Annotated in this window: 240 protein-coding genes and 10 tRNA genes (1 of these 250 cut by a window edge); 169 read left to right on the top strand and 81 right to left on the bottom strand. The window is 36.9% G+C overall.

Annotation, left to right across the window (positions count from 1 at the left end):
• Positions 1 to 135: 135 nt before the first annotated feature.
• From aspS to ACFFUE_RS06520, 3 genes are all read right to left on the bottom strand, one after another.
• A complete protein-coding gene (aspS, locus tag ACFFUE_RS06510) occupies positions 136 to 1,890 on the bottom strand; it encodes an aspartate--tRNA ligase (protein WP_376833731.1) in 1,755 nt (584 codons plus the stop codon).
• A gap of 103 nt (positions 1,891 to 1,993) precedes the next feature.
• Positions 1,994 to 2,206, bottom strand: coding sequence for a helix-turn-helix domain-containing protein (locus tag ACFFUE_RS06515; RefSeq protein ID WP_376833733.1), 213 nt, complete (start codon positions 2,204 to 2,206; stop codon positions 1,994 to 1,996).
• Between the two features lie 4 nt (positions 2,207 to 2,210).
• Positions 2,211 to 2,735, bottom strand: a complete 525-nt coding sequence (locus ACFFUE_RS06520; protein ID WP_376833735.1) for a hypothetical protein — start codon at positions 2,733 to 2,735, stop codon at positions 2,211 to 2,213.
• 125 nt (positions 2,736 to 2,860) lie between these two features.
• Here ACFFUE_RS06520 and ACFFUE_RS06525 point away from each other — a divergent pair, with 125 nt between their 5' ends.
• Positions 2,861 to 3,373, top strand: coding sequence for a thermonuclease family protein (locus ACFFUE_RS06525; RefSeq protein WP_376833737.1), 513 nt, complete (start codon positions 2,861 to 2,863; stop codon positions 3,371 to 3,373).
• A gap of 53 nt (positions 3,374 to 3,426) precedes the next feature.
• Here the strand turns inward: ACFFUE_RS06525 and ACFFUE_RS06530 are convergent, their stop codons facing one another.
• Complete coding sequence (locus ACFFUE_RS06530) at positions 3,427 to 4,065, bottom strand: DUF937 domain-containing protein (RefSeq protein ID WP_376833739.1); 639 nt, start codon at positions 4,063 to 4,065, stop codon at positions 3,427 to 3,429.
• A gap of 183 nt (positions 4,066 to 4,248) precedes the next feature.
• Here ACFFUE_RS06530 and ACFFUE_RS06535 point away from each other — a divergent pair, with 183 nt between their 5' ends.
• The 38 genes from ACFFUE_RS06535 to rfbA all read left to right on the top strand — a co-directional run bounded on the left by ACFFUE_RS06535 (position 4,249) and on the right by rfbA (position 40,517).
• On the top strand, positions 4,249 to 4,734 hold the full coding sequence (locus tag ACFFUE_RS06535; RefSeq protein WP_376833741.1) for a hypothetical protein: 486 nt from the start codon (positions 4,249 to 4,251) through the stop codon (positions 4,732 to 4,734).
• 15 nt (positions 4,735 to 4,749) lie between these two features.
• Positions 4,750 to 5,898 (top strand): hypothetical protein, encoded by a 1,149-nt coding sequence (locus tag ACFFUE_RS06540; protein ID WP_376833743.1) that lies wholly within the window; start codon positions 4,750 to 4,752, stop codon positions 5,896 to 5,898.
• A gap of 455 nt (positions 5,899 to 6,353) precedes the next feature.
• Positions 6,354 to 6,992 carry a DUF4241 domain-containing protein gene (locus ACFFUE_RS06545; RefSeq protein WP_376833745.1) on the top strand — a complete coding sequence of 213 codons (639 nt, stop codon included), beginning with the start codon at positions 6,354 to 6,356 and terminating at the stop codon, positions 6,990 to 6,992.
• 24 nt (positions 6,993 to 7,016) lie between these two features.
• Positions 7,017 to 7,910 (top strand): ribokinase, encoded by an 894-nt coding sequence (locus tag ACFFUE_RS06550; RefSeq protein ID WP_376833747.1) that lies wholly within the window; start codon positions 7,017 to 7,019, stop codon positions 7,908 to 7,910.
• Positions 7,911 to 7,928: 18 nt separating this feature from the next.
• Positions 7,929 to 8,573 (top strand): HD domain-containing protein, encoded by a 645-nt coding sequence (locus ACFFUE_RS06555; protein ID WP_376833749.1) that lies wholly within the window; start codon positions 7,929 to 7,931, stop codon positions 8,571 to 8,573.
• 24 nt (positions 8,574 to 8,597) lie between these two features.
• Positions 8,598 to 9,185, top strand: coding sequence for a hypothetical protein (locus ACFFUE_RS06560; RefSeq protein WP_376833751.1), 588 nt, complete (start codon positions 8,598 to 8,600; stop codon positions 9,183 to 9,185).
• A gap of 318 nt (positions 9,186 to 9,503) precedes the next feature.
• Positions 9,504 to 10,478: a ribonucleotide-diphosphate reductase subunit beta gene (locus ACFFUE_RS06565; RefSeq protein WP_327985137.1), complete on the top strand. Its 975-nt coding sequence runs from the start codon at positions 9,504 to 9,506 to the stop codon at positions 10,476 to 10,478.
• 54 nt (positions 10,479 to 10,532) lie between these two features.
• A complete protein-coding gene (locus ACFFUE_RS06570) occupies positions 10,533 to 11,165 on the top strand; it encodes a CatA-like O-acetyltransferase (protein ID WP_376833753.1) in 633 nt (210 codons plus the stop codon).
• 343 nt (positions 11,166 to 11,508) lie between these two features.
• The gene (locus ACFFUE_RS06575) at positions 11,509 to 11,781 is read left to right on the top strand and encodes a hypothetical protein (RefSeq protein WP_376833755.1); all 273 of its coding nucleotides are present in this window, start codon (positions 11,509 to 11,511) and stop codon (positions 11,779 to 11,781) included.
• A gap of 123 nt (positions 11,782 to 11,904) precedes the next feature.
• Positions 11,905 to 12,762: a GLPGLI family protein gene (locus ACFFUE_RS06580; protein WP_376833757.1), complete on the top strand. Its 858-nt coding sequence runs from the start codon at positions 11,905 to 11,907 to the stop codon at positions 12,760 to 12,762.
• 16 nt (positions 12,763 to 12,778) lie between these two features.
• Positions 12,779 to 13,279 (top strand): GNAT family N-acetyltransferase, encoded by a 501-nt coding sequence (locus ACFFUE_RS06585; RefSeq protein ID WP_376833759.1) that lies wholly within the window; start codon positions 12,779 to 12,781, stop codon positions 13,277 to 13,279.
• 25 nt (positions 13,280 to 13,304) lie between these two features.
• Positions 13,305 to 14,960 (top strand): ribonucleoside-diphosphate reductase subunit alpha, encoded by a 1,656-nt coding sequence (locus ACFFUE_RS06590; RefSeq protein ID WP_327985132.1) that lies wholly within the window; start codon positions 13,305 to 13,307, stop codon positions 14,958 to 14,960.
• A gap of 268 nt (positions 14,961 to 15,228) precedes the next feature.
• Entirely contained in the window at positions 15,229 to 15,687 is a 459-nt protein-coding gene (locus ACFFUE_RS06595; RefSeq protein ID WP_376833762.1) for a hypothetical protein, read from the top strand.
• The gene (locus tag ACFFUE_RS06600) at positions 15,677 to 15,877 is read left to right on the top strand and encodes a helix-turn-helix transcriptional regulator (protein ID WP_376833764.1); all 201 of its coding nucleotides are present in this window, start codon (positions 15,677 to 15,679) and stop codon (positions 15,875 to 15,877) included. The genes ACFFUE_RS06595 and ACFFUE_RS06600 overlap by 11 nt, the downstream gene beginning before the upstream one ends.
• 186 nt (positions 15,878 to 16,063) lie before the next feature.
• Positions 16,064 to 16,951: a DUF72 domain-containing protein gene (locus tag ACFFUE_RS06605; protein WP_376833766.1), complete on the top strand. Its 888-nt coding sequence runs from the start codon at positions 16,064 to 16,066 to the stop codon at positions 16,949 to 16,951.
• A gap of 365 nt (positions 16,952 to 17,316) precedes the next feature.
• Complete coding sequence (gene glyA, locus ACFFUE_RS06610; protein ID WP_376833768.1) at positions 17,317 to 18,582, top strand: serine hydroxymethyltransferase; 1,266 nt, start codon at positions 17,317 to 17,319, stop codon at positions 18,580 to 18,582.
• A gap of 189 nt (positions 18,583 to 18,771) precedes the next feature.
• A complete protein-coding gene (locus tag ACFFUE_RS06615; RefSeq protein ID WP_376833770.1) occupies positions 18,772 to 19,194 on the top strand; it encodes a regulatory protein RecX in 423 nt (140 codons plus the stop codon).
• A gap of 187 nt (positions 19,195 to 19,381) precedes the next feature.
• The gene (locus tag ACFFUE_RS06620) at positions 19,382 to 21,322 is read left to right on the top strand and encodes a polysaccharide biosynthesis protein (protein ID WP_376833771.1); all 1,941 of its coding nucleotides are present in this window, start codon (positions 19,382 to 19,384) and stop codon (positions 21,320 to 21,322) included.
• 75 nt (positions 21,323 to 21,397) lie between these two features.
• Complete coding sequence (locus tag ACFFUE_RS06625) at positions 21,398 to 22,204, top strand: polysaccharide biosynthesis/export family protein (protein WP_376833773.1); 807 nt, start codon at positions 21,398 to 21,400, stop codon at positions 22,202 to 22,204.
• A 25-nt stretch (positions 22,205 to 22,229) separates the two neighbouring features.
• Positions 22,230 to 24,596: a GumC family protein gene (locus ACFFUE_RS06630; protein ID WP_376833774.1), complete on the top strand. Its 2,367-nt coding sequence runs from the start codon at positions 22,230 to 22,232 to the stop codon at positions 24,594 to 24,596.
• Between the two features lie 67 nt (positions 24,597 to 24,663).
• Complete coding sequence (locus ACFFUE_RS06635) at positions 24,664 to 25,005, top strand: phosphomannose isomerase type II C-terminal cupin domain (RefSeq protein WP_376833776.1); 342 nt, start codon at positions 24,664 to 24,666, stop codon at positions 25,003 to 25,005.
• Position 25,006: 1 nt separating this feature from the next.
• A complete protein-coding gene (locus tag ACFFUE_RS06640; protein WP_376833778.1) occupies positions 25,007 to 26,002 on the top strand; it encodes a mannose-1-phosphate guanylyltransferase in 996 nt (331 codons plus the stop codon).
• A 17-nt stretch (positions 26,003 to 26,019) separates the two neighbouring features.
• Complete coding sequence (locus ACFFUE_RS06645) at positions 26,020 to 26,268, top strand: hypothetical protein (protein ID WP_376833780.1); 249 nt, start codon at positions 26,020 to 26,022, stop codon at positions 26,266 to 26,268.
• A 7-nt stretch (positions 26,269 to 26,275) separates the two neighbouring features.
• A complete protein-coding gene (locus ACFFUE_RS06650) occupies positions 26,276 to 27,538 on the top strand; it encodes an oligosaccharide flippase family protein (RefSeq protein WP_376833782.1) in 1,263 nt (420 codons plus the stop codon).
• On the top strand, positions 27,538 to 28,605 hold the full coding sequence (locus ACFFUE_RS06655) for an EpsG family protein (protein WP_376833784.1): 1,068 nt from the start codon (positions 27,538 to 27,540) through the stop codon (positions 28,603 to 28,605). The genes ACFFUE_RS06650 and ACFFUE_RS06655 overlap by 1 nt, the downstream gene beginning before the upstream one ends.
• Positions 28,605 to 29,498 carry a glycosyltransferase gene (locus ACFFUE_RS06660; RefSeq protein ID WP_376833786.1) on the top strand — a complete coding sequence of 298 codons (894 nt, stop codon included), beginning with the start codon at positions 28,605 to 28,607 and terminating at the stop codon, positions 29,496 to 29,498. Before ACFFUE_RS06655 ends, ACFFUE_RS06660 begins: the two co-directional genes overlap by 1 nt.
• 7 nt (positions 29,499 to 29,505) lie before the next feature.
• Positions 29,506 to 30,405, top strand: coding sequence for a glycosyltransferase family 2 protein (locus tag ACFFUE_RS06665; RefSeq protein WP_376833788.1), 900 nt, complete (start codon positions 29,506 to 29,508; stop codon positions 30,403 to 30,405).
• A gap of 140 nt (positions 30,406 to 30,545) precedes the next feature.
• Positions 30,546 to 31,784: a glycosyl hydrolase family 28-related protein gene (locus ACFFUE_RS06670; RefSeq protein ID WP_376833790.1), complete on the top strand. Its 1,239-nt coding sequence runs from the start codon at positions 30,546 to 30,548 to the stop codon at positions 31,782 to 31,784.
• A complete protein-coding gene (locus tag ACFFUE_RS06675) occupies positions 31,784 to 32,860 on the top strand; it encodes a glycosyltransferase family 4 protein (RefSeq protein ID WP_376833792.1) in 1,077 nt (358 codons plus the stop codon). Before ACFFUE_RS06670 ends, ACFFUE_RS06675 begins: the two co-directional genes overlap by 1 nt.
• Before the next feature lie 31 nt (positions 32,861 to 32,891).
• Entirely contained in the window at positions 32,892 to 34,043 is a 1,152-nt protein-coding gene (locus ACFFUE_RS06680; RefSeq protein ID WP_376833794.1) for a glycosyltransferase family 4 protein, read from the top strand.
• 10 nt (positions 34,044 to 34,053) lie between these two features.
• On the top strand, positions 34,054 to 34,953 hold the full coding sequence (locus ACFFUE_RS06685) for an NAD-dependent epimerase/dehydratase family protein (RefSeq protein WP_376833796.1): 900 nt from the start codon (positions 34,054 to 34,056) through the stop codon (positions 34,951 to 34,953).
• A 68-nt stretch (positions 34,954 to 35,021) separates the two neighbouring features.
• Positions 35,022 to 35,570: a sugar transferase gene (locus tag ACFFUE_RS06690; protein ID WP_376833798.1), complete on the top strand. Its 549-nt coding sequence runs from the start codon at positions 35,022 to 35,024 to the stop codon at positions 35,568 to 35,570.
• A gap of 22 nt (positions 35,571 to 35,592) precedes the next feature.
• Positions 35,593 to 36,198 carry a sugar transferase gene (locus tag ACFFUE_RS06695; protein ID WP_376833800.1) on the top strand — a complete coding sequence of 202 codons (606 nt, stop codon included), beginning with the start codon at positions 35,593 to 35,595 and terminating at the stop codon, positions 36,196 to 36,198.
• 25 nt (positions 36,199 to 36,223) lie between these two features.
• Positions 36,224 to 37,357: a DegT/DnrJ/EryC1/StrS family aminotransferase gene (locus ACFFUE_RS06700; protein ID WP_376833802.1), complete on the top strand. Its 1,134-nt coding sequence runs from the start codon at positions 36,224 to 36,226 to the stop codon at positions 37,355 to 37,357.
• A 90-nt stretch (positions 37,358 to 37,447) separates the two neighbouring features.
• Positions 37,448 to 37,891, top strand: coding sequence for an adenylyltransferase/cytidyltransferase family protein (locus ACFFUE_RS06705; RefSeq protein ID WP_376833804.1), 444 nt, complete (start codon positions 37,448 to 37,450; stop codon positions 37,889 to 37,891).
• A 27-nt stretch (positions 37,892 to 37,918) separates the two neighbouring features.
• A complete protein-coding gene (gene rfbC, locus ACFFUE_RS06710) occupies positions 37,919 to 38,464 on the top strand; it encodes a dTDP-4-dehydrorhamnose 3,5-epimerase (RefSeq protein WP_376833806.1) in 546 nt (181 codons plus the stop codon).
• A 101-nt stretch (positions 38,465 to 38,565) separates the two neighbouring features.
• Positions 38,566 to 39,645, top strand: a complete 1,080-nt coding sequence (gene rfbB, locus ACFFUE_RS06715) for a dTDP-glucose 4,6-dehydratase (protein WP_376833808.1) — start codon at positions 38,566 to 38,568, stop codon at positions 39,643 to 39,645.
• Positions 39,646 to 39,656: 11 nt separating this feature from the next.
• Positions 39,657 to 40,517: a glucose-1-phosphate thymidylyltransferase RfbA gene (gene rfbA / locus ACFFUE_RS06720; RefSeq protein WP_327985109.1), complete on the top strand. Its 861-nt coding sequence runs from the start codon at positions 39,657 to 39,659 to the stop codon at positions 40,515 to 40,517.
• 806 nt (positions 40,518 to 41,323) lie between these two features.
• Here rfbA and ACFFUE_RS06725 read toward each other — a convergent pair.
• Both ACFFUE_RS06725 and ACFFUE_RS06730 read right to left on the bottom strand, forming a co-directional pair.
• Entirely contained in the window at positions 41,324 to 44,146 is a 2,823-nt protein-coding gene (locus tag ACFFUE_RS06725; protein ID WP_376833811.1) for a zinc-dependent metalloprotease, read from the bottom strand.
• A gap of 142 nt (positions 44,147 to 44,288) precedes the next feature.
• Positions 44,289 to 45,002, bottom strand: coding sequence for a hypothetical protein (locus tag ACFFUE_RS06730; RefSeq protein WP_376833813.1), 714 nt, complete (start codon positions 45,000 to 45,002; stop codon positions 44,289 to 44,291).
• 40 nt (positions 45,003 to 45,042) lie between these two features.
• Between ACFFUE_RS06730 and ACFFUE_RS06735 the strand changes: the two genes are divergently transcribed.
• On the top strand, positions 45,043 to 45,486 hold the full coding sequence (locus ACFFUE_RS06735; RefSeq protein ID WP_376833815.1) for an Hsp15 family ribosome-associated heat shock protein: 444 nt from the start codon (positions 45,043 to 45,045) through the stop codon (positions 45,484 to 45,486).
• Here ACFFUE_RS06735 and ACFFUE_RS06740 read toward each other — a convergent pair.
• Positions 45,461 to 45,979 carry a shikimate kinase gene (locus ACFFUE_RS06740; RefSeq protein WP_376833817.1) on the bottom strand — a complete coding sequence of 173 codons (519 nt, stop codon included), beginning with the start codon at positions 45,977 to 45,979 and terminating at the stop codon, positions 45,461 to 45,463. The two genes, ACFFUE_RS06735 and ACFFUE_RS06740, sit on opposite strands and share 26 nt — an antisense overlap.
• 100 nt (positions 45,980 to 46,079) lie before the next feature.
• Between ACFFUE_RS06740 and ACFFUE_RS06745 the strand changes: the two genes are divergently transcribed.
• From ACFFUE_RS06745 to ACFFUE_RS06755, 3 genes are all read left to right on the top strand, one after another.
• Positions 46,080 to 46,152: transfer RNA gene (locus ACFFUE_RS06745), tRNA-Lys, on the top strand.
• A gap of 25 nt (positions 46,153 to 46,177) precedes the next feature.
• Positions 46,178 to 46,261, top strand: a tRNA-Leu gene (locus tag ACFFUE_RS06750).
• 35 nt (positions 46,262 to 46,296) lie between these two features.
• Positions 46,297 to 46,369, top strand: a tRNA-Lys gene (locus tag ACFFUE_RS06755).
• A gap of 96 nt (positions 46,370 to 46,465) precedes the next feature.
• Here ACFFUE_RS06755 and panC read toward each other — a convergent pair.
• Complete coding sequence (gene panC / locus ACFFUE_RS06760) at positions 46,466 to 47,314, bottom strand: pantoate--beta-alanine ligase (protein ID WP_376833819.1); 849 nt, start codon at positions 47,312 to 47,314, stop codon at positions 46,466 to 46,468.
• 169 nt (positions 47,315 to 47,483) lie between these two features.
• On the opposite strand from panC, the gene ACFFUE_RS06765 reads away from it, so the two are divergent.
• The 8 genes from ACFFUE_RS06765 (at position 47,484) to ACFFUE_RS06800 (ending at position 57,445) form a co-directional block, all read left to right on the top strand.
• Positions 47,484 to 48,254 (top strand): glycogen/starch synthase, encoded by a 771-nt coding sequence (locus ACFFUE_RS06765; RefSeq protein ID WP_376833821.1) that lies wholly within the window; start codon positions 47,484 to 47,486, stop codon positions 48,252 to 48,254.
• 24 nt (positions 48,255 to 48,278) lie between these two features.
• Complete coding sequence (locus tag ACFFUE_RS06770; protein WP_376833823.1) at positions 48,279 to 49,826, top strand: DUF4270 domain-containing protein; 1,548 nt, start codon at positions 48,279 to 48,281, stop codon at positions 49,824 to 49,826.
• A 28-nt stretch (positions 49,827 to 49,854) separates the two neighbouring features.
• Entirely contained in the window at positions 49,855 to 51,708 is a 1,854-nt protein-coding gene (gene glmS, locus ACFFUE_RS06775) for a glutamine--fructose-6-phosphate transaminase (isomerizing) (protein WP_376833825.1), read from the top strand.
• A gap of 108 nt (positions 51,709 to 51,816) precedes the next feature.
• Positions 51,817 to 53,229, top strand: coding sequence for a T9SS ring complex lipoprotein PorK/GldK (gene porK, locus ACFFUE_RS06780; protein ID WP_376833827.1), 1,413 nt, complete (start codon positions 51,817 to 51,819; stop codon positions 53,227 to 53,229).
• A 39-nt stretch (positions 53,230 to 53,268) separates the two neighbouring features.
• Positions 53,269 to 53,949 (top strand): type IX secretion system motor protein PorL/GldL, encoded by a 681-nt coding sequence (porL, locus tag ACFFUE_RS06785; RefSeq protein WP_376833829.1) that lies wholly within the window; start codon positions 53,269 to 53,271, stop codon positions 53,947 to 53,949.
• Positions 53,950 to 53,998: 49 nt separating this feature from the next.
• Complete coding sequence (locus ACFFUE_RS06790) at positions 53,999 to 55,309, top strand: GldM family protein (RefSeq protein ID WP_376833831.1); 1,311 nt, start codon at positions 53,999 to 54,001, stop codon at positions 55,307 to 55,309.
• Positions 55,310 to 55,341: 32 nt separating this feature from the next.
• Positions 55,342 to 56,274: a type IX secretion system ring subunit PorN/GldN gene (porN, locus tag ACFFUE_RS06795; protein WP_376833833.1), complete on the top strand. Its 933-nt coding sequence runs from the start codon at positions 55,342 to 55,344 to the stop codon at positions 56,272 to 56,274.
• 142 nt (positions 56,275 to 56,416) lie between these two features.
• Positions 56,417 to 57,445, top strand: a complete 1,029-nt coding sequence (locus tag ACFFUE_RS06800; protein WP_376833835.1) for an NAD(P)/FAD-dependent oxidoreductase — start codon at positions 56,417 to 56,419, stop codon at positions 57,443 to 57,445.
• A gap of 73 nt (positions 57,446 to 57,518) precedes the next feature.
• On the opposite strand, the gene ACFFUE_RS06805 is transcribed toward ACFFUE_RS06800, so the two are convergent.
• Positions 57,519 to 57,968, bottom strand: a complete 450-nt coding sequence (locus ACFFUE_RS06805; protein WP_376833837.1) for a hypothetical protein — start codon at positions 57,966 to 57,968, stop codon at positions 57,519 to 57,521.
• A gap of 63 nt (positions 57,969 to 58,031) precedes the next feature.
• Positions 58,032 to 59,306 (bottom strand): cation:proton antiporter, encoded by a 1,275-nt coding sequence (locus ACFFUE_RS06810; RefSeq protein WP_376833839.1) that lies wholly within the window; start codon positions 59,304 to 59,306, stop codon positions 58,032 to 58,034.
• Positions 59,307 to 59,409: 103 nt separating this feature from the next.
• On the opposite strand from ACFFUE_RS06810, the gene ACFFUE_RS06815 reads away from it, so the two are divergent.
• The gene (locus tag ACFFUE_RS06815) at positions 59,410 to 59,988 is read left to right on the top strand and encodes a Crp/Fnr family transcriptional regulator (protein WP_376833841.1); all 579 of its coding nucleotides are present in this window, start codon (positions 59,410 to 59,412) and stop codon (positions 59,986 to 59,988) included.
• A gap of 95 nt (positions 59,989 to 60,083) precedes the next feature.
• Positions 60,084 to 60,740 (top strand): NAD(P)-dependent oxidoreductase, encoded by a 657-nt coding sequence (locus tag ACFFUE_RS06820; RefSeq protein ID WP_376833843.1) that lies wholly within the window; start codon positions 60,084 to 60,086, stop codon positions 60,738 to 60,740.
• A gap of 182 nt (positions 60,741 to 60,922) precedes the next feature.
• Here the strand turns inward: ACFFUE_RS06820 and sppA are convergent, their stop codons facing one another.
• Positions 60,923 to 62,674 carry a signal peptide peptidase SppA gene (gene sppA / locus ACFFUE_RS06825; protein ID WP_376833845.1) on the bottom strand — a complete coding sequence of 584 codons (1,752 nt, stop codon included), beginning with the start codon at positions 62,672 to 62,674 and terminating at the stop codon, positions 60,923 to 60,925.
• A gap of 50 nt (positions 62,675 to 62,724) precedes the next feature.
• Here sppA and folK point away from each other — a divergent pair, with 50 nt between their 5' ends.
• The 6 genes from folK (at position 62,725) to upp (ending at position 70,733) form a co-directional block, all read left to right on the top strand.
• Positions 62,725 to 63,138 (top strand): 2-amino-4-hydroxy-6-hydroxymethyldihydropteridine diphosphokinase, encoded by a 414-nt coding sequence (gene folK, locus ACFFUE_RS06830; protein WP_376833847.1) that lies wholly within the window; start codon positions 62,725 to 62,727, stop codon positions 63,136 to 63,138.
• A complete protein-coding gene (locus tag ACFFUE_RS06835; protein ID WP_376833849.1) occupies positions 63,135 to 64,601 on the top strand; it encodes an OmpA family protein in 1,467 nt (488 codons plus the stop codon). The genes folK and ACFFUE_RS06835 overlap by 4 nt, the downstream gene beginning before the upstream one ends.
• A gap of 45 nt (positions 64,602 to 64,646) precedes the next feature.
• Positions 64,647 to 66,137, top strand: a complete 1,491-nt coding sequence (locus ACFFUE_RS06840; RefSeq protein WP_376833851.1) for an OmpA family protein — start codon at positions 64,647 to 64,649, stop codon at positions 66,135 to 66,137.
• Positions 66,138 to 66,198: 61 nt separating this feature from the next.
• Complete coding sequence (locus tag ACFFUE_RS06845; RefSeq protein ID WP_376834290.1) at positions 66,199 to 68,100, top strand: RecQ family ATP-dependent DNA helicase; 1,902 nt, start codon at positions 66,199 to 66,201, stop codon at positions 68,098 to 68,100.
• Between the two features lie 466 nt (positions 68,101 to 68,566).
• Positions 68,567 to 69,877 (top strand): ribosome biogenesis GTPase Der, encoded by a 1,311-nt coding sequence (gene der / locus ACFFUE_RS06850; protein ID WP_376833853.1) that lies wholly within the window; start codon positions 68,567 to 68,569, stop codon positions 69,875 to 69,877.
• 205 nt (positions 69,878 to 70,082) lie between these two features.
• Complete coding sequence (gene upp, locus ACFFUE_RS06855) at positions 70,083 to 70,733, top strand: uracil phosphoribosyltransferase (protein WP_376833855.1); 651 nt, start codon at positions 70,083 to 70,085, stop codon at positions 70,731 to 70,733.
• A 4-nt stretch (positions 70,734 to 70,737) separates the two neighbouring features.
• On the opposite strand, the gene ACFFUE_RS06860 is transcribed toward upp, so the two are convergent.
• Positions 70,738 to 71,391, bottom strand: coding sequence for a ComF family protein (locus tag ACFFUE_RS06860; protein WP_376833857.1), 654 nt, complete (start codon positions 71,389 to 71,391; stop codon positions 70,738 to 70,740).
• A 696-nt stretch (positions 71,392 to 72,087) separates the two neighbouring features.
• On the opposite strand from ACFFUE_RS06860, the gene ACFFUE_RS06865 reads away from it, so the two are divergent.
• Positions 72,088 to 73,908, top strand: coding sequence for a phage tail-like protein (locus ACFFUE_RS06865; protein ID WP_376833860.1), 1,821 nt, complete (start codon positions 72,088 to 72,090; stop codon positions 73,906 to 73,908).
• A gap of 143 nt (positions 73,909 to 74,051) precedes the next feature.
• On the opposite strand, the gene fmt is transcribed toward ACFFUE_RS06865, so the two are convergent.
• Positions 74,052 to 74,999, bottom strand: a complete 948-nt coding sequence (gene fmt, locus ACFFUE_RS06870) for a methionyl-tRNA formyltransferase (protein ID WP_376833862.1) — start codon at positions 74,997 to 74,999, stop codon at positions 74,052 to 74,054.
• A 111-nt stretch (positions 75,000 to 75,110) separates the two neighbouring features.
• On the opposite strand from fmt, the gene ACFFUE_RS06875 reads away from it, so the two are divergent.
• On the top strand, positions 75,111 to 76,316 hold the full coding sequence (locus ACFFUE_RS06875) for a pyridoxal phosphate-dependent aminotransferase (protein ID WP_376833864.1): 1,206 nt from the start codon (positions 75,111 to 75,113) through the stop codon (positions 76,314 to 76,316).
• A 435-nt stretch (positions 76,317 to 76,751) separates the two neighbouring features.
• Entirely contained in the window at positions 76,752 to 77,792 is a 1,041-nt protein-coding gene (murB, locus tag ACFFUE_RS06880; RefSeq protein WP_376833866.1) for a UDP-N-acetylmuramate dehydrogenase, read from the top strand.
• Between the two features lie 49 nt (positions 77,793 to 77,841).
• On the opposite strand, the gene ACFFUE_RS06885 is transcribed toward murB, so the two are convergent.
• Complete coding sequence (locus tag ACFFUE_RS06885) at positions 77,842 to 78,270, bottom strand: VanZ family protein (protein ID WP_376833868.1); 429 nt, start codon at positions 78,268 to 78,270, stop codon at positions 77,842 to 77,844.
• Positions 78,254 to 80,041 carry a hypothetical protein gene (locus tag ACFFUE_RS06890; RefSeq protein WP_376833870.1) on the bottom strand — a complete coding sequence of 596 codons (1,788 nt, stop codon included), beginning with the start codon at positions 80,039 to 80,041 and terminating at the stop codon, positions 78,254 to 78,256. The genes ACFFUE_RS06885 and ACFFUE_RS06890 overlap by 17 nt, the downstream gene beginning before the upstream one ends.
• Positions 80,042 to 80,269: 228 nt before the next feature.
• On the opposite strand from ACFFUE_RS06890, the gene ACFFUE_RS06895 reads away from it, so the two are divergent.
• The 9 genes from ACFFUE_RS06895 to murI all read left to right on the top strand — a co-directional run bounded on the left by ACFFUE_RS06895 (position 80,270) and on the right by murI (position 86,606).
• Entirely contained in the window at positions 80,270 to 80,725 is a 456-nt protein-coding gene (locus ACFFUE_RS06895) for a hypothetical protein (RefSeq protein ID WP_376833872.1), read from the top strand.
• Between the two features lie 6 nt (positions 80,726 to 80,731).
• The gene (locus ACFFUE_RS06900; RefSeq protein WP_376833874.1) at positions 80,732 to 81,202 is read left to right on the top strand and encodes a hypothetical protein; all 471 of its coding nucleotides are present in this window, start codon (positions 80,732 to 80,734) and stop codon (positions 81,200 to 81,202) included.
• Between the two features lie 123 nt (positions 81,203 to 81,325).
• A complete protein-coding gene (gene lnt, locus ACFFUE_RS06905) occupies positions 81,326 to 82,969 on the top strand; it encodes an apolipoprotein N-acyltransferase (protein ID WP_376834292.1) in 1,644 nt (547 codons plus the stop codon).
• A gap of 99 nt (positions 82,970 to 83,068) precedes the next feature.
• On the top strand, positions 83,069 to 83,305 hold the full coding sequence (gene rpmB / locus ACFFUE_RS06910; protein ID WP_327984038.1) for a 50S ribosomal protein L28: 237 nt from the start codon (positions 83,069 to 83,071) through the stop codon (positions 83,303 to 83,305).
• Between the two features lie 8 nt (positions 83,306 to 83,313).
• The gene (rpmG, locus tag ACFFUE_RS06915) at positions 83,314 to 83,496 is read left to right on the top strand and encodes a 50S ribosomal protein L33 (protein ID WP_327984039.1); all 183 of its coding nucleotides are present in this window, start codon (positions 83,314 to 83,316) and stop codon (positions 83,494 to 83,496) included.
• Positions 83,497 to 83,518: 22 nt separating this feature from the next.
• A complete protein-coding gene (locus ACFFUE_RS06920; RefSeq protein WP_327984040.1) occupies positions 83,519 to 83,671 on the top strand; it encodes a DUF4295 domain-containing protein in 153 nt (50 codons plus the stop codon).
• Positions 83,672 to 83,787: 116 nt separating this feature from the next.
• A complete protein-coding gene (gene ftsY / locus ACFFUE_RS06925; protein ID WP_376833877.1) occupies positions 83,788 to 84,741 on the top strand; it encodes a signal recognition particle-docking protein FtsY in 954 nt (317 codons plus the stop codon).
• A gap of 127 nt (positions 84,742 to 84,868) precedes the next feature.
• Complete coding sequence (locus ACFFUE_RS06930) at positions 84,869 to 85,123, top strand: GlsB/YeaQ/YmgE family stress response membrane protein (RefSeq protein ID WP_327984042.1); 255 nt, start codon at positions 84,869 to 84,871, stop codon at positions 85,121 to 85,123.
• Positions 85,124 to 85,772: 649 nt separating this feature from the next.
• Positions 85,773 to 86,606, top strand: a complete 834-nt coding sequence (gene murI, locus ACFFUE_RS06935; protein WP_376833880.1) for a glutamate racemase — start codon at positions 85,773 to 85,775, stop codon at positions 86,604 to 86,606.
• A 2-nt stretch (positions 86,607 to 86,608) separates the two neighbouring features.
• Here murI and dtd read toward each other — a convergent pair whose 3' ends face one another.
• Both dtd and ACFFUE_RS06945 read right to left on the bottom strand, forming a co-directional pair.
• Positions 86,609 to 87,058, bottom strand: a complete 450-nt coding sequence (dtd, locus tag ACFFUE_RS06940; RefSeq protein ID WP_376833882.1) for a D-aminoacyl-tRNA deacylase — start codon at positions 87,056 to 87,058, stop codon at positions 86,609 to 86,611.
• Positions 87,059 to 87,075: 17 nt separating this feature from the next.
• Entirely contained in the window at positions 87,076 to 87,531 is a 456-nt protein-coding gene (locus ACFFUE_RS06945) for a hypothetical protein (RefSeq protein ID WP_376833884.1), read from the bottom strand.
• Positions 87,532 to 87,635: 104 nt separating this feature from the next.
• Here ACFFUE_RS06945 and greA point away from each other — a divergent pair, with 104 nt between their 5' ends.
• The 8 genes from greA (at position 87,636) to ACFFUE_RS06985 (ending at position 94,936) form a co-directional block, all read left to right on the top strand.
• Positions 87,636 to 88,103, top strand: coding sequence for a transcription elongation factor GreA (gene greA / locus ACFFUE_RS06950; RefSeq protein WP_376833886.1), 468 nt, complete (start codon positions 87,636 to 87,638; stop codon positions 88,101 to 88,103).
• A 302-nt stretch (positions 88,104 to 88,405) separates the two neighbouring features.
• A complete protein-coding gene (locus ACFFUE_RS06955) occupies positions 88,406 to 88,795 on the top strand; it encodes an HIT family protein (RefSeq protein ID WP_327985078.1) in 390 nt (129 codons plus the stop codon).
• A gap of 60 nt (positions 88,796 to 88,855) precedes the next feature.
• Positions 88,856 to 90,043, top strand: coding sequence for an ATP-dependent Clp protease ATP-binding subunit ClpX (gene clpX / locus ACFFUE_RS06960; protein ID WP_376833888.1), 1,188 nt, complete (start codon positions 88,856 to 88,858; stop codon positions 90,041 to 90,043).
• An 84-nt stretch (positions 90,044 to 90,127) separates the two neighbouring features.
• Positions 90,128 to 92,173 carry a T9SS type A sorting domain-containing protein gene (locus ACFFUE_RS06965; protein ID WP_376833890.1) on the top strand — a complete coding sequence of 682 codons (2,046 nt, stop codon included), beginning with the start codon at positions 90,128 to 90,130 and terminating at the stop codon, positions 92,171 to 92,173.
• Between the two features lie 13 nt (positions 92,174 to 92,186).
• Entirely contained in the window at positions 92,187 to 92,414 is a 228-nt protein-coding gene (locus ACFFUE_RS06970) for an Fjoh_0651 family PID-CTERM protein (RefSeq protein ID WP_376833892.1), read from the top strand.
• A 61-nt stretch (positions 92,415 to 92,475) separates the two neighbouring features.
• Positions 92,476 to 93,756, top strand: a complete 1,281-nt coding sequence (locus tag ACFFUE_RS06975; RefSeq protein WP_376833894.1) for a peroxiredoxin family protein — start codon at positions 92,476 to 92,478, stop codon at positions 93,754 to 93,756.
• Between the two features lie 44 nt (positions 93,757 to 93,800).
• Positions 93,801 to 93,874, top strand: a tRNA-Met gene (locus ACFFUE_RS06980).
• A 273-nt stretch (positions 93,875 to 94,147) separates the two neighbouring features.
• Positions 94,148 to 94,936, top strand: coding sequence for a Fic family protein (locus tag ACFFUE_RS06985; RefSeq protein ID WP_376833896.1), 789 nt, complete (start codon positions 94,148 to 94,150; stop codon positions 94,934 to 94,936).
• A gap of 586 nt (positions 94,937 to 95,522) precedes the next feature.
• Here the strand turns inward: ACFFUE_RS06985 and recG are convergent.
• The 7 genes from recG to glgP form a co-directional block, all read right to left on the bottom strand.
• Complete coding sequence (recG, locus tag ACFFUE_RS06990; protein ID WP_376833898.1) at positions 95,523 to 97,607, bottom strand: ATP-dependent DNA helicase RecG; 2,085 nt, start codon at positions 97,605 to 97,607, stop codon at positions 95,523 to 95,525.
• 75 nt (positions 97,608 to 97,682) lie between these two features.
• Positions 97,683 to 98,204 carry a thioredoxin family protein gene (locus tag ACFFUE_RS06995; RefSeq protein WP_376833900.1) on the bottom strand — a complete coding sequence of 174 codons (522 nt, stop codon included), beginning with the start codon at positions 98,202 to 98,204 and terminating at the stop codon, positions 97,683 to 97,685.
• A 134-nt stretch (positions 98,205 to 98,338) separates the two neighbouring features.
• Complete coding sequence (locus ACFFUE_RS07000) at positions 98,339 to 99,742, bottom strand: peptide MFS transporter (RefSeq protein ID WP_327985069.1); 1,404 nt, start codon at positions 99,740 to 99,742, stop codon at positions 98,339 to 98,341.
• 100 nt (positions 99,743 to 99,842) lie between these two features.
• Positions 99,843 to 101,309, bottom strand: a complete 1,467-nt coding sequence (locus ACFFUE_RS07005; RefSeq protein ID WP_376833902.1) for a bifunctional metallophosphatase/5'-nucleotidase — start codon at positions 101,307 to 101,309, stop codon at positions 99,843 to 99,845.
• A 25-nt stretch (positions 101,310 to 101,334) separates the two neighbouring features.
• Positions 101,335 to 102,987 (bottom strand): peptide MFS transporter, encoded by a 1,653-nt coding sequence (locus tag ACFFUE_RS07010; RefSeq protein WP_376833904.1) that lies wholly within the window; start codon positions 102,985 to 102,987, stop codon positions 101,335 to 101,337.
• A 161-nt stretch (positions 102,988 to 103,148) separates the two neighbouring features.
• Complete coding sequence (locus ACFFUE_RS07015; RefSeq protein WP_376833906.1) at positions 103,149 to 105,275, bottom strand: S9 family peptidase; 2,127 nt, start codon at positions 105,273 to 105,275, stop codon at positions 103,149 to 103,151.
• A 497-nt stretch (positions 105,276 to 105,772) separates the two neighbouring features.
• Positions 105,773 to 107,434: an alpha-glucan family phosphorylase gene (gene glgP / locus ACFFUE_RS07020; RefSeq protein ID WP_376833908.1), complete on the bottom strand. Its 1,662-nt coding sequence runs from the start codon at positions 107,432 to 107,434 to the stop codon at positions 105,773 to 105,775.
• A gap of 208 nt (positions 107,435 to 107,642) precedes the next feature.
• Between glgP and mtaB the strand changes: the two genes are divergently transcribed.
• The gene (mtaB, locus tag ACFFUE_RS07025; protein WP_376833910.1) at positions 107,643 to 108,980 is read left to right on the top strand and encodes a tRNA (N(6)-L-threonylcarbamoyladenosine(37)-C(2))-methylthiotransferase MtaB; all 1,338 of its coding nucleotides are present in this window, start codon (positions 107,643 to 107,645) and stop codon (positions 108,978 to 108,980) included.
• Positions 108,981 to 109,085: 105 nt separating this feature from the next.
• Positions 109,086 to 109,607, top strand: a complete 522-nt coding sequence (locus ACFFUE_RS07030; protein WP_376833912.1) for an SRPBCC family protein — start codon at positions 109,086 to 109,088, stop codon at positions 109,605 to 109,607.
• Between the two features lie 226 nt (positions 109,608 to 109,833).
• Here the strand turns inward: ACFFUE_RS07030 and ACFFUE_RS07035 are convergent, their stop codons facing one another.
• The 5 genes from ACFFUE_RS07035 to ACFFUE_RS07055 are packed head-to-tail and all read right to left on the bottom strand — an operon-like array spanning position 109,834 to position 113,964.
• Complete coding sequence (locus tag ACFFUE_RS07035; RefSeq protein WP_376833914.1) at positions 109,834 to 111,108, bottom strand: site-specific integrase; 1,275 nt, start codon at positions 111,106 to 111,108, stop codon at positions 109,834 to 109,836.
• 42 nt (positions 111,109 to 111,150) lie between these two features.
• Complete coding sequence (locus tag ACFFUE_RS07040) at positions 111,151 to 111,435, bottom strand: hypothetical protein (RefSeq protein ID WP_376833916.1); 285 nt, start codon at positions 111,433 to 111,435, stop codon at positions 111,151 to 111,153.
• The gene (locus ACFFUE_RS07045; RefSeq protein ID WP_376833918.1) at positions 111,422 to 111,958 is read right to left on the bottom strand and encodes a hypothetical protein; all 537 of its coding nucleotides are present in this window, start codon (positions 111,956 to 111,958) and stop codon (positions 111,422 to 111,424) included. The genes ACFFUE_RS07040 and ACFFUE_RS07045 overlap by 14 nt, the downstream gene beginning before the upstream one ends.
• A 2-nt stretch (positions 111,959 to 111,960) precedes the next feature.
• Positions 111,961 to 113,037, bottom strand: a complete 1,077-nt coding sequence (locus tag ACFFUE_RS07050; RefSeq protein ID WP_376833920.1) for a type I restriction endonuclease — start codon at positions 113,035 to 113,037, stop codon at positions 111,961 to 111,963.
• Between the two features lie 21 nt (positions 113,038 to 113,058).
• Positions 113,059 to 113,964 carry a S24 family peptidase gene (locus tag ACFFUE_RS07055; RefSeq protein ID WP_376833922.1) on the bottom strand — a complete coding sequence of 302 codons (906 nt, stop codon included), beginning with the start codon at positions 113,962 to 113,964 and terminating at the stop codon, positions 113,059 to 113,061.
• 137 nt (positions 113,965 to 114,101) lie between these two features.
• On the opposite strand from ACFFUE_RS07055, the gene ACFFUE_RS07060 reads away from it, so the two are divergent.
• The 36 genes from ACFFUE_RS07060 to ACFFUE_RS07235 all read left to right on the top strand — a co-directional run bounded on the left by ACFFUE_RS07060 (position 114,102) and on the right by ACFFUE_RS07235 (position 134,761).
• The gene (locus ACFFUE_RS07060; RefSeq protein ID WP_376833924.1) at positions 114,102 to 114,338 is read left to right on the top strand and encodes a hypothetical protein; all 237 of its coding nucleotides are present in this window, start codon (positions 114,102 to 114,104) and stop codon (positions 114,336 to 114,338) included.
• A gap of 24 nt (positions 114,339 to 114,362) precedes the next feature.
• Positions 114,363 to 114,590: a hypothetical protein gene (locus ACFFUE_RS07065; RefSeq protein WP_376833926.1), complete on the top strand. Its 228-nt coding sequence runs from the start codon at positions 114,363 to 114,365 to the stop codon at positions 114,588 to 114,590.
• Complete coding sequence (locus ACFFUE_RS07070) at positions 114,577 to 114,876, top strand: DUF3853 family protein (protein ID WP_376833928.1); 300 nt, start codon at positions 114,577 to 114,579, stop codon at positions 114,874 to 114,876. The genes ACFFUE_RS07065 and ACFFUE_RS07070 overlap by 14 nt, the downstream gene beginning before the upstream one ends.
• Positions 114,860 to 115,273 carry a hypothetical protein gene (locus ACFFUE_RS07075; RefSeq protein WP_376833930.1) on the top strand — a complete coding sequence of 138 codons (414 nt, stop codon included), beginning with the start codon at positions 114,860 to 114,862 and terminating at the stop codon, positions 115,271 to 115,273. The genes ACFFUE_RS07070 and ACFFUE_RS07075 overlap by 17 nt, the downstream gene beginning before the upstream one ends.
• Before the next feature lie 3 nt (positions 115,274 to 115,276).
• Complete coding sequence (locus tag ACFFUE_RS07080) at positions 115,277 to 115,942, top strand: ERF family protein (RefSeq protein WP_376833932.1); 666 nt, start codon at positions 115,277 to 115,279, stop codon at positions 115,940 to 115,942.
• A gap of 20 nt (positions 115,943 to 115,962) precedes the next feature.
• Positions 115,963 to 116,961, top strand: a complete 999-nt coding sequence (locus ACFFUE_RS07085) for a PD-(D/E)XK nuclease-like domain-containing protein (RefSeq protein ID WP_376833934.1) — start codon at positions 115,963 to 115,965, stop codon at positions 116,959 to 116,961.
• Between the two features lies 1 nt (position 116,962).
• Complete coding sequence (locus tag ACFFUE_RS07090; RefSeq protein WP_376833936.1) at positions 116,963 to 117,190, top strand: hypothetical protein; 228 nt, start codon at positions 116,963 to 116,965, stop codon at positions 117,188 to 117,190.
• Positions 117,183 to 117,653, top strand: coding sequence for a hypothetical protein (locus tag ACFFUE_RS07095; RefSeq protein ID WP_376833938.1), 471 nt, complete (start codon positions 117,183 to 117,185; stop codon positions 117,651 to 117,653). Before ACFFUE_RS07090 ends, ACFFUE_RS07095 begins: the two co-directional genes overlap by 8 nt.
• Position 117,654: 1 nt before the next feature.
• Positions 117,655 to 118,245 carry a hypothetical protein gene (locus tag ACFFUE_RS07100; protein ID WP_376833940.1) on the top strand — a complete coding sequence of 197 codons (591 nt, stop codon included), beginning with the start codon at positions 117,655 to 117,657 and terminating at the stop codon, positions 118,243 to 118,245.
• A gap of 253 nt (positions 118,246 to 118,498) precedes the next feature.
• Positions 118,499 to 119,137: a DUF6291 domain-containing protein gene (locus ACFFUE_RS07105; RefSeq protein WP_376833942.1), complete on the top strand. Its 639-nt coding sequence runs from the start codon at positions 118,499 to 118,501 to the stop codon at positions 119,135 to 119,137.
• 11 nt (positions 119,138 to 119,148) lie between these two features.
• Positions 119,149 to 120,957, top strand: coding sequence for a bifunctional DNA primase/helicase (locus tag ACFFUE_RS07110; protein WP_376833944.1), 1,809 nt, complete (start codon positions 119,149 to 119,151; stop codon positions 120,955 to 120,957).
• On the top strand, positions 120,929 to 121,201 hold the full coding sequence (locus ACFFUE_RS07115) for a hypothetical protein (RefSeq protein WP_376833946.1): 273 nt from the start codon (positions 120,929 to 120,931) through the stop codon (positions 121,199 to 121,201). The genes ACFFUE_RS07110 and ACFFUE_RS07115 overlap by 29 nt, the downstream gene beginning before the upstream one ends.
• A 60-nt stretch (positions 121,202 to 121,261) precedes the next feature.
• On the top strand, positions 121,262 to 121,537 hold the full coding sequence (locus tag ACFFUE_RS07120; RefSeq protein WP_376833948.1) for a hypothetical protein: 276 nt from the start codon (positions 121,262 to 121,264) through the stop codon (positions 121,535 to 121,537).
• A gap of 4 nt (positions 121,538 to 121,541) precedes the next feature.
• Positions 121,542 to 121,727, top strand: coding sequence for a hypothetical protein (locus tag ACFFUE_RS07125; protein ID WP_376833950.1), 186 nt, complete (start codon positions 121,542 to 121,544; stop codon positions 121,725 to 121,727).
• Positions 121,724 to 122,197, top strand: coding sequence for a hypothetical protein (locus ACFFUE_RS07130; RefSeq protein WP_376833952.1), 474 nt, complete (start codon positions 121,724 to 121,726; stop codon positions 122,195 to 122,197). Before ACFFUE_RS07125 ends, ACFFUE_RS07130 begins: the two co-directional genes overlap by 4 nt.
• Positions 122,112 to 122,591: a DNA methyltransferase family protein gene (locus ACFFUE_RS07135; protein ID WP_376833954.1), complete on the top strand. Its 480-nt coding sequence runs from the start codon at positions 122,112 to 122,114 to the stop codon at positions 122,589 to 122,591. Before ACFFUE_RS07130 ends, ACFFUE_RS07135 begins: the two co-directional genes overlap by 86 nt.
• Before the next feature lie 126 nt (positions 122,592 to 122,717).
• The gene (locus ACFFUE_RS07140; protein ID WP_376833956.1) at positions 122,718 to 122,903 is read left to right on the top strand and encodes a hypothetical protein; all 186 of its coding nucleotides are present in this window, start codon (positions 122,718 to 122,720) and stop codon (positions 122,901 to 122,903) included.
• A complete protein-coding gene (locus ACFFUE_RS07145; RefSeq protein WP_376833958.1) occupies positions 122,900 to 123,418 on the top strand; it encodes a hypothetical protein in 519 nt (172 codons plus the stop codon). Before ACFFUE_RS07140 ends, ACFFUE_RS07145 begins: the two co-directional genes overlap by 4 nt.
• On the top strand, positions 123,387 to 123,746 hold the full coding sequence (locus tag ACFFUE_RS07150) for an HNH endonuclease (RefSeq protein WP_376833960.1): 360 nt from the start codon (positions 123,387 to 123,389) through the stop codon (positions 123,744 to 123,746). The genes ACFFUE_RS07145 and ACFFUE_RS07150 overlap by 32 nt, the downstream gene beginning before the upstream one ends.
• Positions 123,743 to 124,171 (top strand): hypothetical protein, encoded by a 429-nt coding sequence (locus ACFFUE_RS07155; RefSeq protein WP_376833962.1) that lies wholly within the window; start codon positions 123,743 to 123,745, stop codon positions 124,169 to 124,171. The genes ACFFUE_RS07150 and ACFFUE_RS07155 overlap by 4 nt, the downstream gene beginning before the upstream one ends.
• Positions 124,172 to 124,184: 13 nt before the next feature.
• On the top strand, positions 124,185 to 124,448 hold the full coding sequence (locus ACFFUE_RS07160) for a hypothetical protein (RefSeq protein ID WP_376833964.1): 264 nt from the start codon (positions 124,185 to 124,187) through the stop codon (positions 124,446 to 124,448).
• 71 nt (positions 124,449 to 124,519) lie between these two features.
• Positions 124,520 to 124,957: a single-stranded DNA-binding protein gene (locus tag ACFFUE_RS07165; protein WP_376833966.1), complete on the top strand. Its 438-nt coding sequence runs from the start codon at positions 124,520 to 124,522 to the stop codon at positions 124,955 to 124,957.
• 48 nt (positions 124,958 to 125,005) lie between these two features.
• On the top strand, positions 125,006 to 125,638 hold the full coding sequence (locus ACFFUE_RS07170; RefSeq protein ID WP_376833968.1) for a hypothetical protein: 633 nt from the start codon (positions 125,006 to 125,008) through the stop codon (positions 125,636 to 125,638).
• 64 nt (positions 125,639 to 125,702) lie between these two features.
• Positions 125,703 to 125,984, top strand: coding sequence for a hypothetical protein (locus ACFFUE_RS07175; RefSeq protein ID WP_376833970.1), 282 nt, complete (start codon positions 125,703 to 125,705; stop codon positions 125,982 to 125,984).
• A 6-nt stretch (positions 125,985 to 125,990) separates the two neighbouring features.
• Positions 125,991 to 126,114, top strand: a tRNA-OTHER gene (locus ACFFUE_RS07180).
• Positions 126,115 to 126,139: 25 nt separating this feature from the next.
• Positions 126,140 to 126,367: an Acb2/Tad1 domain-containing protein gene (locus ACFFUE_RS07185; RefSeq protein WP_376833972.1), complete on the top strand. Its 228-nt coding sequence runs from the start codon at positions 126,140 to 126,142 to the stop codon at positions 126,365 to 126,367.
• Positions 126,368 to 126,417: 50 nt separating this feature from the next.
• Positions 126,418 to 126,491 (top strand) — tRNA-Cys (locus ACFFUE_RS07190).
• A 27-nt stretch (positions 126,492 to 126,518) separates the two neighbouring features.
• Positions 126,519 to 126,591, top strand: a tRNA-Leu gene (locus tag ACFFUE_RS07195).
• 107 nt (positions 126,592 to 126,698) lie between these two features.
• Entirely contained in the window at positions 126,699 to 127,301 is a 603-nt protein-coding gene (locus ACFFUE_RS07200) for a ParB N-terminal domain-containing protein (protein ID WP_376833974.1), read from the top strand.
• The gene (locus ACFFUE_RS07205) at positions 127,301 to 127,825 is read left to right on the top strand and encodes a ParB N-terminal domain-containing protein (protein WP_376833976.1); all 525 of its coding nucleotides are present in this window, start codon (positions 127,301 to 127,303) and stop codon (positions 127,823 to 127,825) included. Before ACFFUE_RS07200 ends, ACFFUE_RS07205 begins: the two co-directional genes overlap by 1 nt.
• Entirely contained in the window at positions 127,822 to 128,892 is a 1,071-nt protein-coding gene (locus tag ACFFUE_RS07210) for a hypothetical protein (protein ID WP_376833978.1), read from the top strand. Before ACFFUE_RS07205 ends, ACFFUE_RS07210 begins: the two co-directional genes overlap by 4 nt.
• Complete coding sequence (locus ACFFUE_RS07215) at positions 128,885 to 129,376, top strand: hypothetical protein (RefSeq protein WP_376833980.1); 492 nt, start codon at positions 128,885 to 128,887, stop codon at positions 129,374 to 129,376. Before ACFFUE_RS07210 ends, ACFFUE_RS07215 begins: the two co-directional genes overlap by 8 nt.
• The gene (gene terL / locus ACFFUE_RS07220) at positions 129,369 to 130,838 is read left to right on the top strand and encodes a phage terminase large subunit (protein ID WP_376833982.1); all 1,470 of its coding nucleotides are present in this window, start codon (positions 129,369 to 129,371) and stop codon (positions 130,836 to 130,838) included. Before ACFFUE_RS07215 ends, terL begins: the two co-directional genes overlap by 8 nt.
• Before the next feature lies 1 nt (position 130,839).
• Positions 130,840 to 132,282: a phage portal protein gene (locus ACFFUE_RS07225; RefSeq protein ID WP_376833984.1), complete on the top strand. Its 1,443-nt coding sequence runs from the start codon at positions 130,840 to 130,842 to the stop codon at positions 132,280 to 132,282.
• A gap of 5 nt (positions 132,283 to 132,287) precedes the next feature.
• On the top strand, positions 132,288 to 133,010 hold the full coding sequence (locus tag ACFFUE_RS07230; RefSeq protein WP_376833986.1) for a hypothetical protein: 723 nt from the start codon (positions 132,288 to 132,290) through the stop codon (positions 133,008 to 133,010).
• A 17-nt stretch (positions 133,011 to 133,027) separates the two neighbouring features.
• Positions 133,028 to 134,761 carry a hypothetical protein gene (locus ACFFUE_RS07235; protein ID WP_376833988.1) on the top strand — a complete coding sequence of 578 codons (1,734 nt, stop codon included), beginning with the start codon at positions 133,028 to 133,030 and terminating at the stop codon, positions 134,759 to 134,761.
• A gap of 183 nt (positions 134,762 to 134,944) precedes the next feature.
• On the opposite strand, the gene ACFFUE_RS07240 is transcribed toward ACFFUE_RS07235, so the two are convergent.
• Together ACFFUE_RS07240 and ACFFUE_RS07245 are read right to left on the bottom strand one after the other, a co-directional pair.
• Positions 134,945 to 135,175 (bottom strand): hypothetical protein, encoded by a 231-nt coding sequence (locus ACFFUE_RS07240; RefSeq protein ID WP_376833990.1) that lies wholly within the window; start codon positions 135,173 to 135,175, stop codon positions 134,945 to 134,947.
• A gap of 132 nt (positions 135,176 to 135,307) precedes the next feature.
• Positions 135,308 to 135,688: a hypothetical protein gene (locus tag ACFFUE_RS07245; RefSeq protein ID WP_376833993.1), complete on the bottom strand. Its 381-nt coding sequence runs from the start codon at positions 135,686 to 135,688 to the stop codon at positions 135,308 to 135,310.
• 157 nt (positions 135,689 to 135,845) lie between these two features.
• On the opposite strand from ACFFUE_RS07245, the gene ACFFUE_RS07250 reads away from it, so the two are divergent.
• The 27 genes from ACFFUE_RS07250 to ACFFUE_RS07380 all read left to right on the top strand — a co-directional run bounded on the left by ACFFUE_RS07250 (position 135,846) and on the right by ACFFUE_RS07380 (position 159,301).
• Positions 135,846 to 136,463, top strand: coding sequence for a hypothetical protein (locus ACFFUE_RS07250; protein ID WP_376833995.1), 618 nt, complete (start codon positions 135,846 to 135,848; stop codon positions 136,461 to 136,463).
• Between the two features lie 5 nt (positions 136,464 to 136,468).
• The gene (locus ACFFUE_RS07255; RefSeq protein ID WP_376833997.1) at positions 136,469 to 136,822 is read left to right on the top strand and encodes a hypothetical protein; all 354 of its coding nucleotides are present in this window, start codon (positions 136,469 to 136,471) and stop codon (positions 136,820 to 136,822) included.
• A 19-nt stretch (positions 136,823 to 136,841) separates the two neighbouring features.
• Entirely contained in the window at positions 136,842 to 137,930 is a 1,089-nt protein-coding gene (locus tag ACFFUE_RS07260) for a major capsid protein (protein ID WP_376833999.1), read from the top strand.
• Positions 137,931 to 137,947: 17 nt separating this feature from the next.
• A complete protein-coding gene (locus ACFFUE_RS07265) occupies positions 137,948 to 138,280 on the top strand; it encodes a DUF6706 family protein (RefSeq protein WP_376834001.1) in 333 nt (110 codons plus the stop codon).
• On the top strand, positions 138,280 to 138,597 hold the full coding sequence (locus ACFFUE_RS07270) for a hypothetical protein (protein ID WP_376834003.1): 318 nt from the start codon (positions 138,280 to 138,282) through the stop codon (positions 138,595 to 138,597). Before ACFFUE_RS07265 ends, ACFFUE_RS07270 begins: the two co-directional genes overlap by 1 nt.
• A complete protein-coding gene (locus ACFFUE_RS07275) occupies positions 138,588 to 139,058 on the top strand; it encodes a hypothetical protein (protein WP_376834005.1) in 471 nt (156 codons plus the stop codon). Before ACFFUE_RS07270 ends, ACFFUE_RS07275 begins: the two co-directional genes overlap by 10 nt.
• Complete coding sequence (locus tag ACFFUE_RS07280; protein ID WP_376834007.1) at positions 139,055 to 139,459, top strand: hypothetical protein; 405 nt, start codon at positions 139,055 to 139,057, stop codon at positions 139,457 to 139,459. The genes ACFFUE_RS07275 and ACFFUE_RS07280 overlap by 4 nt, the downstream gene beginning before the upstream one ends.
• Positions 139,460 to 139,471: 12 nt before the next feature.
• The gene (locus ACFFUE_RS07285; protein WP_376834009.1) at positions 139,472 to 139,975 is read left to right on the top strand and encodes a hypothetical protein; all 504 of its coding nucleotides are present in this window, start codon (positions 139,472 to 139,474) and stop codon (positions 139,973 to 139,975) included.
• 64 nt (positions 139,976 to 140,039) lie between these two features.
• Complete coding sequence (locus ACFFUE_RS07290; RefSeq protein ID WP_376834011.1) at positions 140,040 to 140,471, top strand: hypothetical protein; 432 nt, start codon at positions 140,040 to 140,042, stop codon at positions 140,469 to 140,471.
• Between the two features lie 128 nt (positions 140,472 to 140,599).
• Positions 140,600 to 140,725, top strand: a complete 126-nt coding sequence (locus ACFFUE_RS07295; RefSeq protein WP_376834013.1) for a hypothetical protein — start codon at positions 140,600 to 140,602, stop codon at positions 140,723 to 140,725.
• On the top strand, positions 140,725 to 145,077 hold the full coding sequence (locus ACFFUE_RS07300) for a tape measure protein (RefSeq protein ID WP_376834015.1): 4,353 nt from the start codon (positions 140,725 to 140,727) through the stop codon (positions 145,075 to 145,077). Before ACFFUE_RS07295 ends, ACFFUE_RS07300 begins: the two co-directional genes overlap by 1 nt.
• Before the next feature lie 126 nt (positions 145,078 to 145,203).
• Positions 145,204 to 145,683 (top strand): hypothetical protein, encoded by a 480-nt coding sequence (locus ACFFUE_RS07305; RefSeq protein WP_376834017.1) that lies wholly within the window; start codon positions 145,204 to 145,206, stop codon positions 145,681 to 145,683.
• Positions 145,683 to 146,762, top strand: coding sequence for a phage tail family protein (locus ACFFUE_RS07310; RefSeq protein WP_376834019.1), 1,080 nt, complete (start codon positions 145,683 to 145,685; stop codon positions 146,760 to 146,762). The genes ACFFUE_RS07305 and ACFFUE_RS07310 overlap by 1 nt, the downstream gene beginning before the upstream one ends.
• Positions 146,759 to 150,928, top strand: a complete 4,170-nt coding sequence (locus tag ACFFUE_RS07315) for a hypothetical protein (protein ID WP_376834021.1) — start codon at positions 146,759 to 146,761, stop codon at positions 150,926 to 150,928. The genes ACFFUE_RS07310 and ACFFUE_RS07315 overlap by 4 nt, the downstream gene beginning before the upstream one ends.
• 12 nt (positions 150,929 to 150,940) lie before the next feature.
• The gene (locus tag ACFFUE_RS07320; RefSeq protein ID WP_376834023.1) at positions 150,941 to 151,279 is read left to right on the top strand and encodes a hypothetical protein; all 339 of its coding nucleotides are present in this window, start codon (positions 150,941 to 150,943) and stop codon (positions 151,277 to 151,279) included.
• Between the two features lie 20 nt (positions 151,280 to 151,299).
• Positions 151,300 to 151,764, top strand: coding sequence for a phage holin family protein (locus tag ACFFUE_RS07325; RefSeq protein WP_376834025.1), 465 nt, complete (start codon positions 151,300 to 151,302; stop codon positions 151,762 to 151,764).
• Positions 151,748 to 152,308, top strand: a complete 561-nt coding sequence (locus tag ACFFUE_RS07330) for a hypothetical protein (protein WP_376834027.1) — start codon at positions 151,748 to 151,750, stop codon at positions 152,306 to 152,308. The genes ACFFUE_RS07325 and ACFFUE_RS07330 overlap by 17 nt, the downstream gene beginning before the upstream one ends.
• A 37-nt stretch (positions 152,309 to 152,345) precedes the next feature.
• Entirely contained in the window at positions 152,346 to 152,900 is a 555-nt protein-coding gene (locus tag ACFFUE_RS07335) for an N-acetylmuramoyl-L-alanine amidase (protein ID WP_376834294.1), read from the top strand.
• A gap of 748 nt (positions 152,901 to 153,648) precedes the next feature.
• Positions 153,649 to 154,137, top strand: coding sequence for a hypothetical protein (locus ACFFUE_RS07340; RefSeq protein WP_376834029.1), 489 nt, complete (start codon positions 153,649 to 153,651; stop codon positions 154,135 to 154,137).
• Positions 154,127 to 154,462, top strand: a complete 336-nt coding sequence (locus ACFFUE_RS07345) for a hypothetical protein (protein WP_376834031.1) — start codon at positions 154,127 to 154,129, stop codon at positions 154,460 to 154,462. The genes ACFFUE_RS07340 and ACFFUE_RS07345 overlap by 11 nt, the downstream gene beginning before the upstream one ends.
• On the top strand, positions 154,459 to 155,682 hold the full coding sequence (locus tag ACFFUE_RS07350; RefSeq protein WP_376834033.1) for an SNF2-related protein: 1,224 nt from the start codon (positions 154,459 to 154,461) through the stop codon (positions 155,680 to 155,682). The genes ACFFUE_RS07345 and ACFFUE_RS07350 overlap by 4 nt, the downstream gene beginning before the upstream one ends.
• On the top strand, positions 155,679 to 156,548 hold the full coding sequence (locus tag ACFFUE_RS07355; protein WP_376834035.1) for a hypothetical protein: 870 nt from the start codon (positions 155,679 to 155,681) through the stop codon (positions 156,546 to 156,548). The genes ACFFUE_RS07350 and ACFFUE_RS07355 overlap by 4 nt, the downstream gene beginning before the upstream one ends.
• Positions 156,526 to 157,653, top strand: coding sequence for a phosphoadenosine phosphosulfate reductase domain-containing protein (locus ACFFUE_RS07360; RefSeq protein ID WP_376834037.1), 1,128 nt, complete (start codon positions 156,526 to 156,528; stop codon positions 157,651 to 157,653). The genes ACFFUE_RS07355 and ACFFUE_RS07360 overlap by 23 nt, the downstream gene beginning before the upstream one ends.
• On the top strand, positions 157,650 to 158,240 hold the full coding sequence (locus tag ACFFUE_RS07365; RefSeq protein WP_376834039.1) for a ParB N-terminal domain-containing protein: 591 nt from the start codon (positions 157,650 to 157,652) through the stop codon (positions 158,238 to 158,240). Before ACFFUE_RS07360 ends, ACFFUE_RS07365 begins: the two co-directional genes overlap by 4 nt.
• Entirely contained in the window at positions 158,240 to 158,878 is a 639-nt protein-coding gene (locus ACFFUE_RS07370; RefSeq protein ID WP_376834041.1) for a hypothetical protein, read from the top strand. The genes ACFFUE_RS07365 and ACFFUE_RS07370 overlap by 1 nt, the downstream gene beginning before the upstream one ends.
• Positions 158,868 to 159,098 carry a helix-turn-helix domain-containing protein gene (locus ACFFUE_RS07375; RefSeq protein WP_376834043.1) on the top strand — a complete coding sequence of 77 codons (231 nt, stop codon included), beginning with the start codon at positions 158,868 to 158,870 and terminating at the stop codon, positions 159,096 to 159,098. The genes ACFFUE_RS07370 and ACFFUE_RS07375 overlap by 11 nt, the downstream gene beginning before the upstream one ends.
• Positions 159,099 to 159,100: 2 nt before the next feature.
• Positions 159,101 to 159,301 carry a hypothetical protein gene (locus tag ACFFUE_RS07380; protein ID WP_376834045.1) on the top strand — a complete coding sequence of 67 codons (201 nt, stop codon included), beginning with the start codon at positions 159,101 to 159,103 and terminating at the stop codon, positions 159,299 to 159,301.
• A 159-nt stretch (positions 159,302 to 159,460) separates the two neighbouring features.
• On the opposite strand, the gene ACFFUE_RS07385 is transcribed toward ACFFUE_RS07380, so the two are convergent.
• The 3 genes from ACFFUE_RS07385 to ACFFUE_RS07395 all read right to left on the bottom strand — a co-directional run bounded on the left by ACFFUE_RS07385 (position 159,461) and on the right by ACFFUE_RS07395 (position 159,737).
• Positions 159,461 to 159,534 (bottom strand) — tRNA-Arg (locus ACFFUE_RS07385).
• Positions 159,535 to 159,568: 34 nt separating this feature from the next.
• Positions 159,569 to 159,643 (bottom strand) — tRNA-Pro (locus ACFFUE_RS07390).
• 9 nt (positions 159,644 to 159,652) lie between these two features.
• Positions 159,653 to 159,737: transfer RNA gene (locus ACFFUE_RS07395), tRNA-Ser, on the bottom strand.
• A gap of 122 nt (positions 159,738 to 159,859) precedes the next feature.
• On the opposite strand from ACFFUE_RS07395, the gene ACFFUE_RS07400 reads away from it, so the two are divergent.
• From ACFFUE_RS07400 to gcvT, 10 genes are all read left to right on the top strand, one after another.
• Entirely contained in the window at positions 159,860 to 160,879 is a 1,020-nt protein-coding gene (locus ACFFUE_RS07400) for an N-acetylmuramoyl-L-alanine amidase (RefSeq protein ID WP_376834047.1), read from the top strand.
• A 61-nt stretch (positions 160,880 to 160,940) separates the two neighbouring features.
• Positions 160,941 to 162,344, top strand: a complete 1,404-nt coding sequence (gene aspA / locus ACFFUE_RS07405) for an aspartate ammonia-lyase (RefSeq protein WP_376834049.1) — start codon at positions 160,941 to 160,943, stop codon at positions 162,342 to 162,344.
• Positions 162,345 to 162,442: 98 nt separating this feature from the next.
• The gene (gene rpsF / locus ACFFUE_RS07410) at positions 162,443 to 162,784 is read left to right on the top strand and encodes a 30S ribosomal protein S6 (protein ID WP_327985057.1); all 342 of its coding nucleotides are present in this window, start codon (positions 162,443 to 162,445) and stop codon (positions 162,782 to 162,784) included.
• A 27-nt stretch (positions 162,785 to 162,811) separates the two neighbouring features.
• Positions 162,812 to 163,114: a 30S ribosomal protein S18 gene (gene rpsR / locus ACFFUE_RS07415; RefSeq protein WP_095069239.1), complete on the top strand. Its 303-nt coding sequence runs from the start codon at positions 162,812 to 162,814 to the stop codon at positions 163,112 to 163,114.
• Positions 163,115 to 163,291: 177 nt separating this feature from the next.
• Positions 163,292 to 163,789, top strand: a complete 498-nt coding sequence (gene rplI, locus ACFFUE_RS07420; RefSeq protein ID WP_376834052.1) for a 50S ribosomal protein L9 — start codon at positions 163,292 to 163,294, stop codon at positions 163,787 to 163,789.
• A gap of 94 nt (positions 163,790 to 163,883) precedes the next feature.
• Positions 163,884 to 165,902 (top strand): M3 family metallopeptidase, encoded by a 2,019-nt coding sequence (locus tag ACFFUE_RS07425; protein WP_376834054.1) that lies wholly within the window; start codon positions 163,884 to 163,886, stop codon positions 165,900 to 165,902.
• A gap of 89 nt (positions 165,903 to 165,991) precedes the next feature.
• Entirely contained in the window at positions 165,992 to 166,546 is a 555-nt protein-coding gene (locus ACFFUE_RS07430; protein WP_376834056.1) for a DUF5118 domain-containing protein, read from the top strand.
• Positions 166,527 to 167,144 (top strand): RagB/SusD family nutrient uptake outer membrane protein, encoded by a 618-nt coding sequence (locus ACFFUE_RS07435; protein ID WP_376834058.1) that lies wholly within the window; start codon positions 166,527 to 166,529, stop codon positions 167,142 to 167,144. The genes ACFFUE_RS07430 and ACFFUE_RS07435 overlap by 20 nt, the downstream gene beginning before the upstream one ends.
• A gap of 191 nt (positions 167,145 to 167,335) precedes the next feature.
• On the top strand, positions 167,336 to 167,845 hold the full coding sequence (gene idi / locus ACFFUE_RS07440; protein WP_376834060.1) for an isopentenyl-diphosphate Delta-isomerase: 510 nt from the start codon (positions 167,336 to 167,338) through the stop codon (positions 167,843 to 167,845).
• Positions 167,846 to 167,976: 131 nt separating this feature from the next.
• Positions 167,977 to 169,053 carry a glycine cleavage system aminomethyltransferase GcvT gene (gene gcvT / locus ACFFUE_RS07445; protein WP_376834296.1) on the top strand — a complete coding sequence of 359 codons (1,077 nt, stop codon included), beginning with the start codon at positions 167,977 to 167,979 and terminating at the stop codon, positions 169,051 to 169,053.
• A gap of 71 nt (positions 169,054 to 169,124) precedes the next feature.
• On the opposite strand, the gene mscL is transcribed toward gcvT, so the two are convergent.
• The 5 genes from mscL to ACFFUE_RS07470 all read right to left on the bottom strand — a co-directional run bounded on the left by mscL (position 169,125) and on the right by ACFFUE_RS07470 (position 175,137).
• On the bottom strand, positions 169,125 to 169,493 hold the full coding sequence (gene mscL, locus ACFFUE_RS07450; protein WP_376834062.1) for a large conductance mechanosensitive channel protein MscL: 369 nt from the start codon (positions 169,491 to 169,493) through the stop codon (positions 169,125 to 169,127).
• Between the two features lie 181 nt (positions 169,494 to 169,674).
• A complete protein-coding gene (locus ACFFUE_RS07455) occupies positions 169,675 to 170,736 on the bottom strand; it encodes an RluA family pseudouridine synthase (protein ID WP_376834064.1) in 1,062 nt (353 codons plus the stop codon).
• 46 nt (positions 170,737 to 170,782) lie between these two features.
• Positions 170,783 to 171,919 carry a PASTA domain-containing protein gene (locus tag ACFFUE_RS07460; RefSeq protein WP_376834066.1) on the bottom strand — a complete coding sequence of 379 codons (1,137 nt, stop codon included), beginning with the start codon at positions 171,917 to 171,919 and terminating at the stop codon, positions 170,783 to 170,785.
• Between the two features lie 519 nt (positions 171,920 to 172,438).
• Positions 172,439 to 173,242 (bottom strand): GEVED domain-containing protein, encoded by an 804-nt coding sequence (locus ACFFUE_RS07465; protein WP_376834068.1) that lies wholly within the window; start codon positions 173,240 to 173,242, stop codon positions 172,439 to 172,441.
• Between the two features lie 26 nt (positions 173,243 to 173,268).
• Positions 173,269 to 175,137 carry a M43 family zinc metalloprotease gene (locus ACFFUE_RS07470; RefSeq protein ID WP_376834070.1) on the bottom strand — a complete coding sequence of 623 codons (1,869 nt, stop codon included), beginning with the start codon at positions 175,135 to 175,137 and terminating at the stop codon, positions 173,269 to 173,271.
• A 215-nt stretch (positions 175,138 to 175,352) separates the two neighbouring features.
• On the opposite strand from ACFFUE_RS07470, the gene ACFFUE_RS07475 reads away from it, so the two are divergent.
• The 3 genes from ACFFUE_RS07475 to ACFFUE_RS07485 all read left to right on the top strand — a co-directional run bounded on the left by ACFFUE_RS07475 (position 175,353) and on the right by ACFFUE_RS07485 (position 177,613).
• Positions 175,353 to 176,336 carry a D-alanine--D-alanine ligase gene (locus ACFFUE_RS07475; protein ID WP_376834072.1) on the top strand — a complete coding sequence of 328 codons (984 nt, stop codon included), beginning with the start codon at positions 175,353 to 175,355 and terminating at the stop codon, positions 176,334 to 176,336.
• Positions 176,337 to 176,507: 171 nt separating this feature from the next.
• A complete protein-coding gene (gene coaD, locus ACFFUE_RS07480) occupies positions 176,508 to 176,969 on the top strand; it encodes a pantetheine-phosphate adenylyltransferase (protein WP_376834074.1) in 462 nt (153 codons plus the stop codon).
• A gap of 26 nt (positions 176,970 to 176,995) precedes the next feature.
• The gene (locus tag ACFFUE_RS07485) at positions 176,996 to 177,613 is read left to right on the top strand and encodes a trimeric intracellular cation channel family protein (protein ID WP_376834298.1); all 618 of its coding nucleotides are present in this window, start codon (positions 176,996 to 176,998) and stop codon (positions 177,611 to 177,613) included.
• 100 nt (positions 177,614 to 177,713) lie between these two features.
• On the opposite strand, the gene ychF is transcribed toward ACFFUE_RS07485, so the two are convergent.
• Positions 177,714 to 178,805: a redox-regulated ATPase YchF gene (gene ychF / locus ACFFUE_RS07490; protein ID WP_327985091.1), complete on the bottom strand. Its 1,092-nt coding sequence runs from the start codon at positions 178,803 to 178,805 to the stop codon at positions 177,714 to 177,716.
• 167 nt (positions 178,806 to 178,972) lie between these two features.
• Positions 178,973 to 179,272: an RNA-binding regulator gene (gene rbp, locus ACFFUE_RS07495; RefSeq protein ID WP_376834077.1), complete on the bottom strand. Its 300-nt coding sequence runs from the start codon at positions 179,270 to 179,272 to the stop codon at positions 178,973 to 178,975.
• A 211-nt stretch (positions 179,273 to 179,483) separates the two neighbouring features.
• On the opposite strand from rbp, the gene ACFFUE_RS07500 reads away from it, so the two are divergent.
• Positions 179,484 to 179,816 carry a zinc ribbon domain-containing protein YjdM gene (locus ACFFUE_RS07500; protein WP_376834079.1) on the top strand — a complete coding sequence of 111 codons (333 nt, stop codon included), beginning with the start codon at positions 179,484 to 179,486 and terminating at the stop codon, positions 179,814 to 179,816.
• A 40-nt stretch (positions 179,817 to 179,856) separates the two neighbouring features.
• On the opposite strand, the gene ACFFUE_RS07505 is transcribed toward ACFFUE_RS07500, so the two are convergent.
• The 9 genes from ACFFUE_RS07505 to ACFFUE_RS07545 all read right to left on the bottom strand — a co-directional run bounded on the left by ACFFUE_RS07505 (position 179,857) and on the right by ACFFUE_RS07545 (position 189,302).
• Positions 179,857 to 180,792, bottom strand: a complete 936-nt coding sequence (locus ACFFUE_RS07505; protein WP_376834081.1) for an ABC transporter ATP-binding protein — start codon at positions 180,790 to 180,792, stop codon at positions 179,857 to 179,859.
• A 250-nt stretch (positions 180,793 to 181,042) separates the two neighbouring features.
• Positions 181,043 to 181,567 carry an IS30 family transposase gene (locus ACFFUE_RS07510; protein WP_376834083.1) on the bottom strand — a complete coding sequence of 175 codons (525 nt, stop codon included), beginning with the start codon at positions 181,565 to 181,567 and terminating at the stop codon, positions 181,043 to 181,045.
• Positions 181,568 to 182,181: 614 nt separating this feature from the next.
• Positions 182,182 to 183,081: a UDP-3-O-(3-hydroxymyristoyl)glucosamine N-acyltransferase gene (locus ACFFUE_RS07515; protein ID WP_376834085.1), complete on the bottom strand. Its 900-nt coding sequence runs from the start codon at positions 183,079 to 183,081 to the stop codon at positions 182,182 to 182,184.
• Between the two features lie 148 nt (positions 183,082 to 183,229).
• On the bottom strand, positions 183,230 to 183,793 hold the full coding sequence (efp, locus tag ACFFUE_RS07520) for an elongation factor P (RefSeq protein ID WP_327984121.1): 564 nt from the start codon (positions 183,791 to 183,793) through the stop codon (positions 183,230 to 183,232).
• Positions 183,794 to 183,829: 36 nt separating this feature from the next.
• On the bottom strand, positions 183,830 to 184,618 hold the full coding sequence (gene lpxA / locus ACFFUE_RS07525) for an acyl-ACP--UDP-N-acetylglucosamine O-acyltransferase (RefSeq protein WP_327984120.1): 789 nt from the start codon (positions 184,616 to 184,618) through the stop codon (positions 183,830 to 183,832).
• Positions 184,619 to 184,623: 5 nt separating this feature from the next.
• Complete coding sequence (locus ACFFUE_RS07530) at positions 184,624 to 186,021, bottom strand: bifunctional UDP-3-O-[3-hydroxymyristoyl] N-acetylglucosamine deacetylase/3-hydroxyacyl-ACP dehydratase (protein ID WP_376834088.1); 1,398 nt, start codon at positions 186,019 to 186,021, stop codon at positions 184,624 to 184,626.
• A gap of 49 nt (positions 186,022 to 186,070) precedes the next feature.
• Positions 186,071 to 187,093 carry a UDP-3-O-(3-hydroxymyristoyl)glucosamine N-acyltransferase gene (lpxD, locus tag ACFFUE_RS07535; RefSeq protein WP_376834090.1) on the bottom strand — a complete coding sequence of 341 codons (1,023 nt, stop codon included), beginning with the start codon at positions 187,091 to 187,093 and terminating at the stop codon, positions 186,071 to 186,073.
• 99 nt (positions 187,094 to 187,192) lie between these two features.
• Entirely contained in the window at positions 187,193 to 188,407 is a 1,215-nt protein-coding gene (locus ACFFUE_RS07540) for an HD domain-containing protein (RefSeq protein WP_376834092.1), read from the bottom strand.
• Between the two features lie 70 nt (positions 188,408 to 188,477).
• On the bottom strand, positions 188,478 to 189,302 hold the full coding sequence (locus ACFFUE_RS07545) for a GLPGLI family protein (RefSeq protein ID WP_376834094.1): 825 nt from the start codon (positions 189,300 to 189,302) through the stop codon (positions 188,478 to 188,480).
• A 314-nt stretch (positions 189,303 to 189,616) separates the two neighbouring features.
• Here ACFFUE_RS07545 and porX point away from each other — a divergent pair, with 314 nt between their 5' ends.
• Positions 189,617 to 191,161: a T9SS response regulator signal transducer PorX gene (porX, locus tag ACFFUE_RS07550; RefSeq protein ID WP_376834096.1), complete on the top strand. Its 1,545-nt coding sequence runs from the start codon at positions 189,617 to 189,619 to the stop codon at positions 191,159 to 191,161.
• 115 nt (positions 191,162 to 191,276) lie between these two features.
• On the top strand, positions 191,277 to 192,035 hold the full coding sequence (locus ACFFUE_RS07555; protein ID WP_376834098.1) for an exodeoxyribonuclease III: 759 nt from the start codon (positions 191,277 to 191,279) through the stop codon (positions 192,033 to 192,035).
• A gap of 45 nt (positions 192,036 to 192,080) precedes the next feature.
• On the opposite strand, the gene ACFFUE_RS07560 is transcribed toward ACFFUE_RS07555, so the two are convergent.
• The 4 genes from ACFFUE_RS07560 to ACFFUE_RS07575 form a co-directional block, all read right to left on the bottom strand.
• A complete protein-coding gene (locus ACFFUE_RS07560) occupies positions 192,081 to 192,458 on the bottom strand; it encodes a septal ring lytic transglycosylase RlpA family protein (RefSeq protein WP_376834100.1) in 378 nt (125 codons plus the stop codon).
• 328 nt (positions 192,459 to 192,786) lie between these two features.
• Entirely contained in the window at positions 192,787 to 193,560 is a 774-nt protein-coding gene (gene porT / locus ACFFUE_RS07565) for a type IX secretion/gliding motility protein PorT/SprT (RefSeq protein ID WP_376834102.1), read from the bottom strand.
• A 258-nt stretch (positions 193,561 to 193,818) separates the two neighbouring features.
• Positions 193,819 to 194,541: a bifunctional demethylmenaquinone methyltransferase/2-methoxy-6-polyprenyl-1,4-benzoquinol methylase UbiE gene (ubiE, locus tag ACFFUE_RS07570; protein ID WP_376834104.1), complete on the bottom strand. Its 723-nt coding sequence runs from the start codon at positions 194,539 to 194,541 to the stop codon at positions 193,819 to 193,821.
• Positions 194,542 to 194,545: 4 nt separating this feature from the next.
• The gene (locus ACFFUE_RS07575; protein ID WP_376834106.1) at positions 194,546 to 195,115 is read right to left on the bottom strand and encodes a hypothetical protein; all 570 of its coding nucleotides are present in this window, start codon (positions 195,113 to 195,115) and stop codon (positions 194,546 to 194,548) included.
• Positions 195,116 to 195,232: 117 nt separating this feature from the next.
• On the opposite strand from ACFFUE_RS07575, the gene ACFFUE_RS07580 reads away from it, so the two are divergent.
• From ACFFUE_RS07580 to ACFFUE_RS07605, 6 genes are all read left to right on the top strand, one after another.
• Positions 195,233 to 196,300: a 3-oxoacyl-ACP synthase III family protein gene (locus ACFFUE_RS07580; RefSeq protein WP_376834108.1), complete on the top strand. Its 1,068-nt coding sequence runs from the start codon at positions 195,233 to 195,235 to the stop codon at positions 196,298 to 196,300.
• Between the two features lie 98 nt (positions 196,301 to 196,398).
• On the top strand, positions 196,399 to 197,601 hold the full coding sequence (locus ACFFUE_RS07585) for a metallophosphoesterase (RefSeq protein WP_376834110.1): 1,203 nt from the start codon (positions 196,399 to 196,401) through the stop codon (positions 197,599 to 197,601).
• 618 nt (positions 197,602 to 198,219) lie between these two features.
• Entirely contained in the window at positions 198,220 to 199,806 is a 1,587-nt protein-coding gene (locus tag ACFFUE_RS07590) for a phage tail-like protein (protein ID WP_376834112.1), read from the top strand.
• Positions 199,807 to 200,201: 395 nt separating this feature from the next.
• Complete coding sequence (locus ACFFUE_RS07595; protein WP_376834114.1) at positions 200,202 to 200,636, top strand: hypothetical protein; 435 nt, start codon at positions 200,202 to 200,204, stop codon at positions 200,634 to 200,636.
• 129 nt (positions 200,637 to 200,765) lie between these two features.
• Entirely contained in the window at positions 200,766 to 201,008 is a 243-nt protein-coding gene (locus ACFFUE_RS07600) for a hypothetical protein (RefSeq protein ID WP_376834116.1), read from the top strand.
• 135 nt (positions 201,009 to 201,143) lie between these two features.
• Positions 201,144 to 202,478 carry a trigger factor gene (locus tag ACFFUE_RS07605; RefSeq protein WP_376834118.1) on the top strand — a complete coding sequence of 445 codons (1,335 nt, stop codon included), beginning with the start codon at positions 201,144 to 201,146 and terminating at the stop codon, positions 202,476 to 202,478.
• A 206-nt stretch (positions 202,479 to 202,684) separates the two neighbouring features.
• Here ACFFUE_RS07605 and ACFFUE_RS07610 read toward each other — a convergent pair whose 3' ends face one another.
• Together ACFFUE_RS07610 and ACFFUE_RS07615 are read right to left on the bottom strand one after the other, a co-directional pair.
• A complete protein-coding gene (locus ACFFUE_RS07610; protein WP_376834120.1) occupies positions 202,685 to 203,272 on the bottom strand; it encodes a DUF3109 family protein in 588 nt (195 codons plus the stop codon).
• Between the two features lie 11 nt (positions 203,273 to 203,283).
• Positions 203,284 to 204,189, bottom strand: a complete 906-nt coding sequence (locus ACFFUE_RS07615; RefSeq protein WP_376834122.1) for a DUF6427 family protein — start codon at positions 204,187 to 204,189, stop codon at positions 203,284 to 203,286.
• A 42-nt stretch (positions 204,190 to 204,231) separates the two neighbouring features.
• Here ACFFUE_RS07615 and ACFFUE_RS07620 point away from each other — a divergent pair, with 42 nt between their 5' ends.
• Entirely contained in the window at positions 204,232 to 204,462 is a 231-nt protein-coding gene (locus ACFFUE_RS07620; protein ID WP_376834124.1) for a hypothetical protein, read from the top strand.
• Positions 204,463 to 204,548: 86 nt separating this feature from the next.
• Here ACFFUE_RS07620 and ACFFUE_RS07625 read toward each other — a convergent pair whose 3' ends face one another.
• The 21 genes from ACFFUE_RS07625 to ACFFUE_RS07725 form a co-directional block, all read right to left on the bottom strand.
• Entirely contained in the window at positions 204,549 to 204,989 is a 441-nt protein-coding gene (locus ACFFUE_RS07625) for a universal stress protein (RefSeq protein WP_376834126.1), read from the bottom strand.
• A 130-nt stretch (positions 204,990 to 205,119) separates the two neighbouring features.
• On the bottom strand, positions 205,120 to 205,797 hold the full coding sequence (locus tag ACFFUE_RS07630) for a YceI family protein (protein ID WP_376834128.1): 678 nt from the start codon (positions 205,795 to 205,797) through the stop codon (positions 205,120 to 205,122).
• A 130-nt stretch (positions 205,798 to 205,927) separates the two neighbouring features.
• A complete protein-coding gene (gene dinB / locus ACFFUE_RS07635) occupies positions 205,928 to 206,977 on the bottom strand; it encodes a DNA polymerase IV (protein ID WP_376834130.1) in 1,050 nt (349 codons plus the stop codon).
• 160 nt (positions 206,978 to 207,137) lie between these two features.
• Positions 207,138 to 207,950, bottom strand: coding sequence for a purine-nucleoside phosphorylase (locus ACFFUE_RS07640; protein ID WP_376834133.1), 813 nt, complete (start codon positions 207,948 to 207,950; stop codon positions 207,138 to 207,140).
• Positions 207,934 to 208,965 (bottom strand): tetraacyldisaccharide 4'-kinase, encoded by a 1,032-nt coding sequence (gene lpxK / locus ACFFUE_RS07645; protein ID WP_376834135.1) that lies wholly within the window; start codon positions 208,963 to 208,965, stop codon positions 207,934 to 207,936. The genes ACFFUE_RS07640 and lpxK overlap by 17 nt, the downstream gene beginning before the upstream one ends.
• A gap of 413 nt (positions 208,966 to 209,378) precedes the next feature.
• A complete protein-coding gene (locus ACFFUE_RS07650) occupies positions 209,379 to 210,761 on the bottom strand; it encodes an NADH-quinone oxidoreductase subunit N (RefSeq protein WP_376834137.1) in 1,383 nt (460 codons plus the stop codon).
• A 111-nt stretch (positions 210,762 to 210,872) separates the two neighbouring features.
• Positions 210,873 to 212,366: a complex I subunit 4 family protein gene (locus ACFFUE_RS07655; RefSeq protein WP_376834139.1), complete on the bottom strand. Its 1,494-nt coding sequence runs from the start codon at positions 212,364 to 212,366 to the stop codon at positions 210,873 to 210,875.
• Between the two features lie 2 nt (positions 212,367 to 212,368).
• Complete coding sequence (gene nuoL / locus ACFFUE_RS07660) at positions 212,369 to 214,282, bottom strand: NADH-quinone oxidoreductase subunit L (protein ID WP_376834141.1); 1,914 nt, start codon at positions 214,280 to 214,282, stop codon at positions 212,369 to 212,371.
• Between the two features lie 6 nt (positions 214,283 to 214,288).
• Complete coding sequence (gene nuoK / locus ACFFUE_RS07665; protein ID WP_327984135.1) at positions 214,289 to 214,618, bottom strand: NADH-quinone oxidoreductase subunit NuoK; 330 nt, start codon at positions 214,616 to 214,618, stop codon at positions 214,289 to 214,291.
• Between the two features lie 3 nt (positions 214,619 to 214,621).
• On the bottom strand, positions 214,622 to 215,119 hold the full coding sequence (locus tag ACFFUE_RS07670) for an NADH-quinone oxidoreductase subunit J family protein (protein ID WP_376834143.1): 498 nt from the start codon (positions 215,117 to 215,119) through the stop codon (positions 214,622 to 214,624).
• Positions 215,119 to 215,679, bottom strand: a complete 561-nt coding sequence (locus tag ACFFUE_RS07675; RefSeq protein WP_327984137.1) for a NuoI/complex I 23 kDa subunit family protein — start codon at positions 215,677 to 215,679, stop codon at positions 215,119 to 215,121. Before ACFFUE_RS07675 ends, ACFFUE_RS07670 begins: the two co-directional genes overlap by 1 nt.
• 97 nt (positions 215,680 to 215,776) lie before the next feature.
• Positions 215,777 to 216,838: an NADH-quinone oxidoreductase subunit NuoH gene (gene nuoH, locus ACFFUE_RS07680; RefSeq protein WP_376834145.1), complete on the bottom strand. Its 1,062-nt coding sequence runs from the start codon at positions 216,836 to 216,838 to the stop codon at positions 215,777 to 215,779.
• Between the two features lie 84 nt (positions 216,839 to 216,922).
• Positions 216,923 to 217,933 carry an NADH-quinone oxidoreductase subunit G gene (locus ACFFUE_RS07685; RefSeq protein WP_376834147.1) on the bottom strand — a complete coding sequence of 337 codons (1,011 nt, stop codon included), beginning with the start codon at positions 217,931 to 217,933 and terminating at the stop codon, positions 216,923 to 216,925.
• Between the two features lie 33 nt (positions 217,934 to 217,966).
• A complete protein-coding gene (locus tag ACFFUE_RS07690; protein ID WP_376834149.1) occupies positions 217,967 to 218,791 on the bottom strand; it encodes a hypothetical protein in 825 nt (274 codons plus the stop codon).
• Between the two features lie 91 nt (positions 218,792 to 218,882).
• Positions 218,883 to 220,238: an NADH-quinone oxidoreductase subunit NuoF gene (gene nuoF, locus ACFFUE_RS07695; RefSeq protein WP_376834151.1), complete on the bottom strand. Its 1,356-nt coding sequence runs from the start codon at positions 220,236 to 220,238 to the stop codon at positions 218,883 to 218,885.
• Positions 220,239 to 220,314: 76 nt separating this feature from the next.
• Positions 220,315 to 220,824, bottom strand: coding sequence for an NADH-quinone oxidoreductase subunit NuoE family protein (locus ACFFUE_RS07700; RefSeq protein WP_376834153.1), 510 nt, complete (start codon positions 220,822 to 220,824; stop codon positions 220,315 to 220,317).
• Positions 220,825 to 220,955: 131 nt separating this feature from the next.
• Positions 220,956 to 222,179, bottom strand: coding sequence for an NADH-quinone oxidoreductase subunit D (locus ACFFUE_RS07705; protein ID WP_376834155.1), 1,224 nt, complete (start codon positions 222,177 to 222,179; stop codon positions 220,956 to 220,958).
• Between the two features lie 16 nt (positions 222,180 to 222,195).
• Entirely contained in the window at positions 222,196 to 222,690 is a 495-nt protein-coding gene (locus tag ACFFUE_RS07710; RefSeq protein WP_376834157.1) for an NADH-quinone oxidoreductase subunit C, read from the bottom strand.
• A gap of 56 nt (positions 222,691 to 222,746) precedes the next feature.
• Positions 222,747 to 223,304: an NADH-quinone oxidoreductase subunit B gene (locus tag ACFFUE_RS07715; protein ID WP_327984144.1), complete on the bottom strand. Its 558-nt coding sequence runs from the start codon at positions 223,302 to 223,304 to the stop codon at positions 222,747 to 222,749.
• A 45-nt stretch (positions 223,305 to 223,349) separates the two neighbouring features.
• Complete coding sequence (locus ACFFUE_RS07720) at positions 223,350 to 223,721, bottom strand: NADH-quinone oxidoreductase subunit A (protein WP_376834160.1); 372 nt, start codon at positions 223,719 to 223,721, stop codon at positions 223,350 to 223,352.
• 396 nt (positions 223,722 to 224,117) lie between these two features.
• Positions 224,118 to 225,242: a GNAT family N-acetyltransferase gene (locus ACFFUE_RS07725; protein WP_376834162.1), complete on the bottom strand. Its 1,125-nt coding sequence runs from the start codon at positions 225,240 to 225,242 to the stop codon at positions 224,118 to 224,120.
• Positions 225,243 to 225,354: 112 nt separating this feature from the next.
• Between ACFFUE_RS07725 and ACFFUE_RS07730 the strand changes: the two genes are divergently transcribed.
• Together ACFFUE_RS07730 and ACFFUE_RS07735 are read left to right on the top strand one after the other, a co-directional pair.
• Entirely contained in the window at positions 225,355 to 226,044 is a 690-nt protein-coding gene (locus tag ACFFUE_RS07730) for a zinc metallopeptidase (protein ID WP_376834164.1), read from the top strand.
• Positions 226,045 to 226,467: 423 nt separating this feature from the next.
• Entirely contained in the window at positions 226,468 to 227,124 is a 657-nt protein-coding gene (locus ACFFUE_RS07735; protein ID WP_327984148.1) for a PQLLE family protein, read from the top strand.
• Between the two features lie 312 nt (positions 227,125 to 227,436).
• On the opposite strand, the gene ACFFUE_RS07740 is transcribed toward ACFFUE_RS07735, so the two are convergent.
• The 4 genes from ACFFUE_RS07740 to ACFFUE_RS07755 all read right to left on the bottom strand — a co-directional run.
• Positions 227,437 to 228,039, bottom strand: a complete 603-nt coding sequence (locus ACFFUE_RS07740) for an IMPACT family protein (RefSeq protein WP_376834167.1) — start codon at positions 228,037 to 228,039, stop codon at positions 227,437 to 227,439.
• Positions 228,029 to 229,066 (bottom strand): bifunctional diaminohydroxyphosphoribosylaminopyrimidine deaminase/5-amino-6-(5-phosphoribosylamino)uracil reductase RibD, encoded by a 1,038-nt coding sequence (ribD, locus tag ACFFUE_RS07745; protein ID WP_376834169.1) that lies wholly within the window; start codon positions 229,064 to 229,066, stop codon positions 228,029 to 228,031. The genes ACFFUE_RS07740 and ribD overlap by 11 nt, the downstream gene beginning before the upstream one ends.
• Before the next feature lie 9 nt (positions 229,067 to 229,075).
• Positions 229,076 to 229,534 (bottom strand): YciI family protein, encoded by a 459-nt coding sequence (locus ACFFUE_RS07750; RefSeq protein ID WP_376834171.1) that lies wholly within the window; start codon positions 229,532 to 229,534, stop codon positions 229,076 to 229,078.
• A gap of 81 nt (positions 229,535 to 229,615) precedes the next feature.
• Positions 229,616 to 230,686, bottom strand: the 3' portion of a protein-coding gene (locus tag ACFFUE_RS07755) for a DUF349 domain-containing protein (RefSeq protein ID WP_376834173.1). Its footprint extends 768 nt past the window's final position; only the last 1,071 of its 1,839 coding nucleotides appear in the window; its start codon lies beyond the right edge, outside the window; it ends in the stop codon at positions 229,616 to 229,618.

Below are 230,686 nucleotides of genomic sequence, written 5' to 3' on the forward strand. Positions count from 1 at the left end.
AAATCTCCAATTTCCCTATTTATTCCTATATTTGACGGGTAAATTTTCGCGTTGGGGGCTTGAATCTACAACATCAACAAAAATGGCACCAAATATTGATGCCATTATATCTATTTTATTTTTGTCTAAATTATTTTACGCTTCAGTTTTCACTTTCAAAGCAAGTTCATCGAGTTGCTCTTGGGCAATAGGCGCTGGTGCATCTATCATTACATCTCTTCCGCTGTTGTTTTTTGGGAAGGCAATATAATCTCTAATCACCTCGTTGCCATCCAAAATGGCTACCAATCTATCAAACCCGAAAGCGATTCCCGCGTGTGGTGGTGCTCCATATTTAAAAGCATTCATCAGGAATCCAAACTGAGCCTCGGCTTCCTCTTGGCTAAAGCCTAAAAGATTAAACATCTTAGCTTGTAGCTCTTTATTGAAAATCCTTACAGAACCTCCACCAATTTCATTCCCGTTCAATACCAAATCATAAGCGTTGGCTCTGGCTTTTCCAGGTTCGGTTTCTAATAGGGTAATGTCTTCTACCTTTGGTGAAGTAAATGGATGGTGCATTGCGTGGTATCTTCCAGACTCTTCGTCCCATTCTAGTAGTGGGAAATCTACCACCCAAAGCGGTGCAAATTCATCACCTTTTCTCAATCCTAGTTGGTTCCCGAGTTCCATTCTCAAAGCAGAAAGTTGGGTTCTTACTTTTTGTGTATCGCCACTCATTATAAACATCAAATCGCCCGCTTTCGCTCCAAATTTCTCTGCAATGATTTTCAAATCTTCTTCAGAATAAAATTTGTTCACCGAAGAGGTTAAAACGCCATCTTCTTGGAATTTTACCCAAACCATTCCCGTAGCACCTATCTGTGGGCGTTTTACCCAATCGATAAGCGTGTCAATCTGTTTTCTGGTATAATGGACACAACCTTCTACATTAATACCAACAACCAATTCTGCTTCATCAAATATTTTGAAATCCTTTCCTTTCGTTACATCGTTCAGTTCCACGAATTTCATTCCGAAACGGATATCTGGCTTGTCGTTTCCATAGGTTTTCATCGCTTCTGCGAAGGTTATTCTTGGGAAAGTTCCAAAATCTTTACCCGTAACTTCTTTCAGAAGCGTTGCGGTAAGACCTTCAAAGATATTCAGTACATCTTCCTGCTCCACAAAAGCCATTTCACAATCGATTTGAGTAAACTCTGGTTGTCTATCGGCACGCAAATCTTCATCGCGGAAGCATTTTACAATTTGGAAATATCTGTCCATTCCACCAATCATCAGCAATTGCTTGAAAGTCTGCGGCGACTGTGGGAGAGCGTAGAATTGCCCTGCATTCATACGGCTTGGCACCACGAAATCTCTTGCCCCTTCTGGCGTAGATTTGATAAGTACAGGCGTTTCTACTTCGATAAAGCCTTCACCAGAAAGGTAATTTCTCACCTTCTGAGCCATCTGATGGCGAAAAATCAATTTATCTTTCACAGGATTTCTGCGGATGTCAAGGTAGCGGTATTTCATTCTAAGCTCTTCTCCACCGTCGGTTTCATCTTCTATGGTGAAGGGTGGGAGTTCGGCTTCGTTGAGAATGGTAAGTTCCTCTACCAAAATTTCGATGTCTCCTGTTGGAATTTTCGGGTTTTTAGAGCTTCTTTCGATAACGGCTCCCGATACTTGGATTACAAATTCTCTTCCCAATTGCTTGGCTTGTTCTAAGACTTCTTTAGGGGTGCGTTCTGCATCGAAAACCAACTGCGTAATGCCGTAGCGGTCTCTTAAATCTACCCAGATAACGAATCCTTTATCCCGAATGGTTTGCACCCATCCTGCTAATGTAACTTTTTGATTGATATGGCTAAGCGATAACTCGCCGTTGGTATGTGTTCTGAACATTTTTTTGATAGAAAAAGTTTTGGTTAAAAATTTCAACTGCAAAGATAAGTTTTTTGCTCGGAAAATTTTTGTTAATGACTACTTATTCAAAGAGATTTAAACATCATTTATCTTCCTCCCGATACTCTAATAGATCACCTGGCTGGCAGTCTAATGCTTTACAGATAGCTTCCAAAGTGCTTAGCTTGATGGCTTTGGCTTTGCCAGTTTTTAGAATGGAAAGATTCGCTTGGGTAATGCCTATTTTCTCGGCAAGTTCTCGGCTCTGCATCTTGCGTTTGGCAAGCATTACATCGATATTGATAATGATAGGCATAATGCTAAATTGTGAGTTCGTTTTCTTGTTTCAGTTCCAATGCTTTTTGATACAAAACGCCCATCAGAAAGAGGATAAGCGAAGTAGTGATAAAGCTATCGTTATCCAATTGTGTATAGAGGAGCAATTCATTCGGAATGTTTTTCTCAATAAAAAAAGCTTCAAACCATTGGGTAGCTCCGATGAGAAACGCCAAAAAACTCATTGAATAAATCAGCTTGGACACTCCGAAATTAAAGAAGTTATTAGCGTCTAATTGGTTTAAAATCTTGATAGCAATCCAAAATAAACTCAATTTACCAAGGGTTTTTAGGAGTTCACAAAGCATCATTCCATTCAACCCAAACGGCGTACTCTTATAGATGGCAGAAACATCCATACTTTCATAAAATTTTCTAGGTGCTTCCCAATCCAAATTGTGAGAAAGCACAATCCAAGTAATCATTACGAGATTTACCACCACTCCGATTTGTGATAGCCAGAAAACAATTTTCAATAGTTTAATGGCAAATTTTGTTAAGTTTTTCATTGTCTATTTTTTTATTGATTCATATCGCAAATATATAATTAATTATCGTAAAACGATAATTATTTTAGAAAAAAAATAAATTTTAACATTTGTATTTTTTCGTATTTTTGCAATAAATCATTTTGATGTCATTGAAATACAATTGGTTAATCATTCTATTATTACTGTCCCAGACTTTATTCACTCAGACTTATCAGGCTAAGATTATCGGGGTGAAAGATGGCGATACGGTGGAAATCTTATACGAAAATAAAAGCAAAACGGTAAGGTTGGCTCATATTGATGCTCCAGAAAAGAATCAGCCGTATGGTAAAAAAGCCAAGCAAACGCTATCAGATTTTTGTTTCGGGAAAGAGGTGAAAGTGGTGATTGCAGGAAAGCCCGACCGCTATGGCCGTTGGATAGCAGAGTTGTTTCACAACAACCAAAACCTGAATAAAGCCTTAGTGAGGCAAGGTTTAGCGTGGCATTTCACGAAATATTCTAAAAGTGAAAACTATGCTGATTTGGAACGCATTGCCCGAAAAAAGAAACTAGGACTTTGGCAAGATGCCTACCCTATCGCCCCTTGGGATTGGCGAAAGAGAAAAAAAACCGCATCTCAAAGAAACGCGGTTTTACTATGGGATGTAAAGTGAGAGTTTTAGAGATTGGATTTTATGTCAACCTAAATTATTCTCACCTTTTAAGGTTATTTTTTTCCGAAAAAAGAACCGATAAGGTCGCCTATACCACCTTCTTGTTTCTGCTGTCCGCCTCCTAAAACTTGTCCTAAAATGTCGCCAATAGGATTGTTAGAAGATTGAGAGCCGCCCAATACAGAGCCTAAAATATCGTTCAAAGGATTAGAATTTTGAGCCTGCGACTGAGCACCACCCAAAATATTACCCAATAAATCTCCGATACCTCCAGAGCTGACATTATTCTGCTGTTTTTCTTTGCCAATATAGCCCATCACAACTGGAGCTAGCATTGCCAAAATAGGAGCGACTTTATCAATAGAAATACCCGTTTGCTGCGAAAGAGAGCTTTCCACTTGGGCTTTTTGTCCACCAAAAATATGATCCAAAATAGAGTTACCCTCTTGCTGTCTGCTTTCCAATTGAGAAGGATTACTCAGGATACTACCATCGTGGTCTTTGTCTAATGCGTTGTTGAGGGCCTCTGCCTCTTTAGAATCTTGAGATTTTTTTCTAAGGTAAGAGATGATAAGCGGTGTAGCCACTGCCAAAAGGGCAATCACTTGGTTTTTCTGAATACCAAATTTATTCTCGGCTTGTGTAGCAACAGCATTTCCTGTGTTGCCTGTAAGAAGGTCTAATAGACTCATTGTAATGTTTTTTTAATTGTGCTTTGGAATACATCAAAAAATGTTCCGAAATGAAAATTGATACAAAAATCCATTCTGTTCTATATAACTCTCTACAAACTATCCGTGGCTATTACTTTTCTCTTTGAAACACATTACTCAAAACCATTTTGAATGTTCTCATATTTTTTTTATTTTTATCCAATGAAAAAATCACTTGTTATATTATCCGTATTATTTGGAATTTTCTCTTGTACTAAAGACGGAAACCAGACGACTAATGGGGGCGATGCTGCTTCACAAGATATTGCCATTATGGATTCTACCAATGCTGCTCCAGAAATATCCGCTCCCAATGCAGGAAAAAATATTAAACCCCTAGCAGAAACAGCTGGTAAAAACAAAATCATTTTTAAAAACAACCAGCTGATTATCCTTTCCTTTGATACCCAATCCCAAACGGGAAGCATAGAGATAGACAATATCCCTTATACCCTAGATAAGCTTATTTTCTCGGAAAACAACTATGAAATTAGCGGAAAAAATATTAAAATCATTGCTGAAGATGGCAACTTTGAGGAGCCCAACTCCGATTGCTTAACGGGCACGTTCCCATCGGTTACCATCACTACCCATAAAGGACAAATCCACCTAAGCAATATTTCCGTTCAAGATTGTTCCTCGCTCTAAAATTTCATTTCGAGAATGAATGCCATCAAAGTATCTTCTAGCGTGCACCGAAAGGAGTTTTTAGATTTCCCTGCTCGGCTTTATCATAATGACCCGAATTATATCCGCCCTCTGAATAAGGATATAGAAGCGGTGTTTGACGAAAATAAAAATAAACTGTTTCAATCTGGACAATGCGAAAGGTTTCTATTCCAAAAAAATGGGCAAACCGTAGGAAAAGTAGCTGTTTTCATCAATCCGAAATATCAAAATGAAATTCCCACAGGAGGCATTGGCTTTTTTGATTGCGTCAATGACCAAGAGGTGGCCAATTTCATTTTTGATTTTTGTAAACATTGGCTTCAAGAAAGGGGAATGGAAGCAATGGACGGGTCTATCAATTTTGGGGAGAGGGATAAGTTCTGGGGCGTATTGATAGAAGGTTTTGATGAGCCACTCTATGGGATGAATTATAATTTCCCTTACTACAAAGAGTTGTTTGAAAACTATGGCTTTCAGACTTATTACCACCAGCTTTGCTACTCTCGTTCTGTGCATTCTGATGTTTCCAGAGTCTTTACTTTAATGCACAAAAAGCACGCTCAGAATCCCTCCATCTATGCCCTACCAATGAAGAAAAATCAGCTGGAAAAGTTTGCAAAGGATTTTACAGAAATCTACAACAAGGCGTGGGCAAGCCACGAAGGAGGCAAGCAGCTAGAGTACCCAAAAACACTAAAAATGTTCCGAACAATGAAACCCGTGCTTGATGAGCATATTTCTTGGTTTGTGTACGAAAAAGAGAAACCTATTGCTTTTTGGATTAACCTTCCCGACCTTAACCAATGGTTTAAACCCCTTAAAGGAAAATTTGGACTATGGGAAAAACTAAAATTCCTTTGGCTAAAACAGTTTAAAAAGAACACCAAAATGGTAGGGCTGGTTTTCGGCATCGTTCCAGAGTGGCAACGCACGGGGATAGATGGCTATATGATATGGGAAGGCACCCAGCACATTAGGAAGCACACCCATTTTGAAGTTACAGAACTACAATGGATAGGCGATTTTAATCCCAAAATGATGAAAATAGCCGAAAACCTAGAAACCACCATCACCCGAAAACTTACAACCTATCGGTATCTATTTGATAGAAATCAACCTTTTAAAAGGCATAAGACACTTTAATTTCACCGCTTAAAACTGTGAATTGGTTGACGGTTGTCGGTTGAGGGTTAAATTATTAGAAAATTAAGAAGCTAGAAGGTTAGAGGGGTTAGAAGTTAGAGTCTTTCCTTTTTCTTCAATTCTAAATTCCACCTAAATTCCATTAGTAAGTGCAATTTTTTTGGATTGGTTTTAAAATATTTTTGTACACTTGCATTACAGAGGGACAGGGTAATTCCTCCCACTGTGCCGAAAAAGAGGTCGTAACAAAGGCTTCTTTTTCATTTTTTTTTCTAGTATTAGTAATAATGTGTTTTTTTTGAATCTATAACCGATCTGTCCATTGTATTTTTATCACTTTCTTTATTTTTATAGAAATGGGAAGAAGATAAAAACGAAAAATATAATTTGATTTTGGATTTAAAACAGATATATTTTTTTCCTAAATTTGCCGAATTGACTTTTCGATTGATATAATGAAACACATTGACAATATAGCCCAATTATTCAGCAAAAATTTTGTTGCCCACCCGCTTATCGATTCCTTCGATGTAGGGAAACTTTATTTACCTACAGGGAAACTGGTAGCGTGCGATCCTTTGATTACCAATGATAAAGACGCTTTTATAGAAACTTTTCCTCAAGGTGAGTTTTCAGTTTTTGTGCATAAGGAGAAGGAGAGTAATTGTGTGGCGTATGTGGAAGTTGTATTCGGGGAAAATGAAGTGAAAACTTGGAAAATGGCAACTTGCGAAGGGCAAAATGTAGAGGAGTTAGAAGGAGAGGAAATTTTTGGATATCCTGTGCAGAGCGGTATGGCAAGTTTTATGGATAGTGCTACGCAAGAGGAGCTTAATCATCTGGAGCAAAAATTGTTTAAGATGAAAGGTGTAGATTTTATGGGGATTTATGAAGAGTTTTTTCACGAGCATTTTTTCGATGAAAATGGAGCGATAGACCAATATGCCTTTCTGAAGCCAAGTGATGAGAATGCGGGTAATATTTTTGCTTTTGAAGCAGGCTATGGTGAGGGGTTTTATGCTAGTTATATCGGTTATGATGCGGAAGGAAAACCAATAAAAATCATAACGGAGTTTATAGAAATTTTAAGTTAAAACAATCTTTTTTATATCAATAAAATGAAATTTAGTTCGGAACAACCCAAGATTATAGTAGTAGGAAGCTCGTCGATAGATTTGGTTCTGAATACAGAAAAATTTCCAATGCCCAATGAAACCGTATTAGCGTTAAAGTCTGAAAGTTTTTTTGGAGGTAAGGGAGCTAATCAGGCTGTAGGTACGGCACGCTTGGGTGCAAGTGTCTATTTTATAGGATGCGTGGGGATGGACCCTCACGGGCAGCAAGTGATGAGAAACTTGGTGAACGAAGGCGTTAATGTAGGCTATGTGGTAGAAGCGGAGGAAGCTGTTACAGGGACGGCTTATGTTACAGCTTCGGAGGGGAAAAATGCCATCATTGTAGTACCAGCAGCCAACTATGAACTGAAACCGAAACATATAGATGAAGTAGAAAAATACATTGCCAAATCAGATATGGTGCTTCTTCAGCTGGAAGTGCCTATGGCGGTGGTGGAGCATACGGTTAGATTGGCAAAAAAATACGGCACGCCCGTGGGGATTTATGCTGCACCAGCACAGCAACTGTCTCAGGAAGTGATAGAGTATGCTACCTTCATTGTAGCAAAATACAGCGAAATTCATAAAATTTTCGGCAATGAATATTCTGGAGAGGAACTGATGCGGAGATATGTCAACAAACTTTTTGTGAGGGATGAAGCCAACTCCACTACCTTCTACAATGGTGAGGAGATGAGGTATTTCCGAAATGAGGAAGTGGATATCCTTCATAAAATGGGGATGGGAGATGCTTTTACTTCTGGTTTTGCGGTGGCATATTGTCATCAAAATAACATAGAAGATTGTGTGAAATTTGGTAATGATGTTTCCCTAAAAGTGGCAGCGGTGCGAAGCTCGCAGAGAGGATTGCCATACAAAGCAGATTACGAAGCATAGACTGAAATCCTCAAGAGAATGTCACTTATAGAAGCTACCATTAGGTTTGTAAAGGAAAGATTGAAAGGGATAGAATCTGGGCACGATTGGTTTCATACTGAGCGTGTTTGGAAATTATCTAAGCTCATTGCTGCTACAGAAGAATGCAACCTCACTGTGGTAGAATTATCGGCATTACTGCACGATGTGGCAGATGCAAAATTTCACAATGGTGATGAAAATTTGGCATTGGTAGTGGCTCGGAATTTTTTGGAAAAGCAAAATATAGAGAAGGGCTTGGTAGAGCAAGTCCTTTTTATTATTCAGAAAATGTCCTTTAAGAATAGAGGCGAGGCTCCTGAGGTGTTACCCATAGAGTTGAAAATAGTACAAGATGCAGATCGCTTAGATGCGATGGGGGCTATTGGGATTGCCAGAACTTTTAACTTTGGAGGATATAAAAATAATCTGATGTATCACCCCGATATTCAGCCGAATGTAGCGATGACCAAAGAGGAGTATAAGCAATATAATGGCACTACCATCAATCATTTTTATGAAAAACTACTGCTGCTGAAAGATTTGATGAATACCCAAAAGGGAAAGGAATTGGCAGAGAGGCGGCATCATTTGATGGAAGCGTTTTTAGAAGAATTTTACCGTGAGTGGAATGTGGAAGTTTAGTGTAAATTGTTATTTTTGTAAGCGATGGATCAATATATTTTCATAGTTTTTTTACTGCTTACCATTGCTGTAGCATTGTCTGCAGTAAGGCGGAGTTGGGCTACCTTGTTTAGATGGGTGGTTACAGCTTTATCGGTAGGGTATTTTGCATTTTGGTTTGTAGAGAGGAGTTCGGAGGAGGGATTTGTACAAAATTCTATGGCGGTGCAAGTCATCAGCAAACTGCCTCAGCCTGTAGACTTCTATCTCATTAAAATCCGAAGTACGGAAGAGGTGTCTCGCCGATATGGATTGAAGCACTTAGGGAATATCCGCCCAGAGCATTACCGTCTAGAATATCTGGATATGAAAAACGCTGATGAATTTTGGGTGGTGGGTTATCTCGGTAAGAAAAATAGAGTTTACTTTTCTCAGCATTCGGTGCCTAATAAAAATATGGACCAGATTATAGAGGTGAACAATTATATCAACCAAAGCCATAAGTTATCCGAAATTGCAGGAAAAACAGTAGATACGGCAAGGGAGCAAGATATTCGCAGGGTAGTTTGGGTAACGCTTAGTTTTCTTTTAATATTTCTGAATGTTATTTTGCTTTTCAAGAAAGTTTTTTGATGAGATTATGAAGAGGTGAAAATTCTGATGTTTAATTTTAATATTAAGATTTTGAGTGGTTTATAAAATTTCGTTTAGCTGAAAAAGCCTTATTTTCTATTGAAATAAAACTAAAACCCCTTGAGAGTGCCTAATGATGGGCGTTTGGGGTATTTGTGGAAAACTTTTGCGGGGATAAAGAGATGGATTCTTTCTATACTGAATCCATTTTTTTATTTTTGTTTTCGGTCATAAGGAGTAAAAAACTCTTTTGTTAAAGATGTGATTTCTTGGTTTAATTGATTTTAAATCAAATAGATATAAAATAAAAATACAAATATGGGAATTTTTGACAAACGCGTAAGCTACAAGCCTTTTGAGTATCCAGAAGTTTTACAGTTCGTGGAAGCGATTAATAAATCGTTTTGGGTGCATTCTGAAGTGGATTTCACTGCCGACATTCAAGACTTTCATTCGCAATTGGAGCCGCACGAAAAAAATGCGGTGAAACACGCCCTATTGGCCATTGCACAGATTGAAGTTTCGGTGAAAACTTTTTGGGGAAATCTCTACCATCATCTTCCAAAACCAGAACTCAATGGGCTGGGAGCTACTTTTGCAGAATGCGAATTTCGCCACTCGGAGGCGTACTCTCGTTTGTTGGAAGTGTTGGGGTATAATGATGAGTTTCTCAATGTGGTGGAAATCCCAGCGGTAAGAAAGCGAATAGATTTCCTTAGTAATGTGCTGAAAAATGCCAATTCTACAACGCCTAAGGAATATGTTTCTTCGCTTCTATTGTTCTCCATCTTGATAGAGAATGTTTCCTTGTTTTCGCAGTTTGCCATTATTCTATCTTTTACAAGGTTCAAAGGTTATATGAAAAATGTAAGCAACATTATCGCTTGGACTTCTGTGGACGAGCAAATCCACGCCAATGCAGGGATTTACCTCATCAATAAAATCCGTGAAGAGCAACCAGAATTGCTTACAGATGAAGATATAGAAGCTATTTATCAACTTGTAGATCAATCTTTGGAGGTGGAAAGCGAGATTTTAGATTGGATTTTTGAATTGGGCGAAATAGACAAAGTTTCCAAAATTAACTTGCTCAATTTTATGAAATACCGCGTAGATGATTCTCTGAATAAAATAGGAATGAAGCCTCGCTACAATGTCTCTGAAGAAGATTATAAACCAATGGTATGGTTTGAGGAGGAAGTATTTGCCAACTCTCTAGATGATTTCTTTGCAAAACGCCCTGTAGATTATACCAAACACGATAAATCTATCACAGCGAATGACCTTTTCTAAAGGCTTTAATGCTTGAAAAAAATAACCATTAATCATTAACAACTAACCATCACAATGATTCCCATAGACTTATCTACTTGGAATAGAAGAGAACACTTTGAGTTTTTCTCGGAGATGAGCAATCCTTTTTTCGGGATTACTTCTGAGATTGACTGTACCAAGGCGTATGCGATATGCAAGGAAAAGGGAATTTCATTTTTTGCCTACTATATGCACAAATCTATTATGGCTTCCAATGCTGTTAAGGAGTTGAGGTATAGGATTATAGATGGGCAAGTGATGGAGTTGCCTTATGTGAATGTGGGAACTACCATAGCGAGGGAAGATGGTACTTTTGGGTTTTCTCTTACGGAATATTCGGAGGATTTTGAAGTGTTCAACGCTCGTTTGCAAAAGGAGATAGAAAATGTTCAAAACTCAGAAGGCATCAGGCTGCATACGGAAGATGGTAGAGTGGATTTGATTCGCCATACCACCATACCGTGGACTTCTTTTTCGGCAATATTGCACCCTTTCAATTTGGGAAGTGGCGATTCTGTTCCGAAAATTGCCTTTGGAAAATTCCGAGTGGAGGGCGATAGGAAATGGCTTCCTATATCCATAGAAGCCCATCACGGCTTGGCTGATGGTAGGCATTTGGGGCTTTATTTTCAGAAGTTTCAAGAGTTGATGAACGAGGATTTTTAGAGAACTAACCATTTTAATATCATAAGAAAATGAAAATAAAGCTTTGGTTTTTTTTGATGATGCTTTTTGTGTTGAAAATATGATAAACTAGGAAAATTCGTTTTTTTAAGGGGTGAAAATGTTTAATGTTTAGATTATTAATGATTAAATGTTTGTTTTTTTTATTATTTTGTGTAAAATTAATCGGGATTTAGTTATAGTATACTGATATTCAAAATCTGATTTTCATTAAATTATATTAATGCGTAACCTGGTAAATTTAGTCTAATTTTTTTTTGTAATACTTGTGAGATATTATTAAATTGTTTACATTTGTAGAGAATCAAAAAAAAATAAATTAGTTATGAAAAAATTAGTTTTTAGCGTAATCTTAGGATTAGTAAGTGTGAGTATGAGTGCTAACTCAGTAATTGATGAAAAGTGTACTAAAAGCACTCAGGAAGGTGGTAAGAAGCTTAAAGTTTCTTTAGCCATAGATGAACTTCCTATTAAGGATGTTATGAAGGTGAGGTGTTATACTGAGGGACCTGATGGGAGGCCTGTTGAGATTAAGTGTCCTGAACCAGGTGGTACTATTCCAATTATTGTTATAGATGATGGTACAGGAGAGGTCTAATTGTTTTTTTTGAAAATTATTTAAGCTATTTAGTAACTCTATCTAAATTTTTTTTTTGAAATTTTTAGAGTGTTAGTGTTTCTAAATAGCTTTTTTATAAATATAAATCAAATATTTTGGTATATGAATAAGTTTTTTTCCTTTTTGATGGTATTTGGAGCTTTAGTATTGAAAGCTCAGACGCATAGGTTTTATTATGAATTAGATTTTAGAAAAGATTCTCTATCCAATGATAGAACGCAAGATTTATATGTCTTGGATATTGATAGAAAGGAGGTTAAGTTTTATGGTGAACGCTTACTAAAAGCAGATTCATTGATGAATTTGGAAAATTATAATGAACTGGCAGTGAGTGGGAAAGCTAAGCTTTATCCAGATTTGGATATAAGACTAAAACGCTCCATTGGTTCAGATGAGAATACGGCTTTTCATCTGATGAATGCAAAAACTTACTATGCTTTTAAAACTAAGGATAAGCAGGTTTGGAAGCTTTCGCCAGAGAATAAAACCATTAAAGGATATAAGGTACAAAAGGCAACAACGCAATTTGGAGGAAGGCATTGGGAAGCTTGGTTTACTACGGAAATTCCTTTCGCGGAAGGACCATACAAGTTTAAAGGGTTGCCAGGGCTTATTTTGGAAATATATGATGATAGAAAGGATTATGTTTTTGTATTTGCAGGAAACAAAACCTTGAAAGAAACAATAGACAGCTCGTCCTTTTTGGAGCAAAATCTTGGAAGAGATAAACCTATTGAAATTAGTGAGAAAAAATACAATCAGTTGAAGTTGGATTATTACAATGCTCCTTTTAAAGATTTTGGAGGAAATGATACCTTTTATGTGATTGAAAATGGAACTTATGTTCAGAAGAAAATCGATACAAGGGAGAGAGTACGAAAGGTGCAAGAGCGTTTAAGAAAAGATAATAATCCGATAGAATTGGATAAAGCAGTGAAGTATCCTCAGTCAAAGGATTAAAGTTAATGAAATAATAATGGTAATAGAGCGGGCAATGCTTTCGGATGTGGAGGATATTTGGAAAATTATTCTTTACGCCAAAGAAAGCAGAAGGCTTCAAGGAAGTGAACAATGGCAAAATGGCTATCCTTTTAGGGAGACCATTATCCAAGATATAGAGAAGGGTTGGGGCTATGTGGTGAGAATAGATGGAAAAGTGGTAGCTTATGTAGCCATCATTACAGAAGGAGAACCAGCGTATGAAGCTATTGAAGGGCAATGGTTGAAGGATTGGGATTATTGGACGGTTCATAGAATGGCAGTCTCCGAAGCAGCAAAGGGAAAAAGATTGGGGCAATGGATGCTACAAGCTGTGGGGGATAAAGCGGTAGAAAACAAGGTTTTCAGCATAAGGATAGATACCAATTTTGATAATCTGGCAATGCTGAAGATTTTAGAGAATTTAGAATACACTTACTGTGGCGAAGTGCAATACAACGGCTCTCCACGCAAGGCTTTTGAAAAAATATTGAAATAAGAAGAACGAAAAGAACAAGAAATAAATGGAAGAACAAACAAATATATGGTGGCTCAATGAGGAGTCTGAGCAAATGCTCAACAGAGGGTATCTACTGAAAGGCGAAACGGTGGAAGGTGCTATTGATAGAATCACTACGGCAGCTGCCAAGAGGCTGTATAAACCAGAGCTTCAGCCAGCTTTCAAGGAGATGATTACCAAGGGGTGGATTTCTTTTTCATCGCCTGTGTGGGCTAATATGGGAACGCAGAGAGGACTCCCGATTTCGTGCTTCAATGTGCATATTCCTGATAGCATAGAAGGGATTACCCACAAGATGGGCGAAGTGATTATGCAGACCAAAATTGGTGGTGGTACATCAGGTTATTTCGGAGAATTGAGACACCGAGGGACAGCCGTTACCGATAATGGAAAATCTTCTGGTGCAGTTTCCTTTATGAAACTCTTTGATACCGCAATGGATGTTGTGTCTCAAGGGGGCGTTCGCCGTGGGGCATTTGCGGCGTATTTGGATATAGACCACGGAGATATAGAGGAGTTTTTGTCCATTAAAGACATTGGTTCACCTATTCAGAATTTGTTTATAGGTGTTTGTGTTCCAGATTATTGGATGCAAGATATGATAGATGGTGACATCGAAAAACGAAAAATCTGGGCAAGAGTTTTAGAAAGCCGTCAGCAGAAAGGATTGCCTTATATCTTCTTTACCGATAATGTGAATAGAAACAAACCTCAGGTTTATAAAGATAAAGGATTGATGATTAATGCCAGCAATCTTTGTTCTGAGATTATGTTGCCATCATCAGAGGAAGAATCTTTCATCTGCTGTCTATCTTCAATGAATTTGGAATTGTATGACGAGTGGAAAGATACCAACGCGGTAAAACTGGCGGTGTATTTCTTAGATGCTGTTTTATCTGAATTTATAGAAAAAACCGAAGGTAACTATTATTTGCAATCGGCAAGGAATTTTGCCATCAGACATAGGGCTTTAGGCTTAGGCGTTTTGGGGTACCACTCTTATTTGCAGAAAAATATGATACCGTTTGAAAGCTTTGAAGCTACGCAGTTTAACGCCAGAGCATTCAGGCAAATCAAAGAGCAGGCAGAGCAGGCATCTCGTGAGCTCGCCAATATCTATGGTGAACCAGAAATGCTAAAAGGTTATGGACTGAGAAATACCACTACAATGGCGATAGCCCCTACCACCTCTAGCTCGGCAATTTTAGGGCAAACTTCCCCAGGGATAGAGCCTTTTGCATCCAACTATTACAAAGCGGGATTAGCGAAAGGAAACTTTATGCGTAAAAACAAATATCTGGCAAAGTTGCTAGAAGAGAAAGGATTGGATACGGAGGAAACTTGGCGTGGCATAATGCTCAACCACGGTTCTGTACAGCATTTAGAAGGCTTAACAGACCACGAAAAAGCGGTTTTCAAAACCTTTAAGGAAATTTCACCAATGGAGATTATTTCCCAAGCGGCACAAAGACAGCAGTATATAGACCAAGCACAATCGCTTAACTTGCAGATTCCTTCTACAATGCCAGTGAAAGATGTGAATTTTCTTCTCATAGAGGCGTGGAAAAAAGGAGTGAAAACACTTTACTATCAGAGAAGTTCATCGGTTTCTAAGGAAATGATGGTGAATTTCGTAACCTGCTCAAGCTGTGAGGCGTAGTGTTCTGAGGAGAAAGTTGGGTATTAGAAGTTAGATATTAGAAGTTAGAGGTTAGAAAGGATTAGTTGTCGGTTGCTAGTTGTCGGTTGATGGTGAAAATTCAAAACTCAAAACTCAACACTTAAAACTTGAAAATAGTTAGAAGGTTATAAAGTTAGAGGAGGGAGCTGGACTCTTTCCTCTTTTTTTTCGAATGAAAATGTAAAGTTTATTTGTCTAAATGTAAAATATGTTTTACATTTGTGCCTAATAATAAAAGTATATTAAAATGAAAACATTGTATTTACTTCCGAATGCTTATAAGAAAATAGGCTGGTTTGTGTTTGTTCCATCTTTTATTTTTGGGATTTTAATGTTAATATTCCATTGGGAGTTTCCTTTGGTGAATATCCCTGTGATTTACAATGATGCCCTAGTAGGGGAGCGTGGCTTTTTTGTAGAAACTTCGGTGAGCTGGTTGGAGAATCTTATCGGTATGATGGTAATAGTGGGAGGACTTTTAGTAGGTTTTTCCAAAGAAAAAACAGAGGATGAATATATTGCTTCGTTGCGGCTAAAGGCTTTGTTTTGGGCAATGGGTGTGAGTTACCTTGTGGTTTTGGGGTTATACCTTGCAGTATTTGGAATTGCATTTCTTTATGTCATTATTTTAGCGATGTATTTACCTTTGGTATTGTATGTTTTTCGGTTTAACTATTGTTTACTCGCTTTAAATAATGAAAAATAGCATCAAAATAGAACGGACTCTAAAAGGGATTACACAGGAGGATTTGGCTAAAATTATAGGGGTTTCTCGGCAAACGATTAATGCTTTAGAATCTGGAAAATATGTTCCTTCCACAGTATTGGCATTAAAACTTTCTCAATACTTTGGAAAATCTGTTAATGAAATATTTACACTCGAGGAAGAGGATTGATTTGAGGTTCGGAGTTCAAGGTTAGAGGTTAGATTTTAGAGGTTAGAAAGGATTAGTTGTAAGTTGCTAGTTGTCGGTTGATGGTCTTTTCTCTTTCCTCTTTCTTCTTTCCTCAAAAACGTAAAATTAAAAATCTAACCTCTAACTTCTAAAAACTAACTAATTTTGCAAAAAAAAATCAGAACAATGAAATTTGGACAAGTAGAAGACCCGTCTTTAGTAGATTTTAGTTTGCCTAATACGCATCTTAGAACTTTAGAGGTTTTAAAAGAAAATAAAAATGGTTTTCAAAACCTCTCCATAGGCTGTGCAAAGTGGAATAAAACGGACCTGAAAGGATTTTATCCTCGCGGGACGAAAGATGAGCTTACCTACTACGCTACGCAATTTAACGCGATAGAACTGAATGCTACCTTCTATAGTCTTCCTTCGCCAGAGCAAGTGAGGATATGGAAAGAAAAAACACCACCAGATTTTAAATTCTTCCCTAAAATCACCAATACTATTTCGCATTACCGAAGATTAATCAATGTAACCGATGTGGTAACGCAGTATGTTACTTCTATTATGAATTTTGAGGAGCAACTGGGAATGGTTTTCTTGCAATTGCACGATAATTTCAAACCGAAGGATTTTGATAGATTGAAGCGATTTATCCAAGAATGGCCTCGCGAAATTCCTTTAGCGGTGGAGCTTCGCAATCAGGAGTGGTTTTCCGATGAGGTTGTTTTTGAAACTACGATGGACTTGTTTGAGCGTCATCAAATCACCAATATCATAGTAGATACGGCGGGGCGTAGAGATATGCTGCATATGAGACTCACCACGCCTACGGCATTTGTGCGTTATGTGGGGGCTAATGCTGAGTCGGATTACACCCGATTGGACGATTGGTTGCATTGCATATCGGAATGGAAAGCTCAAGGTTTGGAAAATCTTTATTTCTTTGTGCATCAAAATGTAGAATTGGCATCACCGCTCCTTTCGGCATATTTCATAGAAAAGCTAAATCAAGAATTGGGAACGCAATTACATATTCCACAGTTGGCAAATGCTACGGGGCAATTGTTTTGAGAGGATATTAATGTACTAATGTACCAATGTACCAATTTACCAATGTAATAATTTGCAATGTAATAATGTAACTTAATATAGTCAGTTCATTATAATTGTTATTGATTAAAACTCTTCTCTGAAATAAAAAAATATCTCTGTCTTTAAAGGGGAAAACTATTATTGCTGATTATTTTAGTGTAAACTTTTAATCTCATAAGGATTGATACATTGGATTACTACGCTACTACACTGTTACATTGGTAAATTGCTACACTGGTATATTGCTTAAATTACATTAATCGGAGATTGGTTTCAAATATTCTTCGGAAAAGTCTTATCTTTGGCGGGATATGATTGGATTAATTTTATAAACATAAATCAATATGGATATTATTTTTGACCTTATAGAAAAGGAAAGAGCCAGACAGACCCACGGGATTGAGCTTATTGCATCGGAAAATTTTGTTTCTGATGAGGTGATGAAGGCTATGGGAAGTGTTTTAACTAATAAGTATGCAGAGGGCTACCCAGGAAGAAGATATTATGGCGGTTGCGAAGTGGTAGATGAGGTGGAAACTCTTGCTATAGAAAGGGCTAAGCAACTTTTTGGGGTGGAGTATGCTAATGTTCAGCCACACTCTGGTTCTCAGGCTAATGCTGCTGTTTACTTGGCGTGTTTGAAACCGGGGGATAGCATCTTAGGATTAGACTTGTCAATGGGAGGGCATTTGACGCACGGCTCACACGTTAATTTTTCCGGGATACAATATCAAGCGAATTTTTACGGCGTAGAAAGAGAAACAGGCTTGATAGATTACGATAATGTAAGACAAAAGGCATTAGAAGTGAAGCCTAAAATGTTGATAGCAGGTTACTCAGCTTATTCTCGCGATATTGATTTCTCTAAATTTAGAGAAATTGCAGATGAAGTAGGGGCTACGCTGTGGGCGGATATTGCTCATCCAGCGGGGCTTATTGCTAAGGGACTTCTCAGTTCTCCATTTGAGCATTGCCACATAGTAACTACTACTACCCATAAAACATTGAGAGGACCTAGAGGAGGCTTGATAATGATGGGGAAAGATTTTGAAAACACCTACGGACACAAAACGCCAAAAGGAGAAACCAAAATGATGAGCCAAGTGTTAGATGGCTGTGTATTTCCAGGGGTGCAAGGTGGGCCTTTGGAGCATGTGATTGCAGGGAAGGCGATAGCTTTTGGGGAGGCATTAGACCCTAAATTTGAAGTATATGCTAAGCAAGTAGTTGCTAATGCTAGAGCGTTGGCAAAAGCAATGATGGATAGAGGTTTTGATATTGTAAGTGGGGGTACGGATAACCATCTGATGCTAGTAGATCTCCGAAACAAAGGGGTTAATGGTAAAGAAACCGAAAAAGCTTTGGTGAAAGCAGATATTACTTGTAACAAAAATATGGTTCCGTTTGATGATAAATCGGCGTTTACCACTTCGGGGATTCGTTTAGGAACGGCAGCAATTACCACCAGAGGTTTGAAGGAAAACGATATGGCAACCATTGCAGACTTGATTTCTGATGTGGTAGATAATATCAATAATGATACGGTAATTGCAGAGGTACGTAAGAAGGTGAATGCAATGATGGAAGGCTTGCCATTATTCAGTTATTAAGATAAAAATAAAAATAAATTGCTTAAAATTGCCAGAGTATTACACTTTGGCAATTTTTTTGATAGGAAGAAGTTTGTTGTAAACACCCAAATGATAAACAATGCTCTTTAGCCTTTTAACTTTATAGTCTCATAACCCTCTCACTGCACTATGCATAAATCTTATACTTTTGATGAAATCAAACAGAAAATGATAAACTATTGCGTTTATCAGGATAGATGCCATCAGGAAGTGGAGCAAAAGATGAAAGAGTTTTTATTGATTCCAGAGGCGAAAGATGAGATTTTGTTGTATTTAATTCAGGAGAATTATTTGAATGAAGAGCGATTTACGCGTTCCTATATACGGGGAAAATTTTATGCAAAACATTGGGGGCGAAATAAGATAAAAAATCATTTGAAATTCAAAGGGGTGCCCGAGAAGTTGATTCTATCTTGTTATGATGAGATAGATGATGAAGATTATGAAAATGCTATTAAGAAAATTTACCAGCAATATTATGAAAAACAGAAGGGGCTGAAGGGGTATCAGAAGCAAGCGAAAACGATAAAATATCTGATTGGGAGAGGTTTTGAATATGATATTATTCAGGAGGTTATCAATGAAGATTGATTTATGTTTTGGTTATGTTTGTTTTGTGTTAAATAATAGTATTTGTTAAATAATTTTCTTTAAAATAGTCATTTTATTGTTTTTTTTTTTTTTTTTTGCGATTTTTAATTTGGTTATTTTAAAATAATTCTTCGTTGTAATATTGGGTTAAATTCATTACATTTGTGAACTTTTTTAGATAAAAATTGTGAAAACATTTCTATACAAGCTGAAAAATAAGATATACGATGGCGACAATATTGTGAGCTTGTCCAATCTCCGCTATTTGCCGAGGTGGCTTGTTTTGTTGATAGATGTGTCGCTTTTGGCATTTTCTCTACTGATGTCTTATTGGGTTTTGGACAAATTGGGCGTTCGTCCTATTTCATCAATGGAGATGTATCAGAAATTTCTTTTGATACTTGGGGTGAATGTTGTTTTTATTATTATTTTCCGTACTTATTCGGGGATTATTCGGCATTCTACCTTTATTGATTTATCTAAAATTTTATTAGCGAATGTCTGTACAGCGATAGTTTTATTGTTGGCGAATGTGGTTGCATTTTGGCTCACTAGAGAGAAGCTTTTTCTTACTCCGCTGATTTATATTTATTTTGGATTTTCGTTTTTATTTCTGTTTACCCTTCGTTTGGTAGTGAAGGAAAGTTATCATTTTGCGAAAGAATTTAAGCGTAGTGATTTGAAAAAACGCATCCTTGTTCTTGGGATAGATGAGGAATCTGTGGCGTTGGCTAAAGCAATTATAGGAAATCCTTCTTTGCCGTATCAGGTGGTAGGCTTTTTAACAGAGCGAAAAGATTCCAAAATGGCAAATCTGATAGGAAAAAAAATATTGCCAAAAGATAAGCTAAAAGCTTACTCCAAGGAGGTTTTAAATATTGATGGCATTCTGATTAATAGGCCTAAACTGTCCAAGGAGGAATTAAGCGATTGGGTTAATTTATTTCTGGAAAAAAACTTGCTGGTGCTCAAGGCACCATCGGTGCAGAAGTTGAGAGAAAATGAAGGCGAGGTGAGTATTCGTACCCTCCAGATAGAGGATTTGCTGAACAGAAAACCTATTGTGATAGAAAATGAAGAGGTGAAGAAAAGGCATTACCACAAGACGGTATTGGTAACAGGTGGTGCAGGGTCTATTGGAAGTGAAATTGTAAGGCAAGTTGCTCATTTTGAACCGAAAACTATCGTGGTTTTAGACCAAGCGGAAACTCCCCTTTATGATATAGAATTGGAAATGAAAGCTTCGTTTCCAGGTGTGGATTTTAGATTTATCTTGGCAGATATTTCTAATTTTAATCGTTTGGAAAGTGTTTTTGAAGAATTTCAGTTTTCAATGGTGTACCACGCAGCGGCATACAAGCATGTTCCTCTCATAGAGGAAAATCCGCACGAGGCTGCATTGGTGAATATTCAAGGAAGTAAAAATCTAGCATTGCTTGCTAGTCGTTATAAAGTCAATCGTTTTGTGATGGTTTCTACGGATAAAGCTGTTAATCCAACCAATGTAATGGGGGCATCTAAGAGAGCGGCAGAGTTGTTTGTGCAAGCGTTACAAAATGAGGCGGGGAATACTACCAAGTTTATCACGACAAGGTTCGGTAATGTTTTGGGGTCTAATGGTTCGGTAATTCCGCATTTTAGAAAGCAGATAGAAAAAGGAGGGCCAGTTACCATCACCCATCCCGATATTGTGCGTTATTTTATGACGATTCCCGAGGCTTGTGAGCTGGTATTGCAGGCGGGGACTATGGGAAGCGGCGGTGAAATCTTCGTTTTTGATATGGGAGAACCTGTTAAGATTTTGAATTTGGCGAAGAGAATGATTAAGCTATCTGGTTTTGAACCAGATGAGGATATTAAAATTGTTTACACAGGGCTTCGTCCTGGTGAAAAACTTTATGAAGAGTTGCTAAGCGATGGGACAAAAACACTGCCTACTCATCACGATAAAATTATGATTTCTAAAGATGAAGCGATGACCTTCGAGGAAATCAATGCCTTGACAGAGCAAATTTATAACGAAGCTAAAGAAGCAGATAAAGTGGCGGTGGTGAGAACCTTGAAAACCATCGTGAAAGAATTTAAGAGTAATAACTCTATTTTTGAAGCCTTAGATAAAAGGGCTTAGTTAGAATATGGCGTTTAGGCATAGGGAGGATTAAGAATTAAAATTGTATCTTTGCGATATTTAGAAAAGTGATATATGAAAATAAGGAATTGGGGATTTTTATTATTTGCAGCTTTGGTGCTGTTTTCTTGTAAATCGAGGAAGGATATTGTCTATATGCAGAATATAGAGCAATTGGCTAATGAAGCCTCTATCAAAAGGGTACAATCTACCATTCAGCCAGATGACCAGTTACTGATTTATGTTACAGCAAAGGATATGAGCGTTACCGCTCCATTCAATCAAAGTGTTTCTACGGATAACCTTCAATCTAGAGTAACATACTCTCAGCCAAGTTCTAATATACCTACTTCTGGGCAATCTACCCTTTCGGGAGTAGCATATACTGTTTATCCAGATGGATATATAGATTTTCCTGTTTTGGGAAAGATAGAAACCAATGGAAAAACGATTGAAAACCTGAAAGATGAGCTGGTGCAAAAACTGAAAAGATATATCATCAATCCTACAGTGAGTGTAAGGTATGGCAATTACCGCGTTACTGTTTTGGGGGAAGTTAACCGCCCAGGGGAATATGTTATCCCTAATGGAAGAACCACATTACTTAATACTTTAGGTTTAGCAGGTGACCTTACCATCTATGGGAAGAGAGATAATGTTTTGATAGTGAGAGAGGAAGATGGTGTAAGAACCCAAGCTTATATCAACCTTACAGATGCTAATTTTATCAATTCTCCATACTACTATCTGAAGCAAAATGATGTGGTCTATGTTGTTCCGAATAAGATTAAAGAAGATTCTTCAAGATTTGGAGCTCAAACGGGGATTTACATCTCTGTAGCATCGGTAATACTTGGTTTATTGACACTTATAGTTAGATAAAAGAATAAAAGAGGATTAATAAAATATGAGTCACGACAATTCATCTATTAATACAGAGGAGCAAGAGTTTAATTTATCAGAAATTATAATGCCTTATTTGCAAAAGTGGAAGTGGTTTGTAGTTTCTGCTTTCTTGGCGTTATTGGTCGCTTATTTCTATCTTAAAATCGCTACACCAGTTTACAAAGTAGAATCTACGGTGTTGGTGAAAGAGGCAAAAAACTCTGGTGGTGGGGCAGAAATGGATATGCTAAAAGACCTCTCTGGTTTGGGGGGGATGAGCTCCAGTAGTATTGACAATGAAATTGAGATTTTTAAGTCTAAAAAACTGATGACCAATGTGGTGGAGACTAAAAATCTACAGGTAGAAATGATTTCTGATGAAGGGCTAAAAAGTAGAGAACTCTATGGGGATACGGCACCTTACATTGTGAATGTGATTAATGAGAAAAAAAATCAGAAATTTCCTAAAGAACTGCTTACTATAGAGGTAAAAGGAGATGTCATTACGCTACATTCTGATGAATTAACAAGTGAGGTAAAAGGACACCTAGGAAAGACCATCAGTTTACCGTATGCCAATATTATCATTACTAAAAATCCTCATTTTGATGCCGTTAAAGCTAAAGAATTAGGTGAGCTGAAACTATCCATCGCTACCAAAGAAGGGCGAGTAACTCAGTTGCAGAAGGCTCTTGGAGCACAGTTGGTAAACAAAGATGTAACCGTTATAGGGCTTTCAATGAACTATCCTAATGTGGATAAAGCTAAAGATATTCTCAATGGCTTGGTGGTGGCATACAACCAAGATGCAATGCAGGATAAAAACTCACAGTCTAACGAGACGATGAAGTTTATTGAGGATAGAATAAAAGTGATTTCTAATGAATTAGAATCTGTAGAATCTCAGAAAGAACGCTTTAAAGAGCAAAATCAATTGACGGATATTGGCACTGAAGCCAAGCTTAACCTTGAAACTACTGCCCAAGCAAGAGCTAAGCAATTGGATATTGATGCTCAGATGCAGCAGGCAGATGCTTTAATTAGCTATCTTAGTAAAAGAGGAGCTTATGAAGTGTTGCCTTCCGCGGTGGGATTATCAGACCCTGCATCAGCATCTGGAATTAATTCTTACAACGAATTGGTGTTAGAACGAAATCGTTTGTTGGCTTCTGCTACTCCAGAGCATCCAGCGGTGATTAATATATCAAAACAATTGAACGACTTAAAGGGTTCCATTCTTCAAAGTTTACAAAAAACAAGAACGGGATTGCAAATTGCCAGTGGAGAACTGCAAACGGAGCAAAACAAAGCAACGGGAAAAATCTCTCGTCTTCCAGCGATTGAAAAAATGTTCCGAAATATTGAAAGACAACAGCAGATTAAGGAGCAATTATACCTTTTATTATTACAGAAAAGAGAAGAAACAGCCATTTCCTTAGCCATTACAGGAGATAAGGCAAGGGTGATAGACCAAGCCTACGCTTCTGAAAAACCTGTTGCACCAAAGATAGTGATTATTCTTTTGGTAGCATTGGTTATAGGATTGCTCATTCCATTTGCATTGATTTATCTATTCGAGTTATTAGACAATAAAATCAAAACCAAGCACGATATAGAAAAACTCTCTTCTACCCCTGTGATTGCAGAATTGCCAAGGATAGAAAAAGGACAGCCAGAGTTGGTAGGGATGAACGACCTTTCTCCAATGGCAGAGGCATTCCGTATCCTCATCACGAATATGAATTTTATGTTGCCTAAGAAGCGTAAAGGCAAGGTGGTTTTTGTAACTTCTACGGTAAAAGGGGAGGGGAAAACACACGTTTCTGTCAATTTAGCTCTTACTTTGGCAACACCAAGCAAGAAAACCATTATTATCGGTTCTGATATTAGAAATCCTCAGTTGCAGAGATATAACGAGGCAAGAAAAGGCTTAGCAGGGCTTACAGAGTTCTTGTATGATGAGAGTACGGCCTTAGAAAGCATTGTACATCCATCCACTTACAACCCATATTTGGATGTGATTTATTCAGGAAGTATTCCTCCAAATCCTACGGAATTGCTTACCAACGGAAGGTATGAAGTACTATTGGAACAATTGCAACAGACCTACGATTACATCATAGTGGATACCGCTCCGCTTCTGTTGGTAACCGATACGCTTCTGTTTGCAGACTTAGCAGATGCCACCCTCTATGTAACGCGTTCTGGCTATACAGAGAAAGGATTGATAGAATTTGCTAATAAGAATATTAAAGCAGAGAAGATTAAGAATGTAGCCTTTGTATTAAATGATGTAGCTAAGAGTTATTTTGGCTACGGAAATAAATACGGCTACGGCTATGGAGCGAAAGAGAAAAGTTTTATAGAGAAACTAAAAGAAAGATTTTAATAATTATCAATTATCAATTATCAATTATCAATTATCAATTAATTGAAAATAAATTACTGAAAATAGAATGGAACACGATATAAGACCTTGGGGAGAGTATTGGGTGCTGGAAGATGCGGAAACACACAAGGTAAAAAAGGTTTTAGTGAATCCGCAGGGAAGGCTTTCGTTGCAATATCACAAGTATAGAAGTGAGGTTTGGACGATTGTTTCTGGTGTGGGAACGGTAACGATAGATGGGGAAGTGAAAGAGTATAATGTAGGAGAAGTTGCTTATATTCCGCAGGGAGTTCATCATAGAATTGCTAATTATGGAGAGGTACCGCTTATATTCATAGAGGTGCAATATGGGACTTATTTCGGTGAGGACGATATTATCCGTATAGAAGATGACTATAAAAGAGATTAAAATGAAGATTATCAATGTAGTTCTTACCGGTGGAGTAGGGAGCCGTCTATGGCCACTCTCAAGAAAAGAAAGACCGAAGCAATACCTCCACTTGGTAGAAGGGAAATCTCTCTTTCAGCAGACTGTACTCAGAAATCAAACCATAGCAACCGATTTGATGATTGTGGGCAACAAAGACAATGCCCCGCTTTCTAAAAAACAATTAGAAGAAATCTCTGTAACCAACTATATAGAAATCACAGAAGCCGAACCAAGAAATACCGCCGCCGCTATTGCCTTTGCGGCTTTTTCTGTATCTGCGGAAGACATTCTTATCGTAACACCGTCTGACCATCTGATAGAAGATTTAGAGCTTTACAACCAATGTTTGGAGCAAGCGGTACGATTGGCGGAGGACAATGCCGTGGTAACTTTCGGACTAAAACCTACCAAGCCCGAAACTGGCTATGGGTATATTCATATTCAGAATAATAAGGTGCTAGGATTCCGTGAAAAACCTAATAAAGAGACCGCAGAAAGTTTTTTGAAAGCGGGTAGTTTTTATTGGAATAGCGGTATGTTTTGTTTCAAAGCAGGTGTTTTTTTAGAAGAACTAAAGAAATACGAACCAGAGGTGTACAACAAAGCTAAAATCGCTTTTGATTTATCACAAAATGGCAAATTACCTTTAGCAGAGAGTAAAGAAATTCCGTCGATTTCGGTGGATTATGCCGTGATGGAACGCACCAAGAAATTGAAAGCCGTTATCGGAGCATTCCGCTGGTCGGATATGGGATCTTTTGAATCGATTTACGAATATCTATTAGCGAAAGGGCATCCAACGGATAAACACGGGAATATGGTCATCGGGACAGATATCCACACCGAGTTTTTAGGCTTTAAAAAATCTATTTTGGTCTTTACCAACGATGCGATTTTAATCCTGAAAAAAGAAAAAGCCCAAGATGTAAAAGGGATTTACGAAAAATTAGAGAAGGGAAATAGAGGATTGGTGTAGAGGAAAAACAAGCGAAGGTGAAGGAAGTAAACGCTGCCTATACGCACTATATAATGGAAAAGGGCGAAAGCCAAGATGCAACTAAGAAAAAAGATGAAGCCTTTAAAGAATTAACGGATTGGGTACGAACCTGCTATGCTGTAGCCAAAATAGCGCTGAGAGAGGATAAACAACTCTTGGAAAGCTTAGCAAAGCTGGTGAAGGGGAAGAGAGAGAAAGTAAAAAGTCCGATAAGAAGTAGAAGCTTTTCGGACTTTTTGAAATAATTAAAAGATGCAAAAAGAACTTAAAGGAATAGCAATTAACGCATTGTATATGTATATGGTACAGGGGTTGAATATACTCTTGCCCATTTTGGTACTTCCATATTTACTAAAAACCCTGTCGGTAGAAAGTTTTGGGGTGTATAGTTTTGTATTTGCTTTTTCGCAGTTTGTGATTTTGTTTGTAGATTTTGGATTTAATATTTCAGCTACAAAAAAAATTGCAGAAAATTGTGAAAATCAGAATTTGGTGAGGGAAACTTTTTGGAATATTATTTTTATTAAATGGATGTTATCTATTATATCCTTATTACCTGTGGGAATTTTGATGGCATTTGTTCCAAAGATTGGAGTCTATACCGAAGGAATTTTTTATTCTTACATAATGGTGTTTGGGAATGTGTTTTTTCCACTATGGTGGTTTCAGGGAATGAATAAAATGAAGCCTTTGGGAATGATATCCGCTGTTTCTAAAATACTTACTTATCCGCTTATTTTTGTTTTTGTAAGAGAGAGTACGGATTATCTAAGTGCAATAGTTATTCAGTCTTTATCTTTTTGTTTATCGGGAATTTTGGCTTTTTTTTACATTTATAAGAATTATAAAAATTACTTTTCTGACATAAAAATTGCTCGAAAGATAAGCGTTTATAAGGAAGAGATAAAGGAGGCAGTTCCTATATTTTTGTCCAATTCTACCATTAGCCTTTATACGAATAGTCTTACACTGATGCTGGGGGTTTTCTCTACGAATTATAATGTTGGGTTATTTGGGGCAATGGAAAAGATTGTAAGAGTCATTTGTTTTGGGATTTTTAGCCCTATCAATCAAGTTTGCTTTCCTGTGATTGCACAGATGAAGAGGGATAATTTCCAGAAAGCGAAGAAAATATTTTATCTGATATTGGGGATTACTTTTGGGGTATTGAGTCTGTCTTACATCACATTTTTATTGGCGGAAGATTATATCATTACTCATTTTCTGGAAGGGTATAAAGGGATTGATACGATGCTAAAAATCTTTATGCTAATGATTTTTCCTATTGCTTTGGGAGGGATAGTAGGGCAGTTAGGTCTTTTGGGGCTAGGAGGAAAGAAGGAGAAAAGGATTTTCTCTAAGATATATATTTGGGTAGGAGTAATTAGTTTGCCTTTTTCGCTATTATGTATAAAATATTACGAACTATGGGGGGCAATTGGAATAATGATGGTGGTAGAGGTAGTGATATTTTTATTGATGGTGATAATGGTTGTAAAAAATAAATTGATGTAATGGAAGTTTATTACACAGTATTTATTATAGCATTCTTGCTATGTTTCTTTGATTTTATTCATTTTAAAATCATAAAACTGATACCATACATAGCTTTTTGTTTGTTTACAGTAGGTGTGGTTGGTTTTAGAGAGGTTGGGATAGATAATGATGGGAAGCATTATGAGTTTATGTTTTATTTTTATGATCGTTCTTCATTGTCAGAGATTATAGCAGGAGGATATGGCTATATGGAGCGTGGATATGTATTACTTAATAAATTAGTTTCATTTTTAGGTTTCGATGTTCATACTCTATTTATGTTGATGGCTGTGATGACAGGACTAACAAGTTATTATTTTTTTTATCAAAAGAGTCGATATGTATTTTTGTCCTTATTATTCTATTTGTCTTTCTATTTTTTATACAGAGATTTTACACAGGTAAGATATGCTTTTGCCTCAGCACTATGTTTTTGGGTGGTAGATTTCTATCTAAATAAAAAATATAAGAAAAGTATTTTATTTTTTTTATTGGCTGTCTTATTTCATAATTCCGTAATGATAATAATTCCAGTATTGTTGGTATTGATATTGGTTAAAAATAATAAAATATATTTTCTATCTTTATTACCAACTATAATAATTGGAAAAATGATTAATCTATTTCCTTTATTATTAATAATGGGATTAGCAAATGACCATATGATGCTGTATTTGGATGAAGATGGAGGGGGAGGGCTGATGATCTCTGCAGTAGGATTGATTATTATGATTTTATATTATTTGGTAACAGCTAACAAAAAAGAAAAAGATTTCATAATGGATTCCTATTTTAAAATTTTATCAATAGGAGTCGCTTTGAACTTTTTATTTATTCAGTCAGCCATTTTTCAAAGATTTACATTTATATTATTTCAGTTTGCCATATTACTATTGCCTTATACTTTAAAAGAGCTTAGTAAAAAGGTAAAAATGAGAGAAGCATTTATTTTGATTTATTTTATTACCGCTTGTTTTCTTCTCTATTACGGTTTGAACATGATAGATGAAAATTTAGTAAGACCATATAAAACATTCATAGAATAATGATTGACATACTTTTAGCAACTTATAATGGTGAGAAATATATACAGCAACAATTGTATTCTTTGTTGACACAGACTTATACCAACTGGCGATTGTTAGTACACGATGATGGTTCTAACGATAAAACTATTGAAATTGTTAAGAAATTTCAAGAAATAGATAATAGAATAATATTAATAGAAGATGGAATCAAATGTGGAGGAGCAGGAGAAAACTTTTTGCATCTATTGAAAAACTATGCCGAGGCAGAGTATATTATTTTCTGTGACCAGGATGATATTTGGTTGGAAAACAAATTGGAGATAATGTATGAAAGGTTAAAGCAGGAAAAAGAACCTTCTGCGGTATTTGCAAATGGTTATCTTTATGCTCCAAAAAAGGGAATTACAGGAGAGATACCTTCGCCGAAATTACAAAATTTCAAAGATTTATTTTTCATAGCAGGTGGTTTACAGGGCTGTTCTTTAATGTTTAATAAGAAACTTTTTGATGTCATTAAAGATTATGATGGCTATATGACAATGCACGATTTTCTTATCACTTTGGGGGCTATTAGTTTTGGTCAACTAATTTATTTAGATGATAAATTAATGCTATATAGGCAGCAACATGAGGGGAAAACGACTTCTAATGCTGATACTAGTATCAATAGTAAAATGAGAAATAGATTTCCTGTAATTGATGAAAAGCATCATCGTTCATTTGTTGGTTTTAATGAAAAATATAAAGAGCTTTTTGATGAAAAAGAAAGACATCTTTTTTCAGAATATTTGAAAATTTATCACTCCACAAGTTTATTGCAATGTATTGGTTTGGTATTAAAAAATCAGTTTAAATTAAATCATTCATCTTTATATCTTATTATGAAGATGTTGTTAAGGCCTATAAAATAGAATATTTATGGAATTATCAATTATAACAGCAACATACAATAGAGGATATTGTTTAGGTAATATATACCAAAGTATTTTAAGGAACAAATATATAGATAAAATAGAATGGATATTAGTTGATGATGGTTCTACTGATAATACAGAAATAATAGCATCTGAATGGTCTTCGGAGGGTAAGATTAATTTTAGATATTATAAGAAAAGTAATGGGGGGAAAACAAGTGCTGTCAAATTAGGATTTGACCAAAATCCTAAGGGTAGATATACTTTTGTATTAGATTCAGATGATTATCTTGCGGATAACGCAGTAGAAATAATTTTAGAGCAAATAAAAAAAATAGATGAAAGTAGATATATAGGTGTTTTGGGGCTAAAAGCTTATACCAATGGAGAGATTGTAGGTGAAAAATTTAAAACAGGGGAGTCTAATTATATTAATTTGTATTTTGGTAAAAATGCGATAAGTTCTGATAAATTATTTATAATTAGGACATCGATTTATAAAGAGAGTTATGAGTTACCTTTTGAAGGGGAAAAATTTTTACCGGATAATATTCCTTATATTAATGCTAATGATAAAGGTTTGTATAAATTGGTTAATGAAATATTTTATTATGGAGATTATTTAGAAGAAGGAATGACCAATAATGTTTTTAAATTAGCTATGAATAATATAAATTCTTACATATATGAAAAAAAGAAACTACAAGCAGAGAATTTATCTTTTAAGAATAAAAATTTAAATACAATCAAATATATAAATTATTCTATACTAGCTAAAAAAAGTTTCAGACGAACAATTAATTATTCAAATGATAAATTGCTAACATTTGTTTGGTATTTACCTGTTTTATTCGGATTGTTTTATTATAGGAAGAAAAAATTAAATAAACTCAATAAAAAGTAAATTAGATTATTTCCTAAATGTAAGTGAAATTAAATAATTTTGTTATAGATATATGTTCATCAATATTTAGAGGGTTGTTTAAGAAAAAATAGATGATACATTTGTAGGTAAATAAACTAAAATTATAAAAAATAGAAAAAATGAAGTTTCAATTAGTCTTCTTATCACTATTTTGTTGTCTATTTTGCAATGGACAACAAAATTATAATGTGAAGGATTTTGGAGCAGTGCCAAATGATAATAAGGATGATTGGGAAGCTTTTCAAAAATGTATCAATTCGGCGATAAGTCAAAGCGAAATTCCTTATATTTTCGTGCCAGAAGGAGAATATATCATTTCTGATGAATTAATTTTTGATTTTCTTGAAAAGCAAGTAAGTTTTGTAGGGGAAAACAAAAATGGAAAAATTCCTATTATTAAATCTGTTTCAAAAAAGAATTTGATCTGGGCAAAAGGTTTTCTATTTACGCCATCTAAGGGTATTTTTACTATTAAGAATTTTAAAATTATAGGCAATAATACACCTTATACACCCGCCCATAATAAAATAAATAAAGCCGAATGGAATGCTGCAATTTTAATTACAGATAAAAATCAAGCATATGTGGATAATGTCATTGTAGAGAATCATTATGGACAAGGGATTCATATATCAACCACACAGCAGGAGGGTATTGATTTGAGTAGTCGTTTTGATAAAGTAGTGATTCAAAACTCTAAAATTAATGATGTTTGGGGTCATCATCCAAAATCTGATAGTTACGGAGATGCCATCTATTTATCCAATGTAAAATCAGCAGAAATTAAAAACAATATCATTTTCAATAATATTTTTAGAACCAAACAATTCGGAAGAGCAGGAATAGTGGTGGAGTATATGGCAGAAAATATAAAAATTATTAAAAATAAAATACTTGGAGGATACGATAGACCTCTGCATATTGAAGCTACTTATGGAGGGCATCTGGTTGAAAATAACGAGTTTAAGGGTTCTGATATGGGGTTTATTATTGCAGAAAATCTGTCTAATCAACATCAATCATCTATATTTAGAAATAATATTTTTACCAATGAAGGGCTTATAAAAGATGAAAATTTAAGAAAATCTTACGGCTATGGGAGCTACGGAGACAGAGCGTTGGTTTATATCGTAACTAATGGAGAAAGTTCTTTACAAATGAAATTTGAGAAAAATCATTTTATTGTGAAGGATGATTATGAATATGAAACGAACGCTATTATAAATAATAGAAGTTCTAATATTATTTTTGAATCTAATTCTTTTCATTCAGGAAACAGAAAAGGGTTGGGAATTTTTAATTACGGAAAAGGAATGTTAAAGAAAAATAAAATACAAAAAACAATTTTTGTTAAATAATGAAAATCTTGCACATCATCAATAGCTTACATACAGGCGGAGCGGAAAAATTAGTGGTAGATACTCTTCCTTTATTTGAAGAAAAAGGTATAACCGTAGATTTGGCTTTACTCAATGCCCATAAAACACCTTTCTATGAAAAATTAATGCAGAATTTTAAGGGGAAAGTGTATGGATTTTCTAGAGGAAGTGTGTATAATCCTATGCATATTTTTAGGTTGATGCCATTGCTTAAAAAGTATGATGTCATTCACGCTCACCTGTTTCCTGTGCAGTATTTTTTGGTTTTGGCAAAGATTTTATCATTTTCGAGAGTTAAATTAATCTTCACAGAGCATAGTACAAGCAATAGAAGGTTGCAAAACCCTAGATTAAGATGGGTAGAGAGGTTTATATACCAATATTATGCTAAAATAATTTGTATTACAGAGGAAGTGAAAAAGCAATTGAAAATAAACCTACAGATTCCAGATAATCAGCTACAAGTGATAAATAATGGTATTAATATAGAGGAGATAAATAGACAAGAAAAATATAGTAGAGTGGATTTTAACTTTTCCTCCGAAGATAAATTGCTCATTATGGTTGCAGGTTTTAGAAGAGAAAAAGATCAAGATACTGTAATAAAATGCTTGAAGATTCTTCCCGATAACTATAAACTAATTTTAGTAGGTGATGGAGAAAGAAGGAGTGACTTAGAGAAATTAGTTTATGATCAGCAGTTAGGCAAAAGAGTTTTTTTCTTTGGATTAAGAAGAGATGTGATAGCTTTGATAAAGATGTGTGATGTAGCAATCTTATCATCTCATTGGGAAGGTTTTGGATTAGCAGCTGCAGAAGCAATGGCCTGTGGGATTCCAACTATAGCATCAGATGTAGAAGGTCTGAATAAAGTTGTTGAAGATGGAGGAATACTTTTTGAAAGAGGTAATGTAGAGGATTTAAAGGAAAAGATATTATCTCTGAATAATATTGAGTATTATGTAATGATTTCCGGCAGAGGAAAGAATAAAGCTAGTAAGTATAATATATATAGTTTGATTAACAAACAAGTAAATTTGTATAAAAATATATAGCAGAATCTAAGAACTAAATAAAAAAAGTATTATGCAAAAGAAAGTATTGCATATAGTTACAATTTCATTTGTAATTAAACATTTTTTTGGAGAGCAATTTAAATATCTAAAAAATAAAACAGGTAATGAATATTACTTAGCATGTTCATCATCTGATGAGTTACAGGAATGGAAAGAAGAATTGAACTATATTCCTATTCCAACAGAAATAACACGTGAAATAAGTCCAATAAAGGATATCAAAGCAATTTATCGCTTAGTTAAAGTAATGCGGAGAGAAGAATTTGATGTTGTAGTTGCTCATACACCTAAAGGAGGTATAGTAGGAATGGTAGCAGCTTATATTGCTGGAGTAGAAAATAGAATTTATTTCCGTCATGGTATAGCCTATGAAACTTCAGTTGGTTTAAAGAAATTTATATTAAAGAATATTGAGAGAATAAGTGGGCTATTAGCTCATAAGGTTGTTAATGTTAGCTATGGAGTAAAGAATTTTTCTATAAAGGATAGATTAAATGCTAAAGATAAAAATATTATTTTAGGAAAAGGTACATGCAATGGAGTGGATGCTCTGAAGAGATTTAATCCTAATAGTTATACTGAGGGGGAAATAGAGAATCTTAGGAAAAAATATGAAATAAAAAAAGATGATTTTGTGATAGGTTATGTTGGTAGATTAGTTCATGATAAAGGGATTGATGATATAATCGATGCTTGGAAAGAGATAGAAACAGAAAAAAAATATCAGAATCTAAAGTTGTTACTAGTGGGGCCGTTTGAGGAAAAGGATTCTGTTAGAAAAGATGTTAGAGAATATATATATGATAGCAAAACGATTATATATACGGATTATGTAAGAGATGCTGCTCCTTTTTTTAGATTGATGAATGTATTCATATTACCAACCTATAGAGAAGGATTTCCGACTGTATCTTTAGAAGCTTCATCTATGGCTCTACCAATAGTAATTACAAGAGCTACAGGATGTGAGGAGGCAATAATAGATGGAAAAACGGGTGTTTTCATATTAAATGAAAAAGAAAGTATAAAAAAAGCAATAGAGTTTTATAGAAACAATCCTGACATATGTATTGAGCATGGCATAGAAGGCCGCAAATTTATATTAGAAAATTTTGAGCAAACAATAGTTTGGGATATTATTAACAATAAATTGAAGTATTAAAACAATTTCAATGAAAACCATCATTACAGGAGCGTCGGGGTTTGTAGGACAAAATTTGTCTAAATATTTAGAAAACAACGGTGTAGAAGTGTTGAGATTCTCTTTGAGAAATGCTAATTGGCAATTAGAACACAAAGCAGACGCAATTATTCATCTAGCGGGTAAAGCCCACGATACGAGCAATACCTCAGACGAACAAGAATATTTCCACGTCAATACCGAGCTTACTAAACAGTTATTCGACGCGTTTTTAGATTCAGACATTCGAGATTTTATATATTTCAGTAGTGTAAAAGCAACAGCAGATACCATCAATGGAGTTTTGACGGAAGAACATCTATCGCTTCCGCAAACCCCTTACGGAAAATCAAAACTCGAAGCGGAAAAATATCTTTTAGCTCAAAAATTACCCGAGGGAAAGCGTGTGTTCATCATCCGCCCGTGTATGATACACGGTGAGGGCAATAAGGGAAATCTTAGCTTATTATACAAAATTGTAGAAAAAGGTATTCCTTGGTTTTTAGCTTCTTTTGAAAACAAACGCTCTTTTCTGTCTATTGATAATCTGAATTTTATGGTATTTGAAATTCTCAAAAGAAAAGAAATTTCATCAGGAATTTATAATTTTGCTGATGATGAGTACCTATCTACCAACGAGCTGATAACGATTATTTCTACAACATTGAACAAAAAACCGAAATTGTGGTACTGGTCGGAAAATTGGATAAAGAAAATAGCACAGTTGGGAGATAAGTTCTCGCTGCCACTCAATTCCGAACGATTGAAAAAACTCACAGAAAGTTATGTCGTTTCTAATCAAAAAATAAAAACGGCTTTAGGAATAGAAAAACTGCCTCTTACCGCCAAAGAAGGCTTAGAAAAAACCATTAGGAGTTTTGCAAAGAAATAAGTATTGTATCGCAATATGGGTTGCCGTAATGGTGGTTGCGATAAATAACCATTAAAAAATAAAAAAGAATGATACGATTTTTTGACTTTATATTTTCATTTTTTGGGATACTATTCTTATCTCCTATAATGTTGATTTTATATATTATAGGGCTGTTTGATACAGGTTCGCCTATATTTGCACAAGAGCGAGTCGGGAAAAATAAAAAGCCTTTCAGGTTGTATAAATTCCGAACAATGCATAAGGATACAGCATCGGTAGCATCGCATTTGGCAAGTAAATCTTCGATAACCAAATTTGGAGGTTTTCTAAGAAAAACGAAGTTGGACGAATTGCCACAGCTCATCAATGTGCTTATTGGCGATATGAGTTTGGTAGGAGCAAGACCGAACTTGTTTAACCAAACCGAACTGATAGAAGAACGCGAAAAACGCGGCGTGTATAACTATCTTCCAGGGATTACCGGTCTTGGACAAATCAACGAAGTAGATATGTCTACTCCGAAAAAACTAGCAGAGTTGGATGCCGAAATGTATCAAAACCTAGATATCAAAACCTATTTTCGATACATCTTTGCCACCGTGGGCGGAAAAGGACAGGGGGATAGAGTACGGTAGGAGATATAAGAAAATCATTATTGTGTACCCTAAAATTATCAAGCCTACATCAGACACTATCCTTGCATTGATAGGGATGGTTTTGGTTTTGCCAATACTCGTAGTGATGGCATTGGCATTGGGTTGGGTCAATAGAGGAACACCATTTTTTCTTCAACAAAGAATAGGAAAGGGAGGGAAGCCTTTTACCATCATCAAATTTAAAACGATGACCGATGCCCGAGATGCCAGTGGAAACCTCCTTCCAGATAGCGAAAGACTTACCACGCTGGGAGCTTGGATACGCAAAGCGTCTCTGGATGAATTGCCACAGCTCATCAATGTTTTAAAAGGGGATATGAGTCTTATTGGACCTCGTCCTTTGCCGTTGTATTACGGGGCATTGTACAATCAATTTCAGAAACGCCGCCACGAAGTTGAGCAAGGCATCACTGGATGGGCACAAGTGAACGGACGCAACAATACCGATTGGCTTCGGCGGTTTGAGATGGATGTTTGGTATGTGGACAATGTTAGCTTTCTATTGGATATGAAAATTCTATGGCTCACCCTTTGGAAGGTATTGAAAGCGGAGAATGTAAATGAAGATGGGCACGCCACAGCAGGAGACTTTCAGGGGAATGATTAGTGCAGATAAAATAAACGATTTAGAAATGAACAAAAAAATCTGGCTTTCATCATCGCACTTTACGGGAGAGGAACAGAAATTCATCGCCCAAGCATTTGATGCTAATTTTTTAGCATCGGGTGGAGTGCTGGTGGCAGGTTTTGAAACTGATTTAGAACAATATCTTGATGAAAATATAAAAGTTGCGGCGTTATCTTCGGGGACGGCGGCATTGCATTTAGCCTTAATTATTCTCGGAGTTAAAGCAGGCGATGAGGTCATTTGTCAGAGTATGACCTTTTCGGCATCGGCAAATCCTATTGTGTATCAAGGAGCAACTCCGGTATTTGTCGATAGCGAACTCAAAACTTGGAATATGTGTCCTACGGCTTTGGAAGAAGCTATAAAAGACAGAATTTCAAAAGGAAAGAAGCCAAAAGCTATTATCGTAGTGCATCTTTATGGAATGCCAGCTAAGATGAACGAGATTATGACAATCGCACAGAAATACGAAATCCCTGTGATAGAAGACGCTGCTGAAGCATTGGGAAGTGCATATAAAGGAAAAAAATGCGGAACTTTTGGCGAGATGTCTATTTTGAGTTTCAATGGAAATAAAATCATCACCACATCTGGTGGTGGAGCATTAGTTTGCAAAACCAACGAACAGAAAGAAAAAGCTGTTTTCCTTTCTACACAAGCAAGGGACAACGCTCCACATTATCAGCATTCTGAAATAGGATACAATTACCGAATGAGCAATATCTCGGCAGGAATTGGACGAGGACAAATGGAGGTTTTGCAAGATAGAATCAACGCTCGTAGAAAGATGAATGTTTTTTATCAAGAACTTTTCAAAGACTTTGAAGGGGTGGAAGTTTTTACCGAACCTAATGAAGATTTCTTTTCCAACCATTGGTTATCGGCAATTGTTATCGATGAGAAGAAAGCAGGATTCAACCGAGAGGATTTACGCTTGAAGTTTTTGGAACATAACATCGAATCTCGTCCATTGTGGAAGCCAATGCATTTGCAACCTGTGTTTGCAGATGCTCCCTACTATGGAGGGAAAATTGCGGAAACTCTATTTGATAATGGACTTTGTTTACCATCAGGAAGCAATCTAACAGACGAGGAAAGAGAAAGGATAAAACAAGTGGTTTTTGAACTGAAGAAATAACCATCAAAAAGAGAAAATTGCTGAGGTGATTTTCTCTTTTTTACTGAAAATAATGTACTTTTGTAAAATCATTAAAATTGAGAAAAAATAATGAAAACACAGAAGATAGGCATTACCTTTTCAGCGTTTGATTTACTTCACGCAGGGCATATTAAAATGTTAGAAGAAGCTAAAACCGTTTGTGATTATCTCATCGTGGGCTTACAGATAGACCCTTCTATGGAGAGGGCTAGTAAAAACAAACCTACTCAAACTATCGTGGAACGCTATATCCAGCTGAAAGCGTGTAAAGATGTGGACGAAATTATTCCCTATGTTACAGAGCAGGATGTGGAAGATATTTTGCGTTCATTTGTGATTGATGTTCGCATTATCGGGGATGATTACCGTGATAAAGATTTTACAGGAAAGCAATATTGCGAAGAAGCAGGTATTGAGATTTATTACAATAAAAGAGATCATCGTTTTTCAAGTTCTGGTTTAAAGAGAGCAGTTTACGAACAGGAAGCAGCAAAACTAGAACAATCTAAATAATACCCAAGTATAGAAATCTGTAAGATAATGAAAATAAAACCAACGCCTCTTAAAGATTGCTATATCATAGAACCTACCATTTTTGAAGATGAAAGAGGGTATTTCTATGAAAAGTTCAATGAGAAAAAATTTGAAGAACTCACAGGGATGAACGGACATTTTGTTCAAGACAATATTTCTAAATCATCCTATGGCGTCCTTCGCGGATTGCATTTGCAAAAAGGAGAACACGCTCAGGCAAAGTTGGTCTCTTGTTTAGAAGGCAAGGTGTTTGATGTAGCGGTAGATTTGCGAGAAGACTCCCCTAGTTTTGGTCAGTGGTTTGGCGTAGAGCTTACTGCGGAGAATAAGTTGCAATTTTATGTACCGCGAGGATTTGCTCACGGATTTGCTGTGCTGAGTGAAACGGCCATTTTCGCCTATAAATGCGATAACTTCTACAATAAAGAATCCGAAGGTGGCGTGATTTGGAATGATACAAATTTAGATATAGATTGGAAATTGCCTTTGGAAGATGTTATCCTTTCAGAAAAAGATAAAGTGCAGAAAACTTTTGTAGAAAAAGATTTTTAAGCAATGTTAGAGCGTTAAAAAGCTAAAAAGTTAAGATTTTATAACATTTTAATTTATAGTCTTTTAACCTAACTATCATATAACAATAAAAACATAAAATAATGAAATCAATCATCATAACAGGTGGGGCAGGATTTATAGGTTCCCACGTGGTACGCGAGTTTGTAAAAAACTTACCCAATACTAAAATTATCAATCTTGATGCTCTTACCTATGCGGGAAACCTCGAAAATCTAAAAGACATTGAAAACGAACCCAACTATATTTTTGAGAAAGCAGACATCACAAAACCTGAAGAACTAAGAAAGGTTTTTGAAAAGCACAATCCAGATGCTGTGGTGCACCTCGCTGCGGAAAGCCACGTGGATAGAAGTATCACCGACCCTAATGCCTTCATCAATACCAATGTGATGGGAACGGCTAATCTTTTGAACCTATGCAAGGAGTTTTGGACTTTAAACCCAGAACATACACACGGAAATTTTCCTGATACCCCAAGAATCAATTTGTTTTATCACGTATCTACAGATGAAGTGTATGGAGCGTTGGGCGAAACAGGATTTTTTACAGAAACCACACCTTATGACCCAAAATCGCCATACTCTGCGAGTAAAGCAGCGAGCGACCATTTGGTAAGAGCTTACGGAAATACTTACGGATTGCCGTTTATCGTTTCCAATTGCTCCAACAACTATGGGCCAAATCACTTCCCAGAGAAATTGATTCCTCTGTGTATTTCCAATATCATCAATGAAAAACCATTACCGATTTATGGCGATGGAAAATATACCCGCGATTGGTTATTCGTAATAGACCACGCCAAAGCTATTTTCCAGATTTTCCACGAAGCAAAAACGGGAGAAACTTATAATATCGGTGGTTGGAACGAATGGCAAAATATCGACCTTATCAAAGAATTGATTAAACAAATGGATGCAAAACTCGGCAGACCAGAGGGCTATTCAGAGAAGCTCATCACCTTCGTGAAAGACCGCCCGGGGCACGATAAACGCTATGCGATAGATGCTACCAAACTCAATAAAGACCTCGGCTGGAAACCATCCGTAACCTTTGAAGAAGGCTTAGCCAAAACCATCGATTGGTTCCTTGAGAATCAAGAGTGGCTAGAAAATGTAACCAGCGGAGATTATCAGAAGTATTACGAGAAGCAGTATAACTAACATAGGAACAAATGAAAGGCATAATCCTAGCCGGTGGATCCGGTACCAGACTTTATCCATTAACGATTGCGGTATCCAAGCAATTAATGCCCGTATATGATAAACCAATGATTTACTATCCTATTTCTACGCTACTTTTGGCGGGAATTCGGGAGATATTGATTATCACAACCCCTCACGATAGCGAAGCGTTCCAAAGGCTTTTGGGAGATGGTTCGCAAATTGGCTGTAAGTTTGAATACAAAGTACAACCCAGCCCAGATGGTCTAGCTCAGGCATTTATTTTAGGGGAAGAGTTCATCGGGGATGATTCTGTAGCCTTGGTTTTAGGGGATAATATCTTCTACGGAACAGGCTTGCCACAGCTTTTGGAAAGCAAGACCAATGTGAAAGGAGGTTGCGTGTTCGCTTATCAAGTGGCAGACCCAGAGCGTTATGGCGTGGTGGAGTTTGATGAAAACCAAAAAGCGATTTCCATTGAAGAAAAACCTTTGGAACCTAAATCCAACTATGCTGTGCCAGGGCTTTATTTTTATGATAATTCTGTGGTGGAATATGCTAAAAACCTTAAGCCTTCGCCAAGGGGAGAATTGGAAATTACCGATATCAATAAAATATACCTTGAAAAAGGTCAGCTTGAAGTAGGGGTGATGAGCCGTGGAACAGCGTGGCTGGATACTGGAACCTTTGATTCTCTGCACGAGGCTTCAGAGTTTGTAAAAGTATTGGAAAAAAGACAAGGCTTCAAAATTTCTTGTATTGAAGAGATTGCTTACCTTAAAGGCTTCATCGGGAAAGAGGAGCTTCTAAAAGCAGCTGAAAAATATGGGAAAAGTGGCTATGGAGCGTATCTGAAAAGATTAGTAAAATAATTTCTATTATTTGGTTTTTAATAGGATGTTATAATGCTCAATCCTCAGTAGAATTTCACTAATTCACTGGGGATTTTGTATTAGTATAGGTGTTTTTTATAATGCTTCCCAAAACAAGTTTAAAATAACTAACTTTAACCTATAGGAAATGAGAAACCTCTACATAAGCCTAAAAATAGTTGGTTTCATATCAGAATACTCTTCGGAACAGAAAAAAATACCCTCCCGAAGGGTATTAAATACATTAATGAAGGGTATTTAATGGGTGTTATAAGGGTATTTAATAGGGTTTGGTTAGGTATTTATACCCTTCGGGAGGGTATTAAATATATTAATGAAAGGTATTTAATAGGGTTCGGCTAGGTATTTTATCCCCTTCGGAAGGGTATTTAATATATTAATGAAGGGTATTAATGGGTAATAAAAGGGTATTTATATTTCTATTAAACCCAGATTAAGCCGTAGGCTTTAAGCCATAAGTTTTTAAACTATGTAAAGAAAGGTTTCGCGAAATGTCCGCCTGAGAGAAGTAGAAGTCTTATGTATCCTCCGCGTTTCTTGGCGTCTTAGCGGTTGATGTTTTTTTTTCAATAGGGCCGGATTTTAACCCGACTTTTGATATGGTTTATCCAAAAGGCTTTAGCCAAATTAAAAAACCTTGCGGGGTCTAGTGCCATTTCGTGTGGTAAATGGCATTATTGCTTAACACTTACTATGTAATTGGAGTTTATGCAAAAATAAAATAGGTCAGTCCAAGGCTGACCTATTCCTATTAAGTTATCAATATAACTAAAATACAGCTTTTGTTACTCCTTTATCACTTTAAACTGATGTGTAGCAGATGCTCCTTCTATCATTAGGATGTAAACGCCTTTTGGTAAGTCTGAAACATAGTATTGCTGATTGCTGTTTGCAGTCAATGTTTTGATTAGTTTTCCAGAAAGGTCATATACCACAATCTGTTTTGGAGTTTCTTTCCATTTTAGGGTAAAGAACTCTTTGATAGGATTTGGATAGATGTTGATTTTCTCACTTGCAGTTTCTGTTGTTGCAAGGTAATGCGGATCTACAGTAATGGTCTGGGTATGAGAACCTATATTTCCTGCATTATCTTTTGCAAACCATTCGTGTTGTGCTTTGATGAGCCCATCTTCCATAATCCATTTGCTAGACTTAATCACCTCTACATTTTCAGTACAATTGTCCGTAGCGGTAAGGGTAGCTTGGGTAGGGATTTCCTGCTGTGTTCTTACTGTCATATCCTGAGGGTAATCAGAAAGTATAGGTTTGGTACTATCGTGAACAATGAGGGTCTGAGAGTGCGATATAGGTGCCGCATCTTCATCTGTTGCAGTCCAAAGTCTATGGTAAGAATACTGGTCGTAATCTCCTTTTATTTTAGTTTGTGTAAAAGTTACCTTTGGCAGGGTACCTCCCGTTACGGTAAGGGTAGGTGCCTCTGTAAGGTCTTTTAGACATTGGATATAAGTGTCTTTAGGTAGATTTTCTACGAATTGAAGCGGTTGTACATTTTTCTCTACATAGATGTATTGGGTAAACTCCGCCGTTTCATTGCAAGCATTAGCCTTCCAGGTTCTGGTGATAAGTTGCTCTGTTTTTGTTTCAGTATAATCTAGATTGATAGACTGACCATCACAAGTACCTACTGCTGTAACCTCTGCTTTAGCAGGGATTTGATTTTCTTTAACAGTGATATTTTGTTCAGGTAAATTATTGAATGTAATACTAGACGCTTCTACTTGGAAAGCAACCTGTTTTAAAAGATAGTTTTCAGAAATAGTATGGGCAATATGGTCTATGACTTCTATTTTGAAAACACCTTTTCCAGAAACAAACATATTATTGTACGTGGCGGCGCCAATGGTAATGGGTGGAATGGTAACGGTATGCTCACCATCATTCTCTGTAGCTTCTGCCAAGACATATTTGTAAGTTTCTCCTAAATCATCAGAAAGAAGGATTCTTACTTTAGTATCTTCAGGGAAGAAGTTTCTGTCCACACTCCATTGTAGCGTCACTTTCTCTCCCGCTTTATAATTTTTCTTTAACTGAGATGTGATTCTAAAAGGTGTCCCTTCTTCGAAATTTACTACTGTTTTGTAGGTATCATATCGGGTAGCGTGGTTTCTATCTCCTGCTGTTGCACCTCCATCATTCACTCCTAGCCAAAATGTAAAAGACCCCGTAGGATAGTTTCCTAGATAATCTTTTTCCAAGTAAGAAAATGGTAAGATGGATTGCCCTGCGGTATAGATGGGCTCAAAAATAATCTGATTGTTAGGAGATGGTTTGGAAGATCTGAATTTAGCATTGCTGGTTTCGTGTCTTCGGATATCTACTTGGTGAGCTGTATAGAGTAATGCATCACCATCTGGGTCATTGGCTTTGAGTTTAAATTGAAAATAAGTACCTTTAGGAAGCCTATAAGAAGGTTGTAGTTTGGAACGATCTAGTATAGGCGGACGGTTTCCAGTATTGATACCATAGACCACATTTTCTGTATTGCCCGGGCCTACTTTTGTGGTTCTGGCTTCATCCGTGTAATAGTCTGAATCATTAAGCATTGCCATACGGATGTAATAAAGCGAAGCCGCAGAAAAATAATCTCTAGGTGCCTGAAGGTCATAGCCCATTACAGATTGTCCATAGCCAGGTTCCGTATTCATAGTGTAAATACCCCCTGTACTGAAGGTGTGATCTGTACCAAAGAGGTGTCCCAGTTCGTGTGCAATGGTGCTGTTATTAGGACGGGCATAGGCATAGGCTTTACTACTGAGGCTATATACCATATACATCCCAGCCATACCACCTGCACTAGCCCCTGTAATGTATGGAAGAATGCTCAGTCCAGCATCATAGGCATTAGCTCCAATGAGTCTATTGATAGCTGAGGTGGTATTGGCAAGTACCGTATATACATTTTTGCTGGTATGGACTTCATTGCTATAATCGGTAATGATAAGGCGTTCATCATTAACGATCTCGAATCTAATCCCTGCATCTCTGTGATAAAGCTCATTAAGGAATGTTTCTGCTGATGCCCAGAAGGTCTTTACTCTATCAATACTGCTATTAAAACTGGTATATTGAGCATAATCTATGAACAAAGCTAAACGATAGACCCTCAAAATACCATCTGAATAAAGCTCTGGGAGGTCATCTACCGTTTGTGCAGCAGCTTGCTGTAGTTTTTTAACCTTTTCCGTCTGATGATGAGAAATATCGCATACCCCTCCCGTACAAGTGCCACATTGGTGGGAGTCTCCATCTTTGGTGATGGTTACCACATCTTTATCTGTATCGATATGATACTCTGCTCCGTTCCAAGTGATAGAACCAAAAACTTGTTTTTGATGAATCGCAATAGTTCCTACTAAGGTGTTATTATAATAGCCTACGAAAGTACGAATCCCTTCATTTTTTGTGAAAGAACTAACCCTTTCTTGCCATTGAATGGGAAGAGGTTTCCCATCAATGTTTACTGTCCAATCTGCATTTTTTGTATTGGAGAATTTAGAAAGTGCTTGGTTGAGGTTTATGGTTTGCCCCCACGCCCAATGCAATGCAAAAAATGCTACTAATGCAAAAAACTTGTAAAACTTGGTCATTAGATATTAATTTTATATTGTTTTCTGCAAAGTTACGGAAAAATAAAGAGGGGGTCAAGTTGAAAATTATGATATTTGAAAGGTGATGAAACAAAACAAACCCGATATTTTTATCGGGTTGTGTTCATCTTTATGAAAAACATTAATCTCTTGCAGAGGTCTTATAGACTTGGAAGTTGAAAACAAATGTTCTATTTCTCCAATCGATATTAGCATAAGGGTAGTGAGAATCTCTCGCAAAAGCCGCTCTAGATGGTACAATGATTACCCCTTGTAGATTGTAGTTTTCAGAATCTGCCTTGTCAAAACTCTTGAAATGAGACAGCCCTTCGCGTAGTCCTTCTATTTCAAAATAAGCTCTGCTCTGTCCGCTATTGGTAATAGTGGTAGGCTTTGCGTAGTAATAGGTAGGATCTACCTCTGGCACTCCCGTAGATTCTAAGGTATTAGCAAAAGTAATCTCTGAAGTATATTGAATGCCATTATTCTCATTAGAAAGGAACGCTGTGCTTTTATGCATCAGTCTGATGATATCGGTTTCTCCTATGGTAACGCCATTTTCTGGTTGTGCACCATCTCTCACAATGATGATAACACCAGACTCCAACTTGGTATAGCTGAGGTCAGAAAGTTTGGTATACCCATCATCTGAAGCATCTGTGGAGCTAAAAGCCTTGATTCTCCCCAAAGCATCCAGATAGTGCTCATCCATATATTTAGCAATGGCTTTGTCATCATTAGCGTTTTGGGTGGTAAGGTCGCTTACTTCCTGTATGGTAGTACTAGAAGTGTCATCTTTACGGCAAGAAGTGAAAGAAACCGCTGCAACGGCGAGGTATATTAGTGCCTTTTTCATTTAATTGATTATTTTTGATGTCACAAAAGTATAAAAAATTATGAGAATTGATAAATTTTTATGGAGTATTCGGTTTTATAAAACCAGAAGTATTGCTTCGGAGGAGATTAAAAAAAATAGAGTATCTATCGGTGGGCAAGTGATAAAGTCTTCTAAAGAAGTGAAGGCAGGAGATGAAATTAAGATTAGAAAAAATCAAATCGATTATAAAATCAAAGTGATAGACCTTCCCAAAAGTAGGGTAGGGGCAAAGCTGGTACCACTCTATGTGAAGGATATGACGGATAAAGAGCAATACGAAATTCTACAAATGCGTAGAATGGAGCAAAGCTATTACCGAATGAAAGGCGAGGGCAGACCTACCAAAAAAGACCGCCGTGAGATTGAAAACTATGTTTCATCAGAAGATTTTAAGCAAGATGATGAGGTAAACGAAGAAGAGTATTGGAATGACTTTTTCAGCGAATCGGAAGAAGATGAATAATCTCATCTACTATTTCTTCAGGTGTTTTTTTATCAGTGCTTACCATAAACTGAGCCTTTCGGTAGAAAGGATTTCTTTCGAAAAGGTGCTTGGCAATGAACTCTGGTAGTGCTTCATCAGAGATATTGGCAATGAGTGGGCGTTTATCTTTTTGCTTGTAGAGACGCTGGGTAAGCGTAGGAATATTAGCGGAAAGATAAATACTGATGGAATTCTGATTGATGACATCCATATTATTATAATATACAGGAGTGCCTCCACCTAAGCTCAAAATAGCGTTTTGTTCCGTAGCTAAAACCTCTTCCAGGGCTTCTCTTTCTTGTTTTCGAAAGAAAATTTCACCTTTTTTCTGAAAAATTTCAGAGATAGAACAATTATTTCGCTTAATAATTTCCTTATCAAGGTCAATTAATTTAAAATTTAATTTTGATGATAATAATTTGGAAATGTGAGATTTGCCGCTGCCCATATAGCCTAAGAGTGAAATAATCATTGTAATTTTTTTATACAAATGTCTAAAAAAATTTTGAGAAATAAAAAAAAGCCTTATCTTTGCACCACTTTTGAAGCGGATAACGCTGGAGGAAGTGGCCGACCTGGTAGCTCAGCTGGTAGAGCAATACACTTTTAATGTATGGGTCCTGGGTTCGAATCCCAGCCAGGTCACAATAGATTACAGTGATGTAATACTGCCTGTGTGGTGAAATTGGTAGACACGCCATCTTGAGGGGGTGGTATCCTTTCGGATGTGCTGGTTCGAGTCCAGTCGCAGGCACAGAAAAAGATGAATAATTAGCCATAATTATTTTAGACTCGGTAGCTCAGCTGGTAGAGCAATACACTTTTAATGTATGGGTCCTGGGTTCGAATCCCAGCCGAGTCACGAATTTGCTGAAAAGTAAATTTTTTTCATATTAATATTTTGTGATTTGGTGTTCAAAGGCCTTCCATTTTGGAAGGTCTTTGGGTTTTTTGTAAGCTAGTCCAGATGGATGTTGTCTATCAAGCGAACGGGACCTGCAAATACAGCAATGAAGGCTCTATAGCTTTGGTCTTTGTAGAAAAAATCAGTCTCTTTTAGGTCTTTTTCATTGGCAATGGTGAAGTATTCCAATTCGAAATCTTTAGAGTTTTCAAAGATGGTATTCACTCTTTCGTGGATTTCAGGAATGCTGATGACACGGAACCAATCGTTTACTTGTTTCAGGGTTTTGTAGATGATTTTTGCGTTTTGGCGTTGCTCTGGAGTAAGTCTTTCGTTTCGGGAGCTCATAGCCAATCCGTGTGGTTCCCTTAGAATCGGTGCTCCAATGATATTGACGGGGATTTGCTTTTTCTCCACCATTTTTTTGATGATGGCAAGTTGCTGAAAATCTTTTTCTCCAAAATAGGCATTATCAGGTTTTACCTGATGGAATAACTCTTCCACCACAGTGCCTACACCATCAAAGTGACCAGGGCGAAACTTGCCTTCCATTTCTTTTTCGAGGCCATCAAAATCGTATGCTTGGCTTTTTAATCCATCGGGATAAAGGTCTTTTACCTCTGGAAGATATACGGCATCCACAGTTTGGCTTTCTTCTAATGCTTTTAAATCAGCCTCTATAGTTCTTGGATATTTTTCTAAATCTTCAGGGTTGTTAAACTGAGTGGGATTTACAAAAATAGAGGAAATCACGATGTCGTTTTCCTTTTTAGCGGCTTGGTAAAGAGAGAGATGTCCTTGGTGTAAAGCACCCATTGTAGGGGCAAAGCCAATGGTTTTGTTAGATTTTTTTATGCTCTCAATGTAATGGCTCAATTCTTGCCTGCTGTTTAAAACTTTCATTATATTGCTGTTTAATATAAAGGCAAAATTAGTGAAAATTACTCTGTGGGTTTAGAGTTTGGAAGGTAAATCTAAGGAGGGTAATCATAAAAATTGTTAATATCATTCTATTAGCGTAAATTTTTGTAATTTTGCAAAGAATTATATCCGTAATAAAGCAGTTAAAATTATGCCGAATCAAAAGATATTATACATTACTACAGAGATGTTTCCTTATCAGGAAGAAAGTAATATGGCGGAGACCGTGAATAAAATGGCTCTGAAAATGCATCAGGAAGGTAATGATGTGAGGGTTTTTATGCCAAGATTTGGGGCAATAAGCGAGCGAAAGTTTCAGCTTCACGAGGTGATTCGTCTATCGGGGATGAATATCATTATCAATGATTTGGATCAGCCACTCATCATCAAGGTGGCATCTTTGCCAGGAGAAAGACTTCAAGTTTATTTTATAGACAATGAGGAATACTTCAAAAGAAAATCCTACTATAAAGATGAGGAAGGCAATTTCCACGAAGATAATGGCGAGCGTGCGGTATTTTTTGTGAGAGGAGTGATAGAAACCATCAAAAAGCTGAATTGGGTTCCAGATGTGATTCACCTTAACGGATGGATGTCTGCTCTAGTGCCTATCTATCTGAAGACATATTATAAGAATGATTACTACTTTAAAGATACCAAAATAGTTTCTTCTATCTATAACGAAGAAAATATAACATTAGAACCTACACTAGATGAGGTTTTAAAGTTTGATAAAGTAGAAGGGCTCTCTGTAACTGAAAAACTGACATCGGATGCTCTTGTAGTAGATAGTATGGCGTTTGTAGATGTGGTGGTGAAAGGCGATGAGTTTCTTATGGACGAAATGGATAAAGCCTACCAAGCAACCAATACGGAAAAGGCAGATTTTATAGACGCTACTTCCATTAATACAGTTTACTAATTATTATATTTCTAATAACAATCAATGATAAAAAATATTAAGAATTGTTTCAAAACTTCTGCACTATTGTTGGCTGGAAGTTTTTTGTTGTGGAGTTGTGAGTCTGAGGCAGATCAGCTTGGTTCTCAGTTTTTTGATAATATAGCGGCAGAGGGAACTGCTAAAGCTTTTGATATCATCGCTTATAATGTCAATAATCAAGATTCTATCCGTACCGATGCGGCAAAGCTTACCAGTGCTACCTTGGGAGCGTTCCACGAATCTCAGTTTGGATTGCAAAAGTCCAATTTTGTTTCTCAGGTGAGATTATCTTCTTATAACCCCGATTTTGGAACCAATCCCGTAGTAGATTCTGTAGTCTTGGAAATTAACCCCGTTTACAGAGCGGATTCTGTTACCACAACTACCGATGAAAACTATGTTTATCCAGTAGGTAGTGTAGAAGCTAAAAAAGTGGTGAGTACTTATCCTATTTCTAGATATGGTAAGGCTAATGCTACAATGACCCTCAATGTCCACGAGGTAGATGATTTTTTAGGCTCTTCATCAGACAAGGTGTATTCTAATCAATCTGTGAATTACAGCACTTTGCTAGGCTCTAAAGCAATCGCTCCAAAGGTGAGTAGTGTGAAGATTACCAAAAAATCAGACAATACAGATCTTCTTTCCAGAGAAGCCAGAATTAGAATTCCATTAGATAAAGATTTTTTTCAGTCTAAACTAATCGCCAAGCAAGGGCAGGCAGAGCTATCTGATGTATCCAACTTTATTCGTTACTTTAAAGGAATTAGAGTTTCGGTTCAAGAAAATGATGGATATCTATTCAATTTTAGCCCGAATGATACCCAAATTGTAGTGTATTATAAGAGGGATGTTACCTCTAATGGTACCACTACTGCGGAACCTACTTCATATACCCTTACTTTAGGCTCGGGGAATGCCCGTTTCAATCAGATTACTTTTGATAGAACAGGGACTCCTTCTGAGGCTGTAGCAAATTTAACCTCGCCTAATTATCAATCGGGTGATGCTAAAATCTATGCTCAAGGAATGGGAGGCCCAAGTGTAGGGATTAAAATTCCAGAGGCTACGATAGAAGAACTCAGAACATTGTATAAAAATAATAAAATAGGAATTGTTTCTGCAAAAGTGAGATTGTTTACCGATACTTCGGTTTGGAATAATAGCTATGCAAAGCCATCTACTTTTGTAAACTATCACTATGATGCTACCACAAAGAGTAAAAATCTATCAGAGTTTTTGAGTGATGTGAGTGTGTTTTCTGCCATCGGAATTACAGACTTGATTAAAGGTTATAATCTTACAGAAAACCCATCGTATTATGATTTTACCATTACTCAATCTATAAAAAATGCAGTGGAACAATCCACCACAATGCAAGATATAGTGCTAGAAGTAGGAGCGTTTCAAGTGAACAAGAACAATTTATCAGCATTGATAGGACCAGCATACAACACCAGAGCTTATACTCCTAATAGAGTAGTGCTGGTAGGAACTGATGCTGCTAATGAAAATAGAGCAAAACTTAATATTGTTTATTCATCAAAATAATTAACAAAAAATACAAATAAAATAAACTATGTGTGGAATTGTAGGATATACAGGATTTCAAGACGCTTACAATGTCGTTATCAATGGGCTCAGAAGGCTAGAATATAGAGGATATGATAGTGCAGGGATTGTATTAGATACTGAGGAGAGAAATTTCAATGTGGCGAAAACGAAAGGTAAAGTAGATGACCTTGTAGCGATTTCAGAAAATCTGAAAGGAAAAGCCAATGTAGGGATGGGGCATACCAGATGGGCTACGCACGGGGTGCCAAGTGATACCAACTCTCACCCTCATCTTTCAAATAATGGTAAAGTAGCATTGGTGCATAATGGTATCATTGAAAACTATGATACTCTAAAAACGATGCTTACAAGCAAAGGATATACTTTTAAATCTGAGACGGATACAGAGGTTTTGGTAAACCTGATCCAATACTTTATGGATACGCAGAGCGATATAGACTTCCCTACTGCAGTAAGATATGCGTTGAACGAAGTCTATGGAGCGTATGCCATCACTGTAATGCACGATGACTTTCCAGGGCTTTTGGTTGTAGCGAGATTAGGTTCTCCATTGGCTATTGGTTTAGGAGAGAAAGAATATTTTATTGCATCAGATGCTTCTCCTTTTGTGGAATTTACCAAGGAGGCGATTTATTTGGAAGAGGGGCATATGGCAACCATTTCTTTAGAGAATGGGGTAGATATCAGAACCATTGTAGATAATTCCCAAGTGGTGCCAGCTGTTCAAGAGTTGAAGCTTAGCCTTGAACAAATAGAAAAAGGTGGCTATGAGCACTTTATGTTGAAAGAAATTTTTGAACAACCAAAATCTATCCACGATACAATGAGAGGGCGTCTTTTAGTAGATGAAGGAATCATTAAAATGGCAGGAATTTGGGACCACTTGGAGAAATTTACCAATGCTAAACGAATCATCATCATTGCTTGTGGAACCTCTTGGCACGCAGGTCTTATAGGGGAATACCTTATCGAAGAGTTTGCTAGAATCCCTGTAGAGGTAGAGTACGCTTCAGAATTCCGATACAGAAATCCTATCATTAATAAAGGCGATGTGGTGATTGCAATTTCTCAATCTGGAGAAACTGCTGATACTATGGCAGCCTTGAAATTAGCCAAAGAAAGAGGGGCATTCATCTACGGAATTTGTAATGTAGTAGATTCTTCTATTGCAAGAATTACAGATGCAGGGTCTTATACTCACGCAGGGCCAGAGATAGGGGTAGCTTCTACCAAGGCATTTACCGCTCAGCTTACGATTCTTACGCTTATTGCTCTGAAATTAGGTAAGCATAATGGCAACTTGAGCAATCAAGAATTTATGAAATTGATTACGGAGTTGGAATTGATACCAAATAAAATTCAAGAAGTATTAGATGAAACCCACGATAAAGTAAAAGAAATTTCTAAAAATTATGTAGATGCTACCAACTTCTTGTATTTAGGAAGAGGGTACAATTACCCATCTGCGTTAGAAGGCGCTTTGAAGTTAAAGGAAATTTCTTATATCCACGCAGAAGGTTATCCAGCAGCAGAGATGAAGCACGGGCCTATCGCCTTGATTGATGAGAATATGCCTATTGTAATTATCGCACCACAAAAAGGTCATTATGATAAGGTAGTGAGCAATGTACAAGAAATTAAAGCTAGAAAAGGACAGGTGATTGCCGTGGTGAATAAAGGCGATGAGCAGGTAGCGTCTATGGCAGATCACGTGATTGAAATTCCAGATACATCAGAATGTTTCTCTCCGTTGGTGGCTGCTATTCCGTTGCAATTGTTGTCTTATTATATTGCGGTGTATAGAGGTGCCAATGTAGACCAACCAAGAAATTTGGCAAAATCTGTAACTGTAGAATAATTTTTTATCGCAGAGTAAAATAATATCAAAGTTTTTGCGTTTGCAAGATAAATTGATTTTATTTTTAAATTAAATAATATATTTACCGCTTAATTTTTTAGTACTATAATGAGAAAGATTTTTCTTTTACTATTATCAGCATCGGTTGTAATCTCTTGTTCTCGAGGAGGTTCAAAATCTGCAGGGAAACCTGGCTCCAAAGGAGAATTGATACCAAAGGGGAAAGCATCATCCTTCGTAGCAGAGCGTCCTTATGGGATGGTTGCCATTCCAGGAGGTTCTTTCGTAATGGGGTTGGCAGATCAGGATATGACCAATATGCCGGAAAAAGCACCCCTTAAAACCGTTACCGTTTCTTCATTCTTTATGGATGAAACAGAGGTAACCAATGCTCAGTACCGTGAGTTTATCAACTATGTAAGAGATTCTATTGCCAGAACCCTATTGGCAGAAGCCGCAGGTGATGCTGGTGGTACGGGGAATGGTACAGGTATTGCAGATTATGCGTATCTTGCTAAAAAGGCAGATAATGCAACCCCTTATCAAGAATATCTTGAATCTCAGGGAGGTAGAGATGGTTATGATGATTCTAAAAGATTGGATTGGAGCGTGCCATTACATTGGAATACTTCCGATTATCCAGATGTGCAATACGCAGAAATTTTAGAATCTATGTATTTACCAAAAGCTGAAAGAATTAACAATGAGAGAATTATAGACTCTCGTAAGTTGAAATATGCTTACCAGTGGGAGGATATAGAATCTGCGGTAAAAGATAAAAGCCGAGGTGAAAAATATCTTAAAAAAGAAAGTATTGCCATTTATCCCGATACTACTGTTTGGGTAAAAGATTTTAACTATGCTTATAACGAGCCTCTTTATGATGGTTATTTTTGGCATTCTGCCTATAAAAACTATCCAGTAGTGGGGGTAACTTGGGACCAAGCGAGAGCATATTGTAACTTTAAAACCAAGTTAAAATCTGATTATAACGAAAGTTTGAAGAAAAGAAAACAAAAACCAATGGCATTCCGTCTGCCTACAGAAGCTGAGTGGGAATATGCAGCACGAGGAGGAAGACAAAATGCAACCTATCCTTGGGGAGGTCCTTATTTGATGGATGATAGAGGATGTTATCTGGCAAACTTTAAACCTAAGAGAGGTAACTACATTGAGGATGAAAAGAAAGGAACTTACACCTATACCGCTCCTGTGAAGAAATTTCCTAAAAATGATTATGGATTGTATGATATGGCAGGTAATGTAGCAGAGTGGACAGAATCACCTTACAACAATGCTACTTATCAGTTCTCTTCTACATTAAATCCTAATTTATCCAATCAAGCGTACAGAGAAGTTAGAAAAACCGTACGTGGTGGCTCTTGGAAAGATGTAGGCTACCTATTGATGACAGGAGCTAGAGATTGGGAAAGAAAAGATTCTGCAAGAAGTTATATTGGCTTCAGAACGGTACAAGATATCCCAGAAGGTTCAGCAAAATATAAGAGAAAAACAAAATAAAAACACAAATTATACATTTTAATCTAAAAAGAAAATATTATGTTCAAGTCAAAAGACGCCATTTATAATTTTATATATTCCATAGGAGCGGCAGTTGTAATCATAGGAGCTTTATTCAAATTAACTCACTGGAGTTTTGGCCCTATTACAGGTAATCTGATGTTGGCAGTAGGACTTATCACAGAGGCTTTGATTTTCTGTGTATTTGCCTTCGATCCACCAAAATCTGAAGTTAATTACGCTTGGGAAAATGTATATCCAGAGTTATTGGATGTGGATGCAGAGCCAAAACAAAGAAAATCTGTTGCAAAAGTGGTAGAAACTACCGATTTAGAAGTTTCTCTTTCTCAGAAATTGGATAAAATGTTAGCAGATGCCAAGTTAGATGCTAGCCTTTTTGAAAGATTGAGAGAGGGAATGGATAAGTTTTCTAACTCCGTAGAAAGCATTAATTCCGCTACTGATGTTTCCGTTGCGACTCAGAAATACAATGATCAGTTGACATTAGCAGCCAGCCACCTTGAAAGTATGAATGCCTTGTACGCTCTTCAGTTGGCACACGGTAAGCAACAGTCAGAATACCATCAGAAATATGTAGAAGATTTACAAAAATCTGCAGAGCAATCAGAAAAATTCAATCAAGAATTGAATGGATTAACGGCTAATCTTAATAATCTAAACAGAGTATATGGCGGTATGCTTAATGCAATGAAGTCTTAATTTCCAAACCATTAAATTTTAAAGTTAAACGATTTAAATCTAAATTAAAATGGCACAAGGAAAACAGACACCGCGTCAGAAAATGATCAACCTGATGTATTTGGTCTTTATTGCGATGTTGTCAATGCAAATCGACCAAGAAATCGTAAGATCATTCTATGATACCCATATAACGCTGAGTGAGACAAGAAGTCTTACCGATGCAAAGAACAAAGTCTTTGAAGCTAATCTAGCAGAGAAAGCACAAAACTCACCAGAAGATCGAGAGTCTTACGAAAATTATACAGAGCTAAGACAAGCAGGAGATGATTTGGTGATTGAAATTGAAAATTTGAAAAAGAAGATGATTGAAATATCTGGTTTTAAATACAGTGAAACCGATTTTGATTATAATCGTCTTAATAATTCAGAACCAGCAACTAATGTATTTTTCCAAGCAGGGGAAGAAAATAGACCTTCTGCAGAGGCAAAAGCATTAATGGATAAAATCAACGCCCTTCGTACCCATATCGTAGGAAAATTTGAAGGGAAAGAAAATTTTGAAAATGTTGTAGCAAGAGCCAAGCAAAACTTAATAACCGAATACGCTAAGAAAAAGAATGGCAAAAATTGGTTGGTACACAAGTTTTACAATCAGCCGATGGTGGCAGCATTGTCAAATTTGGAAATTTTGGAAACCGAGGTGAGAAATATTCAGTCGGATGTATTATCGGTTTATCTGCAAGGGAAAAGTGTTATTGCAGACCCTAATGCAACCCTCATAACGGAAACACCGAAAGCAAATCCACCTATGATTTCTAATTCAACCCACACAGAAGACCATAAGGAAGACCATACCGCTACAATTACTTCTGGAACGGTACTTTATCAAGGCTTCCCAAATCCAGTGAATATCGATGGAGCTACAGCTTCTACTAAAATTTTAGCTTCTGGAGCTACAGTTTCTGGTGGAGGCGGAAAATGGACGGTAACGCCAGGGCCTGTAGATGAAGTAACCCTTACCGTAGGCGGAAAATCTACCAAGTTTATGGTGAAAAAATTACCGCCAGTGGTGGCAACCGTGAGAGGAAAGAGTGCTGTGGCAATGCCTGCAAGCTCTATCCAGCATCAGACGGTGAGTGTTGATATGCCAGGATTTGTATATCCAGTGAGCTTTACGGTTACAGGTTTCAAGGTTAAAGTACCAGGTAAGCCTACAGCATTTGTGAATGGTAGCTCATTGAGTGAAGTAGCACATTTGTTTACCAACCTTAGAGCAGGAGATAAAGTAACCATTATGGATATTGAAGTTACAGCAACGGGAATGGGGAATAGCATCCCTAAAACGCCAAGTAATGTTACCATTAATGTGACCAATTAAGAGTTCAAAACAATCAATTAATTTGTTAATCGATGAAAAAACTAATTTTTAGTATATTTTTAACAGCAGTAGGGTTTGCTCAAGCACAGACAATTCTCAATGCCAAGTCGCCTGAGGAGTTTCGCCAGCTAAGAGAGGAAAATCAAATCAAAGTAGGAGATAGCATTGTCTCCAAAGAAATTACCCCTCTGCCATACGGCTATATTGATGAAAAGGATATTTTGAAAAGCATCGTAGTTTGGGAAATCATTGATATGAATGATAAGCTCAATCAGCCATTTTATCACAACTCAGACGGGTTGGTTTCTCAGAATAAATCCTTGTATCAAATCCTGATTGATGGTATTCGCTCTGGAAAAATAGCAGAGGTGTATGATGATGAGCTGTTTACAAACAGACTAGAAATGGAGGAAATCCAGAAAAGAACCAGCAAACTGGTGGTTTCTGATGAATTGATTGATAAAATCAACTCGGGGGCTACCGTAACAGAAGCAGATAAAAAAGCAGGTACCGATGTCTATGAAACCAAATCGGAAGATGTGAAACTCCTTAAAATAAAAGGAATGTGGTACATAGATAAGAGAGACGCTCAGATGAAATACCGCTTGATAGGCATTGCAGCAATGGGGAAAGACCCTCAGACAATGGGCGTGATAGGCGGTGATGGAGAATTGGTGGACTCTGGGGATGATTATATAGACCTTTTCTGGGTGTATTATCCTAATGCCCGCCCGCTTCTAGCCAATGCTGTGGTGTTTAACAATCAAAACCTTTCATCGGATATTACCTATGATGATATCCTGAACGCAAGAAGATTTTCATCGATTATTTACAAATCGGATAGCGGTTTAGGTAATGGAGTTATTAAAGATTATATCCCTAATAACGCCGATGAACAGCTGGAAGAAAGCGAAAGGCTAAAAGCCCAGATTCTACAGATGGAAAACGATATGTGGAATTATTAAAATCTAAAAACCTGAGTAGAAAAGCTCAGGTTTTTGTTTATTCCCTTTACTGAAAGGAGAAAGGGAAAACCTTCTATATCTTCTAACCTTTCAGCTCTCTACCCTTCCAACCCTCAATATTGAACTTTAAACCTTGAATTTTATGCCAGAATACATCATCGTGGGAGATGGCTATGCCGCTCTGTTTTTTGCCCATCAATTAATCAAGAATAATAGGACATTTCTTCTCTTTTCCGAGGGGAAGAAAAGTGCTTCGCAGGTTTCCGCAGGGATTATCAATCCCGTAGTTTTAAAGAAATTTACCACTTTCTGGAAAGCCCAAGAACAAATAGACGGACTGAAAAAAACGCTTGCAGAGATAGAGCAATATACAGGGAAAAATTATTGGATAGAAGCCAACATCCATAGAATATTCCACGATGAGAAAGAACGAGAACTATGGCTGAAAAAATCCCAAACGGTGGAGCTGAACCCTTTCCTTGCTCAGCGATTTGAAACACTATCGGGGGTAGAAAATCTCCATCAGACGGGAAGCGTGATGCAATCGGCAAGGCTCAATGTGGCAGACTTTTTTAGCGATATGATGCACTACTTAGAGCAAAAAGGGCATCTGGTCTTGGAGAAATTTGACTACGCGTTGCTGAATCCTTCGGAGCAGAAGTACCGGGATATTCGGTATAAGCATATTGTTTTTGCGGAAGGAATGGGCGTAAAGGCTAATCCTTTCTTCTCGGAAATTCCTGTTAATCCCAACAAAGGGCACCATCTAAAAGTAAAATTATCTTCACCGATAGACCATTCTTTCACGGTAAAGAAGAAGCATTTTCTCTTCCCAATGGATGCCGATACTTACTACTATGGCGGCACCTATGATAGAGAGCAGTACCATAATGAGGTGGACGAGTCTGCCAAGGCTCAGCTCATAGGAGGCTTATCCGAGATTTATAAGGCGAGCTATGAGGTGGAGGCGGTTCACTTTGGCTTTCGCCCTACGGTGAAAGATAGACGCCCACTGATGGGAGCTCATCCTGAGTTTGATAACCTCTATGTTTTCAACGGACTGGGGGCAAGGGGCGTCCTTAATGGCTCATACTTTTCCGAGGTCTTATACCAGCATATCTCCCAAGGGATAGCATTGCCCAACGAGGTAAGGTGGAATCGGTTTTCCTAATATCTTATATGAATGATTAAAGGAAAATTTCATTCAGCCTTTACTGCTATTGTGTTCAGATTCGTTTCAATTTTTATCGGTTAGTATCGGAGAAATTCTTAGGTTTTGTTCCAAAAAAAAATCCATCGGTGTGGAAAAAAATCTCCGTCGGTGTAGAAAATAATTTCCATCGGTGTGGAAGAAAATTTCCATCGGTGTAGAAAAAAAAATCCGTCGGTGTAGAAGAAAATTTCCGTCGGTGTAGAAAATAATTTCCATCGGTGTGGAAGAAAATTTCCGTAGGTGTGGAAAATAATTTCCGTCGGTGTGGAAGAAAATCTCCGTCGGTGTAGAAAATAATTTCCATCGGTGTGGAAGAAAATTTCCGTCGGTGTGGAAGAAAATCTCCGTAGGTGTGGAAAATAATTTCCATCGGTGTGGAAGAAAATTTCCATCGGTGTGGAAAAAAAATTCCATCGGTGCGGGAAAAAAATCTTTGTCGGTGTGGAAAAAAAATTCCCTCCCTATGTAGAAAAATTTTCATAGGGAGGGAAGTTAGTTTATCCTTCGGAATAGATAATCGTAGAAAGGGGTATAAGGTGTATTTCTAATGGGTTTCCACATTATCAGGGCTTTCATTGCATAGCACTTTCTTCGCCACTCTGCCTACGGTGAGCCCTTGTACTAAGATGGAGAATAATACTACGATGTAGGTAATCTCTAGGAGGACATCTTTGGTCTCCCCAGCAGAGTACGGGATAGACATTACTAAGGCAATGGATACGCCCCCACGGATGCCGCCCCATACCATAGTAATGAGAGAGCCTCTGGTATAGGTATTCCTTCTAAGAATGGTATTGGCAGGGATAAAGATAGCCAGTGTACGGGCAATGAGGCAGATAAAGATGGTGGCAACGCCCAGTAGGATTTGCCTCTGTAAGTCGGGAAGCATTAGCAGTTGGAACCCAATAAAGAGGAAGAGTATGGCATTCATAATCTCGTCTATCAGCTCCCAAAACTTACTTAGATAATCTCTGGTGGTCTCGCTCATTGCTACCTTTTTGCCATAGTTACCAATGATAAGCCCCGCAATTACCATTGCCAAAGGGGAAGAGAAGTGAAGAGCCTTGGCAACCAAGAATCCTCCCATAACAATGGCAAGCGTTATCAGTACAGAGACCTGATAATCATCTATTTTCTTCATTAGATTGGAAGCGGAGAAGCCGAGTAAGGCTCCTAATAGCACCCCACCTCCTGCCTCTAGCAAGAATAATTTGGATATAGAAGGAACATCTGCTACAAAGGTATGGTCTGTGGCAATCTTCAGTACTACGGCAAACATTACTACGGCAACGCCATCATTGAACAAAGACTCTCCCGTGATTTTGGTCTCAATCATCTTCGGTACCTTGGCTTCTTTCAAAATACCCAATACCACGATGGGATCGGTAGGGGAAATCAGTGTACCAAATAATAGGCAATAGATATAAGGAATATGAATGCCCAAGATGGGAGCTGTGAAATATAGTAATCCCGAAATGATAAATGCCGAAAGCACCACACTTACCGAAGCGTAGGTAAGAATCTGCCAACGGTATTCCCTGAGGTCTGAAATATTAATATGCAATGCTCCTGCAAAGAGAAGAAAATTGAGCATCGCCCCCATCAAAATCTCATTGAAATCAAATTCCTTGATGAGTTCAAAAAAATGCAGGGTTGTTTCGGGGAAATACTGGTTGCCCACCAAACGGATTCCAATAGAAACTACGATGGCAATAATCATTATCCCAATAGTACCAGGCAGTTTAAGGAAACGAACATTCCAATACGCGAACAACGATGCCAGTACAATCAGAACCGAGAAAGTGTAATACAATTCCATTAATAAAAGAGATTTTTACAAAAATAAGAAATCAAAACTTACCATAAAAGCCAGAAGAGTGGCAAATGGGATAAAATGCTATCTTTGTAGTAAATCTTACACAATGCACCAGCAACTCACCCGATACTTGCAAAAATTCATTTCAGCTCCCGAAGAAGAGATAGAGCGATTTTGTCAACTGTTCCAATTGGTGGAGGTCAAGAGGAAAAGTTTGCTGCTTAGGGTAGGAGAGGTGTGTCGGTTCGAAGCCTATGTTGTAAAAGGGCTTTTCAAAGAATACCATATAGACAGCAAGGGCAATGAGCAGATACTGTTTTTCGCAGCCGAAGATTGGTGGGTAACCGATTTTGATAGCTTTGAAAACGGAACGCCCTCGCAGCTCTATATCCAAGCGTTGGAAGATAGCCAAATTTTGCAAATCTCCAAAGAAGACAAAGAAAAAGCTTTCAAAGAATTTCCGTTTCTCCACGAGCTGTATCACAAAATGACCAAAAAAACGCACATCGCCCTGCAACGCCGTATGATAGAAAACCTCAGCAAAACTGCCTCCGAACGCTATTGGGACTATTGGGAAAAATATCCGCACATTGCCAAACGCCTTTCTAATGTGCAAATGGCTGGTTATCTCGGGGTAAGCCACGAGTTTGTGAGCAAGATTAGGAAAAAGGCTTTTGAAAAGTAAATGTTGTTTTCGCTATCCATTTATTGAACTTGTTCAATGTTTCTAGTCTCTTCATCGCTTTATCTTTGCATCAGAAATTTTAAATATATCAGACGATGAAAATAGCAGTAATAGGAGCCACAGGCTTAGTAGGAAGTGCCACTGTAAAAGAATTGGCACAAAGAGGACACGAGGTGATTGCCATCGCTCGAAACACCGAAAAAATAGAAGCAGGACAAAATGTTGTTTCTGTTCAGATGGATGTTCATCACTCAGATTTTTACAAGCATTTGGAAGGTACAGATGCGGTGGTGAGTGCCTTTAACGCAGGTTGGACAAATCCTAACCTTGCCGAAGATTTCACCAAAGGATACGAAAGTATTTTGCAAGCCGCTAAAACAGCAAAAGTGCCATATTTATTGGTGATAGGCGGAGCGGGAAGTTTGTATATAGCACCGAACTTGCAAGTGGTAGATACACCAGAGTTTCCGAAAGAAATTTACCCAGGTGCCAATGCTGCCCGAAACTTGCTTAATGATTTGAAACCTCGCCGCGATGTGAATTGGGCATTTCTTTCTCCTGCGGCAATGTTTGCGGTAAATCCTGTATCATTTGAACGCACAGGCAACTACCGATTAGGAAAAGATGATGTTTTACTCAATGCCGATGGAGTACCCGCAGATATTTCGGTAAGCGATTTGGCGTGTGCCATTGCCGATGATGTGGAACAGAAAAAGCATTTGTTTGAAAGATTTACGGTAGCTGAAGCGTAAAAATAAATATCAAAGAAGCGTTTATGATCGCAAATTCTTCTATTTGAGAAAAAACACCCAAAAAAGGCTGTCCAAAACTTTTCGGACAGCTTCTTTTTTATTTACTCTCTCTAAAAAGTTACCTTTGTGAGTTGAATGTGGCTGTTTTTTGGAGGAATTTTTATTGCTAATGGTGAAAAATGTTAATACTTTATAGTATAGGGCGTCTGCATCATTATTCTATTTTCAGCACTTGTATTGGTAAGGGTTTTAAAAAGCATATAATGGTCTTTGCCCAATTTTTTCTTCACAAGCTTCATTTCGAGGTCTTCTTCGCTTTGGAAATCTTTCATCAGTTGTTCAATGTAAGACATTTCAGCAGGGTAAGATTTTACAGAATGTTTTTTCAAGCCAGCTTTTTTAGAGGCGTAAGCAATAGCATCGTTCAGAGAGCCTAGTTCGTCCACCAAACCGTTTTCCTTCGCTCTAATGCCAGACCAAACTCTACCTCCACCCAAATTATCCACTTGCTCAAAGGTCATTTTTCTATTTTTCATCACGTGATTCACAAATGTAGAATAAGTTTGTTCTATGCTTTTAGACATCATTTTTTCACCGTGAGGCGATAGACCTTGGAAGATGGAATAGTAATTGGCATTAGCATTAGTAGAAACCACATCGGTATGGAATCCATTTCTATTGGCAATATCTTTTACATTAAATAGTACTCCAAATACCCCTATGGACCCTGTGAGAGTCATTGGTTCTGAATAAATTTTTTCTCCTGCCATTGCAATATAATAACCTCCAGAAGCGGCATAATCTCCAAATGAAACCACAAGAGGCTTTTTCGCTTTCAAAAGCTGAAGTTCATTTAAGATTTCTTCTGAAGCATTGGCACTTCCCCCTGGGGAATTGATTCTTAAAACTACTGCTTTTACATCTTCATTGTCTTTCAGCTCCTTAATCTCTTTGATGAAAGTATCGGCATAAATGCCATCATAGCCTTTCCCATTGTAAATAGCCCCTGAAGCATATAATACGGCAACTTCTTCATCTGAAGAATGTTCTTCCTTGAAAGACTCCGTATATTTTGCAAAGGAAATTTTATTCAGTTTGTCCTTTTCTTTCAGATTAAGTTTTTTTCTCAAAAGCTCATCGTATTGAGATTTATGGATTAACCGATCTACCAAGCGGTGCTCTATATTGTTTTCCGTGAGCATTCCGTACAAGCTATCAGCCACGAGGTTCAGTTGATTCTGGCTCATCTTTCTAGATTTGGATATCTTAGCAGACATCTCTCCCCAAAGGTCATTCAGAAGCGTGGAAAGTTGCTCTTTGTTTTCTTCCGAAATGCTACTTCTCATATAGGTTTCTACTGCAGATTTATACTTACCGTGTCTTAGAACTTGTACCCCTACACCATATTTATCCATAAGGTCTTTAAGGTAACCTACCTCCGTAGAAAGTCCTTTTAGCTCTACTATTCCCACGGGATTGAGGAAATACTGGTCTGCCACAGAGCTCAGAAAATAGGACGATTGCGATACATTATTACCATAAGCGTACACAAATTTTCCACTTTTTTTGAAATCTTCTAGGGCATTTCGCACCTCAGAAAGTTGAATAATCCCCGCATTAATGAAATCACTTTCGATGCTAATGCCTTGGATTTTGTCGTCAGATTTTGCTTTCTTGATGGCTTCTACAATATCATACGCCATAACATTACTTACGGAATTATCACCAAATAAAAAATCAGGTTGACTTTCCAGAGGGCTATCCGTGATGTTAGTATTCTGAGTAAGCGTAAGAATGGATTTGTCTCTTACTTTGATGTTATCACCACCAATACTTCCGATGATCATCATCATTACAAAGAAAAAGAATCCGGCAAAGAAAACTAAAAAAATAGCGACTATATTTGCCAAAACATTTTTAAAAAAACTTTTCATAAATCTAAATTAATTTTATTTGATACAATATGTCGCACAATGAGGTCATTTTGTTACTAGGAAGTAATCTAGGGGATGCAAAAAAAAACATTGAAGAAGCTGTAAAAAGGCTTGAAGAGAATGTAGGAGAGGTATTAATAAAAAGTAAATTTTTGGTAACAAAGCCAGTAGAATTTGCTAGTATTAATAATTTTATTAATTTTGCAGTTCAGATTAGGACGAAGCTTTCTCCAACTAAACTCTTGAATATCATTAAAAAGATAGAGTATGAAATGGGAAGAGTTCAGGATTCAAAGGTGATTGGAGGTTATCAAGATAGAATAATTGATATTGATATAGTAGAGTTTTCTAATCTTGTATTTTGTAGTGAAAGACTTCAAATACCTCATATTAAACATAAATATGAAAGAGATTTTTCACAAGAATTAATAAATGAAGTTTATTTGAAAAAACATAAATTATGAAGTTAAATTTATTGTTAGCATTATCTTTACCAATAGCAATGTATGCACAAGATAGCGTTGCAGTTGCTAATAACGAGTATCCTAACACCTTCACTTCTGGCTCATCAGATGTTCACATATTTGATAATAAAGCCAGAAAATTTAATGATTGGGCAATATCTGTTGGGGTAGGTCCTGCTTTTATGACTAGAGCAGATCTTACATCTTTTCACGGAGGTAAAATCAATTGGGGATGGAATGCTTACATCAGCCTTGATAAGCAGATTTCGCATACGTTTGGGCTTAGTTTACAGTACCAGATGGGTAAAACCAACCAAAAAGGTCAACTGCCAGGTGATGCTGGTATAAAAGCTGGTGTGGCTGATGCTTGGACAGAGTTTCACAATGTTTCCCTTTTAGGAGATGTAAATTTTTCTAATCTTTTGAGGAGAGTAGATAATCGTTCCCCATACAGATGGGCGTTACACGGTTATGCAGGTATTGGTTTTATGGGGTATAATACTCATCTTACTGATAATAACCAAGCAAGTAGATATCCAGTAGAGATAGAGCAAAAATTAGGTATTGCATCATTTTTCTATCAGGGAGGAGTAGGTTTGAAGTATAAATTATCTAGAAGATTTGATATCGAAGCTCGTACAATGTATATTAAGAGTGGAGATGAGGAATTTGATGGTGGAGGATGGACAAGAGATGCTGTTCCTGCATATAACCTAATCAATGATTCATATACAGATGATATGTGGACATTTAATCTTGGTGTGTCTGTGAAATTAGGAAAGCATATTTCTCATCTTAGATGGCACGATCCTTTACAAGCTGCATATTATAAAACTAATCTTTTAGAAAATTCAGACCCGAATTTATTAGTATGTACTAAAGGAGATGGTGATAATGATGGCGTATGTGATGATTGGGATAGACAATTGGATACTCCTGCAGGAGCAAGAGTAGATGGTGCGGGTGTAGCATTGGATATGGATTTAGACACGGTGATTGATCTTTACGACAAGTGTGTTACTGTTCCAGGTCCTATAGAAAATAATGGATGTCCAGTTGAAGCAGCTCCAGCTCCTACTTTAGATTACACAACTAGAATAGAAGCTATCAATAGAGACTTTGAGGGTATTGAGTTTGCACTGAATAGTGATGTTATTCGTCCTCAATCTTTTGAAAAACTAGATCACGCAGCTGAGATAGTAAAAACATTAGATGGTAATGGTCAGTTTTTGGTCATTGGAGCTACGGATACCCGAGGTTCAGAAGTTTATAATCAAAAACTTTCTCAGAAGAGAGCTAACGCTGTTGTAAAATACCTTACCAATAAAGGTGTGCCTTCTGGAATGCTTCTTGCAGAGGGAAGAGGAGAGAGTGATTTGAAGTATCCAGAATGTGATCCAGCTACCAAATGTCCAGAATGGAAAAATGAAGCTAATAGAAGGGTTTATTTCCAGCAGAAATAAAATAAAAAATTAACAATTTTAAAGAAAATAAGAAAAGCGCATATTATGAAACTAAATTTAGCGAGCTTAGCATTAGTGATGGCTTTCCCAGCGGTAGCCTTTGCTCAGGATACAGAAGTATCAACTTCAGGAGAGTATCCTAATACATTTACATCAGGTTCTGCCAATGTGAGTCCATTTACTCAGCAATCGAAAAGATTTAACGATTGGTCTGTATCATTTGGTGCAGGGGTACCATTGGTACAATCATCAGACCTAACTTCTATCAAGAATGGTAACGGTAAAAATCTATTTGGATATTCTACATATTTAAGTGTGGATAAAGCGATTACTCATGTTTTTGGTTTGAAGTTACAGTATGATAGAGGAGAGACAAGACAAGGGGCATTTAATACTAAAACTGATAATCCAGCAGTTGGAAATGGATTTAGAGGAGTAGGTGCTAGAACTCAATATGATGCTATTTCCGTTTTAGGAGATGTTAATTTATCTAACTTATTGAGAAGAGTGGATAATAAATCCCAATACAGATGGGCAATTCACGGTTATGTAGGTGTTGGTACATTGGCTTATAGAGCATATCAAGAAAGCGATGCTTTGGGAGGACAAGTATTGATGACAGAAGTTAAACCGTTTAAATTTAATGCACTTTTCGGACAAGCAGGTGCAGGTTTGAAATTCAAAGTTAATAGAAGATTGGATTTAGAAGGTAGAGTAATGTATGTAGTAACAGGCGATGATGAATTTGATGGAGGAGGAAACTACAATGGAGACGGAACTTATGCTACTCCTGTAAATTTAAGAGAGGATCAGGTATCTGATAACTTCTTCAATGCTACCTTAGGTCTTACTTTGAAACTAGGTAAGCATCAGTCTCATCTATTCTGGCACGATCCGCTTCAAGAACTTTATTACAAAGTTGATATGCTAGAAAATAAAAATGTTGATATTGAAGTATGTAAAAAAGGCGATGCAGATAATGATGGCGTATGTGATGATTGGGATAGACAATTAGATACTCCAGCAGGAGCTAGAGTAGACGGAGCCGGTGTGGCATTGGATACAGACCTTGATAGTATAATTGATCTTTATGATAAGTGCGTTACTGTACCAGGGCCAGCTGAGAATAATGGCTGTCCAATTGCTTCAGCAGCTACCAATTCATCTACAAAATTGGTAACTGATGAGACAAAAACGCTAGAAGGCATTGAGTTTGATTTAAATTCAGATAAAATTTTATCTTCCAACAAGAGCATTTTGAATAACGCTGCAAACTATATCAATTCTTCTGCAGGTACTTATAATGTAATTGGTGGAACAGATACAAGAGGAGCTGCTGATTATAACCAAAAGCTTTCTGTAAGAAGAGCAACTAATGTTAAAAATTATCTTATCCAAAATGGGGTAGATGGTTCTAAACTTAAAGCAGTAGGTAGAGGTGAAAAAGACCTTAGATATCCTGAATGTAACCCAGCGACTAAATGTCCTGAGTGGAAAAATAGAGCTAACAGAAGAGTTTACTTCGAAGCAAAATAATTTTTCAAAAATTTATTCTTTAAAAGCCACGGTTATCGTGGCTTTTTTTTATTTTTACCCTATGATTTCTGGCGAAACTTATCAGCAATTAAAACTAGATACCCTGAAACACTTTTGGGGATTTCATCAGTTTCGAGATTTACAAGAAGGTATTGTAGATATGGTGCTATCTGGCCAAGATGCATTAGCTTTGCTTCCAACTGGAGGTGGAAAATCATTATGCTATCAGTTACCAGCACTTCTTCAAGAGGGAACTTGCCTTGTGATTTCTCCCTTGCTAGCCTTGATGAAAGACCAAGTGCAACAGCTAAGACAGAGAGGAATAGAAGCGGCTTATCTTTCTTCAGAATTGGAAGATGCCGAAGCAGAAATCATATACAGCCAATGCAAAGAAGGACTTACGAAGTTGCTATATATTTCCCCCGAAAGGCTAAATAATTCCCTTTTTCTACAACAGATAGGCGAGATTACTTTCTCTTTCATTGCGGTAGATGAGGCACATTGTATCTCAGAATGGGGGCAAGATTTCAGACCAAGTTATCAGAATATTAAATCTTTTAGAGAGCAGTTTCGGGATATTCCTTGCCTAGCACTTACGGCAACGGCTACGCCAAAAGTTTTAGTTGAAATTCAAGAAAAATTAGGATTAAAAAACGCTAAAATTTTTAGAAAAAGTTTTAAACGGGATAACCTAAATATCATTATTAATAAAACTTCGGATAAATATTCGTACATAGAAAATCTTATTGCACAGCATTATCATACAGGGATTATCTACACGCGTACCAGAAAAGAAACTGAAGAACTTACACAATACCTTCGCCATAGAGGCTTTAGTAATGTGGATTTTTTTCACGCAGGACTATCGGCTAAAGAAAAAAACCGAAAACAAAAACAATGGCTGGACTCTGACCAGCATATTCTGGTCTCTACCAATGCTTTTGGAATGGGGATAGATAAGGATAATGTGCGTTTTGTGGTGCATTTATCTCCATCGGCTTCTGTAGAAAATTATTATCAAGAGATAGGAAGGGCTGGTAGAGATGGGGAGCAGAGCTATGTCTATATGCTGTGGAATGAGCAGGAACTTACCAATTTTGATAAAATTCTTTCTCATCAGATTCCTACTAAAAAGGAGTTTACCAAGATGATATCCTTGCTATATTCTATGTTTCAGGTGGCAGAGGGAGAGCTCCCTGAGCAAAGTTTTCAGCTTCGTATAGACCTTCTCAAAAAACTTTCGCAATGCTCTGGGGCTAAGATTAAAAATGTATTGAGCTATCTGCACAATCAGGAGTTAATATTTTTGAATGATTATAAAAGCCTATCCACATTGGAACTTAAAATACACCCAGGGGAAATAGAACAATTAGCCTCTAAGGATGCTTATTTTCTAGAACTTTTATTGAGAAATTTGGCGGGATTGTCATCTGGTAAAATTCATTTTAGCGAAGTGAATTTAGGGCATAAAATTCATATAGATCCGCTCATTATCAAGGAGAGAATCAGAGAACTCAAAAGCAGAGGAGTTTTAGAATATATTGATGGTTCACTTGCCAGCGTTCGTTTTTTAGCATCACGCAATAGCCTATGGATAGAAAATAAGTATTGGCAACTTTTCGAGCATATTCAGAGGAATAAAATCCAAAAATGGGAAGAAATGAAATTTTTCACTACCGATGTTCATTATTGTAAGATGAAACTCATTCTTTCTTATTTTGGCGAAAAGAATGTGAAAAATTGTGGACAATGTAGCGTTTGCAAACAGCAGGAAGTTCAGGTTTTTGGAAATATGATTTCTCACAATATTCTTAAAGTACTCCAAGAAAAACCCTCTACCATAGAAGAGATTGTGGTACAACTTAGTTTTCATAAGCGTGAAGAGATTTTAGAACATTTGATAGATTTATTAGATGCTGAAAAAATCAAGATGCAGGATTTTAGAACTTATATGTTGGCGTAGTTTCAATATCGAAAATACTCTAAATATAGTTGATACTAAAATTTTTCCCGAATGCTCCCACAGTATTGAAACGGGCTTCGGGAAAATCCCGAAAGGCAACTCACGATGTTTTCGTGTTAAAAATTTTTCCCGAATGCTCCCACAGTATTGAAACGGGCTTCGGGAAAACCCCGAAAGGCAACTCACGATGTTTTCGTGTTAAAATTTTTCCCGAATGCTCCCACAGTATTGAAACGGGCTTCGGGAAAACCTCGAAAGGCAACTCACGATGTTTTTCATTTAAAAATCCTGATGAAATGATATTTAAGCAAGCTCTCAACCTATTTCTTTGATATTCTCTGGATTGAAGCTTTCATTTTCCTTATCTTTGCAAAAATTTTTGGGCTCGGAAGGTCCGAGTAACCCATTGAACCTTCACCATAGGCATAAAAAAAAGCAAAAGCTAATGGTGTTCAAACAAAATTTTATGAGTAATATTGTTGCTATTGTAGGGCGTCCTAATGTAGGGAAATCCACACTTTTTAATCGACTTTTAGAGCGTAGAGAAGCCATTGTAGATTCTACTGCGGGGGTTACCAGAGACCGTCATTACGGGAAATCCGATTGGAATGGCGTAGAGTTTACCGTGATAGATACGGGAGGCTATGAAGTGAATACAGATGATATTTTCCAAGAGGAAATTTCAAAACAAGTGCAGTTGGCAGTAGATGAGGCTACCTCCATCGTTTTTATGATGAATGTGGAAGAGGGGCTTACGGATACCGATAAGGAAATCTACGAGATGCTTCGCCGAAGTGGGAAACCTACTTATATTGTGGTGAATAAAGTGGATTCTTCTAAAGAAGAATTGGCAGCCACAGAGTTTTATTCCCTAGGTATAGAAAAATATTATACCTTATCTTCAGCCACAGGCTCAGGAACGGGAGAATTGCTAGATGATGTGGTAAAAGATTTTCCTACCAAAGATTACAAAGACCCTTTTGAAGGCTTGCCTAAAATTACCATTGCAGGAAGGCCTAATGTAGGTAAATCTACCCTTACTAATGCTCTTTTGGATAACGATAGAAATATTGTTACCGATATTGCTGGTACTACAAGAGATTCTATAGAAACGCTTTATAACAAATTCGGGCACGAGTTTGTATTGGTGGATACAGCGGGAATGCGAAAAAAATCTAAGGTGAACGAAGATTTGGAGTTTTACTCTGTGATGCGTTCTGTTCGGGCAATAGAAAATTCTGATGTTGTTATCATAATGGTAGATGCCACACAAGGCTGGGAAAGTCAGGATATGAATATTTTTGGAATTGCTCAGAAAAACCGCAAAGGAATTGTGATTCTAGTGAACAAATGGGATTTGGTAGAAAATAAACAAACCAATACAATGCGAGATTTCGAGAAAAGTATCAAATCCAAAATAGGGCAGTTTACAGATATCCCCATTCTTTTTGTATCGGCACTTACCAAGCAGAGAATTTTGAAAGCCGTAGATACCGCAATGGAAGTGTACGAAAACAGAAAGAAAAAAATAAAAACTTCTAAACTGAACGAAGTGATGCTTCCTATCTTTGAAAATACGCCACCACCAGCATTGAAAGGAAAGTACATCAAGATTAAGTACTGTGTACAACTTGGGACGCCATCGCCACAGTTTGTATTTTTCTGCAACTTACCTCAGTATGTAAAAGAGCCATACAAACGATTTACTGAAAATCAGTTGCGTAAAGAATTTGGCTTTACGGGAGTTCCTATTGAAATTTATTTTAGACAGAAGTAAAGTTTTTTTATGAAGTTTTGAATGCTGAGTTTTGAGTTTTTTTGAAGAAAGAAGAAAGAGCAAAGAGAAAAGACCTTCAATTATTAAGTGTTGAATGTTAAGTGTTGAGTGTTGAGTTTTTTTGAAGAAAGAAGAAATACTTCTAACCCTCTAATATCTAATCCTCTAACCTCTAATATCTAACCCTCTAATATCTAATCCTAAAATGCTTACCATATTATCAGAACAATTTTCGTTAGTTAATTCTTGGATTAATGATTTAAGAAATGTAGAAGTGCAACACGACCGAATGAAGTTTCGCAGAAACCTTGAACGCATCGGTGAGATTGCGGCTTTTGAAATTTCTAAAGGCTTGGAACATCGTGAAATTGAAATCACCACGCCTTTGGATACCATTAAAGTGAAAGAAATCGCAGTACAGCCTGTGATTACCACTATTCTTAGAGCGGGAGTGCCTTTATTTCAAGGAATTTTGAATTATTTCGATAAAGCCGATTGCGGGTTTGTAGCGGCTTATAGAAAACACGATGCCAATGATTATTTTTCCATTAAGCAAGATTATCTCACTTGTCCTAATATTGATGGCAGACCGCTTATTGTAGCAGACCCAATGCTAGCAACGGGAGCCAGTCTGGTAGAGGCGTTGAAAGATTTGCTCAATCACGGTACGCCATCGCAGCTGCATATCGTGGCGGCTATCGCTAGTGAGCAAGGTGTGAAAACCATTCAGGAAGCCTTTCCAGAAGCGAAGATTTGGATAGGTGCCGTAGATGCTAGCCTTACCCCGAAAGGCTATATCACCCCAGGGCTGGGTGACGCAGGCGACTTGTCTTACGGAGAAAAATTGCAGAGGTAAATACTTACATATCCACTGCCATTACCAAAATACTTATCTTATTGCTACGGTCTTTCAGAAGTTCCCAGGCAGCGGCATTTAGCGTGTTGCCCGTGGTGAAAACATCATCTATCAGTAGGCAATGGGTATTTTGTATGGGTTCCGTAAGGGAGAATAGTTGCTCCGTTTGGGAGCGTTGGATTTTATTTTTGAGGGCTTGAGCCTTTTTGTATTGGTTTCGTTTTAGCAAGGTATGATGGTAGGGGATGTCATAATGTGCAGATAGCAGCTCTATGTAGCGATGCAGCTGGTTGTAGCCTCGTTCTTTTTGTTTTTTAGGGTGTAAAGGGACACTTACCAATAGTTCAGGTTTTGAGAATTGAAAATCCAGATGTTCTGTTGTCCATTGGGCAATATGGTCTGCAATGTTTTCTCTACCCTTGTATTTCAGACTGTGAATGATGCTTCTACTGAGACCTTCTTTTTCAAAAGCCATTAGAGCAAATGCGTTCTCTGTTGGGAAAAGCAATTGGCATTTTTGTTTCAGAAGATGGTTGCCATTGAAATCCCAATGGGTGAAATTGATATGTTGTTTGCAAGCTTCGCACACCACATCACCACCAGCGATGATGAGGTTGCAGTGTAGGCATCGGTTGGGCAAAAGCAGGTCTAGTAGCATTCTAGTTGTTTATTTTTTGAATGTGATAAAGTTAATGAAAAATAATGTGCAAAGAGTGTGTGCTACCAAGTAGAATTAAGTGACAATTTAATTTGCTCATTTCCAAAAAAGTCTTACCTTTGCCCCATTCTTATGACACACAACATCCACACATTACAGCAAAAAAATGTAAAAAACTACCTCAATAATTTGGTAGTTTCAGATAATTGTGTAAACACACACACACACACACACACACAGACTCACCGTCGCTATACCTTAGTATAGACGCGTGCCTGTGCGTATTTTACAAAAATAATTTTGAAATAACAAATCAGTCCAAAAAATATTTTTTGGACAACTATGCTATCCCAATGTGGTTTTCTCTGAAAACGGCATTGGGATTTTTTTGTTTCCTTTTTGCTTCAGCCTTCTGTTTCCTAAAGGGAAAAAATATGATAAAAGGGTTAGAGGCGTTAGGATTTCTATTTTTTACGGAATATAAACGGGGAAATATTTCCCTTTTCAAAACTAATCAATCCCACACTAATGGACATTTCGAGAAGGAAAAATCTGATTTTTCGTTCGTGTTTAAAATGTTTAATAAAAGTTGTGTGCAGAGATGTCTATGTGGGATTGATTTTACAAGAATAAAGAAAAATATTAACAAACAACAACATAATAACTTAATTATTAATTTTTTAAAACAAAAAAGAGATGAAAAAATCATTGATTTTTGTGGGAATGTTGGCAGTAGGATATGCTAACGCCCAGACAGACACAGAACATTTAGGCAAAGTAGGGATTAATACAATGACGCCCAAAGCAACATTGGAGGTTCAGCCTACTGCAACTAACCTCACAGGAACGACAAATGAGGGGCTTTTAATCCCAAGATTGAGCAAAGAGAGAGTAGCGAAAATGGCTAGCCCAGAGACCTCTACATTAGTTTATGTAAATGAGGCTACTACCTACACTACAGGTACAGATACAGCAGCGGATACAAGAGTAGCAAAAATAGATGCTGTAGGTTTCTACCATTACAATGGTACACAATGGGTAAAGCATCTAGATACAGATACCAATGATGCAGAATGGGTATACGATGCTGCTACCAATAGAATTAACCTGAAGAGAGGTGGGCAAAATACAGGCTTTATAAATGAAGTTTTTTATGATAATTTGACAGGGCAATATATTAATAGAGATAGTAGACAAAGAACAATATATGATACAAATAGTAATTCAAATGTTCTTAGAGATATATCTTCTATAGGAGTGAAAGAGCATTTATATGTATCTTCAAAAGCTTTGACAGGAAATACCACAAAAAGAGGAAGAGTTGTTGATTTTAATATAGATGAAACTCAGACCGAAAGGATAAGTGCACGCTCACAAGGAATCTCTCTTTATATATCTCCAACAAATCTAGCTCCAACTAATTGGGTAGTGGCTTCAAGTGTTGATGCTGTTAAAGCAGATGACTTGAATACATCTAATCTTTTTGCTAATACTAATACATTGTCTATATTGAAAGGTAATGTTACTGGTTATTCTTCTGCTGTAAGGAACGAGACCCTTTTGAATACAGATTTAACAAATATTTCAGGTAAATCTTATACAATGTATAATGTATTCTCTTTAGGGGCTAAAGTTGCTAATATGGGGGAGTTTGGAGTAGAGAAAACTTTTATACATATATTACCAAATACGATAGCTTCAGTAGAGACTGTAAGTTCTGCTAGATATGAAGTTCAACTTCATCAAAATTCTGGAGGAAATATAAAAAATTTATTTGGTGTAAGATATGATGGTATTCAAGGGTATATTGATCAATCTAGTACTTCTTTCACAAACCACTATGGACTTTATATAGGAAATGTATCGAGAGCAACAGGAATCAATAGAGCTATCCACACAGAAGCAGGAAAAATTCGTTTTGGAGATTTAGCGGATGCTACAGCCACAGCAGATAGAGTGGTAACAGTAGATGCAGATGGTGTGTTGAAAGTAGGGACATCTACTACTGCTCCCACTGTTTTTAAATGGGTAGAAGATGCTACCAATACTTCAGTAAAATTAGCAGTAAACTCAGCAGGAACAGACCGTACAACAGCACCAGTGTCTATCACAGATACCGGTATGGTAAAAGCAACCTCGTTCCAAGGGTCAAACGGAGCAACCATCTTCCCAGATTATGTATTCCAAAAATACTACGATGGAGTATCAGACATCAAAGCAGATTATACTTTCAAGTCTTTAAGCCAAGTAGAGGACTTTGTAAAAACCAACGGACACTTGCCAGGGTATAAATCTGCAGCGGAGATAAAAAACCAAGGGTATATAGACCTTATGGAAACGCAATTGACCAACGTAGAGAAAATCGAGGAACTTTATCTTCATAGCATAGAGCAAGATAAAACCAACAAAACTCAAGCACAAGAAATCGAAACTTTGAGAAAAGAAAACGAAGGCTTGAAAGCGAAAAACCAAGAATTAGAGGCTCGTTTAGAGAAACTAGAAAAACTTTTGAAATAGAAAAACAAATGAGGCTGTCCGAAAAGTTTTGGACAGCCCTTTTTTTGATAATTTTGCTCGTACCCTTCTCCACAAAGGGTATTCAAATATTCAATTCTCACACGGTTGGTCAAGTTTTTCGGACAGCCTCGCTTTGAATTGATTTATCCTATTGTAATATCATCAAAATTTCTAAAGCCATTGAGGAAATCTTTTGTATTCATTCTTTTCTTTCCTTCCAGTTGTACTTCCGTAGGCTCATAGTAGCCATCTTGTGTAAAGATTTTAAAAGAAATTTTTGATATTTCCAAATGACCTGCTGGGTGTGAATGGTGGGCAAGGTGGGCATTGCCCGAGAATACCTTGAGCGATTTTCTCTCATCCCCGATATTGAGATGCGTGAAAGCACAAGGATACGGCGACATTCCCCGAATGAAATTATGCACCACTTCCGAAGGTTGTTCCCAGCGGATTTTGGTATCTTCTTTAAAAATTTTGAAGGCGTTTTTAGGTGTAGCTACTTCGGGCTGTGGCTGGTTTTCTAGACTGCTATCGGCGAGACCATCAAGGGTTTTTACTACCAGCTGAGAGCCGATGTGCATCAGTTTATCGTGAAGCGTTCCAGCATTATCTTCGGGGAGAATTTCGGTAGATTCTTGCAGGAGGATATTGCCTTCGTCTATTTTCTCATTGATGAAGAAGGTGGTAACGCCCGTGGTTTTCTCACCATTGATAATGGCAAAATTAATGGGAGCAGCACCTCGATAATCTGGCAACAAAGAGGCGTGGAGGTTGAAGGTTCCTAGTCGGGGCATTTCAAATAAAATCTTAGGCATCATTCTAAATGCCACTACCACGAAGACATCTGCATTGAGAGCTCGGATGCTTTCTAAAAACTCGGGGTTTCTCAGTTTTTCGGGTTGGAAAACGGGTAGATTTTGCTCCACGGCATAGGTTTTTACGGGAGATTGATGGATTTTCTGCCCTCGGCCACTGGCTTTATCGGCTACCGTTACCACGCCTACCACCTCGTGGTGAGATTGATGAATGGCTTCCAAAGAGGCTTTGGCAAAATCTGGTGTTCCGAAGAATACAACTTTTAATGCTTTCATAGTGCAAAGATATTTTTATCTTTTGTAAAATTCAAACGAAATAAAACTCAACTCCGATTTTTGAAGCTATGTTCCTTTTTCTTACATTTGTGCAATTACAATTTGAAAACTATGCCGAAAATATCACTACGAGCGCAGGAAATGCCTGCATCTCCCGTTAGAAAGCTGGTGCCATACGCACTTTTAGCCAAGCAGAAAGGAATTAAAGTGTATCACCTCAACATTGGACAACCAGACATTGAAACACCACAAACTGCACTAGATGCTATTAAAAACATAGATCTAAAAGTTTTAGAATACGCCCTTTCTGAAGGCAATCTGGAATACCGAAAAGCATTAGAAACCTATTACCATTCTCTAGGTTTTACGGATTTAACAGCAGATAACTTCATTGTTACCAACGGCGGTTCGGAAGCTCTCAATTTTGCTATTTCCACCCTTTGTGATGATGGTGATGAGGTTATTATCCCAGAACCTTACTATGCTAATTATAACGGATTTACCAATACCTTCAATGTAAAAGTAGTAGCAGTGCCTTCTACCATAGATACAGGCTTTGCTCTCCCTCCAATAGAGGAATTTGAAAAGAAAATTACACCAAAAACCAAGGCTATCATCATTTGTAACCCTGGTAATCCTACGGGCTACCTCTACACAAGAGAAGAACTAAAACAGCTGGCAGATATTGCCCTAAAACACGACATTGTTATCATTTCAGATGAAGTGTACCGTGAGTATGTCTATGATGGTAAGCAACAAGTATCCATTTTGGAGTTTCCAGAACTGAAAGACCACGCCATTGTTATCGATTCTGAATCTAAAAGATACTCTATGTGTGGCGTAAGAATAGGCTGCCTTATCACCCGTTCAGTAGCCATTCGCAATGCTGCTATTTTATTTGCTCAAGCCAGATTAAGCCCTGTATTGTTGGGACAAATCGCCGCTACTGCAGCCCATCAAAATGATACCGACTACATCCGAAGCGTGAGAGAGGAATATACCAAACGCAGAAATTTGTTGGTGGATTTACTCAATGCCATTCCAGGGGTGATTTGCCCTAAACCTAAAGGTGCATTTTATTGCGGTGTAGAGTTACCAATAGACGATTCTGATAAGTTTGCACAATGGCTATTGGAAAAATATTCTAATAACAACGAAACCATAATGGTAGCTCCTATGACGGGTTTCTACAGCAATCCAGAGCTTGGCAAGAAGCAAGTGCGTATTGCTTATGTTCTGAAAGAAGAAGACCTGAAACGAAGCGTAGAGCTCCTTAGTGATGCCCTACCTAAATATAGAGCAGAATTTGGATTATAAGAAAGCGAGCTTCGGCTCGTTTTTTTTATTAACAATTACTTTAACTCAGATTATGAAGTAGAGATTCTTTTTTATCGTAACAAAATGCTAAAAGAGACGCGTCTCGTTTAAAAAAAGATGCGTCTCGTTTGAAAAAAGACGCGTCTTTTTTTTATCCTCACCGATAGAAATTTCAATAGGGTTGGGTTTTAACCCAACTTTTGATATGGTTTATCCAAAAGGCTTTAGCCTAATTGAAAAACCTTGCTAGGATTAGCATTTTCCTTGTGATAAATGGAACTGTTGCTTAACGCCTACTGCAAGTATCTGGGTTAATGGATTTGAACTTTAAAACTTTGGGAGCATCTGTAGTTCACTATCCTAAGAGACAAAGAGGATTTTATTTCATAGTTTCAGTTTTTTAAATTATTTTTGACTTCCCAAATAGATTGACTAATGCACATTCAAGAAAATATTTCCTTAAAACCATTTAATACCTTCGGTGTAGGTGCCCGAGCCCGATATTTTGCAGAAGTTGCTTCGGAGGAAGCCTTGCGAGAAGTTTTGCTTCAATATCAAACCTTGATGAATGCCACTTCACTTTTAGAGATTCCTATTTTATTTTTAGGAGGAGGAAGCAATATTCTCTTTACCAAAGATTTTGAAGGCTTGGTTGTTTTGCTCAATCTAAAAGGCATCTCCGAAGAGCAGATGACGGATAACCAAGTGTATGTTACCGCAAAAGCAGGGGAAAACTGGCATCAATTTGTGATGTATTGCTTAGAACGCAATTTCGGTGGCTTGGAAAACCTTTCCTTGATTCCTGGGAATGTGGGGACTTCGCCTATGCAAAACATTGGGGCTTATGGTTGTGAGATAAAGGACACCTTTGTGCATTGCAAGGTTTTGAATTTGGAAACACTGGAAACGGAAGTGTTTGATAATGCAGCTTGTAGATTTGGCTATCGGGATTCTATTTTCAAGCAAGAGGGCAAAGGAAAATATGTGATTTTGGAAGTTACCTTTGGACTTACCACCCAGCACCACGCCATTAAGGTGGAGTATGGTGCCATTAAAGCAGAGCTTAGCAAAATGGGGATAGTAGAACCTCGCATCCAAGATGTTTCTAAGGCGGTGATTGCCATCAGAGAAAGTAAACTCCCAAATCCTAATGAGATAGGCAACGCAGGAAGTTTCTTTAAAAATCCTACCATTTCTAAAACTCAGTTTGAAGAAGTACAGAGCCGTTTCCCAGAATTGCCTTCTTACCCCGCTAACGATAGGGTGAAAGTTCCTGCTGGTTGGCTGATAGAACAAGCAGGCTGGAAGGGAAAGCAAATAGGAAATGTGGCGTGCCACGCTTTGCAAGCCTTGGTGATTATTAATAAGACAGGACAGGCAACGGGGCAAGAGATTTTTGATTTCTCCACAGAAATTATTCGTTCTGTAAGGGAGCAATTCGGGATAGAATTAGAAAGAGAGGTGAATATCGTGTAGATTAATAAGGAGAATACAATAATTTTTCACTCATATTCTGAGTTTAAGTTTACAATATTTTCTTCAAAGCCGAATGTTCCAACATATTTTTCAGATGGAAGCCTAGCCATACCCCCGTGGTATTGAGCAAAATATCATCAATATCCAATACGCCCAATCGGGTGAAGTATTGCAAGGCTTCTAAGCTAATCAGTACAGATAAAAATGCCAACAAAAGGGTTTTTAAATCATTGTATCGGGGTAATAGCCAACCCAAAAACCCGAAGGGTAGAAACATTAGTAAATTCCCAAAAACATTGATGAGAAACATCTTGAGATTGTTCCACAGCAAACTTCTTTCTCCAAATTCGATGGTGGAAAATATGGGTTTCAGCCTTACGATATGGTCTTCATAAGGTTCTCTCCCAAAGCCTAAAAACATCATATAGAGTAAAAATAGAGCGTAGGGAATGATGCTTATTTTATAGAGAATTTTCATTAGAAGGAAGTGTTTTAAGGAAGGCTTCTATATCCGTACTGGCGTCTAATCCTAGTTTTTGTTTTATGCGGTATTTTGCCATTCTGATACTTTTGACTTCTACATTGAAGATATTCGCCAATGTTTTATTGTCTGCTCCAATAAAAATATAGGCACAGATTTTTTCGTCTCGTTTGGATAGTTTATTATCGCTTAGTTTACCAAGGTTTTTGAAAAAATCAGGATGTATATTTTTGAGGTCAGCATCTGATATTTCAGAAGTTATATCTACTTTTTTAAGTACCTTTTTTATATTATAGTATTCTGGTTCGTTATTGATTTCTTGTTTGATACTATTAATGGCATTATTTTTTTGTTGAATTTCAAGTGCTCTAATGAGAGCTTCTTTTTGTAATTTTTCTTGCTCTATCTCTAAGCGGATTTTAATTTCTTGTTCTAACTTTAAGTTTTGCTCTGCCAGTTCTTTTTCTTTTACTAGAGTTTTTTCTTTTTCGTGTAAGAGGGAAATGGCATTACGGGAGTTTTTTCTATAAAAATATAGAATAGCGACGGATAGAAAGCATATAATAAGAAGTAATAATATTAAGATTCCTCCTAACAAATTTTTTCTTTTGCTGAATGATAAATTTTCTTTAAGTCTTTCATTTTCAAATTTATCTTCTAATATTCTTACCTGATTGGCGGTTTCTTTATCAAATTCTTTTTTGTTATAAATCTGTAATGTTTCAGAGTGTTCTAATGCTTTTTGATAATTTTCCTCCTGTTTATATAATTCTATCAGAGCAGTTAATACGCTGATAATAGTATATGTAGCAGGTCTTTTTTCTTCTTTTGTTAAGTTTGTTAGAGCGGTTTCAAGGTACTTTTTGGCTCTTTGGGTGTCCCCTTCATCTATTGCCAGCATAGCTCTTATACCAAGCATATTTGCTCTTACTTCATAGGCAAAATCTGATGTAAGTGGTAGAGTGTTATTTTTATCTAAATATTTTAAAACACTGTCTTTTAGAGCCTTTTTTTGCTGCTTTTTCATTTCTGTAAAGAAATGATCGGCAAGATTGACATTGATGATGGCATAGTTATAATCAATAATTGGCTTTGGATTGTCATTATATATATCCTGACATAGATACAAATAATAGGTGATGCTATCTTTATATTTTTTATCGTGAGTCTTTTCATAAGTAAATCTCATACTATTAGATTTAGCAAAGTAACTATCCATTAGAATATTAGGATTATTACTTTTTTTTGCCCATTTAATAGCAAGGTCTGCGTATTTATTAGTTATCTTATAGTCTTCCCATTTGGAATGAATAGCATAGAGAAGATAGAAAGCAATGGTTGGTAAATAAGGATTAGCAGAGGATGGATTTTTTTCAACATATTCTTGAATCCGTTTAGAGTATTGTACGGCAACTGTAGTTCTATCAGTCTGTTTATTGTAGTACATTTGAGCTAACCATCCATAAGCAGTGGCTTCTTTATTTTTGCTTTTATTACCAATGTCTTCTGCTTTTTGGGCATACAGTTTTGCTTTTTCAAAATCATCTATAGTGATGTAAAATCTTGTATAAGCAAAATAGATTTCGGGTAAAGCTTCTGGCTTATATTTTTTAGCATATTCTTCTTGTTCGGTTATGATATCCAAAGCCTTGTGAAGTTGTCTTTCCACTCTGTACTTATCTACTTTTATTAATTCTTGGGAAATATTTTGCCCCTTGGCATATAGGGTATAGAATATCAGAAATAGTAAAAATAGCGATTGCTTCATTGTTTTTTTTATTTGGTAAATATCCATCACAAATATACGATATTATTTCACTATTTGATTTTGATAAATATTTTCAATAATTAAATGGTATTTTTGTAAATCACTTATAACCATAATATTACAGTGTGTATTTTATGATGTAGACACTTTGTAGACACTCTTTTTTAGAAGAATAGCAGTAGGTGATATACTTTTGCACTCAGAAATACAAACAAATAACAATTTAAAATGAGAGATTTCCAAAGTGTAAAGATTTCATCAAAGTTTACAAATGCAAGTTATGTGGGAGGAATTATTTTGTTACTGATATTTCCTATAGTAACACTAGCAGGAATTATGATGGCAGATACGATTATAGATGCAATAATAATTTTAGTAATTGATTTGATTTTGTTGGTGGTTTCGGGATATACTTTGTTATATTTATCAAAAGCAAAAATCATAAATAATCAATTTTACTTAAAAAAGTTATTCCGTCCAGAGAAGCAATATCCATTATCAGCATTGGTTGCTCTTGATGTATATGATTGGGGAAGTACCACTTATATTCTCTTTACAATGGATGAAGATGGACATAAGGAGAAATATATGGTCTATATTGCTAGAGATATTATATATGGAGGAGAAAAAATCAATTCCGAAGAAATTCTAAAAGAAATTTTGTCTGAAAATTTAAAAAGATAATAAAAAATGAAATCATTATTGTACACACTTGTCATCCTTTTAGGATTTACGACTAATGTTTATGCAAAAAGAGGAATTCCCGTAGGTAAAGAAGAAGTACTAAAAGAAGTAGCTGATTTACCTAAAACAGAATATTATCAATTAGATGATGGTAGTTATTTAGATTTAGGAATTAAGTATGAGCGTCTTGTTTTCGGATTTCCAATATGGCTTACTAAGGAACCAGAGTTTGTGGGAATTAGTAATTTACATAAGGATAGTTATTATGAATTAACTCCCGAAGAAGTGAAAGAAATAGCAAAAGAAAATAATCTTAATTTAGAGGAACTTAAAAAGCTAGGATTTTCTGAAAAATATTTAGGCTTAGCACTTTTTCCGTTGGCTATTCTTTTATATGTACTGTGGCAAAAGTTTGTGGTATCTCGTGGTAAAGATGACATTATCAATGATTCCACTGAATCTGATAGCAATAAATAATAGCTAATTATTCTTTTCCATAAATTATAAAAACTTTTAAGAAGGAAAGCTGTCTCTCAAAAGAGATGGCTTTTTGTTGTTAAAAGTCTTACTTTTGTAAAAAAATAGAATTATCCCCTTATGCTGAAATACATATTACTTTCACTAATTTCTGCTGTGCTCCTATCATTATCTTGGCCCACTTACGGAATACCCTTTTTCATTTTCTTTGCATTAGTCCCATTGTTGATGGCTGAGCATCAGATTTCTAAATTTTCATCCATCAAAAAGAAAGGTTGGGCAGTATTTGGGATAGCTTACCTCTGTTTTTTAGTGTGGAATATCGTTACTACAGGTTGGCTTTATGGTTCTAAAAATCCAGATGGCAGCCATTCTCTGATGGCAGTATTATTCCCTGTTTTAGCCAATTCTTTACTATATACTTTGGTTTTCATCTGCTACCATCATTACAAAAAAATACAAGGAACTTATTGGGGACTTGCCTTTTTTGTAGCAATATGGATGGCGTTTGAAAAATTTCACCTTTCGTGGGAGCTCACTTGGCCTTGGCTCAATCTGGGCAATGCCTTTTCAGAATATCCTAAATTTATCCAATGGTATGATACTTTTGGGGCAACAGGTGGCAGTTTTTGGATTCTTCTCATTAATATTTTCATATTCTACACTTTGAGAATTTGGGAAGTGGAACGAAAAAGAAAAACCCTCATCAAAAATAGTATTATCGTATGTTTGAGTATTGGGATTCCTATGTTGATTTCCATTGTGAAATACCATCAGTTCGATAAAAAGCCGATTGGACAAACTAATGTATTGCTACTACAGCCAGACTTAGACCCCTACAATGAAAAGTACTCCAAAGATAGCATACAGATTACCAATGAATTATTACAATTAGCCGAAGAGCATTCTCCTAAATCAGGTTCTAATACCAAGGTAGATTTTTACATCGGTCCCGAAACTTCTGTGCCAGGGCGTGGCTCCATTCCTGAAACGGGATTTGAACAAAGTCTTTTGCTTAATACCATCAAGAATTTTCTTTCTACTAAACCTAAAGCTGTGTTTGTAACGGGGATTTCTTCTCATCGTTTTTTTATAGACAATAACGATTTTCCTCAGAACGCATATCGTATATCAGAAAATGTTTGGGTAGAAAGCTACAATTCTGCTGTTCAGATTATTCCAAATCAGAAAGTGGAGGTTTATCACAAGGGAAAATTGGTGCCAGGTGTAGAGATTTTTCCATATATGAATGTACTAAAACCATTGTTGGGTGATGCAATGCTCAATTTGGGAGGCACAGTTGCTTCTCTAGGCATAGATGAAGAACGAAAAGCATTTCGCAACCCTTACAATAAGGCAGTTTTAGCACCTATCATCTGTTACGAAAGCATCTATGGTGAATTTACTACAGAATATGTAAAAAATGGGGCTAACTTTCTAGCCATAATGACCAACGATTCTTGGTGGGGCGTTACACAGGGGCATCAGCAACTTCTTTCCTATGCTAGGCTAAGAGCTATAGAAACCCGCAGGGAAATTGCAAGGTCTGCCAATAGTGGTATTTCTGCCCACATCAATGCAAAAGGAGACATTGTAGAAAGCACTCTATATGGAGATGAAACAGCATTATTTGCCACACTTAATCTTTATGATGGTGAAACTTTTTACACCAGAACAGGCGATTTATGGTCCAGAATTTCTATCTTTGCACTCGGATTTTTATTGTGCTATACGCTAATAAAGAACATTCAGGGGAGAAAAAAATAAAATTTTTAAAATAAAAAACCTCTAAATATTTGTGTATGTAAAATTTTGTTCTTAGTTTTGCACACTCAAATAATTAAGTTGTAAAAAGAACATCGAGATATGTCAAGAATTTGCCAAATAACAGGAAAGCGTGCAATGGTTGGTAACAACGTTTCTCACGCTAATAACAAGACGAAGCGTCGTTTTGAGATCAATTTATTAGAGAAGAAATTTTACCTTCCGGAGACAGAAGAAAGCATTACTTTGAAAGTATCTGCACACGGATTGAGAGTTATCAACAAAGTTGGTATCGAAGAGGCACTAGAAAGAGCAAAAAGAAACGGATTTATTAAATAATAACAGCAATGGCTAAGAAAGGTAATAGAGTACAGGTAATCCTAGAGTGCACAGAGCACAAGGAAAGTGGTATGCCAGGAATGAGCAGATATATTTCCACTAAAAACAAGAAAAATACTACTGAAAGACTGGAGCTGAAAAAATACAATCCGGTTTTGAAAAAGTACACCCTACACAAAGAAATCAAGTAATCACTTATAAAGGTATTTTACAATGGCAAAGAAAGTAGTAGCAACACTAAGAGATGGTTCATCTAAGAAAATGACCAAAGTAGTGAAAATGGTAAAGTCGCCTAAAACAGGTGCTTACGTTTTCGAAGAAAAAGTAATGAATGCTGATGATGTAGATGCATTCTTGAAAAAATAATGTTATATCAATTATAATATTAATGTATATAAACCACTCTTTTGAGTGGTTTTTTATTTATCTTTGCTGGAAATAATAAGAATCCGATTACTTAAATAAAATTTAATCAAAGGAAAATGAGTTGGTTCAAAAAAATATTTAGCAAACAAGAAAAAGAATCTCTAGATAATGGATTGGAAAAATCTAGCCAAGGATTCTTTGAAAAAATGACCAAAGCCGTTATCGGTAAAAGCAAAGTAGATGATGAGGTATTGGATGATTTGGAGGAAATCCTCATCGCTTCCGATGTGGGAGCGGCGACTACCATCAAAATCATTGAACGGATAGAAGCTAGAGTTGCTAGAGATAAATATGTTAATACCAGTGAACTGGATAAAATTTTGCGAGAAGAAATCGCAGCATTACTTTTAGAAAACCCACACCGCCAATCTGGAAATATTGACACCAGCAAAAAGCCTTATGTCATTATGGTAGTAGGAGTCAATGGTGTAGGAAAAACCACTACCATTGGTAAATTGGCCCATCAGTTTAAATCCGAAGGCAAAAAAGTGGTATTGGGAGCTGCAGATACCTTCCGTGCTGCAGCGGTAGATCAGCTTACCATCTGGAGTGAGCGTGTAGGCGTACCAATAGTGAAACAAAGTATGGGGTCAGACCCCGCATCGGTAGCCTTTGATACGGTGCAAAGTGCCGTGGCTCAAAATGCTGATGTGGTGATTATAGATACTGCTGGAAGGCTTCACAATAAAATCAATCTGATGAATGAACTTTCTAAAATAAAACGGGTAATGCAAAAAGTGATTCCCGATGCTCCTCACGAAATTTTGCTGGTATTAGATGGTTCTACAGGTCAAAATGCCTTTGAACAAGCTAAACAATTTACTGCAGCTACCGAAGTCAATGCTTTAGCGGTGACCAAATTAGATGGTACTGCCAAAGGCGGTGTTGTTATAGGTATTTCAGATCAGTTTCAGATTCCTGTGAAATATATTGGTGTGGGTGAAAAGATGACGGATTTACAACTCTTCAACGGAGAGGAGTTTGTAGATTCCTTCTTTAGAATGCGATAAATTTTCACAATTTCCACAAATGTTTATATCTTCCCTATTTCTAGTATGGAGTAGGGAATTTTTGGTTTAATTTTGGAATACATTAGAGTAAATAAAATATTTATTAACAATTTTAAATCTTAAAACTATGGGAATTTTAACGTGGATTATCTTCGGACTGATTGCCGGAGCTCTAGCAAAAATGATCGCGCCAGGGAAACAAGCTATGGGGTGGCTGATGACAATTATTCTAGGTATCGTAGGTGCATTTGTAGGTGGATGGATAGGAACTTTTCTTGGGTTAGGAACGGTAGATGATTTCAGCCTTGGAAGTATGGCATTAGCTGTAGTAGGAGCCATCATTGTCCTTTGGATTTTCGGGATGACTTCTAGAAAAGGTTAAACTTTATTGATAATGAAGCAAACAAGAAGCTGTCTGAAAAGGGCAGTTTTTTTATGCCACTAAATTTTGGTAGGCTGATTTTTCTAGAAATATTTTGATGAAAATTTTTCTGAGTAAGCTAAAAACATGGTACATTCAACTCACAGAGGTAACTTTTTAGAGAGAGTAAATAAAAAAGAGAAGCCAAAATTTTCACTGGGGCAGATTCAACCCCCAAGTACAATTTTTAGATTACAAATTTATAGAATAAACTTTTAAGTTCCTCAAAATTCAATGTTAATCTAGGCTAAACTCACGAAATTATATTTTGAAGACACTTAATGAATATCAATTGATTACATTTTAACCTTGATTGCTTTTGTAGAAAGTAACGAAAATGCAAATCGTTAGTTATTAGTAGTTTATAAATTTCGTGCGTTTAACCTAGACAAGATTGACTTTAAATGAATTTTTGAATCGTAAAAAAAACTACTGCCGTAATTCAGGATAAAAGTTTGGTTTTGATTCTTGCTCAAGTCATTTGTGAAAATTATCTTATTGATTGAAAGTTTATTGCATTAAAACTCAATACTCAACATTCAAAACTCAAACCTTTAAAGCCTGTTGCGTTATTTCATTTTAATTGAGTACTTTTGCAAAAATTTTCCCATTGAAAAAGAAGAAAAAAGCAGATTATTCACATCTTAATGCTTTGCAACCCATTGGCGTTTTTGACTCTGGCGTGGGCGGACTTACAGTGGCTAAGGAAATAAAAAGACTATTGCCACACGAGGATTTAATCTACTTCGGAGATACCAAGCACCTTCCTTATGGTGAGAAATCTAAGGAAGCCATCATAGGCTATGTATCCCGTATCACCGAGTTTTTGCTGGAAAAAAACTGCAAAGCCATTGTGATAGCTTGTAATTCCGCAACGGCAAATGCTTTGAAGGAAGTCTTAGAGTTGGTAGATGGGAAAATACCAGTGATAGATGTCATCAATCCTGTGGCAGAGAAAATCTCTTATGAAATCCATACCAATGTGGGGGTCATTGCGACCAAAGCTACGGTAAGCTCTGGGCTTTACCGCAAGAGCATTAGGAAGCATAATAAATTCATCAAAGTAGATGAACTGGCAACGCCATTACTAGTACCAGCCATAGAGGAGGGGTTTAAGAATCATCCCATTACCCACGCTATTATTTATAATTATCTGAGTAATAATAAGCTGAAGAATATAGAAACCTTGATTTTAGGTTGCACGCATTATCCACTATTGATGGATGAAATCAAACAATATTATGGCAATAGGGTTCGTGTGATAGACTCCCCGAGCATTGTAGCAAACGAACTGAGAATGGTTTTAGAGCAGCATCGCCTTCTGAATGCAACTTCGCACAAAGCCCACTACGAGTTCTATGTTTCTGACCTTACCAAAAACTTTGAGAAAATCTCAAAGAAAATATTTGGAAATACCATTTCATTAGAACTGAAAGAATTGTAGGCTTAAGCTTTGGTATGGCTATCCATCAAGATGGTTACTGGGCCATCGTTAATGAGAGCAACTTTCATATCTGCTCCAAAAATGCCACTTTCTACCTTTAGTCCAGATTTTGAAATTTCAGTTTTGAAATATTCAAAAAGGGGAATGGCTTTATCAGGTTTTGCTGCTTTTATAAAGCTGGGGCGATTTCCTTTTTTATAATCGGCAATGAGTGTAAACTGGCTTACACAAAGTATTTCCCCTTGGATATCCATCACAGAGCGGTTGAGTTTGCCTTCTTCATCTCCGAAAACTCTTAGATTAAGAATTTTCTGCACTAGCCAATCGGCATCTTGGCTTTCATCATTTTCATCAATCCCGATGAGCAGCATATAGCCTCTGTTGATACTACCTACAATGGCATTATCTACTGTAACGCTGGCTTCGGAAACTCTTTGGATTACTACACGCATATTATTATAGAAAAAAATTAATTAAAAATCATCATCGCATTCGTCATAGCATCAATTTGATAGCGGTATCTTTTTGGGATGCCAGAGGCTTGTGTATTATTAGGCTGTCCGTTTTGTAGGAGCCATTTTGCACCATCTTTTGGGCAGTATATTTTTAGGAATCCATCACTATCTTTTATCACTTCCAGTGTGGTATTGGTATCTGGGCATAGGTGTGGAGCATTTCTGTCATAGATGGTATAAGAACTTCCATTGAAGAAAATAATCAGCCCACGGTTGCCCGTTCCAGTTTCACCTTTGGTATAATCCCATTGCTGGGTGAGTAGCTTTGGGTAGCCATTAAGGAGTATTTGAGCATTGATGATTTGGTTGGGAAAGCAGTTGATAGTACCATCTCGCTCCGCACAAGCGTTTACTAAAAAACTGAAAATCAGAAATAGAGAAATTAGGAATGATGCTTTTATTTTTTTCATTTAAAATATTTTTATATCTTTGCTGAACGAAAATTTAACCAAAACATTGTCCGAGCTACAAGGGTCGGATAATTTTTTTTTATCAAATTCAAAAATAAGAAAATATGGCATATGTAACAAAAGAAGGCTTGGATAAAATGATTGCCGAGCTAGAACAATTAGAATCCATCGAAAGACCAAAGGTAACCCAGCAAATCGCTGAAGCAAGAGATAAAGGTGACCTTTCTGAAAATGCAGAGTATGATGCTGCTAAGGAAGCACAAGGTTTATTAGAAATGAAAATTTCTAAACTGAAAGACCTTATTGCAACCTCAAAAGTGATTGATGAAAGTCAGCTGGATACTTCTAAAGTGTCTATCCTTACCACGGTAAAACTTCTGAATAATGCAACCAAAAAAGAGCAAATATTTACTTTGGTGCCAGATAATGAAAGTGATTTGAAATTGGGTAAAATATCCGTAAATACCCCCATCGCTAAAGGTCTTTTAGGAAAAGCAGTGGGCGAAACGGCAGAGATTACTTTGCCTAATGGTAACCAGCTTTCGTTTGAAGTTTTAGAAATTACACTTTAATTTTGCTATCAATCAAATTCAGTGTTGAGTTTTCAGTGCTGAGTTTTGAGTTTTCACCATCAACCGACAACCGACAACCATCAATTAATTTTCAGTTTTGAGTGCTGGGTTTTAAGTTTTTAAAGAAAGAGAAAAGACCATCAGCCAACTTAACAAGTTTTGAGTGCTGAGTTTTGAGTGTTGAGTTTTCACCATCAACCGACAACCAACAACTAACAACCAATTTAAAGTTTTGAGTTAGTTTACAATTAACAATTGATAATTTACAATTAACCATTAATAAACGACTAACAACCAACTGTATGACAATATTTTCCAAAATAGTAAACGGCGAAATCCCTGCGTATAAAATAGCGGAAGATGAGCATCATTTAGCGTTTTTAGATATCTTACCCTTAGCAAAAGGGCATACTCTTGTGATTCCTAAAAAGGAAGTGGATTTAATTTTTGACCTTGATAGTGAGGAGTTTAAAAATCTTTGGGCATTTGCACAGCAGGTTGGCAAGAAAATTGGTAATGCTATTCCCTGCAAAAGAGTAGGCGTAGCAGTAGTGGGGCTAGAAGTGCCACACGCTCACATTCATTTGGTTCCATTGAACGGTATTGAAGATTTGAATTTTCAAAATGAAAGACTAAAGTTCACGGAAGAGGAATATAAAGAGGTGCAACAAGCGATTATCAATGCAGAATAATTTATTGAAATCTTCCAAAACCTATAATCTGAAATTTATAACTAATATAATAAATTAATAATGAACCCAAACCAATGTTCATTTTGTGGAAGGCATAAAAATGAAGTTCAGATGCTTGTGTCTGGGCAGAATGGTTATATCTGTGAAAATTGCATAGAGCAAGCTCATAGCATCGTAAAAGAGAATGTGAAGCCAGTGCGTGCCAAGTCTGCTGTTGATTTATCAGAACTCAAAAAGCCCAAAGAAATCAAAGCATTTTTGGATGAGTATGTGATAGGACAAGACCAAGCTAAAAAGCAATTGTCTATAGCGGTGTACAATCATTATAAAAGATTGCTCCACGCCGAAGATGAAAACCGAGAGGTGGAAATAGAGAAGTCTAATATCATTATGATAGGGGAGACGGGAACGGGGAAAACACTTTTAGCAAAAACCATAGCCCGAGAACTGAATGTGCCGTTTTGTATTGTAGATGCTACCATTCTTACAGAAGCGGGCTATGTAGGGGAAGATGTAGAAAGTATCCTTTCAAGATTGCTGATGGTGGCAGATTATGATGTAGAAAAAGCAGAAAAAGGGATTGTCTTCATCGATGAAATAGATAAGATTGCTAGAAAATCTGATAACCCGAGCATTACCAGAGATGTTTCTGGTGAGGGCGTTCAGCAAGGGTTGCTCAAATTATTGGAAGGCAGTATCGTGAATGTGCCGCCGCAAGGAGGAAGAAAGCATCCAGACCAGAAGTATATTCAGGTGAATACGCAGAATATCTTGTTTATTGCAGGGGGTGCGTTTGATGGGATGAGAGAAATTATCGAAAGAAGACTCAATAAACAAGCCATCGGTTTTAGTGCGGAAAAAACCAATAAAGTAGATGAGGAAGAAGATTTGCTAAGTCAAATCAATGCGATAGATTTAAGAAAATTTGGATTAATTCCAGAATTATTGGGGCGTTTTCCTATCATTACCCACTTGGATAAGCTTACCAAAGAAACAATGGTGCGGATAATGAAAGAGCCTAAGAACTCTATTGTTAATCAGTTTATAGAACTGTTCAAGATGGATGGGGTAGAATTGGTATTCACAGATGAGGCAATTGAAAAAATTGTAGAAGAAACCATAGAGAAAGGATTAGGGGCGAGAGGTCTAAGAGGGACTACAGAAAAGGTTTTAGAAGATTATATGTTTTCTGTGGGAGAGGAAAATAAAATTGTTTTAACTGAAAAAAATATAAAATTTCAAAAATAATTTTCAGATAAAAAAAAATAGTAGTACCTTTGCAGGGATAAACTTTATTTTTTTACTGATTAAAAAACACGAAAATATAATAGAATGAAAAGAAATCTATTAAGTATCGGATTATTATCCTTAGGGCTCTCCTCATTGAGTGCTCAAGCAGTGGATTTGACCTATATGGCGGATAATTCCTCCATGATGATTACGGGGAAAGCTTTGATTTATAGCGGGGGCAATTTTATCTTAAACTCTGATAATGAGCGTACCGTTAGTAATAAAGGTAAAGTGGTAATTTCTGGAGATTATAAGAAAGGTGCTTTAGCAACGGCTGCCTCTGATGGTAATGAGTTCGTAAATATTTGGACTAGTGAAAATGATTACGGACAAGTGAAAATTTTGCGTACGGCAGGGCAAACTAATGCATTGATGACAATGGAGAAGTTACCAGCTGGTTCAAACTATTTTGGTACTACATTCCCTATCAGTTTTCCGTTTAAGGATAAGGTAGAGAATGTGATGAGAGCATTTGGTTTAGCTACAAGTGCATTTAGAGGCGAATGTGGCTTAGATGTTCGTTGTACCAATAGGTATGCTATGACACTTTTTAAGTGGAATAATGATAAAATTCATAACGATGCTGTTGTTACAGGAACAGATTTTAAAGCGGGAGATTACTATCTTCTAAATCTTATTCCTACAACTTTACAAACGACTGCAGCCAAAGTTAGTTATAAAGGGACTCCTTCACCTGGGGTATATAGTGCAACAGGGAAGTCTGTTATTCCATCAAAAACAGAAACTGAATTTAGTGGTTTAGGATATAATGATTGGAAAGACATCATAAATCCCTATAATGAGAGATATCGTTCTTATATGGGGAATTTTAGTTCTACCAATAAATATACTGGAAAGAATGTTTATAGATTCGGAAATCCATATACTTCCAATTTGGATTTGAGAGCAGTAGATGGGGCTAATGCTTGGTTGAAAGTTACAAATGGTGGAGTGGAAAGAACTCTTAAACAGGCTACGGATGGGTTATTGATAAAGGATTTTTATATTACAAAAAGAACATCTGCGTATAAAACGCTATGGAATCCTTCTGAGGGGGCTTCTAACTCTAGTGCGGACTATTATTCAGCTAAGTATGATGGGACTAATTGGGTGGGGAATCCAGAAGCACTTACTATACGACCTACCGAAACATTTAATTTGAATTTTCCTCTTATTAATCCTACAGGTTTAGGTTCTAGAATTGTAGGTGTTAAAGTGGATTTTAACGATGCCCATAAGACTTTTGAGTATCCTTCAGTTGGTACTGCGAGTACAGTTACACCTCCTATTACTGCTAGAATGTCTGCCTTGGCGTCAGCTCAAACAAAATCACTTGGAAGTTCTATTGCGCAGTCTAATATTAATGGGTTTTATCAATTGGAAGTTTTCTTACTTAGTGGAAATACTTTTGAAGCAGCACCTGTTTATTTGGTTGGTACTAATTATAACACTGAGAGCTCTACGCCATCTCAATCTTCTAATAAAATTTTCTTATATGGGATAAAAGATGAGGCAGCAGTAGAAAACAGTAAGAAATTATTTAGTGAATTTAATTCAGATACTTATATAGGAAAGCCTCTTCCAGTTGGATTTAATAATTTAACGGTAGGCACTGAATATGAGCTTAGATTCAATCAGTACGAAAGAGACATATTTACAAATGTTAAAGAGTTGTCAAGTGGAGAGTTTCTTATAAAGGATAATACTACTGGTGATGTTACAAGAATCAATGCTACTACAACATTTAAGTTCATTGCAGATACACCAGATCTGAAAGGAAGATTTGATTTCTATTGGAAGGAAGCTTCTACAGATGGCTCTGGAGGAACATTGGCTACATTGGATAACGCTCGTACTAGTGGGGAGACTGTTATATATCAAGATGCGGATGTTAAAAAAGTTAAATTTGAAAGAGAAGTTACAACAGCTGATGTACAGATATTTGATTTGAGTGGTAAGCTTGTTTTTGAAGCTAAGAAGCAGGATACAAATGTAGACTATGCTTTACCTTCATTAGTGAAGTCAGTCTATGTAGTTAATGTTGTTTATTCAAATGGCGTGGTAAGATCATTAAAAGTAGTTTATTAATAATTTTAAGATAATGATGAAAAATATATTTAGATACTTATTTCTTTTAGTATTTTTACTACTTGGAAATGTTGTTAGTGCTCAGTTTGAGGGACCAGATGAAGGAACTAATCCACCTCCACCAGAGTCAGTTGGTAGTCAAGCTACTCCAATCGATATGTACGAAGGCTTATTGTTAGTAGTAGCTGTAATGTTTATTGTAGGAATATACTATTACAATAAGAGAAGAAAATTAGCATAAAAAATGTTAATATACTCATAAAACTCACTAAGAAATTAGTGAGTTTTTGTATTTTTACACTATGAAAAAGTTTTTAGTAGTATTGTTGGGTACGGTATTTTCAGGTGCCCAAGCACAGTTTAATATTTCTGTGGAATCATCGGATAGTTTTTCTCCGAAGGAAGTATATCTTTATACACTTAGTGGTTCTAAAGATGTCTTAATATCTAAAGTGGAAAAGAATAAAAATCAATGGAGTTTCAAGTATCCTAAGAGTTATATAGGAATGATGAAGGCTTATTTTCCAGAGAATAATTATACCTTAAATTTTGTATCCGAAAATAAGGATATTAGGCTAAATCTTCTAGCGGAGGGTAATAAGGTAACGGAAGTAGCTTATGGGGATGAAGCCAATGCCTTGATGAATAAAGTACAAGATGTACAATCCAAAAGAGAAAATCTATTGCCTGTTTTCTATCAGATTAAAAATTTCTATCGCCCTTCATCGGAGTTTTATAAAGCTTTGGATAAAGAAATAGAGGTCTTAGCAACTTCTAATTTGGATACGGCAAAATATCCATTTATAGATTTTTATAATAAAGCGTATCAGAAGTTTTTGGTAGAAGATCCGAAGAGAAAGGTAACACAGGAGGAAGTGATTGGCTTTTTCTCCAATACTTCAGAATATTTAGAAACTTCTGGCTTAATGAGACCTATACTAATAGATTTCTTAAAACAGACAGAACCGAGTGCATTAGAAACTTCAATTGACCAATTATTAACAGCGGTTAACTTAGAGTCGTCTCGTGGGCAGACGGTACTCTCCGAGCTTATAGAGATTTTTGATATGTACTCTATGGAAAGCCTTAAAAACAAGTACTTAGCAAAAGCACAAGGCTTAACCTGTACCATCAATGATAGGTTATCGGGGACTATTGAGCAAAATAGAAAAACAGCAGTAGGGGCAATTTTTGAAAATTATAAGTTTGAAAACCCCACTAATACAAAAGCAAAGTCCATTTACGATATTAAAACGGATAAAAAAGTAGTGGTATTTTGGTCTTCCACTTGTTCTCATTGCGAGACAGAATTGCCGAAATTTATTCCACACTACAAAGATATGAAGTCTAAAAATATAGAAATTATAGGTTTCTCTTTGGATAGTAATAAAGAATTTTATGAAGCGAAAGCTAAGATGTATCCTTGGATAAATGCTTCAGAACTAAAGGGTTGGTATAGTCCAGTGGCTGAAAAATACAATGTAAGAGCCACACCGAGTTATTTTATTTTGGACAAGGACAATAAAATTTTAGCAAAGCCCAATCGTTTATCAGAAGTTTTAGATTATTTGGGGATAAAATAATTTGGTGGAGTGGAAAATAGTTTATATATTTGCACCACTCAAATGGCGAGGTAGCTCAGATGGTTAGAGCGCAGGATTCATAACCCTGAGGTCACGGGTTCAATTCCCGTCTTCGCTACAACCTTTGAAATTAGGCACTTTTTATGAGTGCCTTTTTTTATGTCCTTTTTTATCGTAAATGCACTATTAGTGGGGTTTTAGAGGGGTGAGGGGGGAATTTTATTAAATACTATTATGTTGCAAGTTGGTAGCACAATGGTGGCACAAATTTTAAAATTATTTTACCTTTGTGATGTTCATATATTCAAAGTTTAATAATGAAGCTATTCTTTTTTTAGAGGCTTAAAAGTTGTTGAAAATATAAGAGTACACCTCATTTAATGCTATTAAAATGATTGATTTTGCAGAGGAGCAAATGAATTACGAACCTAATCATAAAAATTATAGAATGAATTACGATATATTAACCCAACTAAAAGACCAACTAACCCGATATAAGGCAAACCATAGCGAAAAAATAAATAAAGCCTTAGAGGTAACCTATACCTATGAAAGTAATAGGATAGAGGGAAACACTCTAACATTACAGGAAACGGCGTTAATCATAGAAAAAGGTTTAACCATAGGCGGAAAATCCTTAAACGAGCATTTAGAAGCCATAAACCACGCCCAAGCCATTGATTATATCAAAGACTTAGCAAAGGCAAAAACCACTATTTCCGAAAGGGATATTTTGCAAATACACGCCTTAATCTTACAGGGGATAGATAGGCAAAATGCAGGGGGTTATAGAAGTGTACAAGTGTTAATTTCGGGGGCAGAGCATATACCGCCACCGCCTTATAAAGTCGCGGAAGAAATGGAAAAACTAATGCAATGGTATAAGGCTAATAGGGAAACTCTACACCCCGTAGAACTTTCCGCAGAAATGCACGAGCGATTAGTAAGCATACACCCGTTTACAGATGGTAACGGGCGTACCTCACGCCTATTAATGAATTTAATCTTATTACAAGGCGGTTATCCTATTGCGATACTGAAAGGCGACACGGAAAGCCGTTTGCAGTATTATAACGCCTTAGAAGAAGCCCAAGTACGCAACAATAAACAGCCTTTTAAATCTTTGATATACGAAAGTGTAAAAAACGGATTAAATAGGCTTTTGGATATAGTGAAATAAAGTTTATTTATAATCAAATATAGAAGTACCTTTGTATTAATTTTTTGCGGAGTCTAAAGGGAATTGTCTTGATGATTTTGAAAAAAGAAGTGTATAAAAATTTACAGCATTACATTCGAAAGTATTTGATTTCTAAATGTTTTGTGCAAAATGGCAGGAATTGTTTTTTGGGGAAAGGACAAAAAAAGGCCGAAATTAATCGGTCATTTATTTTTTTCTTATATAAATAAGGCAGGCAATAATTATAACCCATATCCAAGTAGGTATGCCTATGTCTTTAAATATCGTGTTATTAATGATATAAACTGGAAGAGCTACAAATATTATAAACAATACTATTTCAATTAAAAATTCAAACCAATTTTTCATCTCGTAAACTCTTTTAGGTTAAACAATAATTCTTCGCCAAAAGCATCGGCACGGAGTTGCTCTATGACAATATCTATAAATGGTTTGGCGTTCATCTTGAAATAATGTGTAGCATTTATCTAATGCTCGATAAAAGTGAGGGATAACTCACAAGCCCAAAGTTAGGAAATTTTTCAAAAAACAAAGGGAAATATCTTCTTAGCTTTTTGTATCTTGCTTACGATATCTTTCCCCATTTATTTTTTCCTCGGTACTGTTTTTGATAGTAAAGTTTCGTGCTTTGATGTTCAGAATGTGTAAGATGAGCATCGTTTTGTAAGATTTTTTCTACGGTATTTTTAGCTACTTTGATGATGTCACCATCTTCTACCAAATCTAATCGTTTGAAATCTACTACGCCACTCTGCTGGGTTCCCAAGATATCTCCAGGGCCCCGCAGTTGCATATCTACTTCCGAAATTTTAAAACCATCATTGGTTTCGCACATTGTTTTGATGCGTTTTCTACTCTCGTTACTCAGCTTATCAGAAGTCATTAGGATGCAGTAGCTTTGCTCTGCTCCCCGCCCTACACGCCCCCGAAGCTGGTGCAGTTGGGAAAGTCCAAAACGCTCCGCACTTTCTATCACCATTACAGAGGCATTGGGGACATTAACGCCCACTTCTATTACTGTTGTGGCTACCATTATTTGAGCCTTCCCAGATGCGAAATACTGCATCGCAGCATCTTTATCCGCTGGTGGCATTTTCCCGTGCAATACCGCAACTTGATAATCGCTAAAGTGCTGTACAAGATGTTCAAAACCATCCATCAGATTTTTATAATCCAAAGTTTCACTTTCCTCAATGAGGGGATAGACAAAATAGACTTGCCTGCCTTTTCTGAGCTCATCTCTACAAAATTGATAAACCGATGTGCGGTCTTTTTCTCTTCTGTGTGCAGTGATAATGGGTTTTCTTCCTACGGGTAGCTCATCTATTATGGAAACCTCCAAATCCGAATAAAAACTCATTGCCAAGGTTCTGGGAATCGGCGTAGCCGTCATAATCAAGATATGGGGCGGAATGGTGTTCTTTGCCCAAAGCTTTGCCCTCTGTGCTACTCCAAAGCGGTGTTGTTCATCAATAATAGCAAGGCCTAAATTTTTGAAGATTACCGCATCTTCCAGCACGGCGTGGGTACCTACCAGAATAGACAAAGAGCCATCTTGCAACGCTTCGTGGATAAGCTTTCGCTCTTTACTTTTGGTAGAACCCGTCAGTAGTTTGATTTGAATATCGGTGTTTTCTAGGAGTTTTGCAATACCGTTATAATGCTGCTGAGCCAAAATCTCCGTAGGTGCCATTAAGCAACTTTGGAAGCCATTGTCCATTGCTAAAAGCATAGATAGTAGGGCTACCATTGTCTTCCCAGAGCCTACATCCCCTTGCAATAGGCGATTCATCTGGATGGGGCGTTTCATATCCGTGCGGATTTCCTTTAAAACCCGCTTCTGTGCGTTGGTTAATTCAAACGGAAGATGATGATTGTAAAACTGATTGAAATAATCTCCCACCACAGGAAAAGGATTGCCAATGGCGTGGCTACGATGGTGCTGTTTCTTTAAAGCATAGCCCAATTGAAAAAAAAAAGCTTCTTCAAATTTTAAGCGGCGATTTGCAGCGTTGAGATAATGCGTATTTTGAGGGAAATGAATGTTGAGAAAAGCCTCTATTCTTCCCATTAGTTTCAATGCTTTTATCAGATATACAGGAAGATTTTCTTGTATCAACTGGGGAAGTTCCAAGCAAATATTTTTTAAAATATTCTGGAAAAACTTTTGATTCAATCCTCTTTTGGTTAATTTTTCCGAACTAGGGTAGATTGGTCTTAGCCGTGATTCTTTTTCTTTAGTTTCTTCCATCTCTATTTCAGGATGGGGCATAGAAAATTGCTGATTAAACACATTGATTTTTCCAAAAATGAAAACTTCCTTCTGAATGGGAATTTGTTCCTTCATCCATTGCGAATATTGGAACCAGACCAGGTCTATTGTCCCCGTTTCATCTTGAAATTTGGCGGTGAGCCGTTTATTTCTACCCGTTCCTACTTCTTTTAGCTGAGAAATGGTTCCTTTCAGTTGGATATCTGGAAGGTTATCAGATAAATCTTTAATTTGATAGACTTTACTTTTGTCCAAATAGCGGATAGGATAGAAGTTGAGAAAATCTTCTACCGTAGCGATTCCCAAAACATTTTTAATGATTTTTGCCCGTTCGGAACCGATGCCTTTGAGGTATTCTATGGAGGTTTCTAAAGTCAAGAAGTGAAAAAATTAAAGCACAAATTTCGTTGAATTTCTTTAAAAAATCAAACTTTTTTCTATGTTGAGTAGCGTTTAATCTTTGATTTTAGACTTGAATTTTTTCTGATAATTGTCCCAGTCTTTTCTGGTGGTGATTTTTTTGTAATCGTTATGGATAAAAAAAGGAAGATAAGGCTCCAGTTCTTTTGCGGTGAGCATTCCTTGTAAAATGGTGATGGGTGTACTGTTTTCATCTAGAAAAACAAGGCTGGGGGTGGCGTTTATATTCATAAACTTGGCAAAATCGTGCAGGTGATTTTTTTTCTCTGCCGAAGTATTGGTAAAGGTTTTGCCATAGAGGTTGACTTTTTGCTGACTTTCGGTGTCAAATTTTACAGCGTAATAATGCGTATTGAGATACTGTGCAATTTCAGGATGGCTGAAAGTGTTGTTTTCCATTGTCTTGCAGGCTTGGCACCATTGGGTAACAAAGTTGATGAGGATTTTTTTAGGTTGTGTTTTCTGGGCTTCTAAGGCTTGTTCCATAGTCATCCACTTCACTTGTCCGAAAGCGAAGTAGGGAAAACAAAACAGAAAGATAATCCAATATTTCATAATCCAAGAACGCATTTGGGAAGCATCAAAATCTAAGCCAAAGACATAAATCTAAGTCTCAAAAATAAAAAGAGACAGATTCCTTATGAAACCTGCCTCTCTTTTTTAATATGAAATACAAATAAAATGTTTGATTACTTAATACCGTGCATCATCTTACTGATTTGCTTACTTAGAAGTAACAGAAGGACACCGCAGACAATTACAAATCCAGAGATGTAAGTGAATACTTGCCCAGCTCCCATCTTTTCTACATAAGCTGCAATGTATCCTCCTAAGAAGTTGGCTACCGAAGAGGATAATAGCCACACCGCCATTAGCAATGATGCTAATCTTACTGGTGCTAATTTGGTTACTACCGAAAGTCCTACAGGAGACAAGCAAAGTTCTCCGATGGTATGCGTAAAGTATGTCATTACCAGCCACCATAGACTAGCCTTAATGGTAGGGTCTGCAATATCTCCACCTCGTTCTGAAACTGCTCCTAGCATAAACCAGAATCCTATCCCAAGGATAATCATCCCCAATCCCATTTTCACAGGGGTGGTAAGTTTTTTTCCTAATGGAGAACTCCAAAACATTGCAAATAATGGAGCTAAAACTACAATAAAGAAAGGGTTTACAGATTGAAATAGCGAAGCAGGAATGGTGTAATTCCCTACAAATGGAAGTGTAACATTTCTATCGATAAAGTTGTCGGTATAAAGAGCGATAGAAGAACCCGCCTGTTCAAACCCTGCCCAGAAAAATACAGAAAATAAGAACAAAATGAAAATAACGCTGATTCTCTGCTTTTCAACAGTTTTTACATTCTCACCACCAGTTTCTACCGTTTCTTGTACTACGGTAATTTCATCTTCTACATTAAGAACTTTTTTAGGTTTTTTGCCAATGTCTCCCAAATATTTTTGTGCCAAACTATTGAATAAAATCTGTCCTAAAAGCATTCCTATACCAGCTGCTAAGAAACCATACTTGTAGCCATAAGTCATTATTTCACCAGAAGCATCTTTCTGTGCAAAAATATCTTCTGTTAAGATTCCAATAACGATTGGTGCCAAAAGAGCTCCAAGGTTAATCCCCATATAGAAAATAGAAAATGCGGCATCTCGTCTATCGTCACCATCTTCGTATAGATTCCCTACTAGGGTGGAAATATTAGGTTTGAAAAATCCGTTCCCGATGATGAGAAGGAATAATCCCAGATACAATCCCGTATGTGTATTGAGGGCGAATAGAGTAAATTGTCCTAGCATCATTGTAATCCCTCCAATGGTAATGGCTAATCTCTGTCCTAGAAATTTATCCGAAAGCCAGCCTCCAATTAATGGCGTAAAATATACAAAACCAGCAAAGTATCCGAAGATTAAACTCGCTTTTTCTGGGTCTATTGCAAGTCCTCCTTGTAGATAGGTTTTAGTGAGATAATAAATTAAGATTGCACGCATACCATAGTAGGAAAATCTTTCCCACATTTCGGTGAAAAATAAAAGGTAGAGTCCCTTTGGGTGTCCTTTTTTTTCGATTACTATACTCATAGTGATTGTTAATTTTCGTTAATACTTAGCAAATTTAGTTTTTTTTCAGAATTGAGCAAGATTTTTTTTATGAAAATATCGTTCTGAATTGAGGTGTATGCTATTTTACAGAAATTCTTCCCTCCAATTTTGGGTGTAGGTCGCGATGTTTTTTCAGATACCAAATCAAAGGTTCAGCATAGGGTATCATCTGGCGATTGCTTATTTTTTCAGGTGAAACAGAGGTGTATTCACCTCCGCCTTGGATGATGTAAGAAGGCATAGCGATGGAGTATTTCTTTTGAGAATCAATCGGTTTTCCATTTACCCATACTTCCTCCAATATAGCAGATTTTGAATCAGAAAGTTTTATCAATCGGTACGAAAGTCCCGAAACTTGAACGAATTCTCCACCCAAGTTGGTATAATTTTTAAGCCCCGTCTGTATTAGTTCTTTTATTTCTTCCCCAGAAAGCTCTATAACACCAACTTGATTGTCAAAAGGTAAAATAGAATATATTTCTTTAAGAGTAACCGTTTTCTTCAGCCGTTCGGCTCGTATGCCTCCAGCATTCATCATTGCAAAATCGGTTTTGAAGAAAGATAGATAAGCATCAGTGATTAGATTTCCAATAACAGATTCGGTTTGTAGATGAGTGCCACGGTCTAGGTCATAAGGAAGCGTAGAGATGTTTTCAGCTAAGGTTTGCTCCATTTGATGTTGGTAATCATTGGCTATTTTTTCTAACTCAGGGTTTTGAGGAATACTTTCATCTAAGTAGTGAATTTTAATAGCAGATGAAATATTGCCATCTTTTTCTTTCTGCACTTGAATTTCTACCACAGACCCCATATTGCCAATAGGAGAGATGATGTATTGATTTCTAATGTGTTCCACTCTTGTAATTTGCTCTGAGGTTTCTTCTGTAAGGGCAAGTTTTATTATAGGAAATGTTTCCAAAAGTTTTAGATTGTCCTTTAAAGGCATTTGGGTAACTGCAATGATATAATCTGGGTTTTCCATATTCAGTAGCGTGATAGCTTCTTTTGCAGCGATTAGATAATCTTTTTCTGCCAAATCTTCACCAGGGAGTGAGGTGTTCACCTTATCTGTTAATCCTATGAGGCCTATTTTAATACCATTGATATTTTGAACTTTATACTTGGGTAAGTTGAAAATAGGTTGCCCATTGCGGTGTGTGATATTGGAAGTAATCCAATCAAACTGTGATTTTTCCATTAGACTATGGGCATTTTTTACTCCGAAATCAAATTCGTGCTGACCAAAATTAGCGATGTCTATTGGAATCTTATTGAAAGCCTCTACCATTGGAAAACCTTTGTACATTTTGCCAAAGAGCGTACCTCCTGCAAGGTCGCCTCCAAAAATAGTGAGGGTGGGGTGATGTTTTTTTACCTCATCTACTAGGGTTTTTAGCCTTGCCACTCCTCCTTTGGTATGGTTTTGAAAAGAGACGGGCATTATCTCGTGGGCATCATTGAAATATAAAATGGAAACCGCCTGAGCCCTAATGTTTCCAAAAGTAAAGACCCAAGCGGTTAGCATTAAAAGTTTTAATAAATTCACTTTAAAACTGTTTAGAAATGTTATTTTATTTCACACCTTTTTCTTTCAAGGCTCTATTAAGGCTCTTCAAGATGGAAAGCCCAATGAGGGTAGCCAGTAATAGTAAACCGAAATTAACTAAGAAGAAATTGGCTTTATCATCGTAGCTGTACCACATACTTGCCAATACGCCCGAAAGTTTGTTGCCAATGGCAGTGGAAAGGAAGAAGCCTCCCATCATCAGGGCGGTAATCCTTGGTGGTGAAAGTTTGGATACCAATGAAAGTCCCATTGGAGAAAGGCAAAGCTCTCCCACAGTAATTACACCATACGCCCCTACAAGCCAAAGGGCAGAAACCTTTGTAGCACCATTGTCTCCTGCATATACCGCCCCTACCATTACCAAGCAACTCAATGCTGAGATGAATAATCCCAATACAATTTTAGCTGGTGTAGTAGGTTCTTTTCCTTTTTTGCGAAGCATCATAAAGAAGCCCACTACTACTGGTGTAAGTAGAATTACCCAAAATGGATTGATGGATTGGAACAACTCCGTATTGTAGAGGAATACTTTTTTCTCAGGATTTTTTTCCAATTCAGCTCTTTGTTCAGTATTGATGTTTCGGAAGTAGATGTCTTTTCCTTGTTCTTTCACGGCTTCACCGTTTTTCTTTACGGCTTGGTATTGCTCATCATATACTGGAACTTCGGTGGTTTTATAATCTTTGGCTTCCACTAGGTAGATACTCTCCAATGGTTTTTCTACTGCAGCAGGTACGCTTCTATCGGTATAGTTTTTTGCCCAGCGGGTAAGTGCAGTACCATTTTGCTTGAATACCGCCCAGAACATTAAGCTCACAGCAAAGATGGCTAATAAAGCTCCGATAGGTTTTTTGTCCTCGCTATTGGCACGAAGGTAAAGCGATACATAAAAGAAGATTACAGGGATACACGCAAAGATGAAAGCATCGGTAGAGTCTGAACCGAAGATGTTGCCAGGAATTACCCAGCCTAATCCTCCTGCAACAATGGCAGGTAAGAATACTTTTACTAAAATAGAACCAATGGTGGTATCGCCCTCCTGAGATGGCTTCAATACATTGGCGTGGAGAATGTGTTTTCTTCCCAATGAGAAAATAATGAGTCCGATGAACATCCCAACACCCGCTGTGATGAATGCCTCGCCCCAGCCGAATTTATTACGCATAAAGGCAGCAATGATGTTGCACGCAAAGGCTCCGATATTGATTCCCATATAGAAGATATTGTATCCCGCATCTTTGTTGTCTTTGTATTGGTCTTCAGAATAGAGGTTACCCAGCAGGGTAGAGATACTTGGCTTAAAGAAGCCGTTACCTACAATAATGGCTCCTAGCGATGCGTAGAACAATGGCATTTCCTTAAAAACACCTAGGCCGATATAGCCTAGCCCCATCAGTGCTCCTCCGATGTAGATGGCCTTCACATAGCCTAAGATTTTATCGGCTAAGAATCCGCCGAGGAAAGGCGTAAGATAGGTGAGTGCGATAAAGGTACCGAAGATATCATCGGCGTTTTTATCATCTATAGCAAGTCCCCCTGTTTCGGTAGGGTCTATCATATAGAGTACGAAGATACCGAGGATAAGGTAATAACCAAACCTTTCCCACATTTCGGTAAAGAATAAGTAGGGCAAGCCCTTTGGATGTTTAGATTTCATTTTTATATAAAATTTTAAGTTTTTAATTTTTTTGAAGAAAGAGGAAAGAGAAAAGAACAAAGACTTCTTAACCGTATAACCTTCTAACTTCCTAGCTATTCTAAGTTTTGAGTTGGTTTGCCATCAACTGTCAACCGACAACCAACAACTATCAACCATTATTAAAGATTCTCCTTGATAAAATCTGTCATCATCTGGTAGAGGTGTTGTCTGGTATTGCCTCCGTAGATGCCGTGGTTTTTATCTGGATAGGTCATAAACTGGAATTGCTTTTTGTTTTGTATCAAAGATTCTGCAAACTCTACGGCATTCTGATAATGGACATTGTCATCTGCGGTACCGTGTATCATTAGGAACTTCCCTTTCATCAGTTTGGCGTGGGTGGTAGGGGAGTTGTCATCATAGCCACTTGGGTTTTCTTGCGGTGTACGCATAAACCTTTCGGTATAGACGGTGTCGTAGTAACGCCAGTTGGTAACGGGAGCTACGGCGATGCCCAGTTTAAAGACATCGGCACCTTTGGTAAGGGCAAGGCTTGCCATATAGCCACCGAAGCTCCACCCGAAAATCCCGATTCTGTCCTTATCGATGTAAGACTGCTTGCCCAGCCATTTGGCGGCGGCTATCTGGTCTTCTATCTCATATTTGCCTAGGTTCATATAGGTAGCTTTTTTGTATTTTGTACCTTTGCCGCCCGTGCCACGCCCATCTACACAGGCTACAATATAGCCTTGCTGTACGAGGTGATTGAACCAAAGCCCATTGCCTCCGTCCCAAGAGTTGGTCACTTGCTGGGAGCCAGGGCCCGAGTATTGGAACATAAAGAGGGGATATTTTTTGTTTGGGTCAAAGTTTTTAGGCTTCAAAATCCAAGCGTTCATCTGGTCGCCTGCTTCGTTGGGAATGGTGAAGTATTCTTTGGCAATCCATTGGTCTGCTTTTAGTTTAGAGAGCATCTCTTGGTTGTTTTGGAGTTCCTTCACGGTTTTTCCCTGCTGGTCTTTCAGGGTAAAGGTATAAGGTTTCTCTGCTGAGGAGCTGGTTTCTATAAAGTAGTGGAAATTCTTGCTAAAATTAGCCGAATTGTTCCCTTCTTTATCGGAAATAATGGTGCTTTTCCCGTTAGAAAGATTTACTTTCGCTACTACTTTATTGATGCTTCCTGTTTGGTTGGTCTGGATGAAGATTTCGTTGGTCTTTGGGTTGTATCCATAGTAGTCTGTTACCTCCCAATTTCCTTTGGTGATTTGTTTTTTCAGTTTTCCATTGCCATCGTAGAGGTATAGGTGTCTATTGCCATCCCTCTCGCTGCTCCAGATGAATGAATTATCGGCAAGGAACTCCATTGTGATATGGTCTGTTTCTATCCATTTTTCATCTGTTTCTGTGAAAAGTTTGGTAACTTTTCCAGTTTTGGTATTTACCTTTAAAACATCGGAAGCATTTTGGGTGCGTTCTGAAGTGATGAGGATGATTTCATCATTTTTTGCTGTTTGAATCGCATTAGGGATGTAATATTTCTTGAAATTGCCCAAGTCTAAAGCCTGAACCTCTGAATTTCCCAATTGGTATAGGTGTGCGGAGACTACGGAGTTGGGCTCGCCTGCTTTAGGATATTTGAAGCGGAAGTCTTGAGGGTAGAGTTGCCCTTGGTACATTGGCATATTCATTTCTGGGACTTGGCTTTCGTCTGATTTTATGAAGACAATGGCATTGGAGTTCTTAGTCCATTCGTATAATCTGGCGTGTCCAAATTCTTCTTCATATACCCAATCGGCAAGTCCATTGAGGATGTGGTTTTTCTTACCATCGTAGGTGATTTGCGTTATTTTTTCTGTTTCTAAGTCTTGATAGAAAAGATTATTATCTGCAATGAATGCTACTTTGGTGGCGTCTGGTGAAAAACGAGGCTCTTGCACGGCGTTGCCATTGTTTAGGGCAATGGTTTTACCTGTTGCGAGGTCTTTTACATCAAATTTTCCAAGGAAAGAATGTCTGTAAATCGGCTGGCTTTCTTTCAGTAGAAGGATTTTGCTTTCGTTATTAGAAAATTCGTAAGATTGGTATTTTCCTTCTACAATGTAGCCTTCTTTTTGTGTGGTTTTGTAGGAATATTTAGCGATGCCTTGAGGTTCTATCACGGCGTAGTTTTCTCCGTTTTTGAGGGAGGCAATACCTGCAATGCCTTTGCCACGGTAGTAACCAGAATAGATTTTGTCTAACGAGATGTCTTGTGCAAAATTGGTAACATATACTGCACAAGCTATGGTAAGAAGTATTTTTTTCATAACGCTATAAAACTGAAAGCCCAAATATATTAAATTTTCTTAAAATAAAAAGAAGCCACTTGCTGTAAGGGCTTCTTTTTAATGGTTAATTATCAATTGTTAATTGTAAATTGTTATTTCATATTGGGTTTTCTTCGCTCAGGCTGATATTTTGAAGTTTATGGCTTAAAGTCTATCACGTAATTTGGGTTTCAATAGGATTTTAGCCCATTCTATGCCGTTTAGAGAGAAAAGGCTTTAGCCGAAAATTGCCCTCATTTCCCGTTTGGAATAGGGCTGACTTTAGCAAGTTTTTTTAATTTGGCTAAAGCTTTTGGGTAGGTCATATCGAAAGTCGGGTTAAAACCCAACCCTATTGAAATCGTAAGCAGGGAACAAGACGCGTCTAAAAATAAGCAAGACGCCTCTCGTTTGAAAAAAGAGGCATCTCGTTTAGGATTTTGTTACAATAAAAATGAATCTTTATTGCGTAATCATTAACAATTAATAATTGACCATTAACCATTATAAATCGCTTTATAATACTCATCTGCCATTCTATCACTATTGAACTGAGCTTTCACTTCGTCCATAGCGGTGTATTGGATGGTTCTCCATTGGTCTTTACGGTCGTAATAAGTTGGCAATACTTCATTTTCAAGGATTTCGTAGATTTTTTCCAAATCGTAGTTGTCTTGTTCATAGACGCTCATATTAAAGTAGTCTGCTTTTGGTACTACGAAGGCGTTTTCGCCATTTCTTGCGAACTCTGGTATCCATCCATCATCGGTAGATAGGTTAACGGAGCCGTTCATAGCAGCTGTCATCCCCGAAGTACCAGACGCTTCTCTTGGTACTCTTGGGTTGTTGAGCCATACATCAGAGCCTTGTTTCAATTGTTTGCTGAGCTCTAATTCATAACCTGTAAGCACTGCCATATTTTTATAATTTTTGCTTTGCTCTACAAGGCTGTTGAAGGTAGAGATGGCGGCGTAATCCATTGGGTAAGGTTTTCCTGCCCAGATGATTTGTACAGGGTATTTAGGATTATTCAGCAAGCGTTCGAAGCGTTCTTTATCGTGGAGTAGGAAGTCTGCTCTTTTGTATCCTGCGAATCTTCTTGCCCAGACAATGGTGAAGACATTAGGGTCAAAGAGTTTTCCGCATTGGTCTGCTACTGTTTTAAAGAGGTTGGCTTTCAGTTCTTTTTTTCTTTCGTCAAATCCTTTAGCATCGTTATTGTTTTTGGTTTCATAGAGGGTTTTGTCTGCCCAATATTTAAACTCTTGTGCATTGGTAATGGATTTTATTTCGCAGATGCCCTCGTATTTACCCCACATTGCACGCGAAACCTCTCCGTGAAGCTGAGAAACGCCATTGGAGATGCGAGACATTCTCAGAGCACATAGAGAGTGATTGAACAACTCAGGTTCGTGACCGCCTTCTAATGCTTTTACCTCTTCTTTGCTAAAGCCTGAAAAGTAAGACATATCGTGGCACATATTAAAATTGTGCTTTTCGTTTCCTGCTTCTTCTGGGGTGTGAGTGGTGAATACCATTTTTTCTTTCACTTGCTCCAAGTTGCCACCAAATTTTCTCAACAGATAAAATGCAGCAGGAAGACCGTGGGCTTCGTTAAGGTGGTACACCTCTCTATTGAAATTCATCATATCCAGCATTTTGGCACCGCCTTTTCCTAAGAGGATGTATTGGGCTAATTTGGTAGCTTCATTGGCATCGTATAGTCGGTGGCAGATGGTTTTAGAAAGGTGGTCATTTTCTGGCACATCTGTGGATAGGAAAAACATAGGTGCCGTTTGGAACACTTCTGGGGCTAGATACCATACTTTTACCCAAACTGGAGCATCGTGGATGTCGATTTGAAATTTAATCCCCGTATCTTGCAAGAAGCTGTACATTTTTTTAGTCCATACTGGCTGCAAGGTTTGGTCTTGGTTTCGGCTTTGGTCATAGTAACCATATTTCCATAAGATACCGATGCCTACTAAGTCTTGTTTTAGATTGTAGGCACTTCTCATATGAGAGCCAGCGAGGAATCCAAGTCCTCCAGAATATATTTTCAAGGCTTGGTCAATGGCAAATTCCATTGAAAAGTAAGCCACTTTTTTAGAATAATCAGGGTTGATGCTATAAGGCATCTGGAAGTTTTTAAAATCCATTGTCTGTATTTTTTAATTTTGAATGTGCAAATTTATTGAATTTGAAAATTTCTAAAAATTAAATTGTCTTAAACTTCTTGAAAGGTAATGAATATCAGTTTTAAAAATCCAATTGAGAGGGAGTGTATTAGCTGTTATTATGATTTGGAATAGTTGAAAACGATAATATAAAATTCCGTAAATTTGCCCGCTAATCTTTGAATTAACTATGACCAAAACTGCAGCTTACCATACTTTGGGGTGCAAACTAAACTTTGCAGAGACCTCTACCATTGCACGAAACCTCACCGAAGCAGGCTATGAAAAAGTAAGCTTTGATGAGCGTGCAGATGTCTATGTTATCAATACCTGCTCGGTAACGGAGGCGGCAGATAAAGAGTGTAAATATCACGTAAAGCGTGCAATGAAAGCCAATCCTGAAGGTCTGGTAGTGGTGGTAGGTTGCTATGCCCAGCTAAAACCAGAAGAAATTTCCAATATAGAAGGGGTGGATTTGGTTTTGGGAGCGAAGGAAAAATTCAATATTCTGAGTTATTTGGAAGATTTGGAAAAATCTAATGCTCAGGGACAAGTGCATTCTTGCGAAATAGAAGAGGCAGATTTTTTCATCGGAAGTTATTCTATAGGTGATAGAACCAGAGCATTCCTCAAAGTACAAGACGGCTGCGATTATAAATGTACCTATTGTACCATTCCTTTGGCAAGGGGAATTTCCCGCTCGGATACCATTGCTAATATCGTGAGAAATGCTCGAGAAATTGCAGAGAAAGATATTAAAGAGATTGTCCTCACGGGGGTTAATATCGGGGACTATGGCAAGGGAGAATTTGGCAATAAAAAACACGAACATACCTTTTTAGACCTCATTACAGAGCTGGATAAAGTGGAGGGTATAGAACGCATCCGTATATCTTCCATAGAACCCAATCTCTTGAAAGATGAAAGCATAGAATTGGTATCGAAAAGCAAAAGTTTCGTACCGCATTTTCACATTCCTTTGCAAAGTGGGAGTGATGATTTGCTCAAGAAAATGAAACGCCGATACCTTACCAAACTATATTCTGATAGGGTTGCCAAGATAAGAGAGGTGATGCCTGATGCTGCCATAGGGGTAGATGTGATTGTGGGCTTTCCAGGGGAGACGGAAGAGCGTTTTTTGGAGACCTATCATTTTATCCAATCGTTGCCCATTGCCTACCTTCACGTTTTTACTTATTCTGAAAGAGAAAATACCGAAGCTGCCGCTATGGACGGCGAAGTACCAGTATCCGAACGCAAGAAACGCAATAAAATGCTCCGTATCCTTTCCGAGAAAAAGAAAATGGCATTCTATGAGTCTCAAATAGGAAATACCCTGCCTGTACTTTGGGAACACGAAAATAAAGAGGGGTATATGTATGGCTTTACGGAAAATTATGTCCGTGTGAAAAAGCCTTTTGATGCCTCTTTCATCAATACCATAGAGAAAGTAAAGCTTCAGAAATTGGATAATGATGGTGTGGTGAGTGTGGCTTCTTCTTTTGAAGATTTTTTGGAAAGGGTTTGATTTTTTTTAACTGAGGGGGAAGATATTACCATCAGAATTGTGAAGGTGTTAATTTTTTTTACTCTAAAAAAATAGATTAAATTTGAATATTAAAATTTAAAATCAATGAAAACATTATTGAAAGTATTAGGAGGGATTGTGTTGGTTATTGTTTTACTGATGCTTGTAATTGGCAAATCGTATCACTATGAAAAATCAATTGTAATCAACGCACCTGTTGAAAAAGTTTATGCACAAATAGCATCTTCTAAAGCTTTTAACGAGTGGAATCCGTGGATGGATATCGATCCAAATATTCAAGTAACCTATAGCGGCACTCTAGGGGAAGTGGGCGATGAGTACTGCTGGGTGAGTGAAAATGAAAATGCGGGAGAGGGCTGTCATAAAATCATTGAACTGATGCCAAACCAAAGTGTGAAAACACAGATGAATTTTAAGAAACCGTTTGAAAACACCTCTTATTCTTCGATAGTTTTAGAAGCACAAGACGGTAAAACGAAGGTGACTTGGGATATGGATACCGAACTGCCTTATCCAATGAATCTGATGAAACTAATGATGGATGGTAGTATGGACGAATCTTACGGAAAAGGACTTGACAAGCTGAAGCAACTTTGCGAAAAATAGAATCATTAAATATAAAAGAGATGCTATAGAGCGTCTCTTTTTTGTTTTAAAGAGTCAAGATTCTGTAAAGATGAAAAATAAAAAAGAGAAACCATTTCTGATTTCTCTTTCAGTGAGCGCGAAAGGATTACTTATGGATTTTAAAATAGTTCGTTTAACATCGTATATTACTAATTTAAAAGATGATATAAAAATGCAAAATCGTTTTAAACCATTTTAGACCGTATTATTTCGGGGGCAAATTTGGGGGCAAATTGAACTTATTCATTTGTCTTTTCTTTAATTCATCTACAATTTTCACATAAGGCTTCATCGCTTCGTAATCTTTATGTCCTGTCCATTTTATTATTACCTCCACGGGGATACCTAGTCTAAGGGCTGAGATAACAAATGTACGTCTTGCAGCGTGCGTTGAAATTACATTCTTCTTTAAAACATACTCTTCTACAGATTTGTTACCTATAAAGTGATGAATTTTTATAGGACTATCCCAATTCATTATTTCACCAATTTCTTTGAGATATTTATTAGTTTTTTGGTCTGAAATTACAGGTAACGCTAAATTATTTTTAAACTCTATATCTTCATATTTTTTCAAAATAGCTTCTGAATATTGATTCAAATCTATAATTAGTGGGTCAGTTGTCTTTTTAGTAGCTACAATAATACTATCTTTCCTTATATCTGTTTTTTTTAATTTTGCTACATCTGAATATCTTAGAGAGGAAAAACAACAAAAACAAAATACATCTCTAACTCTGGAAAGTCTATCATTATTGAATTGATAGAAATATAATTCCATAAGTTCCTCCCATTCTAGGTAAACTAATTCAGAAAGTCTTTCGCTGGTACCTTTAAAAGTTTGTTCGTATTCTTTGTGGGCATTTCCATCATAGTAGCCTTTTTTTTCTCCCCACGCTAAAATTCTTTTGTAGTCATTAATTTCACGCTTTACAGTAAAATTGATATGTGGTTTTTTAATTTTTCCGTATTTATCTTTAGGTCCTGTTAGGAAATATCTTGTTAGATCTCTCAGTGTTTTTTCAGTAACATTTTTGAGTTTTATCGTTTTATTGAAAAATGCAAGGTTATTTCTTAATCTATTATAGTTTTTGATGGTGGAGTATTCCCATTGTTTAGATTCACTTTTTTCAGCAATGTATTTATCAATTAGATCTACGAATGTTAATTCATTCTCTGGCACAGATGGTGCTTCCTTATCTTGGTTAAAAAGATTTTTAAATTCTTCTCTTGTAGGATAACGCTTATGTAGATAATCAAAATCTGCAAAAATTTCTTCTATCTTTCGCTCTAGTTCAGAAAGGCGTTTGTTTCGATCATCACTTCGCTTTTTTATTCTCACTCCGTCAAATTCATCAATAGTTGCTTTTACACCAGTGTAAAGTTCTATCCTCTGTGAATGGAAAGATAGCCTAGCTCTTACTGGTTGTAGTTCTGATGTTTTATTTTTTAGTGAAAATTTGAGCGAAAATTTAAGCATTTATATATGTTATTTGTTTTGAAAAATTGTATTACAAAAATTTCAGGAAAGCTTTTTTATGGTACTTTTTTTATCTTTATACATTGGACCTTTTCCAGTAAGTAACCAATCTGCAGAACATCCAAGTATTTCAACTGCAAGAGTTAGCCATTCTAGGCGGAAATGGCGGTTGTTCTCTTTTTCAATTCTCAAAAGTGTAGTGCGAGGCAGATTATAATCTTCACAGAATTTAGAAAAATTTGAATTTTCTGATTCTATGTGAAGATAGACTACCAAGAACCATCTGCGAACTACTGGTACTTCTTTTTCTGGTTTATTTCTGCTCATTTTCTTTGCTCTCTAACAAATCAAGAATATTAAAGTACTCTAATCCGCGGAAATTAAACTCATAACTATCATAATCATAATGGCGACTCTTCGAGATTAGCAGATATTGTGTGTCGTTTAATTTGAAGCCTTTTGGTTTTATAAACTCTTTATTATATAAATCGAAAAAGTTTACCAGGTACATAAGTTCATCAATGTCATATAGGATTATTTTTTTACTAATAATTAATCCATTTTTCACATAAATAATAAAATTAGCTTCCTCTGTTTTGTATATATATCTGTATAATCCTGCCTTTTCGATGTATTCAACCTTTGGAGCGTCTGTAGAAATTGTATTTTTTTCAAACTCTTTGCCTATTGGGAATATCATTAAATGTTTTTTTACAGAGGAATTGTTTTTGAAATCAGTAATATACTCGTCATAATCCACATAGTCCTGCTTTACAGTTCTCTCCTTTTTTACTTGAGAAAAAGCAGTAATAGAAACAATTATAAAACATAGTGCCAAAAACTTATCCATAACTAATAATTTTCGATGGTTTTTTGTAATTCGTTTTTGTAGTTATAAATATTCTCCAATGATAAAATTTGAATTTTTTCCCCTGCATCCTTACCATTGTGAAATAACTCGATATATTTGTTAGAAGAATTGAAGTGTAGGCGGCAAATAGGCTTTCTATTATTGTCATCTAAAAGAACCCCAAAGTAAGATTGAGTATCTCTAAAAGCAATTCTATCTGCTGGAAGAACCTCCCTCAAAATAGCTTTCACAATGTGGAAACCTTCCATTTCCTCCTCTGTTGTTATTACTGTTTTTTGAGGTTCTGAATTTTCATCAATAGAGTTTATCGTTTCATCTCCCGTACTCTTTTCAGCGTGGATTTGCTCATTGATGTTAAGTGCTGATTTTAGCCTAGAATTAATTATGTCGTTAATTACGCTTGTTATAGCCCTCTTAGTGTATTCCTTAAAGGTATTTTTTCTTTGCTCAGTTAATTTTTGATTAAAAAACTTCTTAACAAGTAGAACAACCAAATCATCACTTGGGTCTTCTATTTCATTTTCAAACTCCGCCTTAATAGCCTTTATGTATTTTAAGGATTCCGCAGATGCCAAAATTTCATCTAGTTGAAACGATGTTTTTACAAACTTTTCCAAAACCTTAATAGCACTATCCTTTAAGTCATCAAGATTGATGGTAAGGAAAGGTTTTTCATCCATTATATTCGGCTGCTCCAAATCGGTATAGAAATTATACACAATACCATTGGTAAGGATTCCGAAACGAGATTTAGTATTGTGAAAATACCTATGAAGTTGAGAATTGTGAGCGTCTGCATTTTCTTTCCAGTGCTTACACTCTATGATAAAGATAGGCTCTCCATCCTTCATTATCAAGTAATCTATTTTCTCCCCTTTCTTAGTGCCAATATCGCAGATAAATTCTGGAATAACCTCGGTGGGATTGAAAACATCATATCCAAGAGTTTGAATAAACGGCATTATAAAAGCGTTTTTTGTTGCTTCTTCCGTTGTTATTTGCTCCTTTATACCATCCACCCTTTGGTGTAGTTGTTCAAGCTTTGCTTTTAGTTCCATATTTTTAGTTTTTATTAATTATTACAAAAAATCCTTTGCTCTATTCCAGCGTTTATTGCGACCCTTCTGGCGAACTTCCACTACATTATATAGGTAAGTTACTTCCCGCAGGTTTAAGGTAAAATCCTTATAATTACTGTTAATTGAGCGGCACAGTATTTCCCCCGTTTCCACATTATGCTCTGCTATTTCTTTCAGCATTATTCCCTGCGTACCGTGTGCGATCACAAAATCCCAATCGCGGATGTGTAACTTCCCCATCCAGAGGTGGCGTTGGATTTTACGGCAAATCACAATATCCCCCTCCATATAGTCGGGCTCCATACTATCCCCAGCCACTTCAAACGCCATATATTCTCCTCTGTAGTTAGCATCCGCCTCAATAGTTATCACGGGCATTTTCTCTAAGTATTCATCGTTATAAAACCCTTCACTCCAGCCAGCCTTTGCTTTATTGCTTACCAGCTTTACCTCTAAAGTGTGGTTGTAGGTCTTTGGTTTCAGTTCGCCTTTGGGAATTGCTGGACCTTTACTCTCATTAGAATAATTACTGTTTATATAACTAATTATAGTATTCAGTGTGTTTTCAAGCGGTCGTTTACTTTCACCATTGATTATTTTCTGAACTCCTACTGCTGTGAGAGATGTATTCTTCTCTATCTCATAAGCAGTTACACTGTACTTGTTTATTAAACGCAATGCTTCACTTAATAATTCATCTCTGCTCATATTAATACCTCTCCATTCACTAAACTCTGGATAAACTTTATTTATCTTTTCAAACAACTCATCAGGCAATCTATTCAATGCTTGAGAGAATGCTGATTCACTTTTGTATCCGATTTTGATTCCAAAATCTTTTTGGTTTTCTACATAACCTCTTGATTTTAAATAAGCAATAAAGTTTTTAATCTCTTTCTTTTCCATAGTGTGAATTTTTCTTATTGAAAATCAATAATTTATTTCTTGATATAAATTTTCTTTATATAAAACTTGCACACATATATAAAGTTTCTTTATATTTGCAAAACGATATTATAATTTGTAATACAAATATAAGAATAATGGATAAAAAGAAAGTTAAGATTAGGGAAATATTTCTGGCAATGTCACCAGAAATGAAGAATGAGGTCCGAAAAAAGATATCAGAGCGTTTCGGAATCTCAGTGGACTCTGCAAAAGTGAATTGGATTTATAATTCCAAAATTCCTGATGAGAATGTAGATGAGGTTTTAGAAATCGTAAAAGCTCAAGCTAAAACTCAAAGCGATAATCTTTTGGAACTAATAGACGCAATTTAGAACAACTAACCAAATCTAAAAACTATGTTTGAAAGAGTGTTATTCAGAGGAGCAAGAGTAATGAGAGGAAGTAAGCCTAAAATAGGCGAACTGCTCCTAAAATCAATGAAAGAGTGTGAAGATGTAGATACGGCTAATGAGTATCTGTCAGTAGCTCAGATGTTAGAAATACCAATTTTCTTAGAGCTGCAAGAAATGTTTGATAAAAAATTTCCGTGTATCCTAAAAAACTTAAGAAATGGTCAGTTCTAGTATCTTAGAAAAGCAGTTTTTAACAATGACGGGTGAAGAAATTTTAGAACTATTCGGAGCTATTGCGGAGCAGAAGTCAGTTATGAAAGATTTTACTTCAAAACGATATGTACACGGTATTGATGGATTAGCTGATTTGCTTGGATGTAAAAGAACAAAAGCTCAACAGATAAAGAGCTCTGGTGTAATAGATGAAGCAGTTTATCAAAGCGGTAAAATAATTGTCATAGATGGAGATAAAGCCTTGGAACTTATAAAATTACACGAAAATGGAACTGCTTACTAAAACACACGATACTGCGATAGATTTTTTAAAAGATGAGGGCAAAGTTTTGCTAATAGATGTTTTGGATTACCTTGATGAAGAAGATTTATACCTGTTCAATAAAACAAATAGGGGTTCAGAACAGATAAAGGTACGCAGCAAAGAATTAGACTGGGATGAGTTTTATTTTGAAATTAATGCGAAAATATCATTCAATTATGAAGCTTATCACCGAAGTTCAACAATGGAAACCCCAGAGGAAAAAGAAATGTACTTCTCAGACATTGAAAGCAATATTGATATTTTAGTTTGCCAAAAATGGGATGAAGAAGATGAAGAGCATAAGGATTATTATCCTACAGCTACTGAGAGAAAAGAAATTGTGAAATATCTTGAAAATCATTTAGAATTAATTTAACCAATGTCTATCTATAAGAAACTTCATACAATTCAATCCAAGATAAATGGTTTGGGGAAAGATTCAAAAACAAATCAATATGGCTATGTATCTGGAGCTAAAGTCCTAAGTGTTATCAAACCCTTGATGAATGAAATGGGACTGATATTGAAGCAGGAAATTCTTTCCATTGAAAACGAAAGAATGGATTATAAAACAGGAATAGGTACTCAATACGAAAAACCTAAATCCGAAATATTATCCAAGGTGATGATGAAATTCACCTGGATAGACACGGAAACTGGCGAAAAAGATGAAAATCTATTTGGTGCCAATGGTCAAAACGATTGGGAGAAGGGTCTAGGCTCGGCACTTACTTATGCAGAGCGATATTTTCTATTAAAATTCTTCCATATACCAACAGATGAAGACGATATTGATAACGAGCTTCGCAAGAAAATAGATGAAAATAACACTACTAAAGCACCTTCAAAACCAGCTGTAAATTCTAGCACAGGTAATACTGAAAAACCAGTATGGCTAAATGAAAATGACCCCAATTGGAAGAAGATAGAAGGTTGGATAGCGAAAGGAAAGCATCCTACATTACAACAAGTGAAAGATACACTAAAAGTAAGTGTTAGCAAGAAAACTGCTGAAGTTCTTAAAGAGAAATTTAATATTCAATAAATTATTAATCCCTAAAAATTATGTCACTAACAAAACAAAACTACGAGCAGCATTTTCACGAAATGGCAGAAATAGAAGCTCCAATGCAAGAACAAAATCCAAAATATGAACTTATCGGGAAATTAATTGATAGAAGTTTACCGATGTCTTATTCTAAACTAAAGTATTTGGATAGTCCTGTAAACTTTATTAATAATCTGCTTAAGCCAAAAGAAAAATCAGAATCAATGCTATTTGGTAGTGTAGTAGATTGCCTACTCCTAGAGGAACATAAATTTGATAAAAAGTTTACAATAATCAATGCTACTCCTACAACGGATAATCAAAAAGAATTTGTAAAAAATTTTTTAGAAAATTTGTCGCAGATAGATACATTTGAGGAGCGTGTACAAGATGCTTATTCTAAATCTTACAAGACTGGAACGCCAGAAAAAAATGTAGCACATCTTTATGAATATCTGCAAGCTATCCAAAGTGGTAAAGAAGCAGTACCCCAAGAGGTTTATGACCAAGCCAAAGCTATTGCGGAAAACCTAAAAAATACTCCAGAGGTAGCAGATGAACTGATGGTTTGTGATGAGTTTCAGAAATTCATCGAGTTTGAATGGATGGGATGGAATTTTAGAGGCATCCTAGATACTTTCAGTCCTAATCTGTTTCACGATTTGAAATTTGCTTCTGATTGTAATCCCGAAAAGTTTACGAGGGATGTAGAGAAATTCGGATATGATATACAGTTTGGATTATATCGTATTGGATTGGAGATTTTAGGATTAGCTAGTCAGCCAAAATTCAAATACATTGTTTTTGACAAGAGCTTCAACTACACCATTATAGAAGTAGATGATTCATATTTACTCTATGGAGAAAGAAAGGTAGAGCATTATTTGAAAAGACTTAATAAGATGGTAGATGAAAGAGCTTTTGGAAGGTCCTATGATTACTTTAAAAAGCACAATGTAATGTACAAACCTAAATGGCTAGCAGGTTTTGATGAAACAATTTTTGAAAAGCATTAGGATGATGAAAACTAAATATTTTACACTCGGACAAACACATGTTCACTCCTTTAATGGGTATACTTTGGACAAGCACTGTGTTATAAAAATTACAGATATAAATCCAAGAGCTAAAATGATGGAATGGTTTGGAGATAAATGGTCTTTTGAATATGACAAAAAGCCAAATATGATTTTTTTTCATCGTGGTATTTATAATGCAACCAAAAATGAATGGGAGAATGAGTGAGAGTAAGATTTTACTAAGCGTAGCAAGGCGAGGAACAGGACTTTTCCCTACTGATATAGAAAGCGAAGAGCTAATAAAATCACTTTCTACCGAGGAAAACTTCAATATCGCTTTGCACGCTGATAGAAACTTAAAAATGCATCGTGCTTATTTTAAAATACTGCATTTCGTTTGGGATAATCTACCAGAGAAGTTTCAGAAAAAATGTAAGAAAAATCACTTCTATTTATTCCTTAAAGAATTGCAAGGGAGATATGAAATTTCAGAGATTTCTGAAAAGACAAATATTAAGACTTACGAAAGTTATTCATTCGATAAAATGAGCCAGAAACGCTTTCACGAGGTTTTCAAAGAAGATATCCATTTTATTATCACAGATATTTTACCGCCATTGGGTATGGAGGATTTTATCCCAGTGCTAACAATGGAATTTGATAAAACATTAATTAAATACAATTTATAAAATGACAAAAACAGTCAAAAAGCAGAATAAAAATCTACCTCAGACCAGACACGAGGAAACAAGATTTAAAACCTCGGATTTAAATTCAGTAAAGGGAATGTTTACCGCTGAAAGGGTATATAGAGGTTGGAAAGAAGATTTTATAGATGAGGACACTGGAGATGTTCATACAATTGAAAGAAAAGAAATCATATTGGATAGAGGTGTGGAACTTGATACAGAAGCGCTTTCACTTCTTAATTTTTACTTCCAATCTGGAGACCTTAAAGAAATTGAAGTTACTAACCAAAGGCGTACAGGAGTTTTTGGAGAGTTTAATACTTCTATTTGGCTAGTAACCATATTGGTGGAATCTAAAAAGAAGAATTTCTTTCTTTATGCTAATACCATTGAACAAGCAATTGAAATCATTAAGGATTTTGCAGAGCAAACTTACAGTTCTAGTTTAGGAATTGTTCAAGCTAAGTTTTTTGATAGGGTGATTTTAATTACAGACCTATATGAAGATGAGGAGGAAGATGAGGATGTGACACCGTATTATAATGAAGATTCTAAACTGAAAACTACTGAAGCATACAGAATTGAATTGTAAGTATCTAAAGATGGTGTTTCTGAAAAATCAGAGTTTATTGTAAAAGCTAAAAACGCAGAACAAGCAAAAGTTTTTATAGACCGATACCTATCTTTTAGGTTTAAGAAAGAAGAAGAAACTGCGGACTTTACCACCACACTTATTTCTGCTAAAAGTATCAATTGCGAACAGATGATTGATATAGAGTTCTGTAATAATTACATTCAAGAATAAGGGGAGTAAAAATCCCCTTCAGAATCCTTAAAAATTAACAATGAAAGAGAGTTTTGTTTTTTATGAATCTTGGTATGAAATCCTAGAAGACGAGAAGCAGGAAGTTCAATGGGAGGTTATACACGCCGTAATGGAGTACGTGTTTCGTGATAATCTGGTTGAACTTAAGCCAAACGCTAAAATGGCTTTCAAATTCATAAAGCGAGATATAGATAGAGCTGCGGAGAACTATCAGAAGTATATCGACAAACAGTCTGGTAATGGTAAAAAAGGAGGTAGACCCAAAAAAGCCAACCCTTTAAATCAAAACCCAAAAAACCCAGAAAACCCACCGCTTTTTTTAGAAACCCAAAAAAGCCTTAATGTAAATGATAATGTAAATGTAAATGATAATGTAAATGTAAATAATAAATCGTCGTATAGCGAAAATGAAATTTTGCGAATTAAAAATTTTCTAAAAACCAAACAGCAGATTCAGATGGATAGATTGATGATGCAGCATAAAATTTCAATGGAAGAATTGCATCTCAAAATTGATGAGTTTGTAGAAAAGAAAATTTCGTGGGGAGAAGGAAATTGGATTAACGACTCCGAGATAGCAAAGAATTTTGAATTTTGGCTTTCCAAGAACCTAAGTAAAGTATCTTCAAGTGAAAGAAGAACAAAATCAGTGTTTTAAAAAATAAAACTATGCTCACAAAAATCTATTGCATCAATTCTGGTCACATCCACGAGGTGGATTTAAAAAACCGAAAGGAAAACTACCTTGTTTGTCCAGAATGCTCAGCAGACCGAAAAAAGAAAAATGCTAAATGCCTTGGTTTTAATGCGGAGGAAGGTATAGGTCATTGTAATCATTGCGATGCTCGATTTGTAGAACATAGACCTTTTGCGAAGAACCAAAAACACTACAAAAAACCTGAAAAAGTTAATCTTACAAATCTTTCAGATAGGGCAGTTCAGTATATGAAAAACCGCTTCATTGGACAGGGGACACTCAATAAAATGAAAGTTTCTTCATCGGTTCAATGGATGCCGCAAGTGGGAAAAAATAGAAATTGTATTGCGTTTCCTTACTATCGAAATGGAGAGCTTATCAATGTGAAATATCGGGATGCTGAAAAGAACTTTAAGCTTGAAAGTGGTGCAGAGCTGATTTGGTACAATTACGATGCAATTCTTAATCACAAAGAAATAATCATCGTAGAGGGTGAAATAGACGCTTTAAGCTGGATTGAGGAAGGTTACGAAAATGTGATTTCAGTTCCTAACGGTGCTAACGCTGTGAATATGCCTTATTTGGAAAGCAGTTTAGAGGACCTTGATAAGGTTGAAAAATTTTATATCGCCACAGATGTAGATGAGAAAGGTTTGCAACTTCGGGATGAGTTGGTAAGGCGATTAGGGCAAGAGAAGTGTTTTTTATGCTCATTTGAGCGGTTTAAAGACACAAATGAATATCTAACCCATAAAGGAAATAAAAGCCTTTGTAATGTCTTAAAAAACGCCAAGGAAATAAAAATAGATGATGTTTTTGAAGCAAAGGATTTTTTCGATGAAATAGATGACCTTTTCAAAAATGGAATGCCAGAAGGTACTCGAACAGGGTTTTATGATCTTGATGAATGTATCCGCTGGGAAACCAAACGCCTTGCAATATTCACTGGGACACCAGGTAGTGGTAAATCTGAATTGGTAGATGATATTGCTGTAAGACTAAATATCTTACACGATTGGAAAGTAGCATATTATTCACCTGAAAACTTCCCAATCAAAACACATTATGCAAAGCTTCACGAAAAGCTGGTAGGAAAAAAATTTGGACAAAGATATTCTAGTGCAGATGAGTTTTATAACGCATTAGATTATATCACAGAAAATTTCTTTTGGGTAGCACCACCAGAGGATTTTACGGTGGATGATATTTTGAAAAAATTTGAAATTTTAGTCAAGAGAAAGGGAATAAAAATTTGTGTGATAGACCCATTTAATAGGATTGATAAACCTACAGGATTTGACAAGTTGGATGCTATTTCTCAAATACTTATCAAGCTTTCAAATTTTGCTAAAAAGCACGATGTTTTAATGATTTTGGTGGCACACCCAAAAAAGCTCCAAAAAGATAAAGAGGGCTTTTATCCAATGCCTACAATGTATGATATATCTGGCTCCGCAGACTTTTGGAATATGGCAGATTATGGCGTAGGAATAATGCGTGAACAAGATGCAGAAACTAAAAAATTTCTGAATTACGGTACAATAGCTATCCAGAAAGTGAAATTAAAAAATCTGGGTAAAACTGATGCTATTTGCTACAAATACAATTACAATAATGGAAGATATGAAAGTGAAAATTCAATCATAACAGATTGGGATAATAGTAATTGGGTTGTAAAGAAGTATCAATCCAAAGGTGATGTATTAGCTAAGAGTATAACGGCTGAACCAAATTCGGTTTTTAACACCAATAATGATGAAGATGAAGATTTCCCTTTCTGATAAAATACTGAAAATATTGGAGGAAAAATATGAAAGCTCTGGCGGGCATTGTGGGGTGTATGGTGCAGAACTAGTAAACAGGTTACGCATAGAATGGAAAGAGATTCGAAATGCAATAAAACCGCTTTACAGGGATAATAAAATTAGAGTAAGTGAAGGTTCAAAAGGTAAATTATTTTTAATCAATCGTGAAAAAAGGAAGAGAAAAATGGTCCGCCAAAAAAGAAAAAGAAACTCCGAGTAATGGAGCATATAGAAAACTTAATAAAAGAATCAGAGGAAAGAATTAAAAATATTAAATAAAATGAAAATAATACCATTTGCAAACTACAAAAGAGCGGCAGAAGTTGCTGAGAATATGAACCCTAATCACATTGTCCTTTCGAACAACGAAACTAGAGGAACAACATATTACCGATGGTTGTTCTCTGAAGATGCAACCGTGCTTGTCTACACGCACGGAGAAGGGAAAGTAGAAAGCCGTTTCCAGACTTACTTCCTAATCCGAGGGACTGCCACTAAGGTAGGCAGAGATGCTGAAAACTTAGATTTTTATAACGAAAAAATAGAGGTAAAATAATTAAATGCACATAGACAATCCCACGCACACCAACGCCAAGAGAGAGCGAGAAAAGGCTATCAAGGCGTTGGAGGCAGCAAAGAAAATCTCCCGCAAGGTGGTATTCCTCAAAAGAGGGGTAAGCGGGGAAGAATTAAAGGAAATTATACGGAAGCCACCTCCGAACAAAGGAAGAAAGAAAAAGAAATGATAGATAACGCACAATATTCCGAGTTATTATCAATTGCACGGCGAAAATTCCAAGAAAATGGAGAGGATATAGTACACGATTATATAGTTCAATTCAATTTTGACTATAACAAAATCAAAGCTCTACTATGCTCTCAAGGTTATTACCTCAATCTTAAATATCAATGCGAGGAAGATAAACAAATTAAGGAATCAAGGAATTTAAAGCGAGATAAAAAATGTTCCTACTGCCAAAAAGTAAAGCCACCCTCGGAGTTTTACATCTGCAACGGGAGATTTGGAGAGAAATTCCTATCCAGCCAGTGTAAAGAGTGCGTGTACCTAGCTAAAAAAAAATGGCTTGAAGATAACAGGGAAAGAGAGCAAGAACGAGTAAGAAGATATTATGCTGAAAACAAAGAAAGAATTAAAGCACAAGCACGAAGAAGAGCCCTTGAGAAAAAAGCAAATACGAAGCAAGAAGCGAGTTAAAGACTTAGGAGAGGTTTTCACCAACGAGCGAGAAGTAAACGCAATGCTTGATTTAATTCCTAACATCACAATAGAAATGACTTTTTTAGAGCCGAGTTGCGGAAATGGTAATTTCTTGACTGAAATTTTAAGGAGAAAATTAAACCTTATTTCTCAAAATGATGATAAACTAACAGCGATATTAAAATGCTACAGCTCTATTTACGGAATAGATATAATGCACGACAATGTAGAAGAAACTAAACAAAGGCTTTTAGATATGCTACCAATGAGAGAGTTGGAACAAGAGGTTAAGGCTCTTTTAGACAAGCAAATTATCGTTGGTGATTTTCTGAAAATGTACGGATACGAAGAAACTAAAAAGAAGAATAACAATAAAAACAATCTAAAATGAAAAAGATAGATAAAGTTTTGACTTGGATATTATTAATAACGATGAGTTTATTGTTTTTGTTAGGATATGTAACAATGACAGAATACTTGTTATTCTTAATATTATCGAAATTAAATTATTAGAAAAATGAATATCCCTAAAGATATTACCCGCTGCCTTGGTAACCACTGCAAATTCAAAATGAAGCAGAAATGCAGAAGATGGATAGGCAACGAAAAGGAAAAAGAAACTTTCTCCGTGGCTGACTTCCACCCAGAGAAAACAAAGAAAGAATGGAAGTGTGATTTTAAAATAGAAAAAGAAAAAATATGAAACTAAAGTACATTAATTCAGACTATGTTCCGAAAGGACAATTAGAGGGATTCCCTCTTGAAGTAATTGACAAAATGCTCGAAAGACAAGTAGAGCAGAGGAATGAAGCTAATGTAAAAGTGTTTGAGAATTCTAAATGGTCAGATTATGGTGAACAAGGATTTAACTGGCATAGTACAGAAGAGGGTTTTGGTTTTTGGAAGTCTGTAATAGATATTAAAAACTTTGACACTTTCTTTGAAAAATATCCAAAAGAAGAAGAAGAATACAAACCTTTTGATTTTTCTGATGGAGTGAAAAACCATTTAGATTTACTTGGGAAGAAGTTTTTTTCAAAAGAAGGTGATTTTGTAACAGTTATAAACGAATTAGAATATAGTAAAGATACTGAAATCTCTTACATTAATAGGATGAAAGCAGATGATTTATTTTATTATTACACTTTTGAAAACGGAGAGCCAGTGGGAATTAAAATTGAGAAAAATGAAGAATCTAAAGCAACAGATTCACGATAAATACGATGGTCTATGTGCTTACACAGGACAACCGTTAGGAGATGACTGGCAGATAGACCATGTAAAACCAAAGGTACAAGGGGGAGGAGATGATTTTGATAATCTTCTCCCAGCTTTGAAAATCGTAAATCACTATAAGAGATGTCAAGATTTAGAAAGTTTTAGAAAGTATATGATGAACTTTCATATAAGATTGTCAAAACTACCTAAAATGACACGGGTTGAAAAGACTAAGAAGAGAATAGTTTATATGAATAATATAGCATCTGCCTTTGGGATAACTCCTGAGCGAGGATTTGATGGGAAATTTTATTTTGAAAAAATATGACAACTCAAGAAAAATTACAAGCGGTAACAGAACAGATTAGAAAAGACATTCCGAGATTGATGGAATTGTCTGAGGGGTGTTTGGTAAAGTCTACAATAGGAGACGATTATTTAAAGATTGTTGGAAATATATCAAACTCGTATGTATTGTACGATGGTTTGGGAGTACACGAAATTCGCAAGGAGGATTTCCCTAAGTATTTCAAAATTGTTGGACACGAACCAATGATAAATGATGTTATAGAATGGGCTGAAATGGCATTAGGTGATAGAATATATATATCTTCTAATCCAGATGGATTATTCTTGTCTTATTCACCAAAAGAAGATTATGGAATTATATGTTATTGGGACTTGTCTAAACCTTATCTAAAAGACCAAAGTGATAAGTTAAAAGAATTTTTGTACAATTTAATGAATAAGTAAAACCACTATTGTGATGACAAAAGAAACATTCAACTTCGAAAACTTCCTTTCTGAAAATGGATATGAAAAGGAGGTTATAAATGACGGAAACGGAGAGGTGTATGCTATCATATACCAAAAAGAAGTAGCAGAAAAAAGATGGAATGCTATTACTTTTCATAACAACGGGAAGATTACCGCTTCATCCCATTATGGGGTATTAGAGTTTCTGGATGCTGATATTCCAACTAAGGAAAACACCGCTAGGGAAATTCTAAAAGCTATAGAAAAAGTGTAATTTCTCTTGTTAAAATTTGTATCTATCTGCTACAATTAGTAATTTTGAAAATCCTTAAAAATTAGAAAACTATGCTAAATTGCACCATAGCAGGAAACATCACAAAAGATGCTACTGCACAAGAAGTGAACACTTCAAATGGGGTTATATATGCTATTCGTTTCACAATAGCAATAAATGATAAATTTGGAGACAAAGAAAACTCCTCTTTTATCCCTTGTACCTATTGGGCAAAATCTGATAAAATCGTTCCTCACTTAACCAAAGGGAAAGCTATTATCGCTCAAATCGATTGGTATTCTAATACAGAACACGAGGGACGATGGTGGCAAGATTTTAGAGTGAGAAAAATAGATTTTCAGAGCGGAAAACAGCAAAGTACGCCGCCGCCGCTTAATCCCCCTCTTGGGGTAAATACAGGACCAGAGGTGGTAACTCCAAATAATACAGAATCTGTAACACCAGAAAATCCATTTGGAGACGATGATGATGATGATTTGCCATTTTGAAGTGGATGAGAAAATACAAGCAATGATGAGTTTTTATGATATTTTGAAATGAATAGAGAAAACCTGAATAAAATAACAAAAGCAGTAGTGTCTACATCTGGACTTACGATTAGAGAGATAAAATCAAAATCGCGAGAACAAAACAAAGTATTCGCAAGGATGATTATTTCTCTTATTGCTTGCGAAACCTATTCAGTATCTCAAACGGAAATTGCTGATTTTCTAAAAATTAATCAGCAATCCGTTTCTCATTATCTCGAAACCATAAAAAACGAAATACGACACAATAAAGAACTTTCCAAGCAATACGAAAACACTCTTCTACATCTCTATAAAACAAAGAGAAATCAACAAAACACAAAGAAAGATTATACAGGATTTTTAAACTACTGCGAAAAACACTTGGGAATTGCTCCTGTAATGGAACTCAAATTTCACCCAAAAAGAAGATGGCGTTTTGATTTTGCCTTTCCAAAATACAGAATAGCAGTAGAGGTAGAAGGGGGTATTTGGACAGGTGGAAGACATACTAGAGGAAAGGGATTTTTTAATGATATGGAAAAATACAACGAAGCTACATCTGATGGTTGGTCAGTTTTGCGAGTTATTCCGAACCAACTTGAATCTAAACAAACAATCAACTGGATACAACGAACAATAGAGTCAAAAAATTTAAATTAAATTGTATCTATCTGCTACAATTTGTTTATATTTGTATCTCAAAATCAACTTGTAATAAAAAAATATGGCAAAATTAATTGGTGTGTTTGTGGTTGCTTCCGTGTTAAGCAACAAACTGAATGAAGATAAAAAAGATGTTACACTTTTAGCATCAGATAAAGCATCAGAAAACAAAGAACTTTGGGATAACATCTCTACTGGCTCCATTTCTCTTTCTGCTTTAAAACCAGAGATTGAATTGGAGGAAGGTGCAGAGTATAGAGTGGAAATTTCCAAAGTAGAAACAAAAGACAAAGCTGCAGAAGACAAAGGTAAAGTAGCAGAAACAAAAGACAAAAAAGAATAATAGAAGGAGGTAGTGGCGGAATTGATATACGCTCAATTAGTTAGATGTGTTATACTTAACCGTTAAAGTCGGGCAGTTGAGATAACTAATGAAATATCACATCGTGCAGGTTCGAATCCTGCCTACTTCTCAAAACATTATTAAAATAATTTATTATGCAAACATTAGGAGAAAAAAGATGTGGAGTGTATAGTAGTGTCGAATCTGTAGTTATAAAATCAGCAAGAAAGAAAATCGCTGAACTAATTGATGGTCTTGAAAAAGAACGAGGAGACAAAAATACAACGCCAGCAAGTGCAGAAAAGCAACGATTAATTTCTATCGCTCAAACAAAATTAGAGGAAGCTTGTATGTTCACAGTTAAAACTCTCTATGAAAAATAATAGCTGATATATATAGTCCTAAAAACGCTTATGTAGAAAGTCTATAACTTGCTAATGTGGTCCGAGATGGTTAGGCGTTCCGTTGCAAGCGGAAATTACAACGGTTCGAGTCCGTTCATTAGCTCAAAAGGATAAATGGAAATATAGAACATACGCTTTCGTATATTAGGATAGGACATTAGATTTAAAATCTGAAAAGACGGGTTCGAATCCCGTAAGCGTAGCAATCTTCTTTCATATTAGATTTGGTTAGTTTTTGTCCGGCTGGCGGTTTGCCGGTCGGATTTTTTTTGAAAGAAAAACGAACGAATGAACAATCAAAAAGAAATATATGGCAAAACAAAAAATAATTCAAAGTGAGTTAAAATCAATCCCTATATCGGAGTTGGTAGAAAATAGCGTGAATCCGAATGTACATCCAGAAGCACAGATAAAAGCTATAGCGGAAAGTATTGAGCGTTACGGGCAGTATTACCCTATCATCTGTGATGAGAATTATAACATACTCTGCGGACACGGAAAGAAAAAGGCATTAGAGTATCGTGGAGAAACATTTGCGGAGGTAAGAATTATCAGCGGTCTTTCTGAAAAGCAAAAGAAGAAGCTTCTTATAGAAGACAACAAGATTCAGTCTTTATCTTATACCAATTATGATAAAGTAGAAGAAATTATCCGAGATATTGGAGATACGGATATCATCGGATTTCCAACGGAGTTTCTTAACACAATTATCAATGAAATTTCGGTTGATAATATGGGAGTAGATTTTTCTCAACCAGCAAGAGTAGAAGATGTATTTGATACAAATACTCAAACTCCAGAAGTAAAAGAAAAATTGGAAAAACAAAACAATGAGGTAGAAAGCTTTGAAAGTGGAATGCAGCAAGCTCATACCATTGTTTGTCCTCATTGTAATAAAGAATTTACACCATAATGGAACAAAAAAGAGATTTATTCAAACCGTTGAAAGAAATTCAGTTTGTAGATAGAAACTTACTGAAAGCAAATGACTATAACCCAAATAAGGTTTTAGAAAACAATCTACAACTACTTATTCAATCTATTCTTACAAACGGGTTCTGCTTTCCTATAGTATGTCGTCCAGATATGACCATAATAGATGGCTTTCATAGATGGACAGTATCTGGGAGAGAGCCACTCAAAACACTTTTAGGAGGTAAGGTGCCTATTGTGATTGTAGCTCACGAAGATGAAAGTAAGAATGTTTATGGCACTATTACTTTTAACCGTGCGAGAGGTACCCATTTACTGGAACCGATGGAGAAAATCGTGAAAGACTTGTTAGATAAAGGAAAATCTATTGAGGAAATTTCCAAAGAAACAGGGATGAGGAATGAGGAAATTTTTAGATTATCTAAATTGGATAGAGAAGGATTTCTAAAAGTAATGGCAAGGCGACAAACTTATAATAAAGCAGAAGTAATACGAAGAGCGTGATTAGAAAAAATTATAACATAGATGTGGTAAAGGCAGCTGAAAGGCGTGTCTTGGAAACCTTTAATAAAAACCAATATGTATCAATGTCTTTCTCTGGTGGGAAAGATAGCATTTGCCTTGCCAATGTGGTCCTAAAGACAATGATAAAGTACAATATTGATTTTTCCCGTCTTATTGTAATTTTCTTTGATGAAGAAGCTATTTATCCTGATATAGAAAAAATAACGCTGCATTGGCGAAATGTATTTCTTTCTCACGGAGCTAAATTTTATTGGTTTTGTTTGCCTATCAAGCATTTTAATTGTTGTAATAGACTTTCTAATGATGAAAGTTTCATTTGTTGGGAGCCTGGTAAATCGAATGTATGGGTGCGTGAAATGCCCAAATTTGCTATAAGAAATCACGCTAAATTCAAGATGGGAATGTCTTACCAACAGTTTGGAGAGAAAATATTTAAAAATACACCACAAATTGTAGGTTTAAGAGTTGCTGAAAGTGTGCAGCGTTTGGGTTCTATTGCAGGTATTACAAAATCTAATTTTGTCTATCCTCTATATGATTGGAAAGATGATGATGTTTGGCTTTATATCCAACGGGAAAACCTTCAATTTCCAGAAACTTATATCTACCTATATAAGGTAGGAGTACAAAGAAATAAACTAAGAATCTCGCAGTTTTTCTCTATTGATACTATCAAGTCTTTGCCAAAAGTTTTAGAGTTTTATCCTGATTTATACCAAAGGGTAATCCGAAGGGAACCTAACGCAGATTTAGCATTTCTTTATTACGAAACAGATATGTTCCGAAGTGCAACACAAGGTAGGAAATTTTCTGAAAAAAAAGATTACAAGAAAATGCTTTTTGATGAGCTGAAAAAAGCTGCTAAAAATCCTAGTGATTATGCTGACTATGAAACAACAAAAAAGATTGTTTCCAGAATGGTGAAGGACAATTATTCTAATGCTATTTACCAAAAGGTTTATCAGCTTTTAATTTCTGGTGATCCAAAAAAGAGAGAATATCGTGTACTTATAGGGAAAATAGAAAAAGAAAATAGCTATGGCTAAAAATGGGAATGATAAAGCAACAGAATTACTAGCGCAAGCAGAAGAATTAAGAAGAAAAATACGTGCTCCTAAGCTTAAACCAGAAAATAAACGAAAGCTTCAAAAAGAACTAATATTAATTTGCTTAGAGATGAGTTTTGGCATTGTTGGAGCCGCTTGTAAAAATGCAGGAATTGGACGAACAACCTATTATGAGTGGTTTAATAATGATTTAGAGTTTAGAGAAAAATGCCAAGAAATTACAGAATCTCAAATTGACTTAGCTGAAGCTGCATTATTCAAGAATATCCAGAAAGGAGACACTACCTCTATTATTTTTCTTTTAAAATATCGTGGTAAAGATAGGGGGTACGCTAATAAAACCATTATTGAAGGCGATATAAGGCAAACCACTTTAACAGCAGAGGAAGCTATTGAAAAGCTTAACGATAAAGAATTGAATATGTTAGCTGATATTGGCAGTAAAATATTAAAAAATGAGTAAAGACAAAGACATAAATACGGATGTTGCTATTGCTGCCTTAGCCAAGGTGTGCAAAATGAATTTTTTCCGATTTGTGCAGGAATTTTGGGAGGAAATAATCCCTGAAACTCCTGTGTATAATTGGCATATTCCGTATTTGTGTGATGAACTTCAAAAGGTTTCTGAAAATGTTTTTAAGAGAAAAGAGAAACTTTATGATTTACTTATTAATATCCCACCAGGTACTACAAAATCAACTATAGTAACTATTATGTGGCCTGCGTGGCTATGGACTATTGATCCAACACTTCGTATTATTTCTAATTCCTATGCTGGGGATATATCCACTGAGCATTCTATGAAGTCAAGGGATATTATCACTTCTGATAAATATAAACTTCTTTTTCCAGAGGTGGTTTTGAGAAAAGATAAGTCGGGAAAACAAGCTTATGATAATACCCAAAATGGAGCAAGATATACTACATCTACTGGGGGTGCTATTACGGGTAAACACGCTCATATCATCATCAATGATGACCCGCAAAATCCAAAACAGGCAGAATCCGAGGCTCATAGAAAGCAAGCGGAAGACCATACCAAGACCTTAGCTTCAAGGAAGGTAAATAAATCCGTTACTGTAACGGTAACGGTAATGCAAAGGCTTCATACCAAAGATGTATCGGGGTATTTATTAGAGAAAAAGAGTGATATGTTAAAGCATATCAAACTACCTGCGGAAATTACCGAGAAAACAAAACCTATTCCCGAAGAGTTATCAAAGCATTATAAAGATAATCTACTTGACCCTATTCGATTAGATAGAAAAGCACTAGAGGAAGCAAAGGTAGATTTAGGTACGCGTGGGTATAATGGACAATTCTTAGAAAACCCAACTTCAGAGGGCGGTGATATCTTTAAAAAAGAATGGTTTAACATTATTTCTTTAGATGCGTTTTCTAAGATAAAAAACAGACAAAGAATCCCAGTTCACTTTTTTTTAGACACAGCATATACTGAAAACAATGAGAATGACCCTACGGGTATTATCCCAACTTGTAAAATAGGAAATGATTTATATATCCTTGATGCTAGAAAATGGTATAAAGAGTTTCCGGAACTCATTAAGGAAATACCTTCTTATGTTCTATCTCACGGATATAATGCTACAAGTACTATTAGAATTGAACCAAAAGCATCAGGTAAATCTGTTATCCAAACGCTTAAAAGATTCTCCAAGCTCAATGTAACGGAAACGCCTACCCCAAAAGAAGATAAAAAAACAAGAGCGTATGCTGCTTCACCATTTGTGGAGTGTGGAAGAGTGTTTTTGGTGGAAGGATTTTGGAATGAATCGTTTTTAGAAGAGGTATGTGGTTTTCCTAATGCAGAGCACGATGAGTATGTGGATTTACTAGGTTATGCTGTGGATTATCACTTAAACAAAAATATTAATTCACAATCACTTACAAATATTTTATGGTAAAATGAAAATAGGAGAATTTACAAACACAGAAGACTTGCAGGAGCAGGTAAAAATATTACAAGTAGAACGAGATGGAAAACCCGATATTGAGCTACTAAAAAAAGAATGGAAAGTATCTGAACACCGAGTTATAACGGATAAAGAATGGCTGCCAGATAAGGAGATTAAAAATGAAAACGGTGAGTTTCAGCGATATAAATATGTGAATAGGATTGCAGGTCCTTTCCAAAAACTAATAGTGAAAAGTGCAGTTACTTTTGGCTTTGGTAATGAAGTGGAAATAGTAAAAAATCCAATGATAGAATCCGACCAAGAAAAGGTATTCAATGCAATAAAAGCAATTCTTGATGAAAACAAATCATCTGTCCACAATAGAAAAGTAGCCAAGGAATGCTATCGAGCTTCTGAAGTAGCAGAATTGTGGTATTATGAAAAAGTAGAAATGCACGAAGATTATGGATTTCCTTGTGAGTACAAAATCAAGGTTAAACTTCTCACACCTTGGAATGGAGAGAAGCTTTATCCTCATTTTGATGCTTATGATAAAATGCAAGCATTTGCCAGAGCTTACGCTATAAATAGGTATGGAAATAAAGAGGAGTATATGGAAATTTTTACTTCTGATGAATACAAGCGATTGAAAAAAATGGATGGCAACTGGATTGAAGATGTTATAAAAAAAGATGATGTTGAAACCCCAGTGTTCTTGGATTTGTCAAAGACAATTAATAAGATACCTATTGTATATGCTTTTCAAGAAGAAGCAGAATGGAGTGATGTACAATACGATATAGAGCGTTTAGAATTGCTTTTCTCTCGGCACGCAGAAATTAACGATTACCACGCAGCACCAAAAACTTTTATAGAGGGAGAATTAACATCTGTACCTCAAGCAGGTGAATCTAATGGAATATTACAAGGAACCACAGGGAGTAAAGCTTATGTGTTGTCTTGGGACCAGTCGCCAGAATCTATCAAGCTAGAAATTAACACACGATTATCTAATATTTTCAAATTCACTAAAACACCAGATGTTTCTTTTGAAAATATAAAAGCTCTCAACCAAATTTCGGGAGTAATGCTGAAAATGCTCTTTATGGATGCTCATATGAAAGTTTTAGAGAAAGAAGAAATTTGGGACGACTTCTATGAAAGACGCTTTAATATTCTTAAAGCTTATGTTGGAAAATTGCTAGATCCAACACTTGAAAAAGCAGCAAAAAAACTTTCTCTAAAGGCGAAATTTAAGCCTTATATGATAGATGACACTAAATCGTTTGTTGAGATGCTTATGCTCGCTAATGGAAATAAGCCTGTAATTTCACACGAAAAATCCGTTGAGTTAGCTGGTTTAACGCCACAATCTAACGAAGAATGGCTGATTATACAAAAGGAAAAAGAAGAGGATAATTCAAACGATATATTTCAACCAACAAATTTATAATTCAGATGGAAAAATTAATGAAAATCAACCCAGATTCAGAAAATGAAATCCACGACATTGAAAACTTCGCGGACCCAAATCACAATGTAGTAACACCAATAATGACTTTACCTGCAAATGTTGCCTTAACGGTAGTAGAAGCTTTTCAAAATATTGTGAGAAATGCTGCTCAATCCGCTGAAGCTACAAAACCAGATGAAGACGGCATTACGCGTTATCAAGAATTTGAGGAAGGTGATGTCTATATGGCGGAGAAACCTTATGATGACTATTTTGCCGACCGATACATTATGGACTTCTACAATATTCGTGAAAGAAATATTTGCTCACGAATGCACATTCATACGGGACTAAGATTTGTAAGAATGATGACAGGACCAGAAACACAAATCCGAGTAGGTTCACTTACTCCTTTCAAAATTACCAATGTAGAGGGAGTAACGCCATTTATTCCAGAGGTTTTTGAAGATGTCTTGCCGGATACACCCGAAGGAGTTGTAAGAAAAAGGTATAACCTTATTGTTCCAGAAAATAGTTTTGTGGATATGCAAGTGCCGAGAGGGGTTTCTCATCAGTTTAACGCTATTGGTAAATATGCTGCCATCGATTCTGTACATCCAGAAGAAAGTATAGAAACTTTCCGCGAGAAAATGAGCGGATTTAAGATGATGGCTCAAACTATTTTCTTAACCGAAGACAGACCAAGCAAGGAAAGTTGTGACTTATAATGTAGCAGATAGATACAATGTCTAAATCTCATAATGATAAACACGATCTCAACCACTTTCTTAGAGTGGAATCTTATGTAAAGTGGATTGAAAATCTTTACAAAGCTCTGATAAAAAAAATATCAGGGCTTTCCTTGTCTATAAATACTTCTAACGACAAACCTTTTTCCTTTGATGATTACCCATTGTTAAAAAAACAAGTAGATGAATTGTTTTTCAAATTCGCTAAGTCTATTACAATTCAATTACAAGAAAATAATGTAAAAGAATGGAAATATGCAGAGGATAGAATGGCTGATATTGTCCGTTCTGTAGCTAAAAAAACGAAACTTCCTAAAGCAGTAATATCAGAATATCAAAGGCATAATTTAAACGCCTTAAATGCTTTCCAAAACAGAAAAACAGATGGACTAAAATTATCTGATAGGGTTTGGAAATACACCAACCAATTCAGGAACGAAATAGAAATGGGTTTAGATTTGGGCATTGGAGAAGGGAAATCCGCTGCACAGATGGCTTCAGAGCTAAAATCTTATCTACAAGACCCAGATAAATTATTCCGAAGAGTAAGGGATAAACACGGGACATTACATCTTTCCAAAAAAGCAGAAAATTATCACCCTGGTCAAGGCGTGTATCGTTCCTCTTATAAGAATGCTGCAAGACTTACAAGAACAGAGAATAACATTGCTTATCACGAAGCAATGTTTGAGAAATACAACCAGTTTGATTTTGTGATTGGTATTGAAATTAGACTATCCAATAATCCTAATCATTGTCCATTCTGTGCGGAAATGGCTGGTAAATATCCTAAGGATTTTAAATTCTGGGGTTGGCACCCTCACTGCCGTTGTACTACTATTCCTATTCTGAAAAGCTGGGAGCAAATGAATGAAGATAATGAAATGTTGGTTTTAGCAAAACTTATTACGGATTCTCCCGAGCGTATATTGCAACCCAAAACAAATTTTATGAATTGGGTTAAAGCTAATAAAGAAAAAATAGAAAGAGCGAAAGTAAAGCCTTTTTTCATTCAAAATAATGAGAAGATTTTCACTGATATAATCAATGGAAATTATGATAAAAGGAAATTTATCGATAATAACTTAGCACGATATAGTAATACAACTAATAGTCCTAATGGAGGTTTACTATTTATGGATATCACAGGCGGTGGAATTACAACCGCGATAAAGCTTTATAATAAGCATAAAGGTAATCGTGATAGAATTAATATTCTGAAAGAAATTGTGAATATGAGAGAATTTCAAATCCTTAAATCTATATCAACTAAAGACAATAAAGTGTTTGGGTTTAATGTGAGTCAATACGATGATGTTTTGAAGCAAAAAGAAATGCCTAAAAATATTGCGATAGCTCAGAAATTAGTTCAAAACAAATACGATGTTTATCTTTTACCAAATATATCAGGTATGAAGAGTGCTGATTTTATTACTATCAAAGATGGTAAATTATTCTATTTCGAAGCAAAGACGATTAATGGCAAATCTACTATTAAACAAAGATTATTAGAAGCTTCTACACAATCAGATAGGGTTGTATTGGATATAATAGGTGTAAGTAATCCTAATGATATTGCAGAAAATGTAAAATGGTTTTTTGAGAAAAACGATGATGTCAAAGAAATTCTAATGTTTAAAAAGTCAAGACCAATTTATGTATCAAGACGAAAGTTTGATAGTAAAAATTTTGTCAAAAAATTCATAAAAGAATGGGAACAAAAAAAATAAAGGGTTCTACCCAGTAGCCCCCTTTAATAAATATACTAGCCGTGGCGGTATATTTTCACGAACTTAATCGGTCTCGACCGAGATTTTCAGGGCATTGCTGCCTTTATGTCCACCTCCCCGTCATACAAAACAAGTGAGTTTTGCATTACAAATGTAATAAATATTTTTGATTAAAACAACGCTCTATAAATTATCTTTACTTTTTCTAATCAATTTTTCTTTGCGTATAATCGCATTTTTGGTTTTAAAATCACTACCAAATTCTAATTTAGCATTATAGAGCGTCTGCAAAGCAACGCCTATTTCTTCAGGCAAAAAATGCTCAAACATTGCAGCCAACGAGCCGAAATAATAATCTTTTTTTTCTTTAATACCTTCGTGAAAGTGAATATGAAAAATTGTAGTTTCGTTCATAATGGCAAAGGTAATCAAAATAATATTATCTACGGAAAGAGCGGTCTCAACCGCTTCCGTTCAATTCAGTTTCAAATTTTGGGACTTCCCAAGGCTCGTTTTCAAAAGAATTGATAACTAAAATTCAGCCTATTAGCTTTTTAAAATCTTTATCCAATTATATAGGTCCAAAGCAATCTTACGGTTGACATCAAAAGTAACCATATATTTCAAATTGAAAAATGGATCTGATGATGTTCCCAGAACATTATCCTCTAAAATAGAATTTAAGATTACCTGCCTTCTTTCTATCAAATATTGCTCTATCGTTTCTGCTTGTGCGACAGATATAAATTTTAAAGTTCTTTCATATTCTCCTATGATAACCTGAACCTTTATAAGGTCTTTAGCATAAACCTCAAAATACCCGTAAAAATTAGACAATAGTCTTGCTTTTAACTCATCCTCTTTTTTTTTGTGTTGCTGAATAGATTGTTGTATCAGCCTAGTTAATTGACTTGCCTTGCTCTCCATAATTAGTTATTTGTGGCAAAACTAACAAATATAAATAATATATATACTATTAAAGTAAATAAAATAATTATTTATAATTATATCTATTTGATGTACAAATAAATAAATTTGTATCTATCTGCTACAAAAATATAATTTTGATGAAATTTAAAAGCAAATGGATAAGAAGCAATTTTTAGCAATCGTTAAGAAGCACTTTCTGAAATTTGGGTTCTCCAATAAGATACTGGGCGAAATTTCCGCGTTGGTAGATTTCACAGAAAATGAAACTACAGAGGAGGAAATCATTGAACAGCTTAATCGTTATGAGCTACTTGCAAGGTCTTTTCAATCTGAATTAGACACCCGCTTAGCGAAAGGAAGAAAAACAGATACAGAATCTGCGGCTAACGGAGAAGATGAAGAAGGTAAAACTTCAACACCTAGTACCAAAACCGAAGACACTACCAAAGCTACTCTGGACAAAATCCTTGAAAGGCTTGAAAAAATGGAAAAAGGAACTGCGGTAAAAACTAATAACGAAAAAGCAACCACAAAACTCAAAGAGTTAGGCTTTTCTGAAAAGGAAATAGAATCTGCAATGTTTGGGCGAAACTTTGAAACCGAGGAATCAGTAGATGAGTTTGTGAACAAACAATCAGAAATCTTTGAGGATATCTTAAAAGAAAGAGTAAAAGGTAATGCCGGTGATGGATTCCGACCTCAGTCTTCTGGAGCTAATTATTCAAAAGCTGCTGTAGAAAAAGACATTGAAGAGTTTAACAAAAATCATTAAAAAAAATGGGAAAGTATTTACAGCCCGAAAAAACTAAAGACACAGCCTCTGTGCCGATTTTCCAAAAGGTACTAGAAACCGCAAGAGGAGGACACTCTCTGGACGCAAGTGGCTTAGTGGCTGGGCAGATTTTAAAGGCGGGAACGCCTATGACTTATGATGGTACTACAAGGCTTGCAAAAAAAGCTAATGTAGATGGTTCTGATGCAAAAGGATTGCTATATAGAGATGTAGTGATAGGAGATAATGTTCCTGTTGCAATTGTAACGAGGGGAACCGTGTATGACAAGAGAATAGATGCAGTACCTACTGCGGTAAAGAAAGCGTTGCCGTTAATCATCTTTGACGATTCTTTTTAATCTAAAAAACAATTAACAAATGAAAGAACAATCAATTTTTGGCAATTATGCTCAATATTTACAAGTACTCTTAGATACAAGGGCAGAAAGATTTAATAAGCCTTGGTATGCAACGAGATTTGTTTGGGATTTACCTCAAGTAAATCTTGATTTCACCACTGTTTTAGGAGAAGCGGTTGTCACTGCGGCAGCTTCCATCGTGGACAGAGATGGCGAAACACCATTAAGAAGTAGAGACCTTTTGGCGAAATTAACAGGTGAGATACCTGCTATTAAGGTAATGTTACCGCTTAATGAAAGCCAATACCGCTCTTATATGTCTTTGAAAAACATGCCAAACATCAAGGACCAGGACAAAAAGAATGCAGCACTCAAACTGATTTGGGATGACGCTAAAAAAGTAGTGGAAGCTGTACATAATCGTCTTGATATGATGATTTTGCAAATGTTATCTACTGGTAAATTAGATATCAATATCAATAACAACCCAGATGGTCTTGTTATTCCAGATATAGACTTACTTATGCCTTCTGATAACAAAAAATCTGCTACTACTTCTTGGAAAGAAGCTAACGCAAAACCTATTGAGGATATTCAGACCGTTGTTAGAGCTGCTAATGAAAAGGGTAAAACCTTTGATAAAATCCTTATTGATAGAGCGAAATTCATTGAATTAATGAAAAACAAGGAGGTGAGAGATACACTAGGGGCGTTCTACGGATTGACTAGAAACGCAATGACTTCTCAAACTGCTCCTATCACCCTTGATAGATTGAACGAATATATGGCGGGCTCAGAGTTACCTCAATTTGAAATAGTAGATAAAAAAGTGGCTATTGAGAAAAATGGTAAAACATCTATTGTTACACCATTTGAACAGAAGAATCTTGCATTTATTCCTGCGGGGCAATTAGGAGTTATCAAAAATGCTTTAGCTATTGAGGAGATGAACCCAGTAGATAATGTATCCTATGCTACGCAAGGAAGAGTTTTGGTTTCTAAATGGAAACAAAATGAGCCTTGGAGAGAGTATACTAAATCAGAGTGTAACGCAATGCCAGTAGTAGAGCAGATAAACAATGTTTTTATCTTGAATACAGAAGAGTAAGAATGTAATTTTTAGGGATGTCAGTTTCAGTATCGGATTATTTCAAAAGCAAGATAGGTTTTATAGGGATTAACTATTCGGATGAGGATTTGGAGGTTTTTATGCTTTCTAATAATCTTAATTCGATGGAATATGTTACGCCTATCTCTGCTAAAGAGCTTGATAAAAAGTTCTTAGAAATAGTCCGAATGATACTGATAACACCTGACATTACTGAAGATGATTATTCTGTAAAATATGACCGAAAGGCACTAAAAGAATGGTATAGTGCAGAATGTGTGCGTTTAGGCGTTCCTAATCTTATTGACAAAGGAATAGCTGTGGTAAAAGATATGAGCTATTTAGCATAATGAAACAGTATCCTTGTGATTTATTGATAATGACAACTACGGAAGGAGGGATAGATGAAAATGGTTTTGCAATGGAAGCTCAAACGGATTGGAAGTTCCATTCTATATGTAGAGAGATTCCAGCAGGTTCTGGTGCGATTGTTTCAAATGAATCTGGGCAACATATCGCTTATTCTTCAAAAGTGGTAATGCCGCTTGGGACAAAGCCAATTCCTGCTAACACTAAAATAAAAATAATCAGAGGAGAGCAGGTGGTTCTTGTAGGAACAGTGATAAGGTTTTCATCAAAACAATTGCATTGCAGGTTGTGGGTATAAGAGCAAATTTTGATTTTAATGAGATAGACCGATATATAGAGGATAAGACTAAAATCTTAGATACGCTCATTTTGAGAAACCTCAATTATCTCGGAATGCAATGTGTGCTAATAGCAAAAACACTTGATACCTATCAGGACCAAACAGCAAATCTGCGAAACTCTATAGGATATGTTATTGTAAAAAACGGAACAATCATAGAGTCGGTTTTTGAAGGTAAAGCAAAAGGAAATGCTGTAAGTGATAAATCAGGCGAAGAAGTAGGAAAGTCTTATGCTCAAGAAATTGCATTAAAATTTCCTACGGGATATGCCTTGATAGTTGTTGCTGGTATGAACTACGCTAGTTATGTGGAAGATGTTCACGGGTTAGCAGTTTTACAACCAGCAAAGGATTTTGCCACCAGTAAAGCAGAGGGAATTTTGAAAAAACTGATAGAACAAATGAAAAGAGCAAAATGATAACGGAGATAGAGCTAAGAAGTTTGGTTTGGAAGAAAATAAGAGGAAGTGATATCAAATCCATTATTAATGGCGATGTTTACCTACAAGGGAACAGACCTTTCAATTCTGAAAAAACAGATATAGTAATTGCGGGGCTTACAGCTTCAAATTTTTCCGTTATTCCTGCTACTATTTTGGTACAGATTTTTGCTAAAAATATTCAGTCTAATGGAAATTATCAACCCGATTACAAAACGCTAAATAACGCTACAAAATACATTATTTCCCTTTTTGATGACATCTATTTTCCAGATACTAAAACTAATATTGATTACGAATCTAGTAATTCTTATCAAGTGGAAGGTGTACAAGAATGGGTGTCTGTCATAAGGCTTAAAACAAGAACTATTAATTTTTAAAACATTTATAAAATGGCTTGGACATTTGGTGCAAAAAGAATTCTATCGGGAGATGTAGCAGCCGATGGAGGAATGGGGACATCTCTTTCAGAACACGATGAAACCCTAAAAGGAACATTAATGTTAGAAACCACAGAAGAAACTATCAATTGGATTTCTACCGAGGAAAAAGGCAAAAGATTAGCGATGAGTCAAGATGACTCTGAAACCACTCTAGCGTTTGAAGTTGCAAACCCTTCACCCGAAACACAGGCATATTATCTTGGAGGAGAGGTAACCACTGGAACTAATAGCAAGAAGACGTATAGTCCTCCAAAGGTAAAGGTGCCAATTTACAAATCCTTTAAAATTGAAACCAAAGAGGGGTATGATATTTCAATTCCTAACGGAAGAATCGTAGCAACACCACTGGGCGGAAACATCGGCACAGACAGTGTTCTTACGATGAAGGTAAAAATTTATGCCGAAGTACCTAGAAAGGAAGGCGTGAGTTTTATCTCATACTCGCAAAAGTAATTCACTTTCATTAATATTTATTAAACCACTATCACGCCATTGTGGTAGTGGTTTTCTTTAAACTATGGACCAACACAATAAGGCATTACAAGAAAAAGAAGAAGCAGAACTCCTAATAGAAAAAGGAATGTTCTTTCAAGCTGGAAAGTACAAATTCACTATCAAACCACTTACTTTGGGGACAATACTTATAGCTAATAAATATGCTGTAGATATGAAAATAAACCTAACAGAGGATAATGAAACTTCTGTGTTTGATGAATACAACAGGAATACAATACCTCTACTCAATTTTATTGCAGTATGTGTTCTAAGTCGTAAATGGAAAATTTTTCTTTTCAGAAAACTACTTGTTAGATGTCTCAAATGGAATCTAAAACCTAAAGATGTCATAGGTATTACCCTGTCTATACTCAAAATGTATGATATGGGAAATTTTATCACCTCTATCAGATTGATAAGCGAACAGACGATGACCTCTCCGAAGAAGAAGTAGGAGATTCTGATAGATGGGAAACAGTAGGTCTCAACTCTATTTATGGTACCATAGGAACATTGATGAAAGAAATCAATATCTCATATCATACGCTAATGTGGGAAATACCATATATCACCATTTTAAAAATGACCGCCGACCTTCCTAAATCTGTAAAAGTAAAAAATAAGAAAAATAACCCCCAAAAATTAACAGCACAAACTGCTGGTGATTTTATGGCTTATATCGATTCACTAAATCAAAACAAAAAATAATGAGTGCACTAAACTTTGAAGCTCTTTTAACTAAAGATGACTTTGATAGAGGAATAAAATCTATCAAAGATTCTATACGTGAAGCTGCGGGAATAGCAAAGAAAGAAACCGCAGAGATGGACTCAGCTTTTAAAAAATTAGGGATTGGTATTAGTGGTTATTTATCTGCGTCTGCCTTGCAAGGGTTTGCTATGCAACTTATTAATGTTCGTGGGGAGTTTCAGAAAACCGAAATAGCTTTTTCTACGATGCTAAAAAGCAAGGAGAAAGCAAAGGTCTTGATGGGCGAAATGGTAGATTTAGCAGCCAAAACACCATTCGGACTACAAGAGGTAACCGAGGGAGCAAAACGATTATTAGCCTTTCAGATACCAGCAGAGCAAGTAACAGAAACTTTGCGAAGAATGGGAGATATTGCAGCAGGTCTAGGCGTACCAATGGGGCAACTTATCCACGTTTACGGACAAGTTAAAGCACAAGGCAAGTTAATGACCAATGACCTGTATCAGTTTATGAATGCGGGTATCCCTATTTTGGCTGAACTAGGTAAAGTGATGGGTAAAAAAGAAGCCGAGATTAAGAAGATGGTAGAAGAAGGGAAAATCGGCTTTGCGGAAGTACAGCAGGTTATTCAGAATATGACCAATGAGGGAGGTATTTTCTTTAACTTAATGGAAGCACAATCCTCTTCTTTGCCTGGTAAGGTTGCTAATCTTAAAGATGCGTTTGAACAAATGCTCAATAAAATTGGAGAGAGCAATGAAGGGTTATTAGCTGAGGGGATAGAAGGACTTACCTATCTTGTAGAGAATTACGAGGATGTAATTAGAGTTTTAAGTATTGTAGTTGCTACTTATGGCACTTATAGAGCTGCGTTAATTGCTACTAGTGCTTTGCAAAAAATACAAGTTTGGGCAGAAGGAACACAAGCTGCTCTGAAATTCGCTCAAGGTATTTCAGGAATGACTAAAGCCCAACTATTATTCAATGCAGCAGCTAATGCTAATCCATATATTTTAGCAGCATCAGCTTTAGCAGCAGTAGTAGGAGCAATAGTTTATCTAAAAACAGCCACCGAAGATGCTAAGACTGTCACCGAACAAATGACTGAAGCAATAAATGCAGCGACAGCTTCCGCAAGTGAAGAGAGTAATCAGTTAAACAAGCTATATAACGCTGCAACTGATGAAACCAAAAGTAGAAAGGAAAGAATCGAAGCTGTTAACACTCTTCAGAGAACATATCCATCATATTTCAGCAATATGTCCACTGAAATCATAATGGCAGGAAAAGCCAAAAACGCTTATTATGATTTAAGAGATGCTATTGTTGCTTCCGCTAGAGCAAAAGCTATACAGAGCGAACTTGAAAAAAGAGAGGGGGATAGATTAAAACGAGATGCAGAGCTTCAAGGTAAAATGGATGTGGTTTTAAAAAGATATAAAGCCAACAACTATAAAGACCAAGAAGGAAGCTTAGGAACGGGAACGGGAGCTACCTATAAAATCACAGCAGAACAACGAAAAAAGCGAGACCAGGAATTATATTATGATTTAGTTAAACAAAAACAAGCTAATCAAAAAGCGGATTTAGAAGCGGATAAATTTTATCTTGACCAAAAAGAAGAATTAGATAGAAAAGCAGAAAAACTTAATAAAGATAGAGAGTTAAATGCACAATCTTCAACTCCTCCTACCCCACCTAATGACAAAGGAAATAACAAAAATAAAAACACAAAAGGGAATCAAAGAGAGCTGGCGGAGGTTTATTCTAAAGATAGCATTGCAGACTTGGAGGAGCGTATTTCCCTTTGGAATAACGCTTTGAAACGAGCAAGTAAAGGGGAAGATGGTAAACTCATAGTAAAAGAACGAGCAAAAGACAAGTACGGAGATGAGAAAGAAACAGGTAATGTTGTTTCTGGGGAATACGCTTTGGAGCAACTCCGAATCCTTGAAGAGAAAAAAAGAGCTTTAGAAAAAGAACTTGAAACTAAAACTTTCCAAGAGAAAATAAACGAAGCAGAACGCCATTGGAATAATTACTACAAGATGGCGGAATACTACGGCAAGGAGAGTGCTAACGCTCAATACAGTGAACTTTTTAAAGGTAGTCAGTCTTATCTTGATTTTCTTGAGAAAGAAGCGGAGGCGTTGGCAAACAAACCAGGTATTTTGTCCGATGAAGACAAAGAAAATCTCATCTTCTTGCAGGATAAAATTCAAAATCTTTCTGGAGCAAAAACACCTTTGGAGAATTGGAAAAGCGAGTTAGCAGACAGTTTGCGAGGGGTAACCTTGCTATCAGAGCAGATAGATATTATTGATAATAAAGTGGCTGAAATATACGCCAAGGAGGGTAAATCTTCTAATTTCCTACAATTCAATAAAGAGGCGGAAGCTCAGAAAACCCAGATTGAAAACCAAATATCGGATATGTATCATTCGGTTTTGGAAAATCAAAAAAGCTTTAATAAAAAATCAGAAGCGTTGGAAAATGAGCGTCAAATGATGCTCAAAAAAGCAAAAAACAAAGAAGAAAGAGAATTGATAGATAAAGAATATTCTTCTCGTGCCACAGACTTGTTTTTTAATGAGATGCAAAAGAGTGAAGAATGGGCGAAGATGTTTGAGGATATGAATTATGTGGCATCTGAAAAACTGGAAGAATTTAAACAGATTTTAAAGAAAAAGCTAGAGGAAGCTAAATCAATAGAGGAAAAAATGAAAATTGGAGAGTTTATCAAAAGAATAGATATAACACTCCAAAGCAGAAATATTAATCCTTTCAAGTCTTTTGTTGATGCTTTTAAAGAATATAAAGAAAAGGTAAAAGAAGCCAAAGAAGCACAAGAGAAACTTAATGATGTAATAAAACAATTCGGGGCAAATTCAGAACAAGCCAAAAACGCACAGAAGACGCTCGGTATAGCGATGAATGGCGTTTCAGAATCTAAAATAAAAATGGCTGAATCACTAGCTAATGGAGCAGGTAAAGCCTTGTCTTACATTGGGGATGCTAAGAGTATTGTAAGTGATATTCAAGGTGCTTTTGATGATTTAGGATTAAGCCTTGATAATGGTTTTGGGGATATTTTAGATAAAGCTCAAGGTGCTTTAGATGGAATGCAGCAACAGATGGATGGCTTGATGAGTATTGCCGAGGGGATTATTACAAAAAATCCCGTAAAAGTAGTTGCGGGAGCTGTAAAAGCGATTGGAGGGTTAATAAAAACCGTATCTGCTTTATTCAATAACGACAGGAAGAAAGAACGCAATATTAAAAACTGGGCATTAGCATTAGATAAAGTAAAGGAAAAATATAGAGAACTTGAACACCAAATGAAAAGAACGCTTGGTGAAAATGAGTATAAAGAACAAGCTAATATCATAGCTAATCTCCGTCAGCAACAAAAGTACCTGCAAAATATGGCTCGAGAGGAAGCAAGTAAGAAAAAGGCGGATAAAGGCAAAATTGAAGAGTGGAAGAATCAGATGAAAGAGATAGACCGCTCAATAGATGATATTTTTAATGATATTAAAACCAAATTGGTTGGAACAGATGCTAAAAGTCTTGCCGATGAGATAGGAGACGCACTTGTAGATGCTTTTACAAGGGGGGAAGATGCAGCAGAAGCGTATGAGAAAAAGATGAATGATGTGATGCGGAATGTTGTAAAAAACGCTTTGAAGCAAAAGTTGCTACAAGAGCCTATGCAAGCTATCATAGATGATATGATAGTAAAAATGGGGTTTGGAGGTGCTGGAGATGAAAATGTGAGAAGGCAAATAGAAGAGGTAGAAGGTAAAATTAAGCAGATGAATGATAAAATCAAAAATGGGAATATTTTTGATAAAATCTATACTGGACTGAGTAAAATAGGTCTACAAAATAAACTTGAAGAACTAAAAAAACAATACGAAGAAAGTAAGAAACTTAATTTACAAGGTACTTTTGATGGTCTTACCGATGAAGAAAGAGCAGAAATTAAGCAAAAAGGTGTAGATGCTATGGAGCGTTACACTAAAGCGTTGGAAGAATACGAACTTCTGTTTGGAGCGAGTGCGGATAATGCCGACAGCCTAAAAGGTGCTATCAAAGGAATGAGCGAAGAGACAGCGGGGGTATTAGCTGGACAATTCAACGCTATTAGAATTAACGCCGCTGATGCTTTGAGAATTTGGAAGGAGTTTCAAAATAAAAACTTTGGGTTAGACATTGCTCGTGATAGCCTAATGGCTTTGGTGAATATAGAGCGGCATACCTCTAATCTGGAAGCGATAAAAAAGGATATTTCAGAACTCAACGCCAAAGTGAAAGGCGATGGCGGAATAAGAGCAGGAGGATTTTAATATGAGACAGAAACTGAATACATACAACGGAAAACCTACAACAAAGGAAATTCAGAAAGCCGTGAAAATCTTCGGAATTACGCTATTCTGGAAAACCATTGAAAAGATTTATTTGATTTAGAAATTATGAACATAGAGACCATTATAGAACAGGCGAAGAAACAAGGAATTTGCGTTGAGTGGCATAAGGATATGCAGCAAAATCCAACTCTTGAAAATCTATGTGAGATGTTTTTTAAAGGTGATGATTGGGCGATGGACAATAATTTTCCAACTCCCGAAATGCTTAGAGCTTTTCCAGAAACGGTACATCACGGCTTGTTTGTAGATGCTTCTTATCAAGGTAGTGCACCGCAAAGGATAGCTTTTTTTGGTGGTTCTGATGCTGTTTTAGATTCTGATGGATACCAAGTTTCAGAGATTTATTTAAGACAAAATTCAAGGCTGAAAATCACGGCTAAAGGAATGTCTAAAATTTTCATTACCGCATTGGACAATGCTGTGATAGAAGCTAAAGCGATGCAAAATGCACGCATTGTGATTTTTGACAAGAGAAAGACAAATAATGATGCATTAGAAGGAAACATCAAAGTAATTAGAAACTAATGAAAACAGTAGTTTATAGTATCAACGGGAAATACTTTTTAGATTTTGGGATTTATATTTCAGAGTCTAAAGGCTTGTTGGATAAGCTCAAACCAAAACCTCGCAAAAGTTACTCTTGGGCGGAGCAACACGGCATTGTTGTAGATTTATCAAAGCCTAAATATGAGGAAAGGGAAATATCCTTAAAGGGGTGGATTATCGGGGAAAGTTGGCACGATATGAAAGCCAAATTTGACCTTTTTTTATCAGAATTTGATAAAGAAGGATTGGCTCGGTTACTGATAGAATTTGGGAAAGAGTTGGTCTATGATGTTTATTTGGCTGATGGCGTAGAGCTGGATAAAGAGTTTAGAGATGGAAAAATGTACGGACTTTTCACCATAAAATTAAAAGAGCCAAATCCTGTAAAAAAAGTGCTGAAATTGGTAGGGAATGATTTGCGGTTTTCTTTCACTTCTCCCGATTGGATGGACATTAACATTGATGGGATAAACGAAAGCCGAAAAGATAGCATTACCATCAATAAAACATTACAAAATAGAGCCGTTGGAGGCTTGGATTTAGGTGGGCGGAATTTGGTTTTAAAATCAGAAACCCCATCGTTAAGCGCATATGAAGGTTCTTCTATTGTTAATGCTAGTAATTACACGGTAGCGGAATGGAACACATCAAAAGCAATGAGAGTACAGGTGTCTGGGGGAACGGGCTTTCTTAAAGCAGTAAGAGCATTGATAGTGCCTGAGAATGGCACATATTGTTCTGTATCCTTTTTTGTTAAAAATCTCTCCACCAGTAATTTAATATTACATTCAAATTTGGGAGGAAGGCAAGAAACTATCGCACCTAATGAAGCGAAGAGAGTGGTCTGGGAGTCTATCTTAGGGAATGGCAGGGGGAATATTCAGATTCAAGTAAGAAGCGACAATGCAGACTTTGCTCTATGGCGAATAAAGGCAGAGAATGGCACTAGGGCGACTGATTGGACACCCGCTCCTGAGGATGTGCATTATATCACTATTGCAGGAAAAATAGATGAGATTGTGAACTTACAAACGAACGCAGAAATTATTTGGGAATGATTGTATTAAAGAAAAATAATCAAGTTATAAATCTTAATTCTAAAACGCTTTTGCAACAAGTAGTAAAGGCAGAGTTTCGCCAATCTCTTCTTTCAGAAGATATAGTTTCTATATCGGTGGAGAGTAAAAAACCTATTTCGTTCAATCTCGGGGATAAAATAGAGCATAACAACAGATTTTATCATCTTAATTTCGCTCCAAAAGTAAAGCGAGAGCAAGGCACTTACACCTATGACCTAACCTTTGAAGGAAGCCAATACCTTCTAAGGCAAAAAGTATATTTCAACCTTGACAAAGAAAATTTCCAAACTACGGCAGATTTTTCACTTACAGGAGAAATTGAAATTTTCCTAAGAGTACTAATCACCAATATCAATTCTTTAAATCAAGAAAACTGGATATTAGGCGATTTTCCGCAAGATACGGAAATCAAAACGCTTTCTTTCAATGGTGAGAATTGCTTGGCAGTTTTGCAAAAAATTTGTCAGGAATATGATACAGAATTTGAGATTATCCAGAATCAAAACAACTACACGCTCAACATCAAGAAGATTGGCAAAACACTTCCGTATGTCTTCCAATACGGCAAGGGCAACGGCTTGTATTCTCTTTCCAGAGAGAATATTAACAACGATGTTGTTACACGCCTTTATGCTTTTGGTTCTACGGAAAACATCCCATCAGACTATCGTAATTATTCCGATAGATTGAGAATGCCAGATGAAGATTATATCCAAGATAATGCGAAGGTAGCCCTTTTCGGATTGAAAGAGGGAGTGAAAAATTTTGATGACATTAAGCCAACATTTAAGGGGATAATCTCGGAGGTTAAGCCATTCAATACTCAGACTAAAACGCAGGAAATTGTAGTCTCTAATATGGATTTTGACCTAAACGAAAGAGATAGCAATGGGACTAAATGGCTCATTAATGATACACCAGCGAAGCTACATTTTAACAAAGGGAATTTGGCAGGTTATTCCTTTGAATTATCCAAAAACAACGGATATAATCACGCTACTAAGACTTTCAAAATAAAACAATGGACTGATGAGCGAGGGCAAGCGTTTCCGGACCCGAACACCAATGCGTTTATATTCAATGTAGGGGATGAATTTACCTTGCTGGATATTGTAATGCCGCCCGTGTACATCACCAATGCGGAAAATAAACTATTGGAAGAAGCACAAAAGGAATATGAAAAGCAAAGCAAGAATAACGCTAAGTATTCTTTGGATATAGACCCGCTTTTCTTGGCTCAGAGTAACACCAATACACCTTTTGAAATTGGCGATTACCTCCGTGTTATTGATTCGGATTTGAATATAGACAAAACCAGCCGTATCATTGGAATTTCCCAAGATTTAAACGAGCCTTTTAAGTATCAGTTGGATATAGCAGATGATTATGAAATTAACTTTACTCTAAGCGTTCTGAACGATATTAAGGATACTAAAACCATTATAAAAACGCAAGAGCAAGTCAATAGACAACAGCATCTTAATAGTATAAGGAATTTGGCAGAATTGCGAGAAAGTGTTTTTGATACGGAAGGATATTTTGACCCACAGAACATTAAACCGCAAAGCATTGAAACCAATATGCTAAGCGTTGGGGCAAAAAATCAACAGTTTGCACTAGAAAATGTTACGCTTAATCCTAATGTTAGCGGTAACCCAATGTATCTATCTATTACAGGAGGAAAATTGGTCCATTTTTCATTGGAAGCCAATATCAGAGAGTGGAATATTGCTGCACTCAATATGAATAACCTTGCAAATACCACTTACTATGTTTATGCAAAAGTATTGAGGGGCGGAAATACAGGAACTTGGCTCGTTACCACCGAGAAAATACGCTTTGATGAAAGAAGTGATTACTATCATTTCCTTTGTTATCTACTCTACACGCCAAAAGATGGCAAGAGAGAAGCAGAAGCAATGTACGGCAGCGTTACGATGCACGGAGGACAGATTAATGCAGGGAGAATTAAGTCTAACAATGGAAAGGCTTATTTTGATTTAGACACTGGGGAAATATCTGGAAAAATAAATTTTACCAACGACAGCCCAGCCCTACAACAAGTGAGTGATAGCATTCAAGTAGGTGGGCGGAATTTGATGCTAAATTCTAAGAAGGTATTTAATGGTCATCATTTTCCAATATATACTACCACTCCGCTAGAAGTAGGAGCGGATTATACCTTTTCAGTAGATGTATTGGGTGATGTTTCAGGGGAGATATTTTTCAATAATTCTCTTTTTTTACGTTATAACAAAGGGGGTAATCCTAATGAGTGGAGAAGAATATCCGTAAGTTTTAAATTTATAAAAAGAGACTATCAAAATAGGGAAATATATCCTCATATCTACGGAGCGACTTCTTTAAGAAATCCAAAACTTGAAAAAGGCAACAAAGCCACAGATTGGACACCCGCTCCAGAGGATTTGGAGGCGGAGATACTCAGTTCCAAAACAGAAAGTATCAACGCGTCTAAAGCCTACGCCGATGCACAAGATGCTCTTCGTAAGGTGGAAGCCAACGCCTACGCTGATGGTAAGGTAACAGCTGCCGAGCAAAGAGCTATATTAGATGCTACCAACAAGGCAGATTCTGCCAAAAACTATGCAACAGCACAAGATGCGTTACTTAGAACGCAATTAGAAGCCTATGCCGATGGCGTGGTAGATGCGGAGGAACAAGCACGAATAGCACAGGCACAGACTAATCTGAATGCTGCCAAAGCCTACGCCGATGCACAAGATAATCTAGCGAAGATTGCCGCCAATGCCTACGCCGATGGCATAGTAGATGCGGAGGAACAAAGAGCGATAGCTGATGCTACGGCGAAGATGGAAGCGGCAAAGGCACACGCTCAAGTGTTAATGAATAGTATCCAAGTAGGTGGGCGTAATTTGGTTTTAAATACCAAAGAAATCAAGTCTATTTCTCGATGGGAAACTTTTCCTGAAGATTATATCTTTTATAATATTGCAGGTGAGAGGTTAGAACCTAATACAGAGTATGTTGTAACTTGGGAGTACAAGACAGAGGGAAGTGTTAAACCAATGATGGCTTTCTTCGTTAGTGAAGGGGGGGAACATAGGTATATTGGAGGTATTCAGCAGTCTAATGAATGGCAAAAGATGGTGTGGAAATTCCAAACGGGTAGTAATCCAAATCAAAAAGGGATAATAAGATTTGACCACAAAGGTACAACAAATGGACAAAATAGTACACTTTTCACTCGATTGGTGAAGCTTGAAAAAGGCAATAAAGCTACCGACTGGACACCTGCCCCAGAAGATGTGGAGGCTCAAATCACAACGGCTCAGAACACCGCCAATCAAGCATTGGGATTAACGCAGGCACAGACTGCTAATGTTACGGCTTTGCAGCAGAAAACCAACTTTCTATCCAGTACCGCTATTAGTGGTAACGCCGTGGCAACAGGTACGCTCATTGTGGGTAATGGTCTGGGAGCTAACGCAGGGATTACAGGATTAGGCGGTGATAATGATATTTTCCTATGGGGTGGAGCAGATTATCAAGGGAGGAATAACGCTCCTATATCAATGCACCGTGATGGCTTTCTCCGCGTGCGTAATGCTCAAGGGCGTGTAATCTTTGAGATAGGACAGCAAAACGGTGATGCCGTCTTCAATATCTACAATAATGACGGGGTAAAAGTAGCAGGAATAGGACAGCGAGGCATTGAGTTCACTGGCTACATCCCTGAAAACTTTGACGAAAAGAAACTACTGAGACTAGACTTGGTAAACTTTAATGATAATCAAAGTCTTATCAGTGCTATTAACACAATCTATGGCACGCAGATGAATGGTTTCGAGGGGATTAATGGGGAAACTTATTACAGAATAAGCTTTACCACCAATGCAACAGGATATAACTACAATGCTGGGCGTAACTTTGAAAGTGCGGGGAATCTTCAGTATGAGCAATATTTTTTCGCTTCAAAAAACAAATTTGGCGACAAAGTGGCTAACGGCATCTATGCTCTTGAGAGCTTCACTATTGCCTCTAATGAAGCTAATGGAGGAATGTATGATCTTTCTGTAACTATCTATGATGTGCAAGAGGGGAAGATTGTCCGCTCAAAAGTGGTGAATAAAACAGGCTATGTGAATAGTATAATAATCGATTAAAATAATAACGCAATGAAACAATTGGAAATTATCAGTAAGAGAATCGCTACAACAGCGAAAGAAGTGTTAAACGGTAGAGAAGTAATTTACCAATATGACACCACGGAACTAAGTAATCCGCCAACGGCGGTAAGCTTCAGTACATTTGGAAGCGATGGTAAAACATTGAGCGGGTCTTACTCTCAAGGGGGAGGCTTTGCCATCAATGGCAACGGCATTACGCAGGTGCAAGACTTAGGCATTATTCAAGGTGTTTTCGCTACTATGATAATGATAGTTAACGGAAGCACCAGCGAGGTGAACAACGAGGTGGGGGATAACGAAATTTTAACCGATGAAAAAGTAGAGTAAAAGACATAAAACTATTAATTATGATTTTAGATTTTATAGATAGTAACTGGGATAAGATGCACCTTACGCTCATTATCATAAGTTTTTGCTGGATAGTCGTTTGCATCGCTATTTTAATAGACCTTTATTTCGGAGTGAAAAAAGCAAGGCAAATGAAAGAAGCCACATCATCAGAAGGATTCAGAAGAACCATTAACAAGGCAACCTATTACTATGCGTTAATGACTTTTGCCTTAATCTTTGATGCCTTTGATGTAGTAACGCCATATCTTATTTCCAATAAAGTGGCAACCATTCCCTTCTTCTCAATGTTCGTAGCCTTAGGTTTGGTTTTGAACGAGGCAAAAAGCGTTAGAGAAAAGGCTGAAGACAAGGTAAGGAGAAAAAGCGATGCCACCTTTCAAGAGGTAATAAGATTGATAAAAGCAAGGCAAGACCTAATGGATGAACTAATTAACAAACTGAACGATGAAAAAGAAAAGTAATTGGTTGGCAGTTGTTAGTTGCCTATTGTTGATGGCTTGCGGAAGCCGTAAATCGGAGGTTTCCACAAGCGAAACCAAAGCCGAGACAAGGCAAACGGAAGAAGTAAATGCTATTCAGGTGGTAGAAAAAAAAGTAATTCATCGTGATACCATCTATCTTGAAAACAAGAGCCAAACCAAAGCCGAAACGCAAGAGCAAAGGCAAAGACAAAAAAGGAATACAAAAAGGGAATATTACGAAAACGGAACGCTAAAATCTGAAAGCGAAACAAACGAAACCGAGAGCGAAACCATTACGCAGTTAAGGTTAGAGAATGAATATTTAAAAGCACAAAACAGGACATTAAAATCTGAATTTAATTCACTAGACCATAAGATTATTGCCAATAAGAATAATATAGATAAGTGGATTAAGAAAGTTCGAGAAAAACAAACCGAACGAGAAGCTTATCCGTGGTATTGGTGGGTGATAAGCGGTTTTGTCTTGGGAGTGATTACTCCGTGGTTGCTGAAATGGATAGGTAAGTTTTATATGAGGATTTAATAAAAAAACTAAAAAAAAGCAAAAGAAAATGATAGCAATAGTAGAGAAAACATTCCCAATTGCAGGGCATAGCGACAAAGACCCTGGTGCGGTCTACAATGGCAGGAGGGAAGCCGACGAAACCAAAAAAGCAAGGGATTTATTCACGCAATTTTTCCCAAAAGGCAAAACGGAAGTAATCACAGATAACGATTGGGAAACCAACCGACAAGTACAAAATAGGATAAAGCCAGGTGCGGGTTCGGTGATTTTAGATATTCACTTCAACGCAGGAAGTCCCACAGCTGGAGGCACAGAGTGTCTTGTAAACAAAAAGGATTTTGCCAACAAAAACTCAATGAGCTACAAAATGGCAGATGAAATTTGCAAAGCTACAAGTGAAATTCTTGGTGTTAGGAATAGAGGTGTGAAATGCGAAAGCTCTACACGACACGGTAGATTAGGCATTCTCAATCTTGGTGCTGGTTGTTCCGTGCTTTGGGAGATTTGTTTTATTTCTTCTGTTTTGGATATGCAACAATGGGATTTGTACAAAAAGGAACTAATGAAGCGTATTGCAGAAATTGTGCAGAAATATGATGATTTGAAATGAAAATATTATATTTGCATCGTATATAGATTTTCTAAGCATATTATATTACAAATTGCGACAAACTTTCAATCTCAAGCCTTTTGATGTTGCCGCATCAAAAGGCTTTTTCTTTTTCACTTTTCTTCTAAATAGCGAGGCACAGCCAAAGCCTGCCCTTGCTTTGAGGCGAAAAAGGAGTACAGGGGGATATGAAAAAAAAACAAGCTGCCAAAATAATGATAAAGGAGATTAGCTCGGAATAATGGAAAATAATTCATAAATTTGAACCTAATTCTTTCACACCGCCGAAGCTCTGCGTGCTATGCGGAGTATTGATGTAGGCGTGTGGGGGAATTTGTTCAGAAGTGTGATGATATGAAGTGAAAATTTTGTACATTTGCAATGCAAAGCAGGATGCTTGGTAATCTTCAGATGCCAAGTCATCTCTTTTGTAAAGCTTAAAGAAGTACGAGACCCTAGGAAAGTTGCGTACTTCTTTTTTTATGGATTTTATTATTATTATTAGACAAAACTAACCCAATCGGTGCGGTGGCTATGGTACCGATGCAAGAAAAAAACAACCGCTTTACCTGATGCAAGAATTTGCCAAAGGACATTGGGTAAAACCACGAGGATTATTTTAATCTTCGTGGTTTTTTAAAAAAAAAAGCGTGTTAAAAATTTGCACGGATAAAAAAAAGAACTTATCTTTGTCCTGTAATTAATAATTAAAACTCCAGAGCAGGAGGATAAACTCGGCACAATTAAAATGATTACACTTGAACAATTAGCAAAAGAGCTAAAAGGTAACCTTTGGGTTAAAGGGAATTTGAAACGAATCTATCTTGACAAAGGCTGGAACACAAAAAAGATGTCAACAAAAACTTTTGTTTGGCAAGACGAAAATGGAGATTTTAAAGTCTCTTGTAGAATTGATTGTCCATCACAGGGGTATCAGTGGATAAAAAGTCAAGAAGACAAAGTAAAAGAATCTGTTTATGAGCATATAGAAGAGATTCTTGCTGAAAAAGTTTTTATCATTGTCAATGAAAAAGGGGAATATTGTGACGATATATTAAAACCTTGTGGCTTGAATGATTTGTGTTTAAAGTTTTTTTATTCAGAAGAAAAAGCAACAGAATTTATAGAACGAGAGTTTTCAAAAGACTTGAGTTTTGTTGAGATGTCTAAAAAAGATTTTAACGCCGAAATTGAGAGATTAGACAACCTTATAGAATCTGTTAGTGATGAAAATTAAAACGGTGAAAATCCGTTTTAATAGATATATCTGTGAAACGGACAAAGCATATCATTTAGAATATCGCAAACAAAAAATGTGGATTCCTAAAAAAATATGCTGGGATTTGGCAGTAGCAGGAAACGACTTACACGCTTGGGCAACCATACCAGCGTGGAAGTTCAAAGAAATAACAGGAAATGATATTGATGATTTATATCAAGATTATGGAATCAAAGGTCTTCGAGAACAATTCGATTGTCAAGTAGGAACTATAATAGAGCATCATATTCCTGAAAAAATAGAACCGGTTTCTGATAACACCATAACCGAATTGAAAAAATGAAGTTATTAGAAAACCAACAAAAAGCCCTTGCTCACCGCTCCGAGTGGAAAGTGGGGGCTTTGTTTATGAAAATGGGAACAGGCAAAACCCGTGTTACCGTTGAATTGGTCAATCAAGTGGCGGATTTGGATTTGGTGGTCTATGTTGCCCCCTTGCGGATAATTCAGCCCAAAGAACCGAATATTCCGAAGATTTCCGATGAAGTACAGAAATGGGGCGGTTTCAACGCCAAAGAAGTCATTTATATCGGTGTGGAAACCATCGGGCAATCCGACAGGCAGTTCCTACAACTGTACAAGAAAATCGCTACAACTTGGAAAACTTTTCTTGTGGTGGACGAAAGCATTAAAATCAAGAATATCGGAGCGAAACGAACACAACGCCTTTTGCAACTATCTGAAATGGTAGAGCATAAATTGATTTTGAATGGAGAGCCTGTTACCAGGGATTTGTTGGATTTATATCCGCAGATGAATTTCCTCGACCCTCGCATATTGCGAATGAGTTTAGCAGAGTTCAAGAATACTTTTTGCAAGTACACCACCATTACCAAGCGTTTTGGCGGTTACAAGGAGTATTCCAAAGAATTTATAACTGGATATGAGAATATAGATTATCTGTATTCATTAATTGGGCAATATGTTTTCGAGTGCGATTTAGAGCTACAAATTCAACAATTATATGAAGAAGAATATTACACAATAGATGAAGATTCTAAGACAGAGTATTATCGGCTAAAAAGAGAATATTTAGATGATGAAAAACTGATGATGATTAACAACAATCTTTTCCTGGAGCTCACGCAAAAAATGCAACACGGCTATTGTTGTACAGAAGAAAAGTTCAAAATCGTGCAAAAATGGTTTGAAAAATATCCCGAAGAAAAAAGTATTATCTTCGTGAAATATATAAGGAGTATGGAAGAATGCAAAAAACGATTTCCAAAAGCTACCGTTTTGAATTACAAAACAGGTAGTTATGGATTAAATTTGCAACACTTACCATATACCGTGTATTTCGATAAAACCTTTGATTACGGCGATGTGGCTCAATCCAAGCATAGGAACTACCGAGTGGGGCAAGAACAAGATTGTCGTTATCTAAGTCTTACTGGCGATGTCGGATTGGAAACCTTGATTTCCGACAACAACAAAAAGAAGATAGGTGTGTCGGAATACTTGAAGAAAATTAGCAGGGAACAATTAAAGGATGTGTTATGATTTGTATCGGATACAACTATAAGGAAAAGAAGAAAATTATAAGCAATTACATCAAGAAAAACAGCGTTGCTAGAGTGTATGTATTTGCCCCAGAAGACAGAATGCAGGATTATCAACTTGCAGTCTCGGACATTGAATACATTACTTACAAAAACTTGATAGAATACGAATATTTTTACCGAGTTCTGGAATTTGCAGACAAAAACACACTTATCGTATTAGACGAATGTTTGCGGACCAAGAATCGAAACGATTTGACTTATAATTGTATCCGACACTTTCTTAATCAATCGGGGCATCAGCTTATTTTTCAATACTTGCCGATAATTGACAGTTTGGACGATTTTATGACGCTTTTTGATTTTGATACCAAAAGCCAATGGAAACGACAAAAATTTTCTAAAGAGTTACTTAAAGAATGTTCTTTGAATATCAATCCGTTGCCTTTGGAGCTTATTTATTCCGAAACTAAATGTTCGGAAGCTACAAACAAAAAATACGAATCAGAGAAAAAGAAATTATTTGAGAATTTGGGATTAAAGGACCCTCATACGATACCTCGAAATTTGTATTTGATTCCTGGTAAAGAAAAAGTAAAACTCGTTGATTTTACGAAAAAATACATCGGCAGAAATAATCGTTTTAAACTGGAAAATATGGAAACATTTAAGTCTAAAATTTCAGAAGGAGAACACATCATATTTGAACTTCCTCATAATTTTATAGACTTCACAGATTTTCTCTATTTTTCCAAACAAACGAAAATAGAAATACTTACCACAGATTCTAAGATAGATAAATGGTACATAGAAAGGTATAACAATTGGTTAAAAGATTTACAAAATGTTTATTCAAACTTACGATAGAACTAAGAATGTATTGGAAGCTGCACGAGAGCGGATTTCCTTTATTTTCGACAATTATAAAAACATCATTGTTTCGGTAAGTGGTGGGAAAGACAGCACGGTATTAGCACATTTGGCACTGCTTGAAGCTCGCAAACGAAATAGAAAAATCGGTTTATTTTTCCTTGATGAAGAAGTGGTTTATCAAAGCACTATCGACCAAATAGAGTATATAATGGGATTGTTCCCAGAGAACACCAATAGACTTTGGTTGCAAATAGAATTTGATTTAACGAATGCTACCTCTTATGAGGAATCACAATTAAAGTGTTGGGAAAAAGGGAAACACAAGCAGTGGATGCGACCGAAAGGGAAAAATAACATTATCAATCCGCCGTGGGGCAACAATGTTAAATTCCGACAAGGTTACAAATGGTTGGATTTTTATGGTGTAATTGAGAATTTTGAAGCGATGTATGATAACACTGCCTTTTTGGTTGGGTTGAGAGCGGTGGAATCTCCTAATCGTTGGAGAGCAATGGTAAAAAACCCTGTAGAAATTGGAGGGCAGCAAACTTTTTATGCTACCAAAAAAGATAGGGGAAATGTGTCTATCTATCCAATATACGATTGGAACTTTCACGATATTTGGAAATACATTTATGACGAAAATCTTCAATACTCAAAGATTTATGATTATCTGTACAAAAAAGGATTTGGAATAAATGAAATTAGAGTATCTTCCCTTATTCACGAACGCAGTTTCAAAAGTTTGTGCGAGTTGCCCGAATTTGAACCAAAGACTTATGAAAAATTAGTAGAGCGAATTAAAGGCGTGCAATTTGCCCAGGAAACAGGGCGAAATGCCAAAATGTTCAAGGCTCAAAAACTGCCAAAAAACTTCAAACTTTGGAGCGAATACAGAGATTTTTTGCTTGAATTTTATCCTGATGAAGAAAAGAAAGAAATCTTTAAAAAGCGATTCGCACGACATAAAGAAAATGAGTATGTAGCAAGGCAACAAGTAAGACAACTGGTACTGAATGATTACGAAAACAATGTGCCGGTACTGAACCGAGAAGACCCTCGAGTGGAATTAATTAATTATTATATGCAAGTGTTATGATTTATATAAATACGATAGAAGATTATTTTAAATGGAAAGAAACCCATAAGCCTGTGTTTCTTGAATCCAAAAAAGGACAGGTAGAAGTAGCTTGTCTCAATACCGTTTTGATTAAAAGGGATTTGATTAAACCCAATAGTTGGAATCCGAATTTTGTACCGAAGCACAAAATGGAAGAATTAGAAGATTCTATTTTAATCAGTGGGTTCTGTTTCCCATCAGTAGTATATTTTGATGAAGATTTTCAAATGTTTGTAATTTCCGATGGAGCACACCGCTACAAAATGGGCGGAGATGATTGGTTGAAATTTGAATACGCTCCTTGTGTAATTCGTGAATATGATGAAAATCAAAGAATGATAGCAACGGTGCAGTTCAACAAAGCTCGAGGCGTTCACGAAGTTGATAAAGACGCCGATATTATCGTGGCTCTTATCAACCAAGGAATGAGCGAAGATGAAATTGCGGATAGATTTAAAATTGATTTGGAAACCGTGATGCGTTATAAATCGCTCACAGGTATCAAGGATATGTTTAAAAATCAAGTCTATTCAAATAGTTGGAGTGTAATTCAAAAAGAAGAATAATGAGCAATTGGGAATACAAAGGAGTGTATAAAAAGTATAATATGGAAGGGATTATTTCCCTGCCTAATGATTCTAAATTGCAGGTTTGCGACTTAATAGACACGATGCCAGACTTTATGAAAGAAGCAGACACTTTGTTTATTGATCCTCCTTGCAATCAAGGAAATTTAACGAGCTTTTACACGAAGAATGATAGTGAGAAAACGAGAGATTTTACAACATTCTACAATAAATTATTTGAGCGTATAGATGAAATTGCACCCAAACACTTGTTTTTTGAAATTTTTGCGTCCAATTATGATTTGTTTTTGAGTGAATGCAAAAAGAGGTATCAAAATATCATTATCTATGAATCATTTTATTACAATAAAAAAAGTAATAAATGTTGGATTTTCCATTGCTCAAACGAACCTATTCACAAGAATGAAGCAATGAACAATATAGACGAAGAAAAGGCAATCAAATACATTTGCGAAAATCATTCATACAATTGTATCGGAGACCTTTGTATGGGGACTGGCTTGGTAGCAAAGTACGCTTATCTGAACGGTAAAAAATTTGTAGGTACTGAACTTAATAAAAAAAGATTAGCATTAGTAGTAGATTTTATTAATCAAAAAGAACAAAATGAAAAATAAACAACAAGCACTTGATAAAAGAATCAAAATCGCTGATGTTCTAAAATCAGTGAGAGAAGAGAAAGGGATGTCCATTGAAGAAGTAGCCGAACAAGTAGGGATAAGCAAAAACACTCTGCAACGAATAGAAGCAGGGAAATTTTCGCCTGATGCTGATTTATTATGTGTAATTGTAAACGCATTGGGGGGTGATTTAAAAATAAACGATGAAATTATATAACTATGGATACTCATAAAAAAACACTTGCTATTATAGAAGAACTGCAATTGTCTGCAAGGCAAGTTGCCGAAGCAATAGGAAAAACCACCTCTGTAGTCTCTAAAAAAAAGAAAAAAGAAAATTACAACCAATTCTTACCCGAAGATTTTGAAAAACTAAAAAACTTCTATCTTCAAAAATTAGAAAAAATTAAAAGTATATAATTTTCTCCCCACTCTTTCGGTGGGGATTTTAGTTGTCTTCACCATAAGAAAACAGAAATATTCTCGAGAACTTTCCATACGCTTTTCTTTAATGAAATGGTTTTCGGGGGTATTTTCGGGGATATAAAAAGAAAACCGCCCTAAAATAGGGGCGGTTTGTGAGCGCGAAAGGATTCGAACCTTTGACCGTCTGCTTAGAAGGCAGATGCTCTATCCAGCTGAGCTACGCACCCTGCCATTAATTTTTAAAGAATTAATAAACTTATGTCGGGGTGGCAGGATTCGAACCTGCGACCTCCTGGTCCCAAACCAGGCGCGATGACCGGACTACGCTACACCCCGTGTTCTGTGCGGAGGGTAAGGGATTCGAACCCTTGCGACCCTTTCGGGTCGACAGTTTAGCAAACTGCTCCGTTAACCACTCCGGCAACCCTCCTTGCAATTTTTATTAAGATCGTCTGTTCCTTAATTGCGAGTGCAAATATAGAAGCTTTTTTTATAACTACCAAATATTTTTTTCATATTTTTACAAAAATTTTTTGAACTTAAAAAGATATTATGCGTAATCAATTGTATTTCATAGGAGTAAGTTTTTTGTTGTTTTCTTGTGCCTCGCAAAAACCAGTCCAGAAAACCGTGAGTAAACCTACGGTAGTAGCAAAACCTGTAGAGAAAAAAGAAGATGTTGCTCCACAAAAACCACCAGTGCAGCATCAGGGAACTTATGATTTTTATAAAGTGAATATTGGTAATGTGGCAAAGAACGACAATACCATTAGCCACGGATCTATTGTTTCAGCACAGCCTGTGGGCTATAAAGTAACCAAGAATTACTTCCCAGCAGTAGCTCAAAATTTCCGTCAGCGATACATTATTGTACATTATACCGCTTTGGATAATGAGAAGTCTCTAAGGGTGCTTACGCAACAAAGTGTGAGTTCTCACTATTTGGTGAATGATTATAATGATGATGAAATTTATCAATTGGTAGATGAAAATAAGCGAGCTTATCACGCTGGTGTGAGTTCTTGGAGAGGAATTCAGAATCTTAACGATACTTCCATAGGTATTGAAATCGTAAACACGGGATATACAGCAGATGCTAAAGGTGTGAAAACATTTTATGAATTTCCAGAATGGCAATTTAAAAAAGTAGCGGCATTAATTAAAGACTTGGCTCAGCGGTATGATATTCCTGCAACGGGAATTTTAGCCCACTCGGATATTGCACCAACGCGAAAGGAAGATCCAGGGCCTAAGTTTCCTTGGAAAAGACTTTATGATGAATATAATGTAGGTATGTGGTATAATGATGCTACGAAGATGAAATACCTTAATGCGATTTTTCCAGAACAACACCTCGTGGAGCTTAATACTTATAGTTTTATCACAAGATATCAAACACTTTTAGGGCAGTTGGGGTACGGAATTACCATCAATGGAATGCCAGATAAGAGCACATTAAAAACGGTGGAAGCTTTTCAGTATCATTTCAGACCAGAAAAATGTGATGGTGTAATGGATGCTGAAACTTGGGCGATATTGCAAGCTTTGGTGGAGAAATACCCTTCAAAATAATTCCAGATTTTATTTGGTACAACAATAGAAAAAGACTTAACTTTCAGCAAAATTTTTAATAATGAACAAATATAGAAAAGAGAGCGACCTATTGGGTGAGTTGAATGTTCCCGAGGAGGCTTTTTATGGCGTACAAACGCAACGAGCGATAGATAATTTCAAAATCTCTGGGCAAAAACTTTCTGCCTATCCATTATTTATAAAAGCTTTAGCATTGGTAAAAAAGGCGGCGGCTAAGACCAATTATGAATTAGGATTATTACCAGAGGAGTTGTATCATTACATTTCAGAGGCCTGCGATGAGGTGGCAAGCGGTCAATATGATGAGCAGTTTCCTATTGATATGATACAAGGTGGAGCGGGAACCTCTGTTAATATGAATGGTAATGAAGTAATTGCTAATGTGGTTTTGGAAAAAATGGGCAAAGAAAAAGGTGACTACAAGTATTGCTCGCCGAATGACCATATCAATCTTTCGCAATCTACCAATGATGCATATCCTACAGCGATTAAGCTGGCTTTACTTTTTGAAAATGAAATTCTTGTTTCAAAACTGAAATTAATTGTTCAAGCATTTAGAGACAAAGGACAAGAGTTTCAAGATGTCATCAAGATGGGAAGAACTCAGTTGCAAGATGCTGTTCCTATGACTTTAGGGCAAGAGTTTGAGGCTTTTGCGGCAACTTTGGAAGAGGAAATCTCTAAGCTGAATGGCAATGCCAATCTTTTTGTGGAAGTCAATATGGGGGCTACTGCCATCGGAACAGGATTGAACGCTCCTGCGGGCTATGCTTTACTATGTGCTAAAAACCTTGCAGAGATTTCAGGGTTTCCTATCGTTTCTGCTCCAGACTTGGTAGAGGCAACGCCAGATACAGGTTCCTATGTTATCTACTCCTCTGCAATGAAGCGTTTGGCAGTAAAACTTTCCAAAATATGTAATGATTTGAGATTGCTAGCATCAGGGCCTAGAGCTGGTTTGTTTGAAATCAACTTGCCACCAATGCAGCCAGGAAGTTCCATTATGCCAGGGAAGGTAAACCCCGTAATTCCAGAGGTGGTAAACCAAGTTTGCTATAAAGTAATAGGCAATGACCTTACCGTAACTTTCGCTGCGGAAGCAGGGCAATTGCAGCTGAATGTAATGGAGCCCGTGCTATCCCACGCCATTATGGAAAATCTACATTTCCTAGGCAACGCAATGGATACACTCCGTGAAAAATGCGTGGTAGGCATTACAGCAAATAAGGAAGTTTGTCTTAATATGGTGAAACACAGCATTGGGATTGTGACGGCATTGAACCCTCATATAGGATATAAAAACTCTACCGAAATTGCTAAAGAAGCTTTAGAAACTGGAAAAAGTGTTTACAACTTGGTGTTGGAAAGAGGGGTGCTATCTCAAGAGCAATTGGATGAAATTTTGGATCCGAAGAATATGCTGAACCCTCAAGTAAAGGTGTGAGGCTAAAGTTTTGATAAAGAAATTTCAGAGGTGTTGTGTATATCAGGAAGAATGTTTACTTTTGCACCTTGAAATAATTAATACTTAATTTTAACATTATGAACAATTACGAAACTGTTTTCATTTTAACTCCCGTTCTATCTGACGCACAGGTGGAGGAAGCAGTGAAAAAATTCGAAAACCTTTTAGTAGAAAAAGGGTGTGAAATCGTTGCCAAAGAAAATTGGGGACTAAAAAAACTAGCTTATCCAATTCAATTGAAAAAGAATGGATTCTACACTTTGATTGAATTCAAAGGAGAAGGAACTATTGTAGCAGATTTAGAAACTGCCTACAAGCGTGACGAGAGAGTAATCCGTTACCTTACTACCAAATTGGATAAACACGCAGTAGAGTACGCTGTAACAAGAAGAGCAAAACTTAAAACTGCAAAAGCTTAATTTTTTTAACTCTTAAAATTTATTACAATGGCAATAGATGAAATGGCAAAACAAGCCTCAGCTGGAGGAGAATCTGAAGTAAAATTCCTTACTCCACTTGATATTAATACAAAATCTGAAAAGAAATATTGTAGATTCAAAAAATACGGTATCAAACACGTAGATTACAAAGATGCAGATTTCTTACTTCAGTTTGTAAACGAACAAGGTAAAATTCTTCCAAGAAGATATACAGGAACTTCTTTGAAATACCAAAGAAAAGTTTCTGCTGCTATCAAAAGAGCAAGACACTTGGCATTGATGCCTTATGTGGCTGATATGTTGAAATAACAAAATTTAAGAAACAAGAGCAAAGAAAATTATATTGATTTGCTCTTTGTTGCTGAATCAATAAAATTAATTCTAACGATTTTTAGATTAAAGGAAAGCAAACAATTTTCGGGACAATCGTCTTTAATCTTTTTTTTCTTTTTTCTTTTCTCTAAAACTAAAAAACGGACAACAACAATGGACATTATCCTAAAAAGAGATGTAGAAAACTTAGGACTTGAGTTTGATACAGTAAGCGTAAAACCAGGATACGCTAGAAACTTCCTGATTCCACAAGGGTATGCTGTATTGGCAACGCCTAAAAACAAAGCTTTACTTGCAGAGACTTTGGAAGCAAGAAAAGAAGAAGAAGCTAAATTGGTAGCGGCTGCTCAGGCTAAAGTAGAACAACTTAAAAAAGTTGCTGTTACTATCGCTGCTAAAGTAGGTACAGGTGATAAATTATTTGGTTCTATCAACAATGCTAACCTTGCTGAAGAATTGGCTAAAGCAGGTGTAGAAATTGATAGAAAATACATCAAAATCCCTGGTAATACTATTAAGAGAACAGGTAAATTCTCTGCTTTGGTAAGATTGCACAGAGATGTAGAGTACAACTACGAGTTTGATGTAGTTTCTGATGCTCCTGTAGAAGCTCCAGCAAAAGCAGAGGAGGCTAAATCTGAAGAAGCTTAATTAAAGATATTTCTTTATTATTATAAAAAGGGCGATGGTTTCATCGTCCTTTTTTGTTGAATAATCTTTAAATTTGCCATTTAAAATCAAAACGATGAATCCATTATTAAAATCATTTCATACTTTATACCAATCGGCACCGTTTCAGGAGATTAAGGAAGAGCATTTCCTTCCTGCATTTAAAGAATTAATCCAGAAATCAGAAGAAGAAATCCAAAACATCGCCCAAAATCCCGATACACCCTCATTTGAAAATACCATTGAAGCATTGGCGTATTCTGGGGAGCAACTGGATATGGTTTCTAATATTTTCTTTAACCTCAACTCTGCGGAGACCAACGATGAAATTCAAAAAATAGCCCAAGAAGTTTCCCCATTATTAACGGAATTTTCTTCTAAAATTTCTCAAAATGAATTGCTTTTCGCAAGAATCAAACAGGTTTTTGAGGATAAAGAGCATTTGAATTTAAACCCAGAACAAGAAACCCTACTCAATGAAACTTACAAAGGCTTCGTAAGAAGTGGGGCTTTGCTCAGCAAAGAAGACAAAAAGAAATTAGAGCAAATCAACAAAGAATTGTCCATTAAGTCCTTACAATTCGGGCAAAATGTATTGGCATCCACCAATGCTTATTTCAAACATATAACGGATAAAAAAGAATTGGCAGGCATCCCAGAATCTGTCTTAGCTCAATATGCCGAGGAGGCAAAGGAGAGGGGACTGGAAGGTTTTGTGGTGACGCTTCAATACCCAAGCTATATTCCGCTGATGACCTATGCCGACAACCGAGAATTAAGAAAAGAATTGGCTTTGGCGAATGGTAAAAAATCTTTTGATGATGGTGAATTTGATAATCAAAATCTTATCAAAGAACTGGTGAAACTTCGCCGAGAAAAAGCCCAATTGCTCGGCTATAAAGACTTTGCATCTTTCGTTTTGGAAGAGAGAATGGCACAATCTTCGGAAAATGTTTTTAGTTTTTTGAATGAACTTCTTGATAAAGCGACGCCTTTCGCTCAAAAAGAAATTGAGGACTTAAAATCTCTTGCCAAAGCTGATGGCATAGAAGAAATCCAAAGCTACGACCACGCTTACTATGCAGAGCAATTGAGAAAACAGAAATTTGACCTTAATGATGAGGAACTAAAACCTTATTTCCCATTAGAAAAAGTTCAGGAAGCTGTTTTTGGTTTGGCTGAAAAACTTTTTGGAGTCACATTTGAGGAAACTCACGAAATTCAGAAATACCACGAAGAAGTAAAAATTTATAAAGTTTTAGAACAAGGAAATTACAAAGCCTTACTCTATGTAGATTATCATCCAAGAAAAGGCAAGCGGGCAGGAGCGTGGATGACGAGCTATAAAAATCAGTTTCAGAAAAATGGGGAAAACCACAGGCCACACATTTCAGTCGTATGCAACTTTACAAAACCAACGGCTAACACGCCAAGTCTTTTGACTTTCCAAGAGGTTACCACACTGTTTCACGAGTTTGGACACGCTCTGCACGGCATTTTAGCGAACACACAATACCCAAATCTTTCCGGGACTTCTGTGAAATGGGATTTTGTAGAATTGCCATCGCAGTTTTTGGAAAACTATTGCTACGAACCTGAATTTTTGAAATCTTTTGCAAAGCATTATCAAACAGGTGAAACACTTTCTGATGAAAAAATAGAAAAGCTGGCTCAGTCCAAAAGCTTTATGGAAGGCTATCAGACGCTTCGCCAATTAGGCTTCGGATTGTTGGATATGGCATATCATTCAGAAAATTTAGATGAAAACTTTGATGTAAAAACCTTTGAAGACCACATTACGGAGAAAACAAATCTCTATCCAAGAAATCCAGAAACAGCCATTAGTACCAGCTTTTCACATATTTTCCAAGGAGGCTATTCGGCGGGATATTATTCTTACAAATGGGCAGAAGTATTGGATGCCGATGCGTTTCAGTATTTCAAAGAAAATGGCATCTTCAACCCAGAAATTGCCAAGAAATACAAAGTATTGCTCTCTAGCGGAGGCACCAAAGACCCAATGGAGCTTTACAAAACTTTTCGCGGTAGCGAGCCGAAAGTAGAAAGTTTGCTCAAAAGGGCATTTGGAAGTTGAATCTGCCCGGGTTAAAAATCAGTAGTGAAAATTAGTAATGTCCATAAAATATATCTAACTTTGTCGCCTTTTCTAAAAAAGAATAAGGTATGAATTTAAAATTGGCATCTGTTTTTTTATTGGGATTTTATGCAATGGGGTTTCAGGCTCAGGAGAAAGATAAAAAAACGATAGAAAAAGATAAAATTTCTAAAAAAGATAGCCTTTCAGACAAGGCAGATAAGGGAATTGCATCTTATGATACACTACTGAAGGATGCAAAAAGCAAAAAAGGACTTTTTACGATTCATCAGGTAAAGGATAAGATTTATTTTGAAATCCCGAACGAACTTTTGGGGAAAGATTTATTGGTAGTTAATAAAATATCTTCTGTTCCTGCGGAGATTAATAATGCGGGGATTAATAAAGGTATTAATTATGAGAATAAATTGATTCGGTTTTATAAAGATGTTCAAAATAAGAAGGTGTGGGCAAAGACCTTTGACCCTAAAATAGAAGCTCCTAAAAAGGATAATATCTATCAATCGGTAAAGGATAATTATGGGGAATCCATTATTGAAGGTTTTGAAATAAAGGCATTTGGAAAAGATTCTGTAGCAGTGGTTCAGGTAAATGATGTTTTTAATGGTACTTTTGGGATATAATGCTAATTTGGAAGATTTTAATAATTATTCGGTATTGCCGAGCAACTATAAATCCGTAGAATCTATTATGAATTTGGATATGGCAATGAACCGAACTACCCATTCATTTTCCAGAGTTTCTGATGCTCATATAGCGTTATTTGACCAAGTGAACGATTTGCGTTTTGCAAAATATTTCACTAAAAATGGCTCTAATTGGCAAACTACTAAGTTTAATAGTAATAATGAACTGAAATCTACATTCCGAGTAGGAGAGGTGCTTTTAATCAAGGCGGAAGCAGAAGCCCAACTGAACAAGACGGCAGAGTCTAAGGCAACCTTACTTACTTTGGCGGCAAAGCGATACAATGCTACAGGATACGCCGCTTTTCAAGCAAAGATTTCAGGGCTATCATCAGAGGCGTATTATACAGAACTCTTGAATGAAAGGGCTAGAGAATTATCCTTTGAAGGTTACCGCTGGTTTGATTTAAGAAGAACCACACAGCCAGAGATAATTCACCTTTTCGATGGGGAAACATTCACCCTATCGGCGGGCGACCAGAGGTATACCATTCCATTCCCGAAAGAGGTAAGATTAAAAAATCCTAGTTTATAAAACATTTTACTTTAACCGTCTTGGCAACAAGGCGGTTTTTTATGAGGGATTGTTTCATAGAGATTATTGTAAAATCTATCTTATTGACTTAAAGCTTATAGCTTACCGCTACTGCCTACTATGGAATTGGATTTTAAATTTTAAAGTGATTAAACATTTCAATTATCCATAAAAATACCTACATTTGTGAAATGGAGGAACAGGTAGTTTTAGTATCCGAAGATGATGCGTTTTTAGGACTTATGGGAAAGCAAGAAGCCCACGAAAAAGGAATGCTTCATAGGGCGTTCTCTGTCTTTTTGTTTAATGAGAAAGGGGAAACGCTACTCCAGAAAAGAGCCGCTGGGAAATACCACTCGCCCAACCAATGGACCAATGCGTGTTGCTCCCATCCTCGCCTTGGGGAAAGCTACGAAGAGGCTGCCCATCGCCGTCTAAAGGAGGAACTAGGGATAGAAACTGCACTTGCAGAGAAGTTTCATTTTATCTATAAAGCCGATGTGGGAGGCGGTCTCTGGGAACACGAACTAGATTATGTGTTTGTAGGCGTTTATGAGGGAGATTTTCATCTCAATGCTGATGAGGTTTCGGAGGTGCGGTATATCTCAATGGACGATTTGGATACGGAAGTTCGCCAAAACCCTCAGCACTTTACCGAGTGGTTTAAAATTATTTTAAAAGAGTATAAACAACATTTGTGAATGATGTGCAATTGTACGATGTATAATTAATGCACGATTGTATAAAGTATAAAGTATAATGTATAAAGTCATAGTACATATTACATTGTACAATAGTACAAATGAAAAAAAACAATAAAAATAAAAAGTATATGAACAAAACAGCGTTGTACAACAAGCATCTATCGCTTGGTGCTAAGATGGTTCCTTTCGCAGGATTTGAAATGCCAGTGCAATACTCTGGGCTTACAGAAGAGCATTTTGTAGTAAGAGAAAAGGTAGGTATTTTTGATGTGTCTCATATGGGACAGTTCTTTGTGGAGGGAAAAGGAGCTAAGGATTTATTGCAAAGGGTTACCTCCAACAATGTGGAGGCTTTGCAAGACGGAAAAGCTCAGTATTCTTGTTTACCAAACGAAAACGGAGGCATCGTAGATGATTTGATTGTATATAAAATCAATGATGAGAAGTACTTTGTAGTGGTTAATGCTTCTAACATTCAGAAAGATTGGGAGCATATCAATCAATTTAACCAATACGAGGCAAAACTTACCAATGTTTCTGATGAGATGTCGCTCATTGCCATCCAAGGACCAAAAGCATTGGAAACTTTGCAAAAATTAACGGAGGTTAATCTTTCAGACATTCCTTATTATCATTTTACCATTGGAACAGTATCTGGGGTAGATGAAGTGATTATTTCCAACACGGGCTACACAGGAAGTGGTGGTTTTGAGATTTATTTCAAAAACGAAGCAGCGGAAAAACTTTGGGACGATATTACCAAAGCAGGAGAAGAATTTGGACTAATTCCTTGTGGTTTGGGAGCGAGAGATACACTAAGGTTGGAGAAAGGATTTTGCCTTTATGGTAATGACATAGATGATACCACTTCCCCTATTGAAGCTGGACTGGGCTGGATTACCAAGTTTGATAAGGATTTCGTATCCAAAGAAATTTTTGAAAAACAAAAAGCCGAAGGCGTAGGCAGAAAATTGGTAGCTTTTGAAATGCTAGAAAAAGCCATACCAAGACACGATTACCCTGTGGTAGATGCCGAAGGAAATGTGATAGGCAAAGTAACCTCTGGTACAATGAGCCCAATGAAGAAAGTAGGGATTGGCTTAGCGTATGTGGACCAGCCTCTTTTTAAATTAGGTTCAGAGATTTTTATTCAGATAAGAAATAAAAATATTCCTGCAAAAGTGGTGAAGCTTCCTTTTGTATAAATAGATATCTACTATAATAAAAATCACCTCAATCTCTGATTGAGGTGATTTTTTATTTGATATTAAAATTATTATTTATTTTTCAATAAATCTCTAATTTCAGCTAATAAATCCTCCTGCGTAGGTCCAGCTGGTGCTGCAGGCTCTTCTTTTTTCATCTTATTAGCTCCCTTAATGATAAGGAACAATACAAAAGCAATACACAAGAAACTAATCACAGCTGAAAGGAAGTTTCCGTACTTTACACCATTCCAAGAAAGCTGTGCAATATTCTCTGCACCTACAGCGTCCAATGCTGGATTAAGAAGTAAAGGTGTGATTACATCTTCTACTAATGATGAAACAATCTTCCCGAAAGCAGCTCCAATGATTACACCGACAGCTAAATCAATTACATTTCCTTTGAATGCAAAATCCTTAAATTCTTTTATTAAACTCATAATGTTCTTTTACAAGTGCAAATGTAGTACTTTTTTAGCCTAATATGGGAATACCAGCAGTAAAATTTCAAATCTATGTCCAACAATAATATTCAATCCTACAATCAAATTTTATAACTTTCAATATTTCAACAACTTTTAAAAAGAAATCTAACCTAAAATCTACACTCAAAGAATACACTTACCCATTTGATGCCAAATAATTTCGCCATTTTTCTACCGCTGCTTGCATATCCGAAGGCATTGGACTTTCAAAATACAACTCTTTTTTGGTAACGGGGTGTACAAATCCCAAAGTATGAGCGTGCAGGGCGTGCCTTGGCAGAATATCAAATACATTTTGGATAAATTGCTTGTATTTCGGCAAATTTTGCCCCCTTAGAGGGATATGCCCTTCATACCGTTCATCATTAAAGAGCGTATGCCCAATATGCTTAAAGTGAGCCCTAATCTGATGCGTTCTTCCCGTTTCCAGTTTGCATTCCACCCAAGTCATATACCGAAATCGCTCTAATACTTTGTAATGCGTTACGGCGTGCTTCCCGTGGCTTCCATCTTCATAAACTGCCATTTGCATTCTATTTTTCTGATGCCTACCAATATGCCCTCGTATAGTACCTGCATCATCGGCAAGATTTCCCCATACGAATGCCCAATAAAGCCTTTTGGTCTTTCTATCAAAAAACTGCTTTGCCAGATGGCTGAGTGCATATTCATTTTTCGCGATAACAATCAGTCCCGAAGTGTCTTTATCTATTCTATGAACCAATCCTACGCGGTCTAAATCTGTTTTCAATCCGTTTTTTTCAAAATGATGAGCCACAGCGTTCACCAATGTACCGTCCCAGTTTCCAAAACCAGGGTGCACCACCATCCCCGCTTCTTTATCTACCACCAGAACATCATCATCTTCATAAACGATATTGATGGGAATATCTTGTGGCACAATCACATTCTCCCTTGGCGGTCTGGTAAGCAAAACAGAAACCTCATCCCCAGGCTTTACGCGATAGTTTTGCTTTACAGGAACACCATTAACGATGACATTGCCTGCTCTGCAAGTTTGGGAAATTTTGTTCCGTGAAGAATTTTGTCTAAAAATCAAAAGGAATTTATCTATCCTTAGAGGTTCTTGCTTTTTATCTACAATAAGGTGCAGATGCTCATACAGCCCCTCTCCTTCTTCGTCATTATTTTGTTCGGATTCTAAGAATTCTTCTTCTAAAAAATCTTCTTCTTTCATAATGTTTAAAAAAGCTTCAACATAGAAGTTGAAGCTTTTGCTAAATTTATTCTACAATTACTTTTTTAGTTTTTGGTTTTTCCTCTGCTACAGGTTTCTTTTCGGTTTTTGCCGCGGCATTGTCAGAGGTAGTTTTATTCTTGGTAGCTGAAGCTTTGGTATCATTGGTTTTAGATTCCGTTTTAAGCTTCGCTTTTTCCTCTGTTTTAGGTTTAGTTTCCGTAGTTTTTGGCTTCTCTGCTTTTGGTTTCTCTGCCACTTTAGGTTTTTCCACTGGCTTTGGTTTTTCTACAGGCTTCGGTTTTTCTACAGGAACCACCTCTTCTACCGGCTCGTGATACACTGGCACCTCCTCGTATCTTATAGGCGGTAGCGTGGTATCTATCTTCACGCGATACATTGCATTAAGCTGATTGATTTTCGCGGTCATCTGGGCTGGTATTTTCTTACTTGCCCAAAGGTCTATCTGCATTCCTTGGTCTCGCAATGAGCCACCTTCTGGGTCTTGATAATACACAATATCTGAATCATCTTGTCCTCCATCCTCAAAGTCTATCAATCCTACTTCAAAAAGATTTTGAGTAATAATAGCTCTGGCTTCTTGTACGGTAAGCCCTACCAAGTTAGGCACCGTTACATTTCGCTTAGGCCCTGTTCCAATCACCAAATCTATGGTAGAGAAACGAGGTAAGAGCATCCCTGGTTTTATCACATTACCATTCTGCTGCATACGGATAACGGCATCTCTCTGGATATTAGGCTCATAGATGGTATCACCTACTTTCAGCCCTACAGATTCCAGCTGTTTGAATGCCAAGCCTTTATATCTATCCAAAATGTCTGGCACCTGCACCGGAGCCCAAGTTCTTGGGTTCACTTTCATAATGATGGCACGCCCGCCTTTCACTCTAGACCCAGGCGAAGGATAGATTTGTAACACTTGAAATGGCTTATATTTAGGGTCATATTTAAAACTATCCACTTCGTATTCTAGTCCAGCATCGTCTAGCACCTTCACTGCCTGATGCACAGACATATTCATCACATTGGGTACGGGTATCTCTTTACCGTGATTGGTATGCATCTCTAGCCAACGGAAAGTAAGCCACACAAGCCCCACAAAAACCGCTGCTGCCAAAATGATGTTCAAAAAAACCTTCCAATGAAAAAAAGATTTAAGCATAAATTTCTTTCGATTAAAATAATAGGCAAATATAACCAATAATTTTAAATCCTATTTTAATCTTTTTTAAAAGATTTTTTCGGGCACCATCATAAGATTAGCTCAATTAGAGCCTATTTAATTTTTATCAAAATAGATTATTATACCATTTTGAAGCATCTTAGCTGATTTTCCCAAATCTTCTCAGTGACACACACCATACCTATACATCTTTATATCAGCCTATTACAATATTTGAAAACATTTATTGACTTTGGTTGGCTTTGGTTGGCACTTTCTGTCGCTTCTTGTCCTACATTTTAGGGACTTTCTTGCGAAGTTCTTCGGGAGTTCTTCCCAAACCTTCCCAAAAAATGCGATTTTTGGGAAGGATTCCGCAAGGAAACTGCAAGGAAACCCGAAGAAAAATAGGATGAAATTTCACTTACAACACATCGCTTGAGGCTACCTATCTCGTTTTTATTGGAAGTTCAACCAAAATAAAAGCCAAGATAAACTCTATGCTTTTCACTAAGAGAATTAATTAGAGTTTAAACATTGCCAGCCTGTAACATTACCCTTATATACTTCAATACATTTGTTTTCAGTATTGTATATAATCGTTCCTGTCCTAACATTGGTAAAAGTATTTCTTTCAGCAGTTGTAAAATTCGGAAGAGAAACACCTTGCGCTTGTCCTTCTGGAAGTTCTGATAGAGGTTTTTCTCTAATATCTAGAGTGGCTTGTGGTTGATCTGTATTAATACCTACTCGCCCTATACTAAACCCATCATTACTAGAAGGAGGGGTTTTAGAAACTATACGCACAGCATAATCTTCAATTTCGCCATAAATGCCACTGCAATGGGATTCTGTGGCGATGAATTCCACTAATATCCTTAATCTAAGATAAGTATTTTTGATTGCATTAGAAGGGATATTAAAACTAATACTTATAGAAGACTCATTTACTCCATTAGATGAGTTTCTAATAAATTCATTATCACTGAAAACACCATTGTTATCATAATCAACCCAAGCTCTAACCACACGATTCTTATTAGGCTCTAAACTTATGATAAGAGTATTTTCTTGATTGTCATAAATATCTGTAAAATAGGTAGAACTATAATCTGTATAGAAATTATTACTACCAATTTCACTGTAATAATTAGAGGTATTATTGATAGAACCTAATTCTACTTTTGTAGGGCCATAGGAAATAGCATCACTATACGGCGGTATACAAACTTCCTTTAAAATAGGAGAATTAGGTACTACTTTTTCTTGAGCATAAGTAGGGAACATCACTAAACAAAAGAGGGTACATAAAATATTTTTCATTTTTATAGATCTTTAAAAAATTATACTTATAGACATATCCATTGTCCGTCTTGATATATTTCTACACATTGATTGGTGATATTATAGATTATAATACCATTTTTTACTTTTTTAAAGGTATTTCTTTCTTCGGTGGTAAAGTTTGGTAAAACAATTCCCTGTGCTTTCACCTTATCTTCATCTTTTAAATTGGATAGTTTAGTCTCTCTAACATCTAAACTCGCTTGGGGACTTAAGGTATTAATGCCTATCCTAGATGTATAAATATTGCTTTCGGGAGATGTTTCATCATCAGATATAGGAGGACTAAATTCAGAGACTATACGCACGGCATAATCTTGTATTTGTCCAAATTCTAAATCATCACAAGCATTACCTTTGAAATCATCAGAACGCACCCTTAACCTTAAAAATTTATCTTTAATAGCGGAAAAAGGAGGAGTAAAGCTGACATTCAACACCCCATTATTAGGAATAGTGTTATTGACAATTGCTTCATTATTTTCAAAAATCCCATTGTCATTATAGTCTATCCAAGCATTAATATTTAATCCTTTTAGTCCTTTTATGGTGATATTGCTTGCTTCTGAATCTAAAACTTCGGTAAATACATTTTTGTATTGATGAGCTATTTTGATGTAATCGATGTAAACATTATTACTTGTAGAAGTATTATTAATGGTTCCAAGATTAACCGTGATTTTATCAGGTGTTGCATTAGGAATAAGCCTTTGGGGAGTCCTACTACATAGGGCATTAATCACTGTTACTGTATTTTTTTCGGTTACGGCTTCCCCTCCACGGGAACGAGTCAAACTACTTCTATATTTGAGAAATTGGTTTAATGCCCAATCTCTTTGTCCAGGAGTAAATTTGAATCTATCATAAGAATAGTTCATAATGTTGTATTGCTCTCCTTGGAAGTTTTTACCAGAACATTCGTTATAATCATCATTGGTAGGTGTAGTAATTTCCCCTGTGGAAGCATTTATTTTTTTAGGCCAAGATTTAGAAGGTTCTGTATCGCAAATTCCATCATCATCCTTAGTACAATTGCCCGTATTTGTAGGACATTGGTTTTCACTACCTCCTGAATAAGTATGGAGTAGACCTAAAGTATGTCCAAATTCGTGAGCTAAAGTAATATCATTTTTCTTTTTGGCAGAAGCCACTTTTATGAATATATCGTATGAATCATTTCCATAATTGGGCAATCCTGCAAAACCTGTGAGTCCCGCTTCTTTTTTTGCTCCATCTATTCCTACAACAATGTACAAATTCAAGTATAAATCTTCTCGCCAATGGGGAGCTATGGCTTTAATTTCCTCTACCGAAGCACCCCGACCTTCAGGCAGAATTTGGTACCTAACACCATCTGCTCCATAATAAGGGTAAATATCACCATTTACTCTATTGATGCCCGTTGTAGGGAGACCATCTACCGTTCTTTTCGCTAAAACAAGCTTAAAGGGTATTACCGTTCCATCATTCAAACCTCCTCCTTCTTTTGGAAATCCGTTACCATAAGTGGTTGCAAGTATCGTATTAGTATTGTTAATCCATTTCTTTATTTGCTCATCAGAAATTTTCATTTCTTCTTCTGTTACTTGCCAGCTTTTATAGGAAGTTTCTATAATATGAACCACGATAGGTACTTCGTAAATAGGACCATTGTAAGGCAAAAAAATGATAGTATTACCTAGCAATGCCTTTGATAATGTCTTTGACGACAGTTCTTGATTTTTATAAAATTCTTTTAAATCTGTTTTTCTTACCTCCTCCTGATGAACATTTTTACTTTTCCATTGATGATGGAGGTGATCAAAGCCACAAACATCTTGTCCAAACAACAAAGTAACGGAAAAAGATGAAATGAGGGATATAGTTTTTTTCATAAAATTAGTTTTGTATAAAGGTACAAAATTGACTAGAAAAAAGCAAGGATAATACTCCTAAAAATAAGATCACGAGATAAGAATTTGTCTAAAAAAGATTAATTTTAACCTAACCCATATAGTCTTATTTTTTTGAAAATTATAGATTTTTAGTAAACCTGAAACGCCCTACATTCAATAAAAACTTTTAACTTTGCCTCGTAATCCTAAATATAATGACTAAAAAAAATATCGCCGTAGTAACGGGCGGATACTCTAATGAGTACAAAGTTTCGCTTAAAAGTGGGCAATTGATTTTTGATTCCCTCGACCGCGAAAAATATAATGTTTACAAAGTGGTTATCCTGAAAGATGATTGGTATCTTTGGGATGAACAAGACAATAAATTCCCCATCAATAAAGCCGATTTTTCTGCAACCTTGGCAGATGGCAGCAAGCTAACCTTTGATGTTTGTTTCAATACCATCCACGGAAAACCTGGTGAAAATGGCGAACTACAAGCCTATTGGGATGTGATTGGGCAACGATACACTGGCTGCAATTTCTATCAAAGTGCCTTAACTTTCAATAAAAAAGATACACTCTCTGTTCTCGCAAAATATGGTATCCCTTCCGCCAAAAGCATCTACCTGAAAAAAGGTGAAACGGTAGATACAGAATACATTGTAAAAGAAATTGGATTACCTTGTTTCGTAAAGCCAAATGAAAGTGGCTCTTCTTTGGGTATTTCTAAGGTGAAAGACATTTCAGAGTTTGATAAAGCTTTGGAAGTGGCTTTTGCAGAAGATGATGATATCTTGATAGAAAGCTTTCTTAATGGTACGGAAGTTTCTGTGGGCGTAGTAGATTTCCAAGGGGAAACCATTGTTCTGGGTATTACGGAAATTATTCCAGATAAAGAGTTTTTTGATTACGAAGCCAAATACGAAGGAGCATCGCAGGAAATTACCCCTGCCAGATTGGATGATGCTACCCGCGAAAAAGTGGAAACCATCGCTAAAAAAGCCTATCAATCTCTCGGTATGCAAGGCTTCTCCCGTAGCGAATACATTATAATAAATGGAACCCCTTATATGCTGGAGATGAATACCAACCCTGGCTTTTCACCAGCGAGCATCCTACCACAGCAGGCATTGCATTACGGAATTTCCATCAAAGACCTTTGTGGCAACGAAGTAGAGAAAGCGTTGAATAAATAAATTTAGTTGATGGTTGTTGGTTGTCGGTTGATGACTAACAACCATCAACCAACAACCGACGGTCAAGATGAATTTAATGTAGAGAGCAAGTTAATGGTTGTTAGCTATCAACTATCAACCGACAACTATCAACTAATACTAATAACCATCAACAGCCAACCGACAACCAATATGAAAATAGCAGTTTTTCCAGGTTCGTTTGATCCCATTACTTTGGGGCATTACGATATTGTAGAGCGAGCCGCACCTTTATTTGATAAAATCATCATCGCCATTGGGAAAAATTCCCAAAAGAAATATATGTTTTCTTTAGAGCAAAGGGAAGCATTCATCCGAAAAACCTTTGAAAATTTCCCCAATGTAGAAGTGGATTCTTTTGAGGGACTTACCATAGACTATTGCCGAAGTAAAAATGTAAATTTCATCTTGAGAGGACTGAGAAACCCTGCCGATTTTGAGTTTGAAAAAGCCATTGCACAGACCAATAGAACCCTTACACAAGAGAATAAAATTGAAACCATTTTCTTACTCACCTCCGCTGGTAAATCCTTCATCAGTAGTAGTATCGTAAGGGAAATTATCAACTTTGGTGGGGACTATACCCTCTTGGTGCCCGATGCTGTGCGTATTTAACTTTTGAAATGATTTAAATTTTGGAAATACATCAAAACTTCAATTTCATTATTGAAACATTGGGAATGATTTCATTCTCTATGTCGGGAGCGTTTGCAGCAATGCAGAAACGCTTAGACCCTTTTGGGGTACTTATCATAGCCTTCATCACTTCGGTGGGTGGTGGTACCATTAGGGATTTACTTTTGGATATTCCAGTCTTTTGGATTCACGATATTAGAATGTGTGCATTGATTTTCATTCCTGCCATATTTGCAATGATTTTCAAATCCATAGAAAGAAGATTTAAAGTTACACTATTCATTTTTGATAGTTTTGGTTTGGGGCTTTTCACCATTGTGGGGATTCAGAAAGGCTTAAATGCCGATTTACATCCTTTTATTTGCCTTACATTGGGTACCATCACAGGTTGTTTTGGTGGGATTCTCAGAGATATCCTCCTGAATAGAGTACCGCTAATTTTCCGAAAAGAAATCTACGCTACCGCTTGTATTGTAGGAGGTTCTGCATTTTTACTATTAGCAAAATACACCCAATTATCTTATACCTTTGTGCAAGTGTTTACCATCTTACTGATTGTAACCATCCGAACGCTCTCCGTAAAATACCAATGGCAAATGCCTAAATTCTACGGAACGGAATAAAATATTCCGATAAAAATTAAATCAATCTTAAAAATAAAATAGAGAGACCTTTTAGTGAAGACCTCTCTATTTTTTTATTGATACTTATAATATCTATCTATTAAACATTGAAACGGAAGTGCATAATATCGCCATCTTGTACAATGTATTCCTTCCCTTCTACGCCCATTTTACCAGCTTCTTTCACTTTCGCTTCGGAGCCGTACTTTACAAAATCATCGTACTTAATCACCTCTGCACGGATGAAGCCTTTCTCAAAATCGGTATGGATAACGCCTGCAGCCTGAGGTGCCGTCCAGCCCTTCTCTATAGTCCAAGCACGCACTTCCTTCACCCCAGCTGTGAAATAGGTTTGCAAGTGAAGCAAATCATACGCTTTTCTAATCAATCGGTTCACGCCAGGCTCTTCCAATCCCAATTCTTCTAAGAACATCTGGCGTTCTTCGAAGGTTTCCAATTCGTTGATATCCGCTTCTATTTGTGCGGCAAGCACCACCACTTCGGCATTTTCACGCTTTGCCATTTCTTCTATCTTCGGAAGCCATTCATTTCCGTTTTTAATGGCATTTTCATCCACATTGCACACATACAAAATTGGCTTCTTGGTAAGCAAATGCACCTCATCTACAATAGGTTTCGTAAGGTCATCGGTTTCAAACTCTCTGGCATTGCGACCATCTTCCAAGAATTTTTGCAGCTTTTGCAAGGTTTCATAGGTTAAAATATCTTCTTTCTTTCCAGATTTGATAAACTTTTTAGCCTTATCTACCGCCTTACCTAAGGTTTCCAAATCTTTGAGCTGAAGTTCAATATCGATAATTTCCTTATCTCTCAAAGGGTCCACCGAACCTTCTACGTGGACAATGTTTCCGTTATCAAAACATCTCAACACGTGGATAATGGCTTCACACTCACGGATATTAGCCAAGAACTGATTTCCTAGCCCTTCGCCTCTGCTGGCACCTTTTACCAAACCGGCTATATCTACAATCTCTACCACAGCAGGCAATACACGCTCTGGCTTCACTAGTTTTTCTAGCTCAAAAAGTCTTGGGTCTGGCACAGATACCGTCCCAAGGTTGGGTTCTATGGTGCAGAAAGGATAGTTTGCCGACTGAGCTTTGGCGTTGCTTAAACAATTAAAAAGGGTTGATTTTCCTACATTGGGAAGTCCCACGATGCCACATTTCATATGATAAATGTTCTATTTTTTTTAGACTGAATGAATGGTCTTCCGAGGAAATCCCTTCCATTCAAAAATTATGATTTTAAACTCTGATTACGCCTGCAAAGATAGTTTTTTTAACACAAAAAAACGAACCCTGAAAAGAGTTCGTTTTCAAAATATTAATAATTTGTTTACCAATTTCTGTCTCTGCGAAAACCACCATTATGAGAGGTTCTCCCAGATTGGCGTTCCTTTGGAATGGCTTCTGAAACATTCAATACTTTCTGCTTAAACTCTCTTTGATTGAGTTCTTCTATAGCTTTCAGTGCCTCTTGAGACTCTGGCATTTCCACAAAACCAAAGCCACGGCTTCTTCCTGTTTCTCGGTCATTAATAATCTTGGCAGAATCTACCGTTCCAAAATTTTCGAATAGAGCTTTTAGCTCGGTCTCAACGGTACTGTAGTTGAGATTTGAAATAAAAATATTCATAATATAAAATTAGTTTGCTGATTATATTAAATGAAAACCAACAAACGAACCTTATAGAACGGGAATTGAATTTCTTTTTAAATAATTGCCCGCAAGGTACGATTATATTTTATATATCCAAGGGTTTTTGAAAATATTTTATTCTAAACACACGAAAAATCGCTGTGCAATACTGATGACAAAACCTTATCTTTGCAAAAAAAATAGAATTATGAGTGATACTGTACTTTGTCCGAAATGTGGTTCGGAATACACCTATGAACAAGACAACCTGATGGTTTGCTCTCAATGCTTCCACGAGTGGGACCCTGCCGAAGCTGGAAATGAAGATAAAGTCTTTGATAGCAATGGCAATGAACTTGCTAATGGGGATTCTGTGGTGGTGATAAAAGATTTGCCCGTAAAAGGAGCTCCAAAACCTGTAAAAGCAGGCACCAAAGTAAAGAACATACGCCTACGCCCAGATTCTGACCACAATATTGATTGCAAAATAGACGGTTTTGGGTCTATGGCTCTGAAATCTGAATTTGTAAAGAAAGCTTAACAAAATAAATCCCATCTTAAAATAAGTTGGGATTTTTCTATTACTCAAACCGAACGAAAACCGCTCCTGAAGTAGGCTTCTCTGTGTAAACGACAAGGGAAGTTCCTTCTAAGTCAATCTTGTTCCAATAAAAATTTCCAGAAAATCGGCTTTCCAAGACCTTTGCTGCTAGCCCCTCGCTAGCGAGTTTTATTTGACTCGGATACCAGAAATTTTTAACGAGTCCGAATTGCATTTTCTCTTCATCAGAAAGGATATTCACTTCCCCAAAAAGTTTTGCTACATAAGCATTATAAGGATTTTTGTAAGTGTCCTCTGGGGCATCATTCTGTATCAATCTCCCCTGCTGCAAGATGATAATCTGGTCTAGCCACGGCATCACTTCCTGAATCTCGTGGGTGGAAATGATAAGGGAAATTTTATGCTGTGCAACATAATTAAACAACCGCTCACGGAGCTCTATCTTCCTAGGATAATCCAAATTGCTGAATGGCTCATCCAAAAGCAAAAGCCTAGGCATCACAGAGAGTGCCCTCGCAATGGCAACCCGCTGCTGCTGTCCACCGCTAAGAAAACGCGGTTTCACATCTGCAAAATCCTCCATTCCTACCACTTTTAGTAACTCCATTACTTTCTCTTGTTTCTCCTTCATATTGATATTAGAAAGAAACTTCCCTACATTGTCCCGCACGGTGGCATAGGGCATTAGGTCATAGTTTTGAGCCACAAATTTCATCTCATTTTCCCCTGGAACTAAGTTTCCAGAAGGCCCTCGCAATGATTTTCCATCAAAGATAATTTCACCCTCTTGCCAATCTAGAAGTCCGTAGATAAGGCTTAGCAGAGTAGATTTTCCGCAGCCACTTTCCCCCGCCAAGGCTATGATTTTCCCTTCCTCAATATTCAGATTGAGATTAACAAACAGCCGCTCCTCTGGCTGATAGGAAAAATGCAAATTTTTAACTCGTAATAACATAGTGCAAAAGTAGTGTTTTTTCACTTGTCTTTTAGTCGTCTGTTCTCCTATGACTTAAAGGCGGATTCAACCCCCAAGTGCAATTTTTAGATTACAAATTTATAGAATAAACTTTTAAGCTCCTCAAAATCTAATGTTAATACTCACTTTTTATTGTTTTTAATTCAAGGAGTTAGTGATGTGCTTCGCAGTTCTTGGTCTACGGTTAATTTTATGCTGTATTTATTTTATTGTTTCTTTGCTAACTTTTTCAAAATAAGTGCCTTTTCGGGATATATTGTCGTGCAAGTCCGTTGGTGTTTTCACTCAATCCTCGTTCCCAATGGCAATAAGGATGCGCAAAATAAAAATCACACTCTAATTTTTCACTAATATACTGATGTTCATAAAACTCCAATCCATTATCGCTTGTAATGGTTTTTACAAAATCTTTATAAGGAAGCAAAGCCTCTACCATCGCTTGGGCTAAATTTTTGGCATTTTTACTACTTAACTTACTCATTATTAAAAATTTTATCTTTCTTTCTACGATGGTCAAAATCGCTTCTTTATGTTCTGCCTCTACGATTAAATCTACTTCAAAATGCCCAAATTCTTCATTCCTTAAAACAATTTCTGGACGTAAATCAATGCTTTTTTTATTTTTAATCACCTCGTGTTTGCCTGATACAGGGCATTTTCTATGCTTGAGTTGATGCATTAGATATTTATATAATTTTCCTCCATTCTTCTTATCATTACGAATGTATTGATAAATCCTTTCGGTACTTACCATATTGATATTATGTCTTTTACAACAGTCTTCAATCTACTCTGGTGACCATTTTCTCTCTTTTGAATGTAGGCGTAGCCGAAATGAAAAAGAGAGAAAATCTATCCAAAAAAATACACTTACTAATGGGATTTAGGACAACTATCCGAAATTTTTAAAATAAAAGTTGCCTGAGAATGTCGCATATTTGAAAAACTCGGAACCAATTGATGAAATCCCAAAGCCTCGAAGAAGGAGACCTCCCCGATGAAAAAAGACCACGACATTCTCAAAAATGAAATCATCGTTTTGACTTCCAATAAGGCGGTGGAAAGCGATATTAATCAAGGAAATTGCGTTTAAAAGAAGATAGCAAAAAAACATTCGGAAAAACACTTTTTGACAGAGATACAAACAAGTCTGCCCTTGTAAATTAAAGGGCTGACAAGGTGTTTTTATGTTATTTGAAAAAACTTTCGGACGGAGGTGTCAACTGAGACTTTAAATCTTAGTAAAATTGCCTTTTCATAGAGAGATTATTGCCTTAAAATGATACCACTGCTACATTTCTCTATAAAAAAAAACTTCCTTGCATCACTACAAGGAAGTTTTCTATGAGGTTTTTATTTTTCTAAGTTTTACAAGTTTCTTAGCTTCACTTCTTTTTTCAGATAATTTCTAAACTCCTCTGCAATAGGACCAAAATAGGTACCTTTCTTCAAATCTCTGTTGACCCCTGTCTTTGCCAGAAGTACCGTGCCTTTTTCTACTCTCACACCAGATGCCATCCCCACTTGTCCCCAAATGGTAACCTCATCTTCTATCACACAGCAACCAGCAATCCCCGTTTGGGAAGCGATAAGGCATTTTTTTCCAATAATGGTATCGTGCCCTATCTGGATTTGATTGTCCAAAACCGAGCCTTCGCCAATGATGGTAGATGCCGTTACGCCTCTATCTATGGTGCATCCGTTGCCTATCTCCACATTATCTTCTATCACCACATCGCCTACGGAAATCAGGCGGTCAAAATTTCCATTCAGTTTTCTATAGTAGAATGCATCACCACCTATCACTGTATTGCTCTGGATAATCACATTATCACCCAAAACGCAACGGTCGCCTATCACCACATTAGGAAAGATATGGCAGTTCTTACCTATTTTCACGCCATTGCCTATCACTGCTGAGGGATGAATGAAAGTGCCTTCCCCTATCTGAGCGTCTTTTAAATCTTCTTTAAAATTATAAATCTTGGTAAAATAAGTATTAATTTTATTAAAATCCCTGAAAGGGTCGTCTGAAACCAACAAAGCTTTTCCCTCTGGGCACTCCACTTCTTTATCTATCAGAATGATGGTTGCCGCCGAATTGAGAGCTTTATCATAATACTTGGGATGATTCACAAAGACGATATCGCCCTCTCGCACCATATGGATTTCATTGGTTCCCAGAACAGGAAAATCTGGATTACCGATGAATTGAGCCCCGATGATGTCCGCAATTGCTTTTAGGGACTGAGGTTGTTCAAAAGTCATATTAAAATAATTTGAGATATTAAGAACTCGTTCAAATTTCACTGAATGATTTATCACACCATTCCAAATCCTTAATGGAAACAAGCTCTAAGAAAATTAGACAATTAGGGAATCAGATGTTGGTCTGATTCCCTAATTATAATATCAATTACTTCACTCTTTCTAGATAAGAACCGTCTTCTGTGTTCACTTTGATTTTATCACCTGGCTCTATGAAAAGCGGCACCATTACTCTTGCACCTGTTTCTACGATAGCATTTTTCAGAGCGTTGGTAGCGGTATTTCCTTTCACGCCTGGGTCTGCTTCTACCACTTCCAAATAAACGGTTGGTGGGATTTCCGCAGAAAGTGGCGTTTCATCTGCCTCTTTCAAGATGATGGTTACCTCCTCGCCTGGTTTCATAAACTGGGCATTTTCAATCATTTCTTTATTGATGTAGATTTGAGAGAAATCATCATTGTTCATAAAGTGGAATCCATTATCATCATCATACAGATATTGGAACTTACGCGTGATGACTTTCACCTCTTCAATCTTGTGTCCCGCAGAGAATGTATTATCTACTACTTTCCCGTTGGTTACAGATTTTAGTTTGGTTCTTACGAAAGCAGGTCCTTTCCCTGGTTTTACGTGTAAGAATTCAATTACTTTGTAGATGTCGTTGCTAAATTCAATGCAAAGACCTTTTTTAATATCAGCAGTTGTTGCCATTGTTTATTTTATTATTTTTAAATGATTTTTATTTTATTATTCTCTTCCCGTTCCATAGCCTTTTACGATACCTCTTGGCGAGTTTCGGATAAATTCCAAAATCTCATCACGCTCGGTAGTTGGTAGCATTTCTTTCTCTATCAGAGCCATTGCTTGGGTTACATTCATTTTCATTTGGAAGATATAGCGATAAATCTTTTGAATTTCAAAAATTTTATCATTGCTAAAACCTCTTCGTCTAAGCCCCACAGAGTTGATTCCCGCATAGGACATCGGCTCTCTCGCCACTTTCACATACGGCGGAATATCTTTTCTCACCAAAGTTCCACCAGAAATCATCACGTGTTTTCCTATTTTCCCGAACTGATGCACAGCAGAAAGCCCTCCCATCACCGTATAATCTCCTATTTCCACGTGCCCTGCTATTCCACAGCCATTGACAATGATAACATTGTTACCTATCACGCAATCGTGGGCGATGTGTGCCGTTGCCATAATCAGACAATCGTCTCCTACCTTGGTATAGCCCAAAGCCTTAGTACCTCTATTGATGGTAACACATTCTCTAATGGTGGTATTATCTCCTATAATGACTTGGGTATCCTCTCCATCAAATTTTAAATCCTGAGGGATAGCTGAAATCACAGTTCCTGGGAAAATTCTACAGTTTTTACCAATCCTAGCACCATCCATAATGGTAACATTAGGACCAATCCAAGTGCCATCGCCTATTTCCACATCTCCAGCAATGGTGGTAAAAGGTTCTACGATAACATTTTTTCCTATTTTGGCTCGTTTATCAACAGCCGCTAACTGATGTATCATACCCTTTAGTCGATTTTATTTTTTACCACTTGAGCCATTAGTTCAGCTTCCACTGCTACGCTATCTCCTACATAGCCATAGCCTTGCATATGTACAATCCCTCTGCGGATGGGTTCTATCAGTTCTATTTTAAAGATGAGCGTATCTCCTGGTATTACTTTTCTTTTAAATCTCACCTTATCGATTTTCATAAAATATGTAGAGTAGTTTTCTGGGTCTGGAACGCTTGCCAACACCAAAATTCCTCCCGTCTGTGCTAGAGCTTCTATCTGCAATACTCCTGGCATCACAGGTTCTTTAGGAAAATGCCCCACAAAAAATGGCTCATTAAGCGTTACATTTTTCAGCCCTACCACGTGAGAATCTGAAAGCTCTAAAACTTTATCTATCAACAAGAAAGGATAACGATGTGGCAACAGCTTCATAATACCATTGATGTCAAAAACTGGCTCCTTGGTCAAGTCAAAATCGGGAACATTTTTCTTTTTGAGCATTTTCCAATGGCGGTTGAGTTTTTTAGCAAATTGAGTATTCACAAAATGCCCTGGCTTATTTGCCAAAACTTTTCCTTTAATCTTAACGCCTACCAATGCCAAATCACCTATTACATCTAATAGTTTATGCCTTGCAGCTTCATTAGGATAGTTCAAAGTGAGGTTATCTAAAATTCCATTAGGACGAATGGAAACATCATCTTTTCCGAAGGCTTCTTTCAGCTTTTCTGCAGTCTCTGGCGTCAATTCTTTATCCACATATACAATGGCATTAGAAAGGTCTCCCCCTTTGATAAGCCCTGCATCTAAAAGCATTTCTAGCTCGTGCAGGAAACTGAATGTACGGGCTGAAGAAATCTCCTCTTTAAATTCTGAAATATCCTTGATGGAAGCATTTTGAGTACCTAGTACTTTGGTGCCAAAATCTACCATTGTGGTTACTTCATAAGTATCTGAAGGGATGATGGTAATTTCAGAACCTGTATTAGGGTCTATGTAATTCATCACTTCTTTTATCACCAGATATTCCCTTGGGGCTTCTTGCTCTACTATGCCTGCCTTCTCTATTGCCTCTACAAAATATTTTGATGAGCCATCCATAATGGGAGGTTCTGCACTATTCATCTCAAGATAGGCATTATCTATATCACACCCCACCAATGCAGCCAATAGATGCTCGCAGGTATGGATTCTTACGCCTAATTTTTCCAGTGTGGTACCTCTTTCGGTAGTGGTAACATAGTTAACATCGGCTTCTACCTGTGGATTACCTTCCAAATCGGTTCTTACAAACACAAAACCCGTATTTTCTTTAGCGGGTTTTATGGTGAGTGTTACTTCTTTTCCTGTATGCAACCCAATTCCCGATAGGGATACTGGTTCTTTCAGGGTTTTTTGCAAATCGCTCATTAGTTTTATCTTTATGAGATTTTATTTTAAGTTTTAAAAACAAAAAAAACTATGCCTCTTTATCTCTCCTTTCTAAAGCTTCCAATCGTTTCACAATCTCTGTAAAGTTTCTGAAATGCACATAGTTTCTTCTATAATCGCTGGCACTAATGGCAGGCGAGCCGTAGAGAATTTCACCATCTTTGGTATTGGAATTCACACCACTCTGAGCCTGAATTTTCACTTGATTGCCAATATTAATATGCCCTACAATCCCCGTCTGGCCACCAATCTGATTCCAATCACCAATAGTGGTAGAGCCTGCAATCCCTGCTTGGGCTGCAATTACATTATGCTTACCAATTTTTACATTGTGAGCAATTTGTATCAGATTGTCTATTTTAGTACCTTTTCCTATAATGGTAGAACCTATGGTGCCTCTGTCTATGGTGCAATTAGCTCCGATTTCCACATCATCTTCTATCACTACATTGCCCAACTGTGGTATTTTTTTGAACCCCTCAGCTGTAGGCTGAAACCCAAAACCATCAGAGCCCACTACTGTGTTAGAATGCACCACGCAATGGTCACCTATAACACAATAATCATAGATTCTAACGCCACTATAAATTTTACAATTTTTACCAATTTTCACATTCTTACCAATATAAACCTGCGGATAAATCTGAGAATCTGCCCCTATTTTCACATTTTCGGAGATGTAAGAAAAACTGCCTATATAGAGATTTTCTCCTAAAACTGCCGTTTCGTGGATTTGAGCATTGGCTTCAATACCTGATTTCCTCCCTTGCATCTCAGCATAGAGGTTCATCAAAACCTGAAAAGAAAGATAGGCATCTTCCACCGCAATGATGGTGGCTGGATAAGATGTTTTGGTAAGCAACCTCTCAGAAACGATAATCACCGAACATTCTGAAGTGTCTAAATAATGCGAAAACTTATCTTGGGCAATGAAAGACAAAAACCCTTTTTCACCATTTTCTATTGGCGAAACCCCTGTAATCAATGCGTTTTCATCACCTATTATCTTACCATTGATGAAACTTGCAATTTGTGACGCTGTAAATTCCATAGTATGCAAAGATAAGAAATTATGGTATTACAACTATCTTTTTATTCTACAAATAGTTTTTTTTCTATAACTTTCCATCAATTTCTAAACGAAACATCCTCAGTCTATTTCTCTTGGATAAAATAAAATATACTTGGTATGCCTTTCGGTAATGGAGGAAGCAAGAATCTGACCTTCAAACTGTTCCAAAGCAATAGTAGCTCCGTTTTTGTCTAACAAATGTATGGGTTGCTTGGTAGCATTATAAGGTAATAAGCTCCTTGAAATCTGCTGTACTACCCTTTCTCCATCTTTAATCCCAAAGACTTCATTGGTTTTAACAATCTTATCCTGAACAAAATCCTCCGAAAACGGATGAGAGGCAATCAGAGTTTTAGGCAATCTCCTTTTTATTAATGCTTTACAAAAGTATGACAACTGAAAATCATCATTATACTGCCACGCTTTCATTGCTTGTATCACATCATTATCATCCAACTCTGTAAAGCGTAAAATATCCTCTTGCGTAGCTACAGCTGTTTTGTTTTTTTGTAAAAAGTAACTCAGATGTTCTGGTGCCGGCAACGAAACACCCGATAGCGTTAGTTCTTTCGCCCTACTCAAAACCTTTACCAAAGCGTATTCTGCCAATGCTGCGGTTTTATGGTAATAGACTTGCCAATACATCAGCATCCGTGCTATAAGGTAGTTCTCTATGGAATAAATCCCTTTGGCATCTACCACAAGGGCATCATCTGAAACATTGAGCATTGAGATAATCCGCTCGGTATTGACATTCCCCTCTGATACTCCCGTGAAAAAACTATCGCGTTTCAGATAGTCCATCCTATCCACATCCAACTGCGAGGAAATCAATTGATTGAAAAACTGACGGTGGTATTTCCCTTGAAACATCTCTATCGCCATAGAAAGTTCTCCACGAAATTCCTCATTCAGCTGATTCATCAGCAGCAAGGACAGTTTCTCGTGATGCCAATCTTCCATCAGCATATTTTCCAATGCGTGAGAAAACGGCCCGTGCCCTATATCGTGCATCAATATCGCCAGCATTGCCGCTTGCTCTTCTTCTTTAGAAATCTTTACACCTTTCAGTTTCAGCGTTTCCAAAGCGGTAAACATCAGATGCATTGCTCCAATGGCGTGATGAAATCTGGTATGGGTGGCACCAGGAAAAATCAGATTGAGAAGTCCTGTTTGCCCTATCCTCCGAAGTCTCTGGAAATAAGGATGCTCTATGACATCAAACAATATTTCAAAAGGAATTTTTATAAAACCGTGTACGGGGTCGTTGATGATTTTGAGTTTATTCTGCACGAAAATAGTTTTATCCGAATGCAAAGTTAAGGAAATTAAGCCCAAAAGAGGAAAGCTAATATTTTGACTTTTATTTTAAAATCAGTTTTACAGCTTTATCCAGCTCTATAGGATTGTTTCGCTTGAGCATTCTTTTTTGAACCATTTTATTAGCTTCTTCAATATCCACTTTTTGTCCGTTGTTATCCGTAATAATATTTGATTTGCTATCCAAATCTTTGAGTGGATTAGTAAAATATTCCAACTGAAGTTTTTGCCATCTTTTTTCTGAAATCTCAATTGGTGAAGTATTGCCCCACGGCGAATTTTTCTCTACAATATAAGTAGTATCGTAAGTCTGTGGATAATTAATATTTTTCACGAAACTGAAATGATAATCGCCTTTGCTATCCTTTACCTCCAAGATAAGCCCTGGCAGTTGCTGAAACTTATAAGGCCCCTGCGGAAAAGGAATATCAGGGCAAAACCACGCTTCCCACTGTCTACCACCAAATTCTGTAGTAGCTTTCTGAACACTATATTCTCCTATGCTTTTCTTTTCGGGGAGTATATTCCAGTTTTGCACATCGGTAGTTTTTACCAAATAATAAAAAATAGGCGAGGTGGTATGGTAATTATAATTCTCATTAGATCCCACTTTTCTTTTTAATCTCACCTCAAAATCCCCACTCATTTTTGGAGGCACTTTATTGAGTTTCGCTAAAGAATCTACCACATACGCACTATGAGGATAAAACTTTACTTCCTCTTTTGAAATGTCTAAAATTGCAACATCTTTCTTCATCTCATTAGATAAGGAGTCTGGTCTAAAATACACATCATAATAAAAATGATAAGACTGAGCTGTAACACCTCCAAATATCAATAATAATACAATAATGAATATTTTTCTCATAATTTACAATATAAACAGCGTTACAAATATGGAAAAACAAATCCAAATACACAAGTAAAATATGATTTTTTTCATATCACAAAATTTGCTTTTTACACAATAATTAAAATCACACTTCAAAAGAAAGGAAGAGCACATCATCAGTTCAAAATTTATTTCTATAATCAAAATCCGGATTTAACCATTTTTTAACGCTTTATTTTATTTTTTTACATTAAAGTTAAGAGAATTTGGTCGTACTTTTGTTTCAATATGAAAAACAAAGGATTTCTTCAAAAAAATCCTTTGACCATTTTAAATAAAAAAATCAAACTATGGCAGGTAAAATATTATGGATAGATGACGAGGTAGATTTACTGAAACCTCACATCGTTTTTTTAGAAAAGAAAGGCTATGAAGTAACACCCATCAACAATGTAAACGAAGCATTAGAGCTATTAGAAACCGAAAAATTTGCCTTGGCATTATTAGATGAAAATATGCCTGGCATCTCTGGCATTGAAGCCATCCCAATGATTAAACAGAAAGACAACGCTGTGAAAATAGTGATGGTGACCAAAAATGAGGAAGAACATATTATGGAACAAGCCATTGGCTCCGAGATTTCAGATTATATCCTGAAGCCCGTGAACCCCAATCAGATTCTCCTATCCTTAAAGAAAAATCTACACGAAGACCACCTCGTAGAACAAAAAACCATTTTGGAATATCAGCAAGAGTTTCGCAATCTGAGTATGGAGCTTTCTTACCTCAATTCTTATCAAGACTGGGCAGAGTATTACAAGAAAATCCTTAATTGGGAAATCAAATTTGACCGCGTGTTTGATAGCGAGTTTGCAAACCTGCTCCAATCTCAAAAAGAAGAAGCCAACATTCAGTTTGCCAAATTCATCGAAAGAAACTATGAAGATTGGCTCAACAGCAATGATAAACCAATGATGAGCCATACCTTATTTAAAGACAAGGTAAAACCAGAAGTGGAAAAAGACAAAGTCCTACTCCTGATGATTGATAACCTAAGGTATGACCAATGGAAAGTGATAGAACCTCTCTTTGCTAAGTTTTACAACAAGGTTTCGGAAGATTATTATTACAGCATTTTACCTACGGCAACACAATACGCTAGAAATGCCTTTTTTGCAGGACTGATGCCTTCCGAAATAGAAAAACGCTTCCCCGAAAAATGGTTTAATGACAATGAAGAAGGCAACAAAAATGAATTTGAAAGAGATTTCTTGGAAGACCAAATGAAAAGACTTGGACTGCAATCCAAATCGATGAAATACCTCAAAATCCTTAATGCCGATTTTGAAAGAAAAATCTTGGATGATTTTAACCAACATAAGAACAATGACTTATTGGTAATCGTGTATAACTTCATTGATATCCTTTCGCACGCCAAGACCGATAACTCTATTGTGGACCAACTGATTAGAGATGATAAAACCTTCCGTTCTCTCACCTACAATTGGTTTGAAAACTCTTCACTCCTTAAAATCATTAAAACTGCGGCAGAAAACGGTTTCAAACTGGTTATCACCACAGACCACGGAATGATTTATGTAAAAAAACCTAGCAAAGTGGTAGGCGATAGAGAAACCTCTACCAATATCCGATACAAAACAGGGCGAAGCCTTACTTATGAAAACTCTGATGTTTGGGCAATTAGCACTCCAGAAAAATTGTTTTTACCCAAAGGAAACATCAGCTCCAAGTATATTTTTGCTAAAAACAATATCTTCTTGGCATACCCTAAGAACTACAACCATTTTGTAAATTACTACAAAGAAACTTACCAACACGGGGGCATCTCTCTGGAAGAGTGCATCATCCCTATTAGCATCTTAGAACCCAAATAGTTTTTTTTCATAGTTTATTTTGTTTTTGGGTTCATCTGCGGAGAAAATCTGAAGGTTTTCTCCGTTTTTTTTTATCCCATTTTCAAATCCCCATAAAAAGCAATATTTTTGACGAATGAAAATCATCAGTTATAATGTTAATGGCATTCGTGCCGCATTCACCAAAGACTTTTTAGGCTGGCTAGATGCTGCCTCACCAGACATCATTTGCATACAAGAAAGCAAAGCAGGTATAGACCAAATAGATGTAAAATCATTAGAAAACCTTGGCTATCATAGCTATTGGCATTCCGCCATTAGGAAAGGCTACTCTGGCGTGGGCATTGCTTCTAAAGTAGCTCCTAAGCAAGTAATCTACGGTTGTGGTATAGAGCAATACGATTCCGAGGGACGAGTTATTAGAGCAGATTTTGAAGACTTTTCAGTGATCTCCGTTTATGTTCCTTCAGCTTCCAATATAGAGCGATTGGATTTTAAGATGCAATTTTGCTACGATTTTCTCCATTACATCAAAGAATTAAAAAAGACCATTCCCAACCTCATTATCTCTGGAGATTTTAACATCTGCCACAAAGCCATTGACATCCACAATCCCGAGGGCTTGAAAAATACCTCTGGATTTCTACCAATGGAAAGAGAATGGATGACGCAGTTTATAGAAGAATGCGAACTGATTGATAGTTTTAGATTTTTTAATGACCAACCCGATAACTACTCTTGGTGGAGTTACCGCCAAAATTCTAGAGCCAGAAATAAAGGCTGGCGGTTGGATTACCATTTCGTATCCCATTCATTGAAAGAACACCTTAAAAGGGCAGCCATCCTCAAAGAAGCTGTACACTCAGACCATTGTCCAGTTTTAGTAGAGCTATAAAAAAAACGCCTCCAATTGAATTGGAGGCGGGTTTAACACATTTTTTTAATCCACTACTTGATACTCTATAGGCATCGTCCCCTTACCAAGATCTCCGATTTCATCAAATGCGGCTTTGGAAAGATCCAACGCTCTTGAAGAATGGAACGGCCCTCTATCATTAATGGTAACCACTACGCTTTCCCCGTTTCTAAGATTGGTCACCCTCACCTTTGTCCCAAATTTTAGGGTTCTATGAGCTGCCGTAAACTTGGAATTGTGAAAAATTTCACCGCTTGCAGTTCTTTTACCATTAAACTTGTCGTGATAATACGACGCATAACTTGTTTTTACCTCATCATTTTCATTGGCACTGTATTTGAAAGAATACAAACCAAGAGCTGAAATCATCATTATGATTACGAGAATTCCTCTTTTCATCACTTTGAATATTTTTATTGGTTTTGACGGGGCAAAGGTAAACTCCCAAAGTTTTAGCCCAAATTATTTTAGTTAAGACCCCTTAATAAAATCTTAATATTTTGTTAAAAATAAGGCTAAAACAATGATTTTAAGTATATTAAAGATATTGTTAAAAAATGTTAAAATTAAAACCTCTGATGTTAATTTTTTTAACTTTTACAATTAAAAATATCGGGACAACTTAAAGTAAAAACACTGACCATCAGTATTTTAAAATATAATTAACGCTTGAAGCCTAACTTTAAACTTTCAACCTTAACCTTTGAACCCAGAACCTCGAATGTCTCTTTTATTCAAATTTTAGTACAAACATCAAGGCTCTACTTTGGGCTGTAGCGATAGCAGATGCCCAATAAGGCGGTGTACCAAGGTTATCTTTCACCAATTCATTATTAAACATAAAGGTTCCTCTGAAACCTGGAGTGAGCTTGAACCTGCCGAAGTAAAACTGCATTCCTATCTCGGCACTCCAGCCGAAATTGTGAGTAGTGGTACGGAAAATTCCATTGGCATTGTCGTCTTCAGAACCTTGGTTGGATTGTAGATTGACAAGGTAATTGATCCCTGCTGCGGCATAAGGGCGAGAGTTGTACCAGCGATTGCCGTGATATTCCAAAAGCAGAGGGATGTCTATATAAGTGGATTTTACATTTCGGATTTTATTGGCGGTCTGAGACATATCAAAATATCCCACTCCTGTAGCATCGCTAAGATTGTTTTGGGTATTGAATGTGAGTTCCCTTTGCACAAATTGTAATCCTGGTTCTATTCTTAAATCCAAAGATTCGTTAAGCCTCATTTTTCCAATAAGCCCAGCTCCAAAACTATAATCCCCTTTGGATTGCACTGCGTTTTTATCCCCATCCATCCCTAGTTTTGGGTCTAAAACTAATTTATAATCGTAATGATTGGCAGCAAGGAAAAATCCCCAACTGAACTTTTTATCATCAAAGCCTTCCAGTCTATCCATACGGTCTTTGGTACGAAAAAGATTCTGTGCATCAGCCAATGTTGCTGTGCAGAATGAAGCTAAAAGGAAGGTTTTCAAAAGTGTTTTTGTCATAATTGTTTAAACTTCTATTTCTTTTATAGTTCTTTTGTCTTGAAACAAAAGAACCAAAAATTCAAGACTCGAGATATTTTTGCTAAAAATCAATTTCTTTCGCTAAAATTTTTGAACTTGCTCGTTCCTCGCTCAAACACCACAAATTTTTTAACGCTCAATAATTGATTTTCTTAACGCAAAATATCCAAAGGTCATTTTTTTTCAATAATTAACTGTAAAATTTACTCCATAAACAAGTTTAAACAGTTTTATCATTTATTTGCTTGCTTTATAGATGGTTGCAATACCCAAACTTAGTTTTTTGTATTCTACGGATTTAAAACCTGTATCCAAAAGGATTTGTTTCATCTTTTCTCCGTATGGAAACGCATTGACCGAATCGGGTAAATAGGTGTAAGCCCTATTGTCTTTGGAAACCAAACGCCCAATCATTGGCAAAATATTTTTGAAATAGAACATATAAAATGGTGCTAAAAAGCCTTCCACCTTAGAAAATTCTAAAATATAAACGCTTTTGCCTTCTTTTACTACTCTTCTTAATTCTGCCAAACCTTTGGTGAGGTTTTCAAAGTTTCTTACCCCAAAAGCAACGGAAACGGCATCAAATTTATTGTCTTCAAAAGGTAAATTTTCTGCATCGCCCTTCATCATAGAGATGCTGTTTTGCAGGTTTTGTTTTTTTACCTTTTCTATGCCCACATTCAGCATTTGCTGGGAGAGGTCTAGCCCCACAATATTGGCTTTAGTGCCTTTGTGTACCGCAATGGCAAGGTCTCCTGTCCCTGTAGCAACATCTAAAACCAGCTGTGGTTGGTCTTTATTCATCCATTTTACCAAAGTTTCTCTCCACAGTACATCGATCTTCATAGAAAGTACGTGATTGAGCAAATCATACTTTGGAGCGATATTATCAAACATATCTTCTACCTGGCTTTTCTTGCTGGCATCGGTGTTATATGGTGTTACTTGCTGTTTCAAAATATTATAGATTGTAATAGTTTTTGTAATAATTTAAAAAATCTTGTTTTCTGAAAATTTTGGTGCGAGACTCTATCTTTTGGATATTTTTAATCACTTTATCATAGTCTTCGTCTATATTATAATAGAAATCTTCTGTGTAGAGTTTATTGAAATGTTTTGGTTCTCCGTAGTAGGTTTTCCCATCAATCAAGGTGCTGCCCATTGTCTGTAAAAGGGAATCTTTATTGAGGTTATAACCATAGTATTGACGGTGGGTGTAGTAATCAGCGTGGGTGATATTAATAAGACCTCTCAGTTTGTTCACTGTAAAAGCGGAGTCATATAACATCTGTTTTTTGTCATTAAACACTTGTATGGAGTTTTTCCCTTGGTTTAAATCTACTTTTAAAAACTGTCCCGAAGATAAAATCTTTTCTTCGCCATTATTAATTTTGAAATAATAAGTTTCTGGAGTAGGATTATCTACCAGATAATAGTTTTCTTTTTCCAATAGCCAAAAATAAAAGGCAAAGGAGAGTACCGCTATCAGTACTGCGACTACAAAACCAAAAAGAGCAGGGTTTTTCTTCATTATAATGGATGATAAATTGCACGGCAAATTTAATAATTATTTTTCGTTTGGCTGGGATTGCATATTAATTCTTAACTTTGTAGCCTGAAATAAATCAAGACTTAGAAGTTTAAAAATATGCCAAATACTATTATCATAGGCTCAGGAAGCTACTTGCCAGAAAGAATCGTTGATGGGAAACACTTCGCAGATTCTATTTTCTACGATGATAATTCTGAAAGAATTGAAAAACCAAGCGAGGAAATCGTACAAAAATTCATAGAAATTACCGAAATTGAGAAAAGAAGGTATGTGAATGATGGTGAGATGAACTCCGATATTGCTCTGAAAGCCGCTCAGCAAGCCATAGATGATGCAGGCATAGATAAAGAAACTCTTGATTACATTATCTTTGCTACCAACTTCGGTGATATTGATATCAATGGACAGATGAGCTTTATGCCATCGCTATCTGCTACACTCAAGCATAAGCTGGGTATCAAAAATCTGAAATGTGTTACTTATGATATGATATTCGGTTGTCCAGGTTGGGTAGAAGGGATGATTCTTGCTGATACTTTAATCAAATCTGGCACAGCTAAAAATATCCTTGTAGTGGGCTCTGATACTCTAAGCAGAACTACCGACCCATACGATAGAAACAAAATGATTTTTGCTGATGGTGCTGGGGCAGTAGTGGTTACGGCTACAGAACAAGAGAATGTAGGTATTGTTTCCAAAAATACGCTTTGCTATAACAATGAGGAACTTTGCTTCTTGGAAACTTCGGCTTCTCTTAATCCTGAAACCGACCAAACCCGAAGATACATCCGTATGCGTGGTAGAAAAATCTATGAATTTGCCCTAAAAAATGTTCCCGATGCAATAAAGCAAACCATAGATGATGCAGGCATTAGTATAGAAGCTATTGATAAAATTCTACTGCATCAGGCCAATGCTAAGATGGATCACGCCATTATTGCAAGACTCTTTAAGCTTTACAAAATAAAAGACTATGACCACGCTGTAGCACCTATGACGGTGCAAGAATTCGGAAACTCTTCCGTGGCTACTGTACCTACAATGTATGACCTGATTAAGCGAGGAAAATTGGGTAATCATACATTCCAAGAGCAAGGCTATAGCCTCTTTGCATCTGTAGGAGCAGGGATGAACATCAACGCGTTTGTATATAGAAAACCATAAAAATTTAATGATTGAAAGATTAAATCAACTGATAAATACATATTTTACATATCTGATTTTTTTTGTCATTAGATGATTTAATCTTTCAATTCTAGCTTATGAAACAAAACTTTTTTATTCTTATAGGTATATTTTTCCTATTAGAATTATATGTCTATCAGGCGTTCAAAACTTTGGTAGCAAATTCTTATGGCAGAGTGGCTTACATTACAGTCACTCTCGCTATTTATGGGCTGGTGAGTTATAATCTTACTCTTCTTAATAAAACATCGGAAACCCATAGGTTATACATTGTAACGACGCTGTTTTTTGTAGCCATTGTACCGAAAATTCTCGTTACGCTATTCCTTTTAGTAGATGATATTAGTAGGGTGTTTCAGTGGATATTCCTGCGAATATCCTCCACAGAAACCCACTATCCCGAGAGACGAAAATTCCTCAGTCTTTTAGGGCTTGGTACGGCAGGTATTATCTCTGTATTGGTACTAGATGGGGTGGTCTTTGGGAAATATAGGCATAAGGTGCGAAAAGTAAAACTTACCATTCAAAACTTACCGAAAAGCTTTAAAGGCTATAAAATCATTCAGATTTCCGATGTTCACTCGGGGAGTTTTTCTAATCCAGAAAAGCTAAGAGGTGCCATCAATCTCATCAATGGGCAAAATGCAGATTTGGTTTTATTCACGGGTGATATGGTGAATAACGAAGCTACAGAATTTGCTCCAATGGTAGATTTATTTAAATCTATCAAAGCCAAAGATGGGAAATTTTCCGTTTTGGGAAATCACGATTATGGCGAATACATCCAATGGGAATCTCAAAAGGCAAAAACGGATAATTTACAATATCTGATAGATTTGCAAACGCAAGCGGGGTTCCAACTTCTGAGAAATGAACACCGAGCGATTGAAAAAAATGGTGAACGCATTTATATTTTAGGGGTTGAAAACTGGGGCTTGAAGCCTTTTCCACAGTATGGAGACTTGGATAGAGCCGTGGCTGGCGTCCCCAAAAATGCTCCTAAAATCCTGATGAGCCACGACCCTACCCACTTTGATGAAAAAGTAAAACAACACCCCGCCGATATTGCCCTTACCCTTTCTGGGCATACCCACGGGATGCAGTTTGGCTTAGACCTCAAGAACCATCGTTGGTCGCCCGTGCAATACCGCTATCCTAAATGGGCAGACCTCTACGAAAGCAATGGCAAATATCTGTATGTGAATAGAGGCTTTGGGGTGATAGGATTCTCTGGCCGCGTAGGTATGCTGCCAGAAATTACTTTGATAGAATTGCAATAAAAATTTGCAAGTAATAAAAAAAGCCCTACCTTTGCCCCCATTCTTATGACACACAATATCCACACATTACGACAAAAAAATGTAAAAAACTACCCAAATAATTTGGTAGTTTCGGATAATTGTGTAAACACACACACACACACACACACACACACACACAATCTCACCGTCGCTATACCTTAGTATAGACGCGTGCCTGTGCGTATTTTACAAAAATAATTTTGAAATAACAAATAAGCCCAAAAAATATTTTTTGGACAACTATGCTATCCCAATGTGGTTTTCTCTGAAAACTGCATTGGGCTTTTTTTGTTTCCTTTTTGCTTCAGCCTTCTGTTTCCTAAAGGGAAACAATATGATAAAAGGGTTAGAGGTGTTAGGACTTCTATTTTTTACGGAATATAAACGGGGAAATATTTCCCTTTTCAAAACTAATCAATCCCACACTAATGGACATTTCGAGAAGGAAAAATCTGATTTTTCGTTCGTGTTTAAAATGTTTAATAAAAGTTGTGTGCAGAGATGTCTATGTGGGATTGATTTTACAAGAATAAAGAAAAATATTAACAAACAACAACGTAATAACTTAATTATTAATTTTTAAAAACAAGAAAAGAGATGAAAAAGATCATTACATCTAGCTTCGTGTTGGCAAGTGTATTGGCACACGCCCAAGAGGGAACAGTAGGGATTAACACAATGAATCCCAAAGCAACATTGGAGGTTCAGCCTAGTACAGTCAACCTCACAGGAACAACCAATGAGGGGCTTTTAATCCCAAGATTGAGCAAAGAAAGAGTAGCAAAAATGGCTAACCCAGAAACTTCTACATTAGTTTATGTAAACGAGGCTACTACCTACACTACAGGTACAGATACAGCAGCGGATACAAGAGTAGAGAATATAGATGCTGTAGGCTTCTACCACTACAATGGTACACAATGGGTAAAACATTTGGATACCAATGATTCCGAGTGGGTATACGATGCGGATACCAATAGGGTTAACCTAAAGAGAAGCGGAAGTGGAGATTTTAAGAATAAAGTTTTTTATGATATACAAACTGGACAATTAGTTAATATTGATGATGAGCAAAATATTAGGGAGTTAGAGTTTATGGCTAATGATTCATCAGTTAGTGTTGTAGAAAAAATAAAAACCCTAGATGAAAAAGAAAGATATAGAAACTATACATATACGGAAACGAAAAACATGCCTATTTCTAAAAATATTAATGGTACAGGTGTTACTTATAAGCGTATGTCTAGTGCTAATATGACCGTGTCTTCAGGAGAAACAGTTCCTCATATTCAAGGTGATGTCAATTATATTAATGTACCTTTAGACAATAGTAACGATTATACATCTTTTTATAATTTAGGTAGAGAGATTAATCTCTTTGGAAGCGGTAGCATTGTTAATGCTGCGGCTAGCTCTTCTGCTGTTAGAACTGGAAACGGACATATTAGTAACTTTGTGACAGGTCATTTATCCACGGTAGGGGTATATGGAACAGGTTCTTCTAATCTAGTTCGTGCTTCATTCAATAGAATTCAGTTTCAAAGTTCAGAAGGTGCTATGGTGGATTCTTCAGCAGCTGGTTTTTTTGGTTCTGAATCAGCAAGTTTTGATAATACATTGATTAAAAATTATAATGGAATTCAAATATCTTCTTTTAATAATTCTAAAAATTCAGGGGAGGGGATCTATATGGCAGGTATTCATAATAATATTACTTTAAATACTAAAACAAAATATAATGATATGTACGGTATTTATACAAGATCCGCAGTAATAACGGAGACAGCAACGAAACCAACTAACAATTACGGTCTTTATATAGCAGATGTAACAGGAGGAGAAACACTTAATAGAGCTATCCACACAGAAGCTGGAAAAATCCGTTTCGGAGATTTAGCTAATACTTCCGCTACAGCAGATAGAGTGGTAACCGTAGATAGAGATGGGGTACTGAAAACAGGAGAAACAGTAACCAACACTGTAAAATTAGCAACTACAACTTCTGTTACCTGTGATGCTACGACTACAGGAACAATGAACTTTGGCACAGTAACTATTAATAGTAACCAAACAGAAGCCTTCGGATTCTGTATGAAAAACTCCGCAGGAGAATACAAATGGTATTACATCTACGGAGGTGCTGGGATTACTACAGGTAGTGGTGCTTTTGGTACAGGACTATAATTATCATTAGGAGGCTGTCCGAAAAGTTTTGGACAGCTCTTTTTTTTGATAATTTTACTCGTACCCTTCTAAAGGGTATTCAAATATTCAATTCTCACACGGTTGGTCAAACTTTTCGGACAGCCTCTTGTTTGTAGTGCAGGACTATCTCTGTCAAAAAGTGTTTTTTCGAGTATTTTTTTTGCTATCTTTTTTAACGCAATTTCCTTGATTAATATCGATTTCTACCGCCTTATTGGAAGTCAAAACGATGATTTCATTTTTGAGAATGTCGTGGTCTTTTTTCATCGGGGAGGTCTCGTTCTTCGAGGCTTTGGGATTTCATCAATTAGTTTCGAGCTTTTCAAATATGCGACATTCTCAGGCAACTTTTATTTTAAAAATTTTGGATAGTTGTGCTAAAGAATATAGAAATCGGACAAAAACTATCTTCCAATTTCAAAAAAATCCCTGTGCAATTTGATTTCGGATATACTTTTACGAAAGCATTTTTTGAGCAAAGTTTGTTCGAGACATTTTCCAACCAACAAAATCTAAAATTATCTTTAGGTTTGAGAACAACCATCAAAAAAGAATGGATTGGAAATATCCTCGGTGAATATCTCATCCAAAAAACACAACAAAATACATTAAAGAATTTTCTTTTAGGAGGGCAAATTTCTTACAGAAAAGAAAACTCGGCTTTTGAGTACAATGTATTGTTCAATAATGTTCTGAATCTTAACTCTTTTAGGTATATTAATAGTTCCGTAAGTTTGCTAGGAATAGAAGAAGCTTCCATAACAGCTTTGCACGGTTACATAACAGGCGGAATGAAATTTTACTTTTAAAAAGTACAAAAATTATGACTACAGCTAACATCGGTGACCGTTGCACAACTTCTATTTTTAGGTGATTTTGAAAAAAAAACTGATGAAAATCGACCTCTTTTAATCCGACTTTTAATGGGGTTGTCCTAAGTGGCTTTAGCCAAATTAAAAACCCTTTCTGATGGTAAGTTTTATTGTTTTCTTGTTTTATTTTGCGTGGAAATAGGGTTACTAAAGTTTTGCTTATTTCTTTCAATAGGGTCGGGTTTTAACCCGACTTCTAAGATAATTTATCCAAAAGGCTTTAGCCAAATTAAAAAAAAATTGCTAAGTTTAGCACCATTCCAAGCGGGAAATGATGTTATTGCTTACAGCTTAAAGCCTACTGCATAATTGAGGTTTAAGGAAAATAACTTCTCATAAAAAGATAATTTTTGCAGTTTTTACTAAGAATTAAATGCTTAGTTTAATTAAAATTTCCTATTTTTGCCCATCAAAAAAAATTTAATAAAACAATATTTTAATATAATGAAGGTTACAGCACAAAATCACGATGAGGTAAGTGCATTACTTACAGTTACAATAGACAAAGCTGACTATAAAGACAAAGTAGAAAAGCAGCTACATCACTATGCTAAAAATGCTCAGATTCCTGGCTTTAGAAAAGGTAAAGTGCCAATGAGTATGGTGAGAAAGCAATACGAGGCTCCTGCTTCTTTTGATGAAATCAATAGACAAGTTTCTGAAGCATTGAACGGCTATGTACAAGAGAACAACCTAAGATTGGTAGGACAGCCTGTACCAGTTCCAGTTGATGATTTAGACCTTAATGCAGAGCAGATTTCTGTAGCTTTTGAAGTAGGCTATGAGCCAGATTTTAAAGTTGATTTAGCGAAATATGAAGCACCTTATTTCAAGGTAGAAGCTTCTGATAAGGAAATCAACCAAAGCATTGAAAATATGCAAAAAAGATTTGCAGAAAGAGAAGAACAAGAGAAAATCGGTAAAGATTCTTTTGTAACACTTCAGGTATCGCAAATCGTAGAAGAAAATGCAGAAGGTGAGCACAACCACCATCCAAAAACAGTCTCTGTAAACAATGAAACTAAAGAAGTTTTCGAGCTGGTAAAGAAATTGAAAAAAGAAGAAACGGTAAAAGTTTCTAAAGCAGATGTTCAGGCTAATGAAGAATTGGCAAAGCAACTTGGATTCTCAAAAGCAGAAGCAGAGCACCTGCACCACGATGAGCTTGAAGTAAAAGTATTGGATATCTATAAACTTAATCTACACGAACTCAACCAAGAGTTGTTCGATAAAGTATATGGAGAAGGTAATATCTCATCTGAAGAGGAATTGAGAAACAAAGTAAAAACTGAATTAGATGAATACTTCCAGCAGAATGCGGATGTTCACTTTGTAAACAAGATTTTGGAGCAAGTGAACGAAAAAGAAGAGGTAAAATTACCAGAAGCATTCCTTGTGAAATGGTTAATGTTCTCTAATCCAAACATCCAAAGCGAAGAGCAAGCTAAAGAAATCTTTGAAGCAGAGAAAAACCAAGTGAAAGCTCAGATCATCGAAGGTAAATTGATGAACGATAACGAAATCAAGATAGACTATGCAGACGTCTTGGCTCAAGCAGAGCAACTTGTGAAAAACCAATTGGCAATCTACGGTATCCACCACCTTCCAGAGGAAGAAATCCAAAAATATGCGGTAGAAATGCTGAAAGAGCAAGAGCAAGTAAGACAGATTTCTTCTGAAGTAGCGATGACTAAGTTGAAAGATGCCATCTTGGAAAAAGCAACTAAAAAAGAAACTGCCATCTCTCACGATGAGTTTTTGGAAGAATTGAAAAAATAAGAATTATTCAATAGATAAAACTCCCCGATTGAAGTCAATCGGGGAGTTTTTTATCATTACATATTATTACGCAGTAGGCTTTAAGCCGTAAGCTTTCATTCCAATGGGATAGATTTTATAAATACCTTTTGGAAATTTCGTCAATTGATAATGTATCAACAAATTAAACTACGAAATATCTTTTCAAAAGCTTATCTGGATTAAAACTATTTTGCCCCAAATTCTTTTTCCCATTCTTCGGCAGCTTCAGAAAGAACGGTATAAAATGCATCGCCATACTTTCTTATTAGCGGTGTTTTTAGAAATTGATAAACGGGTACTTTCAGCTCTTTTCCCAGTTGGCAAGCATCATTACAGATATTCCACTCGTGATAGTTGAGCGCCGTGAAGGTAGAATATTCTGTGATGCGGATAGGGTAGAGGTGGCAAGAAATGGGTTTTTGCCAATCTACCGCACCCTCTTCATACGCTTTTTCTATGCCACATTTGGTAACGCCTTTTTCATCAAAAATCACATAGGCACATTCGGCACCGTTGACCATTGGGGTTACAAAATCACCATCCATAGGATCTATGGTCCAAGTCCCTTGCTCTTCCAATGCTTTAACGCCTTCAGGGCGGAGGTAAGGCTTTACTTTATCAAAAATGTTTTCTAAAATTTGGGTTTCTTCCTTATCCAAAGGAGCACCTACATCGCCTTCTACACAGCAGGCACCTTTGCATTTAGAAAGGTTACAGACAAATTCTTCAGAGAAAATGTCTTCGGAGATAAGTTTATCTTCTATTTGAATCATTGTATATTAAATTATAAACTAATTGAAAAATATGATGTTTTAAAAATTATTAAACAGATTAAAATGACCCACAGCCCCAATTCTTGCATCCAATATTTAGGAAAATGCCTCAGCATACGGCTTAGGATAATGCTAGCGGGAAAAGCCATCAGCAATAGATATTGGTAATGATTGCCCATATACAGCACAATGGTAATGAGCTGAGCCACCGTGAAAATCAAGAGAAAAGTGTATTTGAATCGGCTAATAGGACTTTTTTCATTAAAGTGATTAAAGTGGTCTATAACGGCATAAATCATCATTACCAAGATGGGCACCAGGCTATAGAGTGGTGTAAGGTCTGTAAAGGTCTTTCCGATATGAATCGGTAGATAGGCCTCATCAAAGGTGGTATAACCTATGAAAAACATTAAGGATAAGTAGGATAAAAATACCATAGCCCACCCTAAAAATAACCTGAAAATATTGAGGGCAATTTGCCGTGAAGTGGCTACAATATGCAGTAAAACAAATAAGAGCATTGGCCAAGTGGTGGGCAGAAAGATATAATTGACCGCTAAAATAGAACCTACCAAGACATAAGAACTTTTGCTGAAATCTCCTTCTGGCTTAGTGAGAAGCAGTAATAAAAAAGAATTGGTGAGCAAAGACATCGCAATGCCAATGTCCAAATGATTGGGATAAAATGCAAAAATGAAAAAAGTATATAAAAATAAAGGTAAGTGGGTATGATAGGTGAGGTCAATCTGATCAAAAACGAAATAAGCGAGGGCAACCCCGAAAAACATAATGACCGCGGAAATCCAATGTAAATAATTGAAATTAAATACATTAAATAAAATAACGATACCCAGAAGAAAAATGATATAAATTGGAATTGAAAAAATATTGCTCTCTTTTGAAAGTAATTTAAACATTTTTTATAAATTTGTGCAAAGTTAATTTAAAAAAGGAAAACAATGACATCTTTCTGGTTATTCTTGAGCGATCTATTTAAGTGGAGTTTCAATTTCTACGATATTTTTGGATATGTACTCAATTGGATTCTTTTCATCGTGGCATCGGTATTGTTCATCTATTGGTGTTGGGAGCTTATCGTTCCTTTGGGAAATAATAAGGATAAGCAGTACAAGTCTCCATCTAAAGAGATCCGCCCATACTACGATCCTAGCATTATGAAAAGAGATTAATAAATCCTGAGGATTGTAAAAAGATAAAAAATACCATTTGCAAGTTTTGCGAATGGTATTTTTATTTGGACAAAGTAATCAATCATTTAATCACCGTGGCAAGGGACTACCAGCACTGGGATAGGAGAGGTCTTGGTAAGTTCTTTGGTAAGACTTCCTACAAAAACATCATAGATACCACTTCTCCCGTGGGAGCCCATTACAATATAATCGGCATTTTTATCTCTGGCATATTCCAAAATAATATCCTTGGCAATGCCTTGTTTCAGATAATGCTCACAGTCTACCCCTTGGGCAATAATGCGTTGCTGCAAGGTATTGAGTTGTAGCAATTCTTCTTTTATCTCATTTTGCTCTACCTCTGGAAAATACTGAAACCCCATATCTCCGATGGCGAAGCCAATGTCCGATGGTGTTACGTGGATAAGGTGTAGTTTACCATTGGTTTTTTTTGCAAAATCTACCGCTCCGTCTAGCAATTTATCTGTAGAATCAGAAAAATCAACTGGCAAAATAATTCGTGTCATAATTAAAGGTTTTTAGTGATTTGTTTTTCCTCCCTTAAAGGTACAACTTTTCACGGAAATAGCCAAGAAAAGGAAAATAAAAAAGTCCACCCATCGGGGCGGACTTCTTTGTGGTATCGAAAAGTCATTATTATTTATTCGCTACAATGTTGATTTCCAAATCTACATCTGGTGAAATCATCCAATCTTTAGGGGCACCTTCTGTACCATAAGCCAATCCCCAATCTTGTCTGTTGATGGTGATTTTGGATACTACGCTTATTTGGCTATCGGTAACATCTACTTTTGCTGGGAATGTTACATTTACCGTTTTATCCTTGATGGTAAGGTTACCACTCACGGTTTTATTAGCTCCCTCTACTTTGCTGGCATCGGTTCCTGCGGCAAGGTCTTCTACTTTAGTGATGGCAAATTTCACATTAGGATATTTGGCAACATCGAAGAAATCAGCAGATTTTAGGTGTGCATCTAGGTCTGCAGAGGTCTTACCATCGCTCATTGCAGGATCTACGGCTGCAGGGTCTGTAGTTAGGGTATTGATGTCTGATACCAATTCCCCAGAGGTAAGTCCTGATGCTTCAGCGAAAAGGCTCCCTGATACTTTGGTAGTACCATATCTAGGATTAAGACCACCTTTGTGGTAAGCTTTCCAAAGAATAGAGCTGGCATCGCTATTAACGGTAAACGCATTTCCTGTTTGTTCTGCCACGGTTTGTTCTGTAGCAGTAGTTACATTATCGGTTTTGTTTTCTTTACAAGAAACGATGAATAAAGCAGCAGAAAGTGCTAATACTGAAAGTTTTTTCATAATGCTAATTGATTTTTGTTATAAAAAATGATGGTGCAAATTTAGAAACTAAAATATTAGATTTCATTGATGTATGATAAGAAATGTAGAAATGCAATTTTTTTATCTTTTTAGGGAATAACCCTTTCTGTCAATAAAAATCTGGAAAGGGAAGCTTGAGCTGTATGGAGATTTGTTTTTGTTCCTGCGTATTGAGGTTGGATAGGGAAAGCCCCAAAAGGCGTATGGGCTTGTCATAAGGGCGTAGTTCCCATAGTTTTAGAGCAGTTTCGTAGAAGTCTTGGGCATTTTCGTAGTAGAACTCTTGCGTTTTACTTCTGGTGAAAACGGAGAAATCTTTGTATTTGATTTTCAGAGTTAGGGTCTTGCCTTTAATGTTTTTATTACTGATGCGATGTTCTAACTGCTCACTAATGTTTTGCAACTGATGAAAAACGGCTTCTTCGTCCAAGAGATTATCCCAAAAGGTTTCTTCTACCCCTACACTTTTGGCAATTCTCACGGGTTTTACCTCGCTGGTGTGTATCCCTCTCACTACATTGTAGTAGTAAATTCCAGCTTTTCCAAATAGCGATTGCAATTCTTCCAAGGATTTTTCTTTCAGGTCTTTCCCCGTGAAGATATGTTTTTCGTGCATTTTATTGGCAGTCACTTTCCCTATGCCGTAGAATTTTTCTATGGGCAATTGCTCCATAAAGCTATGGATTTGGCTGGGATGGATGGTTTTTTGTCCATTGGGCTTATGGTAATCTGAGGCTACTTTTGCCAAGAATTTATTAATGGAAATTCCTGCAGAAGCCGTGAGCCCTGTTTTTTCAAATATTTTTTGACGAATTTCCCTTGCGATTTCATTAGCAGAGGTCATTCCTTTTTTGTTTTCGGTAACATCTAGATAGGCTTCATCTAAGGAAAGAGGCTCTACCAAATCGGTATATTCATAGAAGATATCTCGGATTTGTTGGGAAATTTCTTTGTATCGCTGGAATCTTGGTTTGATGACAATGAGTTGAGGGCATTTTTTCAGTGCCATTTTACCAGGCATAGCAGAGCGGATGCCGTGGGCTCTGGCTTCGTAGCTTGCGGCTGCCACTACACCATATTCACCGCCACCCACACATACGGGTTTTCCACGCAGCTCAGGATTATCGTGCTGCTCTACCGATGCAAAGAATGCATCCATATCAATATGGATTATTTTACGGTGTTGCACGCTGGGAACAGTGGTTATTGTAAATTATTAATGGTTAATGATTAGTTGTTAATTTTGAACGATTTAAACATCGAATATCAAACCTCATTAGACCATTAATAATTTACAATTGATAATTAACCATTAGCCATTAATAATTCTTAATCAAGCCTTTTACGATGGTAATTACTTTTGGCATTGCTTTATCTGCAGCGGCTAAAACCTCGTCGTGAGAAACGGTGTAGGCAATTTCTGGCCCACCCACATCGGTAATAATGGAAATCCCGAAGCAATCCATCCCCTGATGTTTGGCAACAATCACCTCTGGTACAGTACTCATACCTACCGCATCGCCTCCCACAGCACGCACCATTCCGTATTCTGCTGGGGTTTCAAAGGTAGGCCCCTGCAGGGCAAGGTAAACGCCCTTGTGGTAATCTATGCTGGCTTCTTTGGCTACATTTTCAGCGATTTCCAGCATTTTCTTACTGTAAGGCTCGCTCATATCTACGAAACGAGGTCCAAATTCATCTAAGTTTTTACCACGCAACGGATGCTCTGGCATCATATTGATGTGGTCTGAAATCATCATAATATCAGCTACTTTGAAGTTAGGATTTACTCCACCAGAAGCATTAGAAACGATAAGATTCTTAATGCCCAACAAATGAAATACACGGAATGGGAAAGTCACAGTATTCATATCGTGTCCTTCATAATAATGGAATCTGCCACTCATCATCAGCACTTTTTTACCTTCCAAAGTACCATAGATAAGCTTTCCGCCGTGTCCTACTACTGTAGTCTGAGGGAAATTGGGAATATCCTTATAATCAATAGTATGGATAGCATCTACCTCGTGTTTCAATGCCCCTAGACCAGAGCCTAATACGATGGCGAAATCAGGTGTATCTTGAATAATATTTCTGATGTAATCTGCAGTTTGTTTAATTTTTTCTAACATAGTCTAAAACAATTTGATTAAACTCTTCTTTCTTATCAATTTCAATATTGATAGGCCAATAATAAACCAACTCTCTGAGATAGTCAAAGGTTTTTAAACGCACATAGTCTTTCTCTGTGGTGAGAATCAGTTTGTACTCGCCTAATTTCTTATACTCTGCAATGATGTTTTTCACATCTTGCTCGGTAAAGTGATGATGGTCTTTAAACTTGAGATGCTTTACCTTTTGAGAAAACTTAGCAAGGTGTTTCAGCAGGGGAGTAGGATTGGCAATCCCTGTGATGAGCAAAATGTCGTAGTACGCCAAATTGTTATCAGGTAAGGTTTTCTGCAGTGTATTGCCAAAGATATTTTCATCATAAGTGACGGTAGAAAAAAACACTTTCTGATAGTGCAGAGGTTTAATTCTGGAAATATAGTATTGTTTATGCTCTTCGGTTAAGTTTTCTGGGCATTTGGAAACCATAATCACATCGGCTCTTCTGGCACCGCTTCTGCCTTCTCTTAGGTCACCTGCAGGGAGTACAAAGTCTTTGAAATAAGGGTCGTAATAATCCGTCATCAGAATATTGAACCCCGCTTTTATGGCACGGTGCTGCATAGCATCATCCAAGATGAGGACATCCAAATCCATATCTTCAATGATTTTCTTGGCTCCGGGCACTCGTTGTTCCGAAACGCCTATCACAAAGCGGTTTTTGAAGCGTTCAAATAATTGCATTGCTTCATCACCTACAGTTTTGAAATTGCTATCATAGTTGGTAATACCATAGCCTTTGGTTACCCTGCCATAGCCTCTGGAAAGCACGCCTGTGCGGTATTGTTTGGATAATAAATCCGCAAGATACATTACCATAGGCGATTTTCCACTGCCGCCCACAGAAAGATTGCCCACATTGATGATGGGGGTTTTGAATTTTGTAGATTTAAAAATCCCTAAATTATAACAGGCGTTTCGTATGCTAACTACCAAGTGATAACCTAAGGAAAAGGGGTAAAGAAACCATCTTTTCACTAAGCGTATTTTTTTATTGTTGTTAATTTTTCAGGGCTACAAAATTAAGGTTTTTTGTGAAATTAATGAGGGGAAAGAGCAAAGAAAAAAGTCATAAGTGGGAAAGTATTGTGTCGCTTTTTTTTATTCTGAAAAGGTATGAAAAAAAAGGAAGCTTCTAATCGAGCAAAACGAAGCTAGGTTTTGGGTAAAATGAAGCTTGGTTTTGGATGAAACGAAGCTAGGTTTTTAGTGAAACTAAGCAGGATTATTCTATATTATCACTAATGTTTTGATTTACAATAGGTTTTAACCAGAAAGAAGGCTATGTGAAAATATAGCAAATTGTAGGTTTATCCATCATAAGGAAAAGCCACACAGCACTCGCTATGTGGCTTTTGTATCAAACATTAGTTTTGGTCTTCGTCTTAATTTTAGCTTAAGAATTGCTTGGCAAACCAATCTGGGAAAACTCCCAATGCAATGATGGTAATGATGATGAAAATTGCCAAAATGTTGTAGGTGATTGTTACCTTTTCAGAGGTTTTGAAGCTACTTTCTTTGAAGAAGAACATTGCAATAATCAGCCTTAGATAGTATGCAATGGAAATGGCAGAACCTAAAATGGCAATCAATACTAAGAAAGCAGCACCGTCGATGGCTTGTGCAAATAGGGTGAACTTTGCCATAAACCCTGCAGTAAGAGGAACTCCCGCCATAGAAAGCATAGAGATGGCACCTACTACAGCCAATAATGGCTCAGATTTAGCCAAACCTTTGAAAGCGTTGTAAGAGGTTTCTCTTTTGATTTTTTCTACCCAGATTAAAGTCATCATTACCCCTAGGTTGGCAATAGCATAAGCAAAAAGGTAAAACGCCAAATTGTAAGAAGAAAGGCTATTCATCCCAAAGAAAATCAAGCCGAGGTATCCTGCGTGTGAAACGGAAGAATAGGCTAGCATTCTCTTAGCATTGCTTTGTGCCAATCCCATAGCATTGGCAAGAAGTAGTGTGATGATGATGAGTACTCCCAAGAGGTTGTTCCATTCTGTATAAACGCCAATGAACGCTGTGGTCATCAAACGGAAAAACGCATAGAAGCCTGCAATTTTTACCACGCTCATCATAAATGCTGTAACTAGCGAAGGAGAACCTTGGTACACATCTGGGCTCCAAGTATGGAATGGCGCTAGCGAAACTTTGAATGCCATTGCAGCAATCATTAGGATGATGCCCAGTTTCAGCATCAAGTCACCATTCCCAGATGCCATTGCAAAATCACCTATTTGATTCAAATCAAAAGTTCCAGCACTGCCATAGACCAAAGTAATCCCAAATAGCAAAAAGCCTGTAGCAAATGCTCCCATAAGGAAGTATTTGAGAGAAGCCTCGTTGGAGCGAAGGTCGCTTTTATTAGCACCCGCCATCACATACAATGGTATAGAAAGAATTTCAATACCAATGAACAAGGTCATCAGATTTTGATAGCCAAAGAGAACAATACTTCCACAAAGTGCGAAAAGCATCAGGGCATAGAGTTCGGATTGATGGCTTCTGTGATTGCTTAGTGCAAAACCTCCCATAAAGAAGATGAGCAAAGTAACCACTAAAGCAATTCTGGTGAAAAGTGCAGCATTGGCATCCAACTCAAACATATTGCTATACTGAGCGAAGAACTGAGCCTCTGGTAAAAAGCTTGTGTACAAAGCCGCCAGCAGACCAGCAATTCCAACATAACGCGCCATTTTTCCCTTTTGGAAAACTCCGGTAAACAATGCTACTACAGCCGTTAAAAATACAATAATTAAAACACTCATATTATAGATTTGAAATGTGAGATTTTTTCACCAAAAGGTTTTAAAACCTCTATATTCTTAGTTTAAATTTTATGACTTCTAATATTCATCATCGAGATGAAAAGGCGTTGATTAGCTCAACATAGATTGGTAAATGAACCTCAATGAACTTCCTACCAATTCAATCACTGGTTGAGGAAAAACACCGAAGAGAATCACCAATAATGCAATAGCTCCCAATACCACAAACTCTGGAGTAGATAAATCCTTTGCCGAAGCTAGGGTGGCATCATCTCCGTTGGTAAGCATAGATTTACCATAACTTCTGAAGAGATAAGCTGCTGCCAAAATAATGGTAACTCCTGCTACGATTGCTGCTAAAATACTATAATCAAAGATAGATTTTAATAGGATAAATTCTCCGATGAACCCGTTGGTGAGTGGAAGCCCTACAGACCCCAATACCACGATGAGGAATAATACCGCAAACTTTGGGGCTACTCTGGCTAAACCTCCCATCTGGCGGATGTCTCTTGTTTTAAATCGCTTATACAAGATATCTGCACAGTAGAACAATCCTACTACATTGAATCCGTGAGCAAATGCTTGTACCAAGGCACCTTCGCCACCTTCTATGGTAAATTTACCATTCATCACCATTAGAGCAGTTGCAAAAATACCCGCAACAATCAGTCCCACGTGGGAGAAAGAAGAGTAGGCAAAAACTCTCTTGATGTCGTTCTGTACCAATGCAATCAAAGCACCGTGCAATACTCCTACAATTGCCAATATCAGTACAATAGAACCAGAGATACCAGCGATGGCATCAGGCGTTATAGGCAATAGGTATCTGAATATACCATACACCGCCATCTTGAGCATAATCCCTGAAAGGAGCATTGTTCCTTGTGTAGGGGAGTAGGTATAGGTATCTGGTTGCCAAGTATGAAACGGAAAAACAGGCAGTTTCACCGCAAAGGCAAAGAATACAAACCAAAATACTACCGTCTGCTGGGTAAGATTAAGCCCTGCATTATACATATCAGTAACATCAAATGATGGGGCATAGCTATAGATATACACAAAGCCACCCAACATAAATAATGAACCTACGAAAGTGTAAACAAAAAACTTGGTTGTGAACTGAAGGCGCTTATCCTCTTGCCCCCATAGCCCAGCAATGAGCCATATTGGGATAAGGGTAACTTCCCAGAAGATATAGAATAGCAACCCATCTAAAGCAGTAAAAACGCCTACTAAACCAAATTGCATCAATAAAATTAAAGCATAAAAGCTATTTTGGTATCCGTCCTTCTCGTTGAAAGAAGAGTAGATGATGAGTGGAACCAAAATATTGGTAAGAAGTAAAAGCAATAAGCTCATCCCATCGATACCAAAGTGCAGTGAACTTTTCAGAAACTGCGACCAAGGGTAGTTGATTTCGTGTTGAAGCACAGAATCCACCGTTGGGGTACTATCAAAACCGCAGAAGATGGATAGCGTGAGCAACATTTGTACTAAAGCAATTCCAAACGCCATATACTTGCTCGCCTTACCTTTCAGGGCGAACAACAATCCCGAACCTATTAGAGGTATCAGTAATAATGCTAATAATTGGTACGACATTATTATTGTAATAAAAAGTTAACAAACAATATAATTCCGATAGCTAAAGACATTATCAGAACATAATTCTCTACATTTCCGTTTTGTAATTTTTTCATAGACTTACCGCTTTCTTCAGCACCATCGCCTACAAAATCTACTACTTTATCCAAAATGTTTTTATCAAACATTTTTCCACCTCGCCCAAGACCTTCTACTGTTTTCACAAATAGAGCGTTATACAGCTCATCAATATAAAGTTTTTTAGTAGAAAGCTTTTCCCAGCCAGTATAGTTGTCTTCCGCCAGAGGAAGTTTCCCTTTATTGGCATAGATATTTTTCACGATAAACCATACTGCGAAAAACATTGCTACTGTTATAGCAATCAAGATGTATTCTGTGCTTACGGCTATGGTTTCCAGATTGGCTTGAAGTTGGCTTTTGGCTTTTTCTACCAAGATAGGGCTAAGCCAAGCTTGTAATTTGGAAAACTCTCCGTGTGCAATGATGTGTGGCAAATTGATAAATCCACCTACAACGGAAAGCACCGCCAATACAATAAGAGGCAAAGTCATATTCCAAGGGCTCTCGTGCAAGTGGTGTTTTTGCTCTGCTGTCCCTCTAAACTCACCGTGGAAAGTAAGATAATACAATCTGAACATATAAGTAGCCGTCATTGCAGCAATGATGAAAAGAATAACCCAGAAAATTGGATTTTTTGCCCATGCAGCTACCAAAATCTCGTCTTTGGAAATCATCCCTGAGAATAATGGCATCCCTGCAATAGCAAAGGTCCCGATGAGGAAAGTCCAATGGGTGATAGGGATGTATTTTTTCAATCCTCCCATAAAACGCATATCTTGCTCGCCGCCCATTGCGTGAATTACAGAACCAGAACCTAAGAACAATAATGCTTTAAAGAAAGCGTGTGTCATCAGGTGGAACATTGCAGCGGTGTAAGCCCCCACCCCTAAAGCAATCACCATAAAGCCCAATTGGGAAACGGTAGAATATGCCAATACTTTCTTGATGTCGTTCTGTCTCATCGCATAGAATGCCGCTAAAAATGCGGTAAGTAATCCAACGAATAAGATACCATCTGTAACGGTAGGTGCTAAAACATACAAGAAGTTGGAACGCACCACCAGATAAATACCCGCTGTAACCATTGTTGCTGCGTGGATAAGGGCAGATACAGGTGTAGGACCTGCCATCGCATCAGGAAGCCAAGTGTAAAGTGGCACTTGGGCAGATTTTCCCGTTGCTCCGATGAACAAAGCAGCACAGATGAAAATCACAATAGAGCCATCAAATTCAAATTTTGAAGCGTTTTGAGCTACAGAAAGATAATCAAAAGCGTTGGTGTGGTAGGCAATCATAAAAATACCCATCAAAAGCCCCAAGTCCCCAATACGGTTCATAATGAAAGCTTTTCTTGCGGCTTTGCCATATTCAGCATTTTTGAACCAGAAGCCAATTAATAAGTAAGAAGCCAATCCTACGCCTTCCCATCCGATGAAAAGGATGAGGTAATTGCTTCCCATCACCAAGAGCAACATCATAAACACGAAGAGATTAAGGTAAGCAAAGAATCTATAAAATCCTTTGTCCTCGTGCATATAACCGATGGAGTAGAGGTGGATGAGAGAGCCAATTCCAGTAATAATCATTACCATCATTAGAGACAGCTGGTCAATCTGGAATCCAAAATTCACCTGAATGCCGTTTACTCTAAACCATTCAAAGGCTCTTACAATGATAGGTTGAGATGTTTTATCAAAATTTAAAAACAAATAAGTGGCGATACAGAAAGCTGTAAAAACCACCAGCGTTGCTATGCCCCCTACGAGGTTCTTCGGAAGAAATTTCCCGAAAAGCCCGTTGATTATAAAACCAGCGAGTGGCAAAAGCACTATAGCAAAAATCAAATTTTCCATTCTTTCTTATCCTCTTAATTTGTTAAAAATACTTACATCTACAGATTTGGTATTGCGATAGAGCATCGCGATAATCGCAAGACCTACGGCTACTTCTGCCGCGGCTACTACCATCACGAAGAATACCAATATTTGCCCATGTCCATCACCTCTATAGCTAGAAAAGGCTGCCAATAAAAGATTCACAGAATTGAGCATCAGCTCCACACAACCCAAGATGATGATGGCGTTTTTTCTAAGCAAAACTCCCATTACACCAAGGCAAAACAAAAGCGTGGATAGAATGATGAAATAATTCAGCGGAATACTTTGTATAAAACTATTTACTTCTCCCATATCTTATAAATCTTTTTTACCAATGAGTACAGCTCCTACAATCCCCGCAAGGATAAGAATAGATGCCAGCTCAAAAGGTAATACATATTCGTTAAACAATAATTTACCTAGATTTTTGGTAAGCCCTACGGAATAATCAATATTAGAGTCTGCCAAAATATTTTGCTTCAATCCTTTGAAGGCTCCCAGCATCCCGATGAATAGAATACCGCCAGAGAATACGCCTATCAGTTTCATTGTATTATGCTTTTTCCTTTCATCTTCTTTGCTCAAATTCAGCATCATTAGGATATAAAGGAACAAAACCATAATGGCTCCTGCATAGACAATCACTTGTACGATGCCTAGGAACTGTGCGTTGAGCAATACATACAGCCCAGCGATGGAAAACATCGTTACAATCAAAGATAAGATGGCGTACATTGGGCTTTTAGCAAATACGAAACTCACAGCACTTGCTACCGCAATAAAAGCGATGATGAAAAATATAATCTGATCCATTACTTTACGGCATTTTTTTGTTTTTCAGTCTGTCTATCAGACACATCTATTCTTTGATTCATATCTTCTACCAGCTTGTCTTTTCCATAGACGAAAGACCCTCTATTGCTCTCTACATCCACCAATCTATCCGTAAGATAGATGGCAGATTTAGGGCAAGCTTCCTCGCACATTCCACAGAAAATACATCTCAACATATTGATTTCATAGGTAGAGGCGTATTTTTCTTCTCTGTAAAGGTGTTTCTCTTCTGGTTTTCTCTCTGCAGAGGTCATTGTGATGGCTTCTGCGGGACAAGCTACAGCACACAATCCACAAGCGGTGCATCGCTCACGCCCTTCCTCATCTCTCTTCAAGATATGCTGCCCACGCCAGATTTTTGCTCTAGGCTTTTCAACCTCTGGATAAGCATAGACCTTACCTTTAGAGCCTTTGAATAGCATTTCTAAAGCGTGCTTACCTGTAATCCCCATTCCTTTGATTACCGCAGGAAGGTAGAGCTTCTCCATAAGGGTCATCTCCTTGTTTGAGACTACTTTTGATCTATTTGTAAGTTTCATTATCTTATATTTTGTTTAGGCTATTGCCTTTTTTATTCAAAGTTCAATATTCCAAATTCAATGCTGTGATGTTTGGCATTGATGGTTTTAGATGTCGTTAGGCTCCGGCGAATAAAATAACCGCTCCTGTTATCAATAGATTGACCAATGCCAACGGAATCAAAGTCTTCCAGCCTAAGTGCATCAGTTGGTCGTATCGGAATCTCGGTATTGTCCATCGGATCCACATAAAGATGAGAATCCCGATGATGGCTTTTGTTAAGATGGCTAAGATACTTAAAATTCCTGCAACATTTTCTCCCCAATTTTCTGTTACCCAATTGATACCTGGATAATTAAATCCACCGAAAAATAGCGTAGCAATCAAGGCATTGGAGATGAACATATTCACATATTCACCAAACATATACATCCCGAAGCTCATAGAGGAGTACTCTGTCATATAGCCGTTGACCAATTCAGATTCACATTCTGGTAAATCAAACGGGTGTCTATTGGTCTCTGCCAAAGCCGCTACAATGAAAATGATGAATGCTAATGGCTGATAGAAGATATTCCAATTCCATCCATCTACTTCAAATAATCCCCAAAGCTTCCCCGAACTTTGGTCGGCAACAATGGTATTAAGGTTTAAGCTGCTGCTCATCATAATGATGGAAAGCAGAGCTAAGCCCATTGCCAATTCATAGGAAATCATTTGAGAAGAGGCACGGATGGCACCCAAAAGAGAATATTTGTTGTTGGAAGCCCAGCCCCCAATCATCATTCCGTAAACACCTACGGAGACCATCCCGATAAGGAATAAAACGCCGACATCAATGTCTGCAATTTGCACTTGGAAAGATTCACCTCCAATGTTGAGCGATTGTCCCCAAGGGATTACGGCTCCTGTGATGAGGGAAATTGCCATTGTGATTCCAGGCCCCAGTACGAACAAAAATCGTTCTGCATTGGCAGGGATAAAGCCTTCTTTGAAGAACAATTTTCCTCCATCGGCCAAAGGCTGAAGTAATCCGAAAGGTCCCGCTCTATTAGGTCCTACGCGGTCTTGCAAGATTGCTGCTACTTTTCTTTCTCCCCAAGTAGAGTAGGCTGCAACTCCCAACGAAACTGCAAATAATGCTACTACAAGGATGATTTTAAAGACTAATAAATCCATATTTTTAAATCAGTATTCTGAATAATTCAAAATTCAATGTTTAAGGTTCTAAGTTCAGTGTTTAAAATTCTAGGTTAAGAATCATTAGGACACTGTGGTATTATCACCTATTTCATTAGGTTTTTCCTTTTTTTTCTCTTCGATGCCTCTGAAATAGTTTTCAGGTTTTTCGTAGTGATTTAAGGAAATTACCGAATGTCTATCGATATGTCTTGGACCTTCAATATTCCAATATTTTACATCTTTTTTCTCGAAGCGACACTCGTTGCAAATCCACTCTTCCGATTCACCATATTCATTTTGTCTGGTGGTTACACGGATTACTTCTTCACCTTTCATCCAAAGCACGGCTTTACCAGAGCATTTATCGCATTGGCAGGTGGCATCTACAGGCTTGGTAAACCATACACGGCTTGCAAAACGCGAGGTTCTATCGGTAAGGGCTCCTACAGGGCATACATCAATTACATTACCATAATAGTCGCTGGTAAGTGCTTTGTTGAGATAAGTAGAAATCTCTGCGTGGTCGCCACGGAAAAGGATACCGTGCTCTCTATTGCCCGTTAGTTGATTGGCTGCCAACACACATCTTGCACATAGGATACAACGGTTCATATGCAATTTGATATAAGGACCGATGTCTTCTGGCTCATAGGTGCGTCTTTCAAATTCTGTTCTGGTATTTTCTACCCCGTGTTCGTAGCCTAAGTCTTGCAGATGGCATTCTCCTGCTTGGTCGCAGATAGGGCAGTCTAGAGGGTGGTTTACCAATAGAAATTCTGTAACGGCTTTTCTTGCTTCTTGTGTCTTTTCGGAAGTCAAGTTTTTGATTTCCATTCCATCCATCACGGTGGTTCTACAGCTTGCCACGAGTTTTGGCATAGGTCTTGGGTCTGCATCAGAACCTTTAGAAACCTCTACCAAACAAGTTCTACATCTACCGCCACTGGTTTCAAGTGGTTTATAATAACACATCGCTGGCGGTACAGATTTTCCACCGACTTGTCTTGCTGCCTCTAGAATGGTAGTTCCAGGAGCAACTTCTACGGTCTGCCCATCAACGGTTACTTTAAATTTTTTAACTTCCTCGCTCATAATTTAGCGTTTCTTGCTTTTAGCAATTGTTATTTATTTTTTCTTAGTATTAAATGTATATCCAATTCCAAAATTGATTTGTCCGAACACAAAGTCCTGAGATGCTTTATCCACAGCACTTAGCGTTGTTTTCACATCTGGCATATTGATATAGCCATATTTGGCTTCTACTCTTGCCATAATGTGTTTCCACACAATGAAATTGATACTCGTTCTTACATCTGCTCCAAAACCTGCTAGGTGGAAGCGGTCGCTTCTTTCGTTTCCGAATAATTTAGCGTTGGTTTTGGGTATTAAAACACCTGCTCCTGCTCCATAAGCCCAAACTATATCAAAGTTCTTTTTGCTGAGCAAATTTTTGTATTGTTCTAATCCGATGTTTACATAATTAAGCCCATCGGTATGCTCAAAGATAAGAAATTCTCCATTGGTTAAGTCCACCTGTCCGTTATTCACCATATTAGTATAGGTAGCATCGCTGATATTCCCATTGAAATCTACGGTTTGGTCTTGCTTCATCACATATTTCATATGGTCTAAGCTAAGCATTACAGCCACATTATCCTTGATGAAGTATCCTACTTTGGCATTGGTCTGTGGGATGGTGACTTTCGTAGGGTTAAAATAAGTTCCAAAATCAAATGGCGTTTGTCTATCCGTTGCTTTTACATTATTCAATTGGAAATCATAACCTTGTCCTCTAAAATGGATGTCAGAATTGCTATACCAAGCTCTGTTCCATCCCCAGAACAAAAGCACCGCTCCTTTTTTAAATACTGGTTTTTCAAAATCTGTATTCTGAGCTTTAAGGTTCAGAAACGATATGAAAACCAATGCGTATGTTAATATTTTTTTCAATTTTTTCTTTTTTTCATTAAGAAGAAAGAGAAAAGACTTCTTAACCTTGTAGTCTTCTAACTTCTAACCTCTAATCTCTAACCTCTCCATCTTATCCTTGTTGCACTACGGGAATAGGGTCTGCATAGTTTGCCAGTCCGTAATTTTGTTTTTGGGATAGTTCTGGATTTTTCACATACCATTCAAACTCATCGCGGAAGTGTCTAATGGCTGCTGCCACTGGCCAAGCTGCTGCATCTCCCAACGGGCAAATGGTATTTCCTTCTATTTTTCTTTGGATGTCCCAAAGTAAATCGATATCCTCCATTGTACCTTGTCCGCTGTGGATTTTTTTCAAAATCTTGTACATCCAAGGTGTTCCTTCACGGCAAGGCGTACATTGTCCACAACTTTCGTGGGCGTAGAATCTCGCCAAAGTCATTGTATGCTCTACGATGGATTGGTCTTCGTCTAATACGATGAAACCACCAGACCCCATCATAGTTCCTGTAGCAAAGCCACCATCGGCTAGGGATTCATAGTTCATATATCTAGGTTCTCCGTTGATGGTTCTCAATAGCAAGTTGGCAGGCACAATCGGTACCGATGAACCTCCAGGGATACAAGCCTTCAGTCTTTTACCATTAGGAATACCGCCACAATATTCATCAGAGAAGATAAATTCTTCCACAGTGATGGTCATATCAATTTCATAAACACCAGGTTTATTGATGTTTCCACAAGCGGAGATTAGTTTGGTTCCCGTAGAGCGTCCTACGCCTATTTTAGCATATTCTGCCCCTGTGATATTGATGATAGGCACCACTGCGGCGATGGATTCCACATTGTTCACCACTGTAGGTCTTTCCCAAAGCCCTTTTACGGCAGGGAAAGGAGGTTTTAATCTTGGGTTTCCTCTTCTTCCTTCCAAGGATTCTAATAGTGCGGTTTCTTCTCCACAGATATAGGCACCTGCTCCTCTTTGCACATAGATTTCCAAATCGAAGCCAGTACCAAGGATATTTTTACCCAAGAAACCTGCTTGTTTTGCTTCTTCTATGGCTTGTTCCAAAATATCTGGAATCCAAGAATACTCTCCACGGATGTAGATGTACGAAGCATTAGAACCCAAGCAGAAAGAGGAAATAATCATCCCTTCAATCAAAAGATGCGGGATGTACTCCATCAGGTATCTGTCTTTGAAAGTTCCAGGTTCAGATTCATCGGCATTTACGACGAGGTGTCTTGGTACGCCTTCTGGTTTTGCCAAGAAGCTCCACTTCATTCCTGTAGGGAACCCTGCACCACCACGCCCTCTAAGTCCCGAAGTTTTTACTTCTTCAAGGATTTCTTCTGGCGTCATTTTTAGTGCTTTTTCTACGGCATTATAGCCACCTTGCTTTCGATAAACATCGAAGTAGCGGATACCTTCTATATGTGCGTCTTTAAGTAAAAGTTTTTTACTCATATTTTTATGCTTTTGGCATTAAATTTTTATATCTAAAAATTAATGCTACTTATATTTTCAGTTAAAGTGTATTTATCTATCCTATATCCACCGCTCCTTGTCGGCAAAGTTCTAGGATTTCATCTACTTTTTCTATGGTTAGATTTTCGTGGTAGAATTTGCCCAGCTGCATCATTGGTGCATAGCCACACGCCCCAAGGCATTCTGCAGGTTTTAGCGTGAAAAGTCCATCTGCCGTAGTTTCCCCATCTTTGATATTGAGTTTGGTACGGATATGATTGAGGATTTTCTCACTACCACGCAACATACAAGGTCCCGTTCTGCATACTTCCAAAACATATTTGCCCACAGGTTTCATATTGAACATTGTATAGAATGTTGCCACCTCATACACTTCGATGGGCTTGATGCTCAATAGTTCTGCTACATAGTCCATCACAGGTACATCTAGCCAGCCTCCAAATTCTTTCTGTGCCAAATGCAACACAGGGATGAGAGCCGACTTCTGTCTTCCCTCTGGGTATCTTGCGATAATTTTATGTACCTGAGCTAATGTTTCAGGTTTAAAAGCTATTGTTTCGCTCATTTTTTATTTTATTGTATTAATAATAGTACGATGTGGAAAGTACAAAGTACTATGATTATGTATTCAGTATAAAAACTCAATATATCAATTTCCTCAAGCCATTACACATTATGTTGTGTAATGATGGGAGATTACGCATCCAGCTCTCCTGCGATGATATTCATACTACACATTGTAACAATGGCATCAGAAATCATTGCTCCTTTAATCATTTCAGGGTAAGCCTGATAGTAGATAAAGCAAGGTCTGCGGAAGTGCAATCTGTAAGGCGAGCGTCCGCCATCACTTACCAAATAAAACCCTAACTCACCATTGCCCCCTTCTACGCTATGATAAACTTCTCCCACAGGAACATCGGTTTCTCCCATTACGATTTTGAAATGGTAGATAAGGGATTCCATTTTGGTATAAACATCGGCTTTTTCTGGCAGGTAGAACTCTGGAACATCTGCGTGGAAATCGCCTTCTGGAAGGTTTTTATAAGCTTGCTCTATGATTTTCAAGGATTCCCATACTTCTTGCTGTCTTACCATAAATCTATCATAGGTATCGCCAGAAGTTCCTATCGGGATGATGAAATCAAAATCCTCATACGAAGCGTAAGGCTGTGCTACACGCACATCATAATCTACACCAGATGCACGGAGGTTAGGTCCTGTGAAACCGTAGCTTAGAGCTCTCTCTGCAGAGATAGGCCCTGCATTGATGCATCTGTCCATAAAAATTCTATTTCTTTCGTTCAGGGTGCAAAACTCACCCCAAACTTTTGGAAATTTTTTCAAGAAGTTCTGAAGAAGTTCGTGGAATTTAGGCGTGAAATCCCTTTCAAATCCCCCGATTCTTCCCATATTGGTGGTCATTCTTGCTCCACAGATTTGCTCATACATCTCGTAGATGGTTTCTCTTTCTCGGAAGAGCCAAGTAAGCCCCGTGATGGCACCTGCATCCATACAAGTAACGCCGTTGCAAATCAAATGGTCTGCAATACGAGCCAATTCCATCATAATCACCCGCATATAATCCACACGCTTTGGTACCTCGCACCCGATGAGTTTTTCCACCGTCATATGCCAGCCCATATTGTTGATAGGGGCAGAGCAGTAGTTGAGTCGGTCTGTAAGCGTGGTAATTTGTGCAAAATTTCTTCTTTCCGATATTTTCTCAAACGCTCTATGGATATAGCCCACAGTCTGCTCAGAGTGGAGAATTCTTTCCCCGTCCATTGTAAGCACATTTTCAAAAATCCCGTGTGTAGCGGGGTGCGTAGGCCCTAGATTGAGCGTATAGAGTTGCCCGTCGATTTGCTCATTGGCAACATTATGATTGATGATATTGGATAGTGCGTTGTCTTTCATAATTATAGGGGGCTATTTATCTTCCAAACATTTTATCGTCCTTATCGGTTCTAGTACCATCTTCCAAGGCATACTCTTTTAGCATTGGGTGATAGTCCATATCTTCCACATTGAGGATTCTTCTCATATCTGGATGACCTTTGAACTCGATACCGAAGAAATCAAATGTTTCTCTTTCCATCCAGTTGGCACCCGCATACAAATCGGTTACAGAATCAAACTGAGCGTTTTCTCTTTTGGAGAAGGCTTTTAGGCGGATTCTGAAATTTGTCATCATATTATGAAGGTGGTAGATCACGCCGAGTTCTTTTTCTTTATTTTGAGGATAATGGATTCCCGTAATGTCTGTAAGGAAATTAATCTGCAAAGAAGAGTCTTTTAAGTGGTGAATCACCTTTTTGATGTCTTCTTTTTTGATTTCCAAAGTCAGCATACCATAAGGCTCTGATACCGCAAGAACGCTCTCCGGAAATTCTCTATTTATCGCTTCTAAAACAAATTCGTTGGTCATAATTTAAAATTTGCTGATGGAATAATGGGAATTGTTTAATGCCTTGATTATCAAATTTATTTTATTCCGTAAGACTCCAATAGTGCTTGGTACTCTGGTAAATCTCTTCTGCGGATACTTTCGCTCTCAACAATGGATTGCAACTGCAAAACACCTTCTATGATTTGCTCTGGCCTTGGTGGGCATCCTGGCACATAGACATCTACGGGGATAATTTTGTCTATCCCTTGTAGTACAGAGTAAGTATCAAAAATACCACCGCTACTAGCACAAGCCCCTACGGCAATTACCCATCTAGGTTCTGCCATCTGAAGGTAAACTTGCTTCAATACGGGAGCTAGTTTTTTGGAGATTGTACCGCAGACCATCATCATATCGGCGTGTCTTGGGGAGAAAGAGTTTCTCTCCATACCGAAACGGGAGGCATCATAAGTAGGGTTGAGTGTTGCCATAAACTCAATACCGCAACAAGATGTGGCAAACGGCAATGGCCAAAGTGAATATTTTCTCGCCATACCAATCACGCTGCTGAGTTTCGTTACGAAAAATCCTTCGCCTTCATAGCCCTCTGGCGGCGTAGCATCCATTCTTACTACCGGTTTTGTATCTGACATAATTTCTTTTTTTAACTTTTAGTAAATGATTAAAATCCAGAGTTTTTATCTATCCCAATCTAAAGCTCCACGTTTCCAAACATAGAAAAATGCAAGGAAGAAAACACTCACGAAAGTAAGCACCGCAAGGAAACCTTCTATGCCAAACTCTCTGAAATTGACTGCGTAAGGGTAGAAAAATACGATTTCAATATCAAACAATACGAAGAGTATTGCCGTAAGGAAGTACTTCACAGAAAAAGGACTTCTAGCATCGCCCTCTACCTCCACCCCACATTCAAAACTTTCATTTTTCAGGGTAGAGCTTTTCTTTTGCTTTGGTCCTAAAAAGTGCGTTCCTGCCAATGAAATCAGCACAAAGCTTATTGCCACCGCGGCTTGAACGAGTATCGGGATATAATTTTCTGGTAAATTCATTTGAATGATAAATTTATTAAATGGCAAATTTAAAGAATTAAAGATGAAAAACGGAAACTATCCTCATTAAAAAATCCGCCTAAAGGGATTGAGTTATTAATTTAGAATGATTTTAAATAATTATTTTTTTGATGAATTTTTAATTTTCTTTAAAGCAATGTAGGCCAAGTACCCGATATATAAAAATAATATACTGGATAGTAAAATATTGATGATGGTGTTTAATTTTTCATCTTCTACCTGAAACCAAGCATTATACAAAATGAAGATGAACACCAGAAAACCGTAAATGTAAAGATGTGATTTCAAAATAAGTTTTTAATTTTAGATTATAGCAATGTAACAATGTAGCAATGTATCAATGTAACAATTAACCATTAATCATTAACCATTAGTTTACACTTCCATTGCATAGGTGCGTCTTCGCTTGTGGTTTTCGGGGTGGTAATCTTGCCACAGCAGTTGGATATTTTTGTTTTCCTCCAATTCTGGATTGGTTTCCAAGTATTTCACGCCTTTTTTCTTGAAAGTTTCATAGATTTCCTTGAAAATAATAGCGGTAACCCCTCTTTTCTGATAAGTAGGGTGGATGCCAATGAGGTAAAAATTGGCTCTATCGTTTTTCTTTCCTGCTTGTAAAAAATGCCACCAACCGAAAGGGAAGAGCTTGCCTTTAGCCTTCTGCAACGCCTTGGAATAAGAAGGCATTGTGATGGCAAAGGAAATCAGGTTATCATCTTTATCGGCAATGCAAATCACGAAATCTTTATGGATGAAATTAAAATATTTCTCCTTGTAAGTTCGGATTTGTTCTGGCGTGATGGGCGTGTAGGTAGAGAGGTTTTTATAAGTCTCATCCAGAAGTTTAAACATAGGCTCTACCAACGGCAAAAGGTCTTTTTTGGACTGAAATTCCAAGACTTTAAGCTGATATTTTTCTTTGATTAAATCGCTAAATTTTTCTACTTTGTCTGACAATTTGTCAGGAAAGATGATTTCAAACTCCACCCATTCTTTCTCTTTGGATAGTCCTAAAGCTTCAAAATGGTCTATATAGTAAGCGTGGTTGTAGATGCCAATCATTGTTGCTAATCGGTCAAAGCCCTGGCTTAGTACTCCTGCTTTATCCAGATTGGTAAATCCCATAGGTCCTTCTATTTTACCAATGTTTTTTTCTTTTGCAAAATCAATGGCTTTTTGGATTAATGCCTTGGAAACCTCTCGGTCGTCTATGAAGTCTATCCAGCCAAATCTCACCTTGTGGATGTTCAGCTCTTGAGCTTCTTTGTGATTGATGATTAAGGCGATACGTCCCACCACTTCATTGTTTTTAAATGCTAAAAACTGTCGGGCTTCGGAGTATTGCAAGGCAGGATTTTCCTTAGGATTCCAGATGTCTTTTTCATCTTGAATTAGTGGCGGAACAAAATACGGATTGTCCCGATACAAACGCATCGGAAAGCGAATGAACGCCATTAATTCTTTCTCGGTTTTTACTTCACGAATGATTACTTCCGCCATAGTGATGAAATTTTATGCAAATATAAAATGATTAAAAATAAAAGTCCTATTTTTGGCACAGTTTTTACATATAATGCAGGGAATATAAATCTTAAAAAAAAAATAGAATAAAATGACTTATTATTTGATTATCGGAGTGATTTTTTTAGTGAGTATGTATGTGCAAAATCGGTTGAAATCAAAGTTTGCCCACTACTCTAATGTGCATTTGCAAAACGGAATGTCTGGGAAAGAAGTGGCGGAAAAAATGCTTCGTGATAATGGCATCCACGATGTGCAGGTGATATCTGTGCCAGGGCAACTTACAGACCACTATAACCCAACCAATAAAACCATCAACCTTTCCGAAGCGGTCTATATGCAAAGAAATGCCGCTGCCGCTGCTGTTGCTGCCCACGAAACGGGACACGCCGTGCAGCACGCTGTGGGATACTCTATGCTACAAATGAGGTCTAAAATGGTACCAGCGGTAAATATCGCATCTAACCTCTTGCAATGGGTGCTGATGGGGGGTATCGCCCTGATGGCTTTCAGTGGAAACAAAACTTTGCTTATTGTAGGGATTGTGCTTTTTGCCATTACTACGCTGTTCGCTTTTGTAACGCTTCCTGTGGAGTATGATGCTAGTAATAGGGCATTGGCGTGGCTTAGAAGCTCTGGGACATTAGCCAACAAAGCAGAATATGAAGGAGCGGAAGACTCTCTTAAATGGGCGGCAAGAACTTATGTAGTTGCGGCTTTGGGGTCTCTGGCTCAGCTGATTTACTTTATCTCTATCTTAAACGGAAGAAGTAACGACTAATCATTTTTAGTGAATTTAATAGCAAAAGAGCATCGCGGGAAGTGTTTCCCAGATGCTCTTTCTTTTTTAGTAAGATTTACTTTAAAACCAACTAAGTAATTTAGAATGAATTATTTGTCAAATCCTAAAAAAAAGCTATATTTGTTGCGAAGAGTAATAGAAAATAGTATAATATCTAAGGAAATGTACTGATGTAGTACCAAAATGCCTCAATGTAAAAGGAAAATGATCTGATGTAAAAGGAAAATGAACTGATGTAATGTAAAAATAAGCTGATGTAATATGAAAATAAGCAAATGTAAGCCCGTTTTACGCTGATGCAGCAAGAAAATAGCTAGATGTTTTCCGTTATTTCAAGATGTAAATTCGTTTTTTAAAGATGTGAACAGTAAAAATCAAAATATTTATTAAAAAAGTAAAATTATGAGAAAAACTTATTTATCTAACGAGCAAATTTTGCAAGATTACGGAGCGTTATTTATCAACCTCTCCAAAGAAACTGAACTTTCCCAAGAAATGGCAGAATATGGATATGATGCCGAGAAAATTGCCATCGGGAAAAAACTTTATGACAAGGCGAATGAGCAGTATCTGAAAAATAAAAAAGAGATAGCTGATGAAACAGCCGTTGCCCTTGATTATCGTAAAAAACTAGAACAGCTCACGCAGGTCTATGCCAACCATAGAAAGAGGGCAAAAGTAGTCTTTAAAGACCAAGATGAGGTGCTGAAAAAACTCCACATTAAAGGGACTCCGCCGAGGAATAGAGCAGAACTCATCAAGGAGATTGAAATCTTCTACACAGAATTTAATAATGATGAAACACTGCTTAATGCCGTTAAAGTGATGAAAATCCAAGCGGAACAGGTAACAACTCAGCTGGAACAAGTAGAAAAAGTGCAAGCAGCCTACGCTAGCTACCTCCAAGAAAAAGGTGAAAATCAGCAGGCTACCAAAGACAAAAACCAAGCCTTTGCCGAGCTAGAAAAATGGGTAAGAGAACTCTATACCGTAGGAAAAATAGCCTTAGAAGATAAACCTCAGTTGCTAGAAAGCATCGCAAAATTCATCAGGAGCTAAAAAAAGAAGTATCCGTCTCAATGGCAAAAATTGAGGCGGTTTCTTTTTTTTTTTAAAGTATGGTTTACCTCAATTATGCAGCAGGAAAAATGCTTCTTATTTTAAATGGATTACCTTCTAGCTTCCTAACCTTTTAACATAAATGCTCTATCTTTTCAATTTTCAATAGGGTCGGGTTTTAACCCGACTTTTTAGATGATTTTTCCTAAAAGGCTTTAGCCCAATTAAAAAGAGAATGGCATTGTTTATGGCTTGTCGCTTAAAGGTTACTGTAAAGTTATTGAAAGCTTATGGTTTACCGTGTAATAAAAGTTATCTAATACTAAACTCTACAAAAGGCATTTCCGAAAGTGTTTCGGAGATGTTTTCTTTTTGAGCGGTTTTTATTTTGGCAATAATCTTACAATGGTTCTCCGCTTGGAAGTCTAGAATCTTAGCATCAAACTTATTAAGGAAAGTAAAGATAATATTCTGTTGGGTAAATGGAAATTGCAAGGTGATTTCGCTTTCCAGCTCTCGGAGGACAATCTGGGCTTCCTCCAAAGTTATCTTAGCAGATTCCTTATAGGTCTTTACCAGTCCAGATACGCCTAGTTTGGTACCACCATAGTAGCGAACCACCACCAGTAGAACATTGGTAATATCATTGGCAAGCAATTGATTATAGATGGGAAGTCCCGCACTGCCAGAAGGCTCGCCATCGTCATTAGCACGGTAGTTTTCACCATTAAGCCCCATACGGAAAGCATAGCAATGGTGTGTGGCTTTAGGATGTTGTTCCCAGATACTTTCTAGGGCAGCTTTTAGCTCTTTCTCATCATTCACGGGGAAGGCATAGCCTATAAACTTGCTGCCTTTTTCTTTAAGTAAAATATCTAAAACGGGTTTTTCTATCGTTCTAAATTCAAACTTCATTGTAGTAAAATTCTATGGTGTTGTCTCGTAAAGTTTCGGTTTTGTTGGGTGCTAAATGAAGCTTAGGAGCGGGAGTACCGTGTTTTAATATCAGATTTTGATTTTTAATAACAAAGGCTTCGTCCCAAAGATGGGCGTGGATGAACTGTTCCAGCGTATGTTTTCCTCCTTCTATAATGATGGATTGTATCTGCTCCTGATGAAGATGCTGCATCAGCTGTTCCAGAAAGTGCTCTCTTTCTATTTTGATGTATTTTAGATGTCCATTCACCTCATTTTTCACACCATTGAAGATGAGCGTAGGGGCTTCGGCGTTAAAAATATTAAAATGAGTGGGTACTTTTAAATCAAAATCAATCAGAATGCGTACAGGATTATTCCCCTCAATATGTCTTACGGTAAGTGAAGGATTATCCGTGAGAGCCGTTTGGGTGCCTACCAAAATGGCATTTTCGTTAGCTCTTAGCCTATGCACCCACTGGCTAGCTAGTGGATTGGAGATAATGGTGGATTTAAAATCTTGGTCTATAAAGCCATCAGCAGACTCTGCCCATTTTAGTATGATGAATGGTCTTTGTTTTTGATGGTAGGTGAAAAAACGCTTATTAAGCTCTTGACATTCTTTCTCCAAAACTCCAGAAATCACTTCTATACCAGCTTCTTCCAGTATTTTTTTTCCTTTTCCATTCACCTTTTCGTGGGAATCCATTGCTCCAATCACCACGCGTTTAAAACCAATTTCTTTTAGTTTTAATGCACAAGGCGGTGTTTTGCCAAAGTGCGAACAAGGCTCTAGTGAAACATAAATGGTGGCTTCTGGCAAGAGTTCAGGTTGTTTTACAGCATTGATGGCATTGATTTCTGCGTGGGCTTCACCAGCCTTATGGTGGTAGCCCTCACCAATGATGTTACCTTGATGTACAATAACGGCACCCACCATCGGATTAGGATAGGTATGCCCAATGGCTTTTTGGGCTAAATGGATGCAGCGTTGGATGTAGTGAAGGTCTGGATTTTCTATGCTCATAATGTATCTTTATGGTTTGTTTTTCCATATTTTATCCGATGCAGGGAGGTATTCTGGCAGAGCGGCAGAGCCGTACCAAGTGAAGATATCATAATCCAGCAGTTTGTTTTTGATGGCAGGGTCTGTATTTAAAATTTCGTGAGCTTGGTCTATATGTTTAATTTTATCTAGAATGAAAATACCACGATATTCGTTCTTGTTTTTGCTTAAAGGTCCAGCTACAATCAGTTTACCTTCTTTTGCTAGTCTATTAATATTATCAAGATGTCCACGGAAATTACTATTGATAAGTTGCTTATCCGAAGTTTTGTTGCTGCCTGTTTTTAGAATTACCAAAAAATAATTTTTCATTCCATAGGCATCAGCATCAAGTTGTTCCGCTAATGCTTGATTGTAATTAGGATTTGGAGTTTCTTGTCCGAAGAAGAAGTTGGCAAAAGCTAATGTAATGAGGTACAAGTATTTCATAATAGTAGAAATTAAATCAACCCTTTCAAAAGGTTATTTTGAAAGGGTTATTTGGATTGATTTTCATTAATAAACTTAAAATTACTCTCCTGCAATGATTTGATGCAAGGCAATTCTAAGCGTTTCCAGCTGGGCTTTCTTTTCATCAATCTTACTGTAAGTATCAGCTAAGAGAGGATTTTCACGAGATGGGTTGCTGAAAAAGCCGAGGTTGTTTTCCAAGGTGGTAATTTCCGCTTCCAAATCGGTGATTTGATTTTTAATTTTTCTTGCCTTATCGGTGATTTGACTTTCAGAGAGGTTTTCATCTTTGAGGTCAAACTCGGTGGCTTTATTCAGTTTTAATTTTTCTTTTAAGGTTTTATTAAACTCAGTATTGATGCCTATTTTATCCTTTGGAACTTTTCCTATGGCGTTCCATTGGGCTTTGATGTGGTCTATCTTTTCAAGGCTGTTATCATCTTTACCAATGGTTTTTAGCTCTTCCAAAAGGGCTTTTTTCTGTTTAAAATTCTCTTTCCAATTGTCCCCCGAAGTGGCATTCTTACTTCTATAATTGTCAAAAAAAGTATTGCACGCATCGCGGAACTCGCACCAGATTTTATTGGCTTGGTTTCTTGGTACGTGTCCTATGTTTTTCCAATCGTCTTGAAGTTTTTTGAAGAGTGGCACCATTGTATCCCAATCTTCAGAGTGCATATTGTCTTTGGCTACTTCTATCAGTTTGCTTTTCTCTACAAGGTTAGAGATTTGATTGCCTTTTAGGTTTTTGTAGAAGTTGTTTTTAGTGGTATTAAAGTTTCTCAAAGTTTGTTTGAAATCATTCCAGTTTTGGGTAGAAACCTTTCTTGGAACGCTTCCTGTTTTCAGGAACTCGCTACGCAATTCTTCCACTTTCTTGATGGCATTTTGCCAGAAATTATGGTTAGGCTCTTTATCAGGCGTTGTAAATTGCTTGATTTTCTCTATGATTTGATTTTTCTTTTCCCAATTGGCGTTGAGTTCCTTCTCTATTGCGGCATTAAGTTCAGATTTTCTCTCGTGGATTTTATTGGAAATTTCTTTAAACTCTTCCCAAGTCTTATCTCTAAACTCTTCTGCTACGGGTTCTGCTTCTTCCTTCCAAAGTTTGTGGAGGTATTGCAACTCGTT

The sequence above is a fragment of the Bergeyella porcorum genome (genome assembly GCF_042427575.1).
Taxonomy (GTDB): domain Bacteria; phylum Bacteroidota; class Bacteroidia; order Flavobacteriales; family Weeksellaceae; genus Bergeyella; species Bergeyella porcorum.

Coding starts and splice junctions, on each gene's coding strand:
- aspS (WP_376833731.1), bottom strand. CDS start 1,890: ATGTTCAGAACACATACCAACGGCGAGTTATCGCTTAGCCATATCAAT.
- ACFFUE_RS06515 (WP_376833733.1), bottom strand. CDS start 2,206: ATGCCTATCATTATCAATATCGATGTAATGCTTGCCAAACGCAAGATG.
- ACFFUE_RS06520 (WP_376833735.1), bottom strand. CDS start 2,735: ATGAAAAACTTAACAAAATTTGCCATTAAACTATTGAAAATTGTTTTC.
- ACFFUE_RS06525 (WP_376833737.1), top strand. CDS start 2,861: ATGTCATTGAAATACAATTGGTTAATCATTCTATTATTACTGTCCCAG.
- ACFFUE_RS06530 (WP_376833739.1), bottom strand. CDS start 4,065: ATGAGTCTATTAGACCTTCTTACAGGCAACACAGGAAATGCTGTTGCT.
- ACFFUE_RS06535 (WP_376833741.1), top strand. CDS start 4,249: ATGAAAAAATCACTTGTTATATTATCCGTATTATTTGGAATTTTCTCT.
- ACFFUE_RS06540 (WP_376833743.1), top strand. CDS start 4,750: ATGAATGCCATCAAAGTATCTTCTAGCGTGCACCGAAAGGAGTTTTTA.
- ACFFUE_RS06545 (WP_376833745.1), top strand. CDS start 6,354: ATGAAACACATTGACAATATAGCCCAATTATTCAGCAAAAATTTTGTT.
- ACFFUE_RS06550 (WP_376833747.1), top strand. CDS start 7,017: ATGAAATTTAGTTCGGAACAACCCAAGATTATAGTAGTAGGAAGCTCG.
- ACFFUE_RS06555 (WP_376833749.1), top strand. CDS start 7,929: ATGTCACTTATAGAAGCTACCATTAGGTTTGTAAAGGAAAGATTGAAA.
- ACFFUE_RS06560 (WP_376833751.1), top strand. CDS start 8,598: ATGGATCAATATATTTTCATAGTTTTTTTACTGCTTACCATTGCTGTA.
- ACFFUE_RS06565 (WP_327985137.1), top strand. CDS start 9,504: ATGGGAATTTTTGACAAACGCGTAAGCTACAAGCCTTTTGAGTATCCA.
- ACFFUE_RS06570 (WP_376833753.1), top strand. CDS start 10,533: ATGATTCCCATAGACTTATCTACTTGGAATAGAAGAGAACACTTTGAG.
- ACFFUE_RS06575 (WP_376833755.1), top strand. CDS start 11,509: ATGAAAAAATTAGTTTTTAGCGTAATCTTAGGATTAGTAAGTGTGAGT.
- ACFFUE_RS06580 (WP_376833757.1), top strand. CDS start 11,905: ATGAATAAGTTTTTTTCCTTTTTGATGGTATTTGGAGCTTTAGTATTG.
- ACFFUE_RS06585 (WP_376833759.1), top strand. CDS start 12,779: ATGGTAATAGAGCGGGCAATGCTTTCGGATGTGGAGGATATTTGGAAA.
- ACFFUE_RS06590 (WP_327985132.1), top strand. CDS start 13,305: ATGGAAGAACAAACAAATATATGGTGGCTCAATGAGGAGTCTGAGCAA.
- ACFFUE_RS06595 (WP_376833762.1), top strand. CDS start 15,229: ATGAAAACATTGTATTTACTTCCGAATGCTTATAAGAAAATAGGCTGG.
- ACFFUE_RS06600 (WP_376833764.1), top strand. CDS start 15,677: ATGAAAAATAGCATCAAAATAGAACGGACTCTAAAAGGGATTACACAG.
- ACFFUE_RS06605 (WP_376833766.1), top strand. CDS start 16,064: ATGAAATTTGGACAAGTAGAAGACCCGTCTTTAGTAGATTTTAGTTTG.
- glyA (WP_376833768.1), top strand. CDS start 17,317: ATGGATATTATTTTTGACCTTATAGAAAAGGAAAGAGCCAGACAGACC.
- ACFFUE_RS06615 (WP_376833770.1), top strand. CDS start 18,772: ATGATAAACTATTGCGTTTATCAGGATAGATGCCATCAGGAAGTGGAG.
- ACFFUE_RS06625 (WP_376833773.1), top strand. CDS start 21,398: ATGAAAATAAGGAATTGGGGATTTTTATTATTTGCAGCTTTGGTGCTG.
- ACFFUE_RS06630 (WP_376833774.1), top strand. CDS start 22,230: ATGAGTCACGACAATTCATCTATTAATACAGAGGAGCAAGAGTTTAAT.
- ACFFUE_RS06635 (WP_376833776.1), top strand. CDS start 24,664: ATGGAACACGATATAAGACCTTGGGGAGAGTATTGGGTGCTGGAAGAT.
- ACFFUE_RS06640 (WP_376833778.1), top strand. CDS start 25,007: ATGAAGATTATCAATGTAGTTCTTACCGGTGGAGTAGGGAGCCGTCTA.
- ACFFUE_RS06650 (WP_376833782.1), top strand. CDS start 26,276: ATGCAAAAAGAACTTAAAGGAATAGCAATTAACGCATTGTATATGTAT.
- ACFFUE_RS06655 (WP_376833784.1), top strand. CDS start 27,538: ATGGAAGTTTATTACACAGTATTTATTATAGCATTCTTGCTATGTTTC.
- ACFFUE_RS06660 (WP_376833786.1), top strand. CDS start 28,605: ATGATTGACATACTTTTAGCAACTTATAATGGTGAGAAATATATACAG.
- ACFFUE_RS06665 (WP_376833788.1), top strand. CDS start 29,506: ATGGAATTATCAATTATAACAGCAACATACAATAGAGGATATTGTTTA.
- ACFFUE_RS06670 (WP_376833790.1), top strand. CDS start 30,546: ATGAAGTTTCAATTAGTCTTCTTATCACTATTTTGTTGTCTATTTTGC.
- ACFFUE_RS06675 (WP_376833792.1), top strand. CDS start 31,784: ATGAAAATCTTGCACATCATCAATAGCTTACATACAGGCGGAGCGGAA.
- ACFFUE_RS06680 (WP_376833794.1), top strand. CDS start 32,892: ATGCAAAAGAAAGTATTGCATATAGTTACAATTTCATTTGTAATTAAA.
- ACFFUE_RS06685 (WP_376833796.1), top strand. CDS start 34,054: ATGAAAACCATCATTACAGGAGCGTCGGGGTTTGTAGGACAAAATTTG.
- ACFFUE_RS06690 (WP_376833798.1), top strand. CDS start 35,022: ATGATACGATTTTTTGACTTTATATTTTCATTTTTTGGGATACTATTC.
- ACFFUE_RS06700 (WP_376833802.1), top strand. CDS start 36,224: ATGAACAAAAAAATCTGGCTTTCATCATCGCACTTTACGGGAGAGGAA.
- ACFFUE_RS06705 (WP_376833804.1), top strand. CDS start 37,448: ATGAAAACACAGAAGATAGGCATTACCTTTTCAGCGTTTGATTTACTT.
- rfbC (WP_376833806.1), top strand. CDS start 37,919: ATGAAAATAAAACCAACGCCTCTTAAAGATTGCTATATCATAGAACCT.
- rfbB (WP_376833808.1), top strand. CDS start 38,566: ATGAAATCAATCATCATAACAGGTGGGGCAGGATTTATAGGTTCCCAC.
- rfbA (WP_327985109.1), top strand. CDS start 39,657: ATGAAAGGCATAATCCTAGCCGGTGGATCCGGTACCAGACTTTATCCA.
- ACFFUE_RS06725 (WP_376833811.1), bottom strand. CDS start 44,146: ATGACCAAGTTTTACAAGTTTTTTGCATTAGTAGCATTTTTTGCATTG.
- ACFFUE_RS06730 (WP_376833813.1), bottom strand. CDS start 45,002: ATGAAAAAGGCACTAATATACCTCGCCGTTGCAGCGGTTTCTTTCACT.
- ACFFUE_RS06735 (WP_376833815.1), top strand. CDS start 45,043: ATGAGAATTGATAAATTTTTATGGAGTATTCGGTTTTATAAAACCAGA.
- ACFFUE_RS06740 (WP_376833817.1), bottom strand. CDS start 45,979: ATGATTATTTCACTCTTAGGCTATATGGGCAGCGGCAAATCTCACATT.
- panC (WP_376833819.1), bottom strand. CDS start 47,314: ATGAAAGTTTTAAACAGCAGGCAAGAATTGAGCCATTACATTGAGAGC.
- ACFFUE_RS06765 (WP_376833821.1), top strand. CDS start 47,484: ATGCCGAATCAAAAGATATTATACATTACTACAGAGATGTTTCCTTAT.
- ACFFUE_RS06770 (WP_376833823.1), top strand. CDS start 48,279: ATGATAAAAAATATTAAGAATTGTTTCAAAACTTCTGCACTATTGTTG.
- glmS (WP_376833825.1), top strand. CDS start 49,855: ATGTGTGGAATTGTAGGATATACAGGATTTCAAGACGCTTACAATGTC.
- porK (WP_376833827.1), top strand. CDS start 51,817: ATGAGAAAGATTTTTCTTTTACTATTATCAGCATCGGTTGTAATCTCT.
- porL (WP_376833829.1), top strand. CDS start 53,269: ATGTTCAAGTCAAAAGACGCCATTTATAATTTTATATATTCCATAGGA.
- ACFFUE_RS06790 (WP_376833831.1), top strand. CDS start 53,999: ATGGCACAAGGAAAACAGACACCGCGTCAGAAAATGATCAACCTGATG.
- porN (WP_376833833.1), top strand. CDS start 55,342: ATGAAAAAACTAATTTTTAGTATATTTTTAACAGCAGTAGGGTTTGCT.
- ACFFUE_RS06800 (WP_376833835.1), top strand. CDS start 56,417: ATGCCAGAATACATCATCGTGGGAGATGGCTATGCCGCTCTGTTTTTT.
- ACFFUE_RS06805 (WP_376833837.1), bottom strand. CDS start 57,968: ATGAAAATTTTTCTACATAGGGAGGGAATTTTTTTTCCACACCGACAA.
- ACFFUE_RS06810 (WP_376833839.1), bottom strand. CDS start 59,306: ATGGAATTGTATTACACTTTCTCGGTTCTGATTGTACTGGCATCGTTG.
- ACFFUE_RS06815 (WP_376833841.1), top strand. CDS start 59,410: ATGCACCAGCAACTCACCCGATACTTGCAAAAATTCATTTCAGCTCCC.
- ACFFUE_RS06820 (WP_376833843.1), top strand. CDS start 60,084: ATGAAAATAGCAGTAATAGGAGCCACAGGCTTAGTAGGAAGTGCCACT.
- sppA (WP_376833845.1), bottom strand. CDS start 62,674: ATGAAAAGTTTTTTTAAAAATGTTTTGGCAAATATAGTCGCTATTTTT.
- ACFFUE_RS06835 (WP_376833849.1), top strand. CDS start 63,135: ATGAAGTTAAATTTATTGTTAGCATTATCTTTACCAATAGCAATGTAT.
- ACFFUE_RS06840 (WP_376833851.1), top strand. CDS start 64,647: ATGAAACTAAATTTAGCGAGCTTAGCATTAGTGATGGCTTTCCCAGCG.
- ACFFUE_RS06845 (WP_376834290.1), top strand. CDS start 66,199: ATGATTTCTGGCGAAACTTATCAGCAATTAAAACTAGATACCCTGAAA.
- der (WP_376833853.1), top strand. CDS start 68,567: ATGAGTAATATTGTTGCTATTGTAGGGCGTCCTAATGTAGGGAAATCC.
- upp (WP_376833855.1), top strand. CDS start 70,083: ATGCTTACCATATTATCAGAACAATTTTCGTTAGTTAATTCTTGGATT.
- ACFFUE_RS06860 (WP_376833857.1), bottom strand. CDS start 71,391: ATGCTACTAGACCTGCTTTTGCCCAACCGATGCCTACACTGCAACCTC.
- ACFFUE_RS06865 (WP_376833860.1), top strand. CDS start 72,088: ATGAAAAAATCATTGATTTTTGTGGGAATGTTGGCAGTAGGATATGCT.
- fmt (WP_376833862.1), bottom strand. CDS start 74,999: ATGAAAGCATTAAAAGTTGTATTCTTCGGAACACCAGATTTTGCCAAA.
- ACFFUE_RS06875 (WP_376833864.1), top strand. CDS start 75,111: ATGCCGAAAATATCACTACGAGCGCAGGAAATGCCTGCATCTCCCGTT.
- murB (WP_376833866.1), top strand. CDS start 76,752: ATGCACATTCAAGAAAATATTTCCTTAAAACCATTTAATACCTTCGGT.
- ACFFUE_RS06885 (WP_376833868.1), bottom strand. CDS start 78,270: ATGAAAATTCTCTATAAAATAAGCATCATTCCCTACGCTCTATTTTTA.
- ACFFUE_RS06890 (WP_376833870.1), bottom strand. CDS start 80,041: ATGAAGCAATCGCTATTTTTACTATTTCTGATATTCTATACCCTATAT.
- ACFFUE_RS06895 (WP_376833872.1), top strand. CDS start 80,270: ATGAGAGATTTCCAAAGTGTAAAGATTTCATCAAAGTTTACAAATGCA.
- ACFFUE_RS06900 (WP_376833874.1), top strand. CDS start 80,732: ATGAAATCATTATTGTACACACTTGTCATCCTTTTAGGATTTACGACT.
- rpmB (WP_327984038.1), top strand. CDS start 83,069: ATGTCAAGAATTTGCCAAATAACAGGAAAGCGTGCAATGGTTGGTAAC.
- rpmG (WP_327984039.1), top strand. CDS start 83,314: ATGGCTAAGAAAGGTAATAGAGTACAGGTAATCCTAGAGTGCACAGAG.
- ACFFUE_RS06920 (WP_327984040.1), top strand. CDS start 83,519: ATGGCAAAGAAAGTAGTAGCAACACTAAGAGATGGTTCATCTAAGAAA.
- ftsY (WP_376833877.1), top strand. CDS start 83,788: ATGAGTTGGTTCAAAAAAATATTTAGCAAACAAGAAAAAGAATCTCTA.
- ACFFUE_RS06930 (WP_327984042.1), top strand. CDS start 84,869: ATGGGAATTTTAACGTGGATTATCTTCGGACTGATTGCCGGAGCTCTA.
- dtd (WP_376833882.1), bottom strand. CDS start 87,058: ATGCGTGTAGTAATCCAAAGAGTTTCCGAAGCCAGCGTTACAGTAGAT.
- ACFFUE_RS06945 (WP_376833884.1), bottom strand. CDS start 87,531: ATGAAAAAAATAAAAGCATCATTCCTAATTTCTCTATTTCTGATTTTC.
- greA (WP_376833886.1), top strand. CDS start 87,636: ATGGCATATGTAACAAAAGAAGGCTTGGATAAAATGATTGCCGAGCTA.
- ACFFUE_RS06955 (WP_327985078.1), top strand. CDS start 88,406: ATGACAATATTTTCCAAAATAGTAAACGGCGAAATCCCTGCGTATAAA.
- clpX (WP_376833888.1), top strand. CDS start 88,856: ATGAACCCAAACCAATGTTCATTTTGTGGAAGGCATAAAAATGAAGTT.
- ACFFUE_RS06965 (WP_376833890.1), top strand. CDS start 90,128: ATGAAAAGAAATCTATTAAGTATCGGATTATTATCCTTAGGGCTCTCC.
- ACFFUE_RS06970 (WP_376833892.1), top strand. CDS start 92,187: ATGATGAAAAATATATTTAGATACTTATTTCTTTTAGTATTTTTACTA.
- ACFFUE_RS06975 (WP_376833894.1), top strand. CDS start 92,476: ATGAAAAAGTTTTTAGTAGTATTGTTGGGTACGGTATTTTCAGGTGCC.
- ACFFUE_RS06985 (WP_376833896.1), top strand. CDS start 94,148: ATGATTGATTTTGCAGAGGAGCAAATGAATTACGAACCTAATCATAAA.
- ACFFUE_RS06995 (WP_376833900.1), bottom strand. CDS start 98,204: ATGAAATATTGGATTATCTTTCTGTTTTGTTTTCCCTACTTCGCTTTC.
- ACFFUE_RS07000 (WP_327985069.1), bottom strand. CDS start 99,742: ATGAGTATAGTAATCGAAAAAAAAGGACACCCAAAGGGACTCTACCTT.
- ACFFUE_RS07010 (WP_376833904.1), bottom strand. CDS start 102,987: ATGAAATCTAAACATCCAAAGGGCTTGCCCTACTTATTCTTTACCGAA.
- ACFFUE_RS07015 (WP_376833906.1), bottom strand. CDS start 105,275: ATGAAAAAAATACTTCTTACCATAGCTTGTGCAGTATATGTTACCAAT.
- glgP (WP_376833908.1), bottom strand. CDS start 107,434: ATGGATTTTAAAAACTTCCAGATGCCTTATAGCATCAACCCTGATTAT.
- mtaB (WP_376833910.1), top strand. CDS start 107,643: ATGACCAAAACTGCAGCTTACCATACTTTGGGGTGCAAACTAAACTTT.
- ACFFUE_RS07030 (WP_376833912.1), top strand. CDS start 109,086: ATGAAAACATTATTGAAAGTATTAGGAGGGATTGTGTTGGTTATTGTT.
- ACFFUE_RS07035 (WP_376833914.1), bottom strand. CDS start 111,108: ATGCTTAAATTTTCGCTCAAATTTTCACTAAAAAATAAAACATCAGAA.
- ACFFUE_RS07040 (WP_376833916.1), bottom strand. CDS start 111,435: ATGAGCAGAAATAAACCAGAAAAAGAAGTACCAGTAGTTCGCAGATGG.
- ACFFUE_RS07045 (WP_376833918.1), bottom strand. CDS start 111,958: ATGGATAAGTTTTTGGCACTATGTTTTATAATTGTTTCTATTACTGCT.
- ACFFUE_RS07050 (WP_376833920.1), bottom strand. CDS start 113,037: ATGGAACTAAAAGCAAAGCTTGAACAACTACACCAAAGGGTGGATGGT.
- ACFFUE_RS07055 (WP_376833922.1), bottom strand. CDS start 113,964: ATGGAAAAGAAAGAGATTAAAAACTTTATTGCTTATTTAAAATCAAGA.
- ACFFUE_RS07060 (WP_376833924.1), top strand. CDS start 114,102: ATGGATAAAAAGAAAGTTAAGATTAGGGAAATATTTCTGGCAATGTCA.
- ACFFUE_RS07065 (WP_376833926.1), top strand. CDS start 114,363: ATGTTTGAAAGAGTGTTATTCAGAGGAGCAAGAGTAATGAGAGGAAGT.
- ACFFUE_RS07070 (WP_376833928.1), top strand. CDS start 114,577: ATGGTCAGTTCTAGTATCTTAGAAAAGCAGTTTTTAACAATGACGGGT.
- ACFFUE_RS07075 (WP_376833930.1), top strand. CDS start 114,860: ATGGAACTGCTTACTAAAACACACGATACTGCGATAGATTTTTTAAAA.
- ACFFUE_RS07080 (WP_376833932.1), top strand. CDS start 115,277: ATGTCTATCTATAAGAAACTTCATACAATTCAATCCAAGATAAATGGT.
- ACFFUE_RS07085 (WP_376833934.1), top strand. CDS start 115,963: ATGTCACTAACAAAACAAAACTACGAGCAGCATTTTCACGAAATGGCA.
- ACFFUE_RS07090 (WP_376833936.1), top strand. CDS start 116,963: ATGATGAAAACTAAATATTTTACACTCGGACAAACACATGTTCACTCC.
- ACFFUE_RS07095 (WP_376833938.1), top strand. CDS start 117,183: ATGAGTGAGAGTAAGATTTTACTAAGCGTAGCAAGGCGAGGAACAGGA.
- ACFFUE_RS07100 (WP_376833940.1), top strand. CDS start 117,655: ATGACAAAAACAGTCAAAAAGCAGAATAAAAATCTACCTCAGACCAGA.
- ACFFUE_RS07105 (WP_376833942.1), top strand. CDS start 118,499: ATGAAAGAGAGTTTTGTTTTTTATGAATCTTGGTATGAAATCCTAGAA.
- ACFFUE_RS07110 (WP_376833944.1), top strand. CDS start 119,149: ATGCTCACAAAAATCTATTGCATCAATTCTGGTCACATCCACGAGGTG.
- ACFFUE_RS07115 (WP_376833946.1), top strand. CDS start 120,929: ATGATGAAGATGAAGATTTCCCTTTCTGATAAAATACTGAAAATATTG.
- ACFFUE_RS07120 (WP_376833948.1), top strand. CDS start 121,262: ATGAAAATAATACCATTTGCAAACTACAAAAGAGCGGCAGAAGTTGCT.
- ACFFUE_RS07125 (WP_376833950.1), top strand. CDS start 121,542: ATGCACATAGACAATCCCACGCACACCAACGCCAAGAGAGAGCGAGAA.
- ACFFUE_RS07130 (WP_376833952.1), top strand. CDS start 121,724: ATGATAGATAACGCACAATATTCCGAGTTATTATCAATTGCACGGCGA.
- ACFFUE_RS07135 (WP_376833954.1), top strand. CDS start 122,112: ATGCTGAAAACAAAGAAAGAATTAAAGCACAAGCACGAAGAAGAGCCC.
- ACFFUE_RS07140 (WP_376833956.1), top strand. CDS start 122,718: ATGAATATCCCTAAAGATATTACCCGCTGCCTTGGTAACCACTGCAAA.
- ACFFUE_RS07145 (WP_376833958.1), top strand. CDS start 122,900: ATGAAACTAAAGTACATTAATTCAGACTATGTTCCGAAAGGACAATTA.
- ACFFUE_RS07150 (WP_376833960.1), top strand. CDS start 123,387: ATGAAGAATCTAAAGCAACAGATTCACGATAAATACGATGGTCTATGT.
- ACFFUE_RS07155 (WP_376833962.1), top strand. CDS start 123,743: ATGACAACTCAAGAAAAATTACAAGCGGTAACAGAACAGATTAGAAAA.
- ACFFUE_RS07160 (WP_376833964.1), top strand. CDS start 124,185: ATGACAAAAGAAACATTCAACTTCGAAAACTTCCTTTCTGAAAATGGA.
- ACFFUE_RS07165 (WP_376833966.1), top strand. CDS start 124,520: ATGCTAAATTGCACCATAGCAGGAAACATCACAAAAGATGCTACTGCA.
- ACFFUE_RS07170 (WP_376833968.1), top strand. CDS start 125,006: ATGAATAGAGAAAACCTGAATAAAATAACAAAAGCAGTAGTGTCTACA.
- ACFFUE_RS07175 (WP_376833970.1), top strand. CDS start 125,703: ATGGCAAAATTAATTGGTGTGTTTGTGGTTGCTTCCGTGTTAAGCAAC.
- ACFFUE_RS07185 (WP_376833972.1), top strand. CDS start 126,140: ATGCAAACATTAGGAGAAAAAAGATGTGGAGTGTATAGTAGTGTCGAA.
- ACFFUE_RS07200 (WP_376833974.1), top strand. CDS start 126,699: ATGGCAAAACAAAAAATAATTCAAAGTGAGTTAAAATCAATCCCTATA.
- ACFFUE_RS07205 (WP_376833976.1), top strand. CDS start 127,301: ATGGAACAAAAAAGAGATTTATTCAAACCGTTGAAAGAAATTCAGTTT.
- ACFFUE_RS07215 (WP_376833980.1), top strand. CDS start 128,885: ATGGCTAAAAATGGGAATGATAAAGCAACAGAATTACTAGCGCAAGCA.
- terL (WP_376833982.1), top strand. CDS start 129,369: ATGAGTAAAGACAAAGACATAAATACGGATGTTGCTATTGCTGCCTTA.
- ACFFUE_RS07225 (WP_376833984.1), top strand. CDS start 130,840: ATGAAAATAGGAGAATTTACAAACACAGAAGACTTGCAGGAGCAGGTA.
- ACFFUE_RS07230 (WP_376833986.1), top strand. CDS start 132,288: ATGGAAAAATTAATGAAAATCAACCCAGATTCAGAAAATGAAATCCAC.
- ACFFUE_RS07235 (WP_376833988.1), top strand. CDS start 133,028: ATGTCTAAATCTCATAATGATAAACACGATCTCAACCACTTTCTTAGA.
- ACFFUE_RS07240 (WP_376833990.1), bottom strand. CDS start 135,175: ATGAACGAAACTACAATTTTTCATATTCACTTTCACGAAGGTATTAAA.
- ACFFUE_RS07245 (WP_376833993.1), bottom strand. CDS start 135,688: ATGGAGAGCAAGGCAAGTCAATTAACTAGGCTGATACAACAATCTATT.
- ACFFUE_RS07250 (WP_376833995.1), top strand. CDS start 135,846: ATGGATAAGAAGCAATTTTTAGCAATCGTTAAGAAGCACTTTCTGAAA.
- ACFFUE_RS07255 (WP_376833997.1), top strand. CDS start 136,469: ATGGGAAAGTATTTACAGCCCGAAAAAACTAAAGACACAGCCTCTGTG.
- ACFFUE_RS07260 (WP_376833999.1), top strand. CDS start 136,842: ATGAAAGAACAATCAATTTTTGGCAATTATGCTCAATATTTACAAGTA.
- ACFFUE_RS07265 (WP_376834001.1), top strand. CDS start 137,948: ATGTCAGTTTCAGTATCGGATTATTTCAAAAGCAAGATAGGTTTTATA.
- ACFFUE_RS07270 (WP_376834003.1), top strand. CDS start 138,280: ATGAAACAGTATCCTTGTGATTTATTGATAATGACAACTACGGAAGGA.
- ACFFUE_RS07280 (WP_376834007.1), top strand. CDS start 139,055: ATGATAACGGAGATAGAGCTAAGAAGTTTGGTTTGGAAGAAAATAAGA.
- ACFFUE_RS07285 (WP_376834009.1), top strand. CDS start 139,472: ATGGCTTGGACATTTGGTGCAAAAAGAATTCTATCGGGAGATGTAGCA.
- ACFFUE_RS07290 (WP_376834011.1), top strand. CDS start 140,040: ATGGACCAACACAATAAGGCATTACAAGAAAAAGAAGAAGCAGAACTC.
- ACFFUE_RS07295 (WP_376834013.1), top strand. CDS start 140,600: ATGACCGCCGACCTTCCTAAATCTGTAAAAGTAAAAAATAAGAAAAAT.
- ACFFUE_RS07300 (WP_376834015.1), top strand. CDS start 140,725: ATGAGTGCACTAAACTTTGAAGCTCTTTTAACTAAAGATGACTTTGAT.
- ACFFUE_RS07305 (WP_376834017.1), top strand. CDS start 145,204: ATGAACATAGAGACCATTATAGAACAGGCGAAGAAACAAGGAATTTGC.
- ACFFUE_RS07310 (WP_376834019.1), top strand. CDS start 145,683: ATGAAAACAGTAGTTTATAGTATCAACGGGAAATACTTTTTAGATTTT.
- ACFFUE_RS07315 (WP_376834021.1), top strand. CDS start 146,759: ATGATTGTATTAAAGAAAAATAATCAAGTTATAAATCTTAATTCTAAA.
- ACFFUE_RS07320 (WP_376834023.1), top strand. CDS start 150,941: ATGAAACAATTGGAAATTATCAGTAAGAGAATCGCTACAACAGCGAAA.
- ACFFUE_RS07325 (WP_376834025.1), top strand. CDS start 151,300: ATGATTTTAGATTTTATAGATAGTAACTGGGATAAGATGCACCTTACG.
- ACFFUE_RS07330 (WP_376834027.1), top strand. CDS start 151,748: ATGAAAAAGAAAAGTAATTGGTTGGCAGTTGTTAGTTGCCTATTGTTG.
- ACFFUE_RS07340 (WP_376834029.1), top strand. CDS start 153,649: ATGATTACACTTGAACAATTAGCAAAAGAGCTAAAAGGTAACCTTTGG.
- ACFFUE_RS07345 (WP_376834031.1), top strand. CDS start 154,127: ATGAAAATTAAAACGGTGAAAATCCGTTTTAATAGATATATCTGTGAA.
- ACFFUE_RS07350 (WP_376834033.1), top strand. CDS start 154,459: ATGAAGTTATTAGAAAACCAACAAAAAGCCCTTGCTCACCGCTCCGAG.
- ACFFUE_RS07355 (WP_376834035.1), top strand. CDS start 155,679: ATGATTTGTATCGGATACAACTATAAGGAAAAGAAGAAAATTATAAGC.
- ACFFUE_RS07360 (WP_376834037.1), top strand. CDS start 156,526: ATGTTTATTCAAACTTACGATAGAACTAAGAATGTATTGGAAGCTGCA.
- ACFFUE_RS07365 (WP_376834039.1), top strand. CDS start 157,650: ATGATTTATATAAATACGATAGAAGATTATTTTAAATGGAAAGAAACC.
- ACFFUE_RS07370 (WP_376834041.1), top strand. CDS start 158,240: ATGAGCAATTGGGAATACAAAGGAGTGTATAAAAAGTATAATATGGAA.
- ACFFUE_RS07375 (WP_376834043.1), top strand. CDS start 158,868: ATGAAAAATAAACAACAAGCACTTGATAAAAGAATCAAAATCGCTGAT.
- ACFFUE_RS07380 (WP_376834045.1), top strand. CDS start 159,101: ATGGATACTCATAAAAAAACACTTGCTATTATAGAAGAACTGCAATTG.
- ACFFUE_RS07400 (WP_376834047.1), top strand. CDS start 159,860: ATGCGTAATCAATTGTATTTCATAGGAGTAAGTTTTTTGTTGTTTTCT.
- aspA (WP_376834049.1), top strand. CDS start 160,941: ATGAACAAATATAGAAAAGAGAGCGACCTATTGGGTGAGTTGAATGTT.
- rpsF (WP_327985057.1), top strand. CDS start 162,443: ATGAACAATTACGAAACTGTTTTCATTTTAACTCCCGTTCTATCTGAC.
- rpsR (WP_095069239.1), top strand. CDS start 162,812: ATGGCAATAGATGAAATGGCAAAACAAGCCTCAGCTGGAGGAGAATCT.
- rplI (WP_376834052.1), top strand. CDS start 163,292: ATGGACATTATCCTAAAAAGAGATGTAGAAAACTTAGGACTTGAGTTT.
- ACFFUE_RS07425 (WP_376834054.1), top strand. CDS start 163,884: ATGAATCCATTATTAAAATCATTTCATACTTTATACCAATCGGCACCG.
- ACFFUE_RS07430 (WP_376834056.1), top strand. CDS start 165,992: ATGAATTTAAAATTGGCATCTGTTTTTTTATTGGGATTTTATGCAATG.
- ACFFUE_RS07435 (WP_376834058.1), top strand. CDS start 166,527: ATGGTACTTTTGGGATATAATGCTAATTTGGAAGATTTTAATAATTAT.
- idi (WP_376834060.1), top strand. CDS start 167,336: ATGGAGGAACAGGTAGTTTTAGTATCCGAAGATGATGCGTTTTTAGGA.
- gcvT (WP_376834296.1), top strand. CDS start 167,977: ATGAACAAAACAGCGTTGTACAACAAGCATCTATCGCTTGGTGCTAAG.
- mscL (WP_376834062.1), bottom strand. CDS start 169,493: ATGAGTTTAATAAAAGAATTTAAGGATTTTGCATTCAAAGGAAATGTA.
- ACFFUE_RS07455 (WP_376834064.1), bottom strand. CDS start 170,736: ATGAAAGAAGAAGATTTTTTAGAAGAAGAATTCTTAGAATCCGAACAA.
- ACFFUE_RS07460 (WP_376834066.1), bottom strand. CDS start 171,919: ATGCTTAAATCTTTTTTTCATTGGAAGGTTTTTTTGAACATCATTTTG.
- ACFFUE_RS07465 (WP_376834068.1), bottom strand. CDS start 173,242: ATGAAAAATATTTTATGTACCCTCTTTTGTTTAGTGATGTTCCCTACT.
- ACFFUE_RS07470 (WP_376834070.1), bottom strand. CDS start 175,137: ATGAAAAAAACTATATCCCTCATTTCATCTTTTTCCGTTACTTTGTTG.
- ACFFUE_RS07475 (WP_376834072.1), top strand. CDS start 175,353: ATGACTAAAAAAAATATCGCCGTAGTAACGGGCGGATACTCTAATGAG.
- coaD (WP_376834074.1), top strand. CDS start 176,508: ATGAAAATAGCAGTTTTTCCAGGTTCGTTTGATCCCATTACTTTGGGG.
- ychF (WP_327985091.1), bottom strand. CDS start 178,805: ATGAAATGTGGCATCGTGGGACTTCCCAATGTAGGAAAATCAACCCTT.
- rbp (WP_376834077.1), bottom strand. CDS start 179,272: ATGAATATTTTTATTTCAAATCTCAACTACAGTACCGTTGAGACCGAG.
- ACFFUE_RS07500 (WP_376834079.1), top strand. CDS start 179,484: ATGAGTGATACTGTACTTTGTCCGAAATGTGGTTCGGAATACACCTAT.
- ACFFUE_RS07505 (WP_376834081.1), bottom strand. CDS start 180,792: ATGTTATTACGAGTTAAAAATTTGCATTTTTCCTATCAGCCAGAGGAG.
- ACFFUE_RS07510 (WP_376834083.1), bottom strand. CDS start 181,567: ATGGTAAGTACCGAAAGGATTTATCAATACATTCGTAATGATAAGAAG.
- ACFFUE_RS07515 (WP_376834085.1), bottom strand. CDS start 183,081: ATGACTTTTGAACAACCTCAGTCCCTAAAAGCAATTGCGGACATCATC.
- efp (WP_327984121.1), bottom strand. CDS start 183,793: ATGGCAACAACTGCTGATATTAAAAAAGGTCTTTGCATTGAATTTAGC.
- lpxA (WP_327984120.1), bottom strand. CDS start 184,618: ATGATACATCAGTTAGCGGCTGTTGATAAACGAGCCAAAATAGGAAAA.
- ACFFUE_RS07530 (WP_376834088.1), bottom strand. CDS start 186,021: ATGAGCGATTTGCAAAAAACCCTGAAAGAACCAGTATCCCTATCGGGA.
- lpxD (WP_376834090.1), bottom strand. CDS start 187,093: ATGGAATTTACAGCGTCACAAATTGCAAGTTTCATCAATGGTAAGATA.
- ACFFUE_RS07545 (WP_376834094.1), bottom strand. CDS start 189,302: ATGAGAAAAATATTCATTATTGTATTATTATTGATATTTGGAGGTGTT.
- porX (WP_376834096.1), top strand. CDS start 189,617: ATGGCAGGTAAAATATTATGGATAGATGACGAGGTAGATTTACTGAAA.
- ACFFUE_RS07555 (WP_376834098.1), top strand. CDS start 191,277: ATGAAAATCATCAGTTATAATGTTAATGGCATTCGTGCCGCATTCACC.
- porT (WP_376834102.1), bottom strand. CDS start 193,560: ATGACAAAAACACTTTTGAAAACCTTCCTTTTAGCTTCATTCTGCACA.
- ACFFUE_RS07575 (WP_376834106.1), bottom strand. CDS start 195,115: ATGAAGAAAAACCCTGCTCTTTTTGGTTTTGTAGTCGCAGTACTGATA.
- ACFFUE_RS07580 (WP_376834108.1), top strand. CDS start 195,233: ATGCCAAATACTATTATCATAGGCTCAGGAAGCTACTTGCCAGAAAGA.
- ACFFUE_RS07585 (WP_376834110.1), top strand. CDS start 196,399: ATGAAACAAAACTTTTTTATTCTTATAGGTATATTTTTCCTATTAGAA.
- ACFFUE_RS07590 (WP_376834112.1), top strand. CDS start 198,220: ATGAAAAAGATCATTACATCTAGCTTCGTGTTGGCAAGTGTATTGGCA.
- ACFFUE_RS07605 (WP_376834118.1), top strand. CDS start 201,144: ATGAAGGTTACAGCACAAAATCACGATGAGGTAAGTGCATTACTTACA.
- ACFFUE_RS07610 (WP_376834120.1), bottom strand. CDS start 203,272: ATGATTCAAATAGAAGATAAACTTATCTCCGAAGACATTTTCTCTGAA.
- ACFFUE_RS07615 (WP_376834122.1), bottom strand. CDS start 204,189: ATGTTTAAATTACTTTCAAAAGAGAGCAATATTTTTTCAATTCCAATT.
- ACFFUE_RS07620 (WP_376834124.1), top strand. CDS start 204,232: ATGACATCTTTCTGGTTATTCTTGAGCGATCTATTTAAGTGGAGTTTC.
- ACFFUE_RS07625 (WP_376834126.1), bottom strand. CDS start 204,989: ATGACACGAATTATTTTGCCAGTTGATTTTTCTGATTCTACAGATAAA.
- ACFFUE_RS07630 (WP_376834128.1), bottom strand. CDS start 205,797: ATGAAAAAACTTTCAGTATTAGCACTTTCTGCTGCTTTATTCATCGTT.
- dinB (WP_376834130.1), bottom strand. CDS start 206,977: ATGGATGCATTCTTTGCATCGGTAGAGCAGCACGATAATCCTGAGCTG.
- ACFFUE_RS07640 (WP_376834133.1), bottom strand. CDS start 207,950: ATGTTAGAAAAAATTAAACAAACTGCAGATTACATCAGAAATATTATT.
- ACFFUE_RS07650 (WP_376834137.1), bottom strand. CDS start 210,761: ATGAGTGTTTTAATTATTGTATTTTTAACGGCTGTAGTAGCATTGTTT.
- ACFFUE_RS07655 (WP_376834139.1), bottom strand. CDS start 212,366: ATGTCGTACCAATTATTAGCATTATTACTGATACCTCTAATAGGTTCG.
- nuoL (WP_376834141.1), bottom strand. CDS start 214,282: ATGGAAAATTTGATTTTTGCTATAGTGCTTTTGCCACTCGCTGGTTTT.
- nuoK (WP_327984135.1), bottom strand. CDS start 214,618: ATGGGAGAAGTAAATAGTTTTATACAAAGTATTCCGCTGAATTATTTC.
- ACFFUE_RS07670 (WP_376834143.1), bottom strand. CDS start 215,119: ATGGATCAGATTATATTTTTCATCATCGCTTTTATTGCGGTAGCAAGT.
- ACFFUE_RS07675 (WP_327984137.1), bottom strand. CDS start 215,679: ATGAAACTTACAAATAGATCAAAAGTAGTCTCAAACAAGGAGATGACC.
- nuoH (WP_376834145.1), bottom strand. CDS start 216,838: ATGGATTTATTAGTCTTTAAAATCATCCTTGTAGTAGCATTATTTGCA.
- ACFFUE_RS07685 (WP_376834147.1), bottom strand. CDS start 217,933: ATGAGCGAGGAAGTTAAAAAATTTAAAGTAACCGTTGATGGGCAGACC.
- nuoF (WP_376834151.1), bottom strand. CDS start 220,238: ATGAGTAAAAAACTTTTACTTAAAGACGCACATATAGAAGGTATCCGC.
- ACFFUE_RS07700 (WP_376834153.1), bottom strand. CDS start 220,824: ATGAGCGAAACAATAGCTTTTAAACCTGAAACATTAGCTCAGGTACAT.
- ACFFUE_RS07705 (WP_376834155.1), bottom strand. CDS start 222,179: ATGAAAGACAACGCACTATCCAATATCATCAATCATAATGTTGCCAAT.
- ACFFUE_RS07710 (WP_376834157.1), bottom strand. CDS start 222,690: ATGACCAACGAATTTGTTTTAGAAGCGATAAATAGAGAATTTCCGGAG.
- ACFFUE_RS07715 (WP_327984144.1), bottom strand. CDS start 223,304: ATGTCAGATACAAAACCGGTAGTAAGAATGGATGCTACGCCGCCAGAG.
- ACFFUE_RS07720 (WP_376834160.1), bottom strand. CDS start 223,721: ATGAATTTACCAGAAAATTATATCCCGATACTCGTTCAAGCCGCGGTG.
- ACFFUE_RS07725 (WP_376834162.1), bottom strand. CDS start 225,242: ATGGCGGAAGTAATCATTCGTGAAGTAAAAACCGAGAAAGAATTAATG.
- ACFFUE_RS07730 (WP_376834164.1), top strand. CDS start 225,355: ATGACTTATTATTTGATTATCGGAGTGATTTTTTTAGTGAGTATGTAT.
- ACFFUE_RS07735 (WP_327984148.1), top strand. CDS start 226,468: ATGAGAAAAACTTATTTATCTAACGAGCAAATTTTGCAAGATTACGGA.
- ACFFUE_RS07740 (WP_376834167.1), bottom strand. CDS start 228,039: ATGAAGTTTGAATTTAGAACGATAGAAAAACCCGTTTTAGATATTTTA.
- ribD (WP_376834169.1), bottom strand. CDS start 229,066: ATGAGCATAGAAAATCCAGACCTTCACTACATCCAACGCTGCATCCAT.
- ACFFUE_RS07750 (WP_376834171.1), bottom strand. CDS start 229,534: ATGAAATACTTGTACCTCATTACATTAGCTTTTGCCAACTTCTTCTTC.